The sequence below is a fragment of the Stenotrophomonas sp. YJH_SMC_36 genome (genome assembly GCF_059369935.1).
Map to the genome: position 1 here is coordinate 115343 of NZ_JCAFTD010000002.1, position 230686 is coordinate 346028.

The following is a 230686-nucleotide window of genomic DNA, read 5'->3' on the forward strand; positions in this document are numbered from 1 at the left end:
AAGACTGCCCGAACGTGCGTGCGGCCACCTCCCTGAAGCTGGAAGCGCCGGCAGGCTGGGCCTGCGGCCGCCCCAGCGAACGCGTTGTCGTGGACGGGCACAGCTGCGCGGTCAGCGCGGTCAGTCCAGTGCAGAACCGCGACTACGCCACTGTCGCCCGTGACAGTGACCGCCTGAGCACCGCGACCCTGCCTGCGGTGACCATCAGCGAGCGACGCGAGCAGCGCCGCAGCTTCGGCGGATCGCCCTCCTACTGTTTCGCAACCCGCAACGTCCGTGCCTGGTCCTCCGATCAGCAGGGACTGCTGGTGGAGACCAATCCACGCCGCAATGGCGGCCACCGCTACTACCGCGTCGAACTGGGCGGCAGTTGCCGCCAGCTGGACCGCGCGCCTCAGGTCAGCTTCCAGTCCGGGCTGCAGAACGGCCTGATCTGCGGCAATCCCGGCGATCGCATCCTCAGTGCGGAGTTCGAGCCCGGCGACGAGCGCGGCCTGGGGCCGCTGCCGCTGTATACCCGCGGCAGCTGCCAGATCCAGGCGGTCTACCCGGCCGCGACCCAGGCGTCGAACTAGCTCCCGACACCGAGGAAGGTGAACGGTGCGCTGGGAACGAAATGCTCCAGCGCATCGCCGGAGAAGGTGTTGCGCTGGTCCTTGCCCAGGTCCAGCTTGAGCACCTTGCCACCGAAGTCGATCCTGTTGAGGTCCACCCAGAACGTATTCGGCGTCATCGCGGACTCGAAGAAGTACAGGCGTCGCTTGTGGTCGGCCACGGTGCGCCAGCGCGTGGATGAGATGTTGGGCTCGCCCGGCGTGGTGATTCCGTACGGCACCGAGACATTGCGGATCACACTGAACACACTGGCCAGTGCCACCACGGGGTCTTCCGCCTTGGGAATCGCATTGATGTAGAACGACGCGCGTGCAAAACGGTCGGCCGATCGGTTGGTGCCCGGCAGCATCACCGTGCCGCCGATCTGCTGCCAGTAGCTGTTGAGCGCAAGCTGATGCTCGAAGATGGGCGAATTCGTCATCACCTGGTAGCGGCGATCATGATGGATGACCTGACGGCCACCGATGTATTCCACGATCGCGCTGTCGCCGCTGGCATCGGACAGAGAGAGATGCAGGGTCGCCTGCCGGTCCTCGCCGGGCACCTTGTCGGTGACGATGGAGTACGGCTCGCGCTGCAGCGCCGCCACGGCCTCTGCAACTGTCGCGAAATTATCCAGCACGTACTGCGCCCACAATGAAATGGCCAGGCCGGGCTTGCTGCCGCGCTGCTGCGGATACTCCGATTCCACCAGCCATAGCAGATTGGCGACCAGCCCCTTCTCGTTCATGCCATCGGTGGTCGACACATCGTAGCCGGTGGCCACCACGCTGCCGTACCGTGCAGTCCATGCCAACGACTTCGGCCCGGCCTCGCCGGTCCGTGCAATTCCGCGCGGCAACACGTACAGGTTGGTCGCCACATCGACCTTCCAGTCCATCGACCGCGCCGTGATCACATCGCCGTTGTCACCCAGATAGACCGCACGTGTGCAGGCCAAGGCAGGCATTACAGCGCCTGCCAGGGCCGCCACCAGCAGGGCGGCCCCTGTGTGCTTCATCCGTACCATGTTGCCCCCTTCCATGCCCTGGAGATCCAATCTCAGCGCATGCAGGGTGAGACAGCGGTGAAGCCCGGCGCCCCTGCCGCGACTCAGCCGGCGTGGAGCGCCGGCTGCACGATGTCGGCGAGCAGGTCCACCGCCGTCGGCGCCGCGCGGTCGCCCTGCAGCGCACGGCTGAATCCGGCCCAGTCGCCCACCGTGAGTCCATGCAGCATGGACGCCTCCACCTGCAGGACACGCATCGCCCAATAGGGAAACTGGCGCTGGCCAAGCCGGCTGCGCGCCAGCTCGACGATGTCGACATGGCTGCCGGCCTGCAGGATGCGCTCATAAACCGAATCAATGCCATCCGGCGGCCCTTCGATGTACTGCAGGAAGCGCCCGCCATCATGCAGCAGCACCCCGGTCACGCCAGCCAGCTTGTTGAAACGGGCGGCGTCGTCCACCAGCGCCTTCAGGCGATCTGCGGAAAGATCCGGCAGCGCCTGGCTGACGTAGGCGATGGCTCGCAATGGCATAGCGCTTCCCTGGCAAGATATGCAGCCACGGTAGCAGTTGCGGATGAGCCCGTCATAAGGCTGCGCCCCGCTTGCTGAAGAATTCAGGTTCAGGCCATGTCCGGTCCACCGCACCGCCGTGGCAGTGCCGCCTCCAGCACAACCTGCCCCGCGTCGTTGCGCGCGGTCAATCGACCGCCGTGAGCGCGCACGAACTGATCGACGATGTACAGCCCCAGGCCGAGGCCCTTGCTCTGGTGGAAGCTGGCCTTGAAGGGCTCGAACAGCCGCGGCAGCAGCGCCGCGTCGATGTGGCCGGCATTGCTGACCCGCAACACCACCCGCTGCGGGTCACGCCCGTCCAGTTGGACATGTGCTTCGCCGGCATGCGTCAGTGCGTTGCCGATCAGGTTCGATGCGACCTGCCCCAATCGGTCCATGTCGCCCTGCAGGACGGTATCGCCCTGCGCCTGGAAGCGGATCCGCTCGAGTCCGTGGGCACTGCCCGCCTCCGCAATGACCGCGCGGGCCAGGGCGTCGAGGTCGCAGGTCGTGGTCTGCAATCGCAGGCCGCCGCTGCGGATGCGCGAGAAGTCCAGCAGCTGCTCGACCATCCGTGCCATGCGCAGCGTGCTTGCTTCCAGGTGCTGCAATGTCTGCTGTGCAGCGGAATTGCCCGCAGGCAGTTCCAGGCTGAGCTTGTCCGCGCAGAGCAGGATGGCTGACAGCGGCGTCCGCAGGTCGTGGGTAAGCACCGCGGCCATGGTCTCGTTCAACTTCAGCGCGCGCTCCAGGGCTTCGTTGCGCACCTTCAGCAGCTGCCGCTGCTGGTACAGCTCGATGAACACATTGACCTTTCCGAGGATCACCTGCGGCGCCACCGGCTTGTGCAGGAAATCCACCGCGCCGGTCTCGTATCCCTTGAACGCGCGCACCGGATCATCCGGCGACGCGGTGAGGAAGATGATCGGCACGTCGCGGCTGCGCAGCGAGCCCCGCATCAGTTCCGCCAGCGTGAAGCCGTCGATCTCGGGCATGTGCACATCCAGCAGCGCCAGCGCCACCTCGTGCTCGAGCAGCAGTTCGAGCGCCTGGGCGCCGGAGCTGGCCAGCAGCAGGTTGACGCCCTCGCGCTGCAGCAGTGCCTGCATCGCCACCAGGTTCTGTGCAACGTCATCGACGATCAACAGGTTGACCGGGGCCTGGGCCTGCGCAGGGTCCGGTGGCAACAGGTTCATGAAAACAACTCCTTCAAGCGGCGACACATCAGTTCAAGGGGCAGCACCGCATCGGCGCCGGCATGCTGCAGGGCCGAGGCCGGCATCATGGAAGCTTCGGCCTCTTCGGGGCATTGCAGCCAGGCGCGACCTCCCGCCTCGCGCACTGCCGCCACGCCTTCGGAGCCGTCACTGCTGGCGCCGGTCAGCAGCAGTGCCAGCACTCGCGGACCAAACACCGCCGCGGCCGATTCAAACAGGGGGTCGATGGCCGGACGCGAATACAGCACAGGGGGATCGATCGACAGGGCAACCGAGGACCGGTCTTCCACCAGCAGGTGATAGTCCGGCGGCGCAAACGTCACCGTACCGCGCTCTATCGGCTGCTTGTCCTCCGCCTCGCGCACCGGCACCGCGCAATGCGGCGCCAGCACCTCGACGATGCGGCTGTTGCGGTCACGGGGCACATGCAGAACCACCAGCACCGGCACCGACAGGCCCGCCGGCAGCGCCTGCACGATGGCCTGCAGGGCAGCGACCCCGCCAGCGGATGCACCGACCACCATCACCTCCGGCAGACCGGCGTCATTCATCAGGCGACCTTCCGGTACAGCCGATGTTCGCGCGAACACACCTCGAACGCGTCGTGATGGCAACCGAACTGCAGCGACTCCTTGCTGCCCAGGCCGAGAAAGCCACGATGCACGAGCGCTTCCCGGAACAACCCCACGGCCCGGTCCTGCAGGTCCCGGTTGAAATAGATCAGCACATTCCGGCACGACACCAGGTGCACCTCGGAGAACACCGTGTCCGTCGCCAGGCTGTGGTCGGCGAACATGATGTTGCGTCGCAGGTGACGGTCGAACACGGCCCCGTCATACGCCGTCGAATAGTAGTCCGACAACGACGCCCTGCCCCCCGCCGCCAGATAATTGCGGCTGAACTGCGCCAGGCGATCGATCGGGTATGCGCCGGCCTCGGCGGTCACCAGGGACCCGGGATTGATATCGGTGGCATAGACGATGCTGCGCTCCAGCAGCCCTTCTTCGTGCAGCAGCACCGCCAACGACCACACCTCCTCGCCCGTGCTGCAGCCCGCCACCCACAGCTTCACCGAAGGATAGGTGCGCAGCACCGGCACCACCTGCTCGCGCAGGGTGCGGAAATATGCCGGGTCCCGGAACATTTCCGAGACCTGCACGGTGAAGAACTGCATCGCCTGAGTGAAAAGCTCCGGCTCGTGGAGCAGGCGATGCTGCAGGTCCGACAGCTTCTCGCACTCGTAGCGCTGCATGGCCTGACGCATGCGCCGTCGCAGCGACGACACCGCGTAGCTGCGGAAGTCGTAGTGGTAGCGCTGATAGATCGCCTCCAGCAGCACCTTCAGCTCCAGGTCGAACAAGGCCTGCTCGTTCATTGACGCGAGCACCACACCCGGCACAGCGAAACCAGCTTGTCGACATCGATCGGCTTGGCGATGTAGTCATTGGCGCCGGCCTGCAGGCAACGCTCGCGGTCATCGGGCATGGCTTTCGCGGTCAACGCGATGATCGGGAGATCCTGCAGGTGACGCTGCGCACGGATCTCGCGCATCGCTGTCAGACCATCCTTCTCCGGCATCATGATGTCCATCAGCACCAGGTCCACCTCGCGCTGCGCCAGCCGATCGACCGCCTCCTGGCCGTTGCGCGCGATCTCGAGGTTGACACCCAGCGGCTCGAGCACGCTCGACAGCGCGAAGATGTTGCGCACATCATCCTCGGCCAGCAGTACGGTGCGCCCATCAAGGATGGTGTCGCGCCGGCGCGCCTCGCGCAGCAGGCGCTGCTGATCGGTCGGCAGGCTCGCCTCCACGCTGTGCAGGAACAGGGTGACCTCGTCCAGCAGGCGCTCGGGAGAGCGCGCACCCTTGATGATGATGCTCTTGGAATAACGACGCAGCCGTTGTTCTTCCTCGCGGCTGAGCGCACGTCCGGTGTAGACGATCACCGGCGGGAAGCCGACGTCATCATTGCCGGCCATGTGTTCAAGCAGGTCGTAACCGCTGCCGTCCGGCAGGGAAAGATCCATCACCATGCAGTCGAACGTGACACTGCTGAGCTGCTCCAGCGCTGCGGCCAGTGTGCCGACGGCGACGATCTGCAGTTGATCACGCCCCAGCAGCAGCTCCAGGTTGCGCCTCAGCTCGCTGTCATCCTCGACGATCAGCAGGCGCCTGACATCGCGTTGGCTGGTCTGCTCGAGCTGCTCGATGGCCGCCGCCAGCCGCTCGCGCGTGGTCGGCTTGATCGCATAGCCGATCGCGCCAAGCTCACGGGCCACCTGGCTGCGGTCCATCGCCGAGACCACGTGCACGGGGATGTGCCGCGTGTCCGGGTTGCGCTTCAGACGCTCCAGCACACTCAGACCTGACACGTCGGGCAGGCCGATATCGAGCAGGATGCCGTTCGGCCGTAGTTCGGCAGCCAGCGCCAGCGCTTCCTCTGCCGTGCCGGCAACCACGCAGTCGAAGTCCAGTTCATGCGCCAGCACCACCAGCGCTTCGGCGAATGCCACGTCGTCCTCCACCGCCAGGATCAGGCGTCCCATGCGCTGCCGCCGGCCACGATCATCTGGAACGTGTGTGGCAGCTGCGGGCGGGGGCGCAGGTGCAGTCGGCGCCATCTGTGCAACCACTGGACGCGCTGCCGGAGTCGCCACGCGCGCGGGCTCCGCTCCCGGCTCCGGCGCGGACACGGGGGCGCCCTGCAGTGGAAGCTCCAGCACGAAACAGCTGCCACGCCCCGGTTCGCTGTCCACCTGGATTTCGCCGCCCATGCGGGCAGCCAGGTCGCGCGAGATCGACAGGCCCAACCCGGTGCCGCCATAGCGCCGGCGGGTGCTGCCATCAGCCTGGCGGAAAGCCTCGAAGATCACCTGCAACTGCTCGCGTGCGATGCCGATGCCCGTATCACAGACCTCGAAGCGGATGCGGCCACTGCCGCCGGGACGGACGTGCAGGCTGACCTTGCCGTGCTCGGTGAACTTCAGTGCATTGGCCAGAAGGTTCTTCAGAATCTGCTGCAGGCGCTGGCTGTCCACCACCAGCTGACCCGGCGCCAGCGCATCGGCGCTGATCTCCAGGGCAAGCCCCTTCTGCCGCGCGATCGGATCGAAGGTCTCGCGCAGCCGCTGCAGCGCGCTGTCGACCGCGACCACTTCATCGCTCAGTTCGACATGCCCGGCTTCGATGCGCGACAGGTCGAGAATGTCATTGATCAGCGCCAGCAGATCGTTGTTCGACGACAGGATTGCCCGTGCGTACTTCACCTGCTCTTCGGTGAGCGTACCGTCCTTGTTGTCGGCCAGCAGCTTGGCCAGGATCAACGAGCTGTTCAGCGGCGTACGCAGCTCGTGCGACATGTTGGCCAGGAACTCGGACTTGTAGCGCGACGTCGCCGCCAGCTCGTTGCTGTTGCGCACCAGCTGGCTCTGCGCAACCAGCAGGGCCTGCTTCTGCGCCTCCAGCTCGTGCGTGCGCTCCTCAAGCTGTACGTTGCTCTGCTCCAGTTCGGCCTGCTGCTGTTCCAGATGGGTCTGCGACTGCAGCAGGCTGCGGCTCTGCTCTTCCAGCTCCTCGTTGGCCACGCGCAGTTCTTCCTGCTGGGCCTGCAGCTCCTCTCCCTGGCGCTGCGACTCCTCCAGCAGCACGACCAGCTGCGCGCGCAGCAGCGACGCCCGCAGGGCCATGCCGATGGTGTCGCCACAGCGCTCCAGCAGTTCGCGGTCCAGATCACGCTGTTCGCCGACGCTGGATCGACCCAGCTCGACGATGCCGACCACGGCACCGTCACTGGTGATCGGTGCAAGGATCCGCTCACGCACCGGAACCCGCCCCAGGCTGCTCTGGAGTTCAAGTACCGAGGCCTCATCGCCCTGCAGGTGGCGGGTGCGCAGGTCGCGCGCGACCTGTCCGGCCAGCCCCTCCTGCAGTGCCAGCGACGCCGGCATGCCGGCCGGCAACGCCAGTCCGCCCGTCAATTGCAGGCGGCCGCCCTCAAGCCGGTACACGGCGCCGACATCGGCCTGCAGCTGCGAGGCCAGGCTGGTCGCCGCCGCCTCGGCGATCTGCTCCGGCCCCAGGTCTCCCCGCAGGCTCATGGCCACGGCGTTCTCCGCCTCCTGCAGCCACAGGGCGCGCATGGCCTGCCGGCGCGCCTGGATGGCGCGGGACACGATCAGCGCGATCATCAGGAAGGCCGCACCGCCGATGGTGCGATTCACCAGCGAGAACGCCGAATTCGTGCTTGCCGGGGCAATGTGATAGCCCAACATCAGCAGCGCGCAGGCCAGCACCGCGACCACGAACGGTGCGCGCGCACTCCGCTGGAACACCGTCACGCCAACGGCCAGGAAGTAGGCCAGCCACACCGCATAACCCAGAGGCACGACAAGTTCCAACGCGATGGTTGCGGCCAGCAATGCGGCGGCAGTCATCCATATCCAGCGGTCGCGCGAGGTTGCACCGGGACGCATACGGGGCGATTCCAGAAGGCAAAGAAGTGCGTGATGGTACCCCGTGTCGTATTCAGCCGCATACGACCAATGGCACGGGCAATCCCTGCACACATCCTTCACACTGCAGTGCCTAGCTTTCCGGCCCTCACAGGGGTAATGCTCATTTCCACGTGGACGCACCCGCTTCTACGAGGTCCGCTCTGACGGACACTTCCCAACAGCTGCGCCTGCTGATAGACAGCGTGCGGGACCATGCGCTGTATCTGCTCGATCCCGAGGGCATCGTCTGCAGCTGGAACCCCGGGGCCGAACGCATCAAGGGGTATGCAGCCGACGAGGTCATCGGCACCCACTTCGGACGCTTCTACCTGCCAGCAGACCGCGACGCCGGCGAGCCGCAGCGGCTGCTCCGGCTGGCCGCGCAGCAGGGTCATTGCTCCGCCGAAGGCTGGCGGGTCCGTCGCGACGGCGCCTCGTTCCGCGCCAGCATCGTGATCGAGCCGGTGCTGGAGAACGGCGAACTGCTCGGCTACGTCAAGATTACCCGCGACATCACCGAACAATGGCAGGCGCAGCGCCTGCTGCGTGACGCACAGCGTGCACTCCGGCAGACCCAGCAGTTCGAGACGGTCGGCCGGCTGAGTCGTGGGCTCTCGCATGAATTCAACAATCTGTTGACCACCATCGGCAACGCATTGGATCTGCTGGCGCTGCGCGTGGGCAGTGATCCGCGGGCCCACGAACTGCTTTCTACTGCACAGACGGCGACCGACCGCGGCGCATTGTTGACCCGCCAGTTGCTTGCCTTCAGCACCGGGCAGACCCTGATCCGTGAACCGGTGGACGTCAACGAACTGATCGTCGAGTCGTTGCCGGGCCTGCGGCGCGCGCATGCCTCGGGTACACTGCTGGGTACGGAACTGGCTCACGATCTGCCGCCGGTGTGCACCGACGCGCTGCAGCTGCAGACCGCCGTGGCGAACCTGGTCGCGAACGCTGTTGAAGCCACGGCCGATGGTGGCCACGTGCTGATCGCCACCGCACTGGAGCATCGCCTTGATCCGGATGGAGAGGCTGGCCAGCAGCGCCGATACGTGACGGTGAGCGTGCGTGACCAGGGGCGTGGCATGCCCGTCGATGTGGCGGAACGCGCGACAGAGCCTTTCTTCACCACCAAGGACATCGGCAAAGGCAGCGGACTGGGCCTGAGCCAGGTGTTCGGATTCACCACCCAGAGCGGCGGCTTCGTCGATGTCTCCACCACGCCAGGCGTCGGCACCACAGTCAGCCTGCTGTTACCCGCACTAGAGGAACCCGCCCCATGACCGATGATCCGATCCGCGTGCTGATGGTGGAGGACCAGACCGACCTGCGCGAAATGATAGGGCTGGCCCTGCGCGATTTCGGCATCGATGTGGCGACCACGGCCGACGGTCATGAAGCAGTGGCCCTGCTGCGCGGCGATACCCGCTTCGACGTGGTGTTCAGCGACGTCAGCATGCCCAATGGCATGTCCGGCATTGAACTGAGCGAACACGTCGCGCGCGACCAGCCGCACGCCCGCATGATCCTCTCCTCCGGCTATGCGCGTTCGCAGCTGCCTCCCCTGCCTGAACAGGTCGAGTTCCTGCCCAAACCCTATCGGCTGCGGCAACTGGTGGAGCTGCTCAGGCAGGACTGAGCCTCGCCAAGTGCGTCAGGGGAGTTTTTCCCTGTCCGCACGCCTGCTGCGGCCCCTGCGCCGACGGTGAACCCGGCTGCAGATTTCAAGAATTCCGAGCACGCAGGCGAACACCGCGGCCACTTTGCCAAGGGCGATCAGCAGGTGCATGGCGACTCCCGTCTGGACCGAAGGCGTGCAGGTGGCCGGGTACCCCTCCCGGCATTGGGGGCCACTGTAGGCCCGGCAAACCCATGCAGCCCGCAGACTGCTATGCGTTTCCGGCAAGAATCACCCGCGGACTCAGTCATCCAGAGAGTCGGCCTCGCCCGGTTTCCGGCTGATCCGTGATCTTCGCCAGCCGCCGTGGGAACGGAAGTAGCCGGTATCCCCGCTGACGGTATAGCGCAGCGCTGCCCACGCGGCGGCGACCAGGGAGGCCTGCCAGCCCCGCGCCTTGCGGAAGGCGTACTGGAAACGCCCCATCACCCGGCCGCCGGGGGGATGATCGGGAAGGCGGGGCGGCGTGCGCGTCCAGGGAAGACGGCATGGCCCACCCGGCAGCACAGGGGGACGGCGCCCGGTCCGACGCCAACGGACGTCACGGCATTGCGATTCATTCGGATCCTGCTGGTCATGGGGGAAGCGCTGCGCACGGCAGGCTCAAGGCCTGCCACGAGTCCCCCTGCCGACCCGTCACGCTGCAGTGAAACTGGGCGCTGAGCAGTTAGCCTTGTGTGAAAACGGCTTGCTTACCTGACTGGATGTTCAGGCTCCCCGCCCCTCTCGCGAACCCTCGGCCCTCACCAGAACGAAATAAGGGCTGTCAAGAACGAGAGTCTTAACAGTTCATGCTGTATGGTCACTGCATTCGGCTTCTCTTCGGCGCGAAATTCCTCGCCTCCGTGTCCAGCCCCTGACCGGCAAGACACATGACCACTCCTGTTGCATTCCGGATCCTGCGGATCCGTCCTTTGCTGCGCCTGGATGCCACCATCGAACGGCTGGATTCCGTGCAGGCCAAGTGCAAGTCATGTGGGGACGAATCACGGATGTCGCATGGGTGCGGGCTCACCGATGTGCACGGGGGTGTGCAACTGAGGTGTCCCGCCTGCGGCTCGATCGATGTCTTGACGGCGGCGGATGCCTGGGGCCACTGGGTGCAGCAGATCAGGCACGATCGAATACTCGCACTCGCTGGCCTATTGCCAGAGGACCTGGATCGCCCCTAGGTGGGCTTGGCGGAAGGCAGGCAAGGCCGCCGCACGCCCTTTTCCAACGCACTGTGGCGGGTGGCAAGCACGCCGCAGCGACGACAGCACGCCGCAAGCAGAAGCGGCACCCGCCTGATCATCTGCGGGCAATTGACCGATGGTGACCCCGGCCCGATTCGAACGGGCGACCTTCCCCTTAGGAGGGGGACGCTCTATCCAGCTGAGCTACGGGGCCTTGCGCAAGCAGTAAAGCATACCGCGTCCAGCTGAATGGACCAAGCCACCGATGATCGCCGCGCCATCGGCGGCGGGTATGCTGGCCGCCCCCACATCAGTCCCACCGGATGTCCGAGTTCTGGCTTTTCCTCTCCAATTTGGGCGACAGCCGCTGGCTGCTGCCCATGGCCATGGTGCTGCTGCTGGCATTGCCGCGAAGCGAATCGTCCTTGAGACGACGCTGGGCCGTCGCCATCGTCGTGACCGCTGGGCTGACAGTGGCGTCGAAGCTCGCATTCATGGGTTGGGGGATCGGCATCCGATGCCTGGACTTCACCGGCATTTCCGGGCACGCCGCCATGTCCAGCGTGGTGTACCCGGTGGCTCTATGGCTGACGGTGAGCACTGGCGAACGCAGGGACCTTCGCTGGTTCGCTGCAGGCTCTCTGCTGGCCGGTGCAATCGGGTATTCGCGACTGCCTATTCAGGCGCATTCGACATCGGAGGTCATCTCCGGCCTGGGTCTGGGCCTGGCTGCAAGCTGCGCGGTGCTGGGGACATCGGTCACCCCCTCGCGGCCGAAAGTCCGGGTGCTGTTGCTGGCCGGTCTGATGGGGCTGGCGGTTCCGGCGATCATGTCTGATCTTCGGACACACGACATCATCAAGGACGCCGCCAAGCTGCTGTCGGGACGAAGCAGCACGCATGAGCGGCATGACCTCGGCAACTGAACCCCGCGCTTGACACTGCGGGCCTTCGGCCGCAAGATTGCGGTGAAATTTTCCCTAACGGAGTAGGTGCCTCTCCCATGTTCAAGAAGACGATCGCCGTTCTGGCCCTGGCGGCATTCTCCGCCTCCCCGATGATGGCCTTCGCGCAGGACGCGCAGGCAACCACTGACGCCGAGACCCCGGCTGCCGAAGTGACCGCGGGCGCTGAAGCCGCTGGCTATTCGAACGCTGCCATTTTCGGCACCACCGTAGTCGGCATTGCAGCCGCAGCTGTGGCTTACAGCATCGGTGGCGACAGCAGCAGCGGCAGCAACGACAATGGTGGCGGCGAACCCGGCGGCCCGGGTCCGGGCGGCCCAGGCACTGGCGGTACGGGTGGCACCGGCGGCACGGGTGGCACCGGCGGCACCGGCGGCTGATACATCCCGCTGTTTGAGCAAGCCCTCGCCGGGCAGTGCACGGCGGGGGTTTTTTATGCCTGTCGGAAACTCAACACATGAACATGAAGCCTATCCGTATTTTCGCCGCTGCACTCACTGTGCTGGCCATTTCCGGCTGCGCGTTCGCGCCGGGTCAGCACCTGCGTCGAAGTGATGTCACTTCGCAGAGCAGCGACGATGGCCGACTGGAAATCATCACCATCACCTCCAAGCTGATCGCCCAGGAGGCGGCAGCCCGCAACGAACAGACGCTTCCTGCGGAACTTTTCAATTACCAGCCCTCCCCCTACCAGGTCGGCGTCGGGGACATCCTGTACGTCACGGTCTGGGATCATCCTGAGCTCACCGTACCCGCCGGCCCGCAGCAACAAGGCACGCTTGCGGGTCGTCTGGTGCAGAGCGACGGCGCACTGTTCTACCCCTACATCGGCAAGGTCAAGGCGGCGGGCAAGACCCCGGTTGAGATCCGCGAGGAAATCAGCCGGCGCCTCGCGCAGTATGTCGAATCCCCGCAGGTGGACGTGTCGGTCCTTACCTATGGCAGCCAGCGGGTGTGGGTCACCGGCGCGGCCGAGCGCTCCTCGCCAGTCGCATTGGGTACCTCGCCGCTTACCCTGACCGATGCCATCAGTCAGGCCGGGCTGAACGCAGCCCAGGCGGATCTTTCCGGCATCCAGTTCAGCCGTGACGGAGTGAGCTACACCATCAATCTGGAAAGTCTGGCCAAGGAACATGGTGGACGCCAACTGTTCCTCAAAGACGGCGATTCGATCTTCATCCCATATCTGGATCGCAAGGAGATCTTCGTCGTTGGCGAGGTCAACCTGCCAGGCGCGTACAGCTTCCGGACTGGCGACGTCACATTGAACCAGGCGCTCGGTCGTGCACGCGGGCTGCTGCAGCAGACGGCCAATGGCAATGCGGTGTACGTCATCCGCGGCAGCACCGATCTGCAGCAGGAGCCTTCGGTGATCTATCAGCTGGAAGCACGCTCACCGACAGCATTTGCCGTCGGCAGCCAGTTCAAGCTGCAGCCCGGAGACGTGGTGTTTGTCGGCGCCGCAGGTGTGAGCCGCTGGAACCGCTTCGTCAACCAGCTGCTGCCCTTCACCAATATCCTCTACACGGCCGCGCGCACCGGAACCGAAGTCAGGGACAACTGACATGGCGCGCACGGAAGCAGCCTCGGTGCGTTCATGCCGACGCACTTCAGCCTGTCTATTGCGCATGGCGTTGATCGCCGTGGCGCTCGTGCTTGCCGGTTGCACCACCGGCAGCCGGGCAACGGCGGACAGCTTCCGCCTGTTGCTGCACAAGCCCGTTGAGGTCAGCCCCGATTCCGTGGCGGCAAATCGCTTCCCGCAGGTGCTGGTCGAGACACGGGACCTGACCGCGGTGGCCGTTCTTGGCTACGTTGATGGTGGCCGGCAGCAGTGGTACGCCGGCACGCATGCCGTGATCGAGCTGGACGGCAACGGCGTGCTGCTGGGCTCAAGCGGGCTGGGACGTCAGTTGCAGACGCGGATCATCGGCGCGTCCCCCTTCGACCGCCTGACGTCGTTAAGCGGACCGGCACAGGTGCAACGCCAATACGACTGGATGTCGTCGTATCAGCTCGGCGTTGTCGTCACCGGCACGCTGACACCCGGCGCCACCGAGGAGGTCAGGATTCTCGGCCGCACCCGCACCCTGCAGCGATTCGTCGAGCATCTCCAGGGCGGCGGAATGGACGCGCAGAACATCTACTGGGCGGACCCGGCGACCGGATTCATCTGGAAGAGCCGGCAGCATCTTGCCCCCGGGTACGTCGTGGAACTCACCCAGCTCAAGCCCTACCGTGCCCCGAAGGGATGACAGGCATGAACACTCGAATTCTCTGCCTGATGCTGTCGGCGCTACCGTCACTGTGCTGGGCGCAGGCGCCGTCGGTCGTGCGCGTCGAGGGTGCGGTCGCCCATCCCGGTGACCAGGCCATCCAGCCGGAGCGGCGACTGGCCGATGCGGTTGTCCAGGCCCAGCCTGCGGCCGACGCCTATCTGCTCGGCAGCAGCTATCTTCGCCGCCAGGCGCTCGTTGAACAGGTCCGACTGCGTGCCGGAATCCTGCATGGCCTGACGCAGCTTCAGCTCAACGCGGATCCGGCCGTCGTCGAAACCGCGGCGGCCATCCAGCAATGGGTACAGGCGCACGCTGCAACCGGACGTGTACCGACGGTGATCTCGCCACGCCTGATGCAGGTGCAGCCGCAGAGCAATCCGGTGCTCATGGCCGGCGATGTACTCCGCATTCCCGTCCGACCTGATCACATCACGGTCCTCGGCGCGGTCCGAACCAGCTGCACTGTCCACCATTCCCCGCAGCGCGATGCGCGGGACTATCTGCGTGACTGCCCACCCAGCGCGGCCGCCGATCCCGACTCGCTCTACATCGTGCAACCCGATGGCCGGGTTCAGCAACAGGGCATTGCACTCTGGAACCGCGCGGATCCCCAGGCGGTCGCCCCTGGCGGTTCGATCTATGTTCCGTTGCGCGAATCGGTGCTGAAATCCATCGACCCGGCATTCAACAACGATCTTGCCACCTTCATCGCCACCCAGCCTGTCAGCCCGTAATGACCGACATTCCCCAGCGTGCACGCGTGCCGCGCCCAGCCCGCTTTGCGCTGACCGCGCTTGCCCTGTCACTGAGTGCCGCGTTGCAGGCGCAGGACGCCCCTCCGCCGACCGCCAACGAATGGGGTGGCATCGGCCTCCTGCAGACACCGACGGCACGCATGGCATCCGACGGCGACCTCAGCTTCACGGCCTCTCACAACTCCCCGTACAGTCGCTACAACCTAACGCTGCAGCCGTTCCCCTGGCTTGAGAGCACGTTCCGCTACATCAACGTGTCCAACATCCGCTATGGCCCGAGCATTGCGGGAAACCAGAACTACAAGGACAAATCGATCGACTTCAAGCTGCGGCTCTGGCAGGAGTCGCGATGGTTGCCGGAAGTGGCCTTCGGTGTACGCGATCTAGGTGGCACCGGCTTCTTCTCCAGCGAATATCTGGTTGCCAACAAGAATCTTGGCCCCATTGATGCCTCGATCGGCCTGGCCACCGGCTACATCGGAAACCGTGGCGATTTCGCCAATCCGCTGGGCGCCATCGATGACAGATTCAAGAATCGACGCCCCGTTGCCAGCAGTGACATCAACAACGCCGGTCGCTTTGGACTCAGCAACATGTTCAAGGGACCGGTCGGCATCTTTGGCGGCATCAGCTATCAGACGCCGCTGGATTCCCTGTTGGTCAAGGTCGAGTACGACGGCAACGACTACCGCCGCGAGCCGCGCGGGAACAACCTGGAACAGCGCACCCCCATCAACGTGGGGCTGGTCTATGTCCCCAACCGCAACGTGGAACTCACCGCCGCGTGGGAACGCGGTGACGCGGCGATGTTCTCGCTGACCTGGCGCGGCAATCCCGGCCATGCAGTGTCTGCGCCCAAGCCTTTCGATCCTCCGCCGCAACGGATCGTGCCTCGCGACCCGCAGGCATCCGCGGTTGCGGCGACCGCAGCGCCCGACGCCGGCGCCACGACAGCAGAAGGCGGCCCGGACTGGGCTGCCATCAGCGCCGACCTCACCCAGAACGCGGGCTTCCGGGTCGAGCGCATCTCCCGTCGCGGCGATGAGCTCTACGTGGACGGCTACCAGAACCGATACCTCCACGCCGCCAAGGGCTTGGGCCGAGCCGGTCGCATCCTGGCCAATGCGACGGGCGACGAGTACGAGTGGTTCACGCTGCGGACAACACGACTGGGAATGCCCATCGTGGACACGTCCGTCGCCCGCAGTGCCCTCGTGGGCTATCTGGATGGTCGGGTCAGCGAGGACGTGCTACGTCGCAGCACCGAGGTGCAGTCTCCCGACGACGTCACTCGCCAGACGTTGTATGAACCCAGGACACGCCCCTATGGCGGCGGCTTCAACATCGGCTACCGACAGAATCTCGGTGGCCCGGATGGTTTCATCCTTTACCAGATTGCCGCCAATTATTCCGGAAGCCTGTTCGTACGCCCCAACATGTGGCTCACAGGAACCGTCAGCGCCAATCTGATCAACAATTACGACAAGTTCAAGTACAACGCCCCAAGTCGACTCCCGCGCGTGCGCACCGATCTGCGCAGGTACATGGTGGACTCGGATGTGGTGCTGCCAAATCTGCAGTTCAATGTGGCTGGACGTCTGGGCCGCGATCTCTATGGCATCGCGTACGCGGGTTACCTGGAGTGGATGTATGCCGGCGTAGGCGGTGAACTGCTGTATCGTCCTGGCGGTGAGCGATGGGCCGTCAGCGCGAACCTGAATCGCGTGCAGCAACGCGGCTTCGATCAGCGCTGGGATCTGCGCGACTACAAGGTCACGACCGGGCACGCCACCTTCTACTACAGTTTCGACGCCCGCGAGCGCATCGTGGGCTCGCTGTCCGTCGGCCAGTATCTGGCGGGCGACAAGGGCGCAACCCTGGATGTCGCCCGCGTCTTCGACAATGGCGTCACGATGGGAGCCTATGCAACGAAGACCAACGTTTCCGCACGCGATTTCGGCGAAGGCAGCTTCGACAAGGGAATCTACATAAGCGTCCCGCTGGACGGATTCCTGCCACGGTCGACACGCGGACGAGCCGCGTTCAACTGGAATCCCCTGATCCGCGACGGTGGCGCGATGCTCAGCCGCAAGTATTCGCTGTACAGCATCACCGGCGATCGCGACGAGCGATTCTTCTACGACAACATCCGCTCGATCGACGATTGACCTGCCGGAACGCAGCAGGGCGGCCAAAGACCGCCCTGCTGCACGTTCACCCGCTGAGGACCTACAGGTATCGGACCCAGCTTTCGATGCCCTCGGCCATCAATCTGTAGACATGCTCGAAAGCAGGACGCTGCTGGCGATAGGGATCGGGGATTTCCCGATCCTGCTGCCATTTGCCCAGCAGGAAGGTCTTGCCCGACGCCTGCGGCGCAATCTCGGTGATGCGGTGAATGTGCTTGCGCTCCATGGCCAACACCAGATCGGCCGCCCCAAGGATGGCATCATCGATCTGGCGTGCGCGGTGATCCAGCCCATCCATGCCCTGCTCCGCCAGCAGCGCTTGGGCAGTTGCGTCGATGCCATGTCCGACGAGCGCCCCCAGACCTGCGGAAGACACCTGGATGCCTCTACCCTGCACTGCCTGCCGAAGCATTACTTCAGCCGAGGGACTGCGGCAGATATTGCCGACGCAAACAAAAAGTACGTTATTGAACACTGACCTGGATCCTGTGGCATTCCACGCAGGCCCACCCGCCGAGCAGACGGAGCACTGACAGCTGCACAGAGTACCCTACAGCACCGCTGTTGGCGAGAAAATAGCCATGAAATTCATGGAATTACGTCTCAGTTCCAGCGTCCGACTGTCAATAGGCCGACTTCTGACCAAGAACCTTGAACGCCGTCAGCATGATGATTCGCACATCAAGCACCGGGCTCCAGCGACGGATGTAGTCGATGTCGTACTGCACGCGCTTCTTCATCGACCGCAGTTCCGGCGTCTCGCCCCGCAGCCCGTGCACCTGCGCCCAGCCCGTGATGCCCGGCTTGACGTAATGGCGGTGCATGTAGCGTTCGATCACCCGTTCATAGTGATTGTTGTGCTGGATCGCATGCGGACGGGGGCCCACCACCGACATGCTGCCGCCCAGCACGTTGAAGAACTGGGGCAGCTCATCCAGGCTGCTGCGCCGCAGGAAGGCACCGAACCGGGTCACCCGCGGGTCGCCCCGGGTCGCCTGCGTAATCTGCCCCGTCCCTTCCTCATGCACGCGCATGGAGCGGAACTTCAGCATCCAGAACTCCTTCCCGCCCAGGCCGTGGCGGCGCTGGCGGAACAGGATCGGGCCAGGTGAACTGAGCTTCACGCCGATCGCCAGCACCACGAACAGCGGCGCCAGCAGGACGACCGCCACGCCGGCCACGAGGATGTCCTCGATGCGCTTGAACAGGCGGAAATTGTGGTCCACCAGGCCCTGGCGCACGCCGATCATCGGCACATCGCCCACCTGGTGCACGCCCGGGTTCAGTGCTCCCAGGCCCGTGGTATCGGGAATCAGGCGAATCGGCACCGGGAACCGCTCGATCTGCTTGAGCATGTCACGGATGGGCGCGGTATCTCCCAGCGGCAGGGACACCCAGACCTGGTCGAACTCCCCCCGGTGCGCATCCAGGTAGCGCGGCACATCATCCAGTGCGCCCAGGCGCTGCGGGGCATCGCCGCCACGCCGGGTGGCAATGTCGCCCTTGCTGGTGAAGTAGCCGATCACTTCCTTGCCCATCTCCGGCTTGCCGCGCAGCAGGCGATGCAGCCTGAGCGCCGGCGCCCGGAGGCCGACCAGCAGGATCCGCTCGTGATCCAGTCCCCGCGAACGCAACCGGTGCAGCTGGACACGCAGCAGTACGCGCAGGCCGACCATCGAGGCCAGACCGCCGATGTACCAGCCCACCAGCCAGCGCGACGGAACGGCATCGGCCAGCCCCACCAGCACGGCATACAGGGAGAACAGGGCGAAGCTTCCGGACCAGGCCAGCAGCAGCAGCCAGAGGTCGGCCAGCAGGCCACGCAGGCGCCAGTTGCGGTAGACCGGTGCGATGGAGAAGCAGACGATGGCGCTGAGAATCACCGCACCGAAGACGATGCGCTGGGACTGGTCGGGCGCCGCCGTCCCGTAGCACACGACGTGGGCCAATGCAGCCATGCCGGGCAGGAGCAACAGATCTCCGAGGCGAAGCCCCAGTTCCAGGGCCGCCCGGGCTTCGACCCGGCGGCGGCCGGCGTCGGCACGCTCTGCGGGGAGGTCATCTACCGATCCATGTAGCACTGCACTTCTCCAAGCTGTGTTCCGATCCAGCACTACAATGTGATGGCTGTCGCATACTAGGCCTCCCCAAGCCAGTGCGAACAGACGGAATTGCGTCAATAAGTCGAACGTGATTGTGGATGATGTGAAAGGCAATTGGTAGGAAGCGGCAGCCCGTCGTGCGCCCATTCACCCGCCCGACCCACCCTAAGTCATTAGAACTATTCCTATTTTTTAATATTTCAAAATGCGTCAAAATGATTCGCACTGCGTCCGACAGCGTCCAGAAATTGACGTTTGATGCACGGAATCATCCCATCACGCTCCGAAGGATCAACCCGATTGGCGCCGCCGGGACGTCCCGTCCCAGCACGTCCGCCAGCCCTGGCACCCTGCACTGCACCAAGGCCGCTCATCGCCCTCTGCTACCATCGGCGGTTCTGTTCATCGCCCCCCACCCGCCCGCGATGACGCCAAACAACGTAACGAAACACAGGAGTCTGCATGTCTTCCGAGCTGCTCAAGTCCCTTGGCCTGGACGCGATCAACGCTGGCACGTACCTGGGTAACGGGGAGTGGTCGAGCGCTGCCAGCGGTGAGCTGATCACCCCGGTCAACCCGACCACGGGCGAGCCGATCGCACAGGTGCGTGCGACCACCGAGACTGAATACGAAACGGTGATCGCCCGCGCCCAGGAAGCGTTCAAGCAGTGGCGCACCACCCCTGCCCCGCGCCGTGGCGAAGCCGTGCGCCTGTGCGGCGAGGCGCTGCGCAGGCACAAGGACGCGCTGGGCTCGCTGGTTGCCCTGGAGATGGGCAAGAGCAAGCCGGAAGGCGATGGCGAGGTGCAGGAGATGATCGACATCGCCGACTTCGCCGTCGGCCAGAGCCGCATGCTGTATGGCTACACGATGCACTCGGAGCGCCCCGGCCACCGCATGTACGAGCAGTACCACCCGCTGGGCCTGGTCGGCATCATTTCAGCCTTCAACTTCCCGGTCGCGGTGTGGAGCTGGAATGCATTCCTGGCGGCGATCTGCGGCGACGTGTGCATCTGGAAGCCGTCCAACAAGACGCCGCTGACCGCCATCGCCTCGATGAAGATCTGCAACGACGCGCTGCGCGAAGCCGGCTTCCCGGACATCTTCTACCTGGTCAACGATGCCGGCACCGCACTGTCGGAAAAGCTGGTTGATGATCGTCGCGTGCCGCTGATCAGCTTCACCGGCTCCACCCAGGTCGGCCGCACCGTCAATGAAAAGGTGGCGCGCCGCCTGGGCCGCTGCCTGCTGGAACTGGGTGGCAACAATGCCATCATCCTCGACGAGACCGCCGACCTGAAGCTGGCTGTGCCGGGGATCGTGTTCGGCGCCGTCGGTACGGCCGGCCAGCGCTGCACCACCACCCGCCGCCTGATCGTGCACCGCTCGATCTACGCCGACGTGCTGGCCACGCTGGTCAAGGCGTACAAGCAGGTGGAAGGCAAGATCGGCGACCCGACCGATGCCGTCAACCTGATGGGTCCGCTGAACAGCGAAGGTGCCGTGCAGCAGTTCCTCGACGCCATTGCCCAGGCCAAGGCCGCCGGCGGCACCATCGAGACCGGCGGCACCCGCATCGACCGCGCCGGCAACTTCGTGCTGCCGGCCATTGTCAGCGGCCTGAAGAACAGTGATGCCGTGGTCCAGCACGAGACCTTCGCGCCGATCCTGTACGTGATGCCCTACGACAGCATCGACGAAGCCATCGACATGCAGAACGGGGTACCGCAGGGCCTGTCCTCGTCGATCTTCACCCAGAATCTGAAGACCGCCGAACGCTTCCTGTCGGCTGCGGGCTCGGATTGCGGCATCGCCAACATCAACATCGGCACCTCCGGTGCGGAGATCGGTGGCGCGTTCGGTGGCGAGAAGGACACCGGTGGTGGCCGCGAGTCGGGCTCGGACGCATGGAAGGTCTACATGCGTCGGCAGACCAACACCATCAACTACTCCGATTCGCTGCCGCTGGCCCAGGGCATCAAGTTCGACCTGTGATGCATCCCGGCCCGGACGTCGCCGAGAGTGGGGCCCCGACGGGGGCTCCAATCCTCGACTTCAGCGGCCGCCGGGTGCTGGTTGCCGGCGGCAGCAAAGGCATCGGCCTCGAGATGGCCCTGGCCTTCGCTGCGGCCGGCGCCCATGTCTCGGTCTGCGCACGAGGTCAGGCGGGGCTCGACGCCCTGCTGGCCGACGCAGTGGCCCAGGGGGCATCACTGCACGCCTTTGCCGCCGACCTGGCCGACCCCGGCCAGATCGACGCCTGGCTGCATGCGGCCGCAGCGTCCCTGGGCGGCGTCGACGTGCTGGTCAACAATGCCACCGGTTACGGCATGGCAGACGATGAAGACGGCTGGGCCGCAAGCCTGCAGGTCGACCTGATGGCCGCGGTGCGGGCCTCGCGGCTCGCCCTGCCCTGGCTGCGCGAATCGAGCGACGCCTGCATCCTCAATCTCTCCTCGATCGCCGCGCAGCAACCCCGGCCGGGGGGCGCTCCCTATGCGGCTGCCAAGGCCGCTCTTTCGCACTACACCACGTCGCAGGCGCTGGCACTGGCACCGGACCGGATCCGGGTCAACGCCATCGCCCCGGGCTCCATCGAGTTTGCCGACGGTCTGTGGGACCGGCGCAAAACCAGCGACCCGGCGCTGTATCACGGCACCCTGGCAAGAATTCCGTTCGGCCGCTTCGGCCAGCCACGCGAGATTGCCGATGCCGCGCTGTTCCTGTGCTCGCCGCTGGCGCGCTGGATCACCGGTCACGTGCTGAACGTCGATGGTGGCCAGGTACTGATGGGCTGAACCGCTCGGGCCGGGCACTGCCCATGGGATTGCCCGGACGGAGGCACTATCATGTGCGTACTGCAAGGAGGACCCGATGAGCGTGGCACCCCGACAGACAAGCGCCCTGGCCGTGGTCAGCCTGGTCATGGGCATTGCCGCCTGGACTGTCCTGCCCTTCGTGGCCAGCATCGTCGCCATCGTCACCGGCCACATGGCCCGCGCCGAGATCCGCCGCCGCCCGCATGAACTCGAAGGCGATGGCCTGGCCGTCACCGGGCTGGTGCTGGGCTGGGTGATGGTGGCAGCCGCCCTGGCGGCAGTCCTGGCCTTCATCCTCTTCTTCGGTGGCCTGGCCTGGCTCGCCGCACTGTCGAACTGAACGCCATGACCTCCTCCGACAGCACCGAACGCTTCAGCAGCCGCGTCGCCGATTATGTCCGTTACCGGCCTGACTACCCGCCGGCGTTGATGGAATGGCTGCATGGACCGATGGGCGTCGACCACGATGCACGGGTGGCCGACATCGGCGCCGGTACCGGCATTTCCAGCCGTCTGTTCCTCGACACCGGCCATCCTGTGGTCGCGGTCGAACCCAACGCCGCCATGCGCGCCGCCGCCGAAGGCTGGCTGGCTGCATATCCGTTGTTCCAGGCCGTCGATGGGCGTGCCGAGGCCACCGGCCTGGCAGAGCACAGCGTCGATCTGGTCAGTGCCGCGCAGGCCTTCCACTGGTTCGACACCGACGCCGTCCGTGTCGAATGGCAGCGCATCCTGCGCCCCGGCGGACTGGCGCTGATCTACTGGAACTCACGCCTGCTCGATGCCAGCCCGTTCCTGGTCGGCTATGAGCAGCTGCTGCTCGATTACGGCACGGACTATTCCGCCGTGGCCGAACGCTACCAGGATGACGCCACGATGCAGGCATGGTTTGGTGCCGGGTTGCGCGGCCAGGTGGAACTGCCGAACGTGCAGCATCTGGATCTGGACGCCCTGCGCGGCCGCCTGCTGTCGTCCTCCTATGCGCCACAGCCCGGGCATCCGCGCCATGCGCCGATGCTGGCGGCACTGCAGGATCTGTTCGCGGCCCACGCGGTCAACGGCCAGGTCGCCTTTGAATATCGAACCCGAGCCTTCCTCGGCACGCTGGACTGAACCGACGCATGTATTCGCTTGCCCGCCCCTTCCTGTTCTCGCTCGACGCCGAGCGCGCCCACGGCCTCGGCCTGTCCGCATTGGACGTGGCCTACCGCACCGGCACCACGCCGCTGCTGGCCGCACGCATCGCGCCGCTGCCGAGCACCGTGTTCGGGCTGACATTCCCCAATCCGGTCGGCCTGGCGGCCGGCCTGGACAAGAATGGCGAGCACATCGATGCGCTGTTCGCGCTGGGTTTCGGCTTCGTCGAGATCGGCACGATCACGCCGCGGCCACAGGCGGGCAACCCGACGCCGCGGCTGTTCCGGCTGCCGGCGCACAACGCCATCATCAACCGCATGGGCTTCAACAACGCCGGCGTGGATGCACTGGTGCGCAATGTCGAGCGCGCGCGCAACCGTCGCGGCCTGCTCGGCATCAACATCGGCAAGAACAAGGACACTCCCAACGAGCAGGCCGTCGACGACTATGTGGCCTGCCTCGACAAGGTGTACCCGCTGGCTGACTACATCACCGTCAACATCTCCTCGCCCAACACCGCCGGCCTGCGCGAGCTGCAGGAGGAGACCGCACTGCGCCAGCTGGTCAGCCAGTTGCGTGACCGCCAGGAAGACCTGGCCGCGCGGCACGGCCGGCGCGTACCGATGCTGGTGAAGGTGGCGCCCGACCTCAGCGAGCGCGACATCGACGCTGCTGCGCGCGTGCTCGGCGAGCTGCAGGTGGACGGCGTGATCGCAACCAACACCACGGTCGACCACAGCAAGGTGACCGGCGATCCGCTGGCGAACGAAGCCGGCGGTCTGTCCGGTGCCCCGGTCCTGGAACAGTCCACCCTGGTCCTGCGGCGGCTGCGCTCGCGCCTGCCCGAGTCGGTGCCGCTGGTCGGTGTCGGCGGCATCCTGTCCGGCGCCGACGCAGTGGCCAAGATGGCGGCGGGCGCCTCGCTGGTGCAGTGCTACAGCGGCCTGATCTTCCGCGGGCCGGCGCTGGTATCGGAATGCGTGGAGGCGATCCGCCGCCGCCGCGAAGCGCCCAGCCGTGGCGCGGTGGCGCCGCTGTGAGCCCCCCCATGGATGGACTCGACACCGCCGCACCGCTGCGCTGGACACTGACCCGGAACGCGCCGCTGCAGGCGCTGAACACCTTCCACGTGCGTGCCAATGCCGCGCAGCTGCTGGAGCTGCATGACGCATCGCTGTTGCCGGACGTGCTGGCGCTGCCGGAGGTTTCCGGCGGACCGCTGCTGGTGCTGGGCAGCGGCAGCAATGTGCTGATCGCCGACGATCTGCCTGGCACCGTGCTGGTGTTCGGCAACCGCGACATCAGTTTCCTGGAGCATCGCGCCGATCATGCGGTGATCCGCGCCGGTGCCGGCGTGCCCTGGCACGGCCTGGTGATGTGGTCGCTGCAGGAAGGCCTGTCCGGGTTGGAGAACCTGGCCCTGATTCCAGGCACGGCCGGTGCAGCGCCGATCCAGAACATCGGCGCCTATGGCGCACAGGTCGGCGAGTTCATCCAGGCAGTGGAAGCCTGGGACTGCCACGAGCAGGCCTGGGTGCGGCTGGACAACGAACAGTGTGGCTTCGCCTACCGCGACAGCGTGTTCAAGCAGCAGGCAGACCGCTACCTGATCACCGCCATCGAGCTGAAGCTGCCCTTGCTGCACGACCTGCGCATGGACTATGCCGGCATCCGCGAAGAACTGCAGGCGCAGGGCGTGGAGCTGCCCAGTGCCGTGGACGTGGCCAACGCAGTCATCGCGATCCGCCGCCGCAAGCTGCCCGATCCGGAGGTGCTGGGCAATGCCGGCAGTTTCTTCAAGAATCCGGTCCTGCCCCTGGAGCAGGTCGACGTGCTGCTGCAGCATTTCCCGGACCTGCCGGTGTTCCCGGCCGATCGTGAGGACCGGCGCAAGGTCTCCGCAGCGTGGATGATCGAGGCCTGCGGCTGGAAGGGCTTCCGTGAGGGCGATGCAGGCGTTGCTGCCAGCCATGCGCTGGTCCTGGTCAACCATGGCAACGCCACCGGGGCCGAGCTGCTTGCGCTGGCGCGGCGCATTTCCGCGTCGGTGCTGGAGAAATTCGGCGTACCAATCGAACCGGAGCCCCGCCTGCTCGGCGCACAGTGGTGAACACCCCCGCCCTTTCCACCGGCGCCACCCCGATGCGGGCGGCGCTGCTGATGCTCGGCAGCACCCTGGCGTTCGGCATGATGGCGGTGGCGATCCGTTACGCCACCCGTTACGTACCGACCCAGGAGGTCGCCTTCTTCCGCAACGCGTTCGGCCTGCTGGCACTGCTGCCGATGCTGCTGCGGCCGGGCCATGCGCCGCTGAAGACCCAGCAGCTGCCACGCTATTTCGTGCGTAGTGCAATCGGCCTGGGTTCGATGCTGTGTGCGTTCTGGGCGTTGGGCCATCTGCCACTGGCGCAGGCGGTATCGCTCTCGTACTCCACACCATTGTTCGTCACCATCGCCGCCGTGCTGTGGTTGGGCGAAACCGTGCGTGTGCGCCGCTGGGCCGCAGTGGTGGTCGGTTTCATCGGTGTGCTGGTGATCGTGCGGCCGGGCACCACCGGCTTCACCGCTGGCAGCCTGGTCGCCGTCGCCGCTGCGGTGCTGAGTTCACTGGTGGCCATCCAGATCAAGCAGCTCACCCGCGTGGACAGCGCCGATACCGTAGTGCTCTATACCTACGTCTTCTGGGTGCCGCTTTCGCTGGTTCCGGCAGTGTTTGTCTGGGTCTGGCCCAGTGGCGTGGCCTGGCTGTGGCTGCTGGTCACCGGCGTGATGGGCACGGTCGGCCAGCTGCTGTGGACGCGCGCGCTGCGCCTGGGAGAAGTGTCGGCGCTGACGCCGATCAGCTTCCTGCAGCTGCCGCTGGTGACCCTGTGCGGGTGGCTGCTGTTCAACGAGACCGTGGACCGCTGGACCATCGTCGGTGCGGGCATCATTCTGGCCGCCAACGCTTACATCGCCCACCGCGAGGCCGTGCTGTCGCGGCGGGCGGCGACGGCGGCGGCGTCAGCGGCGGCCAAGCCCGCCGAATGATCCACCGTCAACGCTGCAGCGGCGACGCATCCAGCGCGCGATACGCGCGTTCGGCTGCGTCGAACACATTGCCCGGCGCGAACTGTTCGCCCAGGTAGTGCAGCGACTGACGGCGCAGCTGCGGCGAGCGCTCCAGCGCGTCGCCCCCCAGCAGCACCTGTTCGAACTCGATCAGGTCCTGCAGGATCCGCCAATGCCGGTACCAGGCGATCCAGCGTGGGTCCCCCAGGTCCGGGCCATACCCTTCCACGAAACCGAGCGGACGTTCGCGCCCCCAGCGTCCACCCACCGCCGCGCCGGGGAACATCAGATCCCGCTCGCGCGGCGCCAGGGACAGGCCATCCCAATCAATCAGGTGCAGGTTGCCCTCGTTACCCATCAGCAGGTTTCCCGCATGCAGGTCGGTATGGCACAACCGCAGCGGCGGCCGTTCGTCGCGCAGTTCATCGTGCAGTTCCGACGCGCGGCGGTGGACCTCGGCAATGCGTTCGCGGCGCAGCTCCCAGACGGCCAGGAACGCGCTGCCCAACCGATCCTGCGCGACCGGCAAGGCATCGCCCGGCTGCAGCCAGCGCCCAACGGTGGTCAACGCATCCGCTTCAAGGCGCAGGGTCGGCAGCGCGCGTTGCAGCGATTCGGGCACCTCAGCGTCATGCAGCCGGCGCAGCACGTTGCCCAGGCGCAGCCACTGCGCATGGCTGAGCGGCGCCTCGAAACCGGACTGGCCCTCGATGTAGGGAAACAGCGTGAACTGCAGGCCCCAGCGCTGGACCGACGCGCCGCCGGTCAATGCCGGCCAGGGCGCCACGATCTCCTCGATGCCCAGGGTGCCCCGCAGCCAATGCAGCGTGTCCCAGACCGCCGGTTGCACCTGGTAGGTGCGGCATTTCAACCACCACTGACCGCGTCGCGCGTCGATGCGGTAAACGCTGGCATTGGCGTCTGCGCCAACCGGGCGAGGCACCACGGCGGCGGTGGTGATGCCATAGGACTGTTGCAGGACTTCGCCGATATGGCGCGCCGAAGCGGATGACATGGAAGCAATCGTGCATTGATACCCGACGTCACTATCGCAGATGGCGCATCGACGGCACAGACATGTCCGTCACAGCACTGTGCTTGCGGGCCGGGCGAGCCATGCCGACGCGGTTGCCACGGCGTCAGCGCGCGTAGTGGCCCAGGAACATGGCGACCGCCGATGCCGCCACCCGCGCGCGCTCGTCGGCCCCCAGCGGCGCCTGCCCCATCGTTACCTGCGGCCAGAAGGCGAAACTCTTCACCAGTCCATGCAGCTGATGGGCGGCGAATTCGGGATCGACCGCACGCAGCCGGCCATCGGCGATCGCTGCACGGATCCAGGCGCTTTCCCCACTCTCCTTCTCGCCCATGCGACAGACGATTGCCTGCGCACGTTCGGGTGAATGGATGATCTCCGCCATGGCAACGCGGGCCAGGTCGATGAAATTGGCATCACCCAGCAGTTCCAGCTTCTGCTCCAGCAACGCGAGCAGCTGCGGCTCCAGTGGCTGCTCCGCACGGTAGGGCAGCTCGACGCCGGCCATGCTGCGTTCCCAGAGTTCCTCCAGAATCAGCGAGAACAGTTCTTCCTTGCTGGGGAAGTGGTTGTAGACCGTGCGTTTGGATACACCGGCCGCTGCCGCGATCCGGTCCATGCTGGTGGCTTCATAGCCGGCCGTGCGGAATTCCTCCACCGCCGCGCGCACGATGGCCTCGCGTTTGCGGTCGGTCAGGCGCTGCGGCGGACGGGACATGGCGACACCAGATAACTGAACGGATACCCCCATTTTACACCGATGAGTATACTTTTCCGCAGCAGGAAACTACACTGTGCAGTGTACCCTGCGGACGTCACCCATGAAGCGCCTGCTCCTTGTCCTCCTGCTTGGAATCCTCGCCGTGACCGCCTACACCTTCTGCAAGTCCTGGTCCCTCCCCGACTTCCCCGACTCCCCGCAATACCGCGAGGGCAAGTTCCACAACGTACTGCCGCGGCCGGCGATGGGCCTGCGCAACGGGCTGGAGATCTGGTGGACCTTCCTGTTCAACAAGCCGAAGGGGACCGTACCCGCGGGCGCCATACCGGTGCAGGCGCTGGATCGTGCCGCGCTGGAAGCCGCGCCGGATCGCAGCCTGTTCCGGCTGGGGCACTCGACGATCCTGCTGAAGCTGCGCGGCCAGTACTGGTTGACCGACCCGGTCTTCTCCGAACGGGCGTCACCGGTGCAGTGGATGGGCCCTGCGCGCTTCCACGCCCCGCCGATCAGCATCGAACAGCTGCCGCCGATCGCCGGCGTGATCCTCTCGCACAACCATTACGACCACCTGGATCACGCTGCGGTGATGCAGCTGGCGGGCAAGACCACGCGCTTCATCGCGCCGCTGGGTGTGGGTGATCAGTTGATCGCCTGGGGCGCGGACGCGGACAAGGTCGAACAGCTGGACTGGTGGCAATCGACCGAAGCCGATGGCCTGCGCCTGACCGCCACACCCGGCCAGCACTTCTCCGGCCGCGGCCTGGGCGACAGCGACCGCAGCCTGTGGGCCTCGTGGGTCATCCAGGACGGCGACTTCCGCATCTTCTTCAGTGGTGACACCGGCTACTTCGATGGCTTCAAGGCCATCGGCGAGAAGTACGGCCCGTTCGATCTGACCATGATCGAAACCGGCGCATACGATCCGCGCTGGGCATTCGTGCACATGCAGCCGGAGCAGACGCTGCAGGCCCACCTGGACCTGCGCGGCAAGTGGCTGCTGCCGATCCACAACGGCACCTTTGACCTGGCCCTGCATGACTGGCAACAGCCCTTCGAGCGCATCACCGCGCTGGCAGCCGCGCACGATGTGCCGATCGCCACGCCGATGATGGGCGAGGCGCTGGACATGCAGGCGCCGCAGGCAGGCACGCGCTGGTGGGAACAGGTGGCGCTGCGCTGAGCTTGCCTGGGCGCTGCTGTCACGGGGCGCCGGTTCGTGCAGGCAGTGACGTTGCGGACGATGGCTGTCGCGACGCCTTGCAGGGCGTCGCGCCACGCGTCCGCACTCTCCCCTATTGCAGCGCGTCATGTAAACGATTACACCCCCTGCTAGCGTAGCGCCTGCCCGATCCTGGCCGAACCTCCAAGGCTGTCGACATGACGCTGCGTGCTGATCGCTTCCGCCCCTCCTGGGCATGCCTGCGCTACGTCGCGCGCGCTCTGCTGCCGCTGGCCGTGATGGCCTCCGCCGCGCAGGCGCAGACACTGCCACCGCGCAGCCAGTGGCAGGCCAGCAGCTCATCACAGCAGGTCCCGGCGATGGCCATCGGCCATCTGATCGACAACGACCCGAAGACGGTCACCGGCGGCGCCTTCAGCCCCGGACACTGGTTCCAGATCGATCTGGGCGCGCCTGCCCTGCTCGGGGGCGCGCGCCTGACCTGGGATGTCTCCAATCCCGAGGGCTACATGCTGCAGACCTCGATGGACGGCCGGCAGTGGCAGACCGCCTACACCATGGCCGACTCGCTGGGCGATGTGGAGACGCTGTATTTCGAACCGCGCCAGGCGCGCTATCTGAGGCTGGCCAGTCCCCAGCGCACGTCGGACTGGGGGGTCTCCATCTTCGAGATGGAACCCTTGGACGCCACGCTCAGTGCACGCGTGCACGGACTCGACAGCGCACAGGCAGCCGCGTTGTGGCAAGGCGGTAGCGGCGTCGCCCTCCCTACCGATGGCAAGGGCAGCCATGTGCTTGAAATCACCCTGCCGCGTGCTCAGCCGGGCACCGGCCTGGCGGTGGAGTGGGCGGGCCAGCGTGGCGTCGCACGCCTGCAGGCCCAGGATGCGCAGGGGCGCTGGCAGCCGCTGGCGCAGGACACGCAGGCCGCCAGCCATGCCCAGAGTTGGTTGGCCAGCGATACGGTGCACGATGTGCGTGCTCTGCGGCTCATCGTCGACGGGCCCTCGCCACAGGTCACGCGCCTGCGCCTGCTCGGCCCAAAGGCCGTGATGACGCCGATGAAGCAGTACCAGATCGCCGCCAGCGGCGCGCAGCGTGGCTTGTTCCCGGCGTCGTTGCAGATGCAGCAGACGTACTGGACGGCCGTGGGCGTGCATGCCGGACGGCAGAAGTCGATCTTCGACGAATACGGCAACATCGAGGCATTCAAGGGCGCACCGCTGGTGCAGCCGATCTGGCGCAATGCCGATGGGCGTGCCGCCGGTGCCGCGGAACAGGCCGTGCAGCATGCCCTGCGCGACGGCTGGAAGCCGATGCCCTCGGCCGCCTGGTCGCCGCAACCCGGTCTGGAACTGCGCAGCGAAGCGTTCGCGATCGAGCGCGACGGCCAGCCCGTCACCTTCCTCCGGCATCGACTGCGCAATACCGGTACCACGCCGGTCGAGGGCACGCTGAGCCTGGTGGTGCGGCCGATGCAGATGAACCCGCCGTGGCAGAACGGTGGCCTGTCGCCGATCCGCGACGTGGCCATCGACGGCCAGAGCGTGCGCGTCAATGGTCGTACCCTGCTGTACTCGCTGTCGGCGGTCAGCGCCTCCGGCGCGGCACCGTTCGGCCCGAACGGCGAAACCGAGATCACCTCCGCCATCGCTTCGGGCCGGTTGCCCGGCGCACGCCAGGCCACCGATGCGCGTGGGCTGGCGGCGGCGGCGCTGGACTACCGGATCACACTGGCGCCCGGCGCCAGCCAATCCGTGGTCGTCGCCTTCCCGCTGGGTACGGCGGCGGCCGACGCCAAGGGTGTACTTCCGGAGCCACCGGCACTGGACCTCGCGCACCTGCCAGGCGATGCCGATGCCGGCTTCGAGACGCTGGCCGCCGAAGCCTCTGCGGACTGGCAGGCACGATTGGGCCAGGTCGGCCTGCGCCTGCCCGATCCGTCGCTGGTCGACATGCTGCGTGCCCAGGCCGCGTACATGCTGATCAACCAGACCGGCCCGGCCATGCAACCCGGCCCACGCAACTACAACCGCTCCTTCATCCGCGACGGCATGGCCACCTCGGCGGTACTGCTGCGGATGGGCGAAGCCAAGGTCGCGCGCGACTACCTGGCGTGGTACAGCGAACACGGGGTACATGCCAACGGCCTGGTGTCGCCGATCCTCAATGACGATGGCAGCGTCAACACCGGCTTCGGATCGGACATCGAGTACGACAGCCAGGGGCAGTACGTCGCGTTGGTGGCCGATGTCGCGCGCCTCGACGGTGGCCCTGAGTCCGTGCGTGCGTACCTGCCGAAAGTGAAGGCCGCGCTGCGCTTCCTGCAGGAACTGCGTGAGCGCACGCTGGTACCCGGTTACAAGGCCGATCAACCGGCGCCGGAACGCTTTGCCGGCATCCTGGCACCGTCGATCAGCCACGAGGGCTATCCCTCTCCCACCCACAGCTACTGGGACGACTACTGGGGCCTGAAGGGCTGGCATGACGGCGCATGGCTGGCTGAATCACTCGGCGACCACGCCACCGCCACCTGGGCACGCGGGCAGTACAAGGCGCTGTATGACGCACTTCACGCTTCGATCCGCGCGACGATGGCGTGGAAGGGCATCGATTTCATTCCCTCCTCCGCCGATCTTGGCGATGGCGACCCGACCGGCGTCTCCATCGCGCTGGATCCCACCGATGCGCAGAGCGTGCTGCCGGCTGATGCGCTGCGCACCACCTTTGCCCGCTATCTTGACGACGTCCGCAAGCGCAACCGGCCCGGTGCGCTGTATGCGTACACCCCTTATGAAATCCGCAACGTCCTGAGCTATGTGCATCTGGGCCAGCCCGCAGCGGCCGACGAACTGCTGCAGGGCCTGCTGCGCGACCGTCGCCCGCTGCAATGGCAGGTGCTGGCCGAAGTCGTGCACTCACGGCTGCGTTTTCCGCGCTACCTGGGCGACATGCCGCACACCTGGATCGGTGCCGAATACGGCCGCACCCTGTTCGGGATGCTGATGCGCGAGGACGACGATGCCCTGTCACTGCTGCCGGGCACGCCGCCCTCCTGGCTGGCCGGCGATGGCCTTGCGGTGGAGCGCCTGCCGACGGCGTACGGCACGCTGCGGATGCAGGCACAGCAACGCGACGGTACGCTGACCGTGACGCTCGGCGAAGGGCTGCGCAGCGCCACGGCCGTCAAGGTCTGGTGGCCCGCGCGCACGGCACCGAAGCAGGTGCGCGTGGACGGCCGTAGCGTTTCCGACTTCGATGCCGAGGGTGTGCGGTTGGCGAAGCCGTTCAGGACGCTGGAGGCGCGTTGGTAGAGCGGCCGAGCATGGCTCGGCTCTACAGAAGCAGCCTTGGTGCCGGGGCATGCCCGGCGTCAGAGATCCGGCAAGCCCGGCGGGTTGGTCTGCGACTGCGGCACGGCTTCCTCGGTCACGTTCCAGCGCGCCAGTGCCTGTGCGTAGGTGCCGCTGCCGATCTGGGTATTGAGCGCCTGGGTCACCGCATCGGCCAGGCCGCTGCCCTTCCGCGTGGTGACCGAGATCGCAGCAGCGTTCGGCCAACCGCCCGGAAACAGGCCAACGCGCCGCACCTTGCCATCGCGCGCGGAGTACGCGCCGGTAGCGTTGGGTTCGAACGACACATCGGCCCGGCCGGTGATCACGGCCAGGCGGCCGACCACCGAATCATCGAAGTACTGGTATTGCACCGGCTCCAGCCCGGCCGCGATGTTCTGTGCATCCCACTGCCGCAGGATCTGGTCCTGGCTGGTGCTGGCACCGACCACCACCTTCAGGCCAGCGACATCGGCCGGCTTCTCGATCTTCTGGATGGGCCCGTCGGTGCGCGTATAGATGCCGAGCAGGTCATAACGGTAGCTGGAGAAGTCGAACTTCTTCTTGCGCTCTTCGGTCACGGTTACGTTGGACAGCACTGCGTCGTACTTGCCCGACTCCAGTCCCAGCGGCCAGTCGGCCCAGGCGACCGGCACCACCACCAGCTTCAGGCCCAGCGCATCGGCCACCAGCCGTGCGATGTCCGGCTCGATGCCGATCACTTCCTTGCTGTCGGCGCCATAGTCGGCCAGCGGCAACTGACCGGGATGCGTCGCGACGGTCAACGTGCCCGGCGTCACGAAGCGGAAGTCCGCCGGAACCAGCGCCTGCGCTTTCGGATCCACGGTCCCCCGCAGCGCTGGCGCGCCGGCACCGGCCAGGCTGCTGGTCGCTGCGGGCACGGCCTCCGGTCCCTGCCGTGCACGGGAATAGACGATGCCGGCAATGCCGATGACCAGCACAGCGATGACCAGCAGGGTGCTGCGCGAGGGACGACGAGACGTTGCAGGACTCATGGGGGTCACATCCGGATCAGAGGGTCTTGGCGAGAAAATCGGCGGTGCGCTGCTGGCGCGGGTGTTCAAATATGGCCTCGGGCGTGCCCTGCTCGATCACCCGGCCCTGGTCCATCATCACCACGTGGTCGGCAACGCGGCGGGCGAAGCCGAGTTCGTGGGTGACGATCACCAGCGTGGTGCCGGAACGGGCGAGCTCTTCGATCACGCTGAGCACTTCGGCCACCAGTTCCGGGTCCAGCGCCGACGTCGGCTCATCGAACAGCAGCACCTTCGGCTGCAGGGCCAGTGCACGGGCGATGGCGATGCGCTGCTGCTGGCCACCTGACAGCTGGCGCGGGAACGCATCGGCCCTGTCCGCCAGACCGACGCGCTCCAGCAGCACGCGCGCCTGCTGTTCGGCCTGCGTACGCGGCACACCGCGCACCGCCATCGGCGCCTCGATGATGTTCTCCAGCGCGGTCAGGTGCGGGAACAGGTTGAAGCCCTGGAACACCATGCCCACCTCGGCACGACGGCGGCGGATCTCGCGCTCCGGCAGCTCGTACAGGGTGTCGCCGTCACGGCGATAGCCGATCAGCTGGCCACCGACGCTGACGAAGCCGGTGTCGGCGCGCTCCAGGTGGTTGATCAGCCGCAGCAGGGTCGACTTGCCGGCACCGGACGGGCCGATCAGCACCGTTACGCTGCCGCCGCGCAGTTCCAGGGTGATGTCCTCCAGTACCGGCTGCCCGTCGAACGCCTTGCCGACACCGTGCAGCGATATCGGCGCTCCCTGTCCGGCCTCGGCCGCGCTCGCGATGCGCGGCCGCACCGCAGCCGGCGATCCCGCACGCGGCGCGGGCGAGGATACCCGCGACACGCTGCGCTCACGCTGCAGCTGGCCACGCGCGAAGCGCTGCTCCACGCGCCGCTGCAGCAGCGACAGCACGGTCAGGATCACCAGGTACCAGACCGTGGCCACCATCAGCAGTGGCACCACCTCCAGGTTGCGGCGGTAGATCACCTGCACGGTGTAGAACAGCTCCGGCAACGCCAGCACGTAGACCACCGACGTGCTCTTGGCCAGGCCGATCACATCGTTGAAGGCGGCCGGCAGGATCGAGCGCATCGCCTGCGGCAGGATGATGCGCCGCACCTGGCGGCCGCGCGGCAGGCCCAGCGCGGCCGCTGCTTCATACTGGCCGTGATCGACCGAGAGGATGCCACCGCGGATCACCTCGGCCGAGAACGCCGCCTGGTTCAGTGTCAGGCCCAGCACCGCAGCCGTGAACACACCGATCAGCTGGGTGGTGGGATACGAGAACAGGCTGATGCCGGTGAACGGAATGCCCAGTTCGATCGTGCTGTACAGATAGCCCAGATTGTTCAGCAGCAGCAACAGCACCAGCAGTGGAATCGAACGGAACAACCAGACGTAGCCCCACGATACCGCCGACAGCAACGGCGAGCCGGATACCCGTGCCAGCGCCAGCAGCGTGCCCAGCGCGAAGCCCAGGCCGGTGCCGAGCGCGGTCAGCAACAGCGTGCGACCCAGCCCTTCCAGCACCGGGCGGGCGAAGAACCACTCGGCGAAGGTGCCCCAGCCCCAACGTGGATTGCCGAGTACCGACTGCAGCCCGATCAGGATCAACGCCAGCGCCAGGACCGTGCCGAACACCTGCAGCGGATGCCGCGCCGGCACGATCTTCAATGCCGGTGCCGGACGCGCGGCCAGACCCTCGATCGCGGTGGACGGCGTACTCATGCGTGGACTCCCTGCACGGCGGCAGTGCTTGATGCCGGCGGACGCGCCGGTGCCCGCAGCTGCTTCTCGAACGGCAGATGGGCGATCGATTCCGGGTCGGCAGACAGATCGAACAGTGCGGTGTAGCCATGGCTCAGGTACAGGCCGACCGCCTCAGGCTGGCGGAAGCCGGTGGTCAGGTACACGCGGCGATAGCCCTGGCGTGCGGCCTGGTCTTCAAGCTCCTGCAGCACCCGCCGGGCGATGCCCTGGCGGCGCAGGCCAGGCAGTGTCCAGATGCGCTTGAACTCGGCCGTATCCGGGTCGCGGTGAGGCATGAACGCGCCGCCGGAAATGGCCACACCCTCACGCAGCAGCAGCACGAATGCTCCCACCGGCGCAGCGAATGCCTGCGCCGGGTAGCGTTGCAACTCCTCGCGCGCACTGCCACCGATGCGTCGCCGCACATCGGCATAGCGACTGTCGTACTCCTGTTCGAGACCATCGAACAGCGGCCGCGCCAGTGGATCGTCCACCGAGGTGTAGAGGAAGCGCTCCTCGAACGGTGCCGTACTCATGCTGCGTCCTCCACCAGATAGTGTTCGGCCAGCCGCGCCCAGAGGCTGGCGGCGGGGGCGATGACCGCATCGTTGAACACGTAGCGCGGGCTGTGCAGCGATGCACTGTCACCGTTGCCGACGAACACGAAGCTTCCGGGCCGGGCCTGCAGCAGGAAGGCGAAGTCCTCGCTGGCGGTGCGCGGCGCGAAGGCATCCAGCACCTGCCCTGCGCCGAATCCCTGCAGCGCCACCTCACGGATATAGGCGGTCTGCTGCGGATGGTTGATCACGCTCGGGAAGCCACGCGGGAACTCGATCTCGGCGCGCGCCCCGAACGCGGCGGCGGTCTGCTCGGCAAGCTCGGTCACGCGGCGGCGCAGCGTGTCGCGAACGTCGGGCAGATAGGCGCGTACGGTCAGCGTCAGCTCCACCACGTCGGGAATCACGTTGGCCGCCTGCCCACCGTGGATCGAACCGACCGTCACCACGCCCATCTGCCGCGGGTCCACATTGCGCGACACCACACTCTGCAGTGCGGTGACGATGTGCGCGGCGGCGAGGATGGGATCCACGCTTCCCTGTGGTTCCGCACCATGCCCGCCCTTGCCGATCACCCTCAACCGTGCCCAGTCCACCGATGCCATCGCCGGTCCGTCGACGAAGCCGAAGTGCCCCACCGGCACACCCGGCCAGTTGTGCAGTCCGTAGATCGCATCCACCGGAAAGCGCTCGAACAGACCGTCGGCGAGCATCCTTGACGCACCGGAGCCGGTTTCTTCCGCCGGCTGGAACACCAGTTGCAGGGTGCCATCGATGCGCCCGTGCCGGGCCAGGTAATGCGCCGCCGATAGTAGGATCGCGGTGTGTCCATCGTGACCGCAGGCATGCATCCGTCCTTCGTTCTGGCTGGCATAAGGCAGCCCGGACGCCTCCTGGATCGGCAGCGCATCGATGTCGGCGCGCAGCCCGAGCCGGCGGCTGCCCTGACCCCGCTGCAGCGTTCCGACCACACCGGTTCCACCGACGCCCGTGGTCACCGTATAGCCCCACTGCTGCAGGAGTTCGGCTACGCGTGCGCTGGTGCGATGCTCCTCGAAGGCGAGCTCCGGGTGTCGATGCAGGTCGTGGCGGATGGCGATGGCCTCATCGGCGCGTGCGGCTATTTCAGGCAGCACGCCCGTCGGCCCGGTGGGCGCCACAGTCAACGATGCCCGGCGCAGTACGTTCATCGCCTCACCCCACCTTCCGCGCCGGTTCGGCGGCCGTCGAATGACGGCTGGCCTTGTACGGCAGGCCCAGGTGGTCGCGCAGCGTCTTCCCTTCCAGCTCGCGCTGGTGATACCCGCGCGCCTGCAGGATCGGCAGTACCAGGGTCACGAAATCGTCCAGCCCCTCGCGCTGCGCCGCGAACCCCAGAATGAAGCCATCGCTGGCGCCCGCCTCGAACCAGCGGATCAACTCGTCGGCCACGTGCTCGGGTGTACCGATGAAGTTGGGCCGCGGGCTCACCGCCTGCGACGCGACCTGGCGCAGGCTCAAGCCCTGCTCGCGGGCATCCTGCTTGATCCGATCGGTGGTGGAGCGGAACGAATTGCTGCCGATCTCGCCCAGCTCGGGGAACGGCGCGTCGGGATCGTACTGGGTGAAATCGTGATGGTCGAAGAAGCGCCCGAGGTAGGCCAGCGCATCGTCCAGGCCCGCGAGTGCGGCAATCGCCTGGTACTTGGCTTCGGCCTCCTCGGCGGTGTGGCCGACAATCGGCCCGATGCCCGGAAAGATCTTCACGTCATTGCCGCTGCGCCCGTGGGCGATGGCCGAGTTCTTCACCTTCTGGGTGAAGGCACGGGTTTCTTCCAGCGAGGGCGAGTGGGTGAATACCGCATCGGCATACTTGCCGGCCAGCGCGATGCCGTCGTCGGACGAGCCCGCCTGGAAGATCACCGGCTGCCCCTGCGCGGAGCGCTGGATGTTCAGTGGGCCTTCGACCTGGAAGAAGCGGCCCTTGTGGTCGAGGCGGCGGAACTTGTCGGTGGCGAAGAAGGTGCCCTGTTCGCGGTCGCGGATGAAGGCATCGTCGTCCCATGAATCCCACAGGCCCTGCACCACCTCCAGGTACTCGTCGGCGATCTGGTAGCGCAGCGCATGTTCCGGATGCGGGCGGCCGTAGTTGCGGCCTGATCCTTCCAGCGGCGAGGTCACCACGTTCCAGCCGGCGCGCCCACCGCTGATCAGGTCCAGCGAGGCGAACTGCCGGGCCACGGTGAACGGATCGCTGTAGGAGGTGGACAGCGTGCCGGCCAGGCCGATCTTCTTCGTCGCCGTGGCCAGCGCGGACAACAGCGAGATCGGCTCGAAGCGGTTGAGGAAGTGCGGGATCGATTTCTCGTTGATGTACAGCCCATCGGCAACGAAGCCGAACGCGATGCCGTTGTCTTCGGCCGTGCGCGCGATGTCGATGTAGAAGTCCAGGTTCACGCTGGCATCGGCCGGGTTGGACGGATGCTTCCACGCATGCATGTGGCTGCCCGGTCCCTGCAGCATGATGCCGAACGGGATGGGGCGCGGTGTCTTGCTCATGGGTATCGCTCCTGCAGGTCAGGCCACCGCCGCGCGTGGCGCGGGCGACAGCAGTTCAAGGGATGCCAGGCGTGCGTCGAGGTCGGCCACCGGCGCGTCGAGGATGAATTCGCCCACGCCGAAGCGGCGGTGCAGTGCGTCCAGTTCCCCGCGCACCTGCTGCGCGTCGCCCGACAGCACGCTGGGCCGCGTCTCTTCGATACGGAAGTCGGTCACGCCGACCTGGCGGGCATACTCGGCCGCGGCGTCCGGGCTGGGCAGGTTCACCGTCTGCCCCGGGCCGAGGTGCAGCTTGTAGACACGCAATGCGCCGACATGGCGCGCCGCCGCTTCGCTGGTGGGCGCCGCGAAAGCGACGGTGGCCAGCAACGGCGGCTGCGTGGATACGGCGCGATAGGCCTCGAACGCCGCTTCGATGTGCTTCGGGTCGCCGTCGAAATGGGCGGCATAGACGAAGCGCCAGCCCAGCTCCGCCGCCTGCCGTGCGCTCTGCGGGCTGGCGCCCAGCAGGAAACGCTCGGCCGCCACCTGCGGCACCGGCCGCGCCTGCGCATTGGCATGCGCATGATCTTCGGCCAGCGAGCCGGACAGGAATCCTTCCAGATCGCGCAGCTGCTGATCGAAATCGGCGAAGGCCGGTCGCCCCGCGGCCAGCGCTGCGGTGGACGCCGGCAGGCCACCGGGTGCCTTGCCCACCCCCAGGTCGACGCGTCCGGGCGCCAGCGCCGCCAGCAGGTTGAAGTTCTCGGCCACCTTGTACGGCGCATAGTGGCGCAGCATCACGCCACCGCTGCCGATGCGGATGCGCCGGGTCTGTGCCAGCACCCATGCCGCCAGCACCTCCGGCGCCGGACTGGCCAGGGTCGGTGCCGCGTGATGCTCGGCAAACCAGTAGCGGTGGTAGCCCAGCTGTTCGGCACGCTGGGCCAGCTGCAGGCTGTTGCGCAGCGCCTGCTCGGCGCCTGCGCCTTCGGCCACCGGGCTCTTGTCCAGCACGCTGATGAGGTAGCTCATGTCCGCGTCCTCGCTCAGGGGTGGGCCACAGGAATGCCAAGCAGGCCATTGAGTGCGGCCAGGATCGGCTCGGCACCGGTCACGTACTGCCGGTCCTGGTAGGCACCGTTGGCGTGTTCGCTGCGCACGCCCTGCGGCAGCACCAGCTTCGGCAGCGACTGGTCCTGCTCGCCCACCGCCGCGATCACCTCGCGGCGTGGCCGCGCGAAGCCGATGCGGCGCACGTCCAGCTGTGCATCCAGGCCGTCGATGCTGGACAGCGCGCCTTCCAGCAGCAGGCTGTGCCGGCAGAAGAAGCGCTGGCCCGGCAACTGGCCGTCGACGAACTCGCGATCAAGCAGGAACAGGATGGGTTTGGGGGAGGCAGCTGCAGCCACGGGTTCGTCCTCGTCTGGGCCGGCAATGAAGTGCCGTTTCGCTATCGATGCTAGAGAAGCTGTGCGCCGCGCCCGTACCTGCTGGCGACAATCGCCGGTCGGATCCGGCCACGCAGATGCAGGTTGGCAATAAGCAGACTGCTGGCCGTTATGGGCAGCTCAGGCGATGCGGCGCAGGGGCGCCGGCCCGCTGGCGGCATGCGGCAGCAGATGCCCGGCAGCGCGCTCGGCAGCCAACTGGATGCGCGCCTGCAACGCCGCGCTGTTGATCTGCTCGCCATCGAAATCGGCTGGTGTGGCGTACACGCCGATGGGCAACGTATGCGCCTGCAGGAAGCTGAACAAAGGTCGCAGCTGATGGTCGATCACCAGCGCATGCCGCTCGCTGCCCCCGGTGGCCGCCAGCAGCACAGGGGTGTCCACCAGCGCCTCGAGGTCGATGAAGTCCACCAGGTGCTTGAACAACCCCGGGTACGAGCCACGATGGACCGGTGCGGCCACCACCAGCAGCTCGGCGTCCTCGAGGGTGGCCAGCGCCTGTTCCACCGCGGGCTCGGCCTCGCTGCGCGACAGCGTCTGCCCCAGCGCGCGCGCAATCGGCGCCAGCTCCACCAGTGTCACGCTGGCATGCAGGCGCTGCTGCAGCGCCTCCAGCAGGTGCCGTACCAGCAACAGCGTGCGCGAATTCGCCGATGCCGTTGGCGAACCGATCAACGCAACAATCTTCAACCCAGATGACATGCCACTCTCCTCGGTAACGCCGGACGCTGCCCGGCGACGCCATGCCTGAACCTCAGAACCGGTAATTGACCCGCCCGTACCAGAACGCGCCGATCCTGCTGAGCACGTCACCGCTGTCCCAGGTGGTCTCGATGCTGGCCACGTCGGTGGCGCTGCGCGCGTACTCCGGCACCTTGCGGGTGCGCTTGTCGAACACGTTGTTGATGCCCAGCGCCGCACTCCAGCCCGCGCCCAGCTCCACACCGCCGGACAGGTTGGTCACCAGCACCGGTGGCTGCCTGTACTCCACGCCGTTGTTGAGGCGCTTGATCGACCCGTAGTAGGTAACGTCCACATTCGAGCGCCAGCGTCCGTTCTGCCAGCCCAGTCCGGCCACCTGGGTGTAGCTGGGCGTACGGAAGCGCAACGCGTACTCGCCGGACTTCGTCAGCAGGTTGATGTTGGGCAGCCCCTGCAGCGCCGCAGGAATGGCGCTGACGCTGCGGATCGTGGTGCGTCCGACGTTGGCGGCGTAGCTCCAGCGCAGCTTGCCCCACGATGTGTCCTGGTTCGCCTCCAGCGTCAGCTCCACGCCGCGCGTGCGGGTGTCGCCCACGTTGGTGAAGTAGCTGGCATAGAACGCGTCGCCCGGCAGGATGCTGATGCCGGCCGAACCCAGCAGCGCATCGATCGTGTTCTTCTGCGCGGAGGTCAATACGGTGCCGCTGTTGTCGGTGATGCGCGCCGGATCCTGCGCGTTGTAGCCGATCTGGCTGGACTGGCCAAGCTGGCCGCGGATGTCGATCTGGTAGGCATCCACGGCCAGGTGGAAGGCCGGGCTCGGGTCCCAGGTCACGCCGATGCTGTAGTTGGTGGCCTTCTCCGGTTTCAGCGGGGTGGCACCCAGTGCCACCGCAGCGGGCGAGGACACCTGCGCCACCAGCGTCGTACCGCACGGGCAGCTGCCCGTGGCCTGGTAGAACTGCGCGCCCAGGCTTGGCGCGTGGAAGCCGTTGCTGACCGTCGCACGCACGCCCAGTGCGTCGGTGATGTCGAAGCGGCTGGTCAAGCGTCCGGTCGAGACACTGCCGAAGTCCGAATGGTCTTCCCAGCGCGCGGCCGCATCCAGGTACCAGCGCGAGGTGACGTTGGTCGCCGCCCCCACGTACACCGCCTTGCTGTTGCGCGTGGCCTTCACCGCGTCGGCGGTGGAGTAGCCGACAAACGCAGCGGCACCGAATCCGGTGTACGACTCCCACTGCCCTGCCCCGCGCTCGTAGCGCTCGTGCTGGTACTCGGCACCGGCACTCACTTCCAGGGGTGAGGCAAAGGCCGCTACGTCAAAGCCCCGACGCAGGTCCAGGTTGGCAATGCCCTGCTGGTAATCCAGCTTGCCGTCATAGAAGTCGGTGGGCGAGCCCGGGTACGGCAGCGAGTAGTTCACCGAGTTGCGGGTGTAGGTGCGCACCGTGCTGCGGTTGCCGGTCAGGCTGGCGTCGTAGTCCCAGCCGGCCACCTGCCCCTTCACGCCGGCGGTGCCGGTGTACTGCTTCTCCTTGGTCTCCAGCACCGGCAGGAAGCCGTCGGGAAACACGCTCAGCACCCCCGGTGTCCGGTACGTGGTGAAGATCGTGGCCGGCAGGCGGAAGTTCTGGATCGCCTGCGCGGTGCGGTCACTGGCAGTGGCGTTGGCGTAGAACTGCGCGCTCTCACCCAGGCCATGGCCCACGTTCACCGCAAACGCCTTCAGCGCATACGACGGTGAGCTGAGGATGGTGTTGGCTTCGGCATCGCGCGTGGCCTCGGCAGGGTCCGGCGTCGCACCGGCCGGCAGGCGGTTGTTCGGCCGCAGCGCGACCCGGTTGCCATTGGCATCGATCGCCGGATAGCTCAGATAGCCATCGATGTAGCGTCGCGTCCGGATCGCGTGGTGCTGGCGCGTGGTCTCGCCCGAGAGATTGACGAAGCCGTCCTCGCCCCAGGGCAGGCCGACGTTGGCGCGCACGCTGGTACGCGTACCGTCGCCATCGATGCTCTGCCCGCTCTCCACCGACACCTCACCGCCCTGTGCCTGCGATTTCAGGATGACGTTGACCACACCGGTGATCGCGTCCGAGCCGTAGATGGCGGAGGCACCGTCGCGCAGCACTTCCACGTGGTCGATGGCCGACACCGGAATCAGCGCCAGATCCGCCCAGGCGTGGCCAGGAAAGCCGCCGCCATTGGCACCGCTCACATACGCACTGGCGTTGCGGCGCTTGCCGTTGACCAGCACCAGCGTGTAGCCCGGTGAAAGATTGCGCAGCTGATAGCCGCGGATCAGGCTCTCCTGGTCGCTCTGGTAGCCACCGATCTGGCTCAGCGACGGCAGGCTGCGCTGCAGCGCTTCGAGCAGGTTGGCCTGCCCGGTCGCAGCAAGATCCTCGGCGGAGATCACGTCGATGGGCGTGGAGCTGTTCTTGACCGTGCGCGTGCTGGTGCGCGAGCCGGTCACCACCACTGCGTCCAGGGTGGATGCAGCGACGTTGGCGGCAGCCGCTGTGGTTGCCGGCTGCGCATCGGCGTCTGCCGCATGCACGGGGGCCGCAACCAGGGCGGCGGCGATCAACACAGCAAGAGGACTCAGGACAGGGGCGTAGGCGGCAGGCATGGGGGCTCGTGGGGTGGGCCGGAAACACGGTTCCATTCAAGGGCCTGTTCACCCGCCACGACAGGCGTGATCGCGTCACCCAGCCGTAACATCCGGCCACCCACATGACCGCTGGTAATGACGTTAGGCAGCGCACTTGCATGGGGTCGGATCCCTTTCGAAGGAAATGGATCCGACCCCAGCCGCCATATATCCCGCAGGCATCACCTCATGACCGCATGCCACGCGGCGGCATGCACCATCACCGGTAGCATCAGGCCATGCCCATCCACGCTGCCGATCCCGCCGCGCTGACCGTCGCCATCGTGGCCTGCCACGGCCAGGGCTTGTTCGAGTTCGGTTGTGCGGTGGGCCTGTTCGCACCGGTGCGTCCGGAACTGGGCGTGGCGTGGTACCGCACGCAGCTGTGCGCGGGCGAACCCGGTGCACTGCGCATGCTCGGCAATACGCAGGTGCAGTTGCCGCATGATCTCAACGCGGTGGACGATGCGGACATCATCGTCATTCCCGGTTGGCGCGAACCCAGTGAACGCCCGCCGCAGGCGTTGCTTGATGCGCTCGTCCGCGCCCACACGCGCGGCGCCCGCATCGCCTCGATCTGCTCGGGCGCCTTCGTGCTGGCCTGGGCCGGCCTGCTCGATGGCCGTCAGGCCACCACCCACTGGCGGCTCACCGAAACGCTTGCGCAGCAGTTCCCCCGCATCGGCGTGCGCGACGACGTGCTCTACGTCGACGCCGGCAGCATCATCACCTCGGCCGGTTCGGCCACCGGCATGGACATGATGCTGCACATGGTGCGCAAGGATTACGGCGCACGCGTGGCCAACCTCGTTGCCGAGCGCCTGGTGCTGGCGCCCTGGCGTGATGCCGGACGCAGCCAGCGCGTCAGCCGTGCCATTCCCAGCGGCGAGCCGACACGCCTGGCCAAGCTGATGGAATGGATGCGGCGCAACCTGCGCGAACCGCACTCGCTGGGCAGCCTGGCCGAACAGGCCGCGTTGAGCCAACGCACCCTGCAACGGCAGTTCCTCGACGCCACCGGCCTGTCACCCATCGACTGGCTGATCCGCGAGCGGGTGGCTTTCGCCCGCGAGCTGCTGGAAACCACCGACCGCCCCCTGCACTGGGTCGCCGACCAGGCCGGGTTCGGGTCGCAGGAATCGTTCCGCCGCCATTTCCGCGGGCTGGTCGATGCCAGCCCCACCGAGTACCGCAGCCTGCATCGGCAGGGCATCGCAGCCGATCGACTGGTCGGCTGCTGAGGGTAGGCCTGCGGCAACGTCCGCCTTTCCACTCCGCCATCGGACCGGCAAGATATCGCCATGTCCCGCAGGCCGATGGAACGGTGATGACTGAGCGCCCTTACAGGAACTACCGCTTCGGGATCGGCGTGTCGCTGGTGCTGGCAGCGTTCATCGCCACCCTCTCGCTCATCGCCGTGGCCACCCCCAATCTGGGCTGGGGCGTCGTGGCGCTGGCCACCCTTGCGATCTGGGTGGGTGTGCCGTTGCTGCTGGTGCTTCTGCTGGCGTGGCTGCGCTACATGGTACGGGACCGTGGCCAGGTGCCCGGCCGCGTGCACGCGGTGATGTTCGTGCCCACCGCTGCGGCCATGCTCATCGTTCCGCTGTGGCACTCCCTGCAGAACACCTGGGACAGCTTCGCCGGCGGCTCGCGTGCCGCCATCGCGGAACTGCACGTCAATCTCAGCGGGCAACCGCTGTGGCTGGACACCTCGCCGTATGCATCCACCGGCTCCGGCGCTGGCCCGGACCTGCCCATGCAGGGCGACACGCCCGAACGTTTCATCGCCTTCCACCGCTACCCCAACGCGCAGTCCGATGCAGACAGGGCATTCCCGTATGAAGACGGGCGCTTGAAGCGCTCGGTGGACCACTACCGCTACGCCACGCCCTCTGGAGATCGTGCCGTCACCGACGTGCCCCTGCTGCGCCGCCCCTATCCGGACCTTGCGCCCTTCAACGCGGCATGGAGACGCCCGGGCACGCCGGAACTGGTGCACCTCTATTACCACTACCGCGATCATGTGGAGGTCGCGCCCGCGCTCGCACGCCTCAGCGGCGCTACCGCAGAAGATCTGCAGCGCAGCCGCTTCGAAGGCCTGGTGCTGTTCAAGGTCCACAACTACGGCGGCGCGCCCATCGTGCGGATGGAGGTCAATGGCCTCACGCTGGACATCGGAGACGGCGCCATCGCCAACATCCCGACGCCGCCCGCGGACTGCACCGCCTACGGCTACCCGGACGGCGCCGCGCTGCTTCCGCTCGATCAGCCCCTGCAGGTCCGCTGGCAGACCAGCAGCGAGCCGATGCGCTGGCACAGCGCCCGCGTGCAGGTACCGGCGTTCCGCACGCCGCAGCCCATGGAGGGCCAGTCAACCCTGCAGCGCGTGCTGCTGTATGTGCTGCCTGATGACGCGCTGGCCGCCGAACGCTACGCGGAAACATTCGACCGCGATACGCGGCGCGGCATCCGCGCTACTGGCCTGCCCGCGGCGGCCGCTGCGGTGGCCACCTGCGGCAGCGCCTACGCCACCTATGGCGAAGACGCGCCGCCGCCGCTGGCAGACTGAGCAGCGTCGCCGCGGCGCCTGTTCTCAGCGGCGGCCACGCATCCGCCAGCACTGTGCGATGAAACCGAGCACGAACACCACGAAACACCCCAGCAAGGTCTGCAGCACGACCGGAGCCATCGGCGCGGCCGCAATCGGATGTGCCACCGGGATGCGGGTCAGCGTTTCATTCACGCCCGGCACCAGCGACAGCAGGAAGCTGAACGACAACGCGAAGGTGGACAGATACCGCGCCGCCCGCCCCAGGAAGCGCAGGCGCGCGGCCAGCACGCCGCCGAAAGCAACCAGCAGCACGATCACGCCAAAGGCGTGGCCGGGATTGAGTCCGCCCGTGCTGGACACGGTGAACGAGGTTGCCACCGACAGCACCAGGCCCAGCAGGTAGAGCTTGCCGGCACGCGTGGCCGGATCGATGGCGCGGTGGCGGACGAAGCCATAGAGACCGGCCACGATGGGAAGCAGGCTGACGGCAGTGTGGATGACGCCGAGGGCGGACAGCGGGTGTGGCATGGGAGTGCTCCGTTGGGATTAAACAAACCTACTAGTAGGTAGGCATGGTGGACAAAAAGAAGACCCGCGTTGCCGCAGGCCTTCCGCATACAGTTCTCAGGAGGCGCTCACCCGCGCGATCGCCAGCCGCGCCAGGGCCGCGAAGGTGGCCGCATCGCCAAACCCCCGCGCCGCCAGCATCGCACCATGCACGGACGCCATGAACGCCTTGGCTTCGTCGTCCGCCGGGCCCTGCAGGCGCAGCTGCCCCTGCGCAGCGCCCTTCTGCAGGGTGCGGGTCAGCCACTCGGTCAGGTCCTCGAAGTGGCCGCGCACCTCCTCGGCAATCTCCACCGGGATCATCGGTGCTTCCGCGGCCAGCATCGCGCAGATGCAGAACGACGCCGTTCCGCCGGCAATGCAGCTGGACCAGTAATCGACATAGGCGTTGAGCTCCAGCAGCGGATCACCCAGCTGCCGGTCCAGCAGCGCCAGTCCCTCGCGCGCCTCGGCCCGGTACAGCACCACCACCGTGCGCACCAGATCGGCCTTGCTGGGGAAGTGGTGATGGATGCTGGCCTTGCTGATGTTCACCCGCGCGGACACGTCCGCGTAGCTGAAACCGTTGTAACCACCGGCTTCCAGCAGGGAACGGGCCTGCGCCAGGATCTCCAGCGCCTTCGGGGACAGCGACTCTTTCATGGGCGTAAACCTACTAGTAGGTAGACAGGCCTGTCAACGGGCCGACCCGCGCCGTTCAGTGAGAGGACACATACAGCGCACCGGCTGGCGCGGGCGGCACCGCGAAGCTGCGCCGCATCCGCGCCACTTCCGCCGCCGGCGGCAGGCCGAACAGACGCTTGAACTCCCGGTTGAACTGCGACGGGCTGGCATACCCCACCGCCAGCGACGCCGCCTCGGCGGTCATCCCCTGGCGCAGCATCAGCAACCGCGCCTGGTGCAGGCGCGTGGACTTCACGTACTGCATGGGCGAAGTGCCGGTGATGTCACGGAAGTGATCGTGGAAGGTCGCCACGCTCATCCCCGCCTCCGCCGCCAGGCGTGCCACGTCCAGCGCCGTGGCATAGGCCACATGGATCTGCCGCAACGCCCGGCCGATGCTGCCAAAACGGCCGCGCATGGCCAGCGCCTCACGCATCGCAGCGCCCTGCGCGCCGGTCAGCACGCGGAAGTACACCTCGCGCACCAGCGCCGGGCCCAGCACTGCCGCTTCCCGCGTGTCGCCCAGCGCATGCAGCAGCCGTATCACCGTGGCCTGCATCGGCGGGTCCATCGGGCTGGCCATCATGCTGCGCGCGTGTGTCTGCCCCGGCGCCTCATGCGCGTCCAGCGCAAGCAACAGCTCCGCCGCCAGTTGCAGGTCCAGGTGCAGGTAGATCGCCAGCAACGGCGCCTCCGCCGACGCGTCGGTTTCCATGGTGAACGGCACCGGCACCGACACCGCCAGGTAGTGCTGCGCGTCGTACTGGTAGACCTGCCCGCCCAGGTAGCCGCGCTTGACGCCCTGGCAGACGATCACGATGCCCGGGTCGTACAGCACCGGCGTGCGCGCCAGCGGCCGGTTCGAGCGCAGCAGGCGTACGCCCGGCACGGCGGTGAGCGTGTAGCCCTCCTCCGGCGCCAACGCCTGCAGCAGCCCCACCATGCGCGCCTGCGCATCCTGCTGCACCGGATCATCGCCAGACCGCACCGCACACCTCAGAGGAATAGGCAAGATCGGCCGAAGCTTAGGCCTGTAGGGCATCCCCCACAAGCACTACTGTGCAAGCCCGCTTTCCATGAGGCCATCACCATGTCCCCCTCCCGTCTGCTGCTCATCACCGGCGTCAGCAGCGGCTTCGGCCGCGCCCTCGCCGAACAGGCCCTGCAGGCCGGCCACCGCGTGGTCGGTACCGTGCGCAACGAACCGGCCCGCCAGGCGTTTGAATCCCTCGCCCCCGGCCGCGCGTTCGGCCGCCTGCTGGACGTCACCGACCACGCCTCCATCGACGCGCTGGTCGATGCCATCGAAAACGGCATCGGCGCCATCGACGTGCTGGTCAACAACGCCGGCTATGGCCACGAAGGCATCCTCGAGGAATCCACGCTGGACGAACTGCGCCACCAGTTCGAGGTCAACGTGTTCGGCCCCGCCGCGCTCATCAAGGCCGTACTGCCGCACATGCGCGCGCGCCGCCGTGGCCACATCCTCAACATCACCTCGATGGGCGGCTTCATCACCCTGCCCGGCATCGCCTGGTACTGCGGCAGCAAGTTCGCACTGGAGGGCATCAGCGAGGTGCTGGGCCAGGAAGTGGCCGCGTTCGGCATCCACGTCACGGCCGTTGGGCCGGGATCGTTCCGCACCGATTGGGCCGGCCGTTCGATGGTGCGTGCACCGCGCAGTATTGAAGATTACGACGCCTTGTTCGACCCCATCCGCAGTACGCGCGAGGCCAAGAGCGGCCATCAGCTGGGCGATCCGGAAAAGGCGGCGCAGGCCATGCTGAGCATCATCGACAGCGACGCACCGCCCAGCCACCTGCTGCTGGGCAGCGATGCCGTGCAACGTGTGCGTGACAAGCTGCAGGCCATGTCCAGCCGCATCGACCAGTGGGAGGCCATAAGCCGATCCACCGACGGCGGTTGACATGCAGGCATTTACCTGCCTATTCTGTCCGCCATGGATGCAGACAAGGTGTTCAAGGCCCTGGCCGACCCCACGCGCAGGACGCTGCTGGACCTGCTCTGCGCAGACAACGGCCAGACGTTGGGCCAGCTGTGCGAACACCTGGACATGGCCCGGCAATCGGTCACCCAGCACCTGGGCCTGCTGGAAGACGCCAACCTCATCAGCACGGTGCGCCGTGGCCGCGAGAAGCTGCACTTCATCAACCCGGTGCCGCTGCATGACGTCTACGAGCGCTGGGTACGCAAGTTCGAGCAGCAGCGCCTGAGCCTGCTGCATGACCTGAAACGAGAACTGGAAGGAGAATGACGATGTCCGCAGCGTCCACCCGCTTCATCCACGTGATCTACATCGCTTCCACGCCACAGAAGGTGTTCGAGGCCATCACCCGGCCCGAGATCGCCCGCCGCTACTGGGGCCACGAGAACGTGTCGGACTGGAAACCCGGCTCGCGCTGGCAGCATGTGCGCGCCAATGAAACGCGCTCGGTCGAGCTGGTCGGCGAAGTGGTGGAAAGCACCCCACCCTCGCGACTGGTCATCACCTGGGCCGCGGCCTCGCAGGCCGACAACCCGGACAGCTACAGCCGCGTCACCTTCGAGATCGTGCCCTACCAGGACATGGTGCGGCTGACCGTCACCCACGACGATCTGGAACCCGGCAGCGGCATGGATACCGGCATCCGCCAGGGCTGGCCGATCGTGCTGTCCAGCCTGAAATCGTTGCTGGAGACCGGCAAGGGTCTGGACGTGTTTGCCAAGCCGAGCTGACGGGTGAGGTGTCTGGCCGCAGTCACTTCAACGCCGGGTCGATGACCGGAAGCAGCCCGAGATCCACCAGGCTCATCTCGACCTGGTTGGCCTGTTGCACGGCATGCGGGTCGGCAAGATCGAGTACGTCGGTGGCGAGGATGAGTGTTCCGTTGCCCCGTCGCTCAAGCTTTGCCGCAGCAGGAACCTGATCACGGGTGAGCGCCTCATCCACATATCCCATCCAGCCCAGGAACTCACGATGGGGAAACGGTGCTCGATGCAGGCTGTAAAGCAGTAGATCAGCACCCACACGCTGTTTCACGTTCGTCTGTATCAAACACACATCGGGCCGCTTGGACATCGCATCCAGAATCGTCCACAGCACGCGCGATGGCCGCTCGAAGACCACCTCCACATCGCTGATGCTGATCCGAATCGAGCCAAAGCTTGGAGAGATCGCCAGCCCAACCCGTCCGCGCGCCCTCCAGCTCGCCTCATCTCCCGCGTTCGTCAACAGCAGGCCGGGAGCGCCGGCATGCCGAAGCTCTGGAAACTCGGCATCGTCCGCTTCCATTCGGGCGATGATCCTCGATCGCTCTACGAATGACACGAAATGGTCCTTCGGCCCTTTCGGCATGCCCCACCATTGCCGGAAATCAGGCGTGAGCTCTCCAAGATTCTCGATCAATGCAGCCGAATAGGCGTATGCCTCTGAGAGAGACAGCCTCTGTGGGACGAACTTCACGGTCAAGGTAACGATCATCTCAAATGGCACCCAGCACGTAAGGGGTATGGCGCGCACTCTCAGTTGGAATCCCGGCTTCAATTCCAGCAATGAAAGCGACGACGTCCATGAAGTGCCACTCAAGCTTCCCTCTAGGCATTGCAGGGGCGACGAGCGCGGATTGCACTCTGTAACTTTTGAGCCAGGACTCAGTTACGGCAAACGTAAATGGCGTTGCATCACGGCCATATTCGTCGAAGAATTTTTCAAAGTTGGCCTTCGCTTCAACCACGGTACACCGATCTCGCCAGAAGCCATCAAACGAGGTACCTCCGTATAGCCATTCAAGGGTGGTGTACTCTCCGCCCTTGCCAAAGAACCCCTTTACGACTTCTACGCCAATGCTCACGATCTGGTCAGCACTATCGCCTCGGCGTACATAGCCAAACCGCTCCGGACCGGCAAACATGTTGGCGATCTGTAGCTGGTAGTCATAGTTGATGCGTGTGCTCAAGGTTATGTATCTCGGCGTCGGCGGCTGCCCCACTCGCCCATTCCCCAGCAAGCACTGATTGCACTCGCTGTGGTCTGGCACATCAGAGCAGTCTGCTTCTCGACTTCGGACGTCTGGCTTGTCCTTGACGGCGTCGTTCGCCGCGGTGGCCGCGGCTGCCGCTGCCGCCGCCGCAGCGGCTCTCTCGGCCAGCTTGCCTATGCCCCAACGAACAGGAACCGCAACCATCACTCCTCTCCCTTCGGCCACCGATGCAAGGCGGCCAAGGCGCCGAGCACATCAGCCGCCTTGGTGCTCGGATGCTCCGCGTGGCGAATCGCGATATCCACTTCAGCATTGCGATGAAGCTCACCACCACTGCCGACATCCGTTTTCGTCCAGGCAACGAGCACCGGAAGGTGGGTGATGCCCAACTCGTAGGCCGCGTAGGCATAACAGCGATCGGTTTCCGCAAGAAGTGCGGCGTCATCCATGCCAAGGACCCGTTCGGGCATGTCACGACGAATCTCGCCAGCAAGCTTGGGGAGGAAATCGAACAGATCAGGCAAGCGCAGCAACGCCTCCTGCCTGGCACTGAACGTCAGCATCAGCTTTTCTCCACAACGTCGCGATCCAGCTGCCACTGCTGCCCCTGCAGCCAGACTGACCACCGGAGGAATGGCGCCATGAACGCTCTCTTCTGTTCACGCGTCATGACGGTCCACACACGATACAAGGCGCGTCCATCCCAGAACCGGAACAGCGCCAAGCCTCCATCTGACAGCCGTACTTCCAGGCGGGCTTGAAGATGCTCGATGACGGCGCCAACCGGCTCGTCACTGGTCACCCAGCACACCCGTCCCGGACGCGCCTCAAGATTCAGCAGCCATCGGCGCACCCATCCATCGCCATTCAACTGGATCAGCCAAGGCCCAACATCGGCGCTGCTGGCTTCAGGCTGATGTTCAAAGAGCGGCCACGCAATGCCCGATGTGGCATAACCCCCCAGAACATTGGCAATCTGCGGGGACGCAGCGGCGTCAACAATGGCGTATTCCATATTCATCTCCGCAGGTAAGCGGCACCGCTCCTTGCCGCCGCCAGAAGGCATTCCCGGCAGACCGGCTCCTTTGGGGTCGAGTGCACCGTGAACTCGTCGGGCGGTGGCGCGGGAGCCGTGGCATCCCCTTCCGACGTGGCAGGTGCCAACGCACCAGCAGCCGCGATGTGGGCCGTCTGCTGGGCGCCCGCCAACAGGCTGCATCCGCAGGCCAGCCGATCGCCGTCGCGCGCAACCGGCTGCCCATCCACAATCCAGGAATCGTCCCCGGTCACGATCGGAAAGATGCCCTGATGCTTGGGGCATGTCGCGCGGTCGGACATACGTGCTACGGCGTGCCCGTTGATATCAGTAAACGCAGAGCCCGTGATAACGCGCCCTCCGCCACTGGTTGCATCCCCGACGACCACAATCAATCGACCCATATCAGTTCCACACGAAGCAGGCACCGACCTTTCCAGCCAGCTGCGCGAAGCTACCGAAGCCGATGACAGGACTTCCAGGCGCGAAACGGCGGCGATCTACCTGCAATCCCGCAAGTGGATGAGCCACAAGGAGAATTCTGGAATCGTGTAAACACAACCACCTCTCACATGCGGCAGAATGCGTCTCCAGTGAAGGGCGAACACGTCACCATGAGCGAGCAGCCGGCCTGATCGACCCAAAACGTCCGCAACAGGGGCCCCCCTAGCTCGCTCCCTCCCCCACCCCGCTCAACGCACACCTCCCCCCCCCCATGCACCCGCACCTGGAAAAGATCGGCGACACCACCCTCCTGCGCGTCCATGACCAAGGCCCCGTGCTGGATGCCAGCGGCCTGCGCGACCTCGTCGGCGACGCGCTGGGTCACGATGCCGAGTGGATCGTGGTTCCCGCGCAGCGCCTCTCGCCGGACTTCTTCGATCTGCGTTCGGGCGTGGCCGGGCAATGGGTGCAGATGCTGGTGAACTACCGCCTGCGTTTTGCCGTGCTGGGGGATGTCAGCGCCCACCGGGCGCGCAGCGAATCACTGGATGCGTGGATCACCGAGTGCAATCGCGGGCGCGAGGGCTGTTTCGTGGCCGACTGGGACGCGCTGCGGGCGCGGCTTGCGGCGCCGGCCCGCTAGCGCGCGGTCCAGCCCCCGTCCACCGGCAGCGCCGTGCCGGTCATCTGCGCCGCGGCGTCCGAAGCCAGAAAGACCACGGTCTGCCCCAGCTGCTCGGGGGTGACAAACTGCAACGAGGGCTGCTTTTCAGCCAGCAGCGCACGCGCGGCGGACTCTTGGTCGATGCCCTCGCGCTCGGCCAACGCGGTGATCTGCTGCTCGACCAGCGCCGTTCGCACCCAGCCCGGGCAGATTGCATTGGCGGTAATGCCGGTGCCCGCATTCTCCAGCGCGGTCACCTTGGTGAACCCCACCACGCCGTGCTTGGCCGCCACATAGGCCGACTTGTTCACCGAGCCCACCAGCCCATGCGCCGAGGCGATGTTGATGATGCGGCCGGCGCCCTGCTGCTTCATGTAGGGCAAGGCCGCCGCCGTGGCATGGAACACCGCCGAGAGATTCAGCGCCAGGATCGCGTCCCACTTCTCTACGGGAAATTCCTCGATCAATGCGGTGTGCTGGATGCCCGCGTTGTTCACCAGGATGTCGATGCGGCCCATCCTCGCGACGGCGTTGGCGATCATGTTCCGTACGGCCTCGCCCCGGGACAGATCGGCGCCGTCATGCGCCACGCGCACACCGAACTCCGCTTCGAGGTTGGCACGGAGGCTCTCGATCTGCGCCGCATCGCCGAAGCCGTTCAGCACGATGTCGGCGCCCTGTCGCGCCAACGCCGTGGCGATGCCAAGGCCAATACCACTGGTGGAACCGGTGACCACCGCGACCTTTCCGTTCAACATGGGCGAGCTTCCATCACGTGCAGGGGGCCAGTGTAGCTCCGCAACTGCACGCCACGCGTGGATGCGCCCCTCTCGGCAGGAATTCATATTGGCTCTATAGTCGGCGCCATCCACCCAAGGATGGCTCGATGAACCCCAGCAAGGCCCTGCTGCCGGCGGCCCTCGCCGCACTGCTCGCTCCTTCCCTCAGCCAAGCCGCATCGCCCGAGCAGCTGGCAACGCCGCTCACCACTGGCAGTGTGCGCCTGGATATCGCCAGTGGCCGCGTGGAGGGCGATGCATGCCTGTCCAATCGCCCCGCCGACGCACAGGGCCACTTCGTGCTCAATGCCGGTCTGAACGTCGCACGGGTCACCGATGACGAGGGCAAGCCGGTCGGATTCGATGGCTGGTACGACCCGGGCGTGGATGGCGAGGCGCGCGTCTACACTCTGGCCGAGCCCACGGCCACGCTCTGCGTGCAGTACGTGGGCGCGTTCCCGCTGTACCCGAAGCACGATGCCATGGGCGACTTCAAAGGCATGATGGCCTTCAACGGCGACAGCGCCCGTTTTACCGAGCAGTCTGCATGGCTGCCTCAGGCGTTCGACCCCAAGGCCCGCGTGCGCGGCAGCGAAAGCCGCTACGACCTGCAGGTGGACTGCCGCGGCTGCCGCTTCCTGTACCTCAATGGCAGCCCCGCCATCGAAGGCACGCAGGGCCGCTTTCGCAGCGACAACGCGCGGCCCATCCTGCTGTTCGGTGGCAGCGGCCCGATCACCCACACCGCGCAGGTCACCCTCCTCAACGAGAGCCTGCCCACGCCCAAGGTCGACGCGCTGTCCCGCGTCGTGCAGCAGGTGGCCGACGTGCACGCGCGCTACATGGGCGTGCCGCTGGCCGACCGCCCCACCTTCCTGCGCATGGTCACGCTCAACCAGGCCGAGCGCGACCGCGACGGCAGCGAATGGGGCTTTGCCACCTGGCCGACCATCGCCATGAGCGGCAGCATCGGCAACGTGGCCGATTCGCTGCTGGCCGGCGGTGAACAGGCCGAACGGCGCGTGCAGTACATCGCGCACGAAATGGGCCATTACTACTTCGGCACGCTCAACCGCCCGCAGGGGCCGTACTACTGGGTGCTGCTGGAATCCAGCGCCGAATTCCTGTCGATCAAGGCGCTGCGTCAGATCAGTGGTGACGCTGCGGCGGACCACTATGTTGCAAGGTTGCAGGCCACCGTCGATGCGCTCGATACGCCGCTGCCGGCGCTTGATGCCGTCGATGGCCACTCGGACCTGGGCGAGATGTATCGCTACGTCTATGGTCCGTTGCTGCTACTTTCGCTGGAAAAGCAGGTGGGTGAGGCGAAGATGCAGGCCTTCATGCGCGGGCTGCTGGCCGCGCCTTCACCGAAAGACTGGGCGGAGCTGCAGGCCATTGCACTGAAGGCCAGTATCGATGCCGAGGCCTGGCAGCACTGGCAGGCCAGCTGTGTGGCAGGGGGCAGGCCGAGGTGCCAGTAGATCCGCACCATGTGTGGACGGCCCTACCCCATCGCCCCATCACTTCCAGTGATCCGGCCCCAGAAACGGCAGGCTCAACACAAACACCGGAACCGCCACAGGAATCAAAGCGGCGCCCAGCACCTTGCCCGCCGCTGACCCCGCGCCCGGAGCGTCCTCCCTCTGCGGCAAGATGCGCTCGGCGCGCGCGTTGATCGGCTGTGCCAGCGTCGCCTTCTCCGCCAGCGCCGCGGCGTCCGGCAACTGCACGCGTTCGCCATCGCCCTCGAACAACGCGCTGTAATAGCTGCCACCCTTCTTTGAAAGGTCGCAGGCGCGATCAAAGGCCAGCGAATAACGGCTCCGCTCCAGCGGCAGGTAATAGCGCGCGCGCTCATCGACCACCTTGGCTTCGCGCGGTGTAACGTCAATCCGTTCCAGCCTGAACTGCGCTGCGTGTTGCGGCGTCACCTGCTCCGGCCGCAGCAGCAGCGCGTAGCTGCCATGCACCTTGGCCTTGTTGGCCGGGTCGCGCCAATCCTCGTGGAAGTACATCTGCGCGCACGCCACCGCCTCGCGCAGCGGGCTGTCCATCAAGGCGCGGTAGTCACGGAACGGCGCCGCGTCGAAGCGCATCGGTTCGTCGTAGCGCGGCAGCAGGTACAGCTGGCCATCGTCGGCCACGAAGGCACCGGTGATCTCGCGGCTTGAGGTGTGCTGCTCCGGGCCGCTGGCGCACCCGGACAGCAGGCCCAGGCACAAGGCGGAAAGAATGAAGAATGACGTACGCATGTCGTGTCGAGGGCTTCCCTTGGAAACGGCCTCGCCAGAATGCGCGAGGCCAATCCGCCATGGTGCCACGCCGGCCATCACACGCCCAATCAACCGGCTCACTTCAACCGTTCAAGCAGCCGCTGCCCCACTTCCAGCGCCGAGGCCGGGTTCTGCCCGGTAATCAGCTCGCGGTCCACCACCACATGGCCGGTCCACGGCGTGGTGTTGCTGCTGAACGTCGCACCCGCCCGCTGCAACGCGGTCTGCGGGTAGAACTTCATCTCGCCGCCGCCCAGCAGCGGCTTGGCCTGTTCTTCTTCCTGGTTGCTGATCACCGTCATCCGGTAGCCGCTGTAGATCCACTTCGGCGTGGCCGGCGTCGCACCCGCGTCCAGCTTTGCCACAAAACCCGCTGCATCCGGCAGTGTGGACAGCAGCGCGATCGGCCCGTGGCAGACCAGCGCGGTGGTCTTGCTGCGCTGGTGGAAGTCGGCCAGCAGCCGGCCCAGCGCCGGGCTCTTCAGCAGGTCCTGCATCGGCGCGTGGCCGCCGGGAATGTAGACGGCATCGAAGCGCGCGTAACCCTGCTGCTCGATGCGCGCCAGGCTGACCACCGGCGAGGCCGTCGGCGAGGTCAGCGCCAGTTTCTCCAGCAGGTCCTTGTGCAGCGTCAGCTGCGCGGCATCGTTGCCGAAGTACGCGGGCGTCACCGAGGACGCATCCACCGTCGGCGCCCGCCCCTGCGGCGTGGCGAAGGTCACCTCGTGGCCGGCGTCCAGCAGCAGCTTGACCGGCTGCATCAGCTCATTGAGATAGAAGCCGGTGGACAGCACCTTGCCGTCCTTCAGGTCCAGGTGGTTTTCGTCGGACAGCACCACCAGTACGTTGGCGGCGTGGGCACCGCTGGCGGCCAGAGTCAGGGCCAGCGCTGCGGCCAATCGGGTCATCAGGTTCATGGGGGAACTCCTGTTCGGGGAATGGCCGACACTTTATTCATCGCCCCAGCGGCGATAAATTGGCGCCATCGCAAAACATCTGTTCCCCGGAGAGCCAAATGAGCCGCAAGTTCGACTACCTGGGCGATGTGGAGGTGTTCCTGGCGGTGGTGGAGCACGGCTCGTTCACGGCGGGCGCGGTGGCGCTGTCCACCACGCCGTCGGTATTGAGCCGCGCGGTCACCCGCCTGGAAGCGCGTCTGGGCCGGCAGCTGCTGCAACGGACCACCCGCCGCGTGGGCCTGACCGACGCCGGGCGGCTCTATCGGGAACAGGTGCGCACCGCCTTTGGCCTGCTGGACGACGCCGAGCGCGACGTACAGGGCCAAGACGGCGCGCTGGCAGGCCGCGTGCGCCTGAGCGTGCCGACCACCTATGGCCACTACCGGCTGCCGCCCGTGCTGGCGCGCTTTGCGCAGCAGTACCCGCAGGTGCAGGTGGAACTGAACATCACCAACCGCAATGTGGACCTGGTGGCCGAAGGCTTCGACCTGGCCATCCGCCTGGGCCAGTTGCCGGACAGCGGGCTGGTGGCACGCAAACTGGAAGACGCGCCGCTGCTGCTGGTGGCCGCGCCGGGCTACCTGCAACGCCGTGGCACGCCGCAGACGCTGGACGACCTGCAACAGCACCTGTGCCTGCCCTTCGTGATGCCGCGCACCGGGCGGCTGGCGCCGTGGATCTTCCGCGACGAGGGGCGCGACGTGGACTGGCTGCCGCGTTCGTCCATCGAGACCTCCGACGATGTGCTGGGTGTGGTGTCGCTGGCCGAACAGGGCATCGGCATCTGCCAGAGCTACGAGTTCATCGTGCGCGAGCGGTTGCGGCGCGGGCAGCTGGTGGAAGTGCTGCCGCAGCTGCGGGGCCGGTCACGGCCGTTCTCGGTGATCTATGCGCCGCATCGGCGGCAGTCGGCGGCGGCGCGGGCGATGATCGAGTTGCTGGTGGGGAATGCGGGCGCGGTTGAGGATGGTGTTCGTTGAAGAGCGCTGCCTGCTGGCGGTGTCGTGATTGAACCGATTCTTGAGGTGCGCGGGTGATCTGCCAGCGTCGCCATCCGATTTTGAGACGACAAGGGTGTTAAGAAGGCTGTCGCGCTATTCGCTTGTGGCGCGGGCGATTACGCCAGTTTGATTCGCAATCAGCAGCCCGACTGCGCGAATGCGTCTGGCGATGTCGCGTGCTGCACTAATGGTGCGTGCCACAATAGTTCATCGCTCTCGATTCCTGCGATTTCTTCGGGAATTTCTATTGGCATTCGGAGCGACGGCGTAAACACCATGGCGCGCCACCGACAACGGGTGGCCGGGTCTGCAAACCCGAAGAATGCGACGTCTGTTGTTTGCGCTTGCCCGTCGGCACCGGCCCTAGTCGGTGCCGGCGGGCAATCCGTCGGCCTTTATGGCGGGCGGTGCGTGGGGGTCTTCGAGCCCGCCGGTCTATGACGTCGCTTCATCCGGTTTGCAGCCACGCATCGTCCGCCACCCCGTTTACGCGGTGGCGCTGTCAAGCACAGCCAGGAAACCGACGCCATGAACGATTCCGAGAACTTCTCCTCGTATACATCCGTTGAGCCCATCAACGACGACACCCCACCGCCCGACCTCAACTCCCTGATCGGCATCCTCAAGCGCATCCGCCGCTGCGAAGGCGCTGACGGGTTGCCTTGGCCGGAGAACGATGTGTCGCCTGGACGGCGAGTCAGCCTCGCGAGGAGCGAGCGCGCGATGGTGGGGGCGCTGACCGTGCTGGAGGTGCTGCACGCCGCGGATCGCTGCCGGGTGGCTGCTGACCCGGAGCGGCATTTGGATGAAGGGGTGGTGGATGGGTTGTTTCTGGCTTGCCGGGGGTTGCTTGAGTGGGCTTGTCGGGAGGTTAGGCCGGAGTGATTGGCTTGATGAATCTTGGCTCGGCATAGCCTTCCTTGTGCAGCTGAGAGTGTCCGATTTCTGTGTCCGGGCAATGGGAGTTCTAGCCAGCTATCACGGACGGTTGTAAGAGAGCTGCGAAATTCTGATCTTACCTAGTGACCCTCGCCGCATTCTTGAATTGTGGGGTCGCACGAGGTGGTCAAACACCTCCGCTCGTGCTGCACCCAGTGCGGGGTGGCTTGTTTCCCTGTAGATCCGCTCACGCTTGAGCAGCCCTTGCATAGCCTTCCTCATCAGTACGCGCAATGCCGCTATGAAGCTCTGACTGGGTGGTCTGCACCAGCGGCAGGAGGACCACCCGTCAGAGCGCTGAGCGATGCCCTCCGCACCCAGGATAACGCAGCACGACAAATCATCCGCCGAGAGCTTGGGCAAGTACGGTCGTAAATCACCATCATTCATCTCGGACGATGAACGACCTGGCATCCGCTACTTCACCACCTCCATCAGCTTGCTGAAACTGTCCACAACGTCGTACTTGACGTTCTCCGGGGCGTAGCGGCGGTTCATCTCATCGAAGAACTTGCGGGCGCACTGGATCTTGGTCTTTTCGATCTCACGCAGGTCCATCGACGACATGGAGCCCTTGGTCTCCGCCACAAAATAGACGTGCTTAACAACGCCTTCCTTGAAGCTGATCGCCCAATCCGGGTTGTAGTCGCCCACGGGTGTGGGGATTAGGAAACCGCGTGGCAATTTGGCATAGACCACCACTTCACTTGCTGTGTCCAGCTCTTTCACGAACTCCCGCTCTACCTTCGAATCCGTCAGCACATAGTCGTAGATGTGTCGCTGAAGCTTGTCACCGGCCTTGCTGAAGTCCTGCTTGGTCTGCCCGGCGGTAAAAATGTCGAGGTCGAACTTGTCCTCGACGGGATCGTAGGCCAGGTGTTCGATGATGACCGTGGCCTTTTGTTCGTTGATGAGTCGCGTGGCCTCGGCGATAAAACTTTCCGGGTTGGTCTTGAACTGTGCAAAAACCGCGACGTTAATACCCTTGAGGATTTCCGCCACCATGCGACGAGTCAATTGAGTACCTTCGGCTAGCTTGCCGATCAGGTCGTACCTGACCGCTGAATGGATCGACTGATTATTGTATTCGGTCTTTGTCTCGGAAACTTTGAAACCATCTCCACGCTTCAGCACCTCGTCAGTCACCTGGTCGATCTGTTCGCCGGCCTGGATGGTGTATTGCAGCGGGGTCACGCGCAGAGCTGCGTCCAACTCCTTGACCACCTTTTGCACCAACTCGTCCGAGTCGAAATCGACACTGTAGGCCGCCTTGCGATTGATGCGGTTCCACAGCGCCTTGAACTCCTGTTTGTCGAAGTTGGCGTTGAGCGGGTTCTTCTTGGGTTTGCGGTCGTCGTCGATGTCAGGCAATTGGCTAGCACTGAACACACTGTCGATAAGCTGGTACACCTGCGCCGCGTGCGGCTTCAGTTCGTCTGGCAGATCGGCCAGCGTTCCTGCCTTCTTGGCATCGTGATACGCACCCGCGATCCGGTCTGAATCGTCTGTGTAGTCGTTCTTAACCAGATAACGGTAGATTTGCTTCGCCAGTTGCGGCGTAACCGGTACGTCGCCGGCCGCCGTTTTCAGCACCTTGCCAGTGAAATATTCCTCGTTTGCCACGCGTGGACGTTCCGACAGAGAATCGCTGATGTCCTTCTGCAGCGCGACCACAAAGTCCTTGAAGCTCTCGCTGGCGACCACGGTCAGCACGTTCACGTCGTGCACGGTTGCCGGATGATCCATCCGGTCGCCTGTCTGGTTGACGGACAGCCGCAAGCCACGCCCCACCTCTTGTCGACGTGTGACCTCGTTGTTGTAGTCGGGATGCTTCAAGAAGCAGATCACGAACACATTCGGGTTGTCCCAGCCTTCACGCAGGGCCGAGTGCGAAAAAATGAAACGCACCGGCTCGGCAAGCGACAACAAGCGCTCCTTGTCCTTCAAGATCAGGTCGTAGGCATCCACATCGTCCGACAGACCTTTGTTTTCACCCGTCTTTGCAATGCTCGGATCAACGTCGCGCTTGCTCTTCTTGTCGACGGAGAAGTATCCGCTGTGGGTCTTGTCCGCCGAAATGCCCTTCAGATACTTGACGTAGGCCGTCTCGTTCAGGTCGAGCATCTCGTTCAGGTACTGCGTGTACTCCTCTTCAAAGATGCGGGCGTATTCGCCTTTTTCGTCCGCCTGCGCGTAGTCGCGGTACTTGGCCACCTCATCGATGAAGAACAGGGTCAGCACCTTCACATCTTGCTGGAACAGCGCCTGTTCCTTGTCGAAGTGCGCCTTGATGGCTTCCCGAATCTGGATGCGGCGCAGCGCAGCCTCGGTTACGTCGCCAGTGGCGTCGCCGACCGTCAGCTCAACGCCATTGGTAAAGCTCAGGGTGTCGGTGTTGGCGTTGATGTCTGCCACCACGTAGTCGCGGTATTGATCCAGCCCGCCCGACAGATCGAACAGGTTGTCGCCCTTGCCGAGCTTTCTCACCACGCGCTTGATGTTGCCGCCCGCCAGCTTCTGCTCGAACTCGACGCGCGCCTCGGGCGGCTTCTTGCTCGAAATTTCGATGGATTGCAGGTACAGATAGCCTGCCGTGCCCGCCAGTCCCTTCACCGCGATGCCGCGCACGGCGATTTTCTTCACCAGCTTCTGATTGTAGGCGTCCAGCGCATCGAGGCGGTGAATCTTGTTGTGGGTGGTCTTGTGGGTGGCCGAATAGCGCAGCACCATCAGTGCCTTGAACGCTTCCAGGGAATCCAGCGTTTTCTTGCCTTCCATCTTCTGCGGCTCATCCAGTATCAGGACCGGGCGGTTGGCGCTGATAACGTCGATGGGGCGGCGGGACTGGAAGTCGTCCAGTTCCTCGTAGATGCGGCGATTGTCTTTGCCAGTGGCATTGAAGGCCTGCACGTTGATGACCATCACATTGATGCCCGCGTCCGACGAGAAGCTCTCCAAGTGGTGCAGTTGCTTGGAGTTGTAGATGAAGAAACGTGCCTTCTTCTGATAGCTCTCCAGGAAATGTTCAGCGGTAATCGCCAGCGACTTGGCCACGCCCTCGCGGATGGCGATACTGGGCACCACGATGATGAACTTGCTCCAGCCGTACAGCTTGTTCAGCTCGAAGATGGTCTTGATGTAGCAGTAAGTCTTGCCAGTGCCGGTCTCCATCTCGATGTCGAGATTGACCTTGGCCACCTTGGTTTTGACCAGCGCATCAGACAGCGGCAGGTTCTGGGCTCGTTGCACGGCGTGGACGTTGTCCAGCAGAACCAGCTCCGACAGGGTGAGGTCGGCGTTGCGGAAAGCCGCCTCCTGCTCTGCCGCTGCCTCTGGCGCGGCCTCCAGCGCCAGCGCACCTTGCGGGCTGGCCGGTGCCGCCTTGCGGCTGCCGGGATCAAGACGATAGCGAATGCCGCCGTGCTGCGGCACCTGCCCATTGAAACAGTCCACCACGGCCTGTACGGCGGCAGTCTGGTAGGCCTGCGTTTTGAACTTCAGCTTCATCGCAGTCCCCTCAAATACTCTTCACTTCGGTGGATGGCGACAAGAGCTTGAAGATCTGCTCCACGTTGATCTTAACGGCGCTGTCTTTGAACCCCGCATCGCGGAACACCACGCGCAGCGGCTTGTGCGTGGCCAGTTCCTTGACGAAGTCTTCGTCCACGCCGCCATGCGCGTCGAAGCAGGCGGCCAGTGCACCGCCATCCACGAAGAATACATCCTTGCCCTGGATGGACCTCTTCTCGATGGGCAGGGCGAGGTCAACGCCCCAGTCCAGCATCACCTGGAACAGCAGGTCTTCCGCCGTGCGGTCAGGCTTGATGTTGTCGACAGCGTAGATCAGGTCAACCTGGCGAACTCCATCGGGAACATAATGGATATCAGCCATATTTGATGTTTCGATCTTCAAGGAACGAAAGCCAACGTCGACACCTCTTTCTGGAAATTTCAAGTTCGAAAGAATGGATATCCCGGCCTTACGTATACGTTCGCGAGATAGCTCGGCGATCGATGCATACCCTTCTTTTGCAGCATCTGACTTAGGATCTGGCGTTTCAGCAAATTGCACCATAATAAAGCGGCGGTTTCCCTCGTCTTCGGCATTCGCCTCCATCACGGCTTGAGCTGTAGTACCCGAACCTGCGAATAGATCAAGAACAATCCCGCCCCTATTGTTATCTGCCCACTTCATCAATTGCTTTATCAAGCGAACTGGCTTCTTGCCATTCGCGAATGCAATGCCACCCTCTTTAGCAACATTCCCCATGTCTTGATGAAAGCCCTTCCAAAGATCTCCGCGAATAACAGTTCTTCCGAATCGCGGCCGGTAGTCATCTGACATACGATAATTCAATGCAAGAGGAATTAAGGCCCTGAGCGTGCCATTCTCAAGTGTAGTGAGAAAATAAGTGCGATGATCTGTTTCAAATGGCTCCCATAGACCCGGTTGAATTACCTTTCCTGCAGCTGAAACAGGAGGTCTATCGACGCTCGCAATTCTTCTGAGATTTTCAGAAATAAAGGTTCTTACCGCTTCTGAGACGGCCAACAGTTTGTCGATGTTCTTGAGACTAAATCTTCCCCGCTCTACAAGCCCATAACGGCGGATATCCTCGCCAACCCGGCTATCCGAAAGTAGTTGCTCCGCGAGGCTACCCAGAGTCCCATCATCATTTAGCCAAATTGAATAATGAGTATCGTAGGCATCAATACCATCCAAGAGTGGCTTATGGGGCCTCTCGTCAAACTCAACCGATTTTCTATATACATGAACGAATTCCACATTCTTCACAATTGTGCCCTGCTGGGCATTAACCGTCTTGGGACCAGATGTCGTCGACATCTCAACTGCAATTGTGTCGATGAAATTTCCTTCACCAAACACCTCATCCAAAAGGTGCTTGAGATTCGCAGACTCATTGTCGTCGATTGAAACAAAGATAACCCCATCCTCGGCAAGCAGATTCCTCGCCAATTTCAGTCGAGGATAGATCATTGTCAGCCAATCAGAGTGAAACCGACCATTCGTTGCAGCATTAGCGATGAGGCGATTACCTCCCTCGTCCACCTGATTGGAGCGGCGCAAATAGCCCACCGCATCTTCGGAAAAATCATCCTCGTAAATGAAATCACTTCCTGTGTTGTACGGCGGGTCGATGTAAATCATCTTCACTTTTCCTAAATACGTCTCCTGCAACAGCTTCAACGCATCTAGGTTGTCGCCTTCGATGAACAGGTTCTTCGTGGTATCGAAGTCCACGCTCTCGCTGCGCACCGGGCGCAGGGTCTTTGCAATCGGCGCATTGGCCATGAGCAGCGCCTCGCGCTTGCCCGGCCAGTTCAGGTGATACCGCTCCTGTGGCCCCTCCACCAACGAAACCGAAAGCTCCTGCCGCAACTGGTCGAAATCCACCGCCAGCTTCACACTACCGTCCTCGCCTCGCGCCTCGGTCACGCAGCTGGGAAACAAGTCGCGGATGCGCGCGATGTTGTCTTCGGTCAGGTTGGGCGAGTGCATTTTTAACTTATCCACGAATAACAGCCTCTTGAATTTTTTTGCTCTATGTGCGGGCCAACGGAGTTTAGTTACGGACACGCAAGAGCGGAACCCTGGCATCGAGCCGTGCTTTCACCTGGGTATAGAGTTTAGCCAAAAGATTCTCCTTGTCACGTAGGCTGACCAAAAGCGAATAACCTTCTTCGCTGTCGCACAGGCTCTCCCCCCACGGAAAGTCATTGCGCGTGACCACCACAAACAGCTTTTTTGTTCGTAATGCCGAATCTTTCTGGAACTGTTTGAACCACCAAAAATCGGCCTGAACAGTCCCTTTGCTACGAGCCACCTGGCCGACGGTTGCGCCTGCCAGTTCCTGGATGCTTTGGTAATCTTCCTTTTTAGTCGCCTTGTTAAACATGGTCGTGACATGTTCAAGGTCACGAGCGGCGACCAGCCTGAAGTCAATACGTGTAGCACGGTACTTGATGCGCGTTGAGCGCACAGGCGGCATATAGGCCAGCGCAACGGCGATTTCCCGTAGGCGTTTTTTGCCTCCGCTGGTAAATTCCGGCGGAATGGGTATTTCGTAGAAATGATGCCGCTTGTTCTCGATCTTGCCATCCGTAATCAGCGTGACGGCGCTTTCCAGCGAGCGATGCAGGGCGGCTTCATCCACCTGCCCATAACCACATGCACGTTTAAGTGCCTTATGCTGATCCACCAGTTGTTGGCTGGCATCTGGCAGCACAGCATTCAAGCAGAGTTGGGCACGCACGAAGTTGGCAGTGGCATCTGGGTGTTCATGAAGCACAGAGGCGGCCAGATGCGCTACTTGGGGGGCAGCCATGCTGGTGCCAACATCCACCATAAAAGGATGACCGCCCGCAAACTGGTAACTGGTTGATACCACACCCAATCCAGCGGTTCTGTCCAGTAATGCGTAGTTGGCCCGTGTATTGATTGCCCAATTTCCACCATACGCCATCAGCTCCGGCTTGATAGCGCCATCGACAGAATGGCCGCTACGAGTGAATGGCGATGGCTGGTCCGGCTGTGCAATCGGTAGTTCTGCAGGGTCCGCAGAATGGTACTGGCTGTTGAAGGTTTGGTTGTGGCGCGCCAGACTACCAACCGTCAGCACATTCAATGCCGGTGCTGGTTCGATGAGTCGCCAGGCATCACTCAGAAGATAGCCTGGATACTGATCACGCCATTCCAAACCATCGGGAGAATCTTCATTGATTCGATGATTTCCAGAGGACACCACAAACAGCACACCCAATTCCCGCGATAGAGTATCCAACGTCACCGACAAGCCTTTCAGATGTCCGCCCAGGTAGGGCTTGTTGGCATCCCCGAAAGACAGGTTGAACACTTTACAACCATGCTCCTTTACAAAATAGCGAACGGCTTCTTCTATCTGATTCTCCACAAATCCCGTGGTGTTCTCATTATGTTTGTCGAGAATCCGGCCGCTGTACAAGCGCAAAGTTGGCACAAAAGTGCCGGCACGCAGATGTTTTTCAAAGTCGCCGTAAAGCGCCAAGCCGGCAACATGCGTGCCGTGCCCATTTTCATCGTGTGGCCCTTCACTCGGCAAGAAACTCTTGGCCTCGCCGACAGCGGCTTTCAGCAGAGGGTGGCCGTCGGCAATGCCACTATCAAGCACTACCACGCCCGGCGCTTGCGCTGAAGGAGCTTGGATATCAGGAATCTTATGAATACTCTGAAAGACGACCGATCGCTCCAGCGCAAAGTTGGGCGGCAAGTCAATGGATCGGACATCCCGATGATGAAGCAGCTTGTCCGCATGTACGGCTGTGCCGCGCACGCGGTAAAGTGTCAGCTCTGGCTTCTTGATCTGATCCAACTTCTCGATACCTTGTTCTGCCAGCCAGCTTTCAAACGCTTGCCAGGCTTGCTGCCTCGCCTGATGACTGTCTTCCAGCGGCCATAGCTCAACATCCAGCATGAACTCATCCCGATCCGGGAAGCCTTGCTGCTTCAGCGCCCAGCCTTTTCGATTTTCAGCACTCCAGCCATCCACGCTTTGCAGGGCATAGATCACTTCTTTATTGGTAACCTGTTCACCCGCCGCCATACTGGCAAGGCGAGCTTCAAACTGCGCCAATGCGGCATTGGTGGCGAAGCCGATAACGACGGTTTCTTCTTCCTGGCTGACAAACTCGATTTCGGTGGAAATCTTTCTCAGGTCATCCGGGTTGAATCCTTTCTGCACCGTAAAGCGGAAAAGCTTGCGCTCATCAAAGCCACCTACATCTTCACTTGCTTCTTCTTTGGCATTGACCAACTTGGTCAGCAGTCCGCGCCCATGCCCACGAACATCCGCTGGCGGTGGCGGCGGCATGTAGGTTCCAGAGCGCTTTTCATTGACTGGTGCTTCTCGTTGTATGTTCAGATGCGGAAAGTTCTCCTCCATGACGACTTAGCTCCCTTGTATACGTGCCCTGCGGGCATCTTCACGACGAATGGCGGATTGCAGATGCCGTTCACTGAGAAATTCTTTTCCTGTCAACACCATATCTTTGGCTGCCCGACGCAGAACGCGCTCCACATCAGCATGACTCATACCTTTGAACAGGCTCGTAATGCGAGCGTCCTCAATCTCGAATTCACGGCGTAATCCACGCAGCTTGATGGTCAACAGCCGTCGCAACTGCTCCAGATTGGGCGATTCAAAGACCAATACCTCATCAAAACGGCGCCAGATGGCGGCATCGAGAATACGCTCATGGTTGGTGGCGGAAACTAGGATGCTTTTACCTTCATAAGCATCCAGCATTTGGAGGAAGGCATTCACCACGCGCTTCAATTCGCCATGCTCGGCAGTATCGGCACGCTCCTTGGCCAACGCATCGAACTCGTCGAACAATACAACCATCGGCACGGTGGCTATAAAGTCAAAGACTTGCCTCAGATTGGCTGCCGTTTCCCCAAGAAGAGAAGACACTACGCTATCAATACGGACTATAGCCAGCGGCAAGCCCAACTCACTGGCCAGTACCTCAGCCGTTAACGTTTTCCCGCATCCGGGTGGGCCACAAAACAACAGGCGATCTGCGGGATACAGACCATAGCTTTGCAGCGCGTCCGCTCGATGGTGTTCTTGCAGCAACTCATTCAGCAAAGACGTATTTTCATCCGACAAGACGACGTCTTCCATGCGCCGGACTGCCTCTTTGATCTGTAAGAGAGGCAGGTTGCGCTCTTTATCTTTAGGTATGCGATCACTCAGCAACGAGTTGGCTGACCCACCAGCATTACGGCGACCGTAGAGAATTCTCTCCAGGTCATTCGCCAGCAAATGGTGATTCTTGGTGCGCTCCTCCTGAATCAACTGTTCGGAAACACGCTTGAAGGCATCCTGATTGCCTTCAGTTCCAGTTTTAATAAGTTGTCTAAGCAGCTTGGCTGTGGCCATGATCTTTCTCCTTTCCCAGAGCCACGCTTGTCGTGTCAAAGGCATGACTCTCAATTCTTGGTTACTTTAACCCGTTCAGTTCAGTTCTCAGCTTCCGCAGTTCGGCATTGATCTCCACCTTGCGATTGAACTGCTTTTCCTTGCCCAGCCGCGCCGTGGTCTTATCCAATTCGCGCTGCTTGGCTTGCGCCTGTTCGACGCGCGCCACCAGCTCGGCCAGTGTTTCCTGTGGCCGAGCTGACAGTGGGATCAGGCGGCGCAACACTTGCTCGTACAGGCCGCCCAGATGCAAGGCCACAGGCATCGCGGTGCGTTCGCTATCCGTTGGCAGCCAGTCCGATGCAAAGTAGTCCGAGGGCACCCAGCGGCTGGTATCGGCTTCGCTCGGGCGCTTGTAGGCGGCGACCACCTGCGTTTTGCCGTCGAAAGTCAGCTCGAACACAATGGGGAACGGGATAGCCCCGTCGAGGCAGCGCAGCACATCGGCGTGCAGTTCCTGCGTTTTGAGCTGGATGCTGAAAATCTGGATTTCGGGTACGTCATGGCGTGCGGGCAGATGCAGCGTTTCGGGGGCCAGCTTGTACTGCCAGATGATCTGCTCCACCTGTTTGACGAACAGGTCTTTGAGTCGGGTGTTGGCTCCGCTGTATTCGTAGATCTTGTTCTTGGGCAGAACACGCCCGAAGGCGGCCTGCTTGGGGTAGGCGATCAGCGCGCTCATCCGGCCTCCTGAATCACGAGGAAGCTGATGAGTTCAAAGTCGTCCAGCCCGGAGATGGTGCCCGTTAGCGCCGTGGTCTTGCCGCCGGTGAACAGGCTGTCCAGATCCTTTTCTTCCTGGACCTCGATCATCGAGCGGATGGCCTTGCCCAGCAGGTCGGAGTAGGGCTGCATCCTGCGGCCATCGGCGGTTTCCTGATTGAAGCGCTGGTACACGTCCACGATGGGTTTGTCCTGCCCCTTGCAGCATGTGCGCGCCAGATCGAGCAGGCGCTTGACCTCGGTATGGTCGTGAATGATCTCGCCTTCGCGGTTGATGTAGACGAGGCAGTACGGGTGCAGGCGATTGTGCTGGTTGAGGTTGATGCCTAAATCGAGGTTGCGCAGCGTGAAGATCACCCCTGGGCGCAAGCCCATTTCAGGTTGGGCGGGCACGACGGCGTGCATCCCGTTGGGCACGTTGCTCAGTTCTCCGTGGGCCTTGACATAGTTGAGCAAGTCCATGCGGAAGTCATTTAGGCCAAGATCGGTGATGGAGACACCGGTCTTCAAATCCTCTAGCTCAATGACGTCTTCCTGCAAGCGGCGCAGTTGCTCCTTGCGGTACGACACGTCATTGGCTTGCGCGGACAGCACGTTGTCGTCGCCGGTGGCGGTAACGTCGGCGATCATCATCCGGCTCTCAACGCGCTCCTTGAGGTTGATGTATTCGTCGAGCGAAATGTCGGGCCAGTAGTTGACCAGCTGGATGCTGCTGTTGGGCGAACCGATGCGATCCACCCGACCAAAGCGCTGGATGATGCGCACCGGGTTCCAGTGAATGTCGTAATTGATCAGGTAGTCGCAGTCCTGCAGGTTCTGGCCTTCGGAAATGCAGTCGGTGCCGATGAGCAGATCGACTTCGTGCGGCTCGTTCGGCAGCACCACGGCCTTCTCTTTCGAACGAGGGGAGAACAGGGTAAGCAGTTCCTGGAAGTCGTAGCTGCGCTTGTGTGTGCCGCTCTTGATGGTGGACTGCGGCGCGCCCTTGCCGGTGACCTTGGCGGCGTGGATGGCGTGCCTGGCCAGTAGCTCCGGCGCAAGATGGGCGTACAGGTAATCGGCGGTGTCGGCAAAGGCGGTGAAGATCAGCACCTTCCTGTTCCCGGGGTTGATGGGGTTGTCGATCTTGCCGAGCAGTTGCGCCTTGAGGTGCTGCAATTTGGCATCGTCTTGCGGGGTGATCTTGTTCATCGAGGCCAGCAGAGCGTCGATGACCTGCAAGTCAACCTTGAGTTCGTGCTCCCAGGATGGCAAGTCCATGTCGGCGAGGCTGATCTTGATCTTTCCGCCGATCTCGCCGCCCTCGTCACTGGGCATTGGCAGGTCATCGTCCTCGGCATCCAGCCCCTCCAGCATCCCCGTAAGGTCACCCACTGTCGCCGCGCCACCGGATTGGTTGAACACGGCAATTTTAGCCAGCGTCGCTTCGTTGTTGGCGCGCAGCGATTGCAGGGTGATTCGGAATGACTGTACCGAGCTTTCGAGACGCTTGAGCAGGTTGACCGTCATCAGGGCCTGCAAGCTCTTTTCACGGTCAGCCTGACGCAGCGTGCCCTTGCCGCCGACCTTAGTGTCGTAGATTTCCTCGTATTTCTTCAGACGACTGGGCAGGATGTAGCTGATGGGCGCATACACGGCCAGCTTGAGCAGGGAAAGTTGCTCGAAGATCTCATTGAAACCCAGCACATCTGACCGCTCGGTCAGGCGGCAGTGGAACGACAGCGGCATGCGGCGCTCGGGAAACTGGCCGATGTCCTTGGTGTCGTAGAAGGTCTGGATGTGCTTGCGCGAGCGTGCAATGGTGACGCTGTCGAGCAGCTCGAAGAAGTCGAAATCCAGCGAATCAAGAATTGCTCGCGCGGTACGCTCTTCCGGCGGCAGCTTTGACCAGGTGTTGAAGACTGCCTGGGCATTGCGAAAAACCTCTTCCACCGACTTGCTGGTGCGTAGTTTCTTGCTGAGGCTTTCCGAGTCGCCTTCGTAGGCCAGTGCAAGCTGGTTGCGCAGGTCGTTGAAGCGGTTATTGACTGGTGTAGCCGACAGCATCAGCACCTTGGTCTTCACCCCTTCCTGAATGACCTTGCGCATCAGCTTCTGGTAGCGTGTTTCCTTGTCCTTGTAGGCGTCGTTATTACGGAAGTTGTGCGACTCGTCGATGACGACCAGATCGTAGTTGCCCCAGTTGATGCGATTGAGCGGTGTGCCGAAGGATTCGCCGCTGGTGCGCGAAAGATCCGTATGGCACAGCACGTCGTAGCTGAACCGGTCGCGGGCGAAGATGTTGGTCTTGAGGTTGCGGTTGTAGTTGAGCCAGTTGTCAGCCAGCTTCTTGGGGCAAAGTACCAACACGGATTTGTTCCGCAACTCGTAGTACTTGATCACGGCCAGCGCAGTGAAGGTCTTGCCGAGACCGACGCTGTCGGCCAGGATGCAACCACTGTAAGTTTCCAGCTTGTTGATGATGCCGGTGGCCGCATCCCTCTGGTAGTTGAAGAGCTTGTTCCAGATCAGCGTGTCCTGGTAGCCCGTGCGATCGTTGGGCAACACGTCTCCGTCGATGTCGTCGAGGAACTCGTTGAAGATGTTGTAGAGCATCAGGAAGTAGATGCTCTCGGGCGAATTCTCCTGATAGACCGAGGCGATGTGCTCGCAGATCTGCTCAGTCACGTCCTCCAGTTTTTCGGAGTCGTTCCAAATCTGGTCGAACAGACTGAGGTAAGTGGCAGAAAAGAGGGTCTCGTCCATTTTGTTGACAAGGTTGGACACCGCATTGCCTTGCTGGTAGCCGAGATCGATAGCAGTGAAGCCGTGCAGCGGCATGTACGCAGTTTCCATAACGCCAGCCTGCACACAGGCGAACTGCTGCATAGGCGCTTTGGTGCGGTTGCTGCGGAACGTGGCCTTGCGCCGCATCCAGTCGGCACACTCCTTGGCCACCGCCCGCTGGGTGAGTTTGTTGCGAAGCTGTATTTCAAACTCGCTACCGTAGAGGCTGCGTTCCCGTTCGAGCTTGGGAATGTGGAACTCCCGCCGCTCCTTGCGAATCTGGTCGGCGACGTCATTAGCCACAAAGGTCGGCGAGGTGAAAATGAAGTTCAGCTCGTCGATCTTTTCCAACTCAGCTTTCAGCGCCTCAAAGGCATACATCGAAAAGCACGAGGCCGCGATCTTCAGACGTGCACCGGGCTTGAGAGTCTGCTTGAGATCGTCACCCAGGAAACGGCTGATGTTGTCGATCAGTTCCATCGTGCTCCCCTTAAGCTTGCTTGATTCATTTCGCTCCTCACCCCTAGCAAGTCGACTCGATCAACCACTATGATTTCATCGCTCACAGCACCAGCCTCATCATGTCGCAGCTCGCGCTCGGGCAGGCCACTCCAATTTCAAAAATCGAGAACGGCAGGATGCGCCCCAGAACGCCTGTCCGCACCCGGTCGTCTTTGCTGCCACGCCCAGCTCGATGGCGCCAACACGCTCCTCGAACTCACGGCAGGGAAGCAGCAACGCCCCCCGGGGTTAATCGAGCCAAGGTTTGACGTCGCGCAGTCCCAACAGCCCCTGACGCCAACCCTGCGAGCTGGCGTCCAACATCTCATATTAGCCCTCCTTGCCCCCCCCCTGGAACATGCGCTCCAAACTGATGTAGCAGCCAACGGCATAGTCCAAGTAGTAAAGCAGTAGAAAGGTCAACAAACGGGAAACTTGACTGTTGCCGTCCGGAGAAGCGCGGCCAGATACTCGGGGGGCGAGCGAGTGAATGGAAATGTAATCCTAGCCAACCTAAGAATCATAGCCATTGAATGATGTCGTTCCCACGCAAATTGCCAGTTAGCGGCAATAGACCCCCATATCCTGAACCAAGGCCCGTTCGCGAGTGGCAGGCATGGCTGACCGGCAAGGATCAACGGCAGTCCCGCCATCAAAGGTGCGCCATTCACCAGTGCACCTCAGAAGCAAAAAGGGCGCCTCCCGGCGCCCTCGTTCTTTCAACTCATTCCCACTCAATAGTCGCTGGCGGCTTCCCCGAGATGTCATAAACCACCCGCGACACCCCCCGCAACTCATTGATGATCCGGTTGCTCACCGTCCCCAGGAACTCATACGGCAGATGCGCCCAGTGCGCCGTCATGAAGTCGATCGTCTCCACGGCCCGCAGCGCAATCACCCACTCATAAGCCCGCGCATCGCCCACCACGCCCACCGACTTCACCGGCAGGAACACGGCAAACGCCTGGCTGGTCTTGTCGTACAAGTCGGCCTTGCGCAGCTCATCAATGAAGATAGCATCGGCCTTGGCCAGCAGTTCGGCGTATTCCGGCTTTACCTCGCCCAGAATGCGCACGCCCAGGCCCGGGCCCGGGAACGGATGACGGTAGACCATGGTGCGCGGCAGGCCCAGTTCAACGCCCAGGCGGCGCACTTCGTCCTTGAACAGCTCGCGCAGCGGCTCCACCAGGCCCAGCTTCATGTGCTCCGGCAGGCCGCCCACGTTGTGGTGGCTCTTGATCACATGCGCCTTGCCGGTCTTGCTGCCGGCCGACTCGATCACGTCCGGGTAGATGGTGCCCTGCGCCAGCCACTTGGCGTTGCTCAGCTTGTTCGACTCTTCGTCGAAGATCTCAACGAACAGGTTGCCGATGATCTTGCGCTTGGCTTCCGGGTCGCTCACGCCTTCCAGCGCCTTGAAGTAACGGTCGGCGGCATTCACGCGCACGACCTTCACGCCCATGTGCTCGGCGAACATCGCCATCACCTGGTCGCCTTCCTGCCAGCGCAGCAGGCCGGTATCCACGAACACGCAGGTCAGCTTCTCGCCGATGGCCTTGTGCAGCAGCGCAGCCACTACGGACGAATCGACGCCGCCGGACAGGCCCAGGATCACCTCGTCATCGCCCACCTGTTCGCGCACACGGGCGATCTGGTCGTCGATGATGTTGGCAGCGGTCCACAGGGTCTGGCAGCCGCACACGTCCACCACGAAGCGGCGCAGCAGCGCCTGGCCCTGCAGGGTGTGGGTCACTTCCGGGTGGAACTGCACGCCGTACCAGCGCTTTTCTTCGTTGGCCATGGCGGCCACCGGAATGCGGTCGGTGGTGGCGGTGATGGTGAAGCCCGGCGGCGCAACGGAGACGTGGTCGCCGTGGCTCATCCAGACATTCAGCTTCGGCTCGCCGCCGTGGTCGCTCAGGCCCTTGAACAGCGCATCGGAGTTGATGACGTTCACTTCGGCGTGGCCGAACTCGCGCTGGTCAGCGGCTTCGGTGGCACCGCCCAGCTGGGCGGCCAGGGTCTGCATGCCGTAGCAGATGCCGAAGATCGGCAGGCCGCTGTCGAACACTTCCTGCGGTGCGGCCGGGGCGCCCGGCAGCGTGGTCGATTCCGGGCCACCGGACAGGATGATGCCCTTGGCGCCGAAGCCGGAGATCTCGGCCGGGTTGTGGTCCCACGCCCAGATTTCGCAGTAGACACCCAGCTCGCGGATGCGGCGGGCAATCAGCTGCGTGTACTGCGCGCCGAAATCGAGAATCAGGATCTTGTCGTTATGGATGTTGGTCATGGTGCCGTTCCAGTGGTGTTTTTCGCAGCGCCCGGCGCTTCAAGGCTCTGCGTCAGCGTGGCGATGAACGCCTCGCGTTGTTGAATATGTGAGGGGTCTTCCTCGTCCCAGCGCAGCATCAGCAGGCCGTGCGGTGCGTTGGGGTTGGCGCGGTCGGCGCGCGGCAGTTCGGCGATTTCCTGCACTTCGGTGCCGGGCACGATGCGCCGTTGAAAGGCGTGCATCGGGTAACCGGAATCCACGGCGTTGCCCCAGAACGCGGACTGCACGCTCATCCGTTTCGGCTCCAGCGGCCCCAACTCGGCGGTGACCACAGGATCTTCAAGCCTGTCACCCAGATCGGTAACGCACCGCAGGATGACCTGCAACGGGCGCTCGCCGGTGCCTTTCAGCAGCCAGCGCTGTTCGCCGGCGGCCTGCACCTGCCAGCCCTTCGGCAGCGAGAACGCGTTCTGGCACGCCTGCACGTGCTGCAATTGCGAAACCGCCGCGCCCGGAGACCCGGAGCGCGGCGGCGGTTCGGACAACGAACAGCCTGCCATCAGCAGGCTGCCCGTAATCGCAAGAGCAGTTCGCAAGCGCATCAGGCGCGGTAGTTCGGCGGCTCTTTGGTGATGGTCACGTCGTGGACGTGGCTCTCACGCTGGCCGGCGCCGCTGATCTTCACAAACTTGGGCTTGCTGCGCATCTCGTCGATGGTGGCGCAGCCCACGTAGCCCATGGTGGCGCGCAGGCCGCCCATCAGCTGGTGGATGATGCCGCCCACCGGGCCGCGGTACGGCACGCGGCCTTCGATGCCTTCCGGCACCAGCTTGTCGGCGGTGGCGGCGTCCTGGAAGTAACGGTCCTTGGACCCCTTCTCCATCGCAGCCAGCGAGCCCATGCCGCGGTAGCTCTTGTACGAACGGCCCTGGTACAGCTCGGTCTCGCCCGGCGATTCCTCGGTACCGGCCAGCAGGCCACCGACCATGATGGTCGAGGCACCGGCGGCCAGCGCCTTGCCGATGTCGCCCGAGTAGCGGATGCCACCGTCGGCGATCAGCGGGATGCGGTCCTGCAGCGCTTCGGCCACCAGGTCGATGGCGGTGACCTGCGGCACGCCGACGCCGGCGACAACGCGGGTGGTGCAGATCGAGCCCGGGCCGATGCCGACCTTCACCGCGTCCGCGCCGCTGTCCAGCAGCGCCAGTGCGGCTTCGCCGGTGCAGATGTTGCCGCCGATGACCTGCACCTGCGGGAAGTTCTTCTTGACCCAGCTGACGCGGTCCAGCACGCCCTGCGAGTGGCCATGCGCGGTATCGACCACGATCACGTCCACGCCGGCAGCGACCAGCGCTTCCACGCGGCGATCGGTATCGCCACCCACGCCGACGGCGGCGCCGACCAGCAGGCGGGTCGACAGATCCTTGGCAGCGTTGGGGAAGTCGGTGTTCTTCTGGATGTCCTTGACGGTGATCAGGCCACGCAGTTCGAACGAGTCATTGACCACCAGCACCTTCTCGATGCGGTTGCGGTGCAGCAGCTGCAGCACTTCGTCGGACGCGGCGCCTTCCTTGACCGTGATCAGGCGATCCTTCTTGGTCATGATGTGGCGGACCGGATCGTCCAGCTCCGTCTCGAAGCGCATGTCGCGGTGGGTCACGATGCCGGCCAGCAGGCCGTCGCTGCCCACCACCGGCACGCCGGAGATGTTGTGCGCCTGGGTCAGGGCCAGCACGTCACGGATGGTGGTTTCCGGGCCGACGGTGATCGGGTCGCGGATGACACCGGCCTCGAACTTCTTCACCTTGGCCACTTCCGCGGCCTGCTGTTCCAGGCTGAGATTCTTGTGGATGATGCCCATGCCGCCGAGCTGGGCCATGGCGATGGCCAGGCGGGCTTCGGTGACGGTGTCCATCGCGGCGGACAGAATCGGAAGCTTGAGCTTCAGGTCTCGGGTCAACCGCGTTTCGAGGTTGACGTCCTTGGGCAGGATGGTCGAGTGGGCGGGGACGAGCGAGACGTCGTCGTAAGTGAGTGCTTCAGCCTGGATGCGCAGCATCGGCATACCCGAGATGTGGGGAAGCGCGACATTTTACCTTGTTTTCGCGCCGCGTGGCAGGGGGTGGATGCGACGCAGTGTCGCGCGGGCGGCGGTCCATTCAGGGGGCCGGCCACCGCTTTGGTGGGTGCCAACCTTGGTTGGCACAAACAGGGAGAGGCCTTCACCCCATCTGGGGTCCAGGCACCGGACGAAGCGTGCCAACCAAGGTTGGCACCCACACAGGCGACCGACGACGGTTGGCACCCACCACAGGCAGGCCGACGACCGGCTCCTGGTAGGTGCCAACCTTGGTTGGCACAAACAGAGAGGCCTCCACCCCATCTGGGGTCCAGACGCCGGATGAAGCGTGCCAACCAAGGTTGGCACCCACCACAGGCAGGCCGACGACGGTTGGCACCCACCAACAGCCGCTCGCTGCGATCAGCTCAGCGCTTCCGCCGCTTCCAGGGTGTTCTGCATCAACGTGGCCACGGTCATCGGGCCGACACCGCCCGGCACCGGGGTGATCCAGCTCGCCCGCTGCGCCGCCGCGTCGAAGCCGACGTCGCCCACCAGCCGACCATCGTCCAGACGGTTGATGCCGACGTCGATCACCACCGCGCCCGGCTTCACCCACTCGCCCGGCACGATGCCCGGGCGGCCCACCGCCACCACCAGGATGTCGGCGTTGCGCACGGCCTGTTCCAGCACGTCCTTGGGGGTGAACTTGTGGCAGCTGGTGACGGTGCAGCCGGCAATCAGCAGTTCCAGGCCCATCGGGCGGCCGACGTGGTTGCTGACACCGACGATGGTGGCGTTGCGGCCGCGCACCGGCTGGTCGGTGTGGCCCAGCAGCGTGGTGATGCCGCGCGGGGTGCACGGGCGCAGGCCGAACTCGCGCAGGGCCAGATGGCCGACGTTTTCCGGGTGGAAGCCATCGACATCCTTGCGCGGGTCGATGCGCTGGATCAGCCGGCGCGCATCGGGGATGCCCGGCAGCGGCAGCTGGATCAGGATGCCGTTGATCTTCGGATCGGCATTGAGCTGGTCGATCAGGTCCAGCAGTTCGGCCTCGGTGGTGCCGGCCGGCAGGTCGTAATCGTGTGCTTCGATGCCGACCTTCTCGGCGGCACGGCGCTTGTTGCGCACGTATACGGTCGAGGCCGGGTCGCCGCCCACCAGCACCACGGCCAGGCCCGGACGGCTGCCACCGGCCGCGATGCGGGCGTCGACGCGCACCTTCAGGCTGTCGAGCAGGTCTTCAGCGATGCGGCGGCCATCGAGGATGCGGGCAGGATGCGGGGCGGCGGAATCGTTCATCGAATGCGGGGGCGGCGGCGGTGGGGAGGCTATTGTCCCCGATTCAGGCCCCCTCGCCCACCGCCAATGCGGCCGCTGCGCTCGCCGGGCATGGCCCGGCGCTACCTTGGAACGCTGACCCCGGGTGACGTTACGGGTCGCATCCCTCATTCTTCCTCTTCGGGCACGTCCTGCGGGTTCAAGGTCTTGCTTGCCCGCTTCGGCGCGGTGAACGGGGTCGGCGTCGGTACGCCCTGGCCGGAGTTGCCAAACACCATCTTGGCGCCGGCGTTCAGGCCGCCGCCGGCGATTTCCAGCTCGAAACGCTCGGCGTCGCGGCGACGGATCTGTTCGGCGATCTCGATCGCGTCGTCCTCGTCGGCGCCCAGCTCCACCAGCGCGGCCTGACCGAACAGCACGGCCGATTCAAAGGTCTCGCGGATCTGGAAATCGACGCCGGCATGGATCAGCCGCAGCGAGTGCTCGCGGTCGAACGAGCGCACCATCAGTTTGGCCTGCGGGAATTCGTGCGCGACCAGCTCGACGATGCGGTCGGCGGCGTCGGCCTTGTCCACGCACACCGCGATCGCGCGCGCGGTCGCCGCGCCGGAAGCATGCAGCACGTCCAGGCGGGTGCCGTCGCCGTAATAGATCTTGAAGCCGAACCGCGCCGCGCTCTGGATCATCTCCACATCGTTGTCGATGATGGTCACGTCCACGTCGCGCGCCAGCAGCGACTGGCTGGCCACCTGGCCGAAGCGGCCGAAGCCGATCAGCAGCACGCTGCCGGACAGGCCGTCGGCCTCGTCCACGCCCTCCAGGTTCACCGTCGGCTTCGGCGCCACGCGCTTGTAGACCAGCACCACCAGCGGGGTCAGCGCCATCGACAGCACCACCACGGCGGTGAAGTTGGCATTGATGTCCACGTCGATCACGCCAGCGGCCGCCGCTGCGGAGAACAGCACGAAGGCGAACTCGCCGCCCTGCGCCATCAGCACGCCACGGTCCAGCGCCTGCGCGTGGTCACTGCCCATCAGACGCGCAACGACATAGATGCACAGTGCCTTGGCCGCCATCAGCGCCAGCACCAGGCCTGCGATCAGCTGCCAGTGCGAGGCCACCACGCCCAGGTCCAGCGCCATGCCGACGCTGAGGAAGAACAGGCCGAGCAGGATGCCGCGGAACGGTTCGATATCGGCTTCAATCTGGTGGCGGAAGGTCGATTCGCTCAGCAGCACGCCGGCCAGGAACGCGCCCATCGCCATCGACAGGCCGGACAGCTGCATCAGCAGTGCCGCGCCCAGCACCACCAGCAACGCGGCGGCGGTCATCACCTCGCGTGCCTTCGATTCGGCCAGCAGGCGGAACAGCGGGTTGAGCAGGAAGCGGCCGACCAGCACCAGGCCGACGATGGCACCGACACCGATCGCCACCGACAGCCAGCGCGAGCCCTCGCCATCGGCGCTGCCCGCGCTGGGCGCCATCCACGCCACCAGGGCCAGCAGTGGCACGATCAGCAGGTCTTCGAACAGCAGGATGGAGACGATCTTCTGCCCCGAAGGCAGCGCGATATCACCGCGCTCGGCCAGCAGCTGCATCACCACGGCGGTGGAGGTCAGCACGAAGCCGGTAGCACCGATGAAGGCCACCTGCCACGGGAAGCCGAACAGCTTGGCGATGCTGGTCAGCACCAGCGCGCAGGTGACGATCTGCAGCGTGCCGAGCCCGAAGATTTCCTTGCGCAGGCTCCACAGGTGCGAGGGCCGCATCTCCAGGCCGATCACGAACAGGAACATCACCACGCCGAGTTCGGCGGTATGCAGGATGGCCTGCGGATCCGAGAACCAGCCCAGCCCGAACGGTCCGATCGCCAGGCCGGCGGCGAAGTAGCCCAGCACCGACCCCAGGCCCAGCCGCCGGAACAAGGGCACCATCACCACCGCCGCGCCCAGCAGGGCAACCACCTTGACCAGCTCGCTGGTCGCTGCTTCTACCGCCATGCGGTGCTTTCCCCGGAATCCAGAATCGCTCACCACGATAGAGCAATGTGGATGACGGCAATAGCACGCATGTTGCGCCGGATTGTCTTGGAGGTGGAACGATGCCGACAGCCACCCCACACATCATTCTGAAACGATCAACGGTAGCGCCGGGCCATGCCCGGCGGATATGCGTGCCGGCCCCGCTGCGCTCGCCGGGCGTGGCCCGGCGCTACCGCGATCACCCGCCCCGGCAGAAGGCGGCGTAATCGATGTATCCCGGGAACGGCACGCCCGGCGCGCAGACCGGAGCCGATGCCAGGATCAACGGTAGCGCCGGGCCATGCCCGGCGGATGTGCCTGCCCGTGCCGCTGCGCTCGCCGGGCATGGCCCGGCGCTACCGCGATCACCTGCCCCAGCAGAAGGCGGCGTAATCGATATAGCCCGGGAACGGCACGCCCGGCGCGCAGACCGGGCATTGCGGGTCCGGGCCGATGCCGGTTTCGCGGAAGCGCATGCCCAGTGCATCGAAACGCAGCAGACGCCCCACCAGGGGCTCGCCGATGCCCAGCAGCAGTTTCAACACCTCGGTGGCCTGCAGCACGCCGGCCAACCCTGGCAGCACGCCCAGCACGCCGGCCTCGGAACAGTTCGGCGCGAACTCCGGCGGCGGCGGCTCCGGGAACAGGCAGCGGTAGCAGGGCGCGACGCCGCGCTGGCGGCCGGCGTCGAACACGCTCACCTGGCCGTCGAAGCGCTCGATCGCCGCATACACCAGCGGCAGCCGGTGCTTGATGCAGGCATCGTTGAGCAGGTAGCGCAGCGGGAAGTTGTCCGAGCCATCCAGCACCACGTCCACCCCGTCCAGCAGCGCGTCGACGTTGTCGGAGGTGACCCGCTGCGGCACGGCTTCAATGTCGATGGCGGGATTCAGCGCCAGCAGCCGCTCACGTGCGGAGTCGACCTTGAGCTGGCCGACACTGGCTTCGGTATGCACGATCTGGCGGTGCAGGTTGCTGCGTTCGACCCGGTCGTGGTCGGCGAAGCGCAGGTGCCCGACACCGGCCGCGGCCAGGTAGAAGCCGGCCGGTGCGCCCAGCCCGCCCGCGCCCAGCACCAGCACACGCGACTGCTGCAGGCGACGCTGGCCCGCCTCACCCACCTGCGGCAGCAGCAGGTGGCGCGAGTAGCGATCGAAGAAATCGCGGTCGGCAGCGCTGGCCACGGGCTGCACCAGCGGCAGCGCCTGCTCGCGCCAGGCCACGGTGCCCCCGGCGACCGACGCCACGTTCGCGTAGCCGGCGTCGAGCAGGGCCTGCGCGGCGTCGGCCGAACGCTTGCCGGTCTGGCAGATCAGCAGGATTTCCTGTTCCGGGCGTGGCAGGTGCGCGGCCGGGTCGGCCTGCAGTTCCGCCCTGGCCACACCGCGGGCGCCTTCGGCCATGCCACCGGCGCGCTCGTGCGCCTCCCGCACGTCGATCAGCACGGCGCCATGGGCCAGGCGGTCATGCGCCTGCGCGGGGGAAAGCTCTCGGATGCTCATGGCGCCATTATCGCGCAGGCCCTGCCCGCCGAGCGTCCCAGGGGTCAGATCCCTGTTCCGAAGGAAAAGGGATCTGACCCCATTCCCCGTCAAAAGAAAAAGGCGGCCCTGCGGCCGCCTTTCCGGTTACTTGCCCTTGACGTGTTTCATCAAGCGCCGCTTGGCCTTGATCTGCCGTTCGGTCAGCACGTTCTTCTTGCCCTCGTACGGGTTGGCACCTTCGCGGAACAGGAACACCACCGGCGTGCCGATCAGCTTGAAGCGCTTGCGGAAGAAGTTCTCCAGGTAGCGCTTGTAAGACTCCTGCAGCTCCTTCAGGCGCGTGCCATGCACGATGAAGGTGGGCGGGTTGGCGCCGGCCGGGTGCACGTAACGCAGCTTGGAGACGTGGCCGCGGATGGTCGGCGGCGGGTTGGTCTCGTAGGCCACTTCCAGCGCCTTGTTCACTTCGCTGGTGGTGAACGTCTTGTTCGCCGATTCGTGGGCGCGGTGCACCGCACGGAACAGCTCACGCAGGCCCGAGCCATGCTTGGCCGAGATGCGTACCGATTCCGCCCACGGCACGAAGCCCAGCTTCAGCGACAGCATGGTTTCGGCCTGCTCGCGCTGGTACTCGGTCAGGCCATCCCACTTGTTGATGGCGATCACCAGGGCGCGGCCGGCGTCGAGCACGGCCCCCAGCACGGTGGCGTCCTGGTCGGTCACGCCTTCGGTGGCGTCCAGCATGAGCACGGCCACCTGGCACTGCTCGATGGACTGCATGGTCTTGACCACCGAGAACTTCTCGACCACCTCGTCCACCCGCGAGCGGCGACGCAGGCCGGCGGTGTCGATCAGGCGGTATTCGCGGCCATCGCGTTCCAGGTCCACCGCGATCGAATCGCGGGTGGTGCCGGGCACGTCGGAGGCGATCATGCGCTCCTCGCCGAGGATGCGGTTGACCAGGGTCGACTTGCCCACGTTGGGGCGGCCGACAAAGGCGATGCGCACACGGTTCGGATCGTTGTCCAGCTCTTCGCCACTGCCCTCTTCCGGCAGGCGCTGGATCACTTCATCGAGCAGATCGTCCAGGCCCTGACGATGCGCGGCCGAAACCGTCAGCATCTCGCTGAAGCCGTAGCGCGCGAATTCCGAGCGCACGGCCATCTCGTCGGTGCCGTCGATCTTGTTGATGAGCAGCAGAGTCGGACGCGACAGCTTGCGCAGCCACGACAGGATCTCGTCATCCAGCGCCGACGTGCCCTCGCGGGCATCGACGACGAACAGGATCAGGTCGGCTTCGGCGGCAGCGGCCCGGGCCTGACGCGTGGTAGCGCCCGCCAGGCCCTCGTCTTCCCCGGCGATACCGCCGGTGTCCACGACGAGGAAATGATTGTCCTCGTCGAGGCGGCAGACGCCGTAGTTGCGATCACGGGTGACGCCGGGCTGGTCATGGACCAGGGCGTCACGGGTGCGAGTCAACGCATTGAAAATGGTCGACTTGCCGACATTCGGCCGTCCAACCAGGGCGACCAAAGGCAGCATCGCGATTACTCCGTATTAATTTGCCAACCGGAAGGCGGTCAGCTTGCCATCCACGTTCTGCACCAGCAGCACCCCGTCGACGACGATCGGCTGGGCCAGCAGAGCTTCACCGCCGCTCTTGGCCCGCGCCGCCATCGCGCCATCGGACGTCTGCAGCCAGTGCACGTATCCCTTGTAGTCGCCGACCACCACGTAGTCGCCGTGCAGTGCCGGGCCGGTCAGCAGGCGCCGGGCGAGCCCGGTCTGCGACCACATCGCCGCGCCACTGGCCTTGTCCAGGCCAAACACGCCACCCTTGTTGTCGGTGACGAACACATTGCCCGACGAGACCGCCACGCCACCGGCACCGCCGTGGTCGCGCGCCCACAGCGGGCGACCGGTCGGGCCTTCGATGGCCATCGTCTGGTTCTTGAAGCTGCTCACGAACAGCGTGTTGCCATCGAGCACCGGCGCACCGTCGATGTCGGCCATGCGCTCCAGCTCGGTGCGCCCTTCAGCGCTGCCCACGTTCTGTTCCCACAGGGTGCGGCCATCCTGCATGGCCAGCGCGGCGATGGCGCCGTCATCCCTGCCGATGAACAGCACGCCCGGACCGGTCACCACCGGCGCATTGCCACGCACGGTCAGCGCCGGCAGTTCGCTCGGGTTGAACCAGCGCTGGGTGCCGTTGCCCACGTCGAAGGCGGTGATGCGGCCGTCGTTGCTGCGCACGAACACCATGCCCTGGGCCACCGCCGGCGCGGCGATCACTTCGCCGGGCACGCGGGCGCGCCACTTCTCGCTGCCGTCATTGATGTCCAGCGCGATGACCTGGCCGTCGAGCGTGCCGATCACGACGAGGTTCTCGCCAACACCCGGGCCACCGGACAGGCGCAGCTTGTCCTTCTTCTTTTCCTTCTTCGGCTCCCAGGTCCAGACCTTCTTGCCGGTCTGCAGGTCGATGGCGTGCACGCCCCCGGTGATCGCCGCAGCGAACACGTGACCGTTGGCCACCGCCGGGCCCTGGCGCACGCCGATGCGACGCTCACCCTTGCCCAGATTGACCGACCAGGCCTTGTTGACCTTCAGGGTCGGCTCGAACTTGACCAGTTCGGCCGGCTCCTGCGCCTTCTTCGCTTCCGCGTCCTTGCCGGCGAACCAGCCCTTCATGGTGCTGCAGCCGGACAGCGCCACGCCGAGCAGCAGCACGGTGGCGACGCGGGTGATCATGACCTTCTGACTCATCAAACCGACTCCGCAGGGGCGGCGACGGTGCCGCCGGCGTCCATAACCTTGGTTTCCAGCAGGCGCCGCTGGGGCGCCGCCACGTCCAGCGTCTTCAACGCCTTCTCGTACTGTTCGCGGGCGGCATCGCGCTTGCCCTGGGCCATCAGCGCATCGCCGTGGATCTCCAGGCTGCCGCTGTCGGTGGCGCTGCCCAGCAGGGAGATGGCCTCGTCGGCCTTGCCGGTAGCGACCAGCAGGCGGGCCACGCGCTGGTCGACCACGCGCTGCAGGTCACCTTCGACCTTCACGCTGCGCAGCGTCGCCAGGGCTTCTTCGTTCTTGCCGGCGTCGACCTGGGCCTTGGCCAGCTGCAGCGCCGCGAGGTCGCCGTAGATGCTGGAGGGACCGGCTTCGAGCGCCTTCACCGCCTTGGCGGCGTCGTCGAGCTTGTTCTGCTGCAGACCCACCAGTGCCTTCTGGTACTCGACATTGGCCGAGGCCAGCTTGCCGCCCTGCTGCGTCTGCCACCACTGCCAGCCGGCGATGGCGCCGATGGCGATGGCCACGCCACCGATGATGCTGGCGCCATTCTTCCGCAGCCAGCTGCGGACGCGTTCACTTTGTTCGTGCTCGTCGAGCAGATCGTCGATCGCCATGCGTACTCTCGCCCCGCCCATCGGGAGGGACCATTGGGATTATCGAAGGTGGTGAAACCGCGCCTCAGTGCGAAACCGGGACCACGGAGCCTTCAGAGGATACCTGAAAGCGTGCCACGTTGGCTCGCTGGTAGGGCGCCAGATCGACGATAGCGCCGTTCTGCTGAACCTGGACCGCCGAGGCGTTGCCCAGAGTGACCCGGGTCACCTGGCCCGGGGTGAAACTGCGGCTCTCGCCCGACCGGATCAGCGCCTTCTCGACCGTGCTGCCATCGGGGCCGCCGATGTCGACCCAGCTGTCTCCGTTGAACTGCATCTCCAGCGTGGTGCCGGCACCCGCCGCAGTGGCGGCCGGACGCGGGACCGGCGCCAGCGAGGCGACGTACGGGGTCGCGGCCGGCTTGGCGGTGGACGCCACCGAGGTCTCCGTCGATGCCACCGGCTCGGCGCCGTCGGCGGCGGGGGTGACCGGCACGGTCGCCGGGATCACGTCCAGCGAGGCGGTGTTCGGCGACGGCGTGCCGCCATCGAAATGGCCGCGCGTGGCGAACCACACCGGCACGGCCAGCACCGCGGTGATGCCGACATACAGCACGCGCCGGCCGAGGTTCTCGGCGATCCGGCGCGCACGCGGGGTATGGGTATGGCTGACCAGGGTCGGCGGGACCACCGGGCCCACCTGGGCCTGCTCCAGCAGTTCGCTCACATCCACATTCAGCAGGCGCGCATAGCTGCGCAGCTGGCCGCGGACGAACACCGGCGCACCGAGCTTCTGCCACTGTTCTTCTTCCAGCGACCTGACCACCTGGACCGGCATGCGCAGCCGCTGTCCGACGTCGTCAAGGGTCAGTCCGGCCGCCTCGCGGGCCTGGCGAAGGCGGGTGCCACAGCCGGCCGCAGTCTCGAGAGCGCTCACAGTCTGGTCATCAATCACAATGCATCAACCCTGGAGTTAGGAGCCCGCATCCTGCGGAAATTCCTGTCGAATCCGCTGCAGATAGCGATCGGATGCTGCGTGATCGCCCAGCCGCGCCTCGATTTGAGACGCAAGTTGTAACACGGAACGTGTTGCGGGTGCAGCCGAAATCCTGCGCTCGGCGAAGGCCCGGGCCTCCATGTAGCGGCCCTGGCGGAAGCTCAGCTGGGCCATCGCCTCCAGGGCGACCGGGTTGGCCGGAGCCACCGCGAGTGCGGCACGCAGGTCGCGCTCGGCCCGTTCGGGCTGCCCCGCGTCGAGCGCACAGCCCCCCGCGTTGGCCTGCGCCTCGGCGGGCGTGGCATAGCCCGGCGCCTGCAGCGCACGATCGAACCACACCAGCGACTCGGCGGCCTGCCCCTGCTGGCACAGCCAGGCGCCATAGTTGTTGAGTACGTCACCGCGCTGCGGGGCCAGCTCTGCGGCCCTGCGGAAGCCCTCGCCCGCCTGCCGGGTGCGGCCGCGGCGGTCATCGATGCCGGCCAGCAGGACCAGTGCGTCAGGCTCGTCGGGCTGCAGCTTCAGCGCCTGTCGGGCCTTGCTCTCGGCACCGTCCAGATTGCCCAGCTGCATGTCGCGGGAGGCCAGCACCAGCAGGTCGTTCACGCGCACCTGGCGACGCACGCCGTCCGGGTCACGCACCGAATAGACCGGCGCTTCGCTGGGACCGAGCCGGCCCTTGGGCGTGGAGGAGCAGGCACCGACCGCCATGGCCAGCACGCCCGCAAGCAGCGCCAGCCGGAAGCGGTCAGGCGGCCGCATCGCTCCCCTTCCCCGCCTGCAGCGTCTTGTTGAACTCCGCCTGGCGCCGGGTGCGGTCCATCACCTGGCCCTTGAGCTGGCCACAGGCGGCGTCGATGTCATCGCCGCGCGTGCGGCGGACCATCGTCAGCACATTGCTGTCGAGCAGGATCTTCTGGAACGCGCGGATGTCGGCTTCCTCGGAACGCTCGTAACGGGTACCCGGGAACGGATTGAACGGGATCAGGTTGACCTTGCCCGAGTCCTTGGCCTGCACCGCGTTGTCGAACTGGCGCATCAGCCGGGCCAGCTGCCGGGCATGCTCGGGCTGGTCGTTGATGCCCTTCATCAGGGTGTATTCGAAGGTCACCGACTCGCGACGCTTGTTGGCGCGCAGGTAGCGCGCGCACGAGGCCATCAGCTCGGCGATCGGGTACTTCTTGTTGAGCGGCACCAGCGTCTCGCGCAGCTCGTCGTTCGGTGCGTGCAGCGACACCGCCAGGGAGACATCACTCTCGCTGGACAGGCGGTCGATCTGCGGCACCAGGCCGGACGTGGACAGCGTCACGCGCTTGTTCGCCAGGCCATAGCCCAGATCGTCGCGCATCACGCTCATGGCACGCACGACGTTGTCGAAATTCATCAGCGGCTCGCCCATGCCCATCATCACCACGTTGGTGAGACGGCGCATCTGGTGCGGCACGTTGCCCAGGTGGCGCGCAGCCACCCACACCTGGCCGATGATCTCGGCGGTGGTCAGGTTGCGGTTGAAGCCCTGGGTGGCGGTGGAGCAGAACGTGCAGTTCAGCCCGCAGCCGACCTGCGAGGACACGCACAGCGTGCCGCGGGTCTTGTCCGGGATGTACACGGTCTCGATGGCGTTCTTGCCATCCACGCCCATCGCCAGCAGCCACTTGTGGGTGCCGTCGGCGGAGGGCTTGTCGAACACGATGTTGGGAACGACGACCTCGGCATGATCCTGCAGCTTGGCGCGCAGGACCTTGCCGAGATCGGTCATCTCATCGAAATCGGTGACGTAGCGGTGGTGGATCCACTTCATCACCTGGTGGGCACGGAACTTCTTCTCGCCGAGAACCTCGACGAAAAACGTCTCCAGGCCCGCGCGATCGAGGTCGAGCAGGTTCTGCTTGCCGGCCGTGGGTGCCGACTTCGGCAGCGGCTGGATGGCGGGTGTCTGTACGACCTCGTTCACGGCATCACTCTCAGCGCGAGACGACTTCGGTCGCGGCGAAGAAGTAGGCGATTTCGATCGCGGCATTCTCGACCGAGTCCGAGCCGTGGGCGGCATTGGCATCGATGGATTCAGCGAAGTCGGCGCGGATGGTGCCCGGCGCGGCTTCCTTCGGATTGGTGGCGCCCAGCAGGTCGCGGTGGGCCAGCACGGCGTTCTCGCCTTCCAGGGCCTGGATCATCACCGGGCCGGAGATCATGAACTCGACCAGGGCGTTGAAGAACGGACGCTCGCGGTGCACGGCGTAGAAGCCTTCGGCTTCACGGCGCGACAGCTGCTTGTACTTGGCGGCAACGACCTTCAGGCCGGCCTTTTCAAAGCGGGCGTAGATTTCGCCGATGACGTTCTTGGCAACGGCGTCCGGCTTGATGATCGAAAGGGTGCGCTCCAGCGCCATGGGATGTCTCCAATGGAATCGGGCCGCTGATGGCCCGAAGGGTACATGAAAAAAACCCGCGTCGGAACGCGGGCTTAGCCTGATAAACGTAGGCGAATTGTAAGAGATCCCATTAAGTAGTGCCAGCCCATGGCTGGCAGGCCTCATGCCGGCCGGGGTCAGGCCCCCGGCAGGGGCCCTGACCCCATCCCCCAGCCCGACAGGGATCGGAGCCCCTTCGGGGATCCGACCCCGCACCGGGGGTGAATGCCCTCTGACTGGCCCGGCAGTTTTGCTGCACTGCAAAATGCCATACGCTTCCGTCTGGTTCTAGTATCAAACAATCGTTTGATTAAGGTCCGCCTGCCCGATGGCCAAGCCCGCCCACTTCTCGACCAAGGACCGGATCCTCGGTGCCGCGGAGGAGCTGTTCGCCCTGCACGGCTTTGCCGGCACGTCGCTGCGCCAGGTCACCAGCCAGGCCGACGTCAACATCGCCGCCGTCAACTACCACTTCGGTTCCAAGGAAAACCTGGTCAACGAGGTGTTCCGCCGTCGCATGGACGAGATGACCGGCGCCCGCATGGCCCAGCTCGAACGCGCCCGCAGCGAACACCCCGGTGAACTGCGCCCGGTGCTGGCCGCCTTCGTGGAGCCGGCGCTGGCGCTGGCCCAGGACCGCCAGAGCGGCGGCGCCTTCGTCCGCGTGATCGCCCGCGCCTACGCCGAAAAAAACGACAACCTGCGCAAGTTCCTGTCCGACCATTACGGCCACGTGCTGCGTGCGTTCGGCAAGGCCATCGCCGAGTGCGTGCCCGACCTGAGCAAGGAAGAGCTGTACTGGCGGCTGGATTTCCTGGCCGGCTCGCTCACCTACGCCATGGCCGATTTCGGGCTGATCAAGCGTCCCGCCGGTGTCACCGAAGCGGCGCATCGTGCCCGGGCAGCCCACGAGCTCATCCATTTCGCCGAAGCCGGGTTCCGCGCCGCCGCACGCAGCGGCAGCGCCCTGCCCGCCTCCGCCTGATTCCACCCAGTAACTGCTGACCAACAAAGGCCCTTACACCATGTCCAATTCCCTGCTAGTCCGCCGCGCCGCCGTGCTGGGTGCCGGCGTCATGGGTGCCCAGATCGCCGCCCACCTCACCAACGCCGGCGTCGACACCGTGCTGTTCGACCTGCCCGCCAAGGAAGGTCCGGCCGATGGCATCGTGCTGAAGGCAATCGCCAACCTGGGCAAGCTCAGCCCGGCGCCGCTGGCCAGCAAGTCGCTGGCCGAAGCGATCACCCCGGCCAACTACGAGTCGGGGCTGGAGCAGCTGAAGGACTGCGACCTGATCATCGAGGCCATTGCCGAGCGCATGGACTGGAAGCAGGACCTCTACAAGAAGATCGCTCCGTTCGTGGCCGATCACGCCGTACTGGCGTCCAACACCTCCGGCCTGGGCATCAACAAGCTGGCCGACGTGCTGCCGGAACAGCTGCGCCACCGCTTCTGCGGCGTGCACTTCTTCAATCCGCCGCGCTACATGCACCTGGCCGAGCTGATCCCGGCCTCGACCACCGATGCCGCCGTGCTGGAAGGCCTGGAAGAGTTCCTGGTCACCACCCTGGGCAAGGGCGTGGTCTACGCCAAGGACACCCCGAACTTCATCGGCAACCGCATCGGCGTGTTCTCGATCCTGTCGACCATCCACCACACCCAGCAGTTCGGCCTGGGCTTCGATGAAGTCGATGGCCTGACCGGGCCGCTGGTCGGGCGCCCGAAGTCGGCGACCTACCGCACCTCCGACGTGGTCGGCCTGGACACCATGGCGCACGTGATCAAGACCATGGGCGACACCCTGCCGAACGACCCGTGGCATGAATTCTTCAAGTCGCCCAAGTGGCTGGACGCGCTGATTTCCAAGGGCGCGCTGGGCCAGAAGACCGGTGCCGGCATCTTCCGCAAGGTCGGCAAGGACATCGTCGTGCTCGATCTGGAAAAGCAGGACTACCGTCCGGCCGACCGCAGCACCGCACCGGAGGTGGTCGAGATCCTGAAGATCAGGAACCCGGCCGAGAAGTTCGCCAAGCTGCGCGAGAGCCAGCATCCGCAGGCACAGTTCCTGTGGGCGACCTTCCGCGATCTGTTCCACTACAGCGCCTACCACCTGGCCGACATCGCCGAGACCGCGCGCGACGTCGATCTCGCGATCCGCTGGGGCTACGGCTGGTCGCTGGGCCCGTTCGAGACCTGGCAGGCCGCGGGCTGGAAGCAGGTCGCGCAGTGGATCGCCGATGACATCGTCGCCGGCAAGAGCATGAGCAACGCCCCGCTGCCGGACTGGGTCTTCGATGGCCGCGACGGCGTGCACGCCGCCGAGGGCAGCTACAGCCCGTCGCGCAACGCCAAGCTGCCGCGCTCGTCGCTGCCGGTGTACCAGCGCCAGCGCTTCCCGGATCCGCTGCTGGGCGAAACGTTCGCGCCGGGCGAGACCGTGTTCGAGAACGATGGCCTGCGCATGTGGCACGACGGCGACGGTATCGCCGTGGTCAGCTTCAAGACCAAGATGAACACCGTCTCCGACCAGGTGCTCGATGGCCTGCAGGAATGCGTCTCGCGCGCCGAGAAGGACTTCCAGGGCCTGGTGATCTGGCAGCAGAAGGAACCGTTCTCCGCCGGTGCCGATCTGGCCGGCGCCCTGGGCCTGCTGCAGGCCGGCAAGGTCGACCAGTTCGAGCAGATGGTCGCCAACTTCCAGCGCACCAGCCAGCGCATCAAGTACTCGCTGGTGCCGGTGGTGGCTGCCGTGCGCGGCCTGGCCCTGGGCGGTGGCTGCGAGTTCCAGATGCACAGCGCCAAGACCGTGGCCTTCCTGGAAAGCTATATCGGCCTGGTGGAAGCCGGCGTCGGCCTGCTGCCAGCCGGTGGCGGCCTGAAGGAACTGGCCGTGCGCGCCTCGCAGGCGGCCGGCCCCGGCGGCGACGTGTTTGCCGAACTGAAGAAGACCTTCGAGACCGTGGCCATGGCCAAGGTGTCCAACTCGGCGGTCAATGCCAAGGAGCTGGGTCTGCTGCGCAGCACCGACAAGGTGGTGTTCAACAGCTACGAGGCGCTGTACATCGCCAAGGCCGAAGCCCGCGCGTTGGCCGAAGCCGGCTACCGTCCGCCGCTGCCGGCACGCCGCATCCAGGTGGCCGGCGACGTCGGCATCGCCACCTTCAAGATGATGCTGGTCAACATGCTGGAAGGTCGCTTCATCAGCCCGTACGACTACGAGATTGCAGAGCGCATCGCCACCGTGCTGTGCGGCGGCAAGGTCGATCGCGGCACCCTGGTCGATGAAGAGTGGCTGCTGACCCTGGAGCGCAAGCACTTCGTCGAACTGGCCCAGCAGGAAAAGACCCAGGCCCGCATCGCGCACATGCTCAAGACCGGCAAGCCGCTGCGCAACTGATTGATGGCGGATGCCGGCCCCGGGCCGGCATCACCTGCTGTGGCAGTCGAGCATGGCTCGACTCTACAAAACCTATTCGAGAGATCACTGCAATGACCAAGCAAATCCAGGACGCCTACATCGTCGCCGCCACCCGTACCCCGGTGGGCAAGGCGCCCAAGGGCATGTTCCGCAATACCCGCCCCGACGACATGCTTGCCCACGTGCTGCGCAGCGTTGTCGCGCAGGCGCCGGGCGTGGACGTCAACCGCATCGATGATGCGATCATCGGCTGCGCGATGCCGGAAGCCGAGCAGGGCATGAACGTGGCGCGCATCGGCGTGCTGCTGGCCGGCCTGCCGAACACCATCGCGGCGCAGACCGTCAATCGCTTCTGCTCCTCCGGCCTGCAGGCCGTTGCGCAGGCCGCCGATGCGATCCGCCTGGGCAACGCCGACCTGATGCTGGCCGGCGGCACCGAGTCCATGTCGATGGTGCCGATGATGGGCAACAAGATCGCGATGGCACCGAGCGTGTTCGACAACGACCATGTCGCCATCGCCTACGGCATGGGCATCACCGCCGAGAAGGTGGCCGAAGAGTGGAAGGTCTCGCGCGAAGAGCAGGATGCCTTCGCCCTGGCCTCGCACCAGAAGGCGATGGCTGCGATCCAGAAGGGCGAGTTCAAGGACGAGATCAGCCCGTATGAGATCGTCTCGCACCTGCCGGACCTGGCCGATGGCCAGCGCATCATCACCCGCAACAAGGTTGCCGATACCGACGAAGGCCCGCGCCCGGATTCCTCGGCCGAAGGCCTGGCCAAGCTGCGCCCGGTATTCCGCAATGGCCAGTTCGGTGGCACCGTCACTGCCGGCAACTCGTCGCAGATGAGCGACGGCGCCGGTGCCGTGCTGCTGGCGTCGGAACAGGCGATCAAGGACTACGGCCTGACCCCGCTGGCGCGCTTCGTCAGCTTCTCGGTGGCCGGCGTGCGCCCGGAAGTGATGGGCATCGGCCCGATCGCCGCGATCCCGAAGGCACTCAAGCAGGCTGGCCTGAACCAGGATCAGCTGGACTGGATCGAGCTCAATGAAGCCTTCGCCGCGCAGTCGCTGGCGGTGATCCGTGACTGCGGCCTGGACCCGGACAAGGTGAACCCGCTGGGTGGTGCGATCGCCCTGGGCCACCCGCTGGGTGCCACCGGTGCGATCCGTACCGCGACCCTGCTGCACGGGCTGCGTCGTCGCCAGCAGAAGTACGGCATGGTGACGATGTGCATCGGCACCGGCATGGGCGCGGCGGGTATTTTCGAGGCGCTGTAAGGTTCAAAGCGTTGCCGGTGGGATGTCGGTCTGCTGCAGGGCCCGGGTAGGTGAGACTGCCCGGGACACGCCGTAAACCCGTCCTTGGGGGCTTGGCAGCGGCATCCATGCCGCTGACAGTCCCGGCCAGCCTCACCCACCCGTGCCACCCAACATTCCGCGCGGCGGAGGGATGAGCAGGAGCTGGGGTCAGATCCCTTTGCTGCGCAAAGGGATCTGACCCCAACAAGCAAAAAGGCAGCCGATGGCTGCCTTTTTGCTTTTGCTCTTGTCTTTGATTCCGCCCTTCCCGTCCGCGCCCGCAGGAAACTGTCGAGAGGGGGCGGATGGCACTCTCCAAAACCGTTGGCGCCATGGGCCCGAGGCATGCCTCGGGCGGGTTGGGCAGGACGCCCAACCCCGGTCTTGCCGTGTGCGCAGGACAGCGTACACGAGCAAGGCGCCATCGAGCCCCCCTGGATGGGTTTACGGCGTGTCCTGCAAAGGCCCACCCGTACCGCTCACCACGTATCAATCAAGGCGCCGCGAACGGAGCGCTTGATAAACCTTACTCCGCCAGCATCGCCGCCAGCTTCTCGCGCGCCGGGCCCGCCAGCTTCGGGTTGTCCAGCGCGAAGCGGATCGTCGCCTCGACCAGCCCCAGGTGCGTGCCGCAGTCGAAACGCGTGCCCTCGAAACGGTAGGCATCGACCTGCTCGGTCTTCAGCAGCTGCGCGATCGCATCGGTCAGCTGGATCTCGCCACCGGCACCACTGCCGGTCTGCTCCAGCAGATCGAAGATCTTCGGGCTCAGCACATAGCGGCCGACCACCGCCAGATCGCTGGGGGCGTCCTCCGGCTTCGGCTTCTCCACGATCTGCGAGATACGGCCCTTGCGGCCATCGAAGGCCTCGGTGGCCACGATGCCGTAACTGGCGGTCTTGTCGTGCGGCACGTCCTCGACGGCGATCACGCTGGCACCGCTGGCCTCATTGAGATCGGCCATCTGCTTCAACGCACCGTCGCCGCGGTTCCAGATCAGATCGTCCGGCAGCAGCACGGCGAACGGCTCGTCACCGATCACGGCCTTGGCACACAGCACCGCGTGGCCCAGACCCAACGCTTCGGCCTGCGTCACGAAGACCGCACGCACGCCGTTGGGCAGCACGTGGCGGATCATCTCCAGCTGCTCCTGCTTGCCGGCGCGCTCGAGCTTCTGTTCCAGCTCATACGCCTTGTCGAAATAGTCGGCGACCGCGTGCTTGTAGCGGTTGGTGATGAACACCAGCGTGTCACAGCCGGCTTCTATGGCCTCATCAACAGCGTACTGGATAAGCGGACGATCGATGATCGGCAGCATTTCTTTCGGCACCGTCTTGGTCGCCGGCAGGAAGCGCGTCCCGAGCCCTGCCACGGGAAAAACTGCTTTACGAATTCGCTTGCTCATTAGTGCCTGTTGGCCTCGCGTGTCGGAAACGGCACGACTTTAGCGGATGAGATGTAAGCATCCTGTTCGATTGGAGAAAACTCCGGCATCGTCGCGAACAGGATCTCCTGGATGGTGTCGATGTCGTAGCTGCTGATCGCTTCGCGCAGCTTCGGAACGTTGCCGAGCACCATGTCACGCGAGAACGCGCGCACGCCGGCTTCGAGGATCTTGGGGTGCGCGGTCGAACGATAGTCCTCGTCGGAATAGAACAGCGTCTCGTGCAGCTTCTCACCCGGGCGCAGCCCGGTGTAGATGATCGGAATATCCTTGTACGGCTGCTTGCCGGCCAGCCGGATCATCTGCTCGGCCAGCACCCGGATCGGCACCGGCTCACCCATGTCGAGCGTGTAGATGGCGCCATGCGACGCCGAGGCGGCCGCCTGCAGGATGAGCTGGCAGGCCTCGGGGATCGTCATGAAATAGCGGCTGACCTCCGGGTCGGTGACCGTGACCGGCCCGCCCTTGAGGATCTGCTCGCGGAACAACGGCACGACGCTGCCCGCCGACGCCAGCACGTTGCCGAAGCGCACGGTGACGAAGCGGGTATGCGTGGACTTCTGGTCCAGGCTCTGGCAGATCATCTCGGCGTAGCGCTTGCTGGCACCCAGCGCATTGACCGGATCGACCGCCTTGTCGGTGGAGATGAACACGAAGTGCTCGACGTGTGCCTCCAGGCAGGCACGGGCGACGTTCTCCGTGGCCAGGATGTTGTTGCGCACCGCCTCGCGCAGCTGCCGTTCCAGTACCGGCACATGCTTGTAGGCGGCAGCATGGAAGGCCGTATCGACCGGGTGCAGCGACAGCGCATGGCGGATCACTGCGGGGTCACCGCAGTCACCCAGCACGGCTTCGATCTCGATGTCGGGAAAACTGCGGCGCAGTTCGCCTTCGATGGTCAACAGCAGCAGTTCGCTGATCTCCAGCAGGACGATGCGGCCTGCACCGTGGCGCGCGCACTGGCGGCAGAGTTCTGAACCGATCGAACCACCGGCGCCGGTCACCATCACAGTGCGCCCGCCCAGCCAGCCACGGATCAGGTTCCAGTCCGGCATGATCGGCTTGCGGCCCAGCAGATCCTCGATCGCCACTTCCTTCAGCTGGCCCGGCAGCGACTGCCCCTGCAGGATGTCACTGAGCTTGGGCACGGTGCGGAACGGAACCCCGGTGCTCTCGCAGATGGCGACCACGCGCTGCATGCCGGCGGCATCCAGCGACGGAATGGCGATGACCAGCAGCTTGGCTGCGGTTTCGCGGGCCACGGCCGGCGCATCGTCCAGCGTGCCCAGGATCGGCAGGCCCTGCAGTTTCGCGCCGCGCAGGTGCGGGGCGTCATCGAGCAGGCCGACCGGCTCGAAATTGCCGGAACGGCGCAGATCGCGGACCAGCGTTTCGGCGGCCTGGCCGGCACCCAGGATCAGCACCCGGCGCGCGCTCGAATCGGACTGCAGCGCCTGGTAGTCCTTCCATGCGCGATACAGCAGGCGCGGGGCACCCAGCAGGGCCGACAGCGCGAAGGGATAGATCACCAGCACCGACATCGGCACGCCGTTGAAGCGCTTCCACATCAGCACCAGGACGATGGCGACCATGCCGATGAAGCTGGCTTTGAAGATGTTCAACAGGTCGCTGACGCTGGCAAACCGCCACAGGCCGCGATACAGGCCGACGCGCCAGAACACCAGTCCCTGCAGCAGCAGGACCAGGGTGGTATCGACATTCCACAACGGCAGCGCAGGCGCGTCCGGCAGGATCGAGTAACGACCGGCGTGGAGCAGCTGCCAGCATGCCCAGACCATGAACAGGTCGTGGCAGACAATGGCCGTACGCGGCAACAGGCCGAGGATTCTATCCCGCCAGGGTGAAGACATATTTCAAGGAGTTCCTTGTCGGAGGCGCATTCCATTGCGCAGGAGGAGCCACAGCATGCTCAGCGTGATGAACCAAGCAATTGCCACGACAGCCTCCCACCTCGGCTGCAGATTCGAACTGACATTGAACACTGTAATGCTGAATAGGCCCAAAACAAAGTACATCCCTGTCACCAGGGCGTGGCTGGCTCCTGCCTGCACAGCGCGCTGATAGACGTGCTGGGTGTGGGGTTCCATCCAGCGTTGTCCGGAAATGATGCGCGCCAGCAGTGTGAAGCCCGCGTCCACGAGGAACGGTGACAGCGGCACCAGCAGGAGGATCCAGTTGATGTCCGTGCGCAGGCTGGCCACGGCCACGACGGCCGCCACCGCGTAGCCCAGCGCTCCGCTGCCGACATCCCCGAGGAAGATGCGTGCGCGCGGAAAGTTGAAGGGCAGGAAACCCACGCAGGCCAGCCCGAGGGCGATGGCCAGCAATGACCACGGCCAGGGCAGCACCGGAGCGAACCCCAGCGCGACCACGATGGCCTGGCTGCTGGCAATGCCGTTGATGCCATCCATGAAGTTCCAGATGTTGATCAACGAGGCGGTGAAGAACAGCACCAGCAGGGCCAGCAGCCAGCTGCCGCCGTGGATCTTCACCAGCCCGGCCAGCAGGCCGGCAGCAATGAAATGAACAAGCAGCCTGCGCATGGCCGGCAGCGGGCGATGGTCGTCCCACCAGCCGATGCCCGCGACCAGCAGCAGGCCGGCAGCGGCGACCAGCAGGCTCGGCATGGCCTGCGGCCACGCCCACGTGGCCACGGCTGCGGTGGCCAGCAGGCTGATGACGATGGCGATGCCGCCGCCGCGTGGCGTGGCGACGCTATGGCTGCGGCGTTCCCCGGGGTGGTCCATCAGCTGCCGGCGCAGCGCGTAGCCGCGCGCCGCCCAGGTCAGGGCGGCGCTCAGCAGGGCCAACGCCAGCAGCGCGCCCATCACGAGCCAGGGCATGATTCAGAGCACCGCGTAGTTCAGCAGCGGCTTGACCGTACCCCATTCCTTGCAGCTCGGGCACTGCCAGTGGTGGGTGCGCGCGCCGAAGCCGCAGCGTGTGCAGCGGTACGCCGGATTGCGCACCAGCAGCTGGTCGGTGATGTGCTTGAGATCGTGCAGGGTGGCGGTGGAATCGGCACCTTCGGCGAGGGTCAGGTCGATCAACGCCGATTCGCCGCGCACCGAAGGGCGGTCCTTGAGCTGGCGGCCCAGATAGGCGCGCGCAGGGGCGACACCTTCCTGTTCCTCCATCAGCCGGGTCAGCGCCAGCACCGGCGCGATACCGCGGTAGTGCTCGGTCATTTCCGAAAGGAAGGCGCGGGCGCCGCCCAGGTCGCCGACCTTGCGGTAGTTCTGCATCAGCGCTGGCAGCAGTTCCGGCAGATACTCCGGGTCATTGCGCGCAGCACGCTCGAAGGCTCGCACCGCCGCTTCGGGATTGCCGGCATCGCTCTCCAGGCGTCCTTCGATGATGCCGGCGCGCACCGACATCGCATCGGCCTGGTAGGCACGGGCAATGGCCGCCCTCGCCTCTTCCAGCTTGCCGGCGCCACGGAAGCGTTCGGCCAGCTCGCACTCGAACTGCCCGATCAGCTTGCCCATCGGCTCGCCGGTGACATCCTCGAAGCGGGTGGCGTTGTCGATCGCCTTCTCCCAGTCACGCTCGGCCTGGTAGATCCCGATCAGGTGCTTGAGCGCCTGCGGCGCACGCTGGTCCAGCTGGGCCAGCTCGGTGAACACGGTTTCGGCGCGGTCCAGCAGGCCGGACTTCATGTAGTCCTCGCCCAGCGCCAGCAGCGCCTGCACGCGCTGCGCATCGCTCAGATCGTTGCGGTTGACCAGGCCCTGGTGCAGGCGGATGGCGCGGTCCACTTCGCCGCGGCGACGGAACAGATGACCCAGCGCGACCTGGGTCTCGAAGGTTTCCTTGTCGAGCTCGGCAATGTGCAGGAACAGCTCGATGGCCTTGTCCGGCTGCTCGTTGAGCAGGTAGTTCAGGCCACGGAAGTAGGTGCTGGACAGTCGGCTGACCTGGTTGTCACCGTGGCGCTGACCGCCACGCCGTCCGATCACCCAGCCGGCCAGGGCGGCCAGCGGCACGAACAGGAAAAACCAGAACCACTCGGTGACGAAATCCATCTTCGATCAACGTCCGTCAAAAGATTGGGGGGAAGCGACCGGTGCCGGCGACGCGGCAGCGGACTTGTTGGCGCGGCGCAGCTGGCTGTAGAGCGGAACGACCACGCTCACCAGCACCAGGCCGGCGCCGACCACCACGCCCACCAGCAGGGCGGCGATCAATGCCACGCCGACGGAGGTATGCAGCTCGGTGAACAGCAGGTTGATCGACATCGCGGTCATGTTGACCGCACCGATGATCAATCCAAGGATCAGCACCGCCAGCAGGACCAGCAGACGAAAGACCTTCATGCGACAGCTCCAGGGGCGGGAGACCGTAGCTTATCCGACTCGCGGCTGGATTCGCACGCGGTGGCGCGACGGGACGCTCAGGCGGGATCGGCGTCCAGCGGCAGCACGCTGCTGACCCGCTCGCGCAGTTCCTTGCCCGGCTTGAAATGGGGAACGTGCTTGCCCGGCAGGGCAACCGATTCGCCGGTCTTGGGGTTGCGACCCAGGCGCGGCGGGCGGTAGTGCAGCGAGAAGCTGCCAAAACCGCGGATTTCGATGCGATCCCCGACAGAGAGGGAACCGCCCATCATTTCCAGCAACGACTTCACCGCCAGATCGACATCATCGGCCTTCAGGTGCGCCTGACGGCGCGCAAGGATTTCGATCAGTTCGGATTTGGTCATCACCGGCTCACATCAGGGGCATTTCAGCCTGAAACGGCCCGGGCAGTGCCCGGGCCGTCCAGGAAACAACGAACAACGGGCCCGATTACTCGGACTTGCTACCGTTCAGCTGGGCACGCAGCAGCGCGCCGAGCTGGGTGGTGCCACCCGAAGCGGACTGGTATTCCTCCAGCACTTCGCGCATTTCCGCGTCGTCCTTGGCCTTGATCGACAGCTGCAGGGTACGGCCCTTGCGGTCCATGCCCACGAACTTGGCTTCGACCTTGTCGCCGACCTTCAGGTGCTGGGTGGCGTCGTCAACGCGCTCGTTGGCGATGTCGCGAGCCGAAACGTAGCCTTCGATGCCGTCGGCCAGTTCGATCACGGCGCCCTTGGCGTCGACTTCCTTCACCACGCCTTCGACCTTGGAGCCCTTCGGATTGGCCGCCATGTACTGGCCGAACGGATCCTGCTCCAGCTGCTTCACGCCCAGGGAGATGCGCTCGCGCTCCGGGTCGACGGCCAGGACGACGGCGTCCAGGGTATCGCCCTTCTTGAAGTTGCGAACGACGTCTTCGCCGGTGGTGTTCCAGCTGATGTCGGACAGGTGGACCAGGCCATCGATGCCGCCGTCCAGGCCGATGAAGATGCCGAAGTCGGTGATCGACTTGATCTGGCCGGACACCTTGTCACCCTTCTTGTGGGTGGCAGCGAAGGTTTCCCACGGATTGGCGGCAACCTGCTTCATGCCCAGCGAGATGCGGCGACGCTCTTCGTCGACGTCCAGCACCATCACTTCGACTTCGTCACCGACCTGCACGACCTTGGACGGGTTGACGTTCTTGTTGGTCCAATCCATCTCGGAGACGTGCACCAGGCCTTCGACGCCCGGCTCGATCTCGACGAACGCGCCGTAATCGGTGACGTTGGAGACCTTGCCGAAGACGCGGCTGTTGGCCGGGTAACGACGGGCGATGTTGTCCCACGGATCTTCGCCCAGCTGCTTCAGGCCAAGCGAAACGCGGTTGCGCTCGCGGTCGAACTTCAGCACGCGCACGTCCAGCTCGTCGCCGACGTTCACGACTTCGGACGGATGGCGCACGCGCTTCCATGCCATGTCGGTGATGTGCAGCAGGCCGTCGATACCGCCCAGGTCCACGAACGCGCCGTAGTCGGTCAGGTTCTTGACGACACCCTTCAGGATCGCGCCTTCCTGCAGCTTGTCCATCAGCTGCTCGCGCTCTTCCGAGTGCTCGCTTTCGACGACAGCGCGGCGCGAGACCACGACGTTGTTACGCTTGCGGTCCAGCTTGATGAGCTTGAATTCCAGCTCCTTGCCTTCCAGGTAGGCCGGATCGCGCACCGGGCGCACATCGACCAGGGAACCCGGCAGGAAGGCGCGGACATCCTTGATGTCCACGGTGAAACCACCCTTGACCTTGCCACTGATGCGGCCGGTGATGGTTTCGTTCTTTTCCAACGCTTCTTCCAGCTCGTCCCACACCATCGCGCGCTTGGCCTTCTCGCGCGACAGGACGGTTTCGCCGAAGCCGTTCTCGATGGAGTCGAGGGCGACCTTGACGATATCGCCTTCGGCGACATCGATCTCGCCAGCGTCGTTACGGAACTGTTCGATCGGCACGATGCCTTCGGACTTCAGGCCAGCGTTGATCACCACGACGTCGCCGCGGACTTCAACAACGGTACCGCTGACGATGGCGCCCGGCTTCAGCTTGGCCAGATTGGCCTGGCTGGCTTCAAACAGTTCGGCAAATGATTCGGTCATTAGATTTACTCTGTTGGACACATGGGTCGGTGGCGTCCCTTCGGGGATGGGCGACCGCCCGCCTGTTGGTCGACCCCGGAAAAGCAGGTCGTGTGTGAAGTAGGAAAACCGCCACGCATCATTGCGCGACGGAGCTTGTACAGCACTGCTATTGCGCGACCACCACCGATGCGGCTGGCAGTGCTCCCGCGCGAACGGATCAGGCAGCCGGAACCGGAAGCAGATCCATCACTCGGGCAACGACATCTGCGATGCCGATGCCTGTGGTGTCGATGAGGACGGCATCGTCTGCCGGCTTCAGGGGCGCCACGGTACGCTGAGCATCACGGGCGTCGCGGGCCATGATCTCGCGCAGGAGGTCATCAAAGTTAACAGAAACCCCCTTGTCTTTCAACTGCTTATGCCGGCGCTCGGCGCGCTCTTCGGCACTGGCGGTCAGGAACACCTTGTAGGGGGCATCCGGGAAGATCACCGTACCCATGTCGCGACCGTCCGCGACCAGGCCCGGCAGCTCCCTGAATGCGCGCTGCCGCTCCTTCAGGGCCGCCCGGACTTCGGGAATGGCCGCGATGGCCGACGCCAGCGCGCCGGTGGTCTCCAGCCGCAGTTCGTCGGTGGCATCGCTGCCATTGACCAGGACCCGCATCGCGTCACCCTGTTCAACAAACTGAACATGGGTATCGAACGTGCACCGCACCAGTGCCGAGGCGTCGGAGGTATCGATGTCGGCCCAGCTGGCGGCCACGCCCACCGCCCGGTACAGGGCGCCTGAATCCAGGTAATGCCAGCCCATCCGGCGCGCCACGATGCGGCTGATGGTACCCTTGCCGGCCCCTGATGGGCCGTCGATGGTCAGGACGGGAGCGAGTGGATTCATGGGGGTCCCAGTACGTGTGAAGGGGGCATTCTAGCCCCTGCCGGACACCCCGCGACGGATCTTTTGTGCAACCACTTGAAACCATGAGGAAAAGCCCGGTAGAATGGCGGGCTTGAACGAGCGTCAACTGCCGATTGTCTTTCGCATATCGCGGCCACGCTCCACCCGAACAACTACTGTTTACGCCGAGGTATGCCATGAAAGTCCTGTCCTCCCTGAAGTCGGCGAAGGCCCGTCACCGTGACTGCAAGGTCGTCCGTCGCCGTGGCAAGATCTTCGTGATCTGCAAGTCGAACCCGCGTTTCAAGGCGCGTCAGCGCTGAGCCCAACAGCCTTCATGGCTGCGGCTGGTCCCGCGCGGGACCGACCCGATGCAAAAAGCCGCCTTCGGGCGGTTTTTTGTTTATGCGGCTTTTTCCTGCCGATTTTGCTGTAATCGCCTTTCTTGACCACTGGGGAGTAGATCGAGATGAAGCGTTACCTGTCCACCCTGGCCGTGCTGGCCACTCTGGCCGCCGCCACGCCGGCCCTGGCCGACACTCTGCTTGTCGACCGCGCCCGAGAGAAGCCGGCCGGCGCCCTGCCCCTTCGTGGCCAGTCCATGCAGCAGGTGCAGAGCCAGTTCGGTGCGCCCAGCGAGCAGCTGCAGCCGCGCGGCGGGCAGAAGCGGCAATGGCCGACCATCAACCGCTGGGTGTACCCACAGTTCACTGTCTACTTCGAGAAGCAGAAAGTGATCGATGTGGTGGCCAACCAGGCGGACCCGAACGAAATCGGCCCGAAACCGCCGATCCGTTGACCCCTTGTACCCGCCCCGGGCGGGCCTGTGTAGCGAGACCATGAACCAGACCCTTCGTTTTCCTGCCGAGTGGGAAGCCCAGAGCGGCGTCCTGATTGCCTGGCCCACCGCCGATACCGACTGGGCCGACCGCCTGGGACAGGTGGAGGAAACCTATATCGCACTGGTTGCAGCGATCACCCGCTTCCAGCCGGTGCTGATCTGCGTGGCCGATGACGATGTGGAGACCTATGCCGAAATGCGGCTGCGCTCCAACCGCATCGACATGGACAGGGTGCACTTCACCACGGCGGCCTACGACGACACCTGGCTGCGCGACTCGGGCCCGATCACCCTGCGCCGTGCCGACGGCGGTTTCCAGCTGCTGGACTTCCGCTTCACCGGCTGGGGCGGCAAGTTCGATGCCACCCTCGACGATCAGCTGGTGGGCGCGCTCGACCAGGCCGGCGTTTTCAACGACGCGCCGGTGCGCAGCATCCCGTTCGCGCTGGAAGGCGGCGCCATCGAAACCGACGGTGAAGGCACCCTGCTGACCACCTGGAAGTGCCTGCACGAACGCCACCCGGATCGTGACCGCGCCAGCCTGAGCACCGACCTCGCCGACTGGCTGCAGCAGGAGCGCGTGCTGTGGCTCGACCACGGCTACCTGGAAGGCGACGATACCGATGCCCACATCGATACCCTCGCCCGCTTCGCCTCGGCGGACAGCATCGTCTACCAGGCCTGCGACGACGAGAACGACTCGCACTACGCCGAGCTGCAGGCGATGGGCAGGGAACTGGCTGCGCTGCGCACCCGTGACGGTCAGCCATACCGCCTGTTCCCGCTGCCGTGGGCACAGCCGGTGATCGACGAAGGCCGCCGCCTGGCGGCCTCGTACGCCAACTACCTGATCGTCAACGGCGCGGTGCTGATGCCGGCGTACGGTGATCCGGCCGACGATCTGGCCCGCGACGTGCTGGCCAAGGCCCATCCGGGCCGCGAGATCGTCCAGGTGCCCTGCCGCTCGCTGATCTGGCAGAACGGCAGCCTGCACTGCATCACCATGCAGCTGCCGGAAGGCCTGCTGAAGGCGTAGCACGATGCGGTAGCGCCGGGCCACGCCCGGCGAGCACAGCGGCATTCGGTTCGTACGCCGGGCATGGCCCGGCGATACCGGCTGCGTGCACCTGTTCAGCGGCCGACACGCTGCGGCATCGCATACGCGCTAACATGCGGGTTTTCCCCCGCAGGAACACCCGCATGAACTCGCGCAGCCCGCTTACCGTCGCCCTGATCCAGGAGCGCAACCACGGCGATGCCGCCGCCAATCTGGCGGTGATCGAGGCACGCGTGGCCGAAGCGGCAGCGCAGGGCGCCAAGCTGGTGCTGCTGCAGGAACTGCACAACGGCCCCTACTTCTGCCAGCACGAGTCGGTTGACGAGTTCGATCTGGCCGAACCGATCCCGGGCCCGAGCACCGAGCGCCTGGGTGCGCTGGCGAAGAAGCATGGCGTGGTGCTGGTCGGTTCGCTGTTCGAGCGCCGCGCCGCCGGCCTGTACCACAACACCGCGGTGGTGTTCGAGAAGGACGGCACCCTGCTCGGCAAGTACCGCAAGATGCACATCCCGGACGATCCGGGTTTCTACGAGAAGTTCTACTTCACCCCGGGCGACATCGGCTTCACCCCGATCGACACCTCGGTGGGCCGCCTGGGCGTGCTGGTGTGCTGGGACCAGTGGTATCCGGAGGCGGCGCGCCTGATGGCGCTTGCCGGCGCCGAGCTGCTGCTGTACCCGACTGCGATCGGCTGGGACCCGGACGACGTGCAGGACGAGAAGACCCGCCAGCGCGATGCCTGGGTACTGAGCCACCGTGGCCATGCCGTCGCCAACGGCCTGCCGGTGCTGAGCTGCAACCGCGTCGGCCATGAGGCCTCGCCGCTGGGCGCGTCGGGCATCCAGTTCTGGGGCAACAGCCACGTGCTCGGCCCGCAGGGCGAGTTCCTGGCCGAAGCCGGCACCGATGCCGCTGTGCTGGTATGCGACGTCGACCTGCAGCGCAGCGAGCACGTGCGCCGCATCTGGCCGTTCCTGCGCGATCGCCGCATCGATGCCTACGGCGATCTGCTCAAGCGCTACATCGACTGAACCGGAGCCGCGCATGGCCGTCCTCATCCGTGATGCCGGCCCGGCCGACATCGCCGCGATCACCGCGATCTACGCGGTCGAAGTGACCGACTTCGTCAACACGTACGAGTACGACATACCGGACCAGGCCGAGATGCTGCGCCGCATGCGCGACATCATCGACCGCGGTTTTCCCTATCTGGTCGCCGAGATCGACGGCCAGGTCGCCGGCTACGCCTACGCCAACACCTACCGCACGCGCATTGCCTACCAGTGGACCGTGGAGAACTCGGTCTATGTCGATGCACGGTTCCAAGGCCAGGGCGTCGGCACCGGCCTGTTGCAGGCGCTGATCGACGCATGCGTCGCACGTGGCTTCCGGCAGATGGTGGCGGTGATCGGCGAACCGACCAATACCGCTTCGATCAGGCTGCACGAGCGTTTCGGCTTCGAGCTGGTCGGCGTGTTCCGCGGCCTCGGCCGCAAGCACGGCCGCTGGCTGGACACCGTGCAGATGCAACGCGCGCTCGGCGACGGCGCCGACACCGCACCTTCCAATGAATGACTCCATGACAGAAATCCTTCCCGAGACCGGCGACGATCTGTTCGCCGGCCAGCCGGTGCGCGTCGTTGAACGCGACGGCGTGCGCTACACCCTGCTGGGCACCGCCCACGTTTCCCACGCCAGCGTCGAGGCGGTGGAGAAAGCAATCAACAGCGGCCGCTTCGATGCCGTCGCGGTCGAACTGGACCCCCAGCGCCTGCAGGCCCTGAGCGATCCGGACACGTTGGCCAAGCTGGACCTGGTCGAGGTGATCCGCAAGGGTCGCGTTGCCCTGTTCGCCGCCAACCTGGCGCTTTCCGCCTACCAGCGTCGTCTGGCCGAACAGCTCGGCATCGAGCCGGGTGCGGAACTGAAGCGCGCCGTCGAACTGGGGCGTGAGCGCGGCCTGCCCGTCCACCTGATCGACCGCGAGGTGGGCCTGACCTTCCGCCGCGCCTCGCAGCGGCTGGGCTTCTTCGGCAAGCTGAAGCTGGTTGCGGGCCTGGGCGCCGGCCTGTTCTCATCGGAAGAGGTGGGCGAAAACGAAATCGAGAAGCTCAAGCAGGGCGACATGCTGGAGTCGAGCTTCGGCGAGTTCGCGACCGAGAATCCCGCGCTGTACGAAACCATCATCGGCGAGCGCGACCGCTACATGGCCACGCGCCTGCGCGAAGAACACGACCCGCGGCAGCGCGAAGTCCTGGCGGTGGTCGGCGCCGGCCATCTGGCAGGCCTGGCGCGATACCTCGAAACGGATACCGATGCACCGGCACCGTTGCGCGCCGAACTCGAAGCCGTGCCGAAGAAGCGCAACATCCCGTGGTTCACGCTGGGCATCCTTGCCATCGTCATCACCGGCATCGCCGTCGGCTTCTACCGCGGAGGCCTGGGCGTGGGCACCGAACTGCTGGCCACCTGGGCGATGTACACCGGCGGCCTGGCCGGCCTCGGCTGTCTGCTGGCCGGCAGTCACCCGCTGAGCATTCTCACGGCGATCGTGGTCGCCCCGTTCAAGCCGTTCCGGCTCAGCATTCCCACCGGCGCGTTCTCGGCGCTGGTCGAGGCACGCCTGCGCAAGCCGGCGTACCAGGATTTCCTGCAGCTGCGCGACGATGCACAGTCGTTGAAGGGCTGGTACCGCAATCGGGTCACCCGCGTGGTGCTGACGTTCATGCTGACCAATCTCGGCAGCATGCTCGGCCTGTGGCTGACCGGCTTCCAGGTGTGGGGCAAGGTCGCAGGTTGATTGCAACGCCCCGCCGGGCATGGCCCGGCGATACCGTGTGGCGGTGATGGTAGCGCCGGGCCATGCCCGGCGAAAAAAAAGGGAGGCCGCCCCACTACGACCGGCCTCCCCACACCACAACACGTTGTCGTTCCCCGTAGTCGGGCAAGCTCGACGCTAGGCGGCCGTTGCCGCCACCTTTTCCAGGCCGCGCGCGCGGCGGATCAGCCGCGTCACGGCATTGCGCAGGTCGTCCAGCACCGCGTAGATCGTCGGCAGGAACAGCAGGCTGACCACGGTCGAGAACGCCAGTCCACCGGCGATGGCACGGGCCATCGGCGCGTACTCCGGGCCGTCGCCGAACATCTGCGTGTTGGTCAGCGAAATCGGCACCATCGCCAGGATCGCCGTTCCCATGGTCATCATGATCGGGCGCAGGCGCTCGCGTGAGCCCTCCACCAGGGCCTGGGTACGCCCCATGCCGCTGCGCCGGAGGTTGTTGATGTGCTCGATCATCACGATGCCGTTGTTCACCACCACGCCCATCAGCACCAGGATGCCGATGAAGGACATGATTCCGAACGAGGTGCCGGTGATCCAGAACAGCCAGAACACGCCAAAGATCGAGAACAGCACGCCGCTCATGATCGCCGCCGGGAACAGCAGCGATTCGAACACCGCCGCCATCACCACGTAGATCATCACCAACGCGATGAGCAGGTTGAACACCATCTGCTGCATCGCCTCGTCATCGTTGCCATAGTCGCCGCCATCGAAGGTGTAGCCATAGCCGGCCGGGAAGCTCATCGGCTTGAGTACGGCCTCGATCGCCTTGCGTCCGTCCGGTGCGGTGATCTTCTCGGCCAGGTTGGCCTTGATCGTCAGCGTGGTCTGCCGGTTGGTTCGGCCGATCTGGGTGGCGGACGAACCGATATCGACGCTGACCAGACTCAGCAGCGGCACGCTGCGGCCGTCGCCGGTACGCACGCTGAAGCCGGCCAGGTCCTCCGGACTGCTCTGCTCGGCTCCGGCGAAGCGCACCCAGACCGGAACCTCGTTGTCGCCTCTCCGGAACTCACGCATCGGTGCGCCGCGCAATGCCAGGCCGACAAAGCTGGCCACCTGCTCGGCGTTGAAGCCGAAGGCGGCGGCACGCTCGCGATCGACTCGCACCTTGAGTTCACCGCCCTTCTCGCCATTGTCGATGCGCACGTCGCGCAGCTCCGCACGCTGGGCCAGCAGGGGCAGCACTTCCTGGCCGATTTCCTGCAGCATGCTGCTGGAATCGCCGATCAACTGCACCTGCACGCCCTGGTTGCCGCCACCACCATCACCGCCCTGGTTGCCGACGAAGTAGTCGGTACGCGCGGACTTCGGCAGGCCCTTGCGCAGCTCCTCCTGCAGTGACTTGATGTCCTTGGCGTACTTCTCGTCCAGGGTGACGACCGTCGAGCTGCCTTCCTGCTCGCTGTACCAGGAGTACACCTGCTTGACGTGCAGGCGCTCACGGTTCTCGTCGATCCAGTTCTCCACCCGAGCCACTTCCTCGGACATCTGCCGGTAGGTGTAGGCACCCTTCCACATGTAGCCGATGAAGATGTCCTTGCCACCTTCACCACCGAACATGTCCACCTTGGTCAGTTTCATCGGCACCAGGCTGACGGCCACCACCAGCACGATGCCCAGCAGGCTCCAGCCACGATGGTGCAGCGACCAGTCCAGCACCTGCGCGTAGCGCCGCTGCAGGCGCGCGATCAGGCCGGTCTGCGAGTGCACGAGCTTGGGCGTGGCCATGCGCGCGGACAGCATCGGAATCAGGCTGACCGCCACCAGCCAGGACGCCAGCAGCGATACCGAAATGGTGATCGCGATCTGTGCCATGAAGATGCTGATGTTGTTGGTCTCGCCGAACAGGTTCGGCACGAACACGATGCAATGGCACAGGGTGCCGGCGCTGAGCGCGATGGCGACGTTGCGGGTGCCGATGATCGAGGCCAGCCGTGGCTGTCCCGGCATGCGCTCGCGCTCCTGGTAGATGCTCTCCACCACCACCACGGCGTTGTCCACCAGCATGCCCACCGCCAGCAGCAGGCCCATCATGGTCAGGATGTTCAGCGTCACCCCGACGAAGTACATGAAGCCCAGGGTGATGGTGAAGCAGATCGGGATGGCCAGCGTCACCATCAGCGTGGACGGCCAGTGGCGCAGGAAGAAGAACAGCACCGTCACCGACAGGATCAGGCCCACCGCACCGGCTTCGGCCAGCTCCAGCAGCGAGGAGGTCACCGCCTTGCCCTGGTTGTCGATGACCTTGATCTGCACATCGCGCATCGAGGCCTGTGCGCGGATCGCTTCGACTTCGGCCAGCGCCGCGCGCGAGACGTCGACCAGATTGGCGCTGCGCTCCTTGAAGATATCCAGGCCCACTGCCGGGTTGCCATCCAGGCGGCGGCCATAGTTCATCCGCGCCGGCTTCAGCCGCACATCGGCGATGTCACCCAGCCGCAGGCCCTTGGCGTTGATCACCAGATCGCGCAGTTCCTGCAGGTCGGTGATCTCGCCGACCGGTTGCACGCGCACACGCTGGCCGTTGTCATCGATCTGCCCGGCCGAGATCGAAAAGTTCAGCGTGCGCAACCGTTCGCTCAGCTCGTTGATGCTCAGCCCGTGCGCGTTGAGCCGGTTGGGATCGATCGCGATCTCGACTTCATTCGGCGGTGCACCGGTGATGTCCACGCGCGCAACGCCCGGAATGCGCTCGATGCGCCGCTTGAACTCGCGGTCGAGCATGTCATAGGCGGTCGTCAGGTCGGTGGTGCTGGCCAGGCGCACCTTCAGCACCGGCTGGTCGCTGCTGGACCACTTGAACACGTTGTAGCGCTGCAGGTCGTCAGGCAGGTCGCTGCGGATCGCATCGATACGTTCGCGCGCGTCGGAAGCGGCGATGGCGATGTCACGGTCCCAGTCGCTGAACTCGATGAAGATCAGCGCCGCTTCGGACGTGGCCGAGGAGCGCATGCGCTTGATCCCGGTCATCGTTGCCAATGACTCTTCCACCGGCCGGATGATGGTCCGCTCCACTTCTTCCGGTGTCGAGCCCGTGTACGGAATCTGCACGAACAGGAACGGCGCGGAGATGTCCGGCAGAGCCTCCAGTGGCAGCCGGAATGAAGCGATCAGGCCGATCACCACCAGCGATACGAAGCACATGATGGTGGTGACCGGACGGCGGATGGAGAACTCGGCGACACTCATGCCGGCTCCTCGCCGCCGACGCGGCCACCTTCTGCGATTCGCAGTCCGTCGCCGGCGTGCTTGCGGCCGCGTTCGCGGTAGTAAGCGTCGCCGCGGCGATCCATCAGGTCGTAGACCACCGGGATCACCAGCAGGGTCAGCAGGGTGGAGACCAGCAGGCCGCCGATCACGGTGATCGCCATCGGCGCACGTACTTCAGCGCCCTCGCCCATCGCCACCGCCAGTGGCAGGAAGCCGAACAGCGTGCACAGGGTGGTCATGATGATCGGACGCAGGCGCGAGCGCGCGCCTTCCACCAGCGCCTCGTGCTTGGCCACGCCGGCCTCGCGCAGCTGATTGACCTTGTCGATCAGGATGATCGCGTTCTTGGTGACCAGTCCCACCAGCAGGATCAGGCCGATGAACACCACCACCGAGATCGGCTTGCCGGTCAGCATCAGCGCCAGGATCGCGCCGACCAGCGCCAGCGGGATGGTGAACAGGATCACGAACGGATGCAGCAGCGATTCGAACTGCGACGCCATCACCAGGTAGACCAGGAAAATCGCCAGTCCGAAGGCGAAGATCAGCGACGTTGCCGCCTGCGCCAGTTCCTCGCCCTGGCCGCCGATATGCAGGCCGACGCCCGCACCAAGCGGCTGTTCGGCGACCATCTGCTGCACTTCGCGCATGGCCGCGCCCAGATCGATGTCACGCAGGTTGGCCGAGACCACCGCGACGCGGGTCTGATCGGCACGGTGGATCTCGCTCGGACCGGTGGTGGCCATCACGTCGGCCACGGCGTCCAGGGTGACCGGACGGGTACTGCCCGGGTTGACGATCAAGCGGCGGATGCTCTCCACGCTGGCCCGGTCGCCTTCCTGTGCCCGTACCAGCACGTCGATCTTGCGGTCGCGGAAGCTGTAGCGGGTGGCCACATCGCCGCGCACCTTCTTCACCACGACGTCGGCGATCTGGCGGGTGGTCAGGCCCAGTGCACCGGCGCGCTCCTGGTCGAAGCGGATCTGGATCTCCGGGAAGCCCTCCTCCACCGTCGACTTCACGTCGGCGTAGTGCGCATTGCCGCGCAGCAGGGCAGCCAGCCGCTGGCCGGCCTGCTCCAGCGTGGCCATGTCCTGACCACGCAGTTCGATTTCCAGCGGCGTGGAGAAACTGAACAGTGCCGGCCGCGCGAAGTCGACCTGCGCGCCGGGGTGCCCGGCCATGGTGCCACGCAGGCGCTCGGTGATGGCCGCTTCGGTGCGCGCATCCCCACCGCCTTCCATCACCACGGTCAGCTTGCCGATGTTCTCACCGCTCTCGGTCGGGCTTGCGTCCAGCCGGGTACCGCTGCCACTGACGCCGTACAGCGAGGCCACGCCCTCGCCCTTGCCGTGCGCAAGCTGCAGTTCGCGGACCAGTGCATCGGTCTGCTTCAGCGGCGTGCCGGCCGGCAGCTTGACGGTCATCTCGAAGCGGTCCTGCGCCAGCTGCGGGATGAGGTCGGCGCCCAGCATCGGCACCAGCGCCATGGTGGCTGCAAACGCCAGCGCGGCCAGGCCCAGCACCTTGCCGGGGTGCGCCAGCGCGCTCGGCAACAGCCGCAGGTAGCCACGTTCGGCCCCCGCATAGGGCTTCATCGCGATATCGCTGGCCTTGCGCATGACCGGACCGATCACGGCGGCAACGCCGCGGCAGGCACGCACCACCAGCCAGGCCAGCGCATAGAAGGTCCAGCGCACCGCAGCGACGAAGCCACGACGGCCGGCTGCAACGGGCTTCTGCCAGCGACGCTGCGGCTGCCACGCCTCGCTGGCGGGCTCTTCGGGGAACGCCAGCGGCGGCCGCCCCTTCAGCGAACTGAGCATCGGAATCAGCGTCATCGATACCAGCAGCGAAATGGCGATGGCGATCGCCACGGTCAGCGCCTGGTCGCGGAACAGCTGGCCGGCGATACCGTCGACGAACACCAGTGGCAGGAACACTGCGATGGTGGTCAGGGTGGAGGCGACCACCGCCATGCTCACTTCGCGGGTGCCTTCGATCGCGGCCTGCAGGATGCCCAGCCCCCGCTCGCGCGCCTTGGCGATGCTCTCCAGCACCACGATCGAATCGTCCACCACCAGGCCCGTCGCCAGCGCCAGGCCGCCCAGCGACATGACGTTCAGGCTGAGACCCAGTTGGCCCATGAAGAAGAACGTGGCGATGATCGACACCGGCAGCGACAGGCTGATGACGAACGTGCTCCAGCCATCGCGGAGGAACAGGAAGATGATCAGGATCGCCAGCAGGCCGCCGATCACCGCATCCTTCTTGACGTCGCTGATCGCATGCTCGATGAAGCGCGACTGGTCCTCGATGGTGGTCAGTTCGGCATCGCCGGGGAACGTGCCCTTGATCTGCTCCAGGCGCTTGCGCAGCGCTTCGGCGGTGGCGACGGTGTTGGCGTCGCCTTCCTTGTAGATCGCCAGCTCGACCGATTCCTTGCCGCCGAGGCGGATGATCGCTTCACGCTCCTTGTAGCCCTGGCGTACGGTGGCCACGTCCTTCAACCGGACAGGAACGCCATTGGCGACCACGCTGGAGCCACCGCCGGACGATGCGCTCTGTGCGGCCGAGGCTGCGGCGATGGCCGCAGCGGAACCGGTGGAGGCGGCAATGTTGAACATCTGCTGCAGCGCGGAGTCCGCCGCACTGCCATTGGACGCCTGGGTGGTGACCAGCAGGTTGCGGATCTCCTCCAGGTCGGCGAACTGGTTGACGGTACGCACCAGGAAGCGCTGCGAGCCCTCTTCCAGCCGACCGCCGGAGATGTTGATGTTCTCGTCCTTCAGGCGCTTGATGACGGTATCGATCGGCAGATTCAGCTGCGCGAGCTTCTGCTGGTCGATGTCGACCTGGATCTCGTCCTCCAGGCCGCCGCCGACCTTGACCGCCGCCACGCCGGTGACCGGTTCCAGCTTCTTCTTCAGATCCTCGTCGGCGTAGCGGCGCAGGATGGTCAGCTCGCGGATGGCGTCGGCATCGCTGGACGGGGCCACCTTGCTGGACAGCACCAGGCGCATGATCGGCTCGGTGGACGGATTGAAGCGCAGCAGCACCGGGGCTTTCGCCTCCAGCGGCAGGTTCAGCGCTTCCATCTTGTCGCGCACTTCCAGGCTGGCCTGGTCCATGTTGGTGCCCCAGGCGAACTCCAGCACCACATCGCTCTGGCCGGTGCGCGAGACCGACTTCAGCTTGCGCAGGTTCTTGACCACGCCCACGGCTTCTTCCACCGGCTGGGTGATCAGGGTTTCGATCTCGGTCGGTGCCGCACCGGTGTATTCGGTGCGTACCGTCAGCGTCGGGTAGCTCAGGTCCGGCAGCAGGTTGACCTTGAGGCTGCCCAGCGCAATCAGGCCGAACAGCAGCAGGGTGACCGTGCACATGGCAATGGTGACGCGGCGGCGGGTAGCGAACTCCACCAGGCCGCCGCGCATGCCGGCGGCGGCGCTTTCGCCGTGGGGCGAAGCACCGTGGTCGTGGTCAGGATGGCTCATTGCCGGCTCCCGGCCTTGTCTGCCGGCTTGGCCGAGGCCGTCGCCGTCTTCGCCTTCGGATCAGCGATCACCTGCACGGCGGTGCCGTCGCGCAGCGCGACCTTGCCTGCGGTGACCACCTGGTCTCCGGCCGCCAGGCCATCACGGATCTCCACCCATGGCCCCTCGGCGTAACCCAGCTTGACCGGAACGCGTGCGACCTTGCCGTCGCGCACACGGAACACCGCCGGCTCACCATCGTCGAGCAGCGCCAGGCGCGGCACGACCAGGGCGTCGGCACGCTGGTCGTAATCGATGCGGATCCGGCCGAACATGCCCGGCTGCAGGGAATGGGCAGTGCCGTCGAAGGCACTGACAACACGGAACGTGCCGCTGCCCGAATCCACCACCGGTGCGATGCGATCAACGATGCCGGTGAAGCTCTGGCCCGGCAGTGCATCCGCCGACAGGGTCACCGGCTGGCCGGCACGCAGCGTTGCCAGCTCGCGTTCGGGAACGTTGAGGGTGGCTTCCAGGCGCGAGTTGTCGACGATGCGGAAGATCGGCGTGTTGATCTGCACGAAGTTGCCGGTCTTGATCGAGCGCGAGGCGATCACGCCGGAGATCGGTGCGACCACCGTGGTGTACGACAGCTCCAGCGTGGCCAGGCGATACTGCGCGCGCACGTTTTCCAGATCGAAGCGCAGCTGGTCGACGTCGGCGGCACTGACCATCTGCTGGCCGACCAGCTTCTGTGCGCGCTGGTAGTTGTTCTCGAGCTTGCGCATCTGTGCCTCGCTCTGGGCAACCGCCAGGCGTGCGCGGTCCGGATCGAGCCGTACCAGCGGCTGCCCCGCGCTGACCCGCTGGCCTTCCTCGACCAGCACCGCCAGCGCCACGCCAGAGGTCTTGGCAACCACCTGCGACTCGGCGCGCGGCTCCAGCGCGGCGGTGCCGGTGTAGCTGGCCGCCACCGCGCGGCGGCTGGCCACCGCGACCTCGACCGGCACGGACTCGACTTTTTTCTCATCCTTGGTTTCGGCGGCCTTGGCCTCGCTGTTGGGGCCCGCGGCGCAACCGCCCAGCATCAGCGTGGTGGAGATCAGCAGGGCGGCGGCGCAGAGTCCGCTGCGGCGGCCATGCAGGAAGATTGGGTGCGACATCGTCAGGTCCCTGGAGGATGCGTGGGCAGGTGTGGTAGCAAAGTAATGCACCACTTCACGGCAACACCATATCCCAAAGGTCATGGTGTCTTCACGCCGCTGGTCGGCCCACCCCCATTTCAGCTAGATGAAACCTGAGGCTATACTCGGGTCGTTCCGTACCCCACGCCGGAACGACCAGACCCGAATCCCCGGAAACGACATCATGCGCCCGCAGCCGCTCGCCGCTTGTCTCGCTCTGGCCGTCCTCCTGCCCCTCGGGGCCGCCGCACAGCCCGCTCCAGCTACCACGACCGCAGCACCCGCCCCAGCCCCGGCACCCGCCGCTGCTGCCGCCGCCGCACCTGCCGGCAATTACGACAATGGCCGGGTGCTGGCCTACACCTGCCAGGGGTGCCATGGCATCACCGGTTACAAGAACGCCTACCCGAGTTACCGGGTACCGAAGATCGGTGGCCAGACCCAGCAGTACCTGACCCAGGCCCTGACCGAGTACCGCCAGGGCAAGCGCCGGCATCCGACGATGCAGGCCCAGTCGATGAGTTTCAGCGAACAGGAGATCGCCGATCTCTCTGTTTACCTGTCCACCGTCAAGTAAGGCCCGCCCATGTCGAAAGCCGCGCATCCACTGCGTCATGCCATCGCCCTGTCCGTCGCCCTGCTGCTGGCGGCCTGCTCGCAGTCACAGGTGGAGAACAGCGAGAAATCCGCCGCCGATCCGGGCCATGCCAGCGGCGAGCACGGCTCTTCATCGTCGGCAGGCCTGCCCACCGGCCGTGAGGCTGCCGGTGAAGCCCGGGCCAAGGTGAAGGGCAAGGCCACCAACCAGAGCTGCATCGATTGCCATGGTGCCGACGGCAACGCCCCGATCGATCCGACCTACCCGAAACTGGGTGGGCAGTACGGTGATTACCTCGCGCATGCGCTGCAGGCCTACCGTTCCGGCGACCGCCAGCACGCGTTGATGACGCCGCAGGCGACGGACCTGAGCGATCAGGACATCGCCGACCTGGCGGCGTACTTCGGCAGCCGGCCAAGCCAGCTGCGGGATCTGCACGGGGTCAAATAGGATCAGGGCGCCGTGGCGCCCTTGCATCCCTGGCGCCGGGCCATGCCCGGCGGAACGCCAGAAGCCCGCGCTGTGCGCCCGCGGGGCATGGCCCCGCGCTACCCTTGCACCGTCAGCGTCGGTCAACGATCAGCCTTCCAGCTCTTCCCAGCGCGCGTACGCGGCGTCCAGTTCGGCCTGCACCTTGGCCAGCTGCTGCGTGTGTGCCGTCACCTCGGCGCTGCTGCGGGTGTAGAACGAGGGATCATTCATCGCTGAGGTGAGGCCTTCGACGTCACCTTCCAGCTTCTCGATCGTCTTCGGCAGCTGCTCCAGTTCGCGCGCTTCCTTGTAGCTGAGCTTGCGCTTGGCCGCGGCAGGTTCCGCGGCAGCCACAGGCGCAGCCGCTGCCGCCGGCCTGGCTGCGGCGGGCACTGCTGCCGCTGCGGTACTGGCCGCGTAGCGCTGCCAGTCGGTATAGCCTCCAACGTACTCGCCGATCACGCCGTCGCCCTCCATCACCAGCGTGGACGTCACCACGTTGTCGATGAAATCACGATCGTGGCTGACCAGCAGCAGCGTGCCGGTGTACTCGCCGAGCAGCTCTTCCAGCAGCTCAAGCGTTTCCACGTCCAGGTCGTTGGTGGGTTCGTCCATCACCAGCAGGTTGGACGGCTGCGCGAACAGCTTGGCCAACAGCAGGCGGTTGCGCTCCCCACCGGACAGCCGGGTGATCGGCGCGCGCGCGCGCTCGGGCGTGAACATGAAGTCCTGCAGATAGGCATGCACGTGCTTGCGCTTGCCGTTGAACTCGAGGAAATCACGGCCTTCGGCCACGTTCTCGATGGCGCTCCAGTCTTCGCGCAACACGGCACGATACTGGTCGAAATAGGCCACCTGCAGGTTGGTGCCGGCGTTGACCTCGCCCTTCTGCGGCTGCAGTTCACCCAGCAGCAGCTTCAACAGGGTGGTCTTGCCGCTGCCGTTGGGGCCGATCAGGCCGATCCGGTCGCCGCGCAGGATGGTGGTGGTGAAGTCGCGGACCATGGTGCGGTCGCCGAACGCGAACGAAATGTCCTTCACGTCGATGACCTTCTTGCCGGAGCTCACGCCCTGTGCCGCTTCCATCCGGACATTGCCGCTCAGCTCGCGTCGCTGCGACCGTTCGGTGCGCATCGCTTTCAGCCGGCGCACGCGACCTTCATCGCGGGTGCGGCGCGCCTTGATGCCCTGCCGGATCCACACTTCTTCCTGTGCCAGCAGCTTGTCGAAGCGCGCGTTCTCCTGCGCCTGCGCGTTGAGGCGCTCTTCGCGGCGGCGTTCGTAGTTGGCCCAGTCGCCGGGCCAGCTGGTGACCTGGCCGCGATCGATCTCGACGATGCGGGTGGCCAGCGCACGCAGGAAGCGGCGGTCATGGGTGACGAACACCACGCTGCCGCTCCAGCCCTTCAGGAATGCTTCCAGCCAGTCGATGGCTTCGATGTCCAGGTGGTTGGTCGGCTCGTCCAGCAGCAGCAGGTCCGGGCTGGAGACCAGCGCGCGGCCCAACAGGACGCGGCGCTTCATGCCACCGGACAGGCGCGCGAACTCCGCATCGCCATCCAGGTCGAGCTTGGTCAGTGTCTCGGCCACGCGCTGGTCCAGACCCCAGCCATTGGCCGCGTCGATCTTGGCCTGCACCCGGCCGAGCGCATCGCCGTCGAACTCGTCGGCATGGCTGAGGTGGTGGAACTCGGCCAGCCACTGGCCCAGCTCACCCAGGCCAGCGGCCACCACGTCGAACACCGAGCCGGCCGCGCCGTGCGGCACTTCCTGTTCCAGGCGGGTCACACGGACGCCCTGCTGGACGCGTACTTCGCCATCATCGGGCTTGTGGTCGCCGGACAGCAGCTTGAGCAGGGTGGATTTGCCGGCGCCGTTGCGGCCGATCAGGGCGATGCGTTCACCCGGCTCGATCGACAGTTCGGCTTTTTCCAGCAACAACGGGCCGCCGACGCTGAAGTCGACGTTCTGCAGAGTAATCAGAGGCATCCGGATATTGTACGGGTTGGGGCGCCGGCCGGGCTGCTCCCGGAGATCGATCAGCCCACCTCCCCCAGCAACGCCTGCAGACCCGGCAACCATTGCTTGCCGGGGTGGCGCACCAGCCACAGCGTGCGCTGCAGCGCGGGTAGCGGTGTATCCAGCACACGCAGGCGACCCAGTGCCAGCGGCTCCTCCAATGCGTGACGTGACAGGCAGGCCAAGCCGAGGCCGGCGATCGCGGCTTGCTTGATCGCCTCGGTATTGCCCAGCTGCAGGGTCTGCGCGAAGCCGCGCAGATGCGGCAGAAGCGCCTGCTCCACGGCCTCGCGGGTGCCGGACCCGGGTTCGCGCAGCAGCCAGCGCGCCGCGCGCAGATCCTCCAGCGACCAGCGCGCCGCCGCGTCGGCGGCGGCAACGATCACCAGCGGATCCTGCTGCCACGCGGTCACCTGCAAACCCCGCTCGTGGCATGGCCCCTCGATCAGGCCGGCATCCACATCCAGCCGCTGGACGGCGGCGACCACGCCGGCGCTATTGTCGATGCGCAGATCGACTTCCGCCTGTGGCGCCTGCCGCAACAGGTCGGCGATGCGCGCCGGCAGCAGGTAGTTGCCGATGGTGGTGCTGGCCGCCAGCACCAGCCGCAACGGTGCCCCCTGCGCGGGGTCCCCGCCGGCAGCGAGCTGGCGCTCGAGATCAACGGCATTGACCAGCAGCGCGCGGGCCGGTTCCAGCAGCGCGCGGCCATGGCCGTTCAGCACCAGGCGGCGACCGACACGGTCGAACAGGGGCGTGCCGAAGTGCGCTTCCAGCTCCTGCAGGGCGGCACTGCTGGCCGACTGCGAGAGCGCGATGGCCTCGCCGGCCGCGGATGTGCTTCCGTGGTCGGCAATGGCGACGAAGACCTGTAGCTGGCGCAGAGTCAGGCGCACGGCCTTTACCCATAAAGCAGGTAGATTTTACTTATATTATTCGTTTTACAGGTCATTGGCGCAGGCGCACGCTTTTCATCGTTCCCCACACCGGTCCCGCGATGAGCACCTCCGCCCCCTCCACCTGGTCCCTGCCCGTTCTGCGGCAGCGCTGGCAGCCGCGCCTGCCCGGGCTGCTGCTGGCGGGCCTGCTCGCTGCGGCATCGCTTCATCTGGCGGACCTGCCATGGCTGCAGGCGCATGGCCTGAGCGCGCTGACCGTGGCGATCGTCGCCGGTATCGCGGTCGGCAATACCCTCTACCCGCGGCTGGCGCCGCGCAGCGCGGCAGGCATCGGCTTCGCCAAGCACTGGCTGCTGCGTGCCGGCATTGTGCTGTATGGCCTGCGCCTGACGTTCCAGGACATCGGCCATGTCGGCATCGCCGGCGTGCTGATGGACGTGCTGGTGGTCGCCAGCACATTTGGCCTGGCCTGTTGGCTGGGCACGCGCGTGTTCAGGATGGAGCGTGAGGCGGCGATGCTGATCGGCGCCGGCAGTGCCATCTGTGGCGCGGCGGCAGTGATGGCGGCCGAGCCGGTGGTGCGTGGTCGTGCGGCACAGGTAACGGTGGCGGTATCGACCGTGGTGGTGTTCGGTACGCTTGCCATGTTCCTGTATCCGGCGCTGTATGCGTTGCTGCAGTCGCACGGCTGGCTGGCGATGGACGCGCGGCAGTACGGCCTGTTCACCGGGGCGACCGTGCACGAAGTGGCGCAGGTGGTGGCTGCCGGCCGTGCCGTGGGTGAGGCGGCTGCCGATACCGCCGTCATCACCAAGATGGTTCGGGTGATGCTGCTTGCGCCCTTCCTGGTCGTGCTGTCGCTCTGGCTGGCACGCGGCAGCAGGGCAACGTCCGAGGGCAGCAAGGCCCGCATCGTTGTGCCGTGGTTCGCGTTCGGTTTCGTCGCCGTGGCCGGCATGAACTCGCTGCAGCTGCTGCCCGCCGGACTTCACGCAGCGCTGGTGCAGCTGGACACGGTGCTGCTGGCGATGGCGATGGCGGCGCTGGGCGTGACCACCCATGTCTCCGCGCTGCGCCAGGCGGGCCTGAAGCCGCTGCTGCTGGCGCTGCTCCTGTTCGCCTGGCTGCTGTTCGGTGGCCTGGCGATCCACCAGGGGGTGCTGGCGATGCTGCACTGAGCGCAGGTCTGCCGATACGGCCGCTGCCCCGGGAGACGGTGACGGCCGCGCGCGCAGGTACAATGCGCCATGACTGATTTCTCGACCCTGCCGCTGAGCCCGGCCCTGCAGCCCGGCCTGGATGCCCTCGGCTACACCACCCTGACCCCTGTGCAGGCCCAGAGCCTGCCCGCCATCCTCGATGGCCGCGACGTGATCGCGCAGGCTCCGACCGGCAGCGGCAAGACCGCTGCGTTTGGCCTGGGGCTGCTGCAGGCGATCGATCCGAGCCTGATCCGCGTACAGGCGCTGGTGCTGTGCCCGACCCGCGAACTGGCCGACCAGGTCGGCAAGCAGATCCGCAAGCTGGCCACCGGCATCCCCAACCTGAAGCTGCTGCTGCTGGTCGGCGGCGTACCGCTGGGACCGCAGCTCGCCTCGCTGGAAGGCCACGACCCGCACGTGGTGGTCGGCACCCCTGGCCGCGTGCAGGAGCTGGCACGCAAGCGCGCGCTGAATCTTGGCGCGGTGCGCACGCTGGTGCTGGACGAAGCCGATCGCATGCTCGACATGGGCTTTGAAGAGCCCATCCGCGAAATCGCCGGACGCACCCACAAGGACCGGCAGAGCCTGCTGTTCTCGGCCACCTTCCCCGACAGCATCCGTGCCATTGCCCGTGACCTGCTGCGCGATGCCGTTGAAGTCACCGTGGAAGGCGCTGACCAGGCGCCAGCCATCCGCCACCTGTTCTGCGAGGTCGAGCCGGCCCATCGGCAGAAGGCGCTGGCCGGCCTGTTGCTCAAGTACACGCCCGAATCGGCAGTGGTGTTCTGCAATACCCGCAAGGACGTGGATGAGGTCGCCCATTCGCTGCAGCAGTTCGGCTTCTCGGCGCTGGCCCTGCACGGTGACATGGAGCAGCGTGACCGTGAGGAAGTGCTGCTGCTCCTGGCCAACCGCAGCTGCAACGTGCTGGTCGCCAGCGACGTCGCCGCGCGCGGTCTGGACGTGGAAGAGCTGGCGGCGGTGATCAACTACGAGCTGCCGACCGATGTCGAAAGCTACCAGCACCGCGTTGGACGTACCGGCCGTGCCGGCGCCAGCGGCCTGGCCATCAGCCTGGTGGCGGGCCGCGAAAAGACCCGCGCCGAAGCGATCGAAGCACAGATGGGGCGCTCGCTGGACTGGCAGAAAACGCCGCTGGCGACGTCACGCCCCGCCGAGTTGCCGCAGGCAGCGATGCGCACCCTGCGCATCGACGGTGGCAAGACAGACAAGCTGCGCCCGGGCGACATCCTCGGCGCCTTGACCGGCGACGCCGGCCTGTCGGGCAAGTTCATCGGCAAGATCGCGATCTTCCCGACCCGCTCCTACGTGGCGATTGCGCGCGAGCAGGCCAGCAAGGCCGTGGCGAAACTGGAGGCCGGCAAGATCAAGGGCCGCCGCTTCCGCGTACGGATGATGTAAGGCCCAGCGACAGGTAGCGCCGGGCCATGCCCGGCGGCAGTTCCAGATCCGGTAGCGCCGGGCCATGCCCGGCGACAGTCTCAGAACACCAGCTCGGTGTGCAGCGGCAGGTCCGCCTGCCAACGGGCGCGGCCACCCAGGCCATCCAGCTCGACCAGGACGCCAGCACCGACCACGTCCACGCCCAGCCGGCGCACCAGCGACAATGCGGCCACCAGCGTGCCGCCGGTCGCCAGCACGTCATCGATGATCGCCACGCGCGCGCCGGCCGCCAGCGCATCGGCATGCACTTCGATGCAGTCGCTGCGGTACTCCAGTGTGTATTCCTCGCGCAGCACCTGGCCGGGCAGCTTGCCCGGCTTGCGCACCGGCACGAAGCCGACGCCCAGTTCCAGTGCCATCGCGGCGCCCAGGATGAAACCACGCGATTCGATACCCACCACCGCGTCCAGCTTCTGGTCGCGCCAGCGGTCGGCCATCGCGCGGATGGCATCACGGAAGTCCTCGCCGTGCGCGAGCAGCGGCATGATGTCCTTGAACAGGATGCCGGGCTTGGGGAAATCGGCGATGTCGCGCAGGCGCGAGGCCCACGCGGGGACGGCCACGGTGGCGTCGGTCATTGCAGCTACCAGCTTGTATGGCGGCATAGGGTAACCGGTTCGTCCGTACGCTGCCCGTTCCCGGCATCTTCGCGCCGCTGCGTTCCATCAATGGCGCCACAGCATCACGCAAAAATCGCACACGCGTGCGATAATCGCCGTGATCGGTCATTCACCCGCCTTGCGTCATAAGCAGATCGACGCCTGCACGCCGTCACGGCCCGCAGCCGCCCTGGATGCCGTCGGCCCCCGCCACGCCTGGCGCGCGCGGGGCTTCCCCGCCTTCGCGCGGGTTCCTGCAATGAGGTTCATGCAACGTGGACGAGACGACGAAGGTTCCGGCCGTGTGCCGTGTGCTGGTGATCCTGCTCGGCATCCTGGTGACGCTGTTCGGCCTGGCTCTGCTGGTCGGCGGCGTACGCCTGGTGCAGCTGGGGGGCAGCTGGTACTTCCTGCTGATGGGTGTAGCGTCTGCCGTGGCCGGCGTGCTGCTGGTGATGCGCCGGCCGAACGGTGCGCTGCTGTACGGCCTGGCGTTCGTGGCCACGCTGCTGTGGGCGCTGGTGGATGCCGGCTGGAATTTCTGGCCGCTGGTTTCGCGCCTGGTGATGCCCGCCGTGCTCGCCCTGCTGGTCGCCTTGGCCTGGCCGGTGCTGCGCCGCAGCCGCGGCCAGGTGTCCGGTCGCGGCGCCTATGGCGTGGCTGCAGTGCTGCTGGTGGGTCTGCTGGGTACTGCATTCGCAGCGTTCCAGCCGCGTCCCGTGCAGGCGGCGCAGGGCACCACACCCCCCGTAGTGCCCGTGGCCAAGGGCGCTGAACAGCGCGACTGGATGCACTGGGGCAATACCACCGCCGGTACCCGCTTTGCCGCACTGGACCAGATCACCCCGGCCAATGTGAAAGAGCTACAGGTGGCCTGGACCGCGCGTACCGGCGATGTACCGGAAAGCAACGGCTTCGGCGCCGAAGACCAGAACACCCCGCTGCAGATCGGCGACACCCTGTACCTGTGCACCCCGCACAACCAGGTGATCGCCGTTGATGCCGATTCGGGCAAGCAGCGCTGGGCCTTCGATCCCAAGGCCACCGCACCGAACTGGCAGCGTTGCCGGGGCCTGGGCTATTTCGATGCGACTACCGCACCGGCCGCCGCGACGACGGCTGCACCGGCACCAGTGCCGGCCACTGACGTGGCGAGCACCGGCCCGGCGCTGTGCGGGAAGCGCATCCTGATGACCTCCATCGACGCCCGCCTGTTCGCGCTGGATGCGAACACCGGTGCCCTTTGCCCGGACTTTGGCAGCAACGGGGTGGTCGACCTGAAGGTCGGCATGGGCGAGATCAAGCCCGGTTTCTACACCCTCACCGCCGCGCCGCTGGTGGCGGGCGAGCTGATCGTGGTCGGCGGCCGGGTGGCCGACAACATCGAAGTGGGTGAACCGTCCGGCGTGGTGCGTGCGTACAACGTGCGCACCGGTGAGCTGGTCTGGATCTGGGATCTTTCAAAGGAGACCCCGGACGTGCCGCTGGATCCGTCGATCCACTACACCCGTGCGACGCCGAATGTGTGGACGTCGATGGCCTACGACCCGCAACTGGGCCTGGTCTACCTGCCCACCGGCAACACCACGCCGGACCAGTGGGCCGGCGAACGCACGCCGCAGGACGACAAGTACAGCTCTGCCGTGGTCGCGCTCGACGTCGCCACCGGCAAGGAACGCTGGGTGTACCAGACCGTACACCACGATCTGTGGGACTACGATCTGCCCGCGCAGCCGACCCTGATCGATGTACCCGACGGCAAGGGCGGCACATTGCCGGCGCTGCTGCAGGTCACCAAGGCCGGGCAGATCTTCATGCTCAACCGGCAGACCGGCGTGCCGATCAGCGAAGTGCGCGACATTCCGGCGCCGCAGGGCAACGCCGAGGGCGAGCGCTACGCCGCCACCCAGCCGCTGTCGGTGGGCCTGCCGCAGATCGGCGCGGAAACGCTGACCGAGTCGGACATGTGGGGAGCCACCCCGATCGACCAGATGCTGTGCCGCATCCAGTTCAAGCAGTTCCGCTACGACGGCATGTACACGCCACCGGGCGAAGACCTGGCGCTGCAATGGCCGGGTTCGCTGGGCGGCATGAACTGGGGCAGCGCCTCGGTCGACCCGACCACGGGCTATCTGTTCGTCAATGACATGCGCCTGGGCCTGTGGACCAAGCTGATTCCGCGCGCGCAGATGAGCAGCGGCGACGGCGGCGTGGAAATGGGCGCGGCCTCGCAGACCGGCACGCCCTATGGTTCGCTGCGCGACCGCTTCCTGTCCAAGCTTGGCATTCCCTGCCAGAAGCCCCCGTTCGGCACGATGTCGGCGATCAACCTGGCGACCCGCAAACTGGTCTGGCAGGTACCGGTGGGCACGGTGAAGGACACCGGTCCGATGGGCATCAAGATGGGCCTGTCGATCCCGATCGGCATGCCGACCCTGGGCGGTTCGCTGGCCACCCAGTCAGGCCTGCTGTTCTTCGCGGGCACGCAGGATTACTACCTGCGTGCTTACGACAGCCGTACCGGCGATGAGCTGTGGAAAGCACGCATGCCGGTGGGCAGCCAGGGCACACCGATGACCTATGTCTCGCCGAAGACGGGCCGTCAGTACGTGGTGATCTCCGCCGGTGGCGCCCGCCAGTCGCCGGACCGCGGCGATTACGTGATTGCCTACGCGCTGCCCGAGCGCAGGTGAACCCTGCCGCGTAGCGTCGCCTGCCGGGCGGCGCTACCCGGGTACCGGTTGCTGGTGCGAGCGCTTACCATGCAAGGTCGAACCCGATGAAAGCTGCTGCCATGCCTGCCGCCGATCCTCCCAGCCGTCGCCCCAAGCGCGCACCTGCTCCGCCGCAGGACCGTGGCCTGGCCCATGAGCTGATGCAGCAGATCCAGGACAACCAGGGCGATCCGGACTTCATGACATCGCTCGGTCGCGGTCTGGCCGTGCTGAGCGTGTTCTCGCAGCACCCGCGCGAAGTGACCATGTCACAGATCAGCACCGATACCGGCATCTCGCGTGCCGCGGTGCGGCGCGTGCTGTATACGCTGGAAAAGCTGGGCTATGTCGGCGAACAGGGCCGTGGCTACGTGCTGCTGCCGCGCGTGCTGGGCATGGGCGGTGCCTATGTGGCGTCGTCGTCGATGACCGCCGCAGCGCAGCCGGTGCTCGATGCCCTGCGCGACGACGTGCATGAATCCTGCTCGCTGGGCGTGCTGGACGGCGACGACATCCTGTACGTGGCACGTGCGGAAACCGTACGCATCATGTCGATTGGACTGCGCGCGGGCAGCCGTCTGCCTGCCTACTGCACATCGATGGGCCGCGTGTTGCTCGCGGCGTTGCCGCGCGACACGCTGGAAGGCTATCTGGAACGCAATCCGCTGCGGCCGCGCACCGAGCGCACCATCACCCGCATGGATGATTTCCTGGACACGCTGGAGAAGGTGCGCCGCGAAGGTGTGTCCCTGGTCGACCAGGAACTGGAGATCGGCCTGCGCTCGATCGCAGTGCCTGTGCGTTCGCGCAGCGGTGACGTGATTGGTGCGTTGAACATCGGCACCCAGGCGGGCCGGATCGGTCTGGGCGTGATGCAGACCCAGCTGCTGCCGCGCCTGCGTGAAGCGGCGCAGCGATTGGGCACGTTGTTGAATTGAGGCACGCCGACGGGCATGGCCCGGCGTCATCGTGGGCCGCTGCGCTCGCCGGGCATGGCCCGGCGCTACCACAACGCGGCCAGGTGGCGCCGGGCCACGCCCGGCGGAACCGGCATCAGCCCTCGGCGGCCTGCTCTTCCAGAATCGGCTTAGCCAGCGCGAAGGCGTGGTTGGCCGCAGGCACGCCACAGTAGATCGCAGCCTGCAGCAGCACTTCCTTGATCTGCTCCGGCGTGACGCCGTTGTTGCGGGCGGCACGGATGTGCAGCTTGAACTCCTCGTCGTGGCCCAGCGCCACCATCATCACGATGGTCAGCAGCGAGCGCGTATGCCGCGGCAGCCCCTCACGCGTCCACACCGTGCCCCACGCTGTGCGGGTGATGAAGTCCTGGAATTCGGTGGTGAAATCGGTGCGCGCCTGCAGCGAGCGTTCAACGTGTGCCTCGCCCAGCACCTGGCGGCGCACCGCAAGGCCAGCTTCGTAGCGTTCCTGTTCGTCCATCGTGGTCTACCTGTTATGCGGGGGTCAGTGCTGCGCGGAAAGATGCGCAGCCAGTGCGGAAGTGAATGCCTGCGGCGACTCCAGGTTGCAGATGTGGCGGCCCGGGACAGCGGCGTAGTGGCCATGGGCCACGCCCTCGACGATTGCCTGCAGATCGGTCGGCACGCACACCGGATCATCATCACCGGCAATGGCCAGCAGCGGCACGCCGATGCGGCCCAGCACATCGCGGAAGTCGGCCGTTGCCACAGCGTTGCAGCAGCCGACGTAACCGTCGACGCGGGTCGCCAGGAATACCTGCAGGATCTCTTCCACCTGGCTGGCATGGGTCTGTGCGAAGGCAGCGGTGAACCAGCGTTCGCGGGTGCCATCCACGAGGGGCAACAAGCCATCGTGCTGGACCTGGGCCATACGCGCCTGCCAGCTCTCCAGCGTGCCGATCTTCGCCGCGGTGGCGGCCACGGTGAGCGTGCGCAGCCGGTTGCCCGCATGCACGCCCAGCCACTGCCCGGTCAGACCACCGATCGAAAGACCGCAGAAATGGCTGCGCTCGACGCCCACGTGATCCCACAGCGCCAGCACGTCGGCGCCCAGTTCGGCCACGGTGTACAAGCCCGGCGGAGCGCTGGACTGGCCGTGGCCCCGACGGTCATAACGCAGGATTCGATACTGCGAGGCCAGCGCATCCACCTGCGGCTGCCACATGCCCAGGTCGGTACCGAGCGAATTGCAGAACGTCAGCCATGGCGCGTCTGCACGGCCCTCGGTCTGGTAATGCAGGCGGTGCTGCGGAAGGTCGAGGAAGGGCATGCGTGCTCCAGCGGTGAACGTGGGATCAGCCGCGCGCGAGCACGCGGTCGATCCAGGTATCGGCCATGCCGCGCCAGCTGTCGGCAGCGAACAGGGCATCCAGTTGTGCAGCGGAAAGCTGCGCGGTGACCTCCGGCGTCTGCGCCAGCACGTTGCGAAGATGCTGCGATTGCGCCAGCGCCTGCTTCGCGGCCTGCTCCACCAGGGCGTGCGCGGCCGACTTGCCGATACGCTCGCCCAGGGTGACCGCCACGGCCTCGGCGTAGAGCAGGCCGCCATGGCTGTCCAGATGCTGGCGCATGCGTGCGCGATCCAGTTGCAGGCCCTGCACCACCATCTCAACCTGGGCCAGGCTGCCCGCACACAGGCGGACGATCTCCGGCACGGTCTCCCATTCGGCATGCCACTGCCCGGCCGCGCGCTCGTGCGGCTGCGGCATGGCGCTGAACAACGTGGACAGCAGGCCCGGCACGCGCGTGGCGGCGGCGATGGCCGCCACGCAGCCCACCGGATTGCGCTTGTGCGGCATCGCCGAGGAGCCCCCCTTGCCCTCCCCGGCCGGCTCGAAGGCCTCCGCCACCTCGGACTGCATCAGCAGCACGATATCGCTGGCGATCTTGCCGAGGCTGCCGGTCAGCAGCGCGAACACGCTGCCCAGTTCGGCGATACGATCACGTGCGGTGTGCCAGGGCAGCGCCGGCAGCGGCAACTGCAACTCGGCAGCCAGGGCCTCGGCCACGTCCAACCCGCGCGTCTGCAGCGAGGCCAGCGTGCCCGCGGCGCCACCGAACTGCAGCACCAGAGTGTCTTCGGCCAGCGCATCCAGGCGCCGCTGGCTGCGCTGCAGGGCATCAAGCCAACCGGCGGCCTTCAACCCGAAGGTTACCGGCACGGCCTGCTGCAGCAGCGTGCGTCCCGGCAGACCGGTGCCGCGCTCGGCCTCGGCCAGCCGCGCCAACGCCGTGCACAGCACCTGCAGTCGCGCCTGCACCTGACCGACCGCCGTGCGCAGCTGCAACACGGCGCCGGTGTCGATGATGTCCTGGCTGGTGGCGCCCCAGTGCACCCAGCGCGCGGCTTCGGCATCATTCGCCTTGACCTGCGCAGTGAGCGCCTTGACCAATGGAATGGCCGGGTTGCCGGCCTGCGCGGTGGCGGCCGACAGCGCCGGCAGCGCATACAGATCGGCGCGGCAGGCCGCTTCGATCGGGGCCAGTGCAGTGGCGGGAATCACCCCGCACCGCACCTGCGCGCGTGCCAGCGCGCGCTCGACGTCCAGCATCGCCTGCAGGCGCGCTTGATCACTGAACACGGCGTCGACGGCAGAATCGCCGAACAGACCGCCCAGCAGCGTTGGGGAGAGGCTCATCGGTGCAGTCCATCCTGGGTGGCCACAGCTTACCCGCGCCCGCTGCGTGCGGGCGTGGAGTGGCCGGAAGGCGCGTCGCGCGCGCCGCGATCAGTAGGCGAAGAAGACCGTCTCATCCGGGCCCTGCATGTGCACGTCCCACCGGTACAGACCCTTGCCCTGCGCCTGCGCAACCAGCGTGTGACGGCGCTCGGGCGGTACCAGCGCGAGGATGCCGTCCTCGCCATTGCTGGTCTCGTCGCTGAAGTAGATGCGACCCCGCACAGCCTGCAGCAGGCCACGCATGAACACCAGCACGATCAGGTGCGGTGCCTGCGGCTCGCCGCGCAGGCCCGGCACGCGGCCCGGCTTGACGGTGCTGAAGGCAAACCGCCCCTGCTCATCGGTCGGCACGCGGCCCCAGCCATCGAAGGCCGGGTCGTGGTCGTCGCGGCGCGGGTCTTCGCCATGGGCATAGATGCCCTGTGCGTCGGCCTGCCAGATTTCCAGCACGGCATCGGACACCGGCACGCCATTGCCATCGAACACCTGGCCCTGCACGTGCACGCGTTCGCCCTGCGCGGCGGCCGGGGCGATGTCGGTGCGGTACAGCGGTTCCAGGCCCAGGCGGTAGTACGGGCCGACGGTCTGCCACGGAGTGGATTGGAAACTCATGGTCTTACTCCCAGACGGTCATCTTGCGACCGCGCAGCACGATGTCGAAGCGGTAACCCAGCGCGAATTCGTTGGTAGTGGTTTCCCAATCGAACGAGGACACCATGCGCTCGCGCGCGTTGGCATCGTCCACGCAGTTGTAGATGGGATCGAACGCCAGCAGTGGGTCGTTGGGGAAGTACATCTGCGTGACCAGCCGCTGGCCGATGCCATCGCCATGCAGGGAGAAATGGATGTGCGCCGGGCGCCAGGCGTTGTAGTGGTTACGCCACGGGTAGGCGCCGGGCTTGATGGTGGTGAAGCGGTAACGGCCTTCGCTGTCGGTCAGCACCTGGCCCGTACCCTTGAAGTTGGGATCCAGCGGTGCATCGTGCTGGTCACCCTTGTGCAGGTAACGGCCAGCAGCGTTGCACTGCCATACCTCGACCACGGTGTTGCGCACCGGGCGGCCATTCTCGTCCAGCACGCGGCCGCTGACGATGATGCGCTCGCCCTGCGGCTGGCCGGGGAAACCTGCGGTCAGGTCCGCGGCGTGCTCACCCAGGGTGATGCGGTTGATGCTCGGGCCGGTCACTTCCGAGAGCGTCACCGGGATGGCGATCGGATCGGTACCCGGGCCACGCAGCGCGGTGGAGGCATACGGCAGGTGGATGCGCGGCGGCTGGCTGCCGGGATACGGCGTGCGGTAGCCGCGCAGTTGAGTGGGATCGCTCATGGCGTACTCCTGTTGGCGAGCGGCCCGCAGGCCGCGGCTGTCGTGCAGATCATGGGTTCGTTGGGGCTCACACGCGCTCAATGGCCAGGGCTACACCCTGCCCCACGCCGATGCACATCGTGGCCAGGCCACGCCGGCCCCCGGTGGCTTCCAGCTGGCGCAGCAGGGTCAGGGCCAGGCGCGCACCGCTCATGCCCAGCGGGTGCCCCAGTGCGATGGCGCCGCCGTTGGGGTTCACGTGCGCGGCATCATCGGCCAGGCCCAGCTGGCGCATGCAGGCCAGGCTCTGCGAGGCGAACGCTTCGTTCAGCTCAATGGCATCGAAATCGGCGATGGACAAGCCCAGGCGCGTCATCAGCTTCTGGCTGGCCGGCACCGGGCCCATGCCCATGATTGCCGGCTCCACGCCGGCGCTGGCAAAGCCGAGAATGCGTGCGCGCGGGGTGAGGCCCTGCGCCTTGACCTGCGCACCGGACGCCAGCAGCAACGCCGCGGCACCATCATTGATGCCCGAGGCATTGCCTGCGGTCACCGTTCCGGGTTGCCGGAACAGTGGCTTCAGTCCGGCCAGAGCGTCTGCGGTGGTATCGCCGCGCGGGTGTTCATCGCGGTCGACAGTCACGGTCTCGCCGCGCCTGCGGCCCGGCACCTCCACCGCCTCGATTTCGCCATCGAAGAATCCACCCGCCTGCGCGGCGGCGGTGCGTTGCTGGCTGCGCAGCGCGAACGCATCCTGGTCCTCGCGGCTGATGGCGTAGCGCTCGGCCACGTTCTCGGCGGTCTGGCCCATGGTCTCCACGCCATGCAGCTCGCGCAGGCGGGAGTTGATGAAGCGCCAGCCCATGGTGGTGTCTTCAATCTGCTGGTCGCGGGCGAACGGCGAGGTCGCCTTGCCCATCACGAATGGCGCGCGTGACATCGACTCGACACCACCGGCAATGGCCAGACCCAGCTCGCCCGTGGCGATCCCACGGGCCACCGTGCCGATCGCATCCAGGCCCGACCCGCACAGGCGGTTGATCGTGCTGCCCGGCACCGTCACCGGCAGGCCGGCCAGCAGCAGGCTCATGCGCGCAACGTTCCGGTTGTCTTCGCCGGCCTGGTTGGCACAGCCGAGGTAGACGTCCTCGACCAGCGCCGGATCCAGCTGCGGGTGGCGCGCCAGCAGTGCCTTCAGCGGAATCGCGCCGAGGTCGTCGGCGCGCACGCCGGACAGCGCACCACCATAGCGACCGATCGGGGTACGGATGCCATCGACGATGTAGGTCTCGTGCAGGCTCATCTCAGGCTCCCTCGGCCAGTGCCAGCGGCAGGCCGGTCAGTTCACGCAGTTGTCCGATATCCATCCCTTCCACCATCTCCAGCACGGTCGCGCCATCAGCCCCCAGATCGAACACCGCCACATCGGTGTACACGCGCGACACGCAGCGCAGCCCGGTCAACGGGTAGCTGCACTCGGTCACCAGCTTGCTCTCGCCCTTCTTGGTGAACAGGTCCATCATCACGAACACCTGCTTGGCACCGATGGCCAGGTCCATCGCGCCGCCTACGGCCGGAATCGCATCGGGGGCCCCGGTGCTCCAGTTGGCGAGGTCGCCCTGCACCGAGACCTGGAAGGCACCCAGCACGCAGATATCGAGGTGGCCGCCACGCATCATCGCGAACGAATCGGCATGGTGGAAATAGCAGCCCCCGGTCAGCAGGGTGACCGGCTGCTTGCCGGCATTGATCAGATCCGGATCCTCCCGGCCAGGCGCCGGCGCCGGTCCCATGCCCAGCAGGCCATTCTCCGACTGCAGGAAGATCTCCTTGTCGGCCGGCAGGAAATTGGCCACCGTGGTCGGCAGGCCAATGCCCAGGTTGACGTAGGCACCTTCGGGAATGTCACGCGCCACGCGCGCGGCCATCTGTTCGCGGCTGAGCTTGTTCATGCCTGCACCCCCGCTGCGGCCACCGGCACCACACGCTGCACGAAGATGCCCGGGGTCACCACGGCCTCCGGGTCCAGTTCACCCAGCGGCACCACCTCACGCACCTGCACGATGGCGCAGCGCGCGGCCATCGCCATCAGCGGGCCGAAGTTGCGTGCGGTCTTGCGGTACACCAGGTTGCCCCAACGGTCGCCGCGGTCGGCCTTGATCAGCGCGAAATCAGCGTGCAGTGGGTACTCAAGCACGAAGTGACGCCCGTCGATTTCACGCGTCTCCTTGCCCTGCGCCAGCTCGGTGCCGTAGCCGGTCGGGGTGAAGATCGCCCCCAGGCCGGAACCCGCCGCGTGGATGCGCGCGGCCAGATTACCCTGCGGCACCAGCTCCAGTTCGATCTCACCGGCGCGGTAGGCGGCGTCGAAATGCTGCGAATCGGCCTGGCGCGGAAACGAGCAGACGATGCGACGCACGCGCTTGTGCCTGATCAGCGCGGCCAGGCCGGTATCGCCGTTGCCGGCGTTGTTGTTGATGATGCACAGCTCGCGCGCACCCTGTGCGATGAGCGCGTCGATCAGCTCGTCGGGCATGCCCGCCGTGCCAAAGCCGCCGATCATCACGGTGGCGCCATCATGGATATCGGCCACCGCTGCTTCCACGCTGGCCACGGTCTTGTCGATCACTGCATTGCTCCTTGCCCTGCGCGCCAGCGGTCATCACCGCCTCGCTTCAGAGCCACTGCGAAGGGAAAACACGGCCTCGACATGGTCGCCATGGCACTCCGTCCGGTCAATGCGATATTCGCACTCATGATTCGATAATCGCACATTGAGTCAACGACTCCCTCGCGGTTCAACGCTGGTTCCGGCCCACGCCCACGCGCAGACCCAGGCACGCCCAGGCCGCCAGCAGCAGCGGCAGCGCGCACAGCACATACAACGCGGAGGGCCGCCAGTGGCCATCCACCAGCACACCCACCGTGAGCGGCGAGAGGATCGCACCGACGCGGCCGATGCCGATGGCCCAGCCCAGACCGGTGGTCCGCACTTGCGCGGCGAACACCACCGGCGCCGCGGCATACAGGCCCGCCATCGCGGCGAACAGTGCTGCACCGATCACGAACGCCAACGGGAACGCCATGCCCAGCTGCGTGTTGAAGGCGGCAAAGCCCAGCATCGACACCATCGCCAGCAGCAGCGCACCGGCGGTCAGCTTCGACAGCGACCAGCGCGAGGCCAGCCAGCCGAACAGGCTTCCGCCGACGATGCCGCCCAGGTTCAACAGCACGCCTCCGGTGATGCCCTGCTGGGCGGAGACACCGGCAGAGACCAGCAGCTTCGGCGTCCAGCTCAGCACGAAGTAGAAGGCGAACATGTGCAGGAAGAAGGCCAACGCGATCAGCAGCGCGACGCGCCGCAGGTCACCCACGAACAGCGCCGCATAGCCCTGCCGCTGGCCATCACGCAGCGGCGCCGGCGGCAGCGCCTGCAGCTGCGGCATGCGCATGCGCGAGAGCAGTGCGTTCAGGCGCGGCAGCGCATCGGCCGGGCGACGCGCAACCAGGAAATCCAGCGATTCGGGCAGGCACCTGAGCACCAGCGGAATGCACACCAGCGACGCCGCGGCGCCGATCAGGAACACGCTGTGCCAGGACCAGTGTTCCAGCATCCACGCCGCCAGCAGACCGCCGGCGGTGGCGCCTATCGGATAGCCGGTGGCCTGCAGCGCGACCGCCGTACTGCGCCACTTGGCATTGGCGTACTCGGCGGTGATCACGCCCACGCCGGCCAGCATGCCGCCGATGCCGATGCCGGTGTACACGCGCAGCGCGCCCAGCTGCCAGGCGTTGGCAGCCAGCGCCGACAGCGCCATGCCGCTGGTCAGGATCAGCAGGCAGCACACGATCATCGGCCGCCGGCCCCAGCGATCGGCCAGCGGCGCCAGCAGGAACGAGCCCAGCGCCATGCCGACCAGGCCGGCGCTGAGCATCATCCCCAGCACCTTGCCCGACAGCTCCCAGTCCGCCGACACATGCGGCGCGGTAAAGGCCATGACCATCACATCGAAGCCATCGAGCATGTTCAACAGCACGCAGATGGCGATGGCGGTCCACTGGAAGGGACTCATCCGTTCCAGGACAAGCGAGGGTGCGGGGGCGGCGTGGCTCATGGGGCGGTTTCCTGCAACAGCGTGATGCGGTGGAACGTCCGGCGGGGAAGGTCTCAGTGACCGGCCTGGCTGGATGCATGGATGACCTGCAGGACGTCCTGCAGGCGATCGACTTCGACCTGGCCCGGTGCCGACGGGGTGCCGATCATGCCGAAGGTGAGCGCCTGGCCGAAGGTTTCACCAGCCAGGCGCGAGACCACACCGGTGCCCCCCATCGACATGGTCAGCAGCGGCCTGTCGCTCTGCTGGCGCACCTGCCAGGTGGCATCGAGCAGGGCCAGCACGTCGCCTGCGTCGCGCGGCATCACCGCGATCTTCAGCACGTCCGCACCCAGCGCCTGCTGCCTGAGCAGGCGCGCGACGATCTCATCGCGGGGCGGCGTTGCGTGGAAGTCATGGTTGGACATCACCACCTTCACGCCGGCCTTGTGCGCCTGCGCCACCAGCGCCTGCACCACCTTCGGATCACGGAACATCTCCACGTCGATCAGCTGGGCCACGCCGCCGCGCAGCAGCGTGGCGTAGAGCGCGCCGTAGTCGGCATCGCTGATCGGCTTGGCGCCGCCCTCGGCCTTGGTGCGGAACGTCACGATGACCGGCTTGCCGCCCAGCGTGGCCTGGATGCGCTTGCCCAGCGCGACCAGCGCCTTGCCATCGGTGGCGATGTCCAGGTAGTCGATGCGCCACTCGGCGATGTCGGTGGCCTTGCTGGCAGCGATGGCCGCCGCCTGCTGCAGGGCCACGTCAGCGGTGGCGCCAGTGATCGGCACGATGGTGCGGGGATGCCCCTCGCCGATACGCAACTGGCCGACCTGCAGTACCGCCGGCGGCGGTGCGGCCAGGGCCAGCGCCGGGCCGGCGCACAGTGCACCGGCCAGCACAACCGGAGCGAGCGGAAGCTTCATGGCGGTCACCAGAGCATGGAAGGAGCGCATGGCCATCAGAAGGTCACCTTGGCCTGTACGCCCACGGCCCAGGCGTTGTCGGTACCGCTGTAGTTGAACGTGCCCGGGTTGACGATGTACTGCACATCCGGGCGGATCATCAGCCACGGGTTTACCTGGACGCTGTAGGACAGTTCGAACAGCTCCTCGGCCTGGCTGAGGTTGTACAGCGGCGAATCGCCAGGCACGCCACCGGCGGCCAGCGTGGCCCGGCGCGCATCGACCAGCCGGTTGTTGATGTCGGCGCCTACGTAGCCCAGCGCGATGCTGTCCTGGGCGCGCGAGCCAATGCCCTGGTAAACCCCGCCCAGCGCATACCAGCGTTTGATCTGCGCGGTGTCGGTGTCGGACACCATGTACTGCGCGAACGCAGTCAGGCCGCGGCTGGAATCGGCCGATTCCCGGGTCAGACGCTGCTCGGCGAGCACGTAGGCGCCGTGGCGCCCGGTCGTCGGCGAAGCATCCAGACCGCGCTTGTCCACGCGTGAGGTGTCGTAGTAACCGCCGAACTTGTAGACGCCCGCATAGCGGCTGCCCTTGGCCGGGGTCCAGGTCACTTCCACCGGGAACAGCGAACCGGTGGTACCGGAAGCGAGCGGACGGAACGCGTTGCGTTCGATGTTGCCACCCAGGTTCGGATTCACCTGGAACCAGCCGGTGCGAACGTTGACGGCCGGGCTGACCTGCTGGGCGAACTCACCGCCCCAGCGTGCCACGGGGTAGTTGTACCAGCCGCTGTTGCCCGACATCGCCAGCGGGTGCGCGCAGAACGCCGCATTGACGAAGTGGGTCAGCAGGCTGTGCAGGCCGAACTGGTTGCCCATCGCGTAATAGCCCAGCTTGTAGTACGACTGCCCCGCGTTGAAGGTCTGGTCGTAGCTCAGTTCGGTCAGCCGCGTGTACTGGCCGCCGTACGCTTCCTGGATGGGGAAGCGGTTGCCGACGAAGTCCACCGAGGTGCTGCGGCCGCGACGGTCGTTGAGGGTGAAGTGGAAGGCACCGCCGTTCCAGCCGGCCAGCGTGCCCATGTCCAGGTCCACGCCAACGCGCACCTGCTGCGCATAGCGCGCACCGGTTTCGCCGTAGCCGCCATCGACCACACCCATGGCTTCACCCACGTAGTCGCCGCGGAAGGCGATGCCACGCTCGAACAGATCGGTGCGGGTGCCGCCCCAGTCGCCAGTGAGGGTCCTGCCTTCGTAGCGGTTGCTCGACTGCGCGCTGGCGATGCAGGGCAGCAGCGCGGTGGCCAGGACGGCCAGGGAAACGGGTTTCGCAAGATTCATGATCGCGGTCTCGTGGAGATGATCAGCGCAGCGACAGCGGCGCGCTCAGGGGGGAGGTGGCGCCCTGCGCCGAGGTGACCGTGGCGGTCAGGCTGCCGGCAGCCGCAGCATCTGCCGCGGCGCCGAGCGGGAAGGTGAAACGGCCCTGCCCCTGCGCATCGGTGCGCGCCTGCACGCTGCCCAGCACCCACTCGGCCTCGCTGCTGCTGGCGGCGCGGTTGCCGAACACTTCGACCTGGTAACGGCTGCCGGGCGTACCCTGGAAACGACCGATCAACTGGCGCTGCGTACCCTTGCCCTGCACGCCAGTCAGCTGCGGCGCCGCCTGGCCCAGGTTCGGCAGCGGCTGGCAGTCGGTCTGGCCGGCAGCGGAGCAGATGCGCGCACGCTTGGACGGATCATTGTCGACACCACGACCACGTGAACCGACGAAGCTGGCGTGTTCCAGGCCTGGCACGCCGAACACGATGGCGCCGCGCGGTTGGCCCTTCACGCAGGCGCCGCCGGCCTCGCAGCGCTCGATCGGCAGGCCGTTGCCGAAGATGCGGTTGGCGGTGAAGCGGTTCGGCGCACTGACCGGCTGCGGGCGCACGCCGATGCCGATGCCATTGCCGGTGATGATGTTGCCATCGACCACGTTGCCGCTGCCGGTGATGCTCAGGCCCAGCGAATTGCCGGTGAAGGTGTTGGCGGCGATGTAGTTGCGGTTGCCCCAGTTGATCTGCAGGCCATCGGAGTAATCGACGAAGCGGTTGTGTACCACGCTGTTGTCGTTGCCCCAGAGGATTTCGATGCCCTGCGACGGTTCCGGGTTGGCCTGGGTGGACTGGAACAGGTTGTCGGCCACCAGGTTCCAGGCCGCGCCACGGGTCAGCTCAAGTCCATCGCCGTTGTCGAGGAATTCATTGCGCACGATGCGGTTGTGCACGGTGGTGGTGGCAGTGGACTGCCCTGTGCCGTCGTCCCCGGTGAGCATGATGCCGGCGCCGCCCTTGTTGGCGACGATGCGGTTGTCGTGGATCTCGTTGTGGCTGGAGCGGTTGACCAGCACACCGATGCAGAAATTGCGGATCTCCAGACCGGCCAGTTCAACGCCCTGGGTATCCCGCAGGACCAGCCCCGGCAGCGTGGTGGTGCGCACGTTGGTGCCCGACTGGCCCGGTTCGGCGCCCGGACAGGCGTCGGTGCCGGTGCCGGTGACGTAGGCCGAACCGTCGATGGCGATGTACTGGCCATCGCGGCCCCAGGACGTGCCGATGATCTGCACCGGCCCCTTGATCTCCGGCAGCGGCGAGGTCGGCTTGATCACATGGGGCGCGGTACCCACCGCGTCGATCTCGATGCGATAGCGGCCCGGCGCGGTGTTGGCGGTGGTGATCGCCCAGCGCAGGGAGCCGGGACGGGTGTCGTCGGCGTAGCGGTCCACGCGCAGCACCTGCAGGGGCCCGCGCGGCGGTTCGGCCTGGTAGGCCAACGCCAGCGTCGGCAACTGGGCGAGCAGGAACAGAGAAACAACGGACAAGCGACGACGCATGCGATCACTCCGCACAGGTGAAGGGAAATCCTGCGGTCTTCCCCTGCACCTGGCTTCAGCACCGGGTCGGGTGCTGCCCTCGCCCCGCCAGGGGTGGATCGCTTGGACTGCTTTGAATCTGCGGAAGTGAAATTAGGTTTATCGCACTGCACCATTCAAGTGCGGTAATCGACTACGCGTGCGAATATCGCACTGAATGGGTACGACCATCGTTGTAGGGAAGGCTGCACTGGCACTTGCCAGGCGAAGCGCACGGCTGCGCCGTAGCACCGCTCAGGAACTGCAGGACAGCATCGAGCAGCCGGCGCGGTCGTCGGCCCAGGCCGGGCGCCTGCTGGCGAAATGCTCACGTCCGGCGCGTTGGGTGTACGGATCGCGCAGCACATCCTGCAAGGCGTGTACGCCGCCCATGTCCCCTTGTTCCGCACGGTCGATCGCTTCCTGCGCCAACCAGTTGCGCAGCACGTACAGCGGATTGGCCGCGCCCATCTTCGCCAGGCGCTCGGCGGCCGGAAGAGGATCCGCCCGCAATCGCGCGGCGTAGTCCTGCAGCCACTGCCGCAGCGGCACCTGCACGGCCTCCTGCCGCTCCCGGTCGTAGTAGACCTCAGCCAGTGCCGCCGGATCGGGCGATGCCGGATCGATCCGCATCAAGGCGCGCCAGGACAGGGTCATGTCCATGCCACCGTCCTGCAGCAGCTGCTGCCAGCGCTGGTAGAGCTGCAGATCGGCATCATCGGCAGCTGCCAGGCCAAGCTTGGCCGCCGCATCGCGACGCGTGCAGGCGGCAAAGGTGGCCTGATAGGCAGCAAGGCCCGCCTGCAACGGCGCGACGTCGGCAAACAAGGGCGACAGCGCCTGCGCAAGCCGCCCCAGATTCCAGTACGCCACCTGCGGCTGCGTTCCGAAGCGGTAGCGACGGCCCTGTGCGTCAGTCGTGTTCGGGGTCCAGTCCGGATCGAAGTCCTCGACCCAGCCATAGGGGCCATAGTCGAGAGTGAGGCCAAGCACGGAGAGGTTGTCGGTGTTCATTACCCCATGCACGAAACCGACACGCATCCAGTGCGCGATCATCTCGGCGGTGCGCACCGCGATCTGCGCGAACCAGTCACCGTACAGCGCCTCACCCTGCCCTGCCAGTTCGGGGAAATCACGGGCGATGCAGGCATCCACCAGTTGCTGCAGCAGTGACGTCTCACCGCGCGAGGCCGGCAGTTCGAACGAACCGAAACGCAGGAACGAGGGCGACACACGGCATACGATCGCGCCGGGCTCGGCTCGCGGACGGCCGTCATAGAACATGTCGCGCACCACGTGCTCGCCGGTACCGACCAGCGACAGCGCACGCGTGGTCGGTACACCGAGGTGGTGCATGGCCTCACTGCACAGGAATTCACGGATCGACGAGCGCAGCACCGCGCGACCGTCGGCGCCACGGGAGTACGGGGTCGGGCCTGCCCCCTTCAGCTGCAGTTCCCAGTGCCGGCCATCCGGCGCAACCAGCTCGCCCAGCGAGATCGCCCGCCCATCGCCAAGCTGGCCCGCCCAGTGACCGAACTGGTGCCCGCCGTAGTTGGCGGCCCACGGCTGCATGCCCGGATACAACGCGTTGCCAGCGAATACCTGGGCAAACGTGCCGCTCGACACTTCAGCCACATCGATGCCGAGCAGAGCGGCGACCTCCGGCGACCAGGCCAGCAGGGTCGGCGCGGCGACCGGCGTCGGCATCACCGACGACCAGGCCGCCTCTCGGACTTCACGCCGACGGGGCCCGGCTTCCGGGTCGCCCGGCAGGACGGTCAGCAGACGGTTGTCGAATCGCGGGAAGGGGCTGTCCATGGCCCTGACATGGGGATGGACGCCGCCGACCTCAATCGCCGCGCAGCGCCTGCAGCGATCCGCCGTGCGCTTCAGCGCGCTGGTAGGCCGGGCGTTCACCGATGCGCTGGAGAAACGCGCGCAGCGCCGGCTTGTCGTCCAGTCCGCCTCCGCGCGCCGCTGCGGCCTGGATCGGGAAGCTCATCTGGATATCGGCCGCGGTGAAACGCTCACCCGCGAACCACGGGCTCTCGGCCAGGCGGCGCTCCATCCAGTCCAGGTGCAGGCGGCGCTGCGGGCCGACGAAGCTCTGCTCGGCCTTGTCGGCAATGCTGCGGGCAATCGGGCGCACGAAGAACGGCACCGGCGCGTTGCGGATGCGGCTCATCACCAGCGTCAGCAGCAGCGGCGGCATCGCCGAGCCTTCGGCGTAGTGCAGCCAGTAGCGATAGGCCATGCGCTCGGCACCTTCGGCCGGTATCGGCGACGGCGACACCTGCCGCTGCGTGTCGTAGCGGTCAGCCAGGTAATCAAGAATGGCGCCGGATTCGGCCAGCACCTGCTCACCGTCCTGCAGCACCGGTGATTTCCCCAACGGATGTACCTGGCGCAGTGCCGGCGGTGCCAGCAGCGTTCTGGGGTCGCGCGGGTAACGGCGCAGTTCGTAGTCCAGCCCCAGCTCCTCCAGCATCCACAGCACGCGCAGCGAACGGGAATTCTCGAGGTGATGGACGATGCGCATGAAAGGACTCCAGAGGGGTGCAAGCATCGTAACGCGCCTGCACGCATGCGCCTGTGGATTCGATCCGTGCCTGCTCCCGCCGACGCAAAAAAAAAACGCCGGAAGCTTGCGCTTCCGGCGTTCTGGCTACCCGAGGGCAGCAGACGGATTAGACCGCCTGCACCTGGTCAGCCTGCATACCCTTCTGGCCCTGGACGGCGATGAAGGTGACCTTCTGGCCTTCCTGCAGGGTCTTGAAGCCGGTGCCCTGGATGGCGCGGAAGTGCACGAACAGGTCCGGGCCGCTTTCCGGGGTGATGAAGCCGAAGCCCTTGGCGTCGTTGAACCACTTGACGGTGCCGGTCTGACGTTCAGACATATTTACTAACTCCTGAAACACATGTTGAAAAAAATCGCAGCCACCGGGTATCGGGGCCGAGACTGAGTTGCAGGCGTTGGTAAAGCGGATCGATGAGTGGATCGTGAGATCAACTGCACCAGGCCACGATTCACGGTGACCCTAGCAAACACAGTGGGTCGCACGATACGCGTGTTTTCCCCAAAAAGCGATAGCCCCGGCATTCATCGCCACCCCGCCCCCGCTAGGCGTGGCAAGGGCTGGCAGTCGGTCGGGCCCGGATCCGGGGACCCATTCAGGTTTTTCCTACCCTACACTGGGTAAATGACTGAAGCTGAAACCCCGGCTGAACTGCCCCGCCCCCGCGTCTGGGTGGACGCAGACGCCTGCCCCGTTGTCATCCGCGACATCCTGTTCCGGGCCGCCGAGCGGGTCGGCCTGGAGTTGACCCTGGTCGCCAACCAGTGGATCCGCACCCCGCCCTCGCGCTGGATCCGCTCCCTCCAGGTGCCGCAGGGCCTGGACGTGGCTGACAGCGCCATCGTCGAACGGGTCGCCGCCGGCGATCTGGTTGTCACCCAGGACATTCCATTGGCCGCGCTGGTGCTCGAACGAGGCGCGCTGGCCCTGCATCCGCGCGGGGAGCTGTTCACCGCCGACACCATCGCCCAGCGCCTGTCGGTACGCAATTTCATGGAAGAGCTGCGCGGCGCCGGCGTCCAGACCGGGGGCCCGCCTCCCCTGCATGCGCGCGACCGCCAGGCGTTCGGCAGCGCGCTGGACCGCTGGCTGGCCAGCATCCGCGTGGCGCGATGAGGCGGGGCCCGGCTCACGCCACCACTGGGCCCAGCTCCAGGCCCAGCTGACGCTGGCTGCTGAACACCCGCCGTTCCCCATCCAGGGGATCGTCGAAGGACAACGCCCGCGCCAGCAGTTGCAGCGGCGCCTGCGCCCCGGTCGCGGCCGGACGCAGCTGCGGATACAGGTCGTCTCCGATGATGGGCGCGCCCAGCGCCGCCATGTGCACGCGCAGCTGGTGCTTGCGACCGGTTCTCGGCTGCAGGCGGTAGCGCCAGACCGGACCTGTCGCGTCGATCACCTCGATGCGGGTACTCGCATTCGGCTCGCCCTCCATTTCGCCCATGCGGAAGAACGGTTGTGCCGGGCCGATGCGACTGTGGCGCTCGAACGGGAAGTCCAGCGCCGGCAGCGCCGGGGCCAGCGCTTCGTAGGTCTTGTCGATACGGCGCTCGCGGAACAGGCGCTGGTAGGCATCGCGCGACTCCGGTCGCAGCGAGAACAGGACCAGCCCGGCGGTGAGCCGGTCCAGGCGGTGCAGCGGTGCCAGCTGCGCGTTGCCGGTCCGCGCCACCAGCCGGGCCAGCAGGGTTTCGCGGACATGGGCACCCGCCGGGGTCACCGGCAGGAAGTGCGGCTTGTCGACCACCAGCAGATGCTCGTCCTGGTAGAGGATCGTCTCGTTGAACGGAATGCGCGGCTCGTGGCTGACCTCGCGGAAATACAGGATTTCCAGCCCCACCTGCCACGGCTGGTCCGCCGCCAGCGCCCTGCCCTGCGCATCCTGTACCCGTCCGCGCGCGAACCGGTCCTGCCACTGGCTGCGGTCGATGCGCGGAAAGCGTGCGCACAGGCCGTCCAGCAGGGTCGGCCAATGGCCGGGTGGCAGCTGCAGCCGACTGGGCAGGGTCATCGCGTCCGCTCCGGCGGCAACAGGAACCGCAAGCGTGCCACCGTTGACGCGCGGCAGACACCCCGGCCACGGACACCCCTGCAGCAAACCTCTATCATTGTCCTCTTTAGTCGACGGATCCCCCATGGCCCTCACCGCCACCATCCGCAAGGCCGAGTTGCAGATCAGCGACATGGATCGCGGCTACTACGCGACCCACAACCTGACCCTGGCCCAGCATCCGTCGGAAACCGACGAGCGCCTGATGGTGCGCCTGCTCACCTTCGCCCTCAACGCCGACGACCGCCTGGAATTCGGCCGGGGCCTGAGTACGGATGACGAGCCGGACCTGTGGCAGCACGACTACACCGGCGACATCCTGCAGTGGATCGACCTCGGCCACCCCGATGAATCCCGTATCCGCAAGGCCAGCAACCGCAGCCGCCAGGTGCAGGTGGTCAACTACGGCGGCAATGCGTCCGACATCTGGTGGGGCAAGCAGGGCAAGGGCCTGGCGCGCTTCGACAACCTGTCGGTGATCGACCTCGATGGCACCTTCGTCGAGCAGTGGGGCCAGCAGATCCAGCGTGCCATGCGCTTCAGCGTGCTGATCCAGGACGGCGAGGTGCAGATCCTCAACGACCAGATCCAGCTCGACATCATCCCCACCTGGCGCAAGCGCGCCAAGGCATGAGTACGACGCGCTGCGACGTCGTGGTGATCGGTGCCGGCGCCGCCGGCCTGATGACCGCGATCACCGCCGGCCGGCGCGGCCGCCAGGTGCAGGTGATCGATCACGCCAACAAGATCGGCAAGAAGATCCTGATGTCCGGCGGTGGCCGCTGCAACTTCACCAACACCGGCACCACCCCGGCCAACTTCCTGTCGGCCAATCCGCACTTCTGCAAATCGGCGCTGGCCCGCTATACGCCTTGGCACTTCATCGAGATGGTCGAGCGCCATGCCATCGCCTATCACGAGAAGGAGCTGGGGCAGCTGTTCTGCGACGTTTCGTCCAAGCAGATCGTGAAGATGCTGGTGGACGAGTGCCAGGCAGCGGGTGCGCACATCCGTACCCACTGCAGCGTCGAGCGCATCGAGCACGGGACGGATGGCTTCCGTGTGCACACCACGCAGGGGATGTTCCACTGCGCCTCGCTGGTGGTCGCCACAGGTGGCCTGTCCATCCCCAGCCTGGGCGCAACCGGCTTCGGCTACGAGATTGCACGCCAGTTCGGGCATGCCGTGCTGCCGACCCGCGCCGGACTCGTGCCGCTGACCCTCAGTGGCAGGCACCAGGAGCGCCTGGCCGACCTGAGCGGTGTCGCCCTGCCGATCGAGGCGCGCTGCAACGGCATGCAGTTCCAGAATTCCATGTTGCTCACCCATCGTGGCGTCAGCGGCCCGGCGATCCTGCAGATCTCCTCCTTCTGGCAACCCGGCGATGCACTGGAACTGGATCTGCTGCCCGGCCAGGATGCCGGCCAGTGGCTGCGACGGATGAAACAGGAGCGGCCAGCCGCCGAACTGCGCACGGTGCTGGCCGAGGTCCTGCCCAAGCGCCTGGCCCAGCGCCTGTGCGAACACTGGCTGCCGGACCGCCCGGTACGGCAGCTGGATGAGCCCCAGCTGCGCCAGGCTGCGCAGCTGCTGGGTGCGTTCCCGCTGGTGGCCAGTGGCACCGAAGGTTACCGCACCGCCGAGGTTACGCTGGGCGGCGTGGACACCGCCGACGTTTCGTCCTCCACGATGGAATCCAAGCGCGTGCCGGGCCTGCATTTCGTCGGCGAAGTGCTGGACGTCACCGGCTGGCTTGGCGGCTACAACTTCCAGTGGGCCTGGGCCAGCGGCCACGCCGCCGGCAGCGTGGTGTGAACCGCATCGCCGTTCGGGGTGCGGGATGCCTGCACGCATGGACGGCTCGCCGAGCATCGTGTATCAAGATCCGCAGATTGGGGAGCAGTGCATGCAGAACGCGAACGACATCACCATCCGCCTGCTGATCGTCGACGACAGCGGCGAGAATGCGGAAGCCATCGTCAGCACGCTGCGCAACAGCGGCATCGCCGTGCGCCCCTGGCGCCCGCAGGATTCGGCCGAGCTGTCGCAGGTGCTGGCCAACCAGGCCATCGATCTGGTGCTGGCCTCGCCCTCGCAGGGCATCCCGCTGCCGCTGGTGGCCCAGCACATCGCGGCCAGTGGCAAGGACATTCCGCTGGTGCTGCTGGCCGAGCGCATCGACGAGGATGAGCTGGTCCAGGCCAGCAGCCATGGCATCCGCGCCCTTGCCCTCCGTCAACGGCCGGAGCATCTGCTGGCGGTGGTCCGCGACCAGTGGGTCGACCTGCAGGCGCGCCGCGGGCTGCGCCGCATCGAGGCACAGATGCGCGAGACCGAGCGCCGTTGCGACGCGCTGATTGCCTCCTCCCGCGAACCCATCGCCTATGTGCACGAAGGCATGCACATCCGCGCCAACGATGCCTATCTGGACATGTTCGGCTACGAGCATTTCGACGACATCGAGGGCATCTCGCTGCTGGACATGGTGGCCGCCCAGCATGTTGATGACTTCAAGCAACTGCTGAAGAGCCTCAGCCGCGGCGAAGCGCCACCACCGCAGTACCAGCTCGATGCACGCCACCAGGATGGCAGTGCGTTTCCGGCAACGATGGAGTTCACCGCAGCCACCTATGAGGGCGAATCCTGCCTGCAGGTCGTGTTCCGCCGCCGGATCGAGTTCGACCCGGAACTGGCCCGAGAGGTCGAGGATCTTCGCCAGCGCGACCAGGTGACCGGCCTGCTGAACCGGCCGACCTTCATGCTGCAGGTCGAAAGTGCGGTCGCCCAGGCTGGCCGCAGCGAGGGCCAGTTCGGCCTGCTGCTGGTCGAGCCCGACCACTATGCGCGGCTGATGCCGGACATCGGGCTGGCCTCGGCCGATACCCTCATCGGCGCGCTGGCCTCCCTGCTGGCCGATGTCGTGGGGGAGGCCGCGCAGCTGGCGCGCTTCGGCGAACACAGCTTCGCCGTGCTGCAGGCCGGCCCCTATGCGCAGACCGTGGCACTGGCCGAACGCATCCGTGAGGCATATGCCGCCCATGTGTTCAGCATCGGCGCGCGTTCGGCCACGGTCACCGTGAGCATCGGCGGTGTCCAGGTCGGCGAGAAGATCGCCAGTATCGGCCAGGTCCTGGCGCGTGCCAGCGAGTGCACGCAGGCGGCCGCCGAGCTGGGCAACACCTGTCGCATCTTCGATCCGGCCGCGGTCGATCGGGTCGAGGAAGAACGCGTGCAGCGATGGGTCGGCCGCATCCGCGAAGCCCTGGACGGCGACGGCTTCCAGCTGCATTACCAGCCGGTCCTGAACCTGCAGGGCGAGCCACTGGAGCTGTATGAAGCCTATCTGCGACTGGAGCACAACGGTGAACTGCTCAGTCCCACCGCTTTCCTTGGCATCGCCGAGGAACACGGGCTGCTGGCCGAGATCAACCGCTGGGTGGTGTCCAAGGCCATCACGGTGCTGGGGCAGCGCGCGCGCGAAGGCAGCGCCACCCAGATGCTGGTGAAGGTCACCCCCGAATCGTTCGACGACCCGCAGATGATTGCCACCCTGCGTGGTGAACTGAAAGCGCACGGGGTTCCGGGCGAGCGCCTGTGGCTGCATGCGCCGGAAGCGAAGGTGTTCACCCACCTGCGCAGCGCCCAGCAGTTCCTGGCAGCCGTGGCCCCGCTGGGCTGCCGCATCGGCCTGGAACAGTTCGGGTCCGGCCTGGATTCGTTCCAGCTGCTGGCCCACTTCCAGCCGCAGTTCCTCAAGCTGGACCGTGGATTCACCAGCGACCTGGCGGCGACCCGCGAGAACATCGACCGCATCAGCCAGATCACGGCGCGCGCGCAGGAGGCCGGTATCCGCACCATCGCCGAGTTCGTCAGCGATGCCAACTCCATGACGCTGCTGTTCAGTGCAGGCGTGGACTACGTGCAGGGCGACTTCGTCGGTCCGGCGCTGCCGACGATGAGTTTCGACTTCGGGTGATCCTGCATCGCCGGGCATGGCCCGGCGCTACCAAGGGGCGCCGGGGTAACGCCGGCCCATGCACGACGAGCCTGCTAGCGCCGGGCCATGCCCGGCGAGCACAGCGGCGCGCCCTATGTGAAAAGGCCGGCTTTCGCCGGCCTTTTCGATCAGGTCATATCGACCAGATTGTTGATCTTCACATCCGGATCGACGTCGGCCTCGTAGTCGACGCCTTCAACGCCGAAACCGAACAGGCGCAGGAAGTCCGCCTTGTAGCCGGCCAGGTCGCTGATCTCGTACAGGTTCTCGTTGGTCACCTGCGGCCACAGCGCAACCACCTTGCCCTGCACGTCTGCCGCCATTTCCTTGTAGTCGGCACGCAGGCGGCCTTCTTCATCGACCAGCGCGACGGTATGGCCATCGCCATCGACCAGATCGTGACGCAGGCGGTCGATCGCCACGCCGTCGGCCTTGCCGCCGTAGAGAATGTCGTAGAGCACGTCCAGCTGCTCGATGCAGCCTTCGTGGGTGCCCTTTTCCTTCATCACCTTGAACAGCAGCGACAGGTACAGCGGCATCGTCGGAATGGCCGAGCTCGCCTGGGTGACCACGGCCTTGAGCACCGACACGCGGGCATCACCGCCAATCTTCGCCAGCTTCTCGCGCAGGCCCAGCACCTTGGTGTCGAGATCCTTCTTGGCAGCGCCGATCGAGCCATTCCAGTAGATGGCCTGGGTGATTTCTTCGCCAACGTAGGTGAAGGCGGTGGTGGTGCAGCCATTGGCCAGCACGCCGGCATCGGCCAGCGCGTCGATCCACATCTGCCAGTCTTCACCGCCCATCACTGCGACGGTCCCTGCGATTTCCTCCGGCGTCGCCGGCTGCAAAGTGGTCTCGGTGATCACTTCCTTGTCGGTATCCAGGCCACGCAGCGTAATCGGCTCACCGATCGGCTTCAGCGTGGAACTGATCACTTCACCGGTCTTTGGGTGCTTGCGGCGCGGCGCAGCCAGGCTGTAGACGACCTGGTCGACCTGGCCGAGATCGGCCTTGATCATCTCGATGGTGCGCGCCTTCACTTCATCCGAGAACGCATCACCATTGATGCTCTTGGCATACAGGCCGGCCTCATCGGCATAGCGGTGGAACGCCGCCGAGTTGTACCAGCCCGCCGTGCCCGGCTTGGTCTCGCTGCCGGGACGCTCGAAGAACACGCCCAGGGTCGCCGCACCGCTGCCGAACGCGGCAGTGATGCGGGCGGCCAGGCCGTAGCCGGTCGAGGCGCCGATCACCAGCACGCGCTTGGGACCGTTCTGGATCGGCGGGCGGGCGCGGATGTAGTCGATCTGCTGCTTGACGGCGGCGTCGCAGCCGGTCGGATGGGTGGTGACGCAGATGAAGCCGCGGACGCGCGGTTTGATGACCATGGATACCTCGGGTTGGCAGATGCGGCGCGCAGGGCGCTCAGCAGGAATCGGAGGGCGCGCCTGCGCGCGCGAACCGCAGGATCGTAGTGCGCGAGAGCCGAATGCACAACCGACGCTGCCGTAGGGTGGTGTTTGTTTTGCAGGGTTGCACCCTGCACCTGCCGAATCAACGTCAACGTCAACGTCAACGTCAACGTCAGAAGCGAGCTATCTGCGGGATGGCGGGGCAGGTCCGGTTGCGGGGGACGCCGCAAGTACGTCCATGTAGGCTCGGTCGCGCCATCCATGGCGCTCACGCCCCCGCAACCGGACCCACCCCGCCTTCGACAGTCTTCCGCGTTCTGTCGGAACCGCATTCTGCTCTGGTGGGTGTCGACCTTGGTCGACACGATTGAATTCATTCGAAATCTGACAGATGTGTCGACCAAGATCGACACCTACCGACAGCCGCGTGAACGTGTCGAAGGTGGGGCGGTGTCGGAGTGCGGGGTGTCAGCCGCATGGATGCGGCTGCCAAGCCCCCATGGACGGGTTCACGGCGTCCCCGCACTCCGACACCGCCCCGCCATCCCGCAGAATGCCCGCTGTTGATGTTGCCTTTGCCTCGGCAGGTGCAGGGCTGCACGCCCTGCCAACAAAAAACCCCGCTTGCGCGGGGTTCTCTGTGCGTTGCGTGCAGCGCGAACGCTTACGGACGGCGGGCCAGAGCCTCGATGTCCTTGGCCTTCGGCAGCAAATCCTGCTTGCTCACGCGCAGGAAGCCGATCGTGAGCATCGGCACCGCGACCAGGATCGACGACATGACCACGATCACCGCACCGATCATGTGCGTTTCGGCCAGGCCTTCCATCGAGCTGCCACCGTACAGGTACAGGGCCAGTGCGGACAGGAAGAACATCACCGCGGTGATCACCGTACGCGACAGCGTCTGGTTGATCGAACGGTTCAGCACTTCCATCGGCTCCACGCGCAGGCTGCGGAAGTTCTCGCGGACGCGGTCGAACACCACGATGATGTCGTTGATCGCAAAGCCCATCACCGACAGCAGGCCGGCCAGCACCGTCAGGTCGAACTCGCGGCCCAGCAGGGACACGTAAGCCACCGTCACGATCAGGTCGAACATGGCCACGATGCTGGCGGTGACCGCGAACTTCCATTCAAAGCGGACGGCGATGTAGATCAGGAAGCCGGCCAGCATGAAGATGGTGGCGTACAGGCCGTTCATCGCCAGATCCTTGCCGATCTGCGGGCCGACGAACTCATTGCGCAGCACCGTCGCCTGGTTGTCGGCCGAGGACAGCGCCTTGACCACGGCCGCCGCGGTGGCCTTGTCCTCGGCGGCGGAATCGCCGGTACCCGGGGCATGCTCACCGTGCGGCGCCAGGCGGATCAGCAGGTCGGTACTGCCACCGACGCTCTGCACCTGGGCGCCGTCGAAGCCGCTCTGCTCGAGCTTGGTGCGGACCTGCTCGACGTCCACCGGGCGCTCGAAGCGGGCCTCGATCAGGGTGCCACCGGTGAAGTCCAGGGCATAGTTGAAGCCCTTGAAGCCGATGATGGCGATCGATGCCAGGAACACGATGATCGTGACGACCATGGCGACATGGCGCCACCGCATGAAATCGATCTTGGTGTCGTTCGGGAGGATGTGCAGCGGAAACAGTTTCATGTGCGTGTCGTCCCGTCAGATGGCCACGTTCTGGAGCTTCTTGCGGCGGCCGTAGATCAGCGTCGCCAGCGCACGCGACACGGTGATCGCGGTGAACATGGAGGCGAAAATACCGATGATCATGGTCAGCGCGAAGCCCTTCAGCGGACCGGTACCGAATGCGAACAGTGCCACGCCGACGATCAGGCCGGTCAGGTTGGCGTCGAGGATGGTGCCGGAAGCGCGCTCGTAACCGGTCACGATCGCGGTCTTGCCCGGAACACCGGCCCGCAGCTCTTCACGGATACGCTCGTTGATCAGCACGTTGGCGTCGACCGACAGGCCGACCGACAGCGCCAGGCCGGCGAAGCCCGGCAGGGTCATGGTCGCGCCGAACAACGACATCACCGCCACCACGATCAGCAGGTTGAACAGCATCGCCACCGACGTGATGATGCCGAACATGCGGTAGTAGATGCTGAAGAACACCAGGGTGAACAGGAAGGCGAAGACCACGGCGCGCATGCCGTTCTTGACGTTCTCGGCACCCAGGCTCGGGCCGACCACGCGCTCTTCGACGAAGTCCATCGGCGCGGCCAGCGAGCCGGACTTCAGCAGCTTGGCCAGATCTTCGGCTTCCTTCTTCTGCAGGCCGGTGGTCTGGAAGTTCTTGCCGAACACGCCATTGATGTTGGCCACCGAGATCACTTCCTCGTTGACCTTGAAGCCGCGCACTTCCTGGCCGTCGACCACGGTCACGGTCGGCACGCGTTCGGTGTACACCACCGCCATCGGCTTGTTCACGTTGGCGCTGGTGAAGTCGAACATGCGCTGGCCACCGACGTTGTTCAGCGTCACGCTGACCGCCGGGGCACCGCTGTTGGCGTCGGTCACCGCCTGCGCAGCCACCATCTGGTCGCCGGTGACGATCACGCGCTTGTTCAGCAGGATCGGGCCGCGGCCGTCACGCTGCTGGTAGACCTTGGCTTCCGGCGGGATGCGGCCGGCGTTGATGGCGTCCTGGGCGTTGCCCTCGACCACCGCACGGTATTCCAGGGTGGCGGTCGCACCGATCATGCGCTTGGCTTCGGCCGTGTCCTGCACGCCGGGCAGCTGCACCACGACGCGGTCGGCGCCCTGGCGCTGGATGATCGGCTCGGCCACGCCCAGCTGGTTCACGCGGTTGCGCAGGGTATTGATGTTCTGCTCGATGGCGCCGTTGGCGATCTGCGAGATCTCGGCCTCCGGCACGGTCACCGTGATGCGGCTGCCGCTGACGTCGTAACCGAGGGTCGGCTGCGCCTTGAGCAGGGCCGTGCGGGCGCGCTGCGCGGCGTCGTCACCGGCGGACGGGCTCAGGTTGGCCACGATGCTGTTGTCGGCGCGACGCTCGACCGACTGGTACGGAATGCGTGCGTCGCGCAGGGTGCTGCGCACGTCTTCGGTATAGGCATCCAGGCGCTTGTCCAGCGCAGCCTTCTGGTCCACCTGCAGCACGAAGTGCACGCCGCCCTGCAGGTCCAGGCCGAGCGTCATCGGGCGACCGCCAAGATTGGCCAGCCAGTCCGGAACGGTGGATGCCAGGTTCAGCGCGACCGTGTAGTTCTCACCCACGCTGTCGCGCAGCAGGTCGCTTGCCGCGGCCTGGGTCTTGAGGTCCGGCAGGCGGACGATCAGGCTCTCGCCTTCCTTCTCCGCGCCGAGGCTGGCGATGCCGGCCTTCTTCAGGTCAGCCACCACGCGGTCGCGGAGGGCGTCGTCGACCTGTCCGCCACGGTTGGCGGTGATCTGGACGGCCGCGTCCTTCTGGTAGATGTTGGGCAGCGCATACAGCGTACTGAGCGCAAGTACGATCAGGATGACGACGTACTTCCAGCGTGGAAATTCGAGCATTGCTTGGGTCCCGCGCGGCGCCATCCCCGGCGCCGCGGTTGTGCATCGGAAAGGGAGTGGCTTACTGGGCCGACTTCAGGGTACCGGCCGGCAGCACGTTGCCGACAGCGCCCTTCTGCACGCGGATGCGCACGTTCTCGGCCACTTCCAGGGTGACGAAGTTGTCGCCGATGTCGGTGACCACGCCGGCGATGCCACCGTTGGTCAGCACTTCGTCGCCACGCTTGATCTTCTCCAGCATGGCCTTGTGCTCCTTCTGCCGCTTCATCTGCGGGCGGATCATCAGGAAGTACATGATGGCGATCAGGATGATCGGGAACAGCAGCGTGGTCAGGCCCATGCCCTGCGGTTGGCCACCGGCGGCCTGGGCGTGGGCGGCGGGAATCAGGAAGGCAAGCAGGTTCATCTTTGGTCCTTTGGTTGGGCGGCGCTCCGGCCCTTTCACGGGCGCGGGGTGTCGACCGCGGATCTGGGTCAGCCTTGAAGTATGCCATGGCCCCGGACGTTCGTCCCCGGGCCGTTCGGCAGGGGGGCGCCGGGTTACAGCGGCGGCGGAACCGCTCCGCGTGCCGCATAGAAGGACTCGCGGAAGGCCTGGAAGGTTCCCGCCTCGATCGCCGCCCGGATGTCGGCCATCAGCTTCTCGTAGTAGAACAGGTTGTGCAGGGTGCCCAGCATCGGCGCCAGCATCTCGTTGCAGCGGTCCAGGTGGCGCAGGTACGAGCGGGTGTAGCCGCCGGTACAGGCCACGCAGCCGCAGCCCGGTTCGATCGGGTCCATGTCCCGCGCATACTGCGAATTGCGGATGCGGACGGTACCGAACGAGGTGAAGTAATGCCCGTTGCGCGCGTTGCGGGTCGGCATCACGCAGTCGAACATATCGACGCCGCGTGCGACACCCTCGACCAGGTCTTCCGGCCGGCCCACGCCCATCAGGTAGCGCGGGCGGTCGCCCGGCAGCTCCGGATCCAGGTGGTCGAGCATGGCGTTGCGCTCATGCTCCGGCTCGCCCACGGCCAGGCCACCGATGGCATAGCCATCGAAGCCGATCGCCTGCAGGGCCTCGGCCGAGCGGCTGCGCAGGTCGGTATGCACCCCACCCTGGACGATCCCGAACAGGGCCGCATCGTTGCCGAGCTCGTCATGCGCGTTGCGGCTGCGCTGGGCCCAGCGCAGGCTCAGCTCCATCGACCGGCGGGCGACGTCCTCGGTGGCCGGGTACGGGGTGCACTCGTCGAAGATCATCACCACGTCCGAATCGAGCACCTTCTGGATCTTCATGCTCTCTTCCGGGCCGAGGAACACCCGGGCCCCGTCGGTCGGCGAAGCGAAGGTCACGCCCTGTTCGGTGATCTTGCGGCGGTGGGCCAGCGAGAACACCTGGAAACCGCCGGAATCGGTCAGGATCGGGCCGTCCCAGCGGCAGAAGCCATGCAGTCCGCCGTGGTCGGCGATGATGTCCAGGCCCGGACGCAGGTACAGATGGAAGGTGTTGCCAAGGATGATCTCGGCACCCAGCGCGCGCACCTGGTCCGGCAGGATGCCCTTGACCGAGCCATAGGTTCCCACGGGCATGAAGGCCGGCGTTTCCACCGTGCCGCGCGGGAAGGTCAGGCGGCCGCGACGGGCACGGCCGTCGCGGGTCTTGAGCTGGAACTGCAGTCGGGACATGGAGCGGTCGTTCAGGCAAATAGTTGCCTATTGTCTCCCAAGAAGGCGTGCGCACCAAGGTGCGCACCCACAAGGGTCCCTGCCCTCCCGGCGCGCCCTACCCTGCCTGCGGGAACAGCAGCATCGCGTCGCCGTAACTGAAGAAGCGATAGCGCTGCTGGATCGCGTGCTGATAGGCCTCGAACACCCTCTCCTTGCCGGCAAAGGCCGAAATCATCATCAACAGGGTGCTTTCCGGCAGATGGAAATTGGTCACCATCGCGTCAACGCTGCGGATCCGATAGCCCGGGGTGATGAAGATCTGCGTCTCGCCGGCAAACGGCAGCAGCTCGCCATCGCGCATCGCGCTTTCCAGTGCGCGCACCACGGTGGTGCCCACGCCGATCACCCGGCCGCCCGCTTCACGGGTACGGCGCACCTGCTGGACCAGCTCGGCCCCCACGTTCAGCCACTCGCGGTGCATCACGTGGTCCTTCAGGTCATCAGCGCGGACCGGCTGGAAGGTACCGGCACCGACGTGCAGGGTGACGTGGCCGAAGTCCACGCCCTTGGCCTTCAGCGCCGCCAGCAGCGGCTCGTCGAAATGCAGGCCGGCGGTCGGTGCGGCCACCGCGCCCACTTCACGGGCGAACACGGTCTGGTAGCGCTCGCGGTCGTCCAGGCCCGGCTCGCGCTGGATGTACGGCGGCAGCGGCAGGCGGCCGGCATGCAGCAGCCACTGCTCCAGCGATTCGGGCACATGGAACTGCAGCACGTAGAACTCGCCGTCGCGGCCCAGCACCTCGGCCTCGCCACCGGCGTCCAGGGCGATGCGGCTGCCGGCCTTGGGCGACTTGCTGGCGCCGACCTGGGCACGGGCCTGCTGGGCGCCGAGCAGGCGCTCGATCAGGATCTCCACGCGGCCACCGCTGGCCTTCTGCCCGAACAGGCGCGCCGGGATCACCCGGGTGTCGTTGAACACCATCAGGTCGCCCGGCTGCAGCAGCGAGGGTAGATCACGCACCTGCAGGTCGGTGAAGGCGGCAGGGGCCGGAGGCACCAGCAGCAGGCGGCTGGCGGAACGTTCGGCCAGCGGCGCCTGCGCGATCAGTTCAGCCGGCAGGTCGTAGTGGAAATCGGACTTCTTCAAGGCAGTGGGCGGCAACAGGTCGACAATGGCGCGCATTGTACGGCCAGCGTCTGCGAGCCGGCGTGGTCCGCGGCGAACGTCGCGCAAAATGCTGCTATGCAACAGGTTTCTGCGGGGTTATCGCGCAAAAAAACAAGTGCTAGCATCGAGATGGAAGTCCGCTGCACGAGGCCGCCCAGCGCGCGTGATGACGCGCGTTTTGCTTTTTGATGGCCCGTGCGCCCCATTGTTTCAGGAGATCTGCAATGAGCTTCATCGAACGCCTCGCCCCCCTGCGCAGCCAGCCCGGCACCCGCCTCACCACCGGCCTGGACGACGCCACCCTGACCACCCTGTCCGTCCGCCATCCTCAGCTGGTGGCCGCGGTCGAGGCCGCCGCCGCGGAGTTCGCCCGTGTGCAGGGCGAACTGGGGCCGTTGCTGGCGCAGGACGAACAGGCGCAGATCGATGCCATGCAGGACGGGTTCGTCAATTTCTACGCCGACGACGCCGTTACGCCCTATGTGGCGCTGGCCGCGCGCGGCCCGTGGGTGGTCACCCTCAAGGGGGCGGTGCTGTATGACGCTGGCGGCTACGGCATGCTCGGCTTCGGTCATACCCCCGACACGGTGCTGGAGGCGATGGCCCGACCGCAGGTGATGGCCAACATCATGACCCCCAGCCTGTCACAGCAGCGCTTCATCACCGCCCTTCGCGCCGAGATCGGCCACCGTCGTGGCGGCTGCCCGTTCGCCCGTTTCATGTGCCTGAACTCCGGCTCGGAAGCGGTCGGGCTGGCCGCACGCATCGCCGACGTCAACGCCAAGCTGCAGACCGACCCGGGTGCGCGCCACGCCGGCGCCGCGATCAAGCGTGTGGTGGTCAAGGGCAGCTTCCATGGCCGCACCGACCGGCCGGCGCTGTACTCCGATTCCAGCCGCAAGAGCTACATGCAGCATCTGGCCAGCTACCGTGGCGAGGATTCGGTGATCACCGTGGCGCCGTACGACGAAGCCGGCCTGCGCGCGGTGTTCGAGGACGCCGCCCGCAACAAGTGGTTCATCGAGGCGGTGTTCCTGGAGCCGGTCATGGGCGAAGGCGATCCGGGCCGCTCGGTGCCGCCGTCGTTCTATGCCCTGGCCCGCGAATTGACGCGCGCGCACGGCAGCCTGCTGCTGCTCGATTCGATCCAGGCCGGCCTGCGCGCGCACGGCGTGCTGTCGGTGGTTGACTACCCGGGCTTCGAAGGCCTGGATCCGCCGGACATGGAAACCTACTCGAAGGCCCTGAACGCGGCCCAGTACCCGCTGTCGGTGCTGGCGGTGACCGAGCATGCCGCACAGCTGTACCGCAAGGGCATCTACGGCAACACCATGACCAGCAACCCGCGTGCGCTGGACGTGGCCTGCGCGACGCTGGCACAGCTGACCCCGCAGGTGCGCGCCAACATCGCCGAGCGCGGCGCCGAAGCCGTGCGCAAGCTGGAACAGCTCAAGGGCGAGCTTGGCGGGCTGATCACCAAGGTGCAGGGTACCGGCCTGCTGTTCTCGTGCGAGCTGGCGCCGCAGTTCAAGTGCTACGGCAGTGGTTCCACCGAAGAATGGCTGCGCCGGCATGGCATCAATGTGATCCATGGCGGCGAGAACTCGCTGCGCTTCACGCCCCACTTCGGCATGGACAGCGAAGAGCTGGATCTGCTGGTGGGCATGGTCGGCCGCGCCCTGCGTGAAGGCCCGCGACGCGAGCAGGCTGCGGCGGCGTAAGCCCCCGCTTTTTGTAGAGCCGAAGGCAGCGGCAGGAGCCGCTGCCAACGTCGCTGGCGACGGCCCGAAGGGTGCCGGTCAGGACGACCGGCATAGCCCATGCTCGGCTAGGGCATTGCCGCGATCTGAACGAAGAGCAGCCGAGCATGGCTCGGCTCTACAGAAGGCCTCTCAAGGCCTCATAATCCTTGGACACCCCGTCCCTGACCGCCCTGCGGTCGGCGACGGGGCGTTTTCGTTTCCGGCCAAGAGACAGGAAGATCCATGAAATCGATCTGTGTGTACTGTGGTTCCAACGCTGGCAGCAAGCCGGCCTATACCGAACGCGCCATTGCACTGGGCGACCGCATCGCCCGCGACGGCCTGCGCCTGGTGTATGGCGGCGGCAACGTCGGCCTGATGGGAACCGTGGCCAATGCCGTGCTCGCGGCCGGCGGCGAGGTCACCGGCGTGATTCCCCGCCAGCTGGCCGACTGGGAAGTGGCCCATCGTGGCCTGACCGAGCTGGAGATCGTCGGCTCGATGCACGAACGCAAGTCGCGCATGTTCGACCTGGCCGACGGCTTCGTCGCCCTGCCCGGCGGCTTCGGCACCATGGAGGAGATCTTCGAGATGCTGACCTGGCGCCAGCTGGGCATCGGCAACAAGCCCTGTGCATTCCTGGACGTGGACGGCTTCTATGCACCGCTGATCGGCATGATCGATCGCATGGTGGATGAGCGCTTCCTGCACCCGGACCAGCGCCAGGACCTGTGGTACGGCTCGGACATCGAGCAGATGCTGGAGTGGATGAAGAACTACCAGCCGGCACAGGCCTCCAAGTGGATCGACGAGAAGCGCCGCGCCGCCCTGCGTTGATCGTCCGCCGCGTGGCGTCTCAGGGCGCCACGTCGGCCCAGGGAGCCGGTCGCCCCAGCAGGTAGCCCTGGCCGTAATCGCAGCCCAGTTCGCGCAGTGTCTGCCGCTGGGCTTCGGTTTCGATGCCTTCGCCGATGGTTTCGATGCCCAGCGTGCGCGCCAGCGACAGCACGCCCTGTACCAGCGCGCGGGTGCTCTGCACTTCCGGTCCATGCAGGCCGGCAATGAAGCTCTGGTCGATCTTCAGCGTGCTGATCGGGAAGCGGTGCAGGTACGACAACGCCGAGAAGCCGGTGCCGAAGTCGTCCAGCTGCACCTGGATGCCGCGCTCGCGCAGTCCCTGCAGGATATGCAGCGTGTGCGGGCCGTCATCCAGCAGCGCGACCTCGGTGATCTCCAGGCGCAACCGGCGCGGATCGGCCCCGCAGGCGTCGAGCAGGCCGAACAGGCGCGCACTGAAACCGGCCGAACGGAAATGCCGCGGCGACACGTTCACCGACACATAGCCCTGCCCGCCCGCGGCCAGGCCGGCGATGACCTGTTCGTAGATCAGCCAGTCGACCTGTTCGATCAACCCGCTCTCCTCTCCCAGCTCCAGGAACGCGCCCGGCAACAGCAGGCCACGCCGTTCGTGCTGCCAGCGCAGCAGCGCTTCGTGTCCCACCACTTCCCCGTCGGACAGGCGCACGATCGGCTGGTAGAACGGCACGAAATCCCGGTTGTTGATCGCCCGCCGCAGATCCGCTTCCAGATCGAGGCTGCGCATGGCCTGCTCGCGCATGTCCTCGTCGAAGATCGCACAGCGATCATGCCCCTGCGCCTTGGCCCGGTACATGGCGGCGTCGGCATCGCGCAGCAGCTCTTCTCCGGTCCGGTAACGCGGATTCCACAGCGCGATGCCGAGGCTGCCGGACGGGAACAGCTCGCGCCCGGCGATCCACATCGACTCCTGCAATGCCAACAGCAGGCGCTGACCGAAATCCAGGGCCTGCGCCAGGCCCAGCGGGCACTGCAGCAGCACCGCGAACTCATCACCGCCCAGGCGCGCCACCACGTCGTCGGGGCCCGCCATCGACACGATGCGCTTGGCCACTTCCACCAGCATGTGATCGCCGGCCGCGTGGCCGATGCTGTCGTTGACCAGCTTGAAACGGTCCAGATCCAGGAACAGCACCGCGAACACCGGGCCGTCCTCCTGCCTGGCCAGTACCAGCGCATCCTGCAGCCGGTCCAGCAGGTGCAGGCGGTTGGGCAACCCGGTCAGCGCGTCGTGCATGGCCTGGTGGGTCAGCCGCTGCTCGGCACGCAGGCGCTCGCCGATCTGGCCCAACAGCTTTTCGTTGACCTCAGCCAGTTCGCGCGTGCGTTCGTCCACGCGCTTCTCCAGTTCGGCATGCGCCGAACGCAGGCGCTGCTGGTCGCGCTGGCGGGCCAGTCCGGTGCCGATGTTCTGCGCGACGAAGGTCAGCAAGCGCTGGTCGTGGATGCTGAAGGCACGCTGCTCGCTGTAGCTCTGCACCACGATCGCGCCAACCACTTCGTCATCCCGCAGCAGCGGCACGCCCAGCCAGCACAGCGAGCGCGCGCCGGACTCGCGCACCTCGCCACTGGCGCGCAGCGAGTCGATCTGCGCGCGGGACGCCAACAGCGGCTGGCGGTTGCGCACCACGTATTCGGTCAGGCCACGACTGAACGCACGGGAGGCGCGGCTGGCGTGGCGTTCATCCACCGAGTAGACGAAATCCAGTCCATCACCCGCCTCGTTGACCAGCGCGATGTAGAAATTGCGCGCGTCGAGCAGTCGGCCGACCACGCCATGCACCTGGCCGTAGAACTGCTCCAGGCTCTCGGCGGACATCGCCATCTCTGCAATGTCGTACAGCGCGATCTGCAGCTGCTCGGCACGACGACGCTCGGCCACTTCGTCCTGCAGGCTGTGGTTGGCGCGCTGCAGCTCCTGCGTGCGCAGTTCCACCTGCTGCTCGAGCCGCACCTGGGCCTGGCGCCGGTCCATCGCGGTCTGTACGTGCTGGGCAACGAAACCCAGCAGTGCACGCTCGGCCTCGCCATAGCGGTCTGCCTGCTCGTAGCTCTGCACCACGATGGCACCGCACACCCGGCCATCGCGCAGCATCGGCACACCCAGCCAGTCCAGGCTTTCGGGGCCGCGAAGCGGGTCATGCTCCTGCCCGACCTCGCGGGCCAACAGTTCCCGCGAAGGTCCGCTCAGGGGCCTGCCATGGTGCAGCAACGCCACCGTCAGGCTGCGCGGCATTCCACTGGCGTCGAAGCTCTGCGCCGGATCGGCGACGAAATCATCCACCTGGTCGGCGAAGTACAGGAACCTGATCTGGTCGTGCAGGTCATCGTATTCGACGATGTAACAGTTTTCCGCGTACATCAGCGTGCCCAGCACGTCGTGCACGCGGCGCAGCATCTGCCCCATCTCCAGGTCGGCGCCGGCAAGATCGGCAATCTGGAACAGCGCCTGCTGCAGCCGCTCGGCCTCTTCCAGCGCCTTGATCTGTCCCGCCTGGCGGCCCCGCTGCAGGGCCAGTTCCATGGCCTGCCGCGCCAGACCCCACCATGCGGACGAAGGCGCCGCGCCTTCCACCACCAGGTACAGGCGGGCACCATCATGATCCCAACCGTGGCGGCCATCGCCGGCAGCCGGTGCCCCGCTGTCGGCCGCGACCGGGGGTATCGGCCAGATGGCGTCACCGCGCCCCAGCTGGGGATCGTCCCAGCCGACCCGGACCACCGCCGATTCCGGCAGCAGCGCATGCAGCGCGCGCACGAGTTCCGTACTCAGCACGGCCTCGTGTGATGGCGTTTGCGCAGGTTCAGCGTGCGTGGACAAATGACAATCTCTTGGCGCCGTCTGTGCGTCGCCTCCCCTGAGCCGCCGAGCATAGCGCGCCACCGGGGGGGCAATGGAAGCCCGGCAACCCCGAATCGTGCGCCCGTTCGTTATTCCTGGCGTCCGCACCCCGTTCCGAGCCATGAACCTCGCCCTGTCCGCCCCCGCACCCCGCTATGCGCCATCGTCGGCAGGCCTTAACCTGTACCGCGTGGAAGCCAGCGCCCTGCCAACCGATGAAGCCTTGATGCTCGCCTGGGCCGGCGGCGACCTGCACGCGTTCGAGAGCCTGTATGCGCGCCATCGCAAGCGCCTGTTCGGCTTCCTGCTGCGCCAGCTGCGCGATACCGCCCTGGCCGAGGAGATCTTCCAGGACGTCTGGCAACGGGTCATCAGCGCACGGTCCGGCTGGCAGCCGGATGCCGCCTTCAGCACCTGGCTGTTCCGCATCGCGCACAACCGGCTCAACGATCACTGGCGCGCCGCACGCCACCGCCCGGCGGCGCCGGCCGATGCCGAGCTGCGTCTGGCCGCGCTGGAAGACGGGCAGACCCCGGAAGCAGAGCTTTCAGAATTCGAGCAACGTCGCCGCATCCAGCGCGCGATGGAAGAACTGCCGCTGGAGCAGCGCGAAGTGCTGCAGCTGCGGCTGGATCAGGAACTGAGCCTGGAGGAGATCGGCCAGATCACCGGCGTAGGCCGGGAAACCGTGAAATCGCGGCTGCGCTATGCGATGGACAAGCTGCGTGCGGGACTGAACGCATGAACCGAGACGAACCCCTGACGCCTGAAGAGCGCGAGCTGGCGCGCCTGCTCGGCCGTCGTGTCGAACAGGCGCCTCCGGCGGCGCTGGATGCCACGATCCTGGCGGCCGCCCGTGCGGCGGTGCAGGCGCCACCGGCCGACGCGGCCGACGCGGGCAGCGTGCGTGCACGGCGGCCGCGCCGGCACTGGCCTGCGGTGTTCGGCGTTGCTGCATCGATGGTATTCGCCATCGGAATCGCCTGGCAGCTGCGCCCGGAACCGCCCGCGGTCCCGGCGCACGATGCACAGATCACTGCGCCGCGCGTCGCCGGCGAGGTCGCTGCCGAAGTGGCCGCGCAGCCTGCCGAGGACCCCACCCGGCCTTCCCCTGCCGAGCCGGCCATCGCAAGTGCGCCGCCGGCACCACCGGCGCCGGTCGCGGCACCCAGGCCCGCCGCGCCGGCCCGATCCTCCGCACCGCAGACACCGGCACCGACGGTGGCGGCACGAGCGAAGGCGGCGGCTCAGGCCACCGAGCGCGCCGCAGCCGACACCGCAGCTCCGCCGCCGGCTGCGGAACCTCCGGCCGCTGTGGCCTATTCGGCACCGCTGCCCGCTGCGGCGCCTGCGCCGCCGTCGCTGGAAGCGCGCGACGCCGTTGCCCCCCTGTCCGGCGCGATGGAGGCCGCCCCGGCCAGCGCGGGACAGCGCGGTGACACCACGACGCTCAAGCGGGCCGCACCGCTCCGCAGCGCACCGGGCGTGATGCGTCGCGGCAGCGATGCCGCGCTCAGCGCTACGGCCGTGCAGGCCGAAGTGGCCGCCGACGCCCAGCTGCCCCGCCGGCAGTGGCTGCAGAAGATCCGCGAACGTCGCGACGAAGGCCAGCGCGACATCGCCCGTGCCAGCCTCGAGCGCTACGTGCAGCAGTATCCGGAGTCGCGGCTGCCACGCGACCTGCGTCCTCTGCTGGACGACTGAAGCATGGGGGCGGCAACCCCGTAGAATGAAGGGAATGCCCGATACCCTCGCCCAGCCCGTCAGCCACACGCTGGAAGTCAAGCACAGCCGCTTCATCGCCCATGCCGCGCCCATCGATGGCGCGGCGGCGGCGATGTCGTTCCTGCAGCAGGTGATGGTGGCCGACGCCACGCACAACTGCTGGGCCTACCGGCATGGACAGGAGTATCGCTCCAGCGATGATGGCGAGCCGGCGGGGACTGCCGGCCGGCCGATCCTGGCCGCCATCGATGGCCAGGGCTTCGACCGGGTCATGGTGGTGGTGATCCGCTGGTACGGGGGTATCAAGCTCGGCGCCGGCGGTCTGGTCCGCGCCTACGGCGGTACCGCCGCCGAGTGTCTGCGCACGGCACCGCGGCTGCCGCTGGTGGCGATGGCACGGCTGCAGCTGCTGGCCGGCTTCGAGGACCTGGGTACCCTGCATGCGGCCCTGCCCGCGTTCTCCGCCGAGAAGCAGGATGAACAGTTCGACGCTGAAGGCGTGCGCCTGCGGATCGAATTACCCGCCGACCAGGCCGACGCATTGAAAATCCGCCTGCGAGACGCCACCCGTGACCGTATCCGTATCCGAGATGACGACCAGGATGACTGACAAGGACGACGCGGCCGCCGCGACCCCGCCATTGCGCCGCCTCGGCAGCCTGCGAACGCTGTGGCCGTTCGTGCGCCGGCACAGTGGCCTGTTCGCCGCCTGGCTGCTGGCGCTGGCCGTCTCCTCGGCCGCCACCCTCAGCCTGCCTCCGGCCGTCAAGCAGATGATCGACCACGGCTTCAGCAGCGGCGGCCAGATCAACCGGGCGTTTGCCCTGCTGATGCTGGTGGCGGTAGTGCTGGCGATCGCCACCTCCGCACGCTTCTACTTCGTGTCGCTGCTCGGCGAGAAGGTAGTTGCCGACCTGCGCAGCCGTCTGTACGGGCACCTGATCCAGTTGGGTGCCGGTTTCCATGACCGCAGCCGCAGCGGCGAACTGGTCTCGCGCCTGACCGCCGACAGCGAGCTGCTGCGCAGCGTGGTGGGTTCGACCATGTCAGTCGCATTGCGCAGCAGCGTGACGGTGGTCGGCAGCCTGGCCATGCTGTTCGTGACCAGTCCGCGCCTGGCGGCGTGGTCGCTGCTCGGCATCCCGCTGGCGGTACTGCCCATCATCATCGGCGCACGCAAGCTGCGCACCGTCGCGCGCAGCAGCCAGGACCGCATCGCCGACGCCAACAGCCTGGCCAGCGAGACCCTCGGTGCCGTCCGCACGGTGCAGGCACATGCGCGCGAGCCTTACGAGCGCGGCCGCTTCGACCTGGCGCTGGGCGATGCGATCCGGGCCGCACGCCGGCGCATCGGCGCACAGTCGCTGGTCACCGCCAGTGCCATCCTGCTGATCTTCGGTGCCATTGTCGGCGTGCTGTGGCTGGGCGCCCACGATGTCATCGAGGGCCGCCTCAGTGCCGGCACCCTGGGCCAGTTCGTGCTGTATGCGCTGATCGGCGGTGGTTCGGTGGGCGCTCTGGCCGAAGTCTGGAACGAACTCCAGCGCGCTGCCGGCGGCATGGGCCGGATCGGCGAACTGCTGCAGGAGGATGTCGAGATCCGCGCGCCCGCGCATCCACGCGCGCTGCCGCAGCCGCTGCAAGGCGAGATCCAGTTCGATGACGTGGTGTTCCACTACCCGCAGCGACCGGACCAGGCCGCGCTCGACCACTTCAGCCTGCATGTGCGCCCAGGCGAGACCGTGGCCCTGGTCGGCCCCTCGGGTGCCGGCAAGAGCACGGTGCTGTCGATGCTGCTGCGCTTCCATGACCCGGCCAACGGCCCCATCTGCGTGGACGGCATCGATGTGCGCGAGGTCGATCCCGCCGACCTGCGCGCCCAGCTGGCGCTGGTGCCGCAGCAACCGACGCTGTTCGCCGCCAGCGCCCGCGACAACATCCGCTACGGCCGCCTGCAGGCCAGCGATGCCGAAGTCGAGGAAGCGGCTCGTGCCGCTGAGGCCGATGGCTTCCTGCGTGCGTTGCCGCAGGGCTATGACAGTGAGCTGGGCGAGCGCGGCGCGCGCCTGTCCGGCGGGCAGCAGCAGCGCGTGGCGATCGCCCGCGCGCTGCTGAAGGATGCGCCGATCCTGCTGCTGGACGAAGCCACCAGCGCGCTCGACGCGCAGAGCGAGTACGGTGTACAGCAGGCGCTGGAGCGCCTGATGGCGGGCCGCACCACGCTGGTCATCGCACACCGTCTGGCAACCGTGCTCAAGGCCGACCGCATCGTGGTCATGGACCAGGGGCGCATCGTCGCCGAAGGCACGCACGCACAGTTGTTGGCTGAAGGGGGTCTGTACGCGGAGCTGGCGCGACTGCAGTTCATCGATTGATGACGGTCGGCTAACACCTCTGGCCCCAAGCTGGCCGCGCAGAAGCAGCATCCGCTGAAGGAGGTGGACGATGTCGTTCCGTCAGTTTCCCGCAGTCGACAGCAATGGCGAGAGCCATATCATCATCGAGTTCAAGCCCGAGGCCAATGGCAGCGGACATCATTCCGAAGCCACCCCGCGCTACGAGCTCGACGACGGGCGTCATCTGGTGCGCAATGGCCGCGAGTTCAGCACCAGCGGCGGCGAACTGCGGCTGACCATCTAGCGTCGCCTGGGTCATCGCAGGGCCGCCGGGCGTAGCCCGGCACCACCGGCAGCGCCCTGGTCAGTTTTTCGCCACAGATCTTGACAGCCTGTGCTGGCAAGGCATGAGCAGTGTTATCCACATGTTTGCGCAGAATTCATCCACATCCCCTGTGGATGAATGCACTACGCCAGTACCCGTCCGATTCCGCTGGCATCCACGGCGGCCGCCGCGTCGGCCAGGGCACGGGGATCACTGCCGGCGACGAAGCCGATGCGGAAATGCACTTCCCCGCCCGGCGTGCGCGAGGAATGGATAGAAGCCAGGCTGATGCCGTGCTGCTCGAAGATGTTCAGCAGCTCACGCAGTGAGCCCGGGCGATCTTCCGGCAGGTGGACCGACACGGCGTTGCGCTCGGTCAGATCGGCCAGCAGGTAGCCCACCCGCTCGAAGGTATAGTTTCCCGAGGCCAGTGCAGGCGCGCCGAAGGCGGCCCGGTTCGCCACCAGCATCTGCTCGCGGAACGCACCGCGCGCCATGTCGTCGCCTTGGTCGACCTGGGCCTGCAGCATGCGCAGCTGGCCGACCAGGCGTTCCAGCATTGGCGCGACATGCGGATTGCCGAACTGGATGTCCTCATAGATCGCCGGATTCAGCGAGAGGATGCGCGAGATGATCGCGGTATCCAGTTCGAACGACGCCGAGCGATAGGGAAGCATCGCTTCCAGTGTCCCCAGTTGCGGCTGATATTCCCGCAGCACGCCGGCCTGGGCCAGATGCGTGGCATGCACCATCGCCTGCACCAACGCCATCATCTGGTCATGGTGCTGTGGCGTGGCGCGCACACACTCGGCCTGCAGCGCCACGCACAGCGCATCCAGCCAGGGCCGACAGTGCTGCAGTCGCGCTTCGCAGACCACCATCACCCTGCCCTTCAACGTGGGGGCTTTCGGCGGCGCGGTCATCGGGTGCAGGCCGACCACTTCGGCCTGTGAGGCAAGCATCGCCTGTACCGGCGCGTCCTTGACCGAGGTGACATCGAGCCACAGGCGCCCGCGTTCACGACCCGCCGAGCGGCGCACGTATTCGGCGATCAGTTCCGGCGTATGCCGGATCGGTGCAGAGAACACCAGTACATCGGCCTCGGCCAGCAACTGCTCCGGTGTATGCGAAGCAGCATCGGCCGGATCGTGGCCGATCACCTGCAGTCGCATCTGCTGCTCGAAGAAGCGGCCCAGCCAGCGCCCGTAGGCGCCGGCACTGCCGACGATGCCGATCGTGCGCGGCGCAAAGTGCTGCACTGCCGTCATGCCACGCGTTCAGCGCGGAAGCGCGTGCCTTCGGCCAGTGCGGCGGGCGCCGCGGCAATCACGTCGAACTCCTCGAAACCATTGGCCAGCGTGGCCTCCAGGGCGGCATGGGTACCCGCGATGGCACGCGAGATCGCCTGCTGCATCGACTCTCCCCGCAGCAGGAACGACACCACCAGCGACATCAGTACGTCGCCGGTCCCGGCCACGTCCACCGGCAGCAGCGGCGAGGTCCAACGCCAGGTCTCGTCGCGTCCCACCGCCAGCGTCACCAGCTCGCCCGGCGTGCCACCCACGCTGTGCGCGATCACCCAGTGCGGACCACGCGCCAGCAGCGTACGCGCGGCGGCGATGGCGTCGGCCTCGGCCAGTGCCGGCATGCCGGTCAGACGGGCCAGCTCGAATGCATTCGGGGTGACCAGCCAGGCATGCGGCAACAGGCGCTCGGCGAAGATCGCTTCCAGTCCCGGTTCCACGTAGGGGCCAGTGTGTGTGTCACCGATCACCGGATCCAGGCAGTAACGCAGCTGCGGGCAGGCCGGCAGGATGTCGTCCAGCCAATCGGCGAAGGTGGCACCGTTGGCCGTGCTGCCAAAGTAGCCGGAGACGAGCATCTTCGCCCGCTGCGGCAGGCCGCGCTCGTGGGTGCCCAGCAACAGATCGGCGAACCAGTCGGCGGGCAGCACGCGACCGCGGGTGGTGTCATAGAACGGCGCGTTGCTGAGCAGCACGGTCGGAATTTCAGCTACGCGCACGCCGAGCGCGCGCATCGGCGGTACGGCGGCGCTGTTGCCGGCATGGCCGTAGACCAGTTGCGACTGGACCGAGATGACATCGATCGGCGACGGGCCGTCGGGCCGCTGGCGGCGGCCGTGGACCAGGTGGTTGTCAAGGGATTCGCTCATGGCCGCATTCTACGCCCAAGGGGGTTTTCGGCAGGGCTTGCAGCCCTGCACCTGCTCAATGCAACGGCAACGGCCGAAGCCAAAGCCAAAGCCAAAGCGGCATTCCGTGGGGTGGCGGGGCGGTGTGGCTGGTCAGGACACGCCGTAAACCCATCCATGGGGGCTCGATGGCGCCATCCATGGCGCCAACGGTCCTGACCACCCACACCGCCCCACCTTCGACAGGTTCACGCGGCTGTTGGTAACTGCGGCTGTTGTTCCGCGCCGCTGTTGGTAGGTGTCGACCTTGGTCGACACATCTGTCAGATATCGAATGAATTCATCCACGCATGGCGTGGATCTACCGTGTCGACCAAGGTCGACACCTACCAGAGCAGAGTGCTGTTCCGACAGATCGCGGAAAACCATCGAAGGCGGGGTGGGTCCGGTTGCGGGGGCGTGAGCCGCATGGATGCGGCGACCGAGCTTACATGGACGTACTTGCAGCGTCCCCCGCAACCGGACCCACCCCGCCAATCCACGGATAGCGCGCTTCGGTTGTTGCCGTTGCCTCTGCAGGCGCAGGGCTGCAAGCCCTGCAAACCCACCCTCCCTCAGTGAGCAGCAGGCCGCGACGGCGGCAGCCATGCCGCCACGATGCCGAGCAGCGGCAGGAACGCCGTCAGGTGATAGACGTATTCGATGCTGGTCCTGTCCGCCAGCAGGCCCAGCACCGCCGCGCCCAGGCCGCCCATGCCGAACGCAAAACCGAAGAACAGGCCCGACACCATGCCGATCCGGTGCGGCATCATCTCCTGCGCATAGACCACGATGGCAGAGAAGGCAGACGACAACACGAAACCGATCAGCACCGCCAGCACCGTGGTCCACAGCAGATCCGCATGCGGCAACGCCAGTGCGAACGGCGCCACACCCAGGATCGAGGTCCAGATGATCGGCTTGCGGCCGATGCGATCGCCCAGCGGACCGCCCAGGAAGCCACCCGCCGCCGAAGCCACCAGGAACGCGAACAGATGCAGCTGCGCCTGCGCCACCGGAATGCCGAAATGGTGGATCAGGTAGAAGGTGAAGTAGCTGCCGATGCTGGCCATGTAGAAGTACTTGCTGAAGATCAGCACCAGCAGGATCGCCAGCACCTTGGCCACGGTGCGCGGAGGATGCCGCGACGCCGCCGCCGCCACGCCGGCCGGGCGGGGTGCGCCCAGGTGCAGCGCATACCAGCGGCTCACATAGGTCAGCAGGGCGATGCCGACCAGCGCAGCACCGGCAAACCATGAGGCCGCATGCTGGCCGTACGGCACGATCACGGCGGCGGCAATCAGCGGCCCCAGCGCGGTACCGAAGTTGCCGCCGACCTGGAACACCGACTGTGCGAAGCCATGGCGCCCGCCAGACGCCAGCCGTGCGATGCGCGACGCTTCCGGGTGGAAGATCGCCGATCCGATGCCGACCAGCGCGGCGGCCATCAGGACCATCGCATAGTTCGGCGCGAAGCCGAGCAGCAGCATCCCGCACAGCGTCGAGGCCATGCCGATCGGCAACGAGTACGGCGCTGGATGGCGGTCGGTCTGCATCCCCACCAGCGGTTGGAAGATCGACGCGGTGAGCTGGTAGGTCAGCGTGATCAGTCCGATCTGGGTGAAGCTGAGATTGAAGCCGCCCTTGATGACCGGATAGATCGCCAGGATCAACGACTGCATCATGTCGTTGACGACATGCGAGGTGGAGATGGCGGCCAGTACGCCGGGCGCCACCGGGCGGGAGGTCGTTGCAGGGGAAGCCAGAGTCGACATGGACGCAGTCAGATTTGAGGGCGGTTCCGCATGCTACGGTTGCCTTCCCCTCCCTTCTGCCGCGTTCGGGTCATGGCCTATCGCAAAAAGGACATTGGCGGTGACGTCGATCCCGCTGCGCCGTGGCGCGATGTGCCGCTGCATCGCCCGGTCACCTACCGGGTTACCCAGTACCCGGCCGGCACCCATATCGCAGGCCACAAGCACCAGCGCCACCAGCTGGTCTATGCCATCTCCGGGCTGATGGTGGTGCGCTCGGAAGTCGGTCGCTGGGTCGTGCCCTCCACCCGTGCGATCTGGATGCCGGCCGGCATGGTGCATGCGGTGGACTGCATTGCCGCCGTGCACATGCGCAGCCTGTACATCGACCCGTCATTCGCCCCGCAACTGCCGGCCGAACCGTTCGCGGTACAGGTGGCACCGCTGCTGCGCGAACTGCTGCAGGCAGCCACCCTGATCAAGGGCGAGCACATCGAAGACAGCCGCGATGGCCGCCTGGTGCGCCTTCTGCTGGACGAGCTGCATCGCATGGACGTATTGCCGCTGCACCTGCCCGCGCCTGCCGATCCGCGCCTGCAGCGGATCTGCCAGCACCTGCAGAAGCACCCCGGCGATGACGCCACGCTGCAGGACTGGGCGCAGTCACTGGAAGTGGATGTGAAAACCATCCAGCGCCACTTCGCCAACGAACTGGGCATGACCTTCGGCCAGTGGCGGCAGCAGGCGCGGCTGCTGGCGGCAATGGAACGGCTGGCGACCGGCGAGAAGGTCATCGATGTCGCACTGGCGATGGGCTACGACAGCCCCAGCGCGTTCACCAGCATGTTCAAGCGCCAGCTGGGGCAGACCCCGGCGGCGTTCTTCCGCTGACCCCATGCACAGAAACGCCGGGCATGGCCCGGCGCTACCGTTCAACGCTTGCGTTGAAAATTCAGGACGTCATCCGGTCCCAGAAGCCCTTCACGCCGTCCATGAAGGTGGCGGACTTCGGCGAGTGCTTGCGCGCTTCCTCACCGACGAAGGTGGCCTCGAACTGCTCCAGCAGCCTGCGCTGGTCGTTGGTCAGGTTGACCGGCGTCTCGACCACCACGCGGCAATACAGATCGCCCTCGCTGCGGCTGCGCACCGAACGCACGCCCTTGCCGCGCAGGCGGAACAGTTTCCCGGTCTGGGTCTCTGCCGGAATGCGGATCTCCGCTTCGCCACCCAGCGTCGCCACGCGCACGGTATCGCCGAGCGCCGCCTGCGAGATGCGGATCGGCACTTCACAATGCAGATCGTCGCCATCGCGCTGGAAGATGGGGTGCTCGCGCACGCGCACTTCCACGTACAGGTCGCCCGGCGGCGTGCCGGCCGGCCCCGCTTCGCCCTCGCCAGCCAGGCGGATGCGATCGCCGGTGTCGACGCCCGCCGGCACCTTCACCGACAGCACCTTGTCTTCCTCGACACGGCCATTGCCGTGGCAGGTCTTGCAGGGCTTGGCGATGATCTGGCCGCGGCCGCCGCAGTTGTGGCAGGCCTGCTGCATGGCGAAGATGCCGCGCTGGATGCGCACCTGGCCGCGGCCGTGGCAGACGTTGCAGGTCTCCACCTTGCCATCTTCCGAGCCGCTGCCATCGCAATCGCCGCATTCGGCCAGGGTCGGGATCTCGATGCGGCGCTCGACGCCACGCACCGCTTCTTCCAGGTCCAGCTCCATCACGTAACCGATGTCGGCACCGCGGCGTGCCTGGCGCGGACCGCCGCCGGCACCACCGAAGATGTTGCCGAAGATGTCGCCGAAGATATCGTTCATGTCCGGACCACCCGGACCGCCCCCGCCCATGCCGTGCTCGAACGCGGCATGGCCGTGGCTGTCATACATCCGGCGCTTGTTGCCGTCGGACAGCACCTCGTAGGCTTCCTTGCACTCCTTGAAGGAGGCTTCGGCGGCCGCATCACCCGGATTTCGGTCCGGATGGAACTTCATCGCGCAGCGGCGGTAAGCCTTCTTCAGCTCTTCTTCGTTGGCGGTGCGGGCCACGCCCAGCACTTCGTAGTAATCGCGCTTGCTCATATCGTGAATCGGCTTCCGGAATGTCGGGATTCGTCAAAGCGGAAGAGCGGAACCAGGTCCGCTCTTGCGTCGGGCGCCCCGACGCGCCGGAGGCGGTCAGGACCCTGATGCGACAACGGGACGCTGCCAGGCAGCGTCCCGCGTCGGTCCGGATCAGGACTTCTTGTCGTCCTTGACTTCGGTGAACTCGGCGTCCACCACGTCGTCGTTGCCCTTGCCCGCATTGCCGGCATCGGCGCCCGGGGCACCGCCCTGCTCTGCCGACGCTGCGGCGAACAGCGACTGGCCGGCTTCCTCCAGCACCTTCGACTTGGCTTCGATCTGTGCCTTGTCGTCGCCCTTCATCGCGGTTTCAAGATCGGCCAGAGCCGCTTCAACCTTGCCGATGACATCGCCGCCGACCTTGCTGCCGTGCTCGGTGATGGCGCTGCGGGTGCCGTGGATCAGGGCATCGGCCTGGTTGCGGGCCTGCACCAGCTCCTGGAACTTCTTGTCTTCTTCGCGGTTGGCTTCCGCGTCGGCGACCATGCGCGCGATCTCTTCCTCGGACAGGCCCGAGCCGGCCTTGATCTCGACCTTCTGTTCCTTGTTCGTCTTCTTGTCCTTGGCCGACACATGCAGGATGCCGTTGGCGTCGATGTCGAAGGACACTTCCACCTGCGGCAGGCCACGCGGCGCCGGCTCGATGCCGGACAGGTCGAACTTGGCCAGCGACTTGTTGAAGCGGGCCTGTTCGCGCTCACCCTGCAGCACGTGCACGGTCACGGCCGACTGGTTGTCCTCGGCGGTGGAGAACACCTGCGAGGCCTTGGTCGGGATGGTGGTGTTCTTCTCGATGATCTTGGTGAACACGCCGCCCATGGTTTCGATGCCCAGCGACAGCGGGGTCACGTCCAGCAGCAGCACGTCCTTGACGTCGCCGCCCAGCACGCCACCCTGGATCGCCGCACCCAGTGCCACGGCTTCGTCCGGGTTGACGTCCTTGCGCGGCTCCTTGCCGAAGAACTCGGTCACCGCCTGCTGCACCTTCGGCATGCGGGTCTGGCCGCCGACCAGGATCACTTCGCTGATGTCGCTCGAACGCAGGCCGGCATCGTTCAGGGCGACGCGGCACGGCTCGATCGACTTCTTGATCAGGTCTTCCACCAGCGCTTCCAGCTTGGCGCGGGTCAGCTTGATGTTCAGGTGCTTCGGACCCGACGCGTCAGCGGTGACGTACGGCAGGTTCACTTCGGTCTGCTGGGCGCTGGACAGCTCGATCTTGGCACGCTCGGCAGCGTCCTTCAGGCGCTGCAGAGCCAGCGGATCCTTGCGCAGGTCGATGCCCTGGTCCTTGTTGAACTCTTCCACCAGGTACTCGATGACGCGGTTGTCGAAGTCTTCGCCGCCCAGGAAGGTGTCGCCGTTGGTGGCCAGCACTTCGAACTGCTTCTCGCCGTCGACGTTGGCGATCTCGATCACCGAGACGTCGAAGGTACCGCCGCCCAGGTCGTACACAACGATCTTGCGATCCTTGTTGTCGCCCTTGTCCAGGCCATAGGCCAGCGCGGCCGCGGTCGGCTCGTTGATGATGCGCTTGACGTCCAGGCCCGCGATGCGGCCAGCATCCTTGGTGGCCTGGCGCTGGCTGTCGTTGAAGTAGGCCGGCACGGTGATGACCGCTTCGGTGACCTTCTCACCGAGGAAGTCCTCGGCGGTCTTCTTCATCTTCTCCAGTACCTTGGCCGAGATTTCCTGCGGCGCCATCTTCTTGGCGTCGCTGGTGGCCACCCACGCATCACCATTGTCATGGGCGAGGATGCTGTACGGGACGTGGGCGATGTCCTTCTGCACCTCGGCGTCGGTGAACTTGCGGCCGATCAGGCGCTTCACCGCGTAGAAGGTGTTCTTCGGGTTGGTCACCGCCTGGCGCTTGGCCGAGGCACCGACCAGGACTTCGCCGTCCTTGGTGTAGGCGACGATCGACGGGGTGGTGCGATCGCCTTCCGAATTCTCGATGACGCGGGCCTTGCCGCCGTCCATGATCGCCACGCACGAGTTGGTGGTGCCGAGGTCGATACCAATGATCTTGCCCATGGGGGAGACTCCTGAGAAATGCTGTGTGGATGTCAGTCCGGCCGCTCGGCCGGTGGATGAATGGGATGTGGGGGAGGCTCGTGGAACATTCAAGCCATCTCCCGAACGCTGTGTTCAGCCGTTCAAGGTTCGCCGGGCATGGCCCGGCGATGACGATCCGGGGGTAGCGCCGGGCCATGCCCGGCGGCCGCTCCCGGATCGACCGCTCAGTCGGCGGCCACCACCACCAGCGCCGGCCGCAGCAGGCGCTCGTTGAGCAGATAGCCCTTCTGGAACACGGTTACCACGCTGCCCGGGGCGGCGTCCGGGGCCGGCACCTGGCTGATCGCCTGGTGGTGCTCCGGGTTGAACGGCTGGCCGGTCGGGTCAATCAGGACCAGGCCGTTGTCGGCGGCGACCTTCAGCAGCTGCTTGTAGGTCAGCTCCAGGCCCTCGCGCAGCGGGTGCGGGTCGTCGCCGGCGGCCTTGAGGCCGGCATCCAGGCTGTCGAACACGGGCAGCAGTTCGCCCAGCAGCTTCTCGTTGGCGAACTTGCGGGCCTGCTCGATGTCGCGGGCCACGCGCTTGCGCTGGTTCTCCAGGTCGGCGCGCTCACGCAGCGCATCGGCCCTGACCTGCTCGACTTCCGCGCGCAGGCGCTCCACTTCGTCATTGACGCCTGCTGCGGCGGCCGCGTCGGCGGCGCTCTGCTGGGATTCGAAATCTGGATGTTCGTGGTTCATGTCTGGGTCCCTGGCGGTCACTCCCCGCCTCCATCCACCCTAGTGTGGGCGGGATGCTGCGTTTCAAGCGTCCGCGGCACCGGATCCGCGTCCGGTCGGTGAAAAGGCCGCCCCCAGCACGTCGGCGGTGGCCTGTACCAGCGGGATCATGCGGTCGTAGGCCATCCGCTTCGGCCCGATCACCCCCAGCACGCCCAGCACCTGCCCATTGGCCGCATACGGGGCGGTCACCAGCGAAACCCCCTGCAGCGGCATCATCCCGGTCTCTTCGCCGATGAAGATGCGCACGCCCGGGGCTTGGATGGTCCGCTCCAGCAGCTGCAGGATCTCGCGCTTGCTGGAAAACAGCTCGAACAGTTCACGCAGGCGCTCCAGGTCGGACAGGTCCTGGACCCCCATCAGGCGGGTCTGGCCCGCCACCAGCATGTCGTCGGCCGCGGGCTGCAGGGCCTGCTCGGCCAGTTCGATGCTGTGCGCCAGCAGCTGCTCCAGCTCGGAACGGGCATCGCGCAGCTCCAGCAGCAGGCGCGCCCGGATCTCCGCCAGCGGCAGCCCGGCGAAATGGGCGTTGAGGTAATTGGCGACCTGCTCCAGCTGGCCCGGGGCGAAGTCCTGGCGGGTTTCGATCACCCGGTTCTGGACCTCGTTGTCGGCGAACACTAGGATCGCCAGCACCCGGCGGCCGTCCAGCGCCACGAAATCGATCTGGCGGAAGGCGAACTGCTCGCGCCGCGGCGCGCTGACCACGCCGACGAAGTGGCTCATCGCCGACAGCAGCTCGGAGGCACTGCCGAGCAGGGCCTGGGTGCTGCCGCCACCGGCCAGTTCCTGGCGCAAGCGGGCCAGCTCGCCCTCGCCCGGCGGCTGCATCTGCAGCAGGCTGTCGACAAACACCCGGTAGCCATGCGCGGTCGGGATCCGCCCGGCGGAGGTATGCGGCGACGCCAGCAGGCCCAGGTCCTCCAGGTCGCCGAGGATGTTGCGGATGGTGGCCGGACTGACTTCCAGCCCGGCCACGCGCGCCAGCGTCTGCGAGCCCACGGGCTCACCATCCTGGATGTGGCGCGCGATCAGCGTGCGCAGCAGATGGCGCGCGCGCGGGGCGAGTTGGTCGGCGGAACCGTGCATGGAATCAACCTGTGAGACACGGAGACTAGATAATGGCGCCGGATCACCTTGGCAAGCCATTGGACCGCCCGCGTGCGCGTGCTAGCGTTGCGCGGCTCAGATACCCCCAGACCCATGCTCAGACACCTATCGATCAAGGATTTCGCCGTCGTCCGCGCTACCGAACTTGAATTCGGGCCTGGCATGACCGTGGTTTCAGGCGAGACCGGCGCCGGCAAGTCGCTGATGGTCGACGCGCTGGGCTTCCTGTCCGGCCTGCGCGCCGACAGTGGCGTGGTCCGCCACGGTGCCGCCCGTGCCGAGCTGTCGGCCGAGTTCGCGCTGGAGCATCTGCAGGCCGCACGCCAGTGGCTGGCCGACAACGAGCTGGACGATGAGGACCAGTGCCAGCTGCGCCGCGTGATCCGCGCCGACGGCGGTTCGCGGGCCTGGATCAACGGCCGCCCGGTCACCCTCGCCCAGCTGGGCGAACTGGCCGCGCTGCTGGTGGAAATCCACGGCCAGCATGAACAGCAGGCCCTGCTGGCGCGTCCTTCCCAGCTGGCCCTGCTCGATGCCTATGCCGGCAACGAGGAAGAGCGCCGTCAGGTCCGCCGCGCCGCAGCCGCCTGGCAGGCACTGGTCGATGAATCCCTGGCGCTGTCGCAGCAGGGCGACGTCAGTGACCGTATCGGTTTCCTCGAGCATCAGCTGCGCGAACTGGACCGTGAGGATCTGGAGCCCGAATCGATCCTCGCGCTGGGCGCCAGCCATCGGCGCCAGGCCCATGCCAGCGCGCTGCTGACCGCCTGCCAGGCCGCCAGCAACCAGCTCAACGGCGACGAGGGCAGCTCGGCGCTGGATCAGCTGCAGCAGGTGCGGCACGAACTGGCCCGGCTGATCGAACACGACCCGCGCCTGGGCGAGGTGGACAGCCTGATCGAAAACGCGTCGATCCAGCTGCACGAAGCCCTGTCCCTGCTCGACCGCGTGCACGACGACCTGGATGCCGACCCCGAGCAGTTCGAGGAGAACGAGCGCCGTCTCGGCCGCCTGCACGACCTTGCGCGCAAGCATCGCGTGCCGATGGACGAACTGGGCGCGCAGCGCGAGCGCATGCATGCCGAAGTGGAGCAGCTGCGCGGCGCCGACGAACGGCTGCAGCGCCTGGCCGGCGAGATCGACAAGGCCGCGGCCGCCTGGCGGGTGCAGGCCGAAGCACTGACCACAAGCCGGCGCAGTGCGGCGGCCGCGCTGTCGACCACCACCACCGGCATCATCGCCGAGCTGGGCATGGGCGGTGGCCAGTTCCTGATCGAGCTGGAACCCCAGGACGGCGGCAAGCCCGACCCGCAGGGCGCCGAACGCGTGGAGTTCCTGGTCGCGGCCAATGCCGGTCAACCACCACGCGCCCTGCGCAAGGTGGCCTCGGGTGGCGAACTGTCGCGCATCTCGCTGGCAATCGAAGTGGCCGCGCTCGACCTGGACGCCGTGCCGACCATGGTGTTCGACGAAGTCGACTCGGGCATCGGTGGCGCGGTGGCCGACATCGTCGGCCAGAAACTGCGCGCCCTTGGCGAGAAGCGCCAGGTGCTGTGCGTGACCCACCTGCCGCAGGTCGCGTCCAAGGGCCATGCCCACTACCGGGTCAGCAAGGCACCGGTGGAAGGCATGACCCAGAGTGCGGTGGAGAAGCTGGACCTCAAGGCACGCGAGGAAGAACTGGCACGCATGCTCGGTGGCGTCGAAGTGAGCAAGGAAGCGCGCGCGGCCGCCCGCAAGCTGCTGCAGGTCTGACGCCGGCGGCGTCGAGCGACGCCCGGTCCGTCCCACCGCAGGTTCACCCCAGCGGCCGCGCCAGATCCACCTTTTCCACCAGGAAATCCAGGAACGCACGCACCCGCAGCGGCAGATAGCCACCCTGCCCCAGAAATACCGCGTGCACCTCTTCCAGATCGCCGGGATTGGCCTCTTCCAGCACCGGCAGCAGCCGCCCGGCCGCTATGTCGTCCCTGACCTGGAACGCGGCCAGCCGGGCCAGCCCGAGCCCTCCCAGCACCAGCTGCCGCAGGGCATCGCCGTTGCTGGCGCGCGCATTGCCGCTGGTGGGCACGCGCAGCACCTGGCCGCCCTGCAGCAGCGGCCACCCCTGCATCGCCCGCGCATGGCCGATGTCCAGCCGGTTGTGCGTCTGCAGGTCGTCGACGTTGCCAGGCAGACCGTGTCGCTGCGCATAGCCGGGTGAGGCCACGATCATCATCCGCGTCGCCCCCAACCGTCGTGCCACCAGGCTGGAACTCTTCAGCGGACCGGCCCGCACGGCCACATCGGTGCGCTGCTCGAGCAGATCGATCACTTCATCGGTCAGGGTCAGGTCCACCCCCACCTGCGGGTGCTGCTGCAGGAACATGGGCAGCAATGGCAGCAGGAAATGCTGGCCGAAGGGCACGTTGGCATTCACCCGCAGCCGCCCGCGCGGTTCGGCATGCGCGCTCGCACAGCGCTCGGCCTCTTCCAGGTCAGCAAGCACGCGCAGCCCGCGCTCGTAGAAGGCGCAGCCCTCCGGGGTCAGCTGCAGCTGGCGGGTGGATCGCTGCAGCAGGCGCGTGCCCAGCCGCTGCTCCAGCCGCGCCACCAGCTTGCTGACCGCCGAGGGCGTCATGTCCAGGCTGCGGGCCGCCGCGGAGAATCCGCCGGTTTCGATCACCCTCACGAACACTTCCAGCTCGCCGGAGCGATTGATGTCGGGTCGCGCCATGGTGATGAATCCAGTTCACAGATGATTATCCAGGCGCAGTCTAGTTCACAGAAAGCGGCAGGGACACCATGGCCCCTCCTTCCGACGGACCCTTCCGATGAACCGCCTGAGCACGTTGACCACCGCTGCCCTGCTCACCCTGTCTGCAGCAGCCAGCGCCACGGCCGCCCCTCCCCGGCACTGGGTGGCCAGCTGGCAAGCCAGTCCACAACCGGTTTGGCAGGCAGACTTCCTGTTTCCGACGCTGATCCCCGCAGAGCTGGCCGACCAGACCTTCCGCCAGACCGTCCGCATCAGCCTGGGCGGCTCGCGCCTGCGTGTCCGCTTGAGCAACGCCTACGGGACACAGCCACTGCGGGTGGGCCGGGCCACCCTGGCGGCACATCCGGGCGAGGTGCCGCAGGCGCTGACCTTCGATGGCCAGCCCGGCGTGCTGATCGCGCCTGGCCAGGACCGGCTCAGCGACGCCCTGCCACTGCCCACGCGCAACCTGCAGTCGCTGCAGGTCAGCATCCATCTGCCACAGCCCACGCCGCTGCGGACGTTCCACTGGGACGGCCGGCAGACCAGTTGGATCGCGCCGGGTGACCAGAGCCTGGCTGCGGACCTGGACGGGGCCCGCAGCACCACGGCCCGCCTGCTGCTGTCCGGCATCGACGTCGAAACCGCAGCCCGCGCGCGCAGCGTGGTGGTGATCGGCGATTCGATCACCGATGGCGCAACGGCCAGCCTCGACCAGGACCAGCGCTGGACCGACCATCTCGCCGCACGGCTGGCACCGCAGGGAATCGCAGTGGTCAACGCCGGCATCTCCGGCGGACGCCTGCTGCGCGACGGCATGGGGGAATCCGCCCTGGCCCGCTTCCCGCGCGATGTCCTCGACCAGCCCGGTGTCGCCAGTGTGATCGTGCTGATCGGCATCAACGACATCAGCTGGCCGGGCACAGCGTTCGCGCGCGGCCAGGACCGGCCCGGGCTCGCCGAACTGCAGGCCGGCTATCGCAGCCTGGCCGGACAGGCCCATCGCCATGGACTGCGCATTGTCGGCGCAACCCTGCCGCCGTTCGCCGGTGCCCTGCCCGGCACCCCGCTGGACGACTACTACCAGCCGCACAAGGACGCACTGCGCCAGCAGCTCAATGCCTGGCTGCGGCAGGACAGCCCATTCGATGCGGTGATCGACCTGGATGCAGTGCTGCGCGACCCCGCCGATCCCTCACGGATGGCCGCCGCCTACGATTCAGGCGACCATCTGCATCCGGGCGATGCCGGCAACCGGGCCATGGCCGAGGCCGTGGATCTGCGGATGCTGATGCCGCCATCGCACCCGGCGGTCACTCCGCCGCGCTGACGAAAAACCCCGGGGCCAGCCCGGGGTCTCGTCGCAACCGGCACGCAGGGGGTGCCTATCTGCGCTTCTTGCGCACGTACAGCACCAGCGAGTGTTCTTCCAGCTCATAGCCGTGATCGGCCGCGATCTTGCGCTGCAGTTCCTCGATCTCGGTACTTTCGAACTCGATGATCTTGCCGCTGTCCACATCGACCATGTGATCGTGATGGCCGCCGCGGTCCAGTTCATAGACGGCCTGGCCGCCTTCGAAATTGTGCTTGAGCACGAGGCCGGCAGCCTCGAACTGGGTCAGTACCCGGTACACCGTGGCCAGGCCGATCTCGTCACCATGCTCCAGCAGCTGGCGGTAGATGTCTTCGGCGGTCATGTGGTGCTGGGCAGTGCGCTGCTCGAGCAGCGCCAGGATCCGCATCCGTGGATGGGTTACCTTCAGGCCGACTTTACGCAGGTCGTGGGTTTCCATAGGTCTCCGTTCATTGGCGATTTAGCGCCAGCTGCCTCGGATTGGGTCGCGGTGGCACGCCGGGAGTGTATCATCGGTTCGATTTCCCCAACCGCCAGTCCCGATGCGCAATCTCCTGTTGGTCGCCGCCGTCGCCCTGTCCACCACCGGGTGCGGCATCATCTACAAGCAACCCATCTATCAGGGCAACCTGATCCGGGAAGATGCCGTGGCCAAGCTGCAGGTCGGGCAAAGCAAGCAGCAGGTGAACGCGCTGCTGGGCACGCCCTCCGTGCCGGACCCGTTCCATGCCCAGCGCTGGGACTACACCTCCAGCCAGCGGGTCGACCGTCTCGGCCGCACGGAAGTGAAGAACTTCACCGTGTATTTCGAGAACGACGCCGTGACGCGCTGGGAGGGTGACTATTTCCCGGCCAACGACAAGGCGCTGGCCCAGCAGACCGTCCGCCAGTTCGGCCGCAACCTGCCGAAGGACAAGAAGAAGAAGGGCCGCTGAGGCCGCCGGCCCGTTCCGACGGACGGGCCCTGGCCCTCAACCGCCGAGCGCGCGACGCCGGCGGTTGTCCTTGGGATCGGCCTGCAGCGGGCGCAGCAGTTCGACCCGGTCCCCATCCAGCAGTGCCTGCTGCGGGCGGGCCAGCACACCATGCACGGCGGCAGCCGGGCAGCCGGCACTGCCCTCAAGAGCGGCAGCGGCGATCGCATCGGCAACCGTGGCGCCCTCTTCCAGCTGCAACCGGCGTGACAGCACCCGCTGCGGCCAGGCAAGCACCACCTCGACCTCGATCATCGCTCAGTCCTCGTCGGCGACCCGGACGAAATCGTTGACCATGCGATCGGCCAGACCCTGGAAGCCGATCGCCAGCGCCGGGCCCAGCAGCCGTGAGCTGGGTTCGAATTCCAGGGTCAGCGTCACCTTGCAGGCGTCTTCGGCCAGCGCGTGGAATTCCCAACGGCCATGAAGCTGCTTGAAGGGACCGTCGCGCAGCTGCATGTCGATGCTGTGCGGGCGCTGCAGGGTGTTCTCGGTCTGGAACCAGGTACTGAACGAACCCAGGCCCAGGTCCAGACGCGCCACCAGCCGGTCCTCGCCCTGCTCCAGGATGCGGGCATCGGAGCACCAGCGGAAGCGGCGCGGATAAGCCTGGACGTCGTTGACCAGGTCGAACATGCGCGCGGCCGAATGTTCGACCAGGGCGCTGCGGCGGATAGTAGGCATGTATACGGGACGTTTCGGCAATCGACCGGGCGGGCCCGAATCGGAGACAATACGGAAATGAGCAAGAACAGCGGCAAGGATAAAGCAAAGAGCGCGACGGCCAACAAAACCATCGCGCTGAACAAGCGTGCCCGCCACGAGTACCACATCGAAGAGCGCTTCGAGGCCGGGCTCGCCCTGCAGGGCTGGGAGGTCAAGTCGATCCGGGCGGGGCGCGGCAACATCATCGACGCCTACGCTTACGTGAAGCGTGGCGAGATCTACCTGATCGGCGCACAGATCACTCCGTTGATCCAGGCCTCCACCCACGTGGTGGCCGAGGATCGGCGCGAGCGCAAGCTGCTGCTGCACCGGAACGAGATCGACAAGCTGATCGGCAAGGTCGAGCGTGATGGCTATACGATCGTGCCGACCGCGATGTACTGGAGCAAGAACAAGATCAAGCTCGAGATCGCGCTGGCCAAGGGCAAGCAGAACCACGACAAGCGCGATGCGGCCAAGGATCGCGACTGGGCGATCGAGAAGCAGCGGGTGATGCGGCGCGGCAACCGCGACGCCTGAGGCAGGCCCCGCCGCCATGTGGCGCCGGGCGATGCCCGGCGGCCCGGGCCATCAACCGGCCAGCATGCCCTGCCCGCGCGCGCGCGGCGCCAGGGCCGCGTGCATCACGGCCAGGTGCATCACCACCGCCAGTTCCGGCGCGTGGCGATCATCGCCCGCCCGCCACTGCTGGGCGAGCTGGGCTGCATCGGCCGGCAGCAGGGCCAGCAGCTGCGTATCGTCGAGCGCATCGGCTGCACCCTGCAGCTGGCGCGCCAGCTGCCGCGACTGCCACACGTGAACGCCGATGCTGAGGCTGGCCAATGTCATCAAGGTCAGCGCCAGGCCGTGCTCGAACCACTGCGCCAGCACGTCCGGCCCCCACAGCAACGCCGCCAGTACCGCCAGCGCCGGCAGCCGCCAGCCCAGCCAATGGGTGCGCCCACGCTGCGGCCAATGCACCACCACTGCGCTGGCGACCAGCGCCACCGCTGCGGTGGCCGGCAGTTCGGTCAGCCAGGTCGCCGCCAGCAGCATCGCCAGCAGCGCCCAGACCCAACCGGGAGGCAACGCCCGTCGCTGATAGTCGGCCCCGACCGGGCCCACCAGCTGGCGCAGGCTGCGCTGTTGCATCGCGTCGGTCACCCACAGTCTCCCGTTTCTGTCCTGCCCTGGATGGTCACGACCAGTGTGTCGCAAATCCGTGCCGGAGACGTTAGCAATCCGCTATGACACAGGCAGTACAACATGTTGCGGATTGACCGGCCGCGCGAGGTGACTGTTCAGCTGTTTTGCCGTAGCATGACAACCGTTAGGCAGGCCCTGCCCGTGGTGACACGGAATCGGCCCTGTACCTTGCAGCACTGTAGAAACCGGGGGTGCATTGGTTTCGACGGGGGTTGTGAAGTCGCCTGGCGCATGCCGAGGGGGTAGCTTTCCTCGTAAATCCAGCTGCAAAACTCTAGTTGCCAACGACGACAACTACGCTCTGGCCGCTTAAGGCCTAAGCCTCGAAACCGCTTGTGTCCATGCTCGCGGTGTAGAGTCACTATCATGGAATCGCGCTGGACGGCTGCCTGTCAGTCCGGCACTAGAACACAACAGGCTGGTTCCCGGATGCGCTTTGCACGCCGTGCTGTTCGGGGACGAGATTCAACGGCGAGCTAAGCATGTAGTGCTGGGGATGGAGTGCCTTCGGACGGCGGTTCAATTCCGCCCACCTCCACCAACGAGCGGTCCTTCAAGGACCGGAGAAGCCCGGACATTCCCGCCAGAAGGGGATCTCCGGGCTTTTTTATTGCCTGCGGTATACACCGCTCGCCGCGCGTGTCGATCTCGACATCGGTAAATCAGTTCAGAAATTTCCTACCCCCGCACTGGGGGAGAACGGTCTGCGAAGCCGTTCGTTCAAGGTCGCCATCAGAAAGGAGACCGCGCGGACATACCCCCTTCATCTCGAGTCGAGCCCCCAGGGCACGACCGGCTCATCGCACCTTTCACAAAGGAACTGTATTCATGCGTACGTCGCTTCGGGTTTCCCTTGCCAGTGCCATCACCCTGGTCCTGGCCAGTGCCCCTGCCTTCGCCCAATCCACCGAACGGGTGTGGACACGGGGCATGGACAACAACCAGCAGTACAGCAGTTTCATCGTCAAGTACCGCGATGGCAGCCGCAAACGCGTCTCTGCCGACACCGCCCAGGATGCGCTGAAACAGCGCCTGGGCGTGCAGCAGCGCAGCAAGCGCTCGGTGGGTGCGGCGCAGGCTGCGGCGGTGGCGCATCAGCGCCGCATGGGTGGCGGCGCCGATGTGATCAGGACAGACAAGGCACTGGATCGTCCGGAGGCCGAGATCCTGATGCAGCGCATCGCCGACGACCCGGACGTCGAATACGTGCAGCCGAACTTCATGATGAGTGCGTTCGCCACGCCCAACGATCCGCGTTACGCCGAACAGTGGCACTACAGCAATCCCGTCAGTGGCGCACGCGTGCCGGCGGCATGGGATCGCTCCACCGGCCAAGGGGTCGTGGTGGCGGTGATCGATTCGGGCTATCTCGACAACAACGACCTGCAGCCGAACCTGCTGCCAGGCTACGACATGATTTCCTCCACCCGGCCGTTCAGCAATCTGCAGTGCATCCTGGGCGGGCTGAATCCCGGTTGTGGCGGTTCCGACGATGGGGATGGCCGCGATGCGGATGCCTTCGATGCCTCGGGCATCGCGCACGGCACCCACGTTGCGGGAACCGTCGCGGCGGTAACCAACAACCAGATCGGCGTGGCAGGCGTGGCCTACAACGCGAAGGTCGTACCGGTACGCGTGCTGGGCAACCAGGGCAATGGCGGCTCGGATGACATCATCGACGGCATGCTCTGGAGCGCTGGCATCGCCGTGCCGGGTGTTCCCGCCAATGCCAACCCGGCCGAGGTCATCAATCTCAGCCTGGGCGGCCGTCGGCCCTGCTCGCCGGCCGAGCAGGATGCGATCGACGACATCACGGCCACCGGCACCCTCGTGGTGGTCGCGGCGGGCAACAGCAACCTCGATGTGTCCGAGTTCGCACCGGCGAACTGCAACGGCGTGATCGCGGTAGCCGCGAACGACCAGGGCGGGCGCCGCGCGTTCTACTCCAACTACGGTGCAGGCATCCATATCACCGCGCCCGGTGGCGAGACGTGGTCGTGCCGCGCCTCGGTGGGCGAGTTCCTGCCCCTGGCCACACCGCCGAACTCGACCAACTGCGCACCGACCCGCCAGCATCCGGCGCAGGGCGTTCTGTCCACGGTGGGCAACAATGCCTTTGACTTCATGTCCGGCACCTCGATGGCGGCACCGCACGTGGCCGGCGTCGTCGCGCTGATGCAGGCGGTGGCACCGGTGCCGAAGACCACCAGCCAGGTCAAGGACATCCTGCGCCGCACCGCCCATCCGATCGCGGCGGCCAACTGCCCGGGGGGTTGCGGTCCGGGCATCATCGACGCCGCAGAAGCTGTCAGGGAGGCCAGCAACTGAGGCCCGGGCGCAGCGGCCCGCCACAGCCGCTGCGCCATGCGTTGCCCGCCGGTCAGATCCACAGGCCACCTTCTCCCACACTCCCGGCACGAAACCCATGAACTGGTTCGACGGTATGGCCATCGGCTTCCTGCTCGGTGTCCTGGCATGTACTGCTGCGGTGGTCCTGGCAATCCGCAACAGCGATCTGGACGATTGACGACCGGCCGCTGAAAGAACCGGCGCACGCCGCTTCCGCCTTGACATACCTCCCGCTAGAGTGGCGCGACCGCGCAGGAGGATCGTATGGCAACCACGGGAATGGGCATCGTCGGCCGCACGGCTCTCGTCTTCACCCTGCTGCTGGCGCTGAGCGGCTGCGCCACCCTGCGCCAGTTCGGGCCCTCGGTGCAGGTCGCCTCGGTTACCCCCGGCCAGTACATCGCGCTCAAGCGCGGTGACATCCTCACCACCGGCAAGCTCAGCTCGGCCACCCTGGAAACCCTGCGCGTGGCCGGGCTGGACGAGGGTGTCTGCGCCAGGCCCGGTCCGCCCTGCATCGATGCAATGGAGGCCAGCATCGTCGTGCGCGAGGAAGACAAGCGCTCGGCCCTGGCCGAACTCTGGCTGCAGTACGCATTGACTCTGCCCGCCCCCAAGCGCGAGTACTCCGCCGAAGGCCGCGCCAAGGCCGTGGTCACCGAACTGGATGCCGGGTTCCAGCCGCGTCTGGATGCGTGGATGCAGGTTGCAAGGCAGGCCTACGCCTATCTGTTCTTCACCGAGCGAACCGCCAACCAGCGGGGTTTCGAGGATCGCCAGACGCAGGTGCGGGACTACTACAACCTGGCCGTGCAGGAAGCCTCCGTGCAGCTGTTCGAGGCCTACGCCACCGGCCGGGTGCACAGCGACACCAGCCGCTTCCAGCTGGGACGATGGACCTTTGTGCTGGCGCCATCGGACGACGGCTCGCCCTTGGACGAGCGTACGCCGAGGGAGCTGGTTCCCGCCGCAGCGCTCTCGTTCACCGGTACCCTGCGCAGCGTGCATCGCCGGGATGGCTTCGGCGCCGAGCTGGTGGCGGTGATGGATGATCCCGGCAGCGACGTGGACATGCCTGCTGCCGAGGCCAGCGCCGCCGCGCCCGTACAACGCAGCTGGAGCGAAATGCCTTCACCCTCGATGTCGGTGCTGCTGCGGTTCTCCGGCCACAACCTGTGGGAAGTGCTGCACGACGACGAGCCGGAGGTGGAGATCCACGATCCCTACCAGGTTTCGGAAGTCACCCTGCATGGCCAGCAGGTGCCACTGGCGGCCAACTTCACGGCAGGCTACGCGCTGTGGCTCGCACGCTCCAACTTCAGCCGGCAATCGCTGCGCTCGCTGTTCGGCAGCAAGGGCGGCATCGATACGCCGCATCTGTACATGATGCAGCCCTACGACCCGAAGCGCCGCGTGCTGTTGATGATCCACGGCCTGGCAAGCAGCCCGGAGGCATGGGTCAACGTCGCCAACGAGCTGATGCGCGACGATGAGATCCGCCGGGACTTCCAGGTGTGGCAGTTCTACTACCCGACCAACATGCCCATCGCGATGAGCCACGATGCGATCCGCCACATGCTGGCCGATGTGCTGCAGCACTTCGATCCCACCGGAAAGGCCGCGGCCTCGCATGACATGGTGCTGGTCGGGCACAGCATGGGCGGAGTGATCTCGCGGCTGATGGTGTCTTCGTCCGGCGACCATCTGGTCGAGACCCTGCTGGCAACCGCGCAGATGACGCCGGCACAGCGCGAGCTGCTGCGCACCCGCGGCGCGCCGGTGCTCACGTTCAAGCCGGAGCCGGAGATTTCACGGGTGGTATTCATTGCCACACCGCATCGCGGCACCGACGTCGCCGGCACCCGCCTCGGGCGCTGGATCGGCCGTCTGGTGCGGCTGCCACTGACCGTGCTGGAGGACGTGGCGACGATCGCCAACGACGGCCACGTCGATCGCGACGACGGCAAGCACGGCTACCAGATGAACAGCATCCAGAATCTCGACAAGGATGACCCCTTCGTCAAGGCCGTCGCCGATCTGCCGATGTCTCCGAGCGTGCGCTACCACTCCATCATCGCGCGCGCCAAGGCCGATGGACCGCTGGAGCAGACCAGCGACGGACTGGTGCCCTACTGGAGTTCGCACCTGCCGGGCGCCGAATCGGAGAAGGTGATCGTGTCCGGTCACAGCGTGCAGGAAGCCACGCCCGCCATCGTCGAGCTCAGGCGCATCCTGCATGAAGACATGCAGGCCCATGGTCACGCAGCAGAGTAGGTCCAGCGGACGGCGATCCGGTCACTGCCCGGGTTGGCGGCGCGAGAACCGGCCGTGCAGCGCCGCGGGGATCGCGAAGCCCTCCATGCGGACCTCCGGACGGTAATCGGCCGAAGGGGTGAAACTGTACTCACGGGCCAGCATGGCGCACAGCAGCACCAGCTGCGCATTGCCCACCGCCGAACCGACACAGGAGCGGGACGGGAAGCCGTAGGGAACATAGATTCCGGCAGTGCGCTTGCGCCGCTCCGGCAACCAGCGGTCAGGATCGAACTGAAGCGGGTCGTCCCAGTACTTGGAAGAACGGTGCTGGATGAAAGAACTCAACTCGAACACGCTACCTTCCGGAATTCTATGCCCGTCCACATCCAGGTCGCACATGGCGACACGTCGATTATTGAACGGCGTCGAGTACAGCCGCATCACTTCCTTCAGGAAGCGCATCGTGCAGGGAATGCGTGCCATCGGCAACGCAAGGATCTCCAGATCGGTCAGTGCATGAAATTCGTCCTCGATGCGCCGCCGCCAATCGGGGTGCATCTGCAGGGCCAGCAGCACGCAGGCCGCCATCATGCCGGGTACGCCGGAAATAGCGATCAACTGCACTGTCACCAGGTAGGTGACCTTCCGCAAGCCGATCCTATCGTGCAGTGACAACAACGACTGCGCATAGTCCAGATGAGAGGTGCCACCGCGCAGGCGTTGCTTGAGTTCACCGTAGATGGCGCGGGACTCGCCACGGCCAATCATGAAGTTGCGCAGAAGGTGACGACGATGAATCACCTGTTCCACCTGAGTGGTATAGCGCAACTGCATTGCGCGTTCGATTGCGGCCTGCCCCCGGGCATCTAGGCCGGCGATCACCATCGGGATCAGGGGCGTTGCCATCACCGTCCAGATCGCTGGTGTCGCATCAAGCTCCTCGCCGCACAGGGCATCCAGCGCGCCCCGCATGCGTGCCTGCAATGGCTGCAGTACTGCAGCTCCGGAAAGCTCCGCGCTGCGGGCAGCGATCAGACTGCGCACTTCGGTCCAACGCACGCGCTCGTGGCGCCGCAGTAGATCGCCCAGTGATTCGGCGACGAACAGATGCTCCGAGTTCTCCTTGTCGACCTTGCCCGCCAGCTCTGGACAGAACACACCGACGCCGCCTGTCTCCAGCTTCAGAACCGGCCCCTCGCGCTCAACGCGCTCCGCCAACCGTTCGGCGGCCGCGCCACCCTGATTTGATGTCCCTTGCATACGCTGCGCCTTAGGCAGAAAGGGACTCGAAGACGAGTCCCTTCGTCTTGCTACGACTCAATCGCGTGGCTTGCCGCGCGGAATCAGAACTCGACCCAGAGCGGCCAGATCCTCCACACACTGCTCTTCTCGTTCGGATGGATGTTCAGAGTGACGCGCAATGCTCGGGCGAATCTGTTCATTTTCACTCCTTTGATTGCTGTGTGATTTCGCCGGGATTATCCGGCAGATTTAGATATCACTGATAGGCAGCGATAATCAAGTAGTAAATCTGGCGCGGCGCAACATGATGGACACACCTCCGATGCAACTTGCCACTGCATTATCTGCAGCATCTGCCGTGCGCTATCGGACAGCGACTGCCGTTGCGGGAAATCCCTCATCGCGCGTACGCACAGTGCCTCCTATGCTGGCCGCACCTCCCGACAGCAGGCCAGCCACATGAACACCCAAGACCTCAGCCGCCAACCCCGTCCCGATCCGGCCGAGCGCGATGCCTTCTTTCCCTCGCCCTGGTCGCTCTCGCAGTTCACGTCACCCACCAGCAATCTGTCCGGCGCGGACTATGCCGACGCACGCCGGGATGGCCGCTGGAAGATACTGATGATCGGCGCCGATGAGCGCTACCTGCCGACCGCCAACGGCCACTTGTTCTCCACCGGCAATCACCCGGTCGAAACGCTGTTGCCGATGTATCACCTGGACAAGGCCGGCTTCGACTTCGATGTGGCAACCCTGTCCGGCAACGCCGTGAAGTTCGAATGGTGGGCGTTCCCCGGCGAGGACCGCGACATCGGCGGTCTGTACGAACGTTACCAGGCACGGTTCCGCCAGCCGAAGGTGCTGGACGACATCGTGGCCTCGCTGGACGCGGCGTCGGACTATGCAGCCATCTTCATTCCGGGCGGGCATGGTGCACTGATCGGTCTGCCGGAGAGCCGCGCGGTCAGCAAGGCGCTGCACTGGGCGATGGCACAGCAGCGCTACATCATCACGCTCTGCCACGGCCCTGCAGCGCTGTTGGCTGCCGGGATCGATGAAGCGGGCGGTGATTCGCTGTTCCGTGGCTACCGCATCTGCGCCTTCCCCGATGCGATGGACCGGCAGACGCCGGACATCGGCTACATGCCCGGGCAACTGCCGTGGTTCTTCGGTGAAAAGCTCGCGCAGCAGGGCGTGCAGATCGTCAACGAGGGTATTGACGGCAGCGTGCTGCAGGATCGCCTGCTGCTGACAGGCGACAGTCCGTTGGCCGGCAATGCACTCGGCCAGTTGGCCGCACGCACCCTGCTGGACGCGCTGGCAGGTCGCTGAACACCGTGGCCGCGCTGGTGCCGATGCTGCTGGAACTGGAGCAGGCGCGTTTGATCGCCGAGATCGGCGCGCTGCTTCGCTCGATCGCCGCGCCCCTCGGCTACGATCGCGTGCTGGTGTTTGCGGCCGGCACCGGGCTGGAACGCGGCGCACACCGCGTGTACTGGATCGAGGGCGACTGGCTGGGCGAAGGGCGTGAGACCGATCTTGCCCGCTACCTGCATGCCTGCCCGGTCAACCGCCACGTGCTCGACAGCGATGCCCCGTTCTTCTGGAGCAAGCGCGACGGCGTAAGGGGGGCCCGCTACCAGGTGGTCAGGCACCCCCGCGGCGACGGCCTGCATGGCCTGCAGGTACCCGTGTTCGGAACCACGGGGCTGGAAGGGGCGATCAGTTTCGCCGGAACGATCATCGACGCTTCCGCGCCTGCCCGGCTGCTGTTGGAGTCTGCCGGCACAGCAGCATTCCGCGCCGCCCGCCGGCTGGCCGAAGCACCGGCTGAACGCCCCCTGGGCGAACTGAGCACGCGGGAACGCGAGGTTCTGCGTTGGGTCGCAGCCGGCCGGCGCCAGGCGGAGATCGCCGCCACGCTGGGGTTGTCCGCGCGCACCGTGGAGAACCACCTGCGCCGCGCGCGCCAGCGCCTGGGCGTTGCGACGACGGCGCAGGCCGTGCGCGCGGCCGCGCGACGCGGCGAGATCGAAGACTGAGCGGGCCCCCGTGCAGCCGCCACGCCAATGACCCATCCCGGCATACCCTCCCCTGCCAATCCGTGCCATCCTTCATGGAATCGTTTACATGGAATGGAGGGATTCCACGATGCTGTCGCGTTTCCGTCGCCCTGCGCTGTGTGCGCTGCTGGCCTTCGCTCTTCCCGCCATCGCCTGGGCGGCGGCCCCTGCGCCGCTGAAGGTGATGTCCTTCAATGTCCGCACCCCGGCCGACACCGCGCCAGGCAAGCGCTGGCCGGATCGCCGCGATGCGATGGTCAAGGTCATCCTGGATGCCCGCCCGGCCGTGATCGGCACCCAGGAGCTGGTACAGGAACAGGCCGACTATCTCGCCGGCCACCTGCCCGGCTACGCGTGGTTCGGTGAAGGACGGCGCGGTGGCAGCGGCGATGAGCACATGGGCGTGTTCTACGACACGCGGGTGCTGGCCGTGGAGGAATCAGGCAACTTCTGGCTGTCCGATACACCGGAGATCGCCGGCAGCATCACCTGGGGCAACCTGTACCCGCGCATGGTGACCTGGGCCCTGTTCCGTCGCCTTGACGATGGCCGCCGCTTCTATTTCATGGACACCCACCTCCCCTATCGCGACGAAGACGAACCGCGCCGGGTCAAGGGAGCCGAGCTGATCGGCAGGCGGGTGGCGACGCTGCCGCCGGATCTGCCGGTGGTTCTGACGGGCGACTTCAACAGTGAACCCGGGGGCGGAACCTACGCGGCACTCACCCGCGTTCTGCAGGACGCACGCACCCAGGTGGCGTCTCCCCAGGGGCCGCGCCTGACCTTCCATGATTTCACCGGCAAGGCCACCACGCAGCTGGACTGGATACTGGTGAGAGGCTTCCGTGCGCGCAGCTTCCTGACCGATGACCGTCGCATCGACGGCGTGCTGCCCTCGGATCACTTCCCGCTGGTGGTCGAGCTGGACTGGCCCCGGCCCTGAGTCGGGTTGCCGCCGCGTTCACCGCCGCGGCTGCCGCGCCAACAGGCGATACAGCGCCTGGTGCTGATCGCGCGCCTGGCAGATGCGAGCGCCGATGGCCAGCAGCACGGCCACGCCGATCAGGCCCAGGCCCAGCATGGAGTCCGGCAGCCGCACGAAGCCGATGGCCGCGGCCAGCATCGCCAGCACCAGCAGAACGACCACCGCGACGGACAGTCCTGCACCGGGTGGTCCCGGATCGCCGAACAACATTCGTTGGGTATCCCGCTTGCCGTCCGTCATCGCCTGTCCTCTGGTGGCCCGCCCCACTTGTTACACGGCAGAAGGCGCTTCCGGGAGAGTCAGAAGCGTCACGAATGTGACGGTGTCCACGGCTCACGCCGCGCTGCCCTGCCTGAGTTCGCAAAGTGTGGAGGACGGCATGGCAGGGCGGCAGGCGCCCGCCCATCGGTGGCCCTGACCGGAAACGAGGACGGAGGCCACTGCCGCCGTCCCCGTCCGGTCAATTCACCTGTGCCACGCTCGGCGCCTGCGGGGACTGGCCCCAACCACCCAGCGCCTTGTATACGCCGACTACGCTGACGTTGACCTCCGCCTCGGCGGCCGCCAGTGCATCATCGGCGGCCAGCTGGGTGCGCTGTGCGTCGAGCAGGGTCAGGAAGTCTTCCGAGCCCTCGCGATAGCGGATCTGCGCCAGCGACTCGGCTCGTCGTGCGGCCTGCGCCTGCTCCACCACGATCGCCAGCCGTGCCTGCTGCTTGGAGTAGCGTGTCAGCGCGTTCTCGGTGTCTTCCAGTGCCAGCAGCACCGTCTGCTCGTACTGCGCGGCAACGCCCTCGGCCTCGGCCTTGCTGGCACGCAGACGTGCGCGCACGGTTCCGAAATCGAAGGCCGCCCAGCTCAACGACGGCGTCAGCGACCAGGCCTTGTTGTTGCCGTTGACCAGGCCATTGGCGTCGCCGCCGAGGAAGCCGACGAAACCGGAAAGCGACAACCGCGGGAACAGATCGGCCGTTGCCACCCCCACCCGTGCCGTGGCGGCTGCCAGCCGCCGCTCGGCCGCACGCACGTCGGCACGCTGGCGCAGCAGCTCGCGGGTATCGCCCAGCGGCAACGGCTTGGCGAACGCCGGCACCTCATGCGGCGCGAGCATGTCGGCCAGTACTTCCGGGCGCTGGCCCAGCAGCACCGCCAGGCGATTGCGGGACTGCGTCTCGGCCACTTCCAGCAGGGGAATATCGGCCTCGATCGCCTTCAGCCGGGCACGGCTGCTCTGCACATCCAGCTCGCTGCCGGCACCCAGTTCCCAGCGCGCCTCGGTCAGCTTCTGCGTATCACGCAGATTGACCAGTGTGTGCTGGGCCACGGCGATGCGCTTCTGCGTGCCGCGCAGCTCGAAGTAGTTGCGTGCCACTTCGGCGGCAACCAGTACCTGCGCATCGGCCAGGTTGGCCTGCTCGGCCCCCAGATCGGCGCGTGCCGCTTCGGCAGCACGGCGCTTGCGGCCGAACAGATCCAGCTCCCAGCCCGCATCGAACCCGAGCTGGTAGCTTTCACTGAACACCCGCTGCCCACCCAGCTGCGGATCGGGTTGCTTGCGGCGGTCGTAACTGCCGCCTGCGGTCACGTGCGGTGCCTGGTCGAAGCGGCTTTCGACGAACACCGCCCGCGCCTGGCTGACACGCGCCACGGCCACGCGCAGGTCAAGATTGCTCGACAGTGCGCCGTGCACCAGCTCTTCCAGCACCGGGTCATCGAACTGCGCCCACCAGCTGGCAACGGGCGATGTGGTGCTGAACACCGGCTGCTCCGCGCCCTGCAGGACGACAGGCTCCTGCTGGGGCGCCTTGTAATTGGGACCGACGGTGACACAGCCGGCCAGCACGAGGCTGGAAACGGCCACCGCCAGGGTGCGGATCACCATGGCAGCACCTCGCCCAGATAGGTGAAGCTGCCACTCGGGCCTTCAGGGCCGATCAGCGCCATCTGCACGCTGGAACGCGCACCTTCGGCGATCTCGATCTCGCCGTGGCCACCATTCATGTCGGTCTTGACGTAGCCCGGGTGCACGGTGTTCACCTTGATCGGCGAGCTGCGGAGCTCGTATGCCAGGGCCAGCGTCCAGCTGTTCACCGCCGCCTTGGAGGCGTTGTAGGCCGGAATCTTGAAGTCATAGATGCCCGAACCCGGGTCGGCGTGCAGGGTCTGCGAGCCGAGGATGCTGGACACGTTGACGATGCGCCCGGCCTTGGCCTGCTTCAGCAGCGGCAGGAACGCCTGGGTCACCGCCACCAGTGCATATACATTGGTGTCGAAGGTGCGACGCCACGTATCCAGCGACTGCTCCGACGGTGCCTGTGCCGGGTTCTCGATCATGATGCCGGCGTTGTTGACCAGGATGTCCAGCCGGCCGTGACGCTGGCGCACCTGCTCGACCGCGTCGGCGATGCTCGCAGCGTCGGTAACGTCCAGCTGCAGCGCTTCCACCGGCAGGCCTTCCGCCTGCAGCTTCAGTGCCTGCTCCACCGCCGTCTCACGCTTGCGGCCGGCCAGCAACGTGTGCACGCCTTCCTTCGCCAGCTGACGCACGGTCTCGGCACCGATGCCACGGGTAGCGCCGGTAACCAGCGCGATCTTGTTCTGATGGGTGTTCATGGATTCATGCCTTTGGAGGGAGAAGCCGCCGCCGATCATCGACCGGCGGCGACGGGGTTCCGTATCAGTGATGAATGGTGGGCTCGCCGTGCTGCACCAGCTGGCCACCGCCGTTGCGGGTGACGAACTTGCGCAGGGCAACGTAGAACACCGGGGTCAGGAATAGGCCGAACAGGGTGACGCCCAGCATGCCGGCGAACACCGTGATACCGGTCACCGAGCGCACCTCGGCACCCGCACCGTGCGAAAGCACCAGCGGCACGGTGCCGGCGATGAACGCGATGGAGGTCATCACGATCGGGCGCAGGCGCAGGCGGCAGGCTTCCAGCGCGGCCTCGACGATGCCCTTGCCGCCCATCTCCAGCTCACGGGCGAACTCGACGATCAGGATCGCGTTCTTGCATGCCAGGCCCATCAACACCACCAGGCCCACCTGCACGAACACGTTGTTGTCGCCGCCGGTCAGCCATACGCCGAACAGAGCCGACAGCAGGGTCATCGGCACGATCAGGATCACCGCCAGCGGCAGCGACCAGCTCTCGTAGAGCGCGGCCAGCACGAGGAAGGCCAGCATGATCGCCACCGGGAACACGATGAACGCGGCCTTGCCCTGGGTGGCCTGCTGGTAGCTCAGGTCGGTCCATTCGGTGGCCATGCCGACCGGCAGCACCTGCCCGGCGATCTCGGTCAGCTTGTTCATCGCTTCCGCCGAGGACAGCAGGCGCGGGTCGGCCTCGCCGGCCAGGTCCGCTGCCGGGTAGCCGTTGAAACGCAGCACCGGGTCCGGGCCGAACGTCTGCTTGATGGTCACCATCGAACCGATCGGCACCATCTCGCCGCGGTCGTTGCGGGTGCGCAGCTTGGCGATGTCCTCGACGCTCTCACGGAACGGGCCGTCCGCCTGGGCGATCACCTGCCAGGTGCGGCCGAACTGGTTGAAGTCGTTGACGTACGCCGAACCCAGGTAGGTCTGCAGCGTGTCGAACAGCTCTGTCAGCTGCACGCCCTGCGCCTTCGCTTTCACACGGTCCACTTCCGCATCCAGCTGCGGCACGTTGGCCTGGTAGCTGCTGATCGGGAAGGCCATGCCCGGGGTCTGTGCAACGGTCCCCTGCATCGCCTGCACGGCATTCTGCAGCGCGCCGTAACCCAGGTTGCCGCGGTCCTCGATGAACATCTGGTAGCCATTGCCGTTGCCCAGGCCCAGGATCGGCGGCGGCATCATCGCGAACGCGAAGCCCTCCTGCAGGCCTGCGATCTTCTGGTTGATCTCGGCGTTGATCTCCGCCGCCGTCCGGCCATGACGCTCGTTGAACGGCTTGAGCGGAATGAACGCCACACCGGTGTTCGGGGTGTTGGTGAACTGCAGCGCGTTCAGGCCCGGGAACGAAATGGTATGCGCCACGCCGTCGGTTTCCTGGGCGATCTTGGCGACCTTGCGCAGCATTTCATCGGTACGTGCGATCGACGAACCTTCCGGCAGCTTCACGCCCGCGATCAGGTACAGCTTGTCCTGGGTCGGGATGAAGCCCGGCGGCACCAGCTTGAAGATCACACCGGTACCGACCAGCAGGATCGCGTAGACCACGAACACAGCGCCGCGGCGGCCAAGGATGCGCGCCACGCCGCGCTCGTACTTCTCCGAGCTGGACTTGAAGAAGCGGTTGAACGGGCGGAACACCCAGCCGAACAGGCGATCGATCAGACGGCTCGGGCCATCCTTCGGAGCGCCATGGGCCTTCAGCAGGCGGGCGGCCAGGGCCGGCGACAGGGTCAGCGAGTTGATCGCCGAGATCACCGTGGAAATGGCGATGGTGACAGCGAACTGCTTGTAGAACTGACCGGTGACGCCCGACAGGAACGCCATCGGCACGAACACCGCGCACAGCACCAGTGCGATCGCAACGATCGGGCCGGACACCTCACGCATGGCCTGGTGGGCGGCTGCGGTCGGCGACAGACCTTCTTCGATGTTGCGTTCAACGTTCTCCACCACCACGATCGCGTCGTCGACCACGATGCCGATCGCCAGCACCAGGCCGAACAGGCTCAGCGTGTTGATCGAGAAGCCCAGTACGTACAGCGCTGCGAAGGTACCGACCACCGACACCGGAACCGCGATCAGCGGAATGATCGACGCGCGCCAGGTCTGCAGGAACAGGATCACCACCAGCACCACCAGGGCGATCGCTTCAAGCAGGGTCGAGACCACCGCCTTGATCGAATCACGCACGAAGATGGTGGTGTCGTACACCGCTTCGTACTTCACGTCGGCGGGCATGGTCTTCTGCATCTCGTCCATCGTGGCGATGACCTTGTCGCGAATCTCCAGTGCATTCGCACCGGGCGACTGGAAGATGCCGATACCCACCGCATTCTTGCCGTCGAGCTGCGAGCGCAGGGTGTAGTCGCCAGCGCCCAGTTCCAGGCGGGCAACGTCGGACAGGCGCACGATCTCGCCGTCGACACCGCTCTTGAGCACGATGTCGCCGAACTCCTGCTCGCTGCGCAGGCGGCCCTGGGCATTGATCAGGGTCAGGAACTGGCTGTTCGGCAGCGGCTCGGCGCCGAGCTGACCCGCAGAGACCTGCACGTTCTGCTCACGCATGGCACGCACCACGTCGCTGGCCGTCAGGCCGCGCGAAGCAACCTTGTCCGGGTCCAGCCATGCGCGCATGGCGTAGTCACCACCACCGAAGATCTGCGCGTCGCCCACGCCGGGAATGCGTGCCAGCGCGTCCTTGACGTGCAGGCGGGCGTAGTTGCGCAGGTACAGGGTGTCGTACTTGCCATTGGGCGACGTCAGATGCACGACCATCAGGAAGGTGGGCGACTGCTTCTGCGTGGTCACGCCCTGCCGGCGTACGTCCTCGGGCAGGCGTGCCTGCGCCTGCGCCACACGGTTCTGCACCTTCACCGCCGCCGCGTCCGGATCAGTGCCCGGGCGGAAGGTGACGGTCATCTGCAGCACGCCGTCGGAACCGGCGACCGACTTGAGGTACATCATGCCCTCGACGCCGTTGATCGCCTCTTCAAGCGGCGTGGCGACGGTTTCGGCGATGACCTTGGGATTGGCGCCCGGATAGACCGTGCGCACGACCACCGACGGCGGCACCACTTCCGGGTACTCGCTGATCGGCAGGATCGGAATCGTGATCAGGCCTGCGGCGAAGATCACGATCGACAGTACCGCCGCGAAGATCGGCCTGTCGATGAAGAAACGGGAAAAGTCCATGGAGGAATTCCTGGGAAATGCCGCCGGCGGGCAACAGCCACCCTGCCCCTCGCCGATATGACGAAGGCAGGGAAGGCCGCCGCTGGCGCCGGCAGCTAAGCGGAAACTCGGATCAGGAGACGGCGGATCAGCGGTTCAGCGCAGCAGTGGCATCACGGCCTGGTGCGGCGGCCGCAGCCGGCTGCATCGCCACCGCCTTGGCCTGCACCGGCATGCCCGGCATGAAGACCTTCTGCACGCCATCGATGATGACCTTGTCGCCTGCGGACAGGCCCTGCTCGACGATGCGCAGGCCTTCCGCCGTGCGGCCAAGGCGGATGTCGCGGCGCTGGGCCTTGCCATCCTTGTCGACCACGTACACGTACTTGCGGTCCTGGTCGGTCAGCACAGCCTTGTCGTCGATCAGCATCGCCTGGAACTGGCCACTGCCCAGCAGCTGCACACGGGCGAACAGCCCCGGGGTGAACTGCCGGTCGGCATTGTCCAGCAGCGCACGCACGCGGATGGTGCCGGTGCTGCGTGCGACCTGGTTGTCGAGGAAGTCGACCTTGCCCGAGTGCGGGTAGCCTTCTTCACCCGACAGGCCAACCTTCACCGGCAGGTCGCTGTCGCGCTCGCTCGGGCGCTCGCCCTTGCGTGCCATCTGCGCGTAACGCAGGAAAGTGCTTTCGTCGGCATCGAAGTAGACGAACACGGTGTCCAGCGAGACCACCGTGGTCAGCACGCTGGCGCTGTCGCCGGCGGTGACCAGGTTGCCCGCGGTGACCATCGCGCGACCGGCACGGCCGTCGATCGGCGCACGCACCTTGGTGAACTCCAGGTTGAGCCGGGCAGCATCCAGTGCCGCCTGCGCGGCCTGCACGGCTGCGCCGGACTGGTCTGCCGCAGCGCGACGCTGCTCGGCGGTCTCGGTGGAGATCGCCTGCTGCTCGGCCAAGCGCTTGGCCCGCTCCGATTCACTGCGGGCCAGGGTTGCCTGGGTGCGGGCGCGGGCCAGTTCAGCGGCGGCGCGATCGTACTCGGCCTGGTAGCTGCGCGCGTCGATGGTGAAGAGCACATCGCCCTTCTTCACTTCCTGGCCTTCGACGTAGTTGACCTTGTCGATGTAGCCGGACACGCGTGGACGCAGTTCAACGCTCTGCACCGCCTCGATGCGGCCGCTGAACTCGTCCCATTGGCTGATCTGCTTGACCAGCACCGGGGCTGCGCTGACCTGCGGCGGGGGCGGTGCACCGGCTTCTTCGGCATGGCCGCCACTGCAGGCAGCGAGCACCGCCGCGGCGAGGATCGACACGCCGACCATCGCAATGCGATGGCCGAAACGATGTGGGGTGGTTTTGGGGGAAGTCATGGCATGCATCCGTACGGAGGGGTGGTACAGCTAATGAGAATGGCTATCAGAAAGTGCGGCGTATGCTGCAACCTCAACCAAGGTCAAGGTCAAGCGACACCGACGGCGTCGCGCCACGGTGGTGGAACTTCCAGTCGCAGCAGGCCCCGCGGCAGTTCCGCATCGCTGCTGTCGCAGCGAACGATGGCGCGGTTGTCGCGGCAGCCATCAAGCAGCGACACCACGCGCCGGCCGACCAGCAGCGAGCTCGGCCACTCGATGCAGGCGTTGGCGGCGTTGGCCGGCGTACACACCGGGCTGCACACCTCCAGCATCTGCGCACGGACACCGACCGCCTGTGCTTCTTGGTGCACCACCTGCGCGTACATGCGCAGGGCGGCGGTGGTGATCGAGGTCTCGCCGTAGCCGGCCCAGGGCTTGAGACCGGCAGGGCTGCCGATCATCACGTAGCGCCGCGCATGCACGTTGTCACGCAGCAGCGGCAGCAGGTGGCGTACCGCATGCACATGGGGCATCAGGTCGGCCTGCAGTGCGCCGAGCAGTTCGTCGCCCTTGCGGTCCATCACCCGGCCACGGTTGTAAGGACCGCCCATGGCCGCGATCACCGCCGCCAGCGGCCGCGGGCGCTGCGCGACGCGCTCGGCCAGGACCTGCGCCGAACCGTCGTCTGCCAGTGAGCCCAGCATGGTCTGCAGGCCGGGCTCATCGGCGAACTGCGCTTCCAGCGACGCCAGCCGTCCTGGATCGCGGCCGACCACCAGCACCGGGCTGCCGGCTTCCAGCAGCGCACCGACCACGCCCTGGCCGACCGCACCGGTTCCGCCGAGGACCAGGACTTCGGGCATCAGAATCCCATTCACGGGACATTTCCTCCCAAATCCGGGATAGTCCCGATTCGGCGCAGTCGATCGCTCTTCTGCGGCGCCAAGCGGATGGCACCGCCACGCTGCTGCCGCATGGGCGCGGTAAACTCACGGAAATCCTTGTGCACCAAGGAACTCGGGCGGATCTCAACGGTCATCGCCAGATCCAGGGCGTTCTGGCCGGCATGCCGGAAACGGGCAAGAATGTTGCGCAGGCTCATGGCGGGGGGACTCCATTTCACGAATGGCGCCACGATAGACCTCAAACCTTTACTTGATTAGTCCTGATTAAGGGGAATAATCATCCCGTTCCCGGTCCAATCGATCTGTCACGATTGTCCCACCCCCGACGTCCAGGACTCCCGACCATGTCCCACGATCTCAATGAAACGCTGATCTTCGTCAAAGTGGTCGAGCAGGGCAGCTTCATCGCAGCTGCCAAAGCGCTCGGCCTGCCCAAGACCACTGTCAGCCGCAAGGTGCAGGAGCTGGAGACGCGGCTGGGCGCGCGCCTGCTGCACCGGACCACGCGCCGTCTTGGCCTGACCGAGGCGGGCTCGATCTACCACGAGCACTGCCAGCGCATCGCGCGCGAGCTGGAAGAAGCCGAGAGCGCGGTCAGCCAGTTGCAGTCCGGCCCGCGCGGCTGGCTGCGTTTCACTGTGCCTTACTCCATCGGCATCACCTGGATCGCGCCGTTGCTGGGCCAGTTCCATGCGCAGTACCCGGAAATCCGCCTGGACATGCACATGGGCAACGAGAAGCTCGACCTGATCGCCGGTGAAGCCGATCTGGCCCTGCGCGTCGGCGCCCTGCCCGATTCCAACCTGGTCGCACGCAAGCTCGGCAGCCTGCGCACGCAGGTGTTCGCCAGCCCAGCCTACATCGAGCGCTACGGCGAACCACTGCACCCGGAAGAGCTTCAGTTCCATCGCATCCTGGCCATGCGCAAGCCCTACCACACTGGCAATTCACCGCGCTTTACCTGGCAGCTGGGCGAGAACGGAGGGGAACTGCGTGACTTCCCGGTGACGCCGCTGATGACGGCCAACGACATGTCCGCGCTCAACGGCGCGCTGGTGTGCGGTGAAGGCCTGCTGCTGACCGGCGATGTGATGGCCAAGCCGTTCGTCGAGTCAGGCATGGTCCGTCGCGTGCTTGCCGGGTGGACAGGTCCGGAGGTGGATTTCAACGCGGTCTTTGCCGGCGGCCGCCTGGTCTCGCCGAAGGTGCGCGCATTCGTCGACTTCCTGGTGGAGAAGCTCAACTTCGACGCCAATTACATGCTGGCGCAGTGCCCTGGCGCGAAGCTGGCGCGGCAGCAGCAGGAGCAGGAAGATGCCGCGCTTGAGATCAGCGGCAAGCGGATCCTGGAGAAGGTGGCCGCGCCGGCGGCGTGAAGCGGGGCCTGCCCGGCGTCATGCGGTGCGCTGTTCCAGCAGATGCTCGATCAGTGCCCGCAGCTTCGGCTCGGCCTGGCGCCGGCTGGGGTAATACAGGAAGAACCCTGCGAACCACGGGCAGTACGGCTCCAGCACGCTGACCAGTTCGCCACGCTGCAGCCACGGGCGCCATGTGTCCTCCATGCCGAAGGCCAGCCCGGCGCCCGCCAATGCCAGGCGGGTCATCGTGGCCATGTCATTGCTGGTGATCTCCGGCTGCACATCGACGCTGAACTCGCGTCCGCGCTCTTCGAATTCCCAGCGATAGGGCGCCTTGCGTGGTGCGGCGCGCCAGCCGATGCAACGGTGCCCGGGCAGCTCGCGCGGGTGCCTGGGCATGCCGTGCTGCTGCCCATACCGCGGAGTGCACACCACCACCTGCCGCTGCCGGCCGGACACCGGAATCGCCACCATGTCCTGGGCGATCACCTCGCCCAGACGCACGCCCGCGTCGAAACCCGCCTCGACGATGTCGAACTCCTCATCGGTCACCGTGATGTCCAGCTGCAGCTCCGGGTGCCGGGCGGCGAAGCTGGCCAGCAGGGGACCGGCCAGGAAATGCTCGGCAATGGAGGACACGGCCAGGCGCAGCTGGCCCTTGAGGGTGCTGCCGCGACGTAGCGTGGACTCCACGGCGCTGCCCAGCTCAGCCAGGGCGGGTCTGACCGCCGCAAGCAGCGCCTGGCCGGCATCGGTGAGGTTGACGCTGCGGGTGGTGCGCAGCACCAGAGCGACACCGAGCGACTGTTCCAACCGGGCGATGGTCTGGCTGACGGCCGATCGGGTCACGCCCAGTTGCTGGGCCGCCGCGGTGAAGCTGCTGCAGTCGGCTACCCGCTGGAACACCGCGAGGGCATTGAGATCGACGGACATTGGTTAGCGGATCTATACAAGGTAGTCAGCAGTCGCCATCTTATCGCGACGAAGCAGGCCGTCTACCGTGACTGCACCGGGCACGACCCGGCATTTCCCCCTAGCCCTTCCGGAGACCTGCCATGAGCCATTCCCGAACCATCCTGATCACCGGTGCCTCCAGCGGCATCGGCGCCGGCATCGCCCGCTCGCTGGCGCAGCCCGGCGCGCGCCTGGTGCTGGGCGCGCGCCGCCTCGAACGGTTGCAGGCACTGGCGGATGAACTGCGCCAGCACGGCGCCGACGTACGCGTGCATGCGCTGGACGTGACACAGCGCGCGCAGGTCGAAGCGTTCGCCGCTTCGGCCCTGGAGCAGTTCGGCGCCCTCGATGTGATCGTCAACAATGCCGGTGTGATGCCCCTGTCGCCGATGGCATCGCTGAAGGTGGACGAATGGGACCGGATGATCGACGTCAACATCCGCGGTGTACTGCACGGGATCGCGGCCGTGTTGCCGCATATGTGCGCACGCGGCCGCGGACAGATCATCAACATCGCCTCCATCGGCGCGCTGTCGGTCGTACCGACCGCTGCGGTCTACTGCGCGACCAAGCATGCGGTGCGCGCGATCTCGGAGGGCCTGCGCCAGGAGCACCGCGAGCTGCGGGTCACCTGCATCCACCCCGGCGTGGTGGAAAGCGAGCTTGCGGACAGCATCACCGACCCGGTCGCCGCCGAAATGATGGTCGGCTATCGCGCCATCGCCCTGCAGCCGGATGCGATCGGGCGCGCGGTGCGGTTCGCCATCGAGCAGCCCGACGACGTGGACGTGAACGAGATCGTGGTACGGCCGACGGCCGCAGCATGACCCGGCCGTCGTTCCTGCGCTAGGCGCCGCGCATCTCGCCCAACGAAAATGCCGCCTGCAAGGGCGGCATTCCCGTTCCGGCTGCGCCGGACCTGCACGCACGCGCCGCGCGTTACTGCTGCAGCGGAATCACGCGGATTTCAACACGGCGGTTCTTGGCACGGCCGGCATCGGTGCTGTTGTCGGCAATCGGGTACGCCTTGCCGGCGCCCAGCGTTTCGATACGCACGCTCTGCACGCCCTGCCCGATCAGGTACTGGGCGACCGAATCGGCGCGCTCCTTGGACAGGCGGTTGTTGACCGCATCGCTGCCGATGCTGTCGGTATGGCCGACCACTTCGATCATGGTCTGGTTGTAATCACGCAGGGTGCCGGCCACGCCGTTGAGCGCGCCGTAGAACTGCGGCTTCAGTGCCGACTTGCCGAAATCGAAGGTGATGCCGTCGGGCAGGTTCAGCATGATGTTGTCGCCCTGGCGCTGCACATCGATGCCGGTGTTGGCAGTGCGCTCACGCAGCGCGCGTTCCTGGCGATCCTGGTACTGGCCCACGGCCGCGCCACTGAGCGCGCCGATGCCTGCACCGATCAGCGCGTGCTGGCGGCGCTCGGTCGCACTGTCGCCGCTGAGCAGGCCGGCGGCCACGCCAATGGCGGTACCGATCAGCGCGTTGCGACCGGTCCGGTTCTGCTGCTCGGTCGGGTTGCCGTACTGATCGCTCTGCACGTAGGAACCGCCGGTGGCGCAGGCCGACAGGACGGCCGCGCTCATCAGGGCCAGTGCGACATTGCGGGTGGTGTTGCGGATCATGATGGTCTCCTTGGTTTCCGGTCGGGCCGGCGGCTTGCGGGCCGCACAGAGGATAAACAGCAGGACGCGATGCCGGGATGATGAACACGCCGCTAGACAGGCCCTTGTTCAGCTAGCTGTCTGGAACCCCGCGACGGCGCTTTACCCCGCTCCCGACTGGCGGTAGGCGGCGAGCGCTGCATCCCGGCCGGCGGCCAGATCCACAAGAGGGCTGCGCGGATACTCCGGCGCGTGCTCGGCCAGCCACTGCGGATGCTGCCACGGCGCGAAGCGCGCCTTCACCGGCAGCGCCGCCAGTTCCGGTACCCAGCGGGTGATGTAGCGCGCCTGAGGATCGAACTTTTCGGCCTGGGTGACCGGATTGAACACGCGGAAGTAAGGCGCTGCATCCGCACCGGTACCGGCCACCCACTGCCAGCCCATCGTGTTGTTGGCCAGGTCGGCATCGACCAGTGTGTCCCAGAACCAGCGTGCGCCATGCAGCCAGTGCGCGCGCAGGTGCTTGCACAGGTAGCTGGCGACGATCATCCGCACCCGGTTGTGCATGTACCCGGTATGCCACAGCTCGCGCAGGCCGGCATCCACGATCGGTACGCCGGTGTTGCCGCGCTGCCAGTCCTGCAGCTGGCCGGCGCTGGGCGTGGCCCACGGAAAGCGGTCGAAGCGCGGGTTGAGGTTGCCGGTGGGGGTCTCTGGAAAGTGATGCAGCAGGTGGTAGGCGAAGTCACGCCAGCCCAGTTGCCGCAGGTAGCCGTCGATGTCGGCGTCGGTACCGGCGCTGCGCAGCCCTTCCAGCGCATGGGCGATGCGCCAGGGCGCGATCTCGCCGAAGTGCAGGTGCGGTGACAGCCGCGAGGTGCCGACCCGGTCCGGCAGGTCGCGCTGCGCGCGATAGCCTCGCAGCGCGCCGTCCTCGAACACCGAAAGCGCCTCCAGCGCGCCGGCCTCTCCCGGCTGCCAGTGCTCCCAGAAGCCCTCGTCCCAGCCGAGCGCCGGTGCCAGCCCGAGCGCCTGCAGCGACTCGCCTTCGACGGCATGCGTTGCCAGTGCCGAGGGCGCCGCCTGCAGCCCGGGCAGGCGCCAGTGACTGAGCACGTTGCGCCAGTAGGGGGTGAACACCTTGTACGGCTGCCCCTGCTGGGTGGCGATATCCCACGGCTCGAACAGCAGACTGCCGTTGCAGCTCTGCGCATCGATGCCCTGCTCGCGCAGCGTGCGCTTGATGGAGGCATCACGTGGCTGGGTGGCGGGCTCGTACTTGCGGTTCCAGTACACCGCCGTGGCACCGGTCCGTGCGATCAGTGCCTGCAGCACCGGCAGGCTGTCGCCGATCTGCAGCACCAGGGAAGAACCGCGGCCACGCAGATCCGCATCCAGCGCGGCAAGCGAGCGATGACGCCACGCGTTGGATGCCGCTCCCGGCGCCCACTCGCCTTCTTCGTGCGGCGCGTGGATGTAAACAGGGACCACATCGTGCCCCGCATCCAGTGCGGCCTGCAGGGCCGGATTGTCCTGCAGCCGCAGGTCGCGACGGAACCAGACCAACGCTACCGACACGTGCACCGCCTTTGCTGTGGAAGGCGGCCATGATAGCCAGCACAGGTGAAGACCGCGCAGGGGTGCAACGCCGTCCGCAGCCGGACTACTTCCCGGCGTCGAAACGCTGCATGGCTTCGCGGATCAGCGTACGCGCCTCGGCCGCGTTGCCCCAGCCCTGCAGCTGCACCGGGTTGCGTCCAGCTGGCAGATCCTTGTACACGCGGAAGAACGCCTCGATGCGCTGCCGCTCGATCTCCGGCAGATCGGCCAGATCGCGGACGCCTGCATAGCTCGGATCAACCTTGTCGGTCGGCACGCCGATGACCTTCTCGTCATGTTCGCCGCCATCGATCATCTTCAGATAGCCGATCGGGCGGAAGCGGATGATCACGCCGGGGTGCAGGGGTTCACGGGTCAGCACCAGCGCGTCCAACGGATCGTTGTCGCCCGCCAGCGTGCGCGGCATCGAACCATAGTTGGCCGGATAGGCCACCGGCATCGACTGGAAGCGGTCGACGTGGACCAGCCCGTCGTCCTTGATCTCATACTTGGTGAAGCTGCCAGCGGGAATTTCCACGGCCAGGTTCACCTCCTGCGGTGCCTGCTGCGGCTGGGCCGCCAGGAACGGATGCAGCACCGCATCAGCGGCGGCCACCGCACCGGCCAGCAACAGCAGAGCGGCACCGATGGCAGCAAGAGGAACGATGCGTCGGGGCATGGTCATCGGCGTCTCCTTATTCCCAGCAACGGTCGGCGCGACCCTTGGCAGTCTGCGCGCGCGGGCAGTCGCGTGGCGTGATGCGGCCTTCGGTCAGCTCCGTGCGCTGCTTGCCCCCGCTGGCGTCGCGGTGCAGCTCGAAAGCATCGTACAGCTGCCCGGTCACCGTGCGCGCCTCATAGCGCAGGCGCTGCGGATCGATGCGCAGCACCTGGAACAGCTGGGTGTCCTCGGCCACCGGGGCCATCGTCCTTCGGGCTTCATCGGAAAGACGGTACTGCTTCGGTCCCGCCACGGTCACCACGTACTGCGGTGTGGCGGACTGTCCTTCGCCACGGCGGCCATAGGTGTGGTCGTGCCCCTGCAGCACCAGATCCACCTGGTGACGACGCACCACCGGCAGCAGCACGTCACGCAATGCGGCGTTCTCGCGGCCTTCGCGCGGCGAGTAGAAGGGCTGGTGCAGCATTACGATGGTCCACGGCTGCGGATTGCCGGACAGCACCTTGTCCAGCCAGTGTGCCTGGGCCTGGGCGGTGCCGAGATCGAGTGCCGAGGTTCCATCAAGCACCGCCACGCGCACGCCCTGCGCATCGAACCAGTAGCTGGTCTGCTGCGCGGCAGCGGCGCCATTGCCCGGCAGTGCGAAGGTCACCGGCCAGTGCCGGCCCAGCACACGGCGTTCCTGCGGAGTGTCCTCGAACTCCTCGAAATACTCGTGATTGCCGATGGCAGGCGCCACCAGTGTTTCCTGCGCCAGCCAGCCGGTGGCGGCGAACCATTCGCCCCATTCACTGTCGTCCACACCGTCGCCGCCGCTGACCAGGTCACCTGCGAACAGGCTCAGGCGAGCGTCCGGTGCCGCCTTCTGCGCGGCCCGGACCACGCGGCTGACGTGACTGAGATTCTTGTTCTGGGTATCGCCGAAGTACAGCAGCGTCAGCGGCTGCCCGGCGGTGGCCAGCGTGTGCAGCTGGTTCCATGCACTCCAGCCTGCCCTGCCCTGCACACGGTAGATGTATGCGGTATCCGGCTGCAGGCCATCGATGTCAACGCGGTGATGGTGCGACAGGCCGTTCTCGGTCTGCAGCGCCCGCGTGGTCGCGCGCAGCGCGCGAATGCCTTCGATGGCCGGCGAATCGCCGGCACGCGCGATCTCCAGCAGTGGCGCCTGTACGCTGCCATCCGTGCGCCAGGCCACGGCGAATCCGTGGCTGGGGTCGGCCGAGGGCGAGGCAACGATACGATCCGGCAGTGGCGATGCCGCATAGTGGCGGCTGCCCGCAGGCACCTGCGTGTTGGGTTCGACCGCCGCGGTGACCAGCAGAGGCAGGGCCAGCAGCAGGCTGGCGACGAACGCGCGCGTGCTGTGCCGCCTCATGCGCCACACTCCAGCGGCAGCGCCAGCTGCCTGGCAATGCTTTCCCAGTCAAAGGCGACCACGCCCTGATCGTCATGCACCGCATACAGCGCACCGTGCGGGAAACGCGTGCTGGGCTGCTGCATCAGCCAGATGCCATCGGTGTTGGCCACGGTATTGCCCTGGAAGGCACCGACCGGCTTCAGCGTGTGCCGATCGAACAGATGGAACACGCTGCGCTGCTTGCCCTGCTCGGTGGTGATCCACCAGCCGTCCTTGCCGCAGGTCCGCAGGGTCACCCCTTCGGCCTGCGCCTTGAACACGTCACGGCCGAAGGTGGTGCCGGTGAAGCGGCCTGCCAGCGTATAGACCTTGAACTCGCTGGCGTAGCTCTCATCCTCTTCGGCAATCAGCAGACGGTCGTTGTCCGGATCGCCCCAGATCGATTCGACCACGCGCAGCGCACCGGCCTCACTGGTGTCGCCGATGTCGGCGATGCGCTTCGCGTCGATCTTCGCGCCGTCGCGGGAAACGTGGTACTGGCGCACGCGCTTGTCCAGTTCCGCCAGCGGCGGCAGGATGTCGCGGCCCTGTGCGTCCTCGCCGTTGTCCCAGGAGTCCGTGACGTAGACGCTGTAGCCGTCCGCCCTGCGATCGACCCACAGCCCATAGGGCTTGCGCAGATCTTCGGCAGCGAACGTCGCCAGTGGTATGAAGTCCGGCAGGGACAGGACCTGGACCCGGTGATTGTCGCGTTCCACGATCCACAGCAGGTCGTCGGTCACGGCGATGCCATTGGGGCGATCGAACTGTCCCAGGCCGGTACCGGTGGCACCGACGTTGCGCAGGTGACGGCCGGTGCTGCCGTCATACACCACCAGTTTGTCGGTGGCCTTGGCGGTGGCGATCAGCCAGATCTGCCCGTCCGGCGTGCGCCAGGTTGCGGGCGAATCGATGTTGTCGGCGGGCGTGAGTGGCGAGACGAACGCCTCGGCAACGGTGGCCACCGTGCGCGCCGGAGGCGTCGGCGACGCCGCATGTGCTGCCGGCGCACGGTCGGCCGCTGGCGTGCAGCCCACGACCAGCGCGGTTGCGATCGCTGCCACGAGCCCCGGAATGTGCCGCCCCATCACAGCGCCACCTTCAGGCCCAGCGCGTAGGTGCGGCCATATTCTTCCATCTGCAGCGTGCGCGAGCGCGTGCCCTGGTACAGCTCCAACGGCTTGTCCAGCAGGTTCTGCGCCTCGAAGTACAGGCTGACGCGCGGGCTGAACCGATAATCCAGCGAGAAGTCGAGCTGCGTGTTGGGTGCCACGTAGATGTCGAATGCACGGCCCTTGCCGATGCTGTCCAGATATTCGCTGCGGTACACCGCAGCCAGGCGGGTGCTCAGGCCATATTTCTCGTAGCCGACATGCGCGCTGTACACGTGCTTGGAGGCACGCGGCAGCGTGAAGTCCTCGCCGGCACGGTCCGCGATGCCGGCATCGAATTCGGTATCCAGCCAGGTGCCGCTGGCCCCGACCAGAAGACCGTCAAAGCCTGCCGGCAGGAAGGCCAGCTGCTGCTGCCAGTTGAACTCGGCGCCGCGTACCGTGGCCTTGCGGCCATTGATCGGCTGCGTCACGTCGAAGCCGTCGTAGTCCGGATCGTTGGTACGCACGGTTTCCACGATATAGCCGTCGATGGACTTGTGGAACAGGCCAAGCGAAACGATGCCGGTGCTGCCGATGTACTTTTCCACCGACAGGTCGATGTTCTTCGACTCGTACGGATCCAGCTCGGGATTGCCCAGCCGCACTTCCTCGTCGCCGCGGCTGTAGCCCACACGGGGCGAAACGTCGCCGAAGGACGGGCGCGAGACGGTCTTGTTGGCCGAGGCGCGCAGCACCCAGTCATCGGCTGCGTCGTAGCGCAGATGCAGGCCCGGCAGCACATTGGTGTAGCTGTTGTTGGCCACGCGCGGGGTGACGGTGAAGCTGCGCCCGTTGGCCGCCACCTCGACCTGGTTGCCCACCGCCTTGAAACGGGTATTCTCCACGCGTGCGCCGCCGATGATGCGCAGCGCGCCGATATCCCAGGTCCCCATCGCATAGCTGGCGAAGATGTCTTCGCTGGCCACATAGTCCTCTTCCAGCGATGCCAGGGCATTGGCGCCGGCATCCTGCGGCCGGGCGCTGTACTGGCTGCCATTGGCCGCCCAGTACGCCCGCATCGCCGCCGAATCCATGCCATCGCCCAGGTTGCCATGGCGATGCTCGGGGGCCGACGTGGTCCAGCTCGACAGTGCCACCTTCGGGCCCACCCGCAGCTCACGCTCGTCGGTATTGACATCGCGGTCGCGCCAGCGGCCCAGCAGGCCGAACTTCAGGCTGCTGCTGTCGCCGTCGAAGCGTACGTTGACCTGCGCGCTGTGCTCCTTGTCGTTGACCTGCTTGGGCGAAAGCACGATGCGGTCGAAGGCGTAGTTGCCGTTGTCCAGCCACTGCGGGTTGTCGAAACTGTAGGTCGGCAGCCGGCTGCGCTGGTCCAGGGTGCCGTTGAAGTCATCACCATCCAGTGTGAACCGCGCCTCCATCTCGTCGTTCACCCGCTCCTCGGTGCGGGTGTAGCCGATACGGTAATCGACCACCGCGCGGGTCAGCCGGTTCTCGCCACCGAGGCTTGCTGCGAAGGTGTTCTCCTTCTTGGTGCGGTAACGCATGCGCTTGTCGATCGCATCGCCCGGCATGTCATCCAGCCGGTACTGGTCGGTGCCGGTGCGCACCATGTCGGCATCGTCGAAATTGAAGATCACCCGCTGGCGGGTCTCGGCATCGTCGAACTGGCTGTACAACGTGCGCAGGTAGTACTTGCTGTCTTCATTCGGGCGCCAGTCCAGGTTGAGGTTGGCGCCGATGCGCTTGCGCTCGATCTCGTACTTGCGGTGCTGCAGGTTGATCGCGGTGACATCCCCCGGTGCAGCATCATCCTCGCCGTCGTACTCCACTTCGGTGTTGTCCGATTCAAACCTGCGCTTCTGGTAGTTCACGCCCAGCGCGATGCCGAACGTATCGGCGAACACTTCGCTGTAGTTGAAGGCGGCCTTCGGGCTGGTTTCGCCCGAGAGCTGCTGGTGGCTGCCCTCGATCTTGGCACGCAGGCTGCGCCCGTCGCGATCGAATGCCGAGGCCGATTCGACCAGGACCGCACCGCCGATCGCGTCGCCGGGCATGTCCGGCGTTGGCGACTTGACCACGCGCAGCCGCTCGGTGGAGTCGGAGGGAATGACATCCAGCGGTGCAGCGCGGCTGGAGTCCTCCGGCGTACCCACGGCGATTCCATCGACGCTGACGCTGTTGAGGTTGGCGTCCAGGCCCCGGATGACCACGAAACGGCCTTCGCCCTGGTCGCGGGTGACACTGATGCCCGGTAGACGCTGCAGCGATTCGGCCACGTTCTTGTCCGGATACTGGCCAAGGGCGTCGGAAGACACGGCGTCTTCGATCGCGTCGCTGCTGCGCTTCAGATCGACCGCGCGGATCTGCGATTCGAGCTGCGCACGCACCTCGACGCGGTCCAGGTCGATCGCATCGACCGCCGCTGCCCCCGTGGCGGCGACCGTCTGCTGCGCGGCGGCCTGCAGCGGAGCGCTGGCCCCCATCGCCAGGGTCAGCGTGATGGCAACGGCCAACGGAGTCTTGATATGCACTGGGAATCCCCATTCCTGTTAAGAATGGGTCTGGACGGTATGTCCGCAAGGTTGCATGGCCATGACAGACGCCCTCGATCCGCGCCCTCTGGCTGCGCTCCGTTTGGGGTTCCGTACCCCGATCCGGCAGAATGATCGCCTCTCCCTTCCCCCCTTTCCGACCATGAAGATCGTCGAAGTGCGCCACCCGCTGGTGCAGCACAAGATCGGCCTGATGCGCAACGCCGCGCTCAGCACCAAGGATTTCCGCGAACTGGCCAACGAGCTGGGCACGCTGCTGGCCTATGAGGCCACCGCTGACCTGGACACCGAGCCGCACACCCTGCCCGGCTGGGCCGGTCCGGTGACCGTGCAGCGCATCGCTGGCGCCAAGATCACCGTAGTGCCGATCCTGCGGGCCGGCCTGGGCATGCTCAGCGGCGTACTGTCGCTGATCCCTGCCGCCCGCGTGAGTGTGGTCGGCCTGCAGCGCGATGAGGAAACCCTGCAGCCGGTGCCGTACTTCGAGCGCCTCACCGGGCGCCTGGAAGAGCGCGATGCGTTGATCCTGGACCCGATGCTGGCCACGGGCGGCACCCTGATCGCCACCATCGACATGCTCAAGCGGGCCGGTGCGCGACGCATCAAGGGCATTTTCCTGGTCGCCGCTCCGGAGGGCATCGACGCGGTCAAGGCAGCGCATCCGGATGTGGAGATCTACACGGCGGCAATCGACGCCCAGCTCAACGAAAAGGGCTACATCCTGCCGGGCCTCGGCGACGCGGGCGACCGCATCTTCGGCACCCGCGTCGGCTGACCGGTGCGCCGGGGTCAGATCCCTTTCGCAGAAAGGGCTCCGACCCCGGCACTCACCCCAGTGCGCGCGCCTTCAGTTCACCCTGCTCGTGCAGGGTCACGAAACGCCCCTTGTCGTCGCGACCCAGCTGGGCCAGTGCGACCTGCGGGTCGTGGGTAAAGAACAGATGCACGTTGCGCGCCAGCTTGTCCTCCAGGAACTGCCGCTTCTCGTCGATCAGCAGTTCCGCATTGCGGTCATATCCCATGGTGATCGGCACGTGCACCCACGAGCGCCCCGGAATCAGGTCAGCGCAGAACACCACGCCACCGCGCGCGACCTCGCCTGCATGCCCATGGCCGACGATCTCGGCCAGCATCAGCCCCGGCGTATGACCATCGCTGTAGCTGAAACGCACGCTGCTCCCCAGCGCCCGGGAGAACTCGCCGTCGACCACTTCCAGGCGCCCACTGGCCTGCAGCAGCCCGGGCAGCTCCGGGATGAAACTGGCGCGGTCGCGCGGGTGCGGCTGAAGTGCGCGCTGCCAGTGCTGTGCACCGACCACATAGGTGGCATTGGGAAACAGCAGTTCGGGCTCGCGCCCCTCGCTCCATGCTGCCAGCAGGCCGCCGGCGTGGTCGAAGTGCAGGTGGCTGAGGACCACCACGTCGATGTCCTCGTGTTCGAAGCCCGCCTCACGCAGCGAATCGATCAGCACGTGCTGGCTTTCCTGCACGCCATAGCGCTCGCGCATGCGCGGATCGAAGAACGCGCCGATGCCGGTTTCAAACAGGACCGTCTTGCCTTCCAGCGGGCTGGCCAACAGCGCGCGGCATGCCAGCTCGATACGGTTCAGCTCATCCGGTGCCGCCCATTTTTCCCACAACGCACGGGGTGCGTTGCCGAACATCGCACCGCCGTCGAGGCGCTGCGAGTTACCACGAATCGACCAGAGTTTCATGCGCCGATTATCGTCGGCAGGCCGTTAAATAATCGCTAGAACGAAACTGCAGCGCCCTGCCGTTGCGGGCAGGGCGCTGCGGCTCACCGTCGGCCGGATGGGACCCGGCGAGCCCGGCCGTTACCTGCCGGGCACCACCTGGGCGCTGCCGACCGGGTTGCGCGGATCGCTGCCGCCGAACAACCGGTTGCTCCTGCGATCCCATTCCACCGTCTGCAGATTGCCCCAGACGTGGCTGGAGCCGCGGCCACCGGCGGCGACATTCCCCGGCAGATCGATCTTGTGGCCCATCGCCTGCAGTTGCTTCACGGTGGCCGCGTCGAACGCGTTGTCTTCGGCCTCGATCAGGTCCGGCAGCCACTGGTGGTGGTAGCGCGGCAGCGCCGCGACCTGCTGCGCGTCCAGGCCGGCGTCGTAACCAAGGATGCCCAGCAGCACCATGGTGATGATGCGGCTGCCGCCGGGGGTGCCCAGCACCACGACCTTGTCGTCGTTCTCCATGAAGGTCGGCGTCATCGAGCTGAGCATGCGCTTGCCCGGCTTCGGTGCGTTGGCCTCGTAGCCCATCACGCCGAACGCATTGGGCGTGCCCGGCTTCAGCGCGAAATCGTCCATCTCGTTGTTCAGCAGCACACCGGTGCCCTTGGGTATCAGGCCCGAGCCATACAGCAGGTTGACGGTCTGGGTGGCGCCGACGCGGTTGCCATCACGGTCGATGATCGAGAAATGGGTGGTCTCGTCGTCCTCCAGTGGCGTCGGATTGCCCGACAGCAGGTCGCTGGGCGTGGCCTTCTCCGGATGGATGGTGGCACGCAGGCCCTGCGCGTAATCCTTGCTGGTCAGCACTTTCTGCGGGATCTGCACGAAGTCCGGATCGCCCAGGAAGAACGTGCGGTCGCGGTAAGCGCGCCGCATCGATTCGACTACCAGATGGGCGCGGTGCGCCGGATCCATCTGCTTGATGTCCCAGCCTTCGAGGATCTGCAGCATGCTGGCCAGGGCGATGCCACCGGACGACGGCGGCGGCGCCGTGGTGATCTTCCAGCCGTTGTAGTCGAAGACGATCGGCTCGCGCTGCTTCACCCGGTAGCCGGCCAGCTCCTCGGCGGTCCAGCGGCCACCGGCCTGCTTCACCCCGGCCAGCAGCAGCTTGCCGGTCTGGCCCTTGTAGAAGCCATCGAAGCCACCCGCCGCCAGCCGCTCCAGCGTCTGCGCCAGTTCCGGCTGCCGGAACACATCACCGGTGGCGATCGGCCTGCCGTTGCGCAGGTACACCTCGCGGGTCCCGGGGTAACGCTCCATCACCTCGCGGCGCGAGGCATAGCCCTTGGCCATCCGCTCGTACACCGGGAAGCCGTCGCGGGCGATGCGGATGGCCGGTTGCAGCGAAACCGCCAGGGGCAGCCTGCCGTGCCGGGCCGAAAGCTCCACCAGCGCCGCAGGCAGGCCGGGGATACCCGCCGACCAGGCGCCGTTGACCGAGCGGTCGCGGTCCAGGTTGCCCTTCCCGTCGAGGAAGGCCTGCGGCGTGGCAGCAGCCGGCGCGGTCTCGCGCGCATCCAGCATCACGTCCTTGCCGGTGGCCGCATCATGCAGCAGGAAGAAGCCGCCACCGCCCAGGCCGGAACTGATCGGCTCGACCACCGCCAGCGTCGAGGACACCGCCACCGCGGCGTCGAACGCGTTGCCTCCCTGCGCAAGGATGTCGACGCCGGCCTGGGTGGCCAGCGCGTGGCCGCTGGCAATGGCAGCGCCATCGGGACGTTCGGCACGGGCCGGCGCATCGGCCCAGGCAAGCGGGCTCAGCAACAGGCCGAGCAGCAACACGGGACGGGCGAGCAGCGTCTTCATTCGGATGGGGGCTCCGCGTAGAGTTCGGGATGATCGTGCTGCAGCCGGCGCAGTTTGGCCAGCAGCTGGTCTTCCGTTTCCACGATCTCCGGGTCCGGATCGATGCATTCGACCGGGCAGACGACCACGCACTGTGGCTCGTCGAAATGGCCCACGCACTCGGTACAACGGGCGGGGTCGATCACGTAGATGGTTTCACCCATCGCAATGGCCTGGTTCGGGCAGGCCGGCTCGCAGACGTCGCAGTTGACGCAGAGCTCATTGATTTTCAGCGACATGGCGATACTCCTCGCCCGCGCCTTGGGACAAAGGACCGGCCAGCGCGGGCGCGCGGGCCGGTCAGGTCATCGGTGGCGCCCGCTACAGGCGCCACCCGGGCCACGTTGCAACGTGGCCGCCACGGCTCGGTCTTACTTGGCTTCGACGAAAATGTACTCGGCACCGGTCGGCTGCACGGCCGCCTGCACGCGGGCGTTGTCGGCCGACTGGCCGATGAAGACGACGCGCACGCCCTTCATCGAATCCGGCGACACGTCCTTGAACACGGCCTGGATCATGTCCGCCATCTTGCCCGAGGCCGACGAACCGAAGGCCAGCATGTTGCCCGGCTGCACGCCACGGGCCACGGCCTGGGTCGCGCTCTCGGTCTGGCGCTCGTACTTGGCCTGGAAGTCCGGGTCCGATTCCGGCGAGAGGTAGTACAGGAACGGGCTGTTGGAGATGTTGCCCATGTTCTGGATGGCGACTTCCTGCAGGTACTTCTTCCAGCCTGCGTCGTCGTCCTTGGACGGGGCGACCAGCGCCTGCTTGGCTTCGTCGACCGGAGCGGCCTCTTCCTTCTTGCAGGCGGTGAAGGCCAGGGCCAACGAGGCGATCAGCATCGCGCGCATGGTGGTGTTCATGGTTTCCTCCCGGAATGGTGCGTGGTGTTGTACGTAAGGGGTGCGGGTACGGCGGGGCTTATGACTGGGTCGATTTCGCCTCGCGGACCCTGCGCAGGGCTTCAAGCACCGCGGCCGGCACGAAGCCGGACACGTCGCCGCCCAGGCGCGCGATCTCGCGGACCAGCGAAGACGAAATGAAGCTGTGCTGCTCGGCCGGCGTCAGGAACAGGGTCTCGACTTCCGGGATCAGATGGCGGTTCATGCTCGCCATCTGGAACTCGTATTCAAAGTCCGACACCGCGCGCAGGCCGCGCAGCAGGACCCCGCCCTGGACGGAGCGTACGAAATGGGCCAGCAGGGTATCGAACCCGCAGACCTCGACGTTGCCATGGTGGCCCAGGGCATCCCGGGCCAGCTGCACGCGCAGTTCCAGCGGCAGGGTCGGCCCCTTGGACGGGCTCTGCGCCACGCCGACCACGACCTTTTCAAACAGCGGCGCGGCCCGGTTCACCAGGTCGATATGACCGTTGGTGATCGGATCGAACGTGCCGGGGTAGACGGCAATGCGGCGGTTGGCCACGGTCATGGGCGGTTGCAGATGTTCAGATGAAGTCAAAGTGTAGCAGCGGCGCGGCGGTACAGGGCAAAGCGCACCTCACGGGTGCCGCCCTCGCGGTGCAGCAGCCAGTCCGGCGGCAGCACCGGGACGTGACCGGCCGGCGACTCCAGGTAGAGCCAGGCGTCGGCTGCCAGATGGCGCGGCAGCTGGGCCAGCACATCCTGCCAGAGGCCATCGGCGAACGGCGGGTCGATGAACACCAGATCCGCCTGCTGCGCGGGCGCGCCCTGCAGCCAGCGCAGGGCATCGGCCTGGACCACGGTGATCTGCGCGCTGGCCTGCAGCTTGGCGACGGCGGCCGACAGATTGCGGCCGAGCTGGGCATCGCGCTCGACCAAGGTGGCGTGAGCGGCACCGCGCGAGACGGCTTCCAGGCCCAGCGCGCCGCTGCCGGCAAACAGGTCCAGCACGCGGGCCCCGGCCAGTCGGGGCATCAGCCAGTTGAACAGGGTCTCGCGCACACGGTCACTGCTGGGCCGCAGGCCCGGCAGGTTGGGCACCGGCAGGCGGGTATTGCGCCAGCGCCCGCCGATGATGCGGACCTGGCCGTCATTGCCTCCACGGCCGCTCATCGGCGCCACCTGCGGGGGGTGTTCGAGAATTTCAGCATGAGCGGGATTGTAGTTCGGCCGGGCGGCGCCCGGCACCCGCAGAAGCCAGAGCAACGGCTGGAGCAACGGCAAAGGCTGGTTTCCTGGGGGTTGGCGGGGTGGGTCAGGTTGTGGGGGACGCCGTGAACCCATCCCTGGGGGCTTGGCCGCGGCATCCATGCCGCGGACACCCCCACGACCTGATCCACCCCGCCTTCGACCGTTTCCTGCGATCTGTCGGAACGGCTCTTGGGGTCAGATCCGTTTTCCTGTGGAAAACGGATCTGACCCTGGCTTGGATCTCGAGATCTGAGAGATTTCATCCACGCACGGCGTGGATCTACTGGCCACCGGCCAACTGTCGAAGGCGGGGCACTGTGGGTTCGCGGGGTGTGAGCCGCATGGATGCGGCGACCAAGCCTCCATGGACGGATTCACGGCGCCCCCGCGAACCCACAGTGCCCCGCCATCCCACGGAGTGCCCGCTCTTGCTTTGGCTCTGGCCTCTGCGGGTGCAGGGCGCCGCCCTGCCCGATCAACCCCCTTGATTTCGGGACAATCACCCCTACCCCTTGGCGAGGCCGCACGCGCTGGCGCGGCATTGCACACGGAGCCCTATCGATGACCGAGACGACCCAGACCGAAACCCTTGGCTTCCAGACCGAAGTCAAGCAGCTGCTGCAGTTGATGATCCACTCGCTGTACTCCAACAAGGAGATCTTCCTGCGCGAGCTGGTGTCCAATGCCGCCGACGCGGCCGACAAGCTGCGCTTCGAGGCGCTGACCCAGCCGTCCCTGCTGGAAGACGACAGCGACCTGCGCGTGCGCGTCAGTTTCGACCCGGCCGCCCACACCATCACCATCGAGGACAACGGCATCGGCATGAGCCGCGCCGAGGCCATCGCCCACCTCGGCACCATTGCCAAGTCCGGTACCGGCGACTTCCTGCGCCAGCTGTCCGGCGACCAGAAGAAGGACTCGCAGCTGATCGGCCAGTTCGGTGTCGGCTTCTACAGCGCGTTCATCGTCGCCGACGAAGTCGAAGTCACCTCGCGGCGGGCCGGCCTGGCCAGCAGCGAAGGCGTGCGCTGGACCTCGCGCGGCGAAGGCGACTTCGACGTCGCGACCCTCGACAAGCCCGAGCGCGGCACCCGCATCGTGCTGCACCTGAAGGACGGCGAACACGACTTTGCCGATGGCTGGCGCCTGCGCAGCATCCTCAAGAAGTACTCCGACCACATCGGCCTGCCGATCCAGATGCCGAAGGAAGGGGGTGAAGAGGGCGCGGCGGTCGAATGGGAAACCGTCAACCGTGCCAGCGCGCTGTGGACCCGTCCGCGCACCGAGATCAGCGACGCCGAGTACAGCGAGTTCTACAAGCACGTGGCACACGACCACAGCGATCCGCTGGCGTGGAGCCACAACAAGGTCGAAGGCAAGCTGGAGTACACCTCGCTGCTGTACGTGCCGGGCCGTGCACCATTCGATCTGTATCACCGCGATGCGCCCAAGGGCCTGAAGCTGTATGTCCAGCGCGTGTTCGTGATGGACCAGGCCGAGCAGTTCCTGCCGCTGTACCTGCGCTTCATCAAGGGCGTGGTCGATTCCAACGACCTGTCGCTGAACGTCTCGCGCGAGATCCTGCAGTCCGGCCCGGTCATCGATTCGATGAAGGCCGCGCTGACCAAGCGCTCGCTGGACATGCTGGAGAAGCTGGCAACCGACAAGCCCGAGCAGTACGCCACGTTCTGGAAGGAGTTCGGCCAGGTGCTGAAGGAAGGACCGGCCGAGGACTACAACAACCGCGAGAAGGTGGCCGGCCTGCTGCGCTTCGCCTCCACCCGTGGCGAGGGCGATGCCCAGACCGTCTCGCTGGCCGACTACATCGGTCGCATGGCCGAAGGCCAGGACAAGATCTACTACCTGACCGGCGAGAGCTACAGCCAGGTCCGCAACAGCCCGCACCTGGAAGTGTTCCGCAAGAAGGGCGTGGAAGTGCTGCTGCTGACCGACCGCATCGACGAATGGCTGATGGGTTACCTGACCGACTTCGACGGCAAGGGCTTTGTCGACATCGCCCGTGGCGACCTCGACCTCGGCGCGCTGGAGACCGAGTCGGACAAGCAGGAACAGGAAGCGGCGGCCAAGGACAAGCAGGCCCTGATCGAGCGGCTGAAGGCGGTGCTTGGCGACGACGTGGCCGAAGTCCGCGTGTCGCACCGGCTGACCGATTCGCCAGCGGTGCTGGCCATCGGCGAACAGGATCTGGGGCTGCAGATGCGCCAGATCCTGGAAGCCAGCGGCCAGAAGGTGCCTGACAGCAAGCCGGTGCTGGAGATCAATCCGGGGCACCCGTTGATCGCCAAGCTCGATGGCGAGGCCGATGGTGATCGTTTCGATGATCTCGGCCGCGTGCTGTTCGACCAGGCCGCGCTCGCGGCCGGCGACAGCCTGAAGGACCCGGGCGCCTACGTTGCGCGCCTGAACAAGCTGCTGCTGGAACTGTCGGCCTGACACGCTGGGTGGTCGCCGGGCATGGCCCGGCGCTGCCAGGCGCTGGCTGGCATCTGCCAGGCCGGGCTGCTCAGGCCCGGCGATCCAGCAGCGACCCCAGCATCTGGTCCTGGCGGCGGACCAGCGAAGCGTTGGCGGCGAAGGCCACCACCTCCGCGTTTGCCGCCAGCAGATCAGCCAGCGGCGCGGCGGGATCGGCGCCGGCAGCGGTCACCCGGGTCTGCACCCCACCCTGCTCCACCGCCGCGCGCTGCACCTGCAGGCGCGGTGCATCGGCTGTCGCCAGGTTGGCCACGTTGTGCGCGGCCACCTGCACGCCTTGCCCTGCGGCCCGCATGCCGCTCCAGGCCGTTGCCATCACGTTGTCCATGGCGGTCTCCAGGCCACTCGGTGCAGCCCTCCGAAGCCATTAGCGGCTGCCCGGCCGCGACCTTGAGTCCACATCGGGCAGACGGGCCCGGGTGGTAGCATATCCCTCTGATTTCAGCGCCTTTTGCCAATGCTCAGTTTTTTCCGCCGCAAGAAGCCCCAGGACGCCGCCACACCGGACGCGCCCAAGACCCAGCACTACTCGGCTGAAGAGCTGGCGGCGGCATTCCCGTCGGCCGCGCCCGTCGAGGACACCACGGTCGTAGCCGACGCCCCGCCAGCCGTGGCTCCAGCTGAGGCGGTGCCCGTCCCGGCGCCGCCCGCCGCTGCCCCGGCGTCCCCGCCGGCGCCGGCAGCGACCGAACGCGTCCTGGCACCGGAAGACTTCGAGGCCGAGGCACGTGCCGCCGCAGCCGTGCTCGCCCCGCTGGCTCCGGTGATCCCCGCACAGCAGCCCTCCGCACCGGCCGCCGACCTGCCGGTGCTGGTGGATGCCGCACCGGCCCCCGCCGGCAAGTCCGGCTGGCGCGAACGCCTGCGCAACAGCGTCATCGCGCGCAGCTTTGGCGGCCTGTTCTCGCGCAATCCCAAGCTCGACGATGACCTGCTGGACGAACTGGAAACCGCGCTGATCACCGCCGATGTCGGCGTCGGTGCGACCACCGAGCTGGTCGAAGGCCTGCGCAGACGCATGAAGGCACGTGAGTTCGCCGATGCCAACGCACTGCTGGGCGCACTGCGTGCCGACCTGATCGCGATCCTGCAGCCGGTCGCCAGGCCACTGGTGATCGATCGCAACGCCAGGCCCTTCGTGGTGCTGACCGTTGGCGTCAACGGTGTCGGCAAGACCACCACCATCGGCAAGCTGGCCAAGCGCTTCAAGGACGACGGGCACAGCCTGATGCTGGCCGCCGGCGATACCTTCCGTGCCGCTGCCGTGGCCCAGCTGCAGGCCTGGGGCGAGCGCAACGGCGTGGCCGTGGTGGCCCAGGGCCAGAACGCCGACGCCGCCTCGGTGGCCTACGACGCGCTGCAGGCCGGCAAGGCGCGCGGCACGTCGGTGCTGATTGCCGATACCGCCGGCCGCCTGCATACCCAGTCCGGCCTGATGAACGAGCTGGGCAAGATCCGTCGTGTGCTCGGCAAGATCGATCCCGCTGCGCCGCACGAGGTGCTGATGGTGATCGACGGCACCACCGGCCAGAACGCGCTGTCGCAGCTGCGCCAGTTCAACGCCGCGGTGAACGTGACCGGCCTGGTGGTGACCAAGCTGGACGGCACCGCAAAGGGCGGCGTGGTGTTCGCACTGGCCCGCGAGTTCGGCATTCCGATCCGTTTCGCCGGCATCGGTGAGCGCCCGGAAGATCTGCGTGAATTCGATCCGGAAGCCTTCGTCGACGCGCTGCTGCCCGAAGCGCTTGGCAGTGCCTGAGGCCACCGTCGTGCCCGCGGGCGACCCGTTCGTCGCCCGCCTGCTGCACTGGTTCGACGACCACGGCCGCCACGACCTGCCCTGGCAGCATCCGCGCAGCCCCTATAGGGTCTGGTTGTCGGAGATCATGCTGCAGCAGACCCAGGTGGCCACGGTCATCCCCTACTTCCAGCGGTTCCTGCAGCATTTCCCGACCCTGCCCGCGCTGGCCGCGGCCAGCAACGATGCAGTGATGGCGCAGTGGGCCGGGCTGGGCTACTACGCCCGTGCGCGCAACCTGCATGCGGCGGCCCAGCGCTGCGTGGAACTGCATGACGGCGAACTGCCGCGTGATTTCGACGCGCTGCATGCGCTGCCCGGCATCGGCCGCAGCACTGCAGGCGCGATCCTCAGCCAGGCCTGGAACGACCGGTTTCCGATCCTCGACGGCAACGTCAAGCGCGTGCTCAGCCGGTATCACGGCATCGAAGGCTTCCCCGGCCTGCCAGCCATCGAAAAGCAGTTGTGGGCCATCGCCGAAGCGCACGCGGCCCAGGTGCCGGATGGCCGGATGGCCGACTACACGCAGGCGCAGATGGACCTCGGTGCCACCGTGTGCAGCCGCGCCAGGCCCGCCTGCGTGATCTGCCCGCAGCAGCAGGACTGCGTGGCGCGCCGCGAAGGCCGGACCGCCGAGCTGCCCACGCCGAAGCCAGGCAAGGCCCTGCCCGAACGCGAAGCCGTGGCCCTGCTGCTGCGCGATGCCCAGCAGCGCGTGCTGCTGCAGAAGCGACCGGAGACCGGCATCTGGGCGCAACTGTGGACCCTGCCGCAGGCCGACGCCGGTGAAGCGCTGCAGGACTGGTTCGATGCACACGTGGACGGCTCGCTGGAAGATGCCGACGAGCTGCCGGTGCTGCAGCACACCTTCAGCCACTACAGGCTGCACCTGCAGATCCTGTCGCGACAGGTACGCGGCCTGCGCGTGGAAGAATCCTCGCTGCGCTGGGTCACCGCCGACGAACTGCCGACGCTGGGCTTGCCGGCTCCCATCCGCAAGCTGCTTGATGGCACTGCGATCAAACCGCCACAACGCAGATCCAAGAAACCCCGCAACCACGAGTGAGTGCCATGCCCCGAACCGTCTTCTGCCAGTACGAACAACGCGATGCCGAGGGCCTGGACTTCGTGCCCTATCCGGGCGAACTGGGCCAGCGCATCTTCAACCACATCGGCAAGCAGGCCTGGGCGGCATGGCTGGCGCACCAGACCATGCTGATCAACGAGAACCGCCTGTCACCGCGCGACCCGAAGCACCGCGCGTTCCTGGAAGGGGAACTGGTCAAGTTCCTGTTCGAGAAGGACGCGGAGAAGCCCGCCGGCTTCATCCCGGAAGCCTGATCCGGAGATGGCGCCGGCCTAGTTCGCCGGCTCCTCGCGCTCCTGCACCTGCGCCTGCCGCAGCTCCTGTTCCGAAGCACGCAGCGCCTTCACGTCAAGCTTGCGGATGCTGCTGATGAAGCACGGCAGGCGCGGGCCTCCGGTCGGGTCCCGGACCAGCACCTTGTCGAAGCGGGCCGACACGCGGTTCATGCGGCTGGTCAGGCCGATGGCGGTCGCAAACGACAGATCCTGGCAGGGGCCGTTCAATTCCAGCAGGTAGGCCTCGCTGGGCCGGGTCCATACCGCCAGTGCACTGTCGCCCAGTTCGGTCCAGCCGTTGAGGCTGCCGAAGAACTGCATGTCATTCTGCGGTGCGCCGGCGTGCGCCCGGTACAGGTCCAGCCGCTCGGCACTGCTCAGGCGGCCGGTGGTCGCACACGCGGCCAGGGCAAGGCAGAGCCCTGCGATCACAAGCGGGGTCTTCATGTCGATCTCCACGGGGAACCGGGGGCCATCATGCGCCTGCCCGGGTATGGGCGGCGAGAATCCCGGCGCCACCGTTCAGGCGCCGGGAGGTGCACGTTGCCGGCCGCTCAGACGTCGGCGTGGGCCAGCTCGTGCAGGCGCCCTTCGCGCAGCTCCAGCACCCGGTCCAGGCGCCGCGCCAGACCGCGGTCGTGGGTGACCAGCACCAGGCTGGTATGGCGGGCACGATTGAGTTCGAGCATCAGGTCGAACACGGTGCCGGCCGTGCGATCGTCCAGGTTTCCGGTCGGCTCGTCGCCCAGCACGCAGGCCGGATGGTTCACCAGCGCGCGCGCCACCGCCGCACGCTGGCGCTCGCCACCGGAAAGCTCGCCCGGTTTGTGGTCCAGGCGATGGCCCAGCCCGACCGACTCCAGCAGCAAGGTCGCGCGCGCGGCCGCCTCCTCCACTTCAGGACGACCACGGACGAAGGCGGTGGCACCGTTGACGATGCTGGCCAGCGCCGTCCCCACCACGCCCAGGCCGGCGAACATCGCCCGCTGTGACATCGGCGAATGCGAGCGGGACAGCAGCAGCGGCATCATCACGTTTTCCAGCGCGGTGAATTCCGGAAGCAGGTGATGGAACTGGTAGACAAAGCCCAGCGCCTGGTTGCGCAGCAGGCCACGTGCGGTATCCGACAGCGCCGACATGCGTTGACCGGCCACGTACACCTCGCCGGCACTGGGTACGTCCAGTCCCCCCAGCAGGTGCAGCAGCGTGCTCTTGCCTGCACCGGACGCGCCGATGATGGCCACGGTTTCACCCGCGGTGACGGTCAGGTTCAGGCCGTCGAATACCGGGGTCTGCATGCGCCCTTCGGCATAGATCTTGCCGAGGTGCTCGGCGCGGATCACTTCCTGGCCGCGGTCAAAGGCTTCATTCATAGCGCAGGGCCTCCGCCGGCTGGGTGCGTGCCGCCCGCCAGGCGGGATACAGGGTGGCCAGGAAGCTCATCAGCAGTGCGACCACGGTGATCACCACCACGTCGCCGGTCTGCATGTCCGTCGGCAGGCCGGTGATGTAGTACACGTCTTCCGGCAGCAGCTTGACGTTGAACACGCGCTCGATGGCACCGAGGATGCGTTCCAGGTTGAAGGTCAGGGTGATGCCGCCGATCAGTCCGGCCAGCGTGCCGAAGATGCCGATCAACGAGCCCTGCACCATGAACACCTGCATCACCCCGGCCGGGGTCAGGCCAAGCGTGCGCAGGATGGCGATGTCCGCCTGCTTGTCGGTGACCAGCATCACCTGCGAGGACACCAGATTGAACGCGCCCATGGCGATGATCAGCGACAGCAGGATGCCCATCACCACTTTCTCCATGCGCAGCGAGTGGTAGAGATTGGCGTTCTGCTGGGTCCAGTCACTCACGCGATAGGCGCCGCCGAGGTTCTGCGCAAGGTCCACGCCGACTTCCAGCGAGCGGTCCATGTCGTGCAGCTTCAGACGCACGCCGGTCGCGCCATCGGCGCGCAGTACGCGCTCGAGATCCTTCATGTTGGCGAAGCCGACGCCGCGGTCGACCTCGTTGTAGCCGGCCTCGAAAATACCGCTGACGGTGAAGCGTTTCATCCGCGGAACGGCGCCTGCAGGTGTGCCCTGCACTTCGGCGAAGGTCACCAGCACCTGGTCGCCGACATCGACGCCCAGCCAGATCGCAAGTTCCTTGCCCAGCAGCAGATTGAAGCTGCCGGGTTTCAGGCTGTCGTAGCTGCCCTTGACCACCTTCTGGTCGATCACCGACACCTTCGGCTCCAGTGCCGGGTCGATGCCCTGGATGATCGCACCCTGCACGCGCGGGCCGCTGATCATCGACTGGATCTCGATATAGGGTGCGGCGCCCGCCACGCGCGGGTCCTTGTTGGCCACGTCCACCACGCGCATCCAGTCCGGCATGGGCTCGCCGTCGCGACTGATGGTGGTATGCGCCGTCATCTGCAGCAGGCGGCTGCGGATTTCCTTCTGGAAGCCGCTCATCACCGCCAGGGTGGTGATCAGCACCGTAACGCCGAGCGCGATGCCCAGGATCGATGCCATCGAAATAAAGGAGATGAAGCCGTTGCGGCGCTTGGCGCGCAGGTAGCGCAGGCCGATGGCCACGGGAATGGGTTTGAACATGCAGGCACGCCGGACGATTCAGCCTATGGTGCCATCGACCGGGCTCGACGGGAAACGGCGCGTGCGGCGACGGCCAGTCGCAGTTCACGTCGCTGCCGGGCATCGAGCACATCCGGCCAGAACAGCAGGCGCCGTTGCCGCCGCCCCTGGCGCCCATGCAGCAACAGCCACGGGCCGCGGATTACCAGCTGTGGAGCGTCCAGCGCCTGCCCCGCCACCTGCAGCGGAGCGGGCAACGCGGGCAGGCACACACTCACCTTCGGCCGGCGCAGGCGCCAGAAGAGCTCGGCCAGGCCCAGCGCCCAGACCAGCAGTACGACGGGAACCAGGGCGTCTCGGGGCAGATCCGAAGCGCGCAGCAGCCAGGGGGCGGCGAGCAGTACCGCCAGCTGGGCACCCGCCTGCAGCCGTGAAGGGCGCCACTCAAGGCTTGAGGGCGCGGATCCTGTCCATGAGCGGGATGGCGTGCGCATGCGGGCAGACCTCGTAGCCCATGAACCAGCGCCACAATTTATCGTCCTCACAGTCGAGCAGGAACAGGAAAACCTCGCGCTCTTCGGTCGGCGCAGCGCTCCATTCGCGGTCGAGGTAACGTTCGAACAGCTGGTCCAGTTCGCGCATGCCACGCCGGCAGCGCCAGCGCAGCTTCTTCAGCAGGGTTTCTTCATCCATTGCAGGCCTCCAGATACAGCGAAGCCACGCATGGCGTGGCTCGGCTGGGGTGCGTGCGGCCGCCGTCGATGCGGCCGCATGCGGGATGGATCAGGCGCGACGCTCCATCATGAGCTTCTTGATCTCGGCAATCGCCAGCGCCGGGTTCAGGCCCTTCGGGCAGGTGCGGGCGCAGTTCATGATGGTGTGGCAGCGGTACAGCTTGAACGGATCTTCCAGATCGTCCAGGCGCGCACCGGTGTCCTCATCACGCGAGTCGATGATCCAGCGGTAGGCCTGCAGCAGGATCGCCGGCCCCAGGTAACGCTCGCCGTTCCACCAGTAGCTCGGGCAGCTGGTCGAGCAGCAGGCGCACAGGATGCACTCGTACAGGCCATCGAGCTTCTTGCGGTCTTCCGGCGACTGCAGGCGCTCGCGATCCGGCGGCGCCGGCGTCTGCGTGCGGATCCACGGCTTGATCGAGGCGTACTGCGCGTAGAAGTGGGTCAGGTCCGGAACCAGATCCTTGACCACGTTCATGTGCGGCAGCGGGTAGATCGGCACTTCCTTCTTGCCGCAGTCCGCGATGGCGCGGGTGCAGGCCAGCGTGTTGGTGCCGTCGATGTTCATCGCGCACGAACCGCAGATGCCTTCGCGGCAGGAGCGACGGAAGGTCAGGGTCGGATCGATCTCGTTCTTGATCTTGATCAGCGCGTCCAGGACCATCGGGCCGCAGGCGTCCAGATCGACCTCATAGGTATCGGTGCGCGGATTGCTGTCGTCATCCGGACTCCAGCGGTAGATCTTGAAGGTACGCACGTTCTTGCCGCCGTTCTTGACGGGGAAGTGCTGGCCCTTCGTGATCTTGGAATTCTTGGGGAGTGAAAACTCGGCCATGGCTGCTCTCGTTGGCTCAGGCGGCCCGCGCCCTCAAGGCGCGGATTGCATGGTAGGCGGGGTCGGATCAGTACACGCGCGGCTTCGGCGGCACCACGGACACGTCATCGGTCAACGTGTACATGTGCACCGGACGGTAGTCGAAGCTGCACTTGCCCTTCTCGTCGACGCTGACCAGGGTGTGCTTCTGCCAGTTGACGTCGTCGCGGTCCGGGAAGTCCTCGTGCGCATGCGCGCCGCGGCTTTCCTTGCGCTGTTCGGCCGAGTTGATCGTCGCCACCGCGTTGAGCAGCAGGTTGTTCAGCTCGTAGGTCTCGATCAGGTCCGAGTTCCACACCAGCGAACGGTCCGAGACCTTCACGTCCTGGAACGAATCGAAGATCTTGTCCATCTTCTCGCAGCCTTCCTTCAGCGTCTGGCTGGTGCGGAAGACGGCCGCGTCGGCCTGCATGGTGCGCTGCATGCGGTCGCGGATGACCGAGGTCGGGGTATCGCCGTTGGCGTGGCGCAGCTTGTCCAGCAGGCCCAGCGCCTTGTCGCAGGCATCGGCCGGCAGCGGCTTGTGCGCCGCGCCCGGCTTGATGGTCTCGGCACAGCGGTTGGCCACCGCGCGGCCGAACACCACCAGATCCAGCAGCGAGTTGGAGCCCAGGCGGTTGGCGCCATGCACGGACACGCAGGCGGCTTCGCCGATGGCGTACAGGCCCGGCACCACGGCATCGGGGTTGTCGCCGACCTTGCGCACCACTTCACCGTGGTAGTTGGTCGGGATGCCACCCATGTTGTAGTGCACGGTCGGGATGACCGGGATCGGCTGCTTGTGCACGTCGACGCCGGCGAAGATGCGGGCGCTCTCGGCGATGCCCGGCAGCTTGTCATCGATCACGCCCGGGCCCAGGTGGGTCAGGTCGAGCAGGATGTGATCCTTGTGCTCGCCGACACCGCGGCCTTCGCGGATCTCGATGGTCATCGAACGGCTGACCACGTCGCGCGATGCCAGATCCTTGTAATGCGGTGCATAGCGCTCCATGAAGCGCTCGCCGCTGCTGTTGCGCAGGATGCCACCTTCACCGCGGACACCCTCGGTGATCAGGCAGCCGGCGCCGTAGATGCCGGTCGGGTGGAACTGCACGAACTCCATGTCCTGCATGGCGATGCCGGCACGCATGGCCAGGCCGCCACCGTCGCCGGTGCAGGTATGCGCGGAAGTTGCGCTGAAATAGGCTCGGCCGTAGCCGCCGGTGGCCAGTACCACGCCCTGGGCGCGGAACAGGTGCAGCGTGCCGTCGGACATGTCCAAGGCCAGCACGCCGCGGCAGACGCCTTCGTCGTCGAAGATCAGGTCGAGCGCGAAGTACTCGATCATGAAGCGCGCGTCGTGCTTCAGCGACTGCTGGTACAGCGTATGCAGCATCGCGTGGCCGGTACGGTCGGCCGCCGCGCAGGTGCGCTGCGCCGCCGGGCCTTCGCCGTACTTGGTGGTCATGCCACCGAACGGGCGCTGGTAGATCTTGCCTTCGGCGGTACGCGAGAACGGCACGCCGTAGTGCTCGAGCTCGATGATGGCCGGAATGGCCTCACGGCACATGTATTCGATGGCGTCCTGGTCGCCCAGCCAGTCCGACCCCTTGATGGTGTCGAAGAAGTGGTAACGCCAGTCGTCCTCACCCATGTTGCCGAGCGCGGCGGAGATACCGCCCTGGGCGGCGACGGTGTGCGAACGGGTCGGGAAGACCTTGGTCAGGCACACGGTCTGCAGGCCCTTGGCGGCCAGGCCGAACGTGGCACGCAGGCCGGCGCCGCCGGCGCCCACCACGACCATGTCGTACTTGTGTTCGGTGATCTTGTAAGCGGACATCTAGTCTGGATTCCTGTGTAGGTGCCTGGGCTCAGGCAACGCCGAGGGCGATGCGGCCCACCGCGAACACACTGACGATCATGCCGAGCACGGCGACGAACTTCACCGCGGTCTGCAGCACCAGGGCCAGCAGCGATTCGTGGATGTAATCTTCCAGCACGACCTGCATGCCGAGCTGTGCGTGCCAGAACATGGCGATCAGCAGGCCGATCAGCGGCACCGCGTTCCACGGCTTGGCGATGGCAGCAGTGGCGGTCGCGTAGTCGGAACCCAGCAGGCCCAGCACGAAGACCAGGAACCAGATCCCCAGCACCACCAGGGCGGCGGCGGTCAGGCGCTGGTGCACGAAGTGCTCGGTGCCGGTCTTGGCCGAACCCAGGCCACGCACGTTCTTCAGCGGAGTACGGAACTTGCTCACGCGGCACCTCCAAACATCACGTAGGCCCACACCAGCAGGGTGATCACCAGGCTGCCGATGACCGACAGCCAGCTGCTGCGGATGAAGGCGGGGATGCTGAAGCCGATGGCGAAGTCCTGCACCACATGGCGGATGCCATTGCACAGGTGATAGGCGAACGACCATGTCCACGCGAACAGGAACACGCGGCCATACCAGGCCCCGGCATGGCCGGTGAAGCAGTTCCACGAATCGGGCCCCATCATCAGGGCCAGCAGGCCCGCAGCGATGATGAGGGCACCAACAGACAGAAAGACGCCAGTGGCTCGATGCAGGATCGAGGTGGCCATCTGAATCTGCCAGCGATACACCTGAAGGTGCGGGGAAAGTGGGCGTTGTCTGGTCGCCATTCGCTGGGCTCGTTGTCTCGGCTGGGCGGCACGCGGCCGCGTTGGCTCAATGCTGATCAGAAATCGATGCAGCGTCCGTTTTTCTCCCAATCGCCATACCGCACCGGATCGAGTCCGCCGCGGCCGCCGAATTCCTCTGCCTTTTCCTGTTCCACGGGCACGGGTGCCGCAGGGACCAGCGGGGCTTCAGTTTCGTCGTCGGGAGTGGGGGTTGTTTGGCCTATCATGGTCGGTCTCGCAACGCACAAATTTTAGACCTCGTTCACGTGCCTGACAACCTGCCCCCTGCTTTCGTCGGATATCCACGCCTTCCGGGCCACCAACTGGTGAGCCTGCAGGGCGTGGACGCAGCTGCCTTCGCCCACGCCCAGTTCAGCAGCGATGTCCTCGCTCTGCCCCAGCAGCACTGGCAGTGGAGCGCCTGGCTGAGTGCCAAGGGCCGCACCCTGGCGGTGTTCCAGCTGCTCCGGCTGGCTGAGGATCACGTGATGCTGGTGTTCGCCGATGGCGACGCGGATGCGACTGCGTCGCAACTGCAGCGTTTCGTATTCCGCCGCAAGGTCAAGGTGCAGCTGCGCGACGATCTGGCCGTGGCCGGCGCGTTCACCGCACCGGAAGCGGCTACCGGCGCAGCGATCGCCGCCAATGCAGGCGGTTGGGAGCTGGACCTGGGCAGCGACGCGCTGCCGCGCGCGCTGCGCATCGGTGCCGCTGACACCTTCCCGGCCGGTGGGCCGGACGACGACGTGGCCTTTGCATTGGCCTGGCGCCAGGCTGACCTGCGGTATGGCCTGCCCCGGCTGGAGCAGAGCCAGCGCGAGGTGTGGACCCCGCAGCAGTTGGGGCTGGACCGTCTGAACGGCTACAGCGTGAAGAAAGGCTGCTACCCGGGCCAGGAAATCGTCGCCCGCACCCACTTCCTCGGCAAGGCCAAGCGCGCGGTGCAGCTGCTGCACACCCATGCGCCGGCGCAGGCCGGTGACGGCGTGCAGCAGGACGGCGCGGCACTGGGCACGATCGCCAGCGTGGCCGGCGATCTCGCGCTGGCGGTGCTGCCGCTTGAAACGAGCGACGCTGCGCTGCAGGTCGGCGATGCGCCCGCGCAGCGGATTCCACTGCTGGATGGCCTGGCGCGCTGAGGCTGCGCCCCATCCACGCAGGGCGGGGATCTGCCGATGACGCCGGGCATGGCCCGGCGCCACCAAGTCTTACAGGCGCTCGCCGGTTTCCGCGTTGAAGAAGTGCAGGCCCTGCGGATGGATCGCCACGCGGATGTCCTCGCCCACGGCCGGCAGCGCCTGCGGCGCCACCCGCATGGTCAGTGCATGCTGGCCGCTGCTGAGGTTGACGAAGATCTCGTTGCCGACCGGCTCGATGCCCTCGATGCGCGCGGTGAACGCATGCGCGTCGTCGCCCGTGGCGGGCTGCAGGTGCTCCGGGCGCACGCCGACGTTGATCGGCTTCTGCAGCCATGCGGGGTCGATCGTGGCCTGGCCCAGCGGCGCGCGCCACTCACCCTCGACCACCGTCACGCCGCCCGCATCGCCCTGCAATGACCCGCGCAGCACGTTCATCGCCGGGCTGCCGAGGAAACCGGCCACGAACAGGTTGGCCGGGCGGTCATACAGCGCCATCGGCGTATCGATCTGCTGGATGATGCCGTCCTTGAGCACCACGATGCGCTGGCCCAGCGTCATCGCTTCGACCTGGTCGTGCGTGACATAGATCATGGTCGTACCCAGCTTGCGGTGCAGCTGCGCGATCTCGGTACGCACGCTGTGGCGCAGCTTGGCATCGAGATTGGACAGCGGCTCGTCGAGCAGGAACACCGCAGGTTCGCGCACCAGCGCGCGCCCCAGCGCAACACGCTGGCGCTGGCCACCTGACATCGCCTTGGGCAGCTTGTCCATCATCTCGGTCAAGCCAAGCGTCTGCGCCGCTTCGGCAATCCGCCTGTCGATGGTCGCCTTGTCGTGGCCACGCAGCTTCAGGCCGAACGCCAGGTTCTCGGCCACGGTCATGTGCGGGTAAAGCGCATAACTCTGGAACACCATGGCGATGTCGCGATCCTTCGGTGCCACATCGTTGACCACGCGGTCACCGATGCTCAGCGTGCCACCGCTGATCTCCTCCAGGCCTGCCACCATCCGCAGCAGGGTCGACTTACCACAGCCGGAAGGACCGACCAGCACCATCAGTTCGCCATCGGCGACCTCGAAAGTGGCGTCCTTCACCGCAACCTGGCCGTTGTCGTAGACCTTGCGCACACCCTGCAACTGCACTTTTGCCATATCACCTGATCCGGTCTGCCCGACGCCGGGCTGTCTTTTGGGACTGCCTCGGCCCTCCCGATGGCAGCAATGATTGCGCGACTGCCGCATGACGGCGAGCACTGCAATCGAATACAGTTGCCCATTCTGCCATGTAAACGTTTTCACGTGGCACTATCCGATGGTCGGTGCGCACCGACCTGCGTCGGCGGACAATGGAACGTTCGCCGGTGCGGTGGTTTCGCATGGAACGGCCTGCTGGTATCCCTTGCAGATCGCGTTCCGCGAACCTCGGACAGGCAGTTGCGCGGATGTCCCCCGAACCCAGCCATGAAGCGATTGACAACGATGTCACCCGGATCTGAAACTCGAGCGATGCACGACACCCTCTTCCTGTTCGGTGCCACAGGTGATCTGGCCCAGCGCTACCTGTTCCCTTCGCTGCTGCGCCTGCTTGGCGATGGTCTGCTGCCGGAGGATTTCCGCATCCGTGCGCTGGCCCTGTCCGGCCATGACACCGAGGCCTTCCATGACATCCTGCGTCCGCGCCTGCAGCAGGCCATGCCGATGGCCTCGCAGGACGACATCGCCGCGCTGCTGCGCCGCATCGACTACCGCTCGGTGGACCTGCGCGATGTCGACTCGGTCGCCGCCGCCGTCTCCGACCTGGTGGACCGCAGGTGCGTGAGCTACCTGGCCATTCCGCCGGGCCTGTACATCTCCACCTGCGAAGGCCTGGCCAAGGGGGGCGCCCTCGCCGCACCGGCCCGGCTGATGCTGGAGAAGCCGATCGGCAGCGACAGCGAAAGTGCCGAAGAGATCATCAGCACCATCGGCCAGTGGATCGACGAAGACCGCGTGTTCCGCCTGGATCACTATCTGGGCAAGGCTGCGGTGCAGAACCTGATCGCCCTGCGCTTCGGCAACACCCTGCTGGAGGCGGTGTGGAACCGCAACTACATCGAGTCGGTGCATATCCTGGTCGCAGAGAGCGAAGGCGTGGACGGCCGCGACGCGTACTACGCACGCTCCGGCGCCCTGCGTGACATGGTGCAGAGCCATATCCTGCAGCTGCTGTGCCTGGTGGCGATGGAACCGCCGGCGTCGCTCGAAGCCGACCGCATCCGCGACGAGAAGGTCAAGGTGCTGCGCGCCCTGCGCCCCCTCGACGCCCAGCATGCGGCCCGCGACAGCGTGCGCGGCCGCTATACCGCCGGCACCATCAACGGCCAGCCGGCACAGGCCTACCAGCCGCCGGAAGGCAGCGACGTGGAAACCTTTGCCGGCGTCACCGCGCACATCGACAACTGGCGCTGGTCCGGCGTTCCCTTCCATCTGGTCACCGGCAAGCGCCTGCCCGAGCGCACCACCCGCGTGGTGGTGACCCTCAAGCCGGTCACCCATTGGCTGTTCGAGCGCCCGCAGCGCGCGCAGGCCGCACCCAATCGCCTGGTGTTCCAGCTGCAGCCGCAGGAAAACATCGAGCTGGGCCTGATGAGCAGCCTGGCCGGTCCGGAATGGGGCGCGCTGGAACTGCATCCGCTGGAACTGGAGCTGTCGGTGCCGACGGGACTGCACCGCCGCATCGCTTACGAGCGCCTGTTCCTGGACGCCTTCAACGGCAACCATGCACTGTTCGTGCGCGACGACGAAGTGCGCGCCGCCTGGGCGTGGATCGACAGCGTCGCCGATGCCTGGAAGGCAGCCGGCCTGCCGCTCCAGCCTTACCCTGCTGGCCAGTGGGGTCCGGCCGATGCCAGCGACTTCCTGCCACAGGGCGTGGATGCGCCGGACACCGGAGCTTCGGCATGAGTGGCAGCTCGCAGCCGGTTCTGGTCGCCGACATCGGCGGCACCAATGCCCGCTTCGCACTGGCCGACACTTCGCTGGATGCGCCCCTGCAGAAGGACAGCATCCGCGAGTTCGCAGTCGCCGAGTTCCCGTCGCTGGGCGATGCCGCCCGCCACTACCTTGAGCAGGCCGGGGCCAGCGCGCGCCGCGGCGTGTTTGCCGTGGCCGGCCGCGTCGATGGCGACGAGGCACGCATCACCAACCATCCGTGGGTGATCTCGCGCAGCCGCACCGCAGCGATGCTCGGCTTCGACGAGCTGCACCTGATCAACGACTTCGCCGCACAGG

The 230686-nt window shown here is 66.1% G+C and carries 206 protein-coding genes, 1 tRNA gene, 1 other RNA gene and 1 pseudogene (2 of these 209 cut by a window edge); 74 read left to right on the plus strand and 135 right to left on the minus strand.

Translation table 11 applies throughout. The annotated features are described in order from the left end of the window. Positions 1–575, plus strand: the 3' portion of a protein-coding gene (locus AC5P76_RS03725; RefSeq protein ID WP_065175574.1) for a DUF6491 family protein. 199 nt of this gene lie to the left of the window's left edge; the window shows 575 of its 774 coding nt (coding positions 200–774); the start codon falls outside the window, past its left edge; the stop codon is at positions 573–575. Here the strand turns inward: AC5P76_RS03725 and AC5P76_RS03730 are convergent. The 6 genes from AC5P76_RS03730 to AC5P76_RS03755 form a co-directional block, all read right to left on the minus strand. Beyond that, the gene (locus AC5P76_RS03730) at positions 572–1624 is read right to left on the minus strand and encodes a linear amide C-N hydrolase (protein WP_317233197.1); all 1053 of its coding nucleotides are present in this window, start codon (positions 1622–1624) and stop codon (positions 572–574) included. The genes AC5P76_RS03725 and AC5P76_RS03730 overlap by 4 nt on opposite strands. 83 nt (positions 1625–1707) lie before the next feature. Then, entirely contained in the window at positions 1708–2136 is a 429-nt protein-coding gene (locus tag AC5P76_RS03735) for a BLUF domain-containing protein (protein WP_128988643.1), read from the minus strand. A gap of 89 nt (positions 2137–2225) precedes the next feature. After that, on the minus strand, positions 2226–3353 hold the full coding sequence (locus AC5P76_RS03740) for a hybrid sensor histidine kinase/response regulator (protein WP_053516742.1): 1128 nt from the start codon (positions 3351–3353) through the stop codon (positions 2226–2228). Then, positions 3350–3925 carry a chemotaxis protein CheB gene (locus tag AC5P76_RS03745; RefSeq protein WP_053516743.1) on the minus strand — a complete coding sequence of 192 codons (576 nt, stop codon included), beginning with the start codon at positions 3923–3925 and terminating at the stop codon, positions 3350–3352. Before AC5P76_RS03745 ends, AC5P76_RS03740 begins: the two co-directional genes overlap by 4 nt. Further along, positions 3925–4749 (minus strand): CheR family methyltransferase, encoded by an 825-nt coding sequence (locus AC5P76_RS03750; protein WP_253118770.1) that lies wholly within the window; start codon positions 4747–4749, stop codon positions 3925–3927. The genes AC5P76_RS03745 and AC5P76_RS03750 overlap by 1 nt, the downstream gene beginning before the upstream one ends. Further along, complete coding sequence (locus tag AC5P76_RS03755; protein WP_495222663.1) at positions 4746–7847, minus strand: response regulator; 3102 nt, start codon at positions 7845–7847, stop codon at positions 4746–4748. Before AC5P76_RS03755 ends, AC5P76_RS03750 begins: the two co-directional genes overlap by 4 nt. Positions 7848–7999: 152 nt before the next feature. Between AC5P76_RS03755 and AC5P76_RS03760 the strand changes: the two genes are divergently transcribed. Next, entirely contained in the window at positions 8000–9154 is a 1155-nt protein-coding gene (locus AC5P76_RS03760) for a two-component system sensor histidine kinase NtrB (RefSeq protein WP_253118772.1), read from the plus strand. Beyond that, positions 9151–9510 carry a response regulator gene (locus AC5P76_RS03765; RefSeq protein WP_053516753.1) on the plus strand — a complete coding sequence of 120 codons (360 nt, stop codon included), beginning with the start codon at positions 9151–9153 and terminating at the stop codon, positions 9508–9510. Before AC5P76_RS03760 ends, AC5P76_RS03765 begins: the two co-directional genes overlap by 4 nt. A 15-nt stretch (positions 9511–9525) precedes the next feature. On the opposite strand, the gene AC5P76_RS03770 is transcribed toward AC5P76_RS03765, so the two are convergent. From AC5P76_RS03770 to AC5P76_RS03780, 3 genes are all read right to left on the minus strand, one after another. Next, positions 9526–9660 (minus strand): hypothetical protein, encoded by a 135-nt coding sequence (locus AC5P76_RS03770; RefSeq protein WP_258012811.1) that lies wholly within the window; start codon positions 9658–9660, stop codon positions 9526–9528. Positions 9661–9792: 132 nt separating this feature from the next. Further along, entirely contained in the window at positions 9793–9975 is a 183-nt protein-coding gene (locus tag AC5P76_RS03775) for a hypothetical protein (protein ID WP_053516755.1), read from the minus strand. An 886-nt stretch (positions 9976–10861) separates the two neighbouring features. Further along, positions 10862–10938: transfer RNA gene (locus AC5P76_RS03780), tRNA-Arg, on the minus strand. A 109-nt stretch (positions 10939–11047) separates the two neighbouring features. Here AC5P76_RS03780 and AC5P76_RS03785 point away from each other — a divergent pair. The 6 genes from AC5P76_RS03785 to AC5P76_RS03810 all read left to right on the plus strand — a co-directional run bounded on the left by AC5P76_RS03785 (position 11048) and on the right by AC5P76_RS03810 (position 16891). Next, positions 11048–11650, plus strand: a complete 603-nt coding sequence (locus AC5P76_RS03785; RefSeq protein WP_414487906.1) for a phosphatase PAP2 family protein — start codon at positions 11048–11050, stop codon at positions 11648–11650. A gap of 77 nt (positions 11651–11727) precedes the next feature. Next, positions 11728–12069 (plus strand): hypothetical protein, encoded by a 342-nt coding sequence (locus tag AC5P76_RS03790; RefSeq protein ID WP_253118774.1) that lies wholly within the window; start codon positions 11728–11730, stop codon positions 12067–12069. 119 nt (positions 12070–12188) lie between these two features. After that, positions 12189–13253 (plus strand): polysaccharide biosynthesis/export family protein, encoded by a 1065-nt coding sequence (locus tag AC5P76_RS03795; RefSeq protein WP_461287928.1) that lies wholly within the window; start codon positions 12189–12191, stop codon positions 13251–13253. 64 nt (positions 13254–13317) lie between these two features. Further along, positions 13318–13944 (plus strand): YjbF family lipoprotein, encoded by a 627-nt coding sequence (locus tag AC5P76_RS03800; protein ID WP_253118775.1) that lies wholly within the window; start codon positions 13318–13320, stop codon positions 13942–13944. Then, entirely contained in the window at positions 13941–14702 is a 762-nt protein-coding gene (locus AC5P76_RS03805) for a capsule biosynthesis GfcC family protein (protein WP_495205827.1), read from the plus strand. Before AC5P76_RS03800 ends, AC5P76_RS03805 begins: the two co-directional genes overlap by 4 nt. Positions 14703–14785: 83 nt before the next feature. Then, the gene (locus tag AC5P76_RS03810; RefSeq protein WP_317233195.1) at positions 14786–16891 is read left to right on the plus strand and encodes a YjbH domain-containing protein; all 2106 of its coding nucleotides are present in this window, start codon (positions 14786–14788) and stop codon (positions 16889–16891) included. A gap of 61 nt (positions 16892–16952) precedes the next feature. Here AC5P76_RS03810 and AC5P76_RS03815 read toward each other — a convergent pair whose 3' ends face one another. Together AC5P76_RS03815 and AC5P76_RS03820 are read right to left on the minus strand one after the other, a co-directional pair. Next, complete coding sequence (locus AC5P76_RS03815) at positions 16953–17387, minus strand: low molecular weight protein-tyrosine-phosphatase (RefSeq protein WP_253118778.1); 435 nt, start codon at positions 17385–17387, stop codon at positions 16953–16955. 148 nt (positions 17388–17535) lie between these two features. Continuing rightward, positions 17536–18885, minus strand: a complete 1350-nt coding sequence (locus AC5P76_RS03820; RefSeq protein WP_262917759.1) for an undecaprenyl-phosphate glucose phosphotransferase — start codon at positions 18883–18885, stop codon at positions 17536–17538. 591 nt (positions 18886–19476) lie between these two features. Here AC5P76_RS03820 and amaB point away from each other — a divergent pair. The 7 genes from amaB to AC5P76_RS03855 all read left to right on the plus strand — a co-directional run bounded on the left by amaB (position 19477) and on the right by AC5P76_RS03855 (position 26000). Continuing rightward, a complete protein-coding gene (amaB, locus tag AC5P76_RS03825) occupies positions 19477–21009 on the plus strand; it encodes an L-piperidine-6-carboxylate dehydrogenase (protein WP_253118780.1) in 1533 nt (510 codons plus the stop codon). Then, entirely contained in the window at positions 21009–21812 is an 804-nt protein-coding gene (locus tag AC5P76_RS03830) for an SDR family NAD(P)-dependent oxidoreductase (RefSeq protein WP_253118781.1), read from the plus strand. Before amaB ends, AC5P76_RS03830 begins: the two co-directional genes overlap by 1 nt. 76 nt (positions 21813–21888) lie before the next feature. Further along, positions 21889–22173 carry a DUF4190 domain-containing protein gene (locus AC5P76_RS03835; RefSeq protein WP_053517549.1) on the plus strand — a complete coding sequence of 95 codons (285 nt, stop codon included), beginning with the start codon at positions 21889–21891 and terminating at the stop codon, positions 22171–22173. A 5-nt stretch (positions 22174–22178) separates the two neighbouring features. Further along, positions 22179–22946 (plus strand): class I SAM-dependent methyltransferase, encoded by a 768-nt coding sequence (locus AC5P76_RS03840; RefSeq protein ID WP_053517550.1) that lies wholly within the window; start codon positions 22179–22181, stop codon positions 22944–22946. An 8-nt stretch (positions 22947–22954) separates the two neighbouring features. Then, positions 22955–24010 carry a quinone-dependent dihydroorotate dehydrogenase gene (locus AC5P76_RS03845; protein WP_253118782.1) on the plus strand — a complete coding sequence of 352 codons (1056 nt, stop codon included), beginning with the start codon at positions 22955–22957 and terminating at the stop codon, positions 24008–24010. 8 nt (positions 24011–24018) lie between these two features. Beyond that, positions 24019–25080, plus strand: coding sequence for a UDP-N-acetylmuramate dehydrogenase (murB, locus tag AC5P76_RS03850; protein WP_193396303.1), 1062 nt, complete (start codon positions 24019–24021; stop codon positions 25078–25080). A 32-nt stretch (positions 25081–25112) separates the two neighbouring features. Next, positions 25113–26000, plus strand: a complete 888-nt coding sequence (locus AC5P76_RS03855; protein WP_065175629.1) for a DMT family transporter — start codon at positions 25113–25115, stop codon at positions 25998–26000. 7 nt (positions 26001–26007) lie between these two features. Here AC5P76_RS03855 and AC5P76_RS03860 read toward each other — a convergent pair whose 3' ends face one another. Then, positions 26008–27036, minus strand: coding sequence for an aminoglycoside phosphotransferase family protein (locus AC5P76_RS03860; RefSeq protein WP_053517554.1), 1029 nt, complete (start codon positions 27034–27036; stop codon positions 26008–26010). Positions 27037–27160: 124 nt separating this feature from the next. Further along, positions 27161–27772, minus strand: a complete 612-nt coding sequence (locus AC5P76_RS03865; RefSeq protein WP_065175563.1) for a TetR/AcrR family transcriptional regulator — start codon at positions 27770–27772, stop codon at positions 27161–27163. 103 nt (positions 27773–27875) lie between these two features. Here AC5P76_RS03865 and AC5P76_RS03870 point away from each other — a divergent pair, with 103 nt between their 5' ends. Next, positions 27876–28955, plus strand: a complete 1080-nt coding sequence (locus AC5P76_RS03870; RefSeq protein WP_495222664.1) for an MBL fold metallo-hydrolase — start codon at positions 27876–27878, stop codon at positions 28953–28955. A 197-nt stretch (positions 28956–29152) separates the two neighbouring features. Further along, on the plus strand, positions 29153–32269 hold the full coding sequence (locus AC5P76_RS03875; RefSeq protein WP_495222665.1) for a galactose-binding domain-containing protein: 3117 nt from the start codon (positions 29153–29155) through the stop codon (positions 32267–32269). A 59-nt stretch (positions 32270–32328) separates the two neighbouring features. Here AC5P76_RS03875 and AC5P76_RS03880 read toward each other — a convergent pair whose 3' ends face one another. The 9 genes from AC5P76_RS03880 to AC5P76_RS03920 form a co-directional block, all read right to left on the minus strand. Continuing rightward, positions 32329–33303, minus strand: coding sequence for an ABC transporter substrate-binding protein (locus tag AC5P76_RS03880; RefSeq protein ID WP_495222666.1), 975 nt, complete (start codon positions 33301–33303; stop codon positions 32329–32331). A 16-nt stretch (positions 33304–33319) separates the two neighbouring features. Next, positions 33320–35050: an amino acid ABC transporter permease/ATP-binding protein gene (locus AC5P76_RS03885; RefSeq protein ID WP_317233196.1), complete on the minus strand. Its 1731-nt coding sequence runs from the start codon at positions 35048–35050 to the stop codon at positions 33320–33322. Then, positions 35047–35607 (minus strand): GNAT family N-acetyltransferase, encoded by a 561-nt coding sequence (locus AC5P76_RS03890; RefSeq protein WP_065181368.1) that lies wholly within the window; start codon positions 35605–35607, stop codon positions 35047–35049. Before AC5P76_RS03890 ends, AC5P76_RS03885 begins: the two co-directional genes overlap by 4 nt. Beyond that, on the minus strand, positions 35604–36818 hold the full coding sequence (locus tag AC5P76_RS03895) for a M20 aminoacylase family protein (RefSeq protein ID WP_180875932.1): 1215 nt from the start codon (positions 36816–36818) through the stop codon (positions 35604–35606). Before AC5P76_RS03895 ends, AC5P76_RS03890 begins: the two co-directional genes overlap by 4 nt. A gap of 4 nt (positions 36819–36822) precedes the next feature. After that, complete coding sequence (locus tag AC5P76_RS03900; protein WP_253118784.1) at positions 36823–38166, minus strand: LLM class flavin-dependent oxidoreductase; 1344 nt, start codon at positions 38164–38166, stop codon at positions 36823–36825. 18 nt (positions 38167–38184) lie between these two features. Next, complete coding sequence (locus AC5P76_RS03905) at positions 38185–39180, minus strand: LLM class flavin-dependent oxidoreductase (RefSeq protein ID WP_053517564.1); 996 nt, start codon at positions 39178–39180, stop codon at positions 38185–38187. A 14-nt stretch (positions 39181–39194) separates the two neighbouring features. Continuing rightward, a complete protein-coding gene (locus tag AC5P76_RS03910) occupies positions 39195–39557 on the minus strand; it encodes a DUF3088 family protein (protein ID WP_053517565.1) in 363 nt (120 codons plus the stop codon). A gap of 159 nt (positions 39558–39716) precedes the next feature. Next, a complete protein-coding gene (gene msuE, locus AC5P76_RS03915) occupies positions 39717–40298 on the minus strand; it encodes an FMN reductase (protein WP_253118785.1) in 582 nt (193 codons plus the stop codon). Positions 40299–40350: 52 nt separating this feature from the next. Next, the gene (locus tag AC5P76_RS03920) at positions 40351–42927 is read right to left on the minus strand and encodes a TonB-dependent receptor plug domain-containing protein (protein ID WP_111186668.1); all 2577 of its coding nucleotides are present in this window, start codon (positions 42925–42927) and stop codon (positions 40351–40353) included. A 260-nt stretch (positions 42928–43187) separates the two neighbouring features. Here AC5P76_RS03920 and AC5P76_RS03925 point away from each other — a divergent pair, with 260 nt between their 5' ends. Both AC5P76_RS03925 and AC5P76_RS03930 read left to right on the plus strand, forming a co-directional pair. Further along, entirely contained in the window at positions 43188–44189 is a 1002-nt protein-coding gene (locus tag AC5P76_RS03925; protein ID WP_253118786.1) for a helix-turn-helix domain-containing protein, read from the plus strand. 86 nt (positions 44190–44275) lie between these two features. Next, complete coding sequence (locus tag AC5P76_RS03930; protein WP_253118787.1) at positions 44276–45520, plus strand: hypothetical protein; 1245 nt, start codon at positions 44276–44278, stop codon at positions 45518–45520. A 24-nt stretch (positions 45521–45544) separates the two neighbouring features. On the opposite strand, the gene AC5P76_RS03935 is transcribed toward AC5P76_RS03930, so the two are convergent. The 3 genes from AC5P76_RS03935 to AC5P76_RS03945 all read right to left on the minus strand — a co-directional run bounded on the left by AC5P76_RS03935 (position 45545) and on the right by AC5P76_RS03945 (position 47720). Further along, on the minus strand, positions 45545–46030 hold the full coding sequence (locus AC5P76_RS03935) for a hypothetical protein (protein ID WP_053517571.1): 486 nt from the start codon (positions 46028–46030) through the stop codon (positions 45545–45547). A gap of 96 nt (positions 46031–46126) precedes the next feature. Continuing rightward, a complete protein-coding gene (locus AC5P76_RS03940; RefSeq protein ID WP_065175556.1) occupies positions 46127–46711 on the minus strand; it encodes a TetR/AcrR family transcriptional regulator in 585 nt (194 codons plus the stop codon). Positions 46712–46766: 55 nt separating this feature from the next. Beyond that, positions 46767–47720: an AraC family transcriptional regulator gene (locus tag AC5P76_RS03945; protein WP_231107720.1), complete on the minus strand. Its 954-nt coding sequence runs from the start codon at positions 47718–47720 to the stop codon at positions 46767–46769. Positions 47721–47822: 102 nt separating this feature from the next. Between AC5P76_RS03945 and AC5P76_RS03950 the strand changes: the two genes are divergently transcribed. From AC5P76_RS03950 to AC5P76_RS03960, 3 genes are read left to right on the plus strand one after another with little or no spacing between them, the layout of a single operon-like run. Further along, on the plus strand, positions 47823–48659 hold the full coding sequence (locus tag AC5P76_RS03950; protein ID WP_253118788.1) for an oxidoreductase: 837 nt from the start codon (positions 47823–47825) through the stop codon (positions 48657–48659). A gap of 33 nt (positions 48660–48692) precedes the next feature. Further along, on the plus strand, positions 48693–49007 hold the full coding sequence (locus AC5P76_RS03955) for an ArsR/SmtB family transcription factor (protein WP_053517574.1): 315 nt from the start codon (positions 48693–48695) through the stop codon (positions 49005–49007). Positions 49008–49009: 2 nt separating this feature from the next. Next, positions 49010–49468 (plus strand): SRPBCC family protein, encoded by a 459-nt coding sequence (locus AC5P76_RS03960; RefSeq protein ID WP_053517575.1) that lies wholly within the window; start codon positions 49010–49012, stop codon positions 49466–49468. Between the two features lie 22 nt (positions 49469–49490). Here AC5P76_RS03960 and AC5P76_RS03965 read toward each other — a convergent pair whose 3' ends face one another. From AC5P76_RS03965 to AC5P76_RS03985, 5 genes are read right to left on the minus strand one after another with little or no spacing between them, the layout of a single operon-like run. Continuing rightward, positions 49491–50201, minus strand: coding sequence for an Imm52 family immunity protein (locus AC5P76_RS03965; RefSeq protein WP_180875926.1), 711 nt, complete (start codon positions 50199–50201; stop codon positions 49491–49493). A gap of 13 nt (positions 50202–50214) precedes the next feature. Next, entirely contained in the window at positions 50215–50916 is a 702-nt protein-coding gene (locus AC5P76_RS03970; protein ID WP_065181358.1) for a Tox-REase-5 domain-containing protein, read from the minus strand. Next, positions 50916–51275: a hypothetical protein gene (locus tag AC5P76_RS03975; protein WP_053517578.1), complete on the minus strand. Its 360-nt coding sequence runs from the start codon at positions 51273–51275 to the stop codon at positions 50916–50918. Before AC5P76_RS03975 ends, AC5P76_RS03970 begins: the two co-directional genes overlap by 1 nt. Beyond that, positions 51275–51727, minus strand: coding sequence for a DUF4123 domain-containing protein (locus AC5P76_RS03980; RefSeq protein ID WP_053517579.1), 453 nt, complete (start codon positions 51725–51727; stop codon positions 51275–51277). Before AC5P76_RS03980 ends, AC5P76_RS03975 begins: the two co-directional genes overlap by 1 nt. A gap of 2 nt (positions 51728–51729) precedes the next feature. Beyond that, positions 51730–52152 carry a PAAR domain-containing protein gene (locus AC5P76_RS03985; RefSeq protein WP_180875923.1) on the minus strand — a complete coding sequence of 141 codons (423 nt, stop codon included), beginning with the start codon at positions 52150–52152 and terminating at the stop codon, positions 51730–51732. Positions 52153–52463: 311 nt separating this feature from the next. Here AC5P76_RS03985 and AC5P76_RS03990 point away from each other — a divergent pair, with 311 nt between their 5' ends. Then, positions 52464–52835: a DUF4180 domain-containing protein gene (locus AC5P76_RS03990; protein WP_053517581.1), complete on the plus strand. Its 372-nt coding sequence runs from the start codon at positions 52464–52466 to the stop codon at positions 52833–52835. Here the strand turns inward: AC5P76_RS03990 and AC5P76_RS03995 are convergent. Then, complete coding sequence (locus AC5P76_RS03995) at positions 52832–53614, minus strand: 3-hydroxybutyrate dehydrogenase (RefSeq protein WP_495222667.1); 783 nt, start codon at positions 53612–53614, stop codon at positions 52832–52834. The two genes, AC5P76_RS03990 and AC5P76_RS03995, sit on opposite strands and share 4 nt — an antisense overlap. A 128-nt stretch (positions 53615–53742) precedes the next feature. On the opposite strand from AC5P76_RS03995, the gene AC5P76_RS04000 reads away from it, so the two are divergent. Continuing rightward, positions 53743–55119, plus strand: coding sequence for a M1 aminopeptidase family protein (locus AC5P76_RS04000; protein WP_253118790.1), 1377 nt, complete (start codon positions 53743–53745; stop codon positions 55117–55119). A gap of 39 nt (positions 55120–55158) precedes the next feature. On the opposite strand, the gene AC5P76_RS04005 is transcribed toward AC5P76_RS04000, so the two are convergent. Next, positions 55159–55890, minus strand: coding sequence for a hypothetical protein (locus AC5P76_RS04005; protein WP_495222668.1), 732 nt, complete (start codon positions 55888–55890; stop codon positions 55159–55161). A gap of 98 nt (positions 55891–55988) precedes the next feature. After that, entirely contained in the window at positions 55989–56828 is an 840-nt protein-coding gene (locus AC5P76_RS04010; RefSeq protein ID WP_495222669.1) for a type 1 glutamine amidotransferase domain-containing protein, read from the minus strand. 98 nt (positions 56829–56926) lie between these two features. Between AC5P76_RS04010 and AC5P76_RS04015 the strand changes: the two genes are divergently transcribed. Next, positions 56927–57850 carry a LysR family transcriptional regulator gene (locus tag AC5P76_RS04015; protein WP_495222670.1) on the plus strand — a complete coding sequence of 308 codons (924 nt, stop codon included), beginning with the start codon at positions 56927–56929 and terminating at the stop codon, positions 57848–57850. Positions 57851–58399: 549 nt separating this feature from the next. Further along, positions 58400–58756 carry a hypothetical protein gene (locus AC5P76_RS04020; protein ID WP_065181349.1) on the plus strand — a complete coding sequence of 119 codons (357 nt, stop codon included), beginning with the start codon at positions 58400–58402 and terminating at the stop codon, positions 58754–58756. 82 nt (positions 58757–58838) lie between these two features. On the opposite strand, the pseudogene AC5P76_RS04025 reads toward AC5P76_RS04020, so the two are convergent. The 20 genes and pseudogenes from AC5P76_RS04025 to ndk all read right to left on the minus strand — a co-directional run. After that, positions 58839–59014 (minus strand): annotated as a pseudogene (locus AC5P76_RS04025) (IS3 family transposase); the annotation flags it as partial. Between the two features lie 213 nt (positions 59015–59227). Beyond that, complete coding sequence (locus AC5P76_RS04030; RefSeq protein WP_495222671.1) at positions 59228–62317, minus strand: type III restriction-modification system endonuclease; 3090 nt, start codon at positions 62315–62317, stop codon at positions 59228–59230. A gap of 10 nt (positions 62318–62327) precedes the next feature. Next, a complete protein-coding gene (locus AC5P76_RS04035) occupies positions 62328–64346 on the minus strand; it encodes a site-specific DNA-methyltransferase (protein ID WP_495222672.1) in 2019 nt (672 codons plus the stop codon). A gap of 49 nt (positions 64347–64395) precedes the next feature. Beyond that, positions 64396–66750, minus strand: coding sequence for a S8 family peptidase (locus tag AC5P76_RS04040; RefSeq protein WP_495222673.1), 2355 nt, complete (start codon positions 66748–66750; stop codon positions 64396–64398). A 6-nt stretch (positions 66751–66756) separates the two neighbouring features. Next, a complete protein-coding gene (locus tag AC5P76_RS04045; RefSeq protein WP_495222674.1) occupies positions 66757–67752 on the minus strand; it encodes an AAA family ATPase in 996 nt (331 codons plus the stop codon). A 61-nt stretch (positions 67753–67813) separates the two neighbouring features. Further along, positions 67814–68473, minus strand: coding sequence for a DUF4391 domain-containing protein (locus AC5P76_RS04050; RefSeq protein WP_495222675.1), 660 nt, complete (start codon positions 68471–68473; stop codon positions 67814–67816). After that, positions 68470–71760, minus strand: a complete 3291-nt coding sequence (locus AC5P76_RS04055; RefSeq protein ID WP_495222676.1) for a helicase-related protein — start codon at positions 71758–71760, stop codon at positions 68470–68472. The genes AC5P76_RS04050 and AC5P76_RS04055 overlap by 4 nt, the downstream gene beginning before the upstream one ends. A gap of 745 nt (positions 71761–72505) precedes the next feature. Next, the gene (gene guaA, locus AC5P76_RS04060) at positions 72506–74071 is read right to left on the minus strand and encodes a glutamine-hydrolyzing GMP synthase (RefSeq protein WP_495222677.1); all 1566 of its coding nucleotides are present in this window, start codon (positions 74069–74071) and stop codon (positions 72506–72508) included. After that, positions 74068–74547 carry a hypothetical protein gene (locus AC5P76_RS04065; RefSeq protein ID WP_049483145.1) on the minus strand — a complete coding sequence of 160 codons (480 nt, stop codon included), beginning with the start codon at positions 74545–74547 and terminating at the stop codon, positions 74068–74070. Before AC5P76_RS04065 ends, guaA begins: the two co-directional genes overlap by 4 nt. A gap of 107 nt (positions 74548–74654) precedes the next feature. Further along, entirely contained in the window at positions 74655–76112 is a 1458-nt protein-coding gene (guaB, locus tag AC5P76_RS04070; protein ID WP_053517615.1) for an IMP dehydrogenase, read from the minus strand. A gap of 423 nt (positions 76113–76535) precedes the next feature. Further along, the gene (gene folD, locus AC5P76_RS04075; protein ID WP_065181342.1) at positions 76536–77414 is read right to left on the minus strand and encodes a bifunctional methylenetetrahydrofolate dehydrogenase/methenyltetrahydrofolate cyclohydrolase FolD; all 879 of its coding nucleotides are present in this window, start codon (positions 77412–77414) and stop codon (positions 76536–76538) included. Positions 77415–77560: 146 nt separating this feature from the next. Continuing rightward, entirely contained in the window at positions 77561–79393 is a 1833-nt protein-coding gene (locus AC5P76_RS04080; protein ID WP_111186653.1) for a monovalent cation:proton antiporter-2 (CPA2) family protein, read from the minus strand. 386 nt (positions 79394–79779) lie between these two features. Further along, a complete protein-coding gene (gene moeB, locus AC5P76_RS04085) occupies positions 79780–80916 on the minus strand; it encodes a molybdopterin-synthase adenylyltransferase MoeB (RefSeq protein ID WP_460256467.1) in 1137 nt (378 codons plus the stop codon). 126 nt (positions 80917–81042) lie between these two features. Then, positions 81043–82440, minus strand: coding sequence for a ribosome biogenesis GTPase Der (gene der, locus AC5P76_RS04090; RefSeq protein WP_053520183.1), 1398 nt, complete (start codon positions 82438–82440; stop codon positions 81043–81045). Between the two features lie 15 nt (positions 82441–82455). After that, positions 82456–83664: an outer membrane protein assembly factor BamB gene (gene bamB, locus AC5P76_RS04095; protein WP_053520184.1), complete on the minus strand. Its 1209-nt coding sequence runs from the start codon at positions 83662–83664 to the stop codon at positions 82456–82458. Next, on the minus strand, positions 83664–84302 hold the full coding sequence (locus AC5P76_RS04100) for a YfgM family protein (RefSeq protein ID WP_053520185.1): 639 nt from the start codon (positions 84300–84302) through the stop codon (positions 83664–83666). The genes bamB and AC5P76_RS04100 overlap by 1 nt, the downstream gene beginning before the upstream one ends. Before the next feature lie 64 nt (positions 84303–84366). Next, complete coding sequence (locus tag AC5P76_RS04105) at positions 84367–85236, minus strand: RodZ domain-containing protein (RefSeq protein ID WP_065175051.1); 870 nt, start codon at positions 85234–85236, stop codon at positions 84367–84369. 18 nt (positions 85237–85254) lie between these two features. Next, on the minus strand, positions 85255–86040 hold the full coding sequence (pilW, locus tag AC5P76_RS04110) for a type IV pilus biogenesis/stability protein PilW (RefSeq protein ID WP_053520187.1): 786 nt from the start codon (positions 86038–86040) through the stop codon (positions 85255–85257). Further along, entirely contained in the window at positions 86027–87232 is a 1206-nt protein-coding gene (gene rlmN, locus AC5P76_RS04115; RefSeq protein WP_053520188.1) for a dual-specificity RNA methyltransferase RlmN, read from the minus strand. The genes pilW and rlmN overlap by 14 nt, the downstream gene beginning before the upstream one ends. Positions 87233–87242: 10 nt before the next feature. After that, positions 87243–87668 carry a nucleoside-diphosphate kinase gene (gene ndk / locus AC5P76_RS04120; RefSeq protein WP_005409295.1) on the minus strand — a complete coding sequence of 142 codons (426 nt, stop codon included), beginning with the start codon at positions 87666–87668 and terminating at the stop codon, positions 87243–87245. A 349-nt stretch (positions 87669–88017) separates the two neighbouring features. On the opposite strand from ndk, the gene AC5P76_RS04125 reads away from it, so the two are divergent. From AC5P76_RS04125 to AC5P76_RS04135, 3 genes are all read left to right on the plus strand, one after another. Next, positions 88018–88674: a TetR/AcrR family transcriptional regulator gene (locus AC5P76_RS04125; RefSeq protein WP_495222678.1), complete on the plus strand. Its 657-nt coding sequence runs from the start codon at positions 88018–88020 to the stop codon at positions 88672–88674. Positions 88675–88714: 40 nt separating this feature from the next. Then, positions 88715–91087 carry a 3-hydroxyacyl-CoA dehydrogenase/enoyl-CoA hydratase family protein gene (locus tag AC5P76_RS04130; protein WP_253118803.1) on the plus strand — a complete coding sequence of 791 codons (2373 nt, stop codon included), beginning with the start codon at positions 88715–88717 and terminating at the stop codon, positions 91085–91087. Positions 91088–91179: 92 nt separating this feature from the next. Then, a complete protein-coding gene (locus AC5P76_RS04135; RefSeq protein ID WP_053520191.1) occupies positions 91180–92388 on the plus strand; it encodes an acetyl-CoA C-acyltransferase in 1209 nt (402 codons plus the stop codon). Between the two features lie 547 nt (positions 92389–92935). On the opposite strand, the gene galU is transcribed toward AC5P76_RS04135, so the two are convergent. The 8 genes from galU to cmk form a co-directional block, all read right to left on the minus strand. Continuing rightward, positions 92936–93814, minus strand: a complete 879-nt coding sequence (galU, locus tag AC5P76_RS04140; RefSeq protein WP_053517730.1) for a UTP--glucose-1-phosphate uridylyltransferase GalU — start codon at positions 93812–93814, stop codon at positions 92936–92938. After that, positions 93814–95724 (minus strand): polysaccharide biosynthesis protein, encoded by a 1911-nt coding sequence (locus tag AC5P76_RS04145; RefSeq protein ID WP_053517731.1) that lies wholly within the window; start codon positions 95722–95724, stop codon positions 93814–93816. The genes galU and AC5P76_RS04145 overlap by 1 nt, the downstream gene beginning before the upstream one ends. Before the next feature lie 3 nt (positions 95725–95727). After that, positions 95728–96717: an MraY family glycosyltransferase gene (locus AC5P76_RS04150; RefSeq protein WP_253118804.1), complete on the minus strand. Its 990-nt coding sequence runs from the start codon at positions 96715–96717 to the stop codon at positions 95728–95730. Between the two features lie 3 nt (positions 96718–96720). Next, positions 96721–97899: a lipopolysaccharide assembly protein LapB gene (lapB, locus tag AC5P76_RS04155; protein ID WP_053517734.1), complete on the minus strand. Its 1179-nt coding sequence runs from the start codon at positions 97897–97899 to the stop codon at positions 96721–96723. Between the two features lie 6 nt (positions 97900–97905). Then, complete coding sequence (locus AC5P76_RS04160; protein WP_253118805.1) at positions 97906–98190, minus strand: lipopolysaccharide assembly protein LapA domain-containing protein; 285 nt, start codon at positions 98188–98190, stop codon at positions 97906–97908. Between the two features lie 77 nt (positions 98191–98267). Further along, on the minus strand, positions 98268–98573 hold the full coding sequence (locus tag AC5P76_RS04165; RefSeq protein WP_053517737.1) for an integration host factor subunit beta: 306 nt from the start codon (positions 98571–98573) through the stop codon (positions 98268–98270). A gap of 85 nt (positions 98574–98658) precedes the next feature. Beyond that, positions 98659–100338, minus strand: coding sequence for a 30S ribosomal protein S1 (rpsA, locus tag AC5P76_RS04170; protein ID WP_053517739.1), 1680 nt, complete (start codon positions 100336–100338; stop codon positions 98659–98661). A gap of 199 nt (positions 100339–100537) precedes the next feature. After that, positions 100538–101215 (minus strand): (d)CMP kinase, encoded by a 678-nt coding sequence (gene cmk, locus AC5P76_RS04175; RefSeq protein ID WP_053517740.1) that lies wholly within the window; start codon positions 101213–101215, stop codon positions 100538–100540. Positions 101216–101412: 197 nt separating this feature from the next. Between cmk and ykgO the strand changes: the two genes are divergently transcribed. The 6 genes from ykgO to AC5P76_RS04205 all read left to right on the plus strand — a co-directional run bounded on the left by ykgO (position 101413) and on the right by AC5P76_RS04205 (position 105913). Further along, entirely contained in the window at positions 101413–101538 is a 126-nt protein-coding gene (gene ykgO / locus AC5P76_RS04180) for a type B 50S ribosomal protein L36 (protein WP_005409283.1), read from the plus strand. Positions 101539–101684: 146 nt separating this feature from the next. Further along, positions 101685–102014, plus strand: a complete 330-nt coding sequence (locus AC5P76_RS04185) for a hypothetical protein (RefSeq protein WP_053517741.1) — start codon at positions 101685–101687, stop codon at positions 102012–102014. Positions 102015–102054: 40 nt separating this feature from the next. Beyond that, positions 102055–103092 carry an agmatine deiminase family protein gene (locus AC5P76_RS04190; protein ID WP_180877199.1) on the plus strand — a complete coding sequence of 346 codons (1038 nt, stop codon included), beginning with the start codon at positions 102055–102057 and terminating at the stop codon, positions 103090–103092. Positions 103093–103256: 164 nt separating this feature from the next. Further along, positions 103257–104144, plus strand: coding sequence for a carbon-nitrogen hydrolase (locus AC5P76_RS04195; RefSeq protein ID WP_053517744.1), 888 nt, complete (start codon positions 103257–103259; stop codon positions 104142–104144). Between the two features lie 13 nt (positions 104145–104157). Continuing rightward, positions 104158–104688 (plus strand): GNAT family N-acetyltransferase, encoded by a 531-nt coding sequence (locus AC5P76_RS04200; RefSeq protein ID WP_065175046.1) that lies wholly within the window; start codon positions 104158–104160, stop codon positions 104686–104688. A 4-nt stretch (positions 104689–104692) separates the two neighbouring features. After that, on the plus strand, positions 104693–105913 hold the full coding sequence (locus AC5P76_RS04205) for a TraB/GumN family protein (protein WP_053517747.1): 1221 nt from the start codon (positions 104693–104695) through the stop codon (positions 105911–105913). Positions 105914–106069: 156 nt separating this feature from the next. On the opposite strand, the gene AC5P76_RS04210 is transcribed toward AC5P76_RS04205, so the two are convergent. Genes AC5P76_RS04210 through AC5P76_RS04220 form a run of 3 tightly spaced genes read right to left on the minus strand, consistent with a single transcriptional unit; the run spans position 106070 to position 113807 of the window. After that, a complete protein-coding gene (locus AC5P76_RS04210) occupies positions 106070–109147 on the minus strand; it encodes an efflux RND transporter permease subunit (protein ID WP_445394554.1) in 3078 nt (1025 codons plus the stop codon). Continuing rightward, positions 109144–112605 (minus strand): efflux RND transporter permease subunit, encoded by a 3462-nt coding sequence (locus tag AC5P76_RS04215; protein ID WP_445394592.1) that lies wholly within the window; start codon positions 112603–112605, stop codon positions 109144–109146. The genes AC5P76_RS04210 and AC5P76_RS04215 overlap by 4 nt, the downstream gene beginning before the upstream one ends. A 56-nt stretch (positions 112606–112661) precedes the next feature. After that, on the minus strand, positions 112662–113807 hold the full coding sequence (locus tag AC5P76_RS04220) for an efflux RND transporter periplasmic adaptor subunit (protein WP_053517749.1): 1146 nt from the start codon (positions 113805–113807) through the stop codon (positions 112662–112664). A 205-nt stretch (positions 113808–114012) separates the two neighbouring features. Here AC5P76_RS04220 and AC5P76_RS04225 point away from each other — a divergent pair, with 205 nt between their 5' ends. Then, positions 114013–114405 carry a c-type cytochrome gene (locus tag AC5P76_RS04225; protein WP_053517750.1) on the plus strand — a complete coding sequence of 131 codons (393 nt, stop codon included), beginning with the start codon at positions 114013–114015 and terminating at the stop codon, positions 114403–114405. 9 nt (positions 114406–114414) lie between these two features. Then, complete coding sequence (locus tag AC5P76_RS04230) at positions 114415–114876, plus strand: c-type cytochrome (protein ID WP_053517751.1); 462 nt, start codon at positions 114415–114417, stop codon at positions 114874–114876. Positions 114877–115005: 129 nt separating this feature from the next. Here the strand turns inward: AC5P76_RS04230 and AC5P76_RS04235 are convergent, their stop codons facing one another. Beyond that, positions 115006–116886, minus strand: a complete 1881-nt coding sequence (locus tag AC5P76_RS04235) for an ATP-binding cassette domain-containing protein (RefSeq protein WP_445394555.1) — start codon at positions 116884–116886, stop codon at positions 115006–115008. Positions 116887–116936: 50 nt separating this feature from the next. Next, positions 116937–117812: a LysR family transcriptional regulator gene (locus tag AC5P76_RS04240; RefSeq protein ID WP_180876338.1), complete on the minus strand. Its 876-nt coding sequence runs from the start codon at positions 117810–117812 to the stop codon at positions 116937–116939. A 101-nt stretch (positions 117813–117913) separates the two neighbouring features. On the opposite strand from AC5P76_RS04240, the gene AC5P76_RS04245 reads away from it, so the two are divergent. Both AC5P76_RS04245 and dbpA read left to right on the plus strand, forming a co-directional pair. Then, positions 117914–118993, plus strand: coding sequence for a YeiH family protein (locus tag AC5P76_RS04245; protein ID WP_065175041.1), 1080 nt, complete (start codon positions 117914–117916; stop codon positions 118991–118993). Between the two features lie 69 nt (positions 118994–119062). Continuing rightward, complete coding sequence (gene dbpA / locus AC5P76_RS04250) at positions 119063–120439, plus strand: ATP-dependent RNA helicase DbpA (RefSeq protein WP_111185644.1); 1377 nt, start codon at positions 119063–119065, stop codon at positions 120437–120439. An 80-nt stretch (positions 120440–120519) separates the two neighbouring features. Here dbpA and AC5P76_RS04255 read toward each other — a convergent pair whose 3' ends face one another. After that, positions 120520–121059, minus strand: a complete 540-nt coding sequence (locus AC5P76_RS04255; protein WP_053517758.1) for an adenine phosphoribosyltransferase — start codon at positions 121057–121059, stop codon at positions 120520–120522. Between the two features lie 296 nt (positions 121060–121355). Here AC5P76_RS04255 and AC5P76_RS04260 point away from each other — a divergent pair, with 296 nt between their 5' ends. Beyond that, positions 121356–123773: a membrane-bound PQQ-dependent dehydrogenase, glucose/quinate/shikimate family gene (locus AC5P76_RS04260; protein WP_495222679.1), complete on the plus strand. Its 2418-nt coding sequence runs from the start codon at positions 121356–121358 to the stop codon at positions 123771–123773. A gap of 101 nt (positions 123774–123874) precedes the next feature. After that, complete coding sequence (locus tag AC5P76_RS04265; protein WP_053517761.1) at positions 123875–124732, plus strand: IclR family transcriptional regulator domain-containing protein; 858 nt, start codon at positions 123875–123877, stop codon at positions 124730–124732. 115 nt (positions 124733–124847) lie between these two features. Here the strand turns inward: AC5P76_RS04265 and pcaC are convergent, their stop codons facing one another. The 15 genes from pcaC to AC5P76_RS04340 all read right to left on the minus strand — a co-directional run bounded on the left by pcaC (position 124848) and on the right by AC5P76_RS04340 (position 139558). Next, positions 124848–125234 (minus strand): 4-carboxymuconolactone decarboxylase, encoded by a 387-nt coding sequence (gene pcaC / locus AC5P76_RS04270; RefSeq protein ID WP_065181323.1) that lies wholly within the window; start codon positions 125232–125234, stop codon positions 124848–124850. Positions 125235–125258: 24 nt separating this feature from the next. Beyond that, the gene (pcaD, locus tag AC5P76_RS04275) at positions 125259–126044 is read right to left on the minus strand and encodes a 3-oxoadipate enol-lactonase (protein WP_180876336.1); all 786 of its coding nucleotides are present in this window, start codon (positions 126042–126044) and stop codon (positions 125259–125261) included. A 25-nt stretch (positions 126045–126069) separates the two neighbouring features. Then, positions 126070–127413 (minus strand): 3-carboxy-cis,cis-muconate cycloisomerase, encoded by a 1344-nt coding sequence (locus AC5P76_RS04280; RefSeq protein WP_495205804.1) that lies wholly within the window; start codon positions 127411–127413, stop codon positions 126070–126072. Positions 127414–127503: 90 nt separating this feature from the next. Further along, positions 127504–128067: a protocatechuate 3,4-dioxygenase subunit alpha gene (pcaG, locus tag AC5P76_RS04285; protein ID WP_253118812.1), complete on the minus strand. Its 564-nt coding sequence runs from the start codon at positions 128065–128067 to the stop codon at positions 127504–127506. Between the two features lie 4 nt (positions 128068–128071). Then, entirely contained in the window at positions 128072–128782 is a 711-nt protein-coding gene (pcaH, locus tag AC5P76_RS04290; RefSeq protein WP_053517767.1) for a protocatechuate 3,4-dioxygenase subunit beta, read from the minus strand. A gap of 67 nt (positions 128783–128849) precedes the next feature. Next, entirely contained in the window at positions 128850–130064 is a 1215-nt protein-coding gene (pcaF, locus tag AC5P76_RS04295; protein WP_429000968.1) for a 3-oxoadipyl-CoA thiolase, read from the minus strand. 1 nt (position 130065) lies between these two features. Further along, positions 130066–130713, minus strand: a complete 648-nt coding sequence (locus AC5P76_RS04300; RefSeq protein WP_053517768.1) for a 3-oxoacid CoA-transferase subunit B — start codon at positions 130711–130713, stop codon at positions 130066–130068. Then, the gene (locus tag AC5P76_RS04305; protein ID WP_053517770.1) at positions 130710–131390 is read right to left on the minus strand and encodes a 3-oxoacid CoA-transferase subunit A; all 681 of its coding nucleotides are present in this window, start codon (positions 131388–131390) and stop codon (positions 130710–130712) included. The genes AC5P76_RS04300 and AC5P76_RS04305 overlap by 4 nt, the downstream gene beginning before the upstream one ends. 169 nt (positions 131391–131559) lie before the next feature. Then, positions 131560–132876 (minus strand): MFS transporter, encoded by a 1317-nt coding sequence (locus AC5P76_RS04310; protein WP_193396263.1) that lies wholly within the window; start codon positions 132874–132876, stop codon positions 131560–131562. 53 nt (positions 132877–132929) lie between these two features. Continuing rightward, positions 132930–133781, minus strand: coding sequence for a type I 3-dehydroquinate dehydratase (gene aroD, locus AC5P76_RS04315; RefSeq protein ID WP_253118813.1), 852 nt, complete (start codon positions 133779–133781; stop codon positions 132930–132932). Between the two features lie 35 nt (positions 133782–133816). Next, positions 133817–135106 (minus strand): carbohydrate porin, encoded by a 1290-nt coding sequence (locus AC5P76_RS04320; protein WP_053517773.1) that lies wholly within the window; start codon positions 135104–135106, stop codon positions 133817–133819. Positions 135107–135128: 22 nt separating this feature from the next. After that, positions 135129–136640 carry a right-handed parallel beta-helix repeat-containing protein gene (locus tag AC5P76_RS04325; RefSeq protein WP_253118814.1) on the minus strand — a complete coding sequence of 504 codons (1512 nt, stop codon included), beginning with the start codon at positions 136638–136640 and terminating at the stop codon, positions 135129–135131. Between the two features lie 273 nt (positions 136641–136913). Continuing rightward, positions 136914–138479: a protein adenylyltransferase SelO gene (locus tag AC5P76_RS04330; RefSeq protein WP_053517776.1), complete on the minus strand. Its 1566-nt coding sequence runs from the start codon at positions 138477–138479 to the stop codon at positions 136914–136916. Positions 138480–138510: 31 nt separating this feature from the next. After that, on the minus strand, positions 138511–139200 hold the full coding sequence (locus tag AC5P76_RS04335; RefSeq protein WP_065181317.1) for a glutathione S-transferase: 690 nt from the start codon (positions 139198–139200) through the stop codon (positions 138511–138513). Positions 139201–139348: 148 nt separating this feature from the next. Then, the gene (locus tag AC5P76_RS04340; protein ID WP_005416210.1) at positions 139349–139558 is read right to left on the minus strand and encodes a cold-shock protein; all 210 of its coding nucleotides are present in this window, start codon (positions 139556–139558) and stop codon (positions 139349–139351) included. A gap of 303 nt (positions 139559–139861) precedes the next feature. Here AC5P76_RS04340 and AC5P76_RS04345 point away from each other — a divergent pair, with 303 nt between their 5' ends. Further along, positions 139862–140353 (plus strand): YaiI/YqxD family protein, encoded by a 492-nt coding sequence (locus tag AC5P76_RS04345; RefSeq protein ID WP_253118816.1) that lies wholly within the window; start codon positions 139862–139864, stop codon positions 140351–140353. Positions 140354–140366: 13 nt separating this feature from the next. Here AC5P76_RS04345 and AC5P76_RS04350 read toward each other — a convergent pair whose 3' ends face one another. After that, positions 140367–141248, minus strand: coding sequence for a pseudouridine synthase (locus AC5P76_RS04350; RefSeq protein WP_253118817.1), 882 nt, complete (start codon positions 141246–141248; stop codon positions 140367–140369). A gap of 124 nt (positions 141249–141372) precedes the next feature. Here AC5P76_RS04350 and AC5P76_RS04355 point away from each other — a divergent pair, with 124 nt between their 5' ends. The 3 genes from AC5P76_RS04355 (at position 141373) to AC5P76_RS04365 (ending at position 145263) form a co-directional block, all read left to right on the plus strand. Further along, a complete protein-coding gene (locus tag AC5P76_RS04355) occupies positions 141373–141921 on the plus strand; it encodes a YaeQ family protein (RefSeq protein ID WP_053517781.1) in 549 nt (182 codons plus the stop codon). Continuing rightward, positions 141918–143102, plus strand: coding sequence for a BaiN/RdsA family NAD(P)/FAD-dependent oxidoreductase (locus tag AC5P76_RS04360; protein WP_111185616.1), 1185 nt, complete (start codon positions 141918–141920; stop codon positions 143100–143102). The genes AC5P76_RS04355 and AC5P76_RS04360 overlap by 4 nt, the downstream gene beginning before the upstream one ends. A 91-nt stretch (positions 143103–143193) precedes the next feature. Then, positions 143194–145263, plus strand: coding sequence for an EAL domain-containing response regulator (locus AC5P76_RS04365; RefSeq protein WP_180876326.1), 2070 nt, complete (start codon positions 143194–143196; stop codon positions 145261–145263). 149 nt (positions 145264–145412) lie between these two features. Here AC5P76_RS04365 and fabV read toward each other — a convergent pair whose 3' ends face one another. From fabV to queA, 6 genes are all read right to left on the minus strand, one after another. Continuing rightward, a complete protein-coding gene (fabV, locus tag AC5P76_RS04370; protein ID WP_053520465.1) occupies positions 145413–146672 on the minus strand; it encodes an enoyl-ACP reductase FabV in 1260 nt (419 codons plus the stop codon). A 688-nt stretch (positions 146673–147360) separates the two neighbouring features. Further along, a complete protein-coding gene (secF, locus tag AC5P76_RS04375; protein WP_053519778.1) occupies positions 147361–148341 on the minus strand; it encodes a protein translocase subunit SecF in 981 nt (326 codons plus the stop codon). Positions 148342–148356: 15 nt separating this feature from the next. After that, positions 148357–150213 (minus strand): protein translocase subunit SecD, encoded by a 1857-nt coding sequence (secD, locus tag AC5P76_RS04380; RefSeq protein ID WP_053519779.1) that lies wholly within the window; start codon positions 150211–150213, stop codon positions 148357–148359. A 61-nt stretch (positions 150214–150274) separates the two neighbouring features. Continuing rightward, the gene (gene yajC, locus AC5P76_RS04385) at positions 150275–150619 is read right to left on the minus strand and encodes a preprotein translocase subunit YajC (protein ID WP_053519780.1); all 345 of its coding nucleotides are present in this window, start codon (positions 150617–150619) and stop codon (positions 150275–150277) included. 134 nt (positions 150620–150753) lie between these two features. Further along, positions 150754–151884 carry a tRNA guanosine(34) transglycosylase Tgt gene (tgt, locus tag AC5P76_RS04390; protein WP_065181313.1) on the minus strand — a complete coding sequence of 377 codons (1131 nt, stop codon included), beginning with the start codon at positions 151882–151884 and terminating at the stop codon, positions 150754–150756. A gap of 97 nt (positions 151885–151981) precedes the next feature. Beyond that, positions 151982–153049: a tRNA preQ1(34) S-adenosylmethionine ribosyltransferase-isomerase QueA gene (gene queA, locus AC5P76_RS04395; RefSeq protein ID WP_277381671.1), complete on the minus strand. Its 1068-nt coding sequence runs from the start codon at positions 153047–153049 to the stop codon at positions 151982–151984. A gap of 209 nt (positions 153050–153258) precedes the next feature. Between queA and AC5P76_RS04400 the strand changes: the two genes are divergently transcribed. Both AC5P76_RS04400 and AC5P76_RS04405 read left to right on the plus strand, forming a co-directional pair. After that, positions 153259–154755: an aminotransferase class III-fold pyridoxal phosphate-dependent enzyme gene (locus AC5P76_RS04400; RefSeq protein ID WP_053519783.1), complete on the plus strand. Its 1497-nt coding sequence runs from the start codon at positions 153259–153261 to the stop codon at positions 154753–154755. Positions 154756–155019: 264 nt separating this feature from the next. Further along, positions 155020–155613 carry an LOG family protein gene (locus tag AC5P76_RS04405; protein WP_065175031.1) on the plus strand — a complete coding sequence of 198 codons (594 nt, stop codon included), beginning with the start codon at positions 155020–155022 and terminating at the stop codon, positions 155611–155613. A gap of 19 nt (positions 155614–155632) precedes the next feature. On the opposite strand, the gene AC5P76_RS04410 is transcribed toward AC5P76_RS04405, so the two are convergent. Beyond that, positions 155633–158428: a bifunctional diguanylate cyclase/phosphodiesterase gene (locus tag AC5P76_RS04410; RefSeq protein WP_258391133.1), complete on the minus strand. Its 2796-nt coding sequence runs from the start codon at positions 158426–158428 to the stop codon at positions 155633–155635. 292 nt (positions 158429–158720) lie between these two features. Between AC5P76_RS04410 and AC5P76_RS04415 the strand changes: the two genes are divergently transcribed. The 5 genes from AC5P76_RS04415 (at position 158721) to AC5P76_RS04435 (ending at position 162859) form a co-directional block, all read left to right on the plus strand. After that, positions 158721–159239: an RNA polymerase sigma factor gene (locus AC5P76_RS04415; protein WP_229765872.1), complete on the plus strand. Its 519-nt coding sequence runs from the start codon at positions 158721–158723 to the stop codon at positions 159237–159239. Beyond that, positions 159236–160198 (plus strand): hypothetical protein, encoded by a 963-nt coding sequence (locus AC5P76_RS04420; protein WP_414488106.1) that lies wholly within the window; start codon positions 159236–159238, stop codon positions 160196–160198. Before AC5P76_RS04415 ends, AC5P76_RS04420 begins: the two co-directional genes overlap by 4 nt. A 34-nt stretch (positions 160199–160232) precedes the next feature. Then, the gene (locus AC5P76_RS04425) at positions 160233–160829 is read left to right on the plus strand and encodes an IMPACT family protein (RefSeq protein WP_253118822.1); all 597 of its coding nucleotides are present in this window, start codon (positions 160233–160235) and stop codon (positions 160827–160829) included. Then, positions 160822–162594, plus strand: a complete 1773-nt coding sequence (locus AC5P76_RS04430) for an ABC transporter transmembrane domain-containing protein (RefSeq protein WP_495222680.1) — start codon at positions 160822–160824, stop codon at positions 162592–162594. Before AC5P76_RS04425 ends, AC5P76_RS04430 begins: the two co-directional genes overlap by 8 nt. 70 nt (positions 162595–162664) lie before the next feature. After that, on the plus strand, positions 162665–162859 hold the full coding sequence (locus AC5P76_RS04435) for a hypothetical protein (protein ID WP_053519789.1): 195 nt from the start codon (positions 162665–162667) through the stop codon (positions 162857–162859). 164 nt (positions 162860–163023) lie between these two features. Here the strand turns inward: AC5P76_RS04435 and AC5P76_RS04440 are convergent, their stop codons facing one another. The 3 genes from AC5P76_RS04440 to AC5P76_RS04450 form a co-directional block, all read right to left on the minus strand. Continuing rightward, complete coding sequence (locus tag AC5P76_RS04440; RefSeq protein ID WP_253118823.1) at positions 163024–164148, minus strand: prephenate dehydrogenase; 1125 nt, start codon at positions 164146–164148, stop codon at positions 163024–163026. Further along, positions 164145–165053 carry a pyridoxal kinase gene (gene pdxY / locus AC5P76_RS04445; RefSeq protein WP_253118824.1) on the minus strand — a complete coding sequence of 303 codons (909 nt, stop codon included), beginning with the start codon at positions 165051–165053 and terminating at the stop codon, positions 164145–164147. Before pdxY ends, AC5P76_RS04440 begins: the two co-directional genes overlap by 4 nt. A gap of 593 nt (positions 165054–165646) precedes the next feature. Continuing rightward, positions 165647–166846 (minus strand): MFS transporter, encoded by a 1200-nt coding sequence (locus tag AC5P76_RS04450; protein WP_253118825.1) that lies wholly within the window; start codon positions 166844–166846, stop codon positions 165647–165649. 72 nt (positions 166847–166918) lie between these two features. On the opposite strand from AC5P76_RS04450, the gene AC5P76_RS04455 reads away from it, so the two are divergent. Next, the gene (locus AC5P76_RS04455; RefSeq protein ID WP_253118826.1) at positions 166919–167716 is read left to right on the plus strand and encodes an AraC family transcriptional regulator; all 798 of its coding nucleotides are present in this window, start codon (positions 166919–166921) and stop codon (positions 167714–167716) included. Between the two features lie 61 nt (positions 167717–167777). On the opposite strand, the gene dnaJ is transcribed toward AC5P76_RS04455, so the two are convergent. From dnaJ to hrcA, 4 genes are all read right to left on the minus strand, one after another. Further along, on the minus strand, positions 167778–168902 hold the full coding sequence (dnaJ, locus tag AC5P76_RS04460) for a molecular chaperone DnaJ (protein WP_053519713.1): 1125 nt from the start codon (positions 168900–168902) through the stop codon (positions 167778–167780). Between the two features lie 153 nt (positions 168903–169055). Further along, positions 169056–170978, minus strand: coding sequence for a molecular chaperone DnaK (gene dnaK / locus AC5P76_RS04465; RefSeq protein WP_053519712.1), 1923 nt, complete (start codon positions 170976–170978; stop codon positions 169056–169058). A gap of 206 nt (positions 170979–171184) precedes the next feature. Beyond that, positions 171185–171700: a nucleotide exchange factor GrpE gene (grpE, locus tag AC5P76_RS04470; protein WP_053519711.1), complete on the minus strand. Its 516-nt coding sequence runs from the start codon at positions 171698–171700 to the stop codon at positions 171185–171187. A 63-nt stretch (positions 171701–171763) separates the two neighbouring features. Next, the gene (hrcA, locus tag AC5P76_RS04475; protein WP_053519710.1) at positions 171764–172828 is read right to left on the minus strand and encodes a heat-inducible transcriptional repressor HrcA; all 1065 of its coding nucleotides are present in this window, start codon (positions 172826–172828) and stop codon (positions 171764–171766) included. A 114-nt stretch (positions 172829–172942) separates the two neighbouring features. Between hrcA and recN the strand changes: the two genes are divergently transcribed. Next, a complete protein-coding gene (gene recN / locus AC5P76_RS04480; RefSeq protein ID WP_180876309.1) occupies positions 172943–174604 on the plus strand; it encodes a DNA repair protein RecN in 1662 nt (553 codons plus the stop codon). A 43-nt stretch (positions 174605–174647) separates the two neighbouring features. On the opposite strand, the gene AC5P76_RS04485 is transcribed toward recN, so the two are convergent. Next, a complete protein-coding gene (locus AC5P76_RS04485; protein ID WP_053519708.1) occupies positions 174648–175565 on the minus strand; it encodes a LysR family transcriptional regulator in 918 nt (305 codons plus the stop codon). Between the two features lie 97 nt (positions 175566–175662). On the opposite strand from AC5P76_RS04485, the gene AC5P76_RS04490 reads away from it, so the two are divergent. Next, complete coding sequence (locus AC5P76_RS04490; RefSeq protein ID WP_253118827.1) at positions 175663–176916, plus strand: SGNH/GDSL hydrolase family protein; 1254 nt, start codon at positions 175663–175665, stop codon at positions 176914–176916. Positions 176917–176971: 55 nt separating this feature from the next. On the opposite strand, the gene fur is transcribed toward AC5P76_RS04490, so the two are convergent. Next, entirely contained in the window at positions 176972–177379 is a 408-nt protein-coding gene (fur, locus tag AC5P76_RS04495; protein ID WP_053519706.1) for a ferric iron uptake transcriptional regulator, read from the minus strand. Positions 177380–177482: 103 nt separating this feature from the next. On the opposite strand from fur, the gene AC5P76_RS04500 reads away from it, so the two are divergent. Then, positions 177483–177875 carry an outer membrane protein assembly factor BamE gene (locus AC5P76_RS04500; protein ID WP_053519705.1) on the plus strand — a complete coding sequence of 131 codons (393 nt, stop codon included), beginning with the start codon at positions 177483–177485 and terminating at the stop codon, positions 177873–177875. 36 nt (positions 177876–177911) lie between these two features. Here the strand turns inward: AC5P76_RS04500 and AC5P76_RS04505 are convergent, their stop codons facing one another. Together AC5P76_RS04505 and AC5P76_RS04510 are read right to left on the minus strand one after the other, a co-directional pair. Continuing rightward, on the minus strand, positions 177912–178169 hold the full coding sequence (locus AC5P76_RS04505) for an RnfH family protein (protein ID WP_053519704.1): 258 nt from the start codon (positions 178167–178169) through the stop codon (positions 177912–177914). 3 nt (positions 178170–178172) lie between these two features. Beyond that, a complete protein-coding gene (locus AC5P76_RS04510; protein ID WP_053519703.1) occupies positions 178173–178598 on the minus strand; it encodes a type II toxin-antitoxin system RatA family toxin in 426 nt (141 codons plus the stop codon). Between the two features lie 57 nt (positions 178599–178655). Between AC5P76_RS04510 and smpB the strand changes: the two genes are divergently transcribed. After that, positions 178656–179159, plus strand: coding sequence for an SsrA-binding protein SmpB (smpB, locus tag AC5P76_RS04515; RefSeq protein WP_019661238.1), 504 nt, complete (start codon positions 178656–178658; stop codon positions 179157–179159). A 51-nt stretch (positions 179160–179210) separates the two neighbouring features. On the opposite strand, the gene AC5P76_RS04520 is transcribed toward smpB, so the two are convergent. After that, positions 179211–179783, minus strand: coding sequence for a hypothetical protein (locus tag AC5P76_RS04520; protein WP_253118828.1), 573 nt, complete (start codon positions 179781–179783; stop codon positions 179211–179213). Positions 179784–180012: 229 nt separating this feature from the next. On the opposite strand from AC5P76_RS04520, the gene ssrA reads away from it, so the two are divergent. The 3 genes from ssrA to AC5P76_RS04535 all read left to right on the plus strand — a co-directional run bounded on the left by ssrA (position 180013) and on the right by AC5P76_RS04535 (position 184448). Further along, positions 180013–180366, plus strand: a transfer-messenger RNA (tmRNA) gene (gene ssrA / locus AC5P76_RS04525). Between the two features lie 287 nt (positions 180367–180653). Continuing rightward, on the plus strand, positions 180654–182153 hold the full coding sequence (locus AC5P76_RS04530) for a S8 family serine peptidase (protein WP_227255201.1): 1500 nt from the start codon (positions 180654–180656) through the stop codon (positions 182151–182153). Between the two features lie 285 nt (positions 182154–182438). Continuing rightward, entirely contained in the window at positions 182439–184448 is a 2010-nt protein-coding gene (locus AC5P76_RS04535) for an esterase/lipase family protein (protein ID WP_253118829.1), read from the plus strand. Positions 184449–184469: 21 nt separating this feature from the next. On the opposite strand, the gene AC5P76_RS04540 is transcribed toward AC5P76_RS04535, so the two are convergent. Further along, positions 184470–185690 (minus strand): cytochrome P450, encoded by a 1221-nt coding sequence (locus tag AC5P76_RS04540; protein WP_128990661.1) that lies wholly within the window; start codon positions 185688–185690, stop codon positions 184470–184472. A 441-nt stretch (positions 185691–186131) separates the two neighbouring features. Here AC5P76_RS04540 and hchA point away from each other — a divergent pair, with 441 nt between their 5' ends. From hchA to AC5P76_RS04555, 3 genes are all read left to right on the plus strand, one after another. Continuing rightward, the gene (hchA, locus tag AC5P76_RS04545; RefSeq protein ID WP_065175070.1) at positions 186132–187004 is read left to right on the plus strand and encodes a glyoxalase III HchA; all 873 of its coding nucleotides are present in this window, start codon (positions 186132–186134) and stop codon (positions 187002–187004) included. 5 nt (positions 187005–187009) lie between these two features. Beyond that, a complete protein-coding gene (locus AC5P76_RS04550; RefSeq protein WP_253118831.1) occupies positions 187010–187714 on the plus strand; it encodes a PA1136 family autoinducer-binding transcriptional regulator in 705 nt (234 codons plus the stop codon). 109 nt (positions 187715–187823) lie between these two features. Continuing rightward, positions 187824–188678, plus strand: a complete 855-nt coding sequence (locus AC5P76_RS04555) for an endonuclease/exonuclease/phosphatase family protein (protein ID WP_253118832.1) — start codon at positions 187824–187826, stop codon at positions 188676–188678. An 18-nt stretch (positions 188679–188696) separates the two neighbouring features. Here AC5P76_RS04555 and AC5P76_RS04560 read toward each other — a convergent pair whose 3' ends face one another. The 7 genes from AC5P76_RS04560 to AC5P76_RS04590 form a co-directional block, all read right to left on the minus strand. Next, positions 188697–188960 (minus strand): hypothetical protein, encoded by a 264-nt coding sequence (locus tag AC5P76_RS04560; RefSeq protein ID WP_253118833.1) that lies wholly within the window; start codon positions 188958–188960, stop codon positions 188697–188699. A gap of 220 nt (positions 188961–189180) precedes the next feature. Next, a complete protein-coding gene (locus AC5P76_RS04565; RefSeq protein WP_053517459.1) occupies positions 189181–190602 on the minus strand; it encodes an efflux transporter outer membrane subunit in 1422 nt (473 codons plus the stop codon). Next, positions 190596–191333, minus strand: a complete 738-nt coding sequence (locus AC5P76_RS04570) for an SDR family oxidoreductase (RefSeq protein WP_053517458.1) — start codon at positions 191331–191333, stop codon at positions 190596–190598. Before AC5P76_RS04570 ends, AC5P76_RS04565 begins: the two co-directional genes overlap by 7 nt. A gap of 64 nt (positions 191334–191397) precedes the next feature. Continuing rightward, on the minus strand, positions 191398–194568 hold the full coding sequence (locus AC5P76_RS04575; RefSeq protein ID WP_053517457.1) for an efflux RND transporter permease subunit: 3171 nt from the start codon (positions 194566–194568) through the stop codon (positions 191398–191400). 127 nt (positions 194569–194695) lie between these two features. After that, positions 194696–195919: an efflux RND transporter periplasmic adaptor subunit gene (locus tag AC5P76_RS04580; RefSeq protein ID WP_053517456.1), complete on the minus strand. Its 1224-nt coding sequence runs from the start codon at positions 195917–195919 to the stop codon at positions 194696–194698. A gap of 89 nt (positions 195920–196008) precedes the next feature. Continuing rightward, positions 196009–196779, minus strand: coding sequence for an SDR family NAD(P)-dependent oxidoreductase (locus AC5P76_RS04585; RefSeq protein ID WP_053517454.1), 771 nt, complete (start codon positions 196777–196779; stop codon positions 196009–196011). Then, the gene (locus tag AC5P76_RS04590) at positions 196776–197003 is read right to left on the minus strand and encodes a hypothetical protein (RefSeq protein WP_053517540.1); all 228 of its coding nucleotides are present in this window, start codon (positions 197001–197003) and stop codon (positions 196776–196778) included. Before AC5P76_RS04590 ends, AC5P76_RS04585 begins: the two co-directional genes overlap by 4 nt. Before the next feature lie 147 nt (positions 197004–197150). On the opposite strand from AC5P76_RS04590, the gene AC5P76_RS04595 reads away from it, so the two are divergent. Next, positions 197151–198182, plus strand: coding sequence for a LysR family transcriptional regulator (locus tag AC5P76_RS04595; protein ID WP_065174970.1), 1032 nt, complete (start codon positions 197151–197153; stop codon positions 198180–198182). An 18-nt stretch (positions 198183–198200) separates the two neighbouring features. Here AC5P76_RS04595 and AC5P76_RS04600 read toward each other — a convergent pair whose 3' ends face one another. Beyond that, entirely contained in the window at positions 198201–199097 is an 897-nt protein-coding gene (locus AC5P76_RS04600; protein ID WP_065174969.1) for a LysR family transcriptional regulator, read from the minus strand. Between the two features lie 122 nt (positions 199098–199219). On the opposite strand from AC5P76_RS04600, the gene AC5P76_RS04605 reads away from it, so the two are divergent. Then, positions 199220–199945 (plus strand): SDR family oxidoreductase, encoded by a 726-nt coding sequence (locus tag AC5P76_RS04605; protein WP_253118834.1) that lies wholly within the window; start codon positions 199220–199222, stop codon positions 199943–199945. 112 nt (positions 199946–200057) lie between these two features. On the opposite strand, the gene AC5P76_RS04610 is transcribed toward AC5P76_RS04605, so the two are convergent. From AC5P76_RS04610 to AC5P76_RS04635, 6 genes are all read right to left on the minus strand, one after another. Continuing rightward, on the minus strand, positions 200058–200753 hold the full coding sequence (locus AC5P76_RS04610) for a YiaD family glycine zipper/OmpA-like lipoprotein (protein ID WP_053517326.1): 696 nt from the start codon (positions 200751–200753) through the stop codon (positions 200058–200060). Between the two features lie 141 nt (positions 200754–200894). After that, positions 200895–202310 (minus strand): cryptochrome/photolyase family protein, encoded by a 1416-nt coding sequence (locus tag AC5P76_RS04615; RefSeq protein ID WP_053517325.1) that lies wholly within the window; start codon positions 202308–202310, stop codon positions 200895–200897. A gap of 85 nt (positions 202311–202395) precedes the next feature. Next, positions 202396–203016: an inorganic diphosphatase gene (locus AC5P76_RS04620; protein WP_065174967.1), complete on the minus strand. Its 621-nt coding sequence runs from the start codon at positions 203014–203016 to the stop codon at positions 202396–202398. A 10-nt stretch (positions 203017–203026) separates the two neighbouring features. Continuing rightward, the gene (locus AC5P76_RS04625; RefSeq protein WP_253118835.1) at positions 203027–204391 is read right to left on the minus strand and encodes a purple acid phosphatase family protein; all 1365 of its coding nucleotides are present in this window, start codon (positions 204389–204391) and stop codon (positions 203027–203029) included. Then, entirely contained in the window at positions 204388–205500 is a 1113-nt protein-coding gene (locus AC5P76_RS04630; RefSeq protein WP_253118836.1) for an NHL repeat-containing protein, read from the minus strand. The genes AC5P76_RS04625 and AC5P76_RS04630 overlap by 4 nt, the downstream gene beginning before the upstream one ends. Continuing rightward, the gene (locus AC5P76_RS04635) at positions 205500–208013 is read right to left on the minus strand and encodes a TonB-dependent receptor (protein WP_262918073.1); all 2514 of its coding nucleotides are present in this window, start codon (positions 208011–208013) and stop codon (positions 205500–205502) included. Before AC5P76_RS04635 ends, AC5P76_RS04630 begins: the two co-directional genes overlap by 1 nt. Positions 208014–208224: 211 nt before the next feature. On the opposite strand from AC5P76_RS04635, the gene upp reads away from it, so the two are divergent. Beyond that, positions 208225–208857: a uracil phosphoribosyltransferase gene (upp, locus tag AC5P76_RS04640; protein WP_053517320.1), complete on the plus strand. Its 633-nt coding sequence runs from the start codon at positions 208225–208227 to the stop codon at positions 208855–208857. Positions 208858–208909: 52 nt separating this feature from the next. On the opposite strand, the gene AC5P76_RS04645 is transcribed toward upp, so the two are convergent. The 6 genes from AC5P76_RS04645 to rsmD form a co-directional block, all read right to left on the minus strand. After that, positions 208910–209797, minus strand: a complete 888-nt coding sequence (locus tag AC5P76_RS04645; RefSeq protein WP_053517318.1) for an MBL fold metallo-hydrolase — start codon at positions 209795–209797, stop codon at positions 208910–208912. Between the two features lie 120 nt (positions 209798–209917). Beyond that, a complete protein-coding gene (ggt, locus tag AC5P76_RS04650; protein WP_253118838.1) occupies positions 209918–211648 on the minus strand; it encodes a gamma-glutamyltransferase in 1731 nt (576 codons plus the stop codon). Continuing rightward, entirely contained in the window at positions 211645–211926 is a 282-nt protein-coding gene (locus tag AC5P76_RS04655) for a YfhL family 4Fe-4S dicluster ferredoxin (RefSeq protein WP_053517316.1), read from the minus strand. Before AC5P76_RS04655 ends, ggt begins: the two co-directional genes overlap by 4 nt. Positions 211927–212058: 132 nt before the next feature. After that, entirely contained in the window at positions 212059–212550 is a 492-nt protein-coding gene (locus AC5P76_RS04660; RefSeq protein ID WP_053517314.1) for a hypothetical protein, read from the minus strand. Between the two features lie 58 nt (positions 212551–212608). Then, a complete protein-coding gene (gene coaD, locus AC5P76_RS04665; RefSeq protein ID WP_053517312.1) occupies positions 212609–213118 on the minus strand; it encodes a pantetheine-phosphate adenylyltransferase in 510 nt (169 codons plus the stop codon). A 26-nt stretch (positions 213119–213144) separates the two neighbouring features. Next, positions 213145–213723: a 16S rRNA (guanine(966)-N(2))-methyltransferase RsmD gene (gene rsmD, locus AC5P76_RS04670; RefSeq protein ID WP_053517311.1), complete on the minus strand. Its 579-nt coding sequence runs from the start codon at positions 213721–213723 to the stop codon at positions 213145–213147. Positions 213724–214362: 639 nt separating this feature from the next. Between rsmD and htpG the strand changes: the two genes are divergently transcribed. Next, positions 214363–216255: a molecular chaperone HtpG gene (gene htpG / locus AC5P76_RS04675; RefSeq protein ID WP_053517309.1), complete on the plus strand. Its 1893-nt coding sequence runs from the start codon at positions 214363–214365 to the stop codon at positions 216253–216255. Positions 216256–216325: 70 nt separating this feature from the next. On the opposite strand, the gene AC5P76_RS04680 is transcribed toward htpG, so the two are convergent. Continuing rightward, the gene (locus tag AC5P76_RS04680; RefSeq protein ID WP_065174961.1) at positions 216326–216625 is read right to left on the minus strand and encodes a hypothetical protein; all 300 of its coding nucleotides are present in this window, start codon (positions 216623–216625) and stop codon (positions 216326–216328) included. Positions 216626–216754: 129 nt separating this feature from the next. Here AC5P76_RS04680 and ftsY point away from each other — a divergent pair, with 129 nt between their 5' ends. From ftsY to AC5P76_RS04695, 3 genes are read left to right on the plus strand one after another with little or no spacing between them, the layout of a single operon-like run. Continuing rightward, positions 216755–218056: a signal recognition particle-docking protein FtsY gene (gene ftsY, locus AC5P76_RS04685; RefSeq protein WP_065181286.1), complete on the plus strand. Its 1302-nt coding sequence runs from the start codon at positions 216755–216757 to the stop codon at positions 218054–218056. Beyond that, on the plus strand, positions 218049–219161 hold the full coding sequence (gene mutY, locus AC5P76_RS04690) for an A/G-specific adenine glycosylase (protein ID WP_231107715.1): 1113 nt from the start codon (positions 218049–218051) through the stop codon (positions 219159–219161). The genes ftsY and mutY overlap by 8 nt, the downstream gene beginning before the upstream one ends. Positions 219162–219166: 5 nt before the next feature. Then, a complete protein-coding gene (locus tag AC5P76_RS04695; protein ID WP_065174958.1) occupies positions 219167–219436 on the plus strand; it encodes an oxidative damage protection protein in 270 nt (89 codons plus the stop codon). An 18-nt stretch (positions 219437–219454) separates the two neighbouring features. Here the strand turns inward: AC5P76_RS04695 and AC5P76_RS04700 are convergent, their stop codons facing one another. From AC5P76_RS04700 to AC5P76_RS04745, 10 genes are all read right to left on the minus strand, one after another. Further along, complete coding sequence (locus tag AC5P76_RS04700; protein WP_053517332.1) at positions 219455–219904, minus strand: DUF6491 family protein; 450 nt, start codon at positions 219902–219904, stop codon at positions 219455–219457. 107 nt (positions 219905–220011) lie between these two features. Continuing rightward, a complete protein-coding gene (locus AC5P76_RS04705; RefSeq protein ID WP_065174957.1) occupies positions 220012–220830 on the minus strand; it encodes an ATP-binding cassette domain-containing protein in 819 nt (272 codons plus the stop codon). Next, positions 220823–222064: a lipoprotein-releasing ABC transporter permease subunit gene (locus AC5P76_RS04710; RefSeq protein WP_065174956.1), complete on the minus strand. Its 1242-nt coding sequence runs from the start codon at positions 222062–222064 to the stop codon at positions 220823–220825. Before AC5P76_RS04710 ends, AC5P76_RS04705 begins: the two co-directional genes overlap by 8 nt. 23 nt (positions 222065–222087) lie before the next feature. Then, positions 222088–222537, minus strand: a complete 450-nt coding sequence (locus AC5P76_RS04715; RefSeq protein WP_253118840.1) for a hypothetical protein — start codon at positions 222535–222537, stop codon at positions 222088–222090. Further along, positions 222488–222736, minus strand: coding sequence for an FAD assembly factor SdhE (locus AC5P76_RS04720; protein ID WP_053517299.1), 249 nt, complete (start codon positions 222734–222736; stop codon positions 222488–222490). The genes AC5P76_RS04715 and AC5P76_RS04720 overlap by 50 nt, the downstream gene beginning before the upstream one ends. A gap of 90 nt (positions 222737–222826) precedes the next feature. Continuing rightward, the gene (locus AC5P76_RS04725; RefSeq protein ID WP_053517298.1) at positions 222827–223612 is read right to left on the minus strand and encodes a succinate dehydrogenase iron-sulfur subunit; all 786 of its coding nucleotides are present in this window, start codon (positions 223610–223612) and stop codon (positions 222827–222829) included. Between the two features lie 67 nt (positions 223613–223679). Continuing rightward, entirely contained in the window at positions 223680–225470 is a 1791-nt protein-coding gene (gene sdhA, locus AC5P76_RS04730) for a succinate dehydrogenase flavoprotein subunit (RefSeq protein WP_053517296.1), read from the minus strand. Positions 225471–225501: 31 nt separating this feature from the next. Further along, positions 225502–225888 (minus strand): succinate dehydrogenase, hydrophobic membrane anchor protein, encoded by a 387-nt coding sequence (gene sdhD, locus AC5P76_RS04735; protein ID WP_053517295.1) that lies wholly within the window; start codon positions 225886–225888, stop codon positions 225502–225504. Further along, on the minus strand, positions 225885–226277 hold the full coding sequence (gene sdhC / locus AC5P76_RS04740; protein ID WP_004153151.1) for a succinate dehydrogenase, cytochrome b556 subunit: 393 nt from the start codon (positions 226275–226277) through the stop codon (positions 225885–225887). The genes sdhD and sdhC overlap by 4 nt, the downstream gene beginning before the upstream one ends. A 56-nt stretch (positions 226278–226333) precedes the next feature. Then, entirely contained in the window at positions 226334–226504 is a 171-nt protein-coding gene (locus tag AC5P76_RS04745) for a DUF1674 domain-containing protein (protein ID WP_074901279.1), read from the minus strand. Between the two features lie 39 nt (positions 226505–226543). Between AC5P76_RS04745 and ygfZ the strand changes: the two genes are divergently transcribed. Continuing rightward, the gene (gene ygfZ / locus AC5P76_RS04750) at positions 226544–227416 is read left to right on the plus strand and encodes a CAF17-like 4Fe-4S cluster assembly/insertion protein YgfZ (RefSeq protein WP_253118841.1); all 873 of its coding nucleotides are present in this window, start codon (positions 226544–226546) and stop codon (positions 227414–227416) included. Between the two features lie 69 nt (positions 227417–227485). On the opposite strand, the gene AC5P76_RS04755 is transcribed toward ygfZ, so the two are convergent. Further along, positions 227486–228568, minus strand: coding sequence for an ABC transporter ATP-binding protein (locus tag AC5P76_RS04755; protein WP_253118842.1), 1083 nt, complete (start codon positions 228566–228568; stop codon positions 227486–227488). Positions 228569–228922: 354 nt separating this feature from the next. On the opposite strand from AC5P76_RS04755, the gene zwf reads away from it, so the two are divergent. Beyond that, a complete protein-coding gene (zwf, locus tag AC5P76_RS04760; RefSeq protein ID WP_065174952.1) occupies positions 228923–230359 on the plus strand; it encodes a glucose-6-phosphate dehydrogenase in 1437 nt (478 codons plus the stop codon). Next, a protein-coding gene (gene glk, locus AC5P76_RS04765; protein WP_053517290.1) for a glucokinase crosses the window boundary here: on the plus strand, positions 230356–230686 show its 5' portion. It continues 677 nt past the right edge of the window; the window shows 331 of its 1008 coding nt (coding positions 1–331); the start codon lies at positions 230356–230358; its stop codon lies beyond the right edge, outside the window. Before zwf ends, glk begins: the two co-directional genes overlap by 4 nt.

Bases quoted from the DNA above. Each gene is read 5' to 3' on its own strand.
- AC5P76_RS03730 (WP_317233197.1), bottom strand. From the start codon at position 1,624: ATGGTACGGATGAAGCACACAGGGGCCGCCCTGCTGGTGGCGGCCCTG.
- AC5P76_RS03735 (WP_128988643.1), bottom strand. From the start codon at position 2,136: ATGCCATTGCGAGCCATCGCCTACGTCAGCCAGGCGCTGCCGGATCTT.
- AC5P76_RS03740 (WP_053516742.1), bottom strand. From the start codon at position 3,353: ATGAACCTGTTGCCACCGGACCCTGCGCAGGCCCAGGCCCCGGTCAAC.
- AC5P76_RS03745 (WP_053516743.1), bottom strand. From the start codon at position 3,925: ATGAATGACGCCGGTCTGCCGGAGGTGATGGTGGTCGGTGCATCCGCT.
- AC5P76_RS03750 (WP_253118770.1), bottom strand. From the start codon at position 4,749: ATGAACGAGCAGGCCTTGTTCGACCTGGAGCTGAAGGTGCTGCTGGAG.
- AC5P76_RS03755 (WP_495222663.1), bottom strand. From the start codon at position 7,847: ATGCGTCCCGGTGCAACCTCGCGCGACCGCTGGATATGGATGACTGCC.
- AC5P76_RS03765 (WP_053516753.1), top strand. From the start codon at position 9,151: ATGACCGATGATCCGATCCGCGTGCTGATGGTGGAGGACCAGACCGAC.
- AC5P76_RS03770 (WP_258012811.1), bottom strand. From the start codon at position 9,660: ATGCACCTGCTGATCGCCCTTGGCAAAGTGGCCGCGGTGTTCGCCTGC.
- AC5P76_RS03775 (WP_053516755.1), bottom strand. From the start codon at position 9,975: ATGGGGCGTTTCCAGTACGCCTTCCGCAAGGCGCGGGGCTGGCAGGCC.
- AC5P76_RS03785 (WP_414487906.1), top strand. From the start codon at position 11,048: ATGTCCGAGTTCTGGCTTTTCCTCTCCAATTTGGGCGACAGCCGCTGG.
- AC5P76_RS03790 (WP_253118774.1), top strand. From the start codon at position 11,728: ATGTTCAAGAAGACGATCGCCGTTCTGGCCCTGGCGGCATTCTCCGCC.
- AC5P76_RS03800 (WP_253118775.1), top strand. From the start codon at position 13,318: ATGGCGTTGATCGCCGTGGCGCTCGTGCTTGCCGGTTGCACCACCGGC.
- AC5P76_RS03805 (WP_495205827.1), top strand. From the start codon at position 13,941: ATGACAGGCATGAACACTCGAATTCTCTGCCTGATGCTGTCGGCGCTA.
- amaB (WP_253118780.1), top strand. From the start codon at position 19,477: ATGTCTTCCGAGCTGCTCAAGTCCCTTGGCCTGGACGCGATCAACGCT.
- AC5P76_RS03830 (WP_253118781.1), top strand. From the start codon at position 21,009: ATGCATCCCGGCCCGGACGTCGCCGAGAGTGGGGCCCCGACGGGGGCT.
- AC5P76_RS03835 (WP_053517549.1), top strand. From the start codon at position 21,889: ATGAGCGTGGCACCCCGACAGACAAGCGCCCTGGCCGTGGTCAGCCTG.
- AC5P76_RS03840 (WP_053517550.1), top strand. From the start codon at position 22,179: ATGACCTCCTCCGACAGCACCGAACGCTTCAGCAGCCGCGTCGCCGAT.
- AC5P76_RS03845 (WP_253118782.1), top strand. From the start codon at position 22,955: ATGTATTCGCTTGCCCGCCCCTTCCTGTTCTCGCTCGACGCCGAGCGC.
- murB (WP_193396303.1), top strand. From the start codon at position 24,019: ATGGATGGACTCGACACCGCCGCACCGCTGCGCTGGACACTGACCCGG.
- AC5P76_RS03855 (WP_065175629.1), top strand. From the start codon at position 25,113: ATGCGGGCGGCGCTGCTGATGCTCGGCAGCACCCTGGCGTTCGGCATG.
- AC5P76_RS03860 (WP_053517554.1), bottom strand. From the start codon at position 27,036: ATGTCATCCGCTTCGGCGCGCCATATCGGCGAAGTCCTGCAACAGTCC.
- AC5P76_RS03865 (WP_065175563.1), bottom strand. From the start codon at position 27,772: ATGTCCCGTCCGCCGCAGCGCCTGACCGACCGCAAACGCGAGGCCATC.
- AC5P76_RS03870 (WP_495222664.1), top strand. From the start codon at position 27,876: ATGAAGCGCCTGCTCCTTGTCCTCCTGCTTGGAATCCTCGCCGTGACC.
- AC5P76_RS03875 (WP_495222665.1), top strand. From the start codon at position 29,153: ATGACGCTGCGTGCTGATCGCTTCCGCCCCTCCTGGGCATGCCTGCGC.
- AC5P76_RS03880 (WP_495222666.1), bottom strand. From the start codon at position 33,303: ATGAGTCCTGCAACGTCTCGTCGTCCCTCGCGCAGCACCCTGCTGGTC.
- AC5P76_RS03885 (WP_317233196.1), bottom strand. From the start codon at position 35,050: ATGAGTACGCCGTCCACCGCGATCGAGGGTCTGGCCGCGCGTCCGGCA.
- AC5P76_RS03890 (WP_065181368.1), bottom strand. From the start codon at position 35,607: ATGAGTACGGCACCGTTCGAGGAGCGCTTCCTCTACACCTCGGTGGAC.
- AC5P76_RS03895 (WP_180875932.1), bottom strand. From the start codon at position 36,818: ATGAACGTACTGCGCCGGGCATCGTTGACTGTGGCGCCCACCGGGCCG.
- AC5P76_RS03900 (WP_253118784.1), bottom strand. From the start codon at position 38,166: ATGAGCAAGACACCGCGCCCCATCCCGTTCGGCATCATGCTGCAGGGA.
- AC5P76_RS03905 (WP_053517564.1), bottom strand. From the start codon at position 39,180: ATGAGCTACCTCATCAGCGTGCTGGACAAGAGCCCGGTGGCCGAAGGC.
- msuE (WP_253118785.1), bottom strand. From the start codon at position 40,298: ATGTCATCTGGGTTGAAGATTGTTGCGTTGATCGGTTCGCCAACGGCA.
- AC5P76_RS03920 (WP_111186668.1), bottom strand. From the start codon at position 42,927: ATGCCTGCCGCCTACGCCCCTGTCCTGAGTCCTCTTGCTGTGTTGATC.
- AC5P76_RS03925 (WP_253118786.1), top strand. From the start codon at position 43,188: ATGCCCATCCACGCTGCCGATCCCGCCGCGCTGACCGTCGCCATCGTG.
- AC5P76_RS03930 (WP_253118787.1), top strand. From the start codon at position 44,276: ATGACTGAGCGCCCTTACAGGAACTACCGCTTCGGGATCGGCGTGTCG.
- AC5P76_RS03935 (WP_053517571.1), bottom strand. From the start codon at position 46,030: ATGCCACACCCGCTGTCCGCCCTCGGCGTCATCCACACTGCCGTCAGC.
- AC5P76_RS03940 (WP_065175556.1), bottom strand. From the start codon at position 46,711: ATGAAAGAGTCGCTGTCCCCGAAGGCGCTGGAGATCCTGGCGCAGGCC.
- AC5P76_RS03950 (WP_253118788.1), top strand. From the start codon at position 47,823: ATGTCCCCCTCCCGTCTGCTGCTCATCACCGGCGTCAGCAGCGGCTTC.
- AC5P76_RS03955 (WP_053517574.1), top strand. From the start codon at position 48,693: ATGGATGCAGACAAGGTGTTCAAGGCCCTGGCCGACCCCACGCGCAGG.
- AC5P76_RS03960 (WP_053517575.1), top strand. From the start codon at position 49,010: ATGTCCGCAGCGTCCACCCGCTTCATCCACGTGATCTACATCGCTTCC.
- AC5P76_RS03970 (WP_065181358.1), bottom strand. From the start codon at position 50,916: ATGGTTGCGGTTCCTGTTCGTTGGGGCATAGGCAAGCTGGCCGAGAGA.
- AC5P76_RS03975 (WP_053517578.1), bottom strand. From the start codon at position 51,275: ATGCTGACGTTCAGTGCCAGGCAGGAGGCGTTGCTGCGCTTGCCTGAT.
- AC5P76_RS03980 (WP_053517579.1), bottom strand. From the start codon at position 51,727: ATGGAATACGCCATTGTTGACGCCGCTGCGTCCCCGCAGATTGCCAAT.
- AC5P76_RS03985 (WP_180875923.1), bottom strand. From the start codon at position 52,152: ATGGGTCGATTGATTGTGGTCGTCGGGGATGCAACCAGTGGCGGAGGG.
- AC5P76_RS03990 (WP_053517581.1), top strand. From the start codon at position 52,464: ATGCACCCGCACCTGGAAAAGATCGGCGACACCACCCTCCTGCGCGTC.
- AC5P76_RS03995 (WP_495222667.1), bottom strand. From the start codon at position 53,614: ATGTTGAACGGAAAGGTCGCGGTGGTCACCGGTTCCACCAGTGGTATT.
- AC5P76_RS04000 (WP_253118790.1), top strand. From the start codon at position 53,743: ATGAACCCCAGCAAGGCCCTGCTGCCGGCGGCCCTCGCCGCACTGCTC.
- AC5P76_RS04005 (WP_495222668.1), bottom strand. From the start codon at position 55,890: ATGCGTACGTCATTCTTCATTCTTTCCGCCTTGTGCCTGGGCCTGCTG.
- AC5P76_RS04010 (WP_495222669.1), bottom strand. From the start codon at position 56,828: ATGAACCTGATGACCCGATTGGCCGCAGCGCTGGCCCTGACTCTGGCC.
- AC5P76_RS04015 (WP_495222670.1), top strand. From the start codon at position 56,927: ATGAGCCGCAAGTTCGACTACCTGGGCGATGTGGAGGTGTTCCTGGCG.
- AC5P76_RS04020 (WP_065181349.1), top strand. From the start codon at position 58,400: ATGAACGATTCCGAGAACTTCTCCTCGTATACATCCGTTGAGCCCATC.
- AC5P76_RS04030 (WP_495222671.1), bottom strand. From the start codon at position 62,317: ATGAAGCTGAAGTTCAAAACGCAGGCCTACCAGACTGCCGCCGTACAG.
- AC5P76_RS04040 (WP_495222673.1), bottom strand. From the start codon at position 66,750: ATGGAGGAGAACTTTCCGCATCTGAACATACAACGAGAAGCACCAGTC.
- AC5P76_RS04045 (WP_495222674.1), bottom strand. From the start codon at position 67,752: ATGGCCACAGCCAAGCTGCTTAGACAACTTATTAAAACTGGAACTGAA.
- AC5P76_RS04050 (WP_495222675.1), bottom strand. From the start codon at position 68,473: ATGAGCGCGCTGATCGCCTACCCCAAGCAGGCCGCCTTCGGGCGTGTT.
- AC5P76_RS04055 (WP_495222676.1), bottom strand. From the start codon at position 71,760: ATGGAACTGATCGACAACATCAGCCGTTTCCTGGGTGACGATCTCAAG.
- guaA (WP_495222677.1), bottom strand. From the start codon at position 74,071: ATGACCAACATCCATAACGACAAGATCCTGATTCTCGATTTCGGCGCG.
- guaB (WP_053517615.1), bottom strand. From the start codon at position 76,112: ATGCTGCGCATCCAGGCTGAAGCACTCACTTACGACGACGTCTCGCTC.
- folD (WP_065181342.1), bottom strand. From the start codon at position 77,414: ATGAACGATTCCGCCGCCCCGCATCCTGCCCGCATCCTCGATGGCCGC.
- AC5P76_RS04080 (WP_111186653.1), bottom strand. From the start codon at position 79,393: ATGGCGGTAGAAGCAGCGACCAGCGAGCTGGTCAAGGTGGTTGCCCTG.
- moeB (WP_460256467.1), bottom strand. From the start codon at position 80,916: ATGAGCATCCGAGAGCTTTCCCCCGCGCAGGCGCATGACCGCCTGGCC.
- der (WP_053520183.1), bottom strand. From the start codon at position 82,440: ATGCTGCCTTTGGTCGCCCTGGTTGGACGGCCGAATGTCGGCAAGTCG.
- bamB (WP_053520184.1), bottom strand. From the start codon at position 83,664: ATGAGTCAGAAGGTCATGATCACCCGCGTCGCCACCGTGCTGCTGCTC.
- AC5P76_RS04100 (WP_053520185.1), bottom strand. From the start codon at position 84,302: ATGGCGATCGACGATCTGCTCGACGAGCACGAACAAAGTGAACGCGTC.
- pilW (WP_053520187.1), bottom strand. From the start codon at position 86,040: ATGCGGCCGCCTGACCGCTTCCGGCTGGCGCTGCTTGCGGGCGTGCTG.
- ndk (WP_005409295.1), bottom strand. From the start codon at position 87,668: ATGGCGCTGGAGCGCACCCTTTCGATCATCAAGCCGGACGCCGTTGCC.
- AC5P76_RS04125 (WP_495222678.1), top strand. From the start codon at position 88,018: ATGGCCAAGCCCGCCCACTTCTCGACCAAGGACCGGATCCTCGGTGCC.
- AC5P76_RS04130 (WP_253118803.1), top strand. From the start codon at position 88,715: ATGTCCAATTCCCTGCTAGTCCGCCGCGCCGCCGTGCTGGGTGCCGGC.
- AC5P76_RS04135 (WP_053520191.1), top strand. From the start codon at position 91,180: ATGACCAAGCAAATCCAGGACGCCTACATCGTCGCCGCCACCCGTACC.
- galU (WP_053517730.1), bottom strand. From the start codon at position 93,814: ATGAGCAAGCGAATTCGTAAAGCAGTTTTTCCCGTGGCAGGGCTCGGG.
- AC5P76_RS04145 (WP_053517731.1), bottom strand. From the start codon at position 95,724: ATGTCTTCACCCTGGCGGGATAGAATCCTCGGCCTGTTGCCGCGTACG.
- AC5P76_RS04150 (WP_253118804.1), bottom strand. From the start codon at position 96,717: ATGCCCTGGCTCGTGATGGGCGCGCTGCTGGCGTTGGCCCTGCTGAGC.
- lapB (WP_053517734.1), bottom strand. From the start codon at position 97,899: ATGGATTTCGTCACCGAGTGGTTCTGGTTTTTCCTGTTCGTGCCGCTG.
- AC5P76_RS04160 (WP_253118805.1), bottom strand. From the start codon at position 98,190: ATGAAGGTCTTTCGTCTGCTGGTCCTGCTGGCGGTGCTGATCCTTGGA.
- AC5P76_RS04165 (WP_053517737.1), bottom strand. From the start codon at position 98,573: ATGACCAAATCCGAACTGATCGAAATCCTTGCGCGCCGTCAGGCGCAC.
- rpsA (WP_053517739.1), bottom strand. From the start codon at position 100,338: ATGACCGAATCATTTGCCGAACTGTTTGAAGCCAGCCAGGCCAATCTG.
- cmk (WP_053517740.1), bottom strand. From the start codon at position 101,215: ATGAATCCACTCGCTCCCGTCCTGACCATCGACGGCCCATCAGGGGCC.
- ykgO (WP_005409283.1), top strand. From the start codon at position 101,413: ATGAAAGTCCTGTCCTCCCTGAAGTCGGCGAAGGCCCGTCACCGTGAC.
- AC5P76_RS04185 (WP_053517741.1), top strand. From the start codon at position 101,685: ATGAAGCGTTACCTGTCCACCCTGGCCGTGCTGGCCACTCTGGCCGCC.
- AC5P76_RS04190 (WP_180877199.1), top strand. From the start codon at position 102,055: ATGAACCAGACCCTTCGTTTTCCTGCCGAGTGGGAAGCCCAGAGCGGC.
- AC5P76_RS04195 (WP_053517744.1), top strand. From the start codon at position 103,257: ATGAACTCGCGCAGCCCGCTTACCGTCGCCCTGATCCAGGAGCGCAAC.
- AC5P76_RS04200 (WP_065175046.1), top strand. From the start codon at position 104,158: ATGGCCGTCCTCATCCGTGATGCCGGCCCGGCCGACATCGCCGCGATC.
- AC5P76_RS04205 (WP_053517747.1), top strand. From the start codon at position 104,693: ATGACAGAAATCCTTCCCGAGACCGGCGACGATCTGTTCGCCGGCCAG.
- AC5P76_RS04210 (WP_445394554.1), bottom strand. From the start codon at position 109,147: ATGAGTGTCGCCGAGTTCTCCATCCGCCGTCCGGTCACCACCATCATG.
- AC5P76_RS04215 (WP_445394592.1), bottom strand. From the start codon at position 112,605: ATGCGCGGCGGCCTGGTGGAGTTCGCTACCCGCCGCCGCGTCACCATT.
- AC5P76_RS04220 (WP_053517749.1), bottom strand. From the start codon at position 113,807: ATGTCGCACCCAATCTTCCTGCATGGCCGCCGCAGCGGACTCTGCGCC.
- AC5P76_RS04225 (WP_053517750.1), top strand. From the start codon at position 114,013: ATGCGCCCGCAGCCGCTCGCCGCTTGTCTCGCTCTGGCCGTCCTCCTG.
- AC5P76_RS04230 (WP_053517751.1), top strand. From the start codon at position 114,415: ATGTCGAAAGCCGCGCATCCACTGCGTCATGCCATCGCCCTGTCCGTC.
- AC5P76_RS04235 (WP_445394555.1), bottom strand. From the start codon at position 116,886: ATGCCTCTGATTACTCTGCAGAACGTCGACTTCAGCGTCGGCGGCCCG.
- AC5P76_RS04245 (WP_065175041.1), top strand. From the start codon at position 117,914: ATGAGCACCTCCGCCCCCTCCACCTGGTCCCTGCCCGTTCTGCGGCAG.
- dbpA (WP_111185644.1), top strand. From the start codon at position 119,063: ATGACTGATTTCTCGACCCTGCCGCTGAGCCCGGCCCTGCAGCCCGGC.
- AC5P76_RS04255 (WP_053517758.1), bottom strand. From the start codon at position 121,059: ATGACCGACGCCACCGTGGCCGTCCCCGCGTGGGCCTCGCGCCTGCGC.
- AC5P76_RS04265 (WP_053517761.1), top strand. From the start codon at position 123,875: ATGCCTGCCGCCGATCCTCCCAGCCGTCGCCCCAAGCGCGCACCTGCT.
- pcaC (WP_065181323.1), bottom strand. From the start codon at position 125,234: ATGGACGAACAGGAACGCTACGAAGCTGGCCTTGCGGTGCGCCGCCAG.
- pcaD (WP_180876336.1), bottom strand. From the start codon at position 126,044: ATGCCCTTCCTCGACCTTCCGCAGCACCGCCTGCATTACCAGACCGAG.
- AC5P76_RS04280 (WP_495205804.1), bottom strand. From the start codon at position 127,413: ATGAGCCTCTCCCCAACGCTGCTGGGCGGTCTGTTCGGCGATTCTGCC.
- pcaG (WP_253118812.1), bottom strand. From the start codon at position 128,067: ATGAGTTTCCAATCCACTCCGTGGCAGACCGTCGGCCCGTACTACCGC.
- pcaH (WP_053517767.1), bottom strand. From the start codon at position 128,782: ATGAGCGATCCCACTCAACTGCGCGGCTACCGCACGCCGTATCCCGGC.
- pcaF (WP_429000968.1), bottom strand. From the start codon at position 130,064: ATGAGCCTGCACGAGACCTACATCGTCGATGGCATCCGTACCCCGATC.
- AC5P76_RS04300 (WP_053517768.1), bottom strand. From the start codon at position 130,713: ATGAACAAGCTCAGCCGCGAACAGATGGCCGCGCGCGTGGCGCGTGAC.
- AC5P76_RS04310 (WP_193396263.1), bottom strand. From the start codon at position 132,876: ATGAGCCACGCCGCCCCCGCACCCTCGCTTGTCCTGGAACGGATGAGT.
- aroD (WP_253118813.1), bottom strand. From the start codon at position 133,781: ATGAAGCTTCCGCTCGCTCCGGTTGTGCTGGCCGGTGCACTGTGCGCC.
- AC5P76_RS04320 (WP_053517773.1), bottom strand. From the start codon at position 135,106: ATGAATCTTGCGAAACCCGTTTCCCTGGCCGTCCTGGCCACCGCGCTG.
- AC5P76_RS04325 (WP_253118814.1), bottom strand. From the start codon at position 136,640: ATGCGTCGTCGCTTGTCCGTTGTTTCTCTGTTCCTGCTCGCCCAGTTG.
- AC5P76_RS04330 (WP_053517776.1), bottom strand. From the start codon at position 138,479: ATGGACAGCCCCTTCCCGCGATTCGACAACCGTCTGCTGACCGTCCTG.
- AC5P76_RS04335 (WP_065181317.1), bottom strand. From the start codon at position 139,200: ATGCGCATCGTCCATCACCTCGAGAATTCCCGTTCGCTGCGCGTGCTG.
- AC5P76_RS04340 (WP_005416210.1), bottom strand. From the start codon at position 139,558: ATGTCTGAACGTCAGACCGGCACCGTCAAGTGGTTCAACGACGCCAAG.
- AC5P76_RS04345 (WP_253118816.1), top strand. From the start codon at position 139,862: ATGACTGAAGCTGAAACCCCGGCTGAACTGCCCCGCCCCCGCGTCTGG.
- AC5P76_RS04350 (WP_253118817.1), bottom strand. From the start codon at position 141,248: ATGACCCTGCCCAGTCGGCTGCAGCTGCCACCCGGCCATTGGCCGACC.
- AC5P76_RS04355 (WP_053517781.1), top strand. From the start codon at position 141,373: ATGGCCCTCACCGCCACCATCCGCAAGGCCGAGTTGCAGATCAGCGAC.
- AC5P76_RS04360 (WP_111185616.1), top strand. From the start codon at position 141,918: ATGAGTACGACGCGCTGCGACGTCGTGGTGATCGGTGCCGGCGCCGCC.
- AC5P76_RS04365 (WP_180876326.1), top strand. From the start codon at position 143,194: ATGCAGAACGCGAACGACATCACCATCCGCCTGCTGATCGTCGACGAC.
- fabV (WP_053520465.1), bottom strand. From the start codon at position 146,672: ATGGTCATCAAACCGCGCGTCCGCGGCTTCATCTGCGTCACCACCCAT.
- secF (WP_053519778.1), bottom strand. From the start codon at position 148,341: ATGAAACTGTTTCCGCTGCACATCCTCCCGAACGACACCAAGATCGAT.
- secD (WP_053519779.1), bottom strand. From the start codon at position 150,213: ATGCTCGAATTTCCACGCTGGAAGTACGTCGTCATCCTGATCGTACTT.
- yajC (WP_053519780.1), bottom strand. From the start codon at position 150,619: ATGAACCTGCTTGCCTTCCTGATTCCCGCCGCCCACGCCCAGGCCGCC.
- tgt (WP_065181313.1), bottom strand. From the start codon at position 151,884: ATGTCCCGACTGCAGTTCCAGCTCAAGACCCGCGACGGCCGTGCCCGT.
- queA (WP_277381671.1), bottom strand. From the start codon at position 153,049: ATGCGCGCCATTGTCGACCTGTTGCCGCCCACTGCCTTGAAGAAGTCC.
- AC5P76_RS04400 (WP_053519783.1), top strand. From the start codon at position 153,259: ATGAGCTTCATCGAACGCCTCGCCCCCCTGCGCAGCCAGCCCGGCACC.
- AC5P76_RS04405 (WP_065175031.1), top strand. From the start codon at position 155,020: ATGAAATCGATCTGTGTGTACTGTGGTTCCAACGCTGGCAGCAAGCCG.
- AC5P76_RS04415 (WP_229765872.1), top strand. From the start codon at position 158,721: ATGCTCGCCTGGGCCGGCGGCGACCTGCACGCGTTCGAGAGCCTGTAT.
- AC5P76_RS04420 (WP_414488106.1), top strand. From the start codon at position 159,236: ATGAACCGAGACGAACCCCTGACGCCTGAAGAGCGCGAGCTGGCGCGC.
- AC5P76_RS04425 (WP_253118822.1), top strand. From the start codon at position 160,233: ATGCCCGATACCCTCGCCCAGCCCGTCAGCCACACGCTGGAAGTCAAG.
- AC5P76_RS04430 (WP_495222680.1), top strand. From the start codon at position 160,822: ATGACTGACAAGGACGACGCGGCCGCCGCGACCCCGCCATTGCGCCGC.
- AC5P76_RS04435 (WP_053519789.1), top strand. From the start codon at position 162,665: ATGTCGTTCCGTCAGTTTCCCGCAGTCGACAGCAATGGCGAGAGCCAT.
- AC5P76_RS04440 (WP_253118823.1), bottom strand. From the start codon at position 164,148: ATGACGGCAGTGCAGCACTTTGCGCCGCGCACGATCGGCATCGTCGGC.
- pdxY (WP_253118824.1), bottom strand. From the start codon at position 165,053: ATGAGCGAATCCCTTGACAACCACCTGGTCCACGGCCGCCGCCAGCGG.
- AC5P76_RS04450 (WP_253118825.1), bottom strand. From the start codon at position 166,846: ATGTCGACTCTGGCTTCCCCTGCAACGACCTCCCGCCCGGTGGCGCCC.
- AC5P76_RS04455 (WP_253118826.1), top strand. From the start codon at position 166,919: ATGGCCTATCGCAAAAAGGACATTGGCGGTGACGTCGATCCCGCTGCG.
- dnaJ (WP_053519713.1), bottom strand. From the start codon at position 168,902: ATGAGCAAGCGCGATTACTACGAAGTGCTGGGCGTGGCCCGCACCGCC.
- dnaK (WP_053519712.1), bottom strand. From the start codon at position 170,978: ATGGGCAAGATCATTGGTATCGACCTCGGCACCACCAACTCGTGCGTG.
- grpE (WP_053519711.1), bottom strand. From the start codon at position 171,700: ATGAACCACGAACATCCAGATTTCGAATCCCAGCAGAGCGCCGCCGAC.
- hrcA (WP_053519710.1), bottom strand. From the start codon at position 172,828: ATGCACGGTTCCGCCGACCAACTCGCCCCGCGCGCGCGCCATCTGCTG.
- recN (WP_180876309.1), top strand. From the start codon at position 172,943: ATGCTCAGACACCTATCGATCAAGGATTTCGCCGTCGTCCGCGCTACC.
- AC5P76_RS04485 (WP_053519708.1), bottom strand. From the start codon at position 175,565: ATGGCGCGACCCGACATCAATCGCTCCGGCGAGCTGGAAGTGTTCGTG.
- AC5P76_RS04490 (WP_253118827.1), top strand. From the start codon at position 175,663: ATGAACCGCCTGAGCACGTTGACCACCGCTGCCCTGCTCACCCTGTCT.
- fur (WP_053519706.1), bottom strand. From the start codon at position 177,379: ATGGAAACCCACGACCTGCGTAAAGTCGGCCTGAAGGTAACCCATCCA.
- AC5P76_RS04500 (WP_053519705.1), top strand. From the start codon at position 177,483: ATGCGCAATCTCCTGTTGGTCGCCGCCGTCGCCCTGTCCACCACCGGG.
- AC5P76_RS04505 (WP_053519704.1), bottom strand. From the start codon at position 178,169: ATGATCGAGGTCGAGGTGGTGCTTGCCTGGCCGCAGCGGGTGCTGTCA.
- AC5P76_RS04510 (WP_053519703.1), bottom strand. From the start codon at position 178,598: ATGCCTACTATCCGCCGCAGCGCCCTGGTCGAACATTCGGCCGCGCGC.
- smpB (WP_019661238.1), top strand. From the start codon at position 178,656: ATGAGCAAGAACAGCGGCAAGGATAAAGCAAAGAGCGCGACGGCCAAC.
- AC5P76_RS04530 (WP_227255201.1), top strand. From the start codon at position 180,654: ATGCGTACGTCGCTTCGGGTTTCCCTTGCCAGTGCCATCACCCTGGTC.
- AC5P76_RS04535 (WP_253118829.1), top strand. From the start codon at position 182,439: ATGGCAACCACGGGAATGGGCATCGTCGGCCGCACGGCTCTCGTCTTC.
- AC5P76_RS04540 (WP_128990661.1), bottom strand. From the start codon at position 185,690: ATGCAAGGGACATCAAATCAGGGTGGCGCGGCCGCCGAACGGTTGGCG.
- hchA (WP_065175070.1), top strand. From the start codon at position 186,132: ATGAACACCCAAGACCTCAGCCGCCAACCCCGTCCCGATCCGGCCGAG.
- AC5P76_RS04555 (WP_253118832.1), top strand. From the start codon at position 187,824: ATGCTGTCGCGTTTCCGTCGCCCTGCGCTGTGTGCGCTGCTGGCCTTC.
- AC5P76_RS04560 (WP_253118833.1), bottom strand. From the start codon at position 188,960: ATGACGGACGGCAAGCGGGATACCCAACGAATGTTGTTCGGCGATCCG.
- AC5P76_RS04565 (WP_053517459.1), bottom strand. From the start codon at position 190,602: ATGGTGATCCGCACCCTGGCGGTGGCCGTTTCCAGCCTCGTGCTGGCC.
- AC5P76_RS04570 (WP_053517458.1), bottom strand. From the start codon at position 191,333: ATGAACACCCATCAGAACAAGATCGCGCTGGTTACCGGCGCTACCCGT.
- AC5P76_RS04575 (WP_053517457.1), bottom strand. From the start codon at position 194,568: ATGGACTTTTCCCGTTTCTTCATCGACAGGCCGATCTTCGCGGCGGTA.
- AC5P76_RS04580 (WP_053517456.1), bottom strand. From the start codon at position 195,919: ATGACTTCCCCCAAAACCACCCCACATCGTTTCGGCCATCGCATTGCG.
- AC5P76_RS04590 (WP_053517540.1), bottom strand. From the start codon at position 197,003: ATGAGCCTGCGCAACATTCTTGCCCGTTTCCGGCATGCCGGCCAGAAC.
- AC5P76_RS04595 (WP_065174970.1), top strand. From the start codon at position 197,151: ATGTCCCACGATCTCAATGAAACGCTGATCTTCGTCAAAGTGGTCGAG.
- AC5P76_RS04600 (WP_065174969.1), bottom strand. From the start codon at position 199,097: ATGTCCGTCGATCTCAATGCCCTCGCGGTGTTCCAGCGGGTAGCCGAC.
- AC5P76_RS04605 (WP_253118834.1), top strand. From the start codon at position 199,220: ATGAGCCATTCCCGAACCATCCTGATCACCGGTGCCTCCAGCGGCATC.
- AC5P76_RS04610 (WP_053517326.1), bottom strand. From the start codon at position 200,753: ATGATCCGCAACACCACCCGCAATGTCGCACTGGCCCTGATGAGCGCG.
- AC5P76_RS04620 (WP_065174967.1), bottom strand. From the start codon at position 203,016: ATGACCATGCCCCGACGCATCGTTCCTCTTGCTGCCATCGGTGCCGCT.
- AC5P76_RS04625 (WP_253118835.1), bottom strand. From the start codon at position 204,391: ATGAGGCGGCACAGCACGCGCGCGTTCGTCGCCAGCCTGCTGCTGGCC.
- AC5P76_RS04630 (WP_253118836.1), bottom strand. From the start codon at position 205,500: ATGGGGCGGCACATTCCGGGGCTCGTGGCAGCGATCGCAACCGCGCTG.
- AC5P76_RS04635 (WP_262918073.1), bottom strand. From the start codon at position 208,013: ATGGGGGCCAGCGCTCCGCTGCAGGCCGCCGCGCAGCAGACGGTCGCC.
- upp (WP_053517320.1), top strand. From the start codon at position 208,225: ATGAAGATCGTCGAAGTGCGCCACCCGCTGGTGCAGCACAAGATCGGC.
- AC5P76_RS04645 (WP_053517318.1), bottom strand. From the start codon at position 209,797: ATGAAACTCTGGTCGATTCGTGGTAACTCGCAGCGCCTCGACGGCGGT.
- ggt (WP_253118838.1), bottom strand. From the start codon at position 211,648: ATGAAGACGCTGCTCGCCCGTCCCGTGTTGCTGCTCGGCCTGTTGCTG.
- AC5P76_RS04655 (WP_053517316.1), bottom strand. From the start codon at position 211,926: ATGTCGCTGAAAATCAATGAGCTCTGCGTCAACTGCGACGTCTGCGAG.
- AC5P76_RS04660 (WP_053517314.1), bottom strand. From the start codon at position 212,550: ATGAACACCACCATGCGCGCGATGCTGATCGCCTCGTTGGCCCTGGCC.
- coaD (WP_053517312.1), bottom strand. From the start codon at position 213,118: ATGACCGTGGCCAACCGCCGCATTGCCGTCTACCCCGGCACGTTCGAT.
- rsmD (WP_053517311.1), bottom strand. From the start codon at position 213,723: ATGAGCGGCCGTGGAGGCAATGACGGCCAGGTCCGCATCATCGGCGGG.
- htpG (WP_053517309.1), top strand. From the start codon at position 214,363: ATGACCGAGACGACCCAGACCGAAACCCTTGGCTTCCAGACCGAAGTC.
- AC5P76_RS04680 (WP_065174961.1), bottom strand. From the start codon at position 216,625: ATGGACAACGTGATGGCAACGGCCTGGAGCGGCATGCGGGCCGCAGGG.
- ftsY (WP_065181286.1), top strand. From the start codon at position 216,755: ATGCTCAGTTTTTTCCGCCGCAAGAAGCCCCAGGACGCCGCCACACCG.
- AC5P76_RS04695 (WP_065174958.1), top strand. From the start codon at position 219,167: ATGCCCCGAACCGTCTTCTGCCAGTACGAACAACGCGATGCCGAGGGC.
- AC5P76_RS04700 (WP_053517332.1), bottom strand. From the start codon at position 219,904: ATGAAGACCCCGCTTGTGATCGCAGGGCTCTGCCTTGCCCTGGCCGCG.
- AC5P76_RS04705 (WP_065174957.1), bottom strand. From the start codon at position 220,830: ATGAATGAAGCCTTTGACCGCGGCCAGGAAGTGATCCGCGCCGAGCAC.
- AC5P76_RS04710 (WP_065174956.1), bottom strand. From the start codon at position 222,064: ATGTTCAAACCCATTCCCGTGGCCATCGGCCTGCGCTACCTGCGCGCC.
- AC5P76_RS04715 (WP_253118840.1), bottom strand. From the start codon at position 222,537: ATGCGCACGCCATCCCGCTCATGGACAGGATCCGCGCCCTCAAGCCTT.
- AC5P76_RS04720 (WP_053517299.1), bottom strand. From the start codon at position 222,736: ATGGATGAAGAAACCCTGCTGAAGAAGCTGCGCTGGCGCTGCCGGCGT.
- AC5P76_RS04725 (WP_053517298.1), bottom strand. From the start codon at position 223,612: ATGGCCGAGTTTTCACTCCCCAAGAATTCCAAGATCACGAAGGGCCAG.
- sdhA (WP_053517296.1), bottom strand. From the start codon at position 225,470: ATGTCCGCTTACAAGATCACCGAACACAAGTACGACATGGTCGTGGTG.
- sdhC (WP_004153151.1), bottom strand. From the start codon at position 226,277: ATGGCGACCAGACAACGCCCACTTTCCCCGCACCTTCAGGTGTATCGC.
- AC5P76_RS04745 (WP_074901279.1), bottom strand. From the start codon at position 226,504: ATGATAGGCCAAACAACCCCCACTCCCGACGACGAAACTGAAGCCCCG.
- AC5P76_RS04755 (WP_253118842.1), bottom strand. From the start codon at position 228,568: ATGGCAAAAGTGCAGTTGCAGGGTGTGCGCAAGGTCTACGACAACGGC.
- zwf (WP_065174952.1), top strand. From the start codon at position 228,923: ATGCACGACACCCTCTTCCTGTTCGGTGCCACAGGTGATCTGGCCCAG.